General features: G+C 61.3%; 195 protein-coding genes, 37 pseudogenes and 1 riboswitch (1 of these 233 running past the window's edge). Of the genes and pseudogenes, 135 read left to right on the forward strand and 97 right to left on the reverse strand.

Translation table 11 applies throughout. The features are described 5' to 3' along the window. Positions 1-58: the 3' portion of a helix-turn-helix domain-containing protein gene (locus ACVJGD_RS00500; RefSeq protein WP_456632563.1), read on the forward strand. Its footprint begins 1,205 nt before the window's first position; only the last 58 of its 1,263 coding nucleotides appear in the window; the start codon falls outside the window, past its left edge; the stop codon is at positions 56-58. Beyond that, positions 55-1,140 (forward strand): beta family protein, encoded by a 1,086-nt coding sequence (locus tag ACVJGD_RS00505; protein WP_456632564.1) that lies wholly within the window; start codon positions 55-57, stop codon positions 1,138-1,140. Before ACVJGD_RS00500 ends, ACVJGD_RS00505 begins: the two co-directional genes overlap by 4 nt. On the opposite strand, the gene ACVJGD_RS00510 is transcribed toward ACVJGD_RS00505, so the two are convergent. The 4 genes from ACVJGD_RS00510 to ACVJGD_RS00525 form a co-directional block, all read right to left on the reverse strand. After that, a complete protein-coding gene (locus ACVJGD_RS00510) occupies positions 1,094-1,684 on the reverse strand; it encodes a sce7726 family protein (protein ID WP_456632565.1) in 591 nt (196 codons plus the stop codon). The two genes, ACVJGD_RS00505 and ACVJGD_RS00510, sit on opposite strands and share 47 nt — an antisense overlap. A 296-nt stretch (positions 1,685-1,980) precedes the next feature. Next, entirely contained in the window at positions 1,981-2,850 is an 870-nt protein-coding gene (locus ACVJGD_RS00515) for a hypothetical protein (RefSeq protein ID WP_456632566.1), read from the reverse strand. Next, positions 2,813-3,505, reverse strand: coding sequence for an SMC-Scp complex subunit ScpB (gene scpB / locus ACVJGD_RS00520; RefSeq protein ID WP_456632567.1), 693 nt, complete (start codon positions 3,503-3,505; stop codon positions 2,813-2,815). The genes ACVJGD_RS00515 and scpB overlap by 38 nt, the downstream gene beginning before the upstream one ends. 1 nt (position 3,506) lies before the next feature. Continuing rightward, the gene (locus ACVJGD_RS00525; protein ID WP_456632568.1) at positions 3,507-4,367 is read right to left on the reverse strand and encodes a DUF1403 family protein; all 861 of its coding nucleotides are present in this window, start codon (positions 4,365-4,367) and stop codon (positions 3,507-3,509) included. Between the two features lie 388 nt (positions 4,368-4,755). Between ACVJGD_RS00525 and ACVJGD_RS00530 the strand changes: the two genes are divergently transcribed. Genes ACVJGD_RS00530 through ACVJGD_RS00540 form a run of 3 tightly spaced genes read left to right on the forward strand, consistent with a single transcriptional unit; the run spans position 4,756 to position 6,532 of the window. After that, a complete protein-coding gene (locus tag ACVJGD_RS00530; protein WP_456632569.1) occupies positions 4,756-5,010 on the forward strand; it encodes a type II toxin-antitoxin system Phd/YefM family antitoxin in 255 nt (84 codons plus the stop codon). Continuing rightward, the gene (locus ACVJGD_RS00535; protein WP_456632570.1) at positions 5,010-5,417 is read left to right on the forward strand and encodes a PIN domain-containing protein; all 408 of its coding nucleotides are present in this window, start codon (positions 5,010-5,012) and stop codon (positions 5,415-5,417) included. Before ACVJGD_RS00530 ends, ACVJGD_RS00535 begins: the two co-directional genes overlap by 1 nt. Then, complete coding sequence (locus tag ACVJGD_RS00540) at positions 5,414-6,532, forward strand: tyrosine-type recombinase/integrase (protein ID WP_456632772.1); 1,119 nt, start codon at positions 5,414-5,416, stop codon at positions 6,530-6,532. The genes ACVJGD_RS00535 and ACVJGD_RS00540 overlap by 4 nt, the downstream gene beginning before the upstream one ends. A gap of 67 nt (positions 6,533-6,599) precedes the next feature. Here ACVJGD_RS00540 and ACVJGD_RS00545 read toward each other — a convergent pair. The 4 genes and pseudogenes from ACVJGD_RS00545 to ACVJGD_RS00560 all read right to left on the reverse strand — a co-directional run. Further along, positions 6,600-7,047: pseudogene (locus tag ACVJGD_RS00545) on the reverse strand (plasmid maintenance toxin (PemK-like)). Continuing rightward, on the reverse strand, positions 7,034-7,309 hold the full coding sequence (locus ACVJGD_RS00550) for a type II toxin-antitoxin system Phd/YefM family antitoxin (protein ID WP_456632571.1): 276 nt from the start codon (positions 7,307-7,309) through the stop codon (positions 7,034-7,036). The pseudogene ACVJGD_RS00545 and the gene ACVJGD_RS00550 overlap by 14 nt, the downstream one beginning before the upstream one ends. Positions 7,310-7,494: 185 nt before the next feature. Beyond that, positions 7,495-8,529, reverse strand: coding sequence for an IS630 family transposase (locus tag ACVJGD_RS00555; RefSeq protein ID WP_456632559.1), 1,035 nt, complete (start codon positions 8,527-8,529; stop codon positions 7,495-7,497). Positions 8,530-8,582: 53 nt separating this feature from the next. Continuing rightward, a pseudogene (locus tag ACVJGD_RS00560) lies at positions 8,583-8,693 on the reverse strand (plasmid stabilization protein); the annotation flags it as partial. Positions 8,694-8,923: 230 nt separating this feature from the next. Between ACVJGD_RS00560 and ACVJGD_RS00565 the strand changes: the two are divergent. Continuing rightward, a complete protein-coding gene (locus ACVJGD_RS00565; RefSeq protein ID WP_456632773.1) occupies positions 8,924-9,154 on the forward strand; it encodes a TraC family protein in 231 nt (76 codons plus the stop codon). A 41-nt stretch (positions 9,155-9,195) separates the two neighbouring features. On the opposite strand, the gene ACVJGD_RS00570 is transcribed toward ACVJGD_RS00565, so the two are convergent. From ACVJGD_RS00570 to ACVJGD_RS00635, 14 genes are all read right to left on the reverse strand, one after another. Then, entirely contained in the window at positions 9,196-10,365 is a 1,170-nt protein-coding gene (locus ACVJGD_RS00570) for an LPD7 domain-containing protein (protein WP_456632572.1), read from the reverse strand. Further along, positions 10,349-12,295: a type IV secretory system conjugative DNA transfer family protein gene (locus tag ACVJGD_RS00575; RefSeq protein WP_456632573.1), complete on the reverse strand. Its 1,947-nt coding sequence runs from the start codon at positions 12,293-12,295 to the stop codon at positions 10,349-10,351. Before ACVJGD_RS00575 ends, ACVJGD_RS00570 begins: the two co-directional genes overlap by 17 nt. Beyond that, the gene (gene virB11 / locus ACVJGD_RS00580) at positions 12,261-13,292 is read right to left on the reverse strand and encodes a P-type DNA transfer ATPase VirB11 (RefSeq protein WP_456632574.1); all 1,032 of its coding nucleotides are present in this window, start codon (positions 13,290-13,292) and stop codon (positions 12,261-12,263) included. The genes ACVJGD_RS00575 and virB11 overlap by 35 nt, the downstream gene beginning before the upstream one ends. After that, a complete protein-coding gene (virB10, locus tag ACVJGD_RS00585; RefSeq protein WP_456632575.1) occupies positions 13,289-14,425 on the reverse strand; it encodes a type IV secretion system protein VirB10 in 1,137 nt (378 codons plus the stop codon). Before virB10 ends, virB11 begins: the two co-directional genes overlap by 4 nt. An 11-nt stretch (positions 14,426-14,436) precedes the next feature. Continuing rightward, the gene (virB9, locus tag ACVJGD_RS00590) at positions 14,437-15,291 is read right to left on the reverse strand and encodes a P-type conjugative transfer protein VirB9 (protein ID WP_456632576.1); all 855 of its coding nucleotides are present in this window, start codon (positions 15,289-15,291) and stop codon (positions 14,437-14,439) included. Continuing rightward, on the reverse strand, positions 15,288-15,959 hold the full coding sequence (locus ACVJGD_RS00595) for a virB8 family protein (RefSeq protein ID WP_456632577.1): 672 nt from the start codon (positions 15,957-15,959) through the stop codon (positions 15,288-15,290). Before ACVJGD_RS00595 ends, virB9 begins: the two co-directional genes overlap by 4 nt. A 348-nt stretch (positions 15,960-16,307) precedes the next feature. Next, positions 16,308-17,294, reverse strand: a complete 987-nt coding sequence (locus ACVJGD_RS00600; RefSeq protein WP_456632578.1) for a type IV secretion system protein — start codon at positions 17,292-17,294, stop codon at positions 16,308-16,310. 11 nt (positions 17,295-17,305) lie between these two features. Continuing rightward, the gene (locus ACVJGD_RS00605; protein ID WP_456632579.1) at positions 17,306-17,551 is read right to left on the reverse strand and encodes an EexN family lipoprotein; all 246 of its coding nucleotides are present in this window, start codon (positions 17,549-17,551) and stop codon (positions 17,306-17,308) included. Further along, positions 17,548-18,270 carry a P-type DNA transfer protein VirB5 gene (gene virB5 / locus ACVJGD_RS00610; protein ID WP_456632580.1) on the reverse strand — a complete coding sequence of 241 codons (723 nt, stop codon included), beginning with the start codon at positions 18,268-18,270 and terminating at the stop codon, positions 17,548-17,550. The genes ACVJGD_RS00605 and virB5 overlap by 4 nt, the downstream gene beginning before the upstream one ends. Next, positions 18,267-20,633 carry a VirB4 family type IV secretion/conjugal transfer ATPase gene (locus ACVJGD_RS00615; protein WP_456632581.1) on the reverse strand — a complete coding sequence of 789 codons (2,367 nt, stop codon included), beginning with the start codon at positions 20,631-20,633 and terminating at the stop codon, positions 18,267-18,269. The genes virB5 and ACVJGD_RS00615 overlap by 4 nt, the downstream gene beginning before the upstream one ends. After that, positions 20,626-20,964, reverse strand: a complete 339-nt coding sequence (locus ACVJGD_RS00620) for a type IV secretion system protein VirB3 (protein ID WP_456632582.1) — start codon at positions 20,962-20,964, stop codon at positions 20,626-20,628. The genes ACVJGD_RS00615 and ACVJGD_RS00620 overlap by 8 nt, the downstream gene beginning before the upstream one ends. Beyond that, on the reverse strand, positions 20,964-21,260 hold the full coding sequence (locus ACVJGD_RS00625) for a TrbC/VirB2 family protein (RefSeq protein WP_456632583.1): 297 nt from the start codon (positions 21,258-21,260) through the stop codon (positions 20,964-20,966). Before ACVJGD_RS00625 ends, ACVJGD_RS00620 begins: the two co-directional genes overlap by 1 nt. Before the next feature lie 77 nt (positions 21,261-21,337). Beyond that, positions 21,338-21,910 carry a type IV secretion protein gene (locus ACVJGD_RS00630; RefSeq protein ID WP_456632584.1) on the reverse strand — a complete coding sequence of 191 codons (573 nt, stop codon included), beginning with the start codon at positions 21,908-21,910 and terminating at the stop codon, positions 21,338-21,340. A 37-nt stretch (positions 21,911-21,947) separates the two neighbouring features. Next, positions 21,948-22,583 carry an acyl-homoserine-lactone synthase gene (locus ACVJGD_RS00635; RefSeq protein ID WP_456632585.1) on the reverse strand — a complete coding sequence of 212 codons (636 nt, stop codon included), beginning with the start codon at positions 22,581-22,583 and terminating at the stop codon, positions 21,948-21,950. Between the two features lie 485 nt (positions 22,584-23,068). On the opposite strand from ACVJGD_RS00635, the gene ACVJGD_RS00640 reads away from it, so the two are divergent. After that, a complete protein-coding gene (locus ACVJGD_RS00640) occupies positions 23,069-23,797 on the forward strand; it encodes a helix-turn-helix transcriptional regulator (RefSeq protein WP_456632586.1) in 729 nt (242 codons plus the stop codon). 48 nt (positions 23,798-23,845) lie between these two features. On the opposite strand, the pseudogene ACVJGD_RS00645 reads toward ACVJGD_RS00640, so the two are convergent. Beyond that, a pseudogene (locus tag ACVJGD_RS00645) lies at positions 23,846-24,134 on the reverse strand (WGR domain-containing protein). 846 nt (positions 24,135-24,980) lie between these two features. Beyond that, entirely contained in the window at positions 24,981-26,024 is a 1,044-nt protein-coding gene (locus ACVJGD_RS00650) for an IS110 family RNA-guided transposase (RefSeq protein WP_456632587.1), read from the reverse strand. Between the two features lie 208 nt (positions 26,025-26,232). Here ACVJGD_RS00650 and ACVJGD_RS00655 point away from each other — a divergent pair, with 208 nt between their 5' ends. The 13 genes and pseudogenes from ACVJGD_RS00655 to ACVJGD_RS00715 all read left to right on the forward strand — a co-directional run bounded on the left by ACVJGD_RS00655 (position 26,233) and on the right by ACVJGD_RS00715 (position 41,330). After that, complete coding sequence (locus ACVJGD_RS00655; protein WP_456632588.1) at positions 26,233-26,409, forward strand: hypothetical protein; 177 nt, start codon at positions 26,233-26,235, stop codon at positions 26,407-26,409. A 202-nt stretch (positions 26,410-26,611) separates the two neighbouring features. Further along, positions 26,612-27,496 (forward strand): DUF3991 and toprim domain-containing protein, encoded by an 885-nt coding sequence (locus ACVJGD_RS00660; RefSeq protein ID WP_456632589.1) that lies wholly within the window; start codon positions 26,612-26,614, stop codon positions 27,494-27,496. 331 nt (positions 27,497-27,827) lie between these two features. Beyond that, positions 27,828-28,433 (forward strand): DUF1419 domain-containing protein, encoded by a 606-nt coding sequence (locus tag ACVJGD_RS00665; RefSeq protein WP_456632590.1) that lies wholly within the window; start codon positions 27,828-27,830, stop codon positions 28,431-28,433. Positions 28,434-28,598: 165 nt separating this feature from the next. After that, positions 28,599-33,624, forward strand: a pseudogene (locus tag ACVJGD_RS00670) (Eco57I restriction-modification methylase domain-containing protein). Between the two features lie 247 nt (positions 33,625-33,871). After that, positions 33,872-35,545, forward strand: coding sequence for a ParB/RepB/Spo0J family partition protein (locus ACVJGD_RS00675; protein WP_456632591.1), 1,674 nt, complete (start codon positions 33,872-33,874; stop codon positions 35,543-35,545). An 86-nt stretch (positions 35,546-35,631) separates the two neighbouring features. Then, a pseudogene (locus ACVJGD_RS00680) lies at positions 35,632-36,109 on the forward strand (hypothetical protein). Next, positions 36,106-36,997 (forward strand): annotated as a pseudogene (locus ACVJGD_RS00685) (DUF7007 domain-containing protein). The pseudogenes ACVJGD_RS00680 and ACVJGD_RS00685 overlap by 4 nt, the downstream one beginning before the upstream one ends. Further along, positions 36,994-37,407, forward strand: coding sequence for a hypothetical protein (locus tag ACVJGD_RS00690; protein WP_456632592.1), 414 nt, complete (start codon positions 36,994-36,996; stop codon positions 37,405-37,407). The pseudogene ACVJGD_RS00685 and the gene ACVJGD_RS00690 overlap by 4 nt, the downstream one beginning before the upstream one ends. 396 nt (positions 37,408-37,803) lie before the next feature. Next, positions 37,804-38,391 (forward strand): hypothetical protein, encoded by a 588-nt coding sequence (locus ACVJGD_RS00695; RefSeq protein ID WP_456632593.1) that lies wholly within the window; start codon positions 37,804-37,806, stop codon positions 38,389-38,391. A 293-nt stretch (positions 38,392-38,684) separates the two neighbouring features. Further along, complete coding sequence (locus tag ACVJGD_RS00700) at positions 38,685-39,611, forward strand: ArdC family protein (RefSeq protein ID WP_456632594.1); 927 nt, start codon at positions 38,685-38,687, stop codon at positions 39,609-39,611. Positions 39,612-40,276: 665 nt separating this feature from the next. Beyond that, positions 40,277-40,588: a DUF736 domain-containing protein gene (locus ACVJGD_RS00705; RefSeq protein WP_074448716.1), complete on the forward strand. Its 312-nt coding sequence runs from the start codon at positions 40,277-40,279 to the stop codon at positions 40,586-40,588. A 140-nt stretch (positions 40,589-40,728) separates the two neighbouring features. Beyond that, a complete protein-coding gene (locus tag ACVJGD_RS00710) occupies positions 40,729-41,037 on the forward strand; it encodes a type II toxin-antitoxin system RelB/DinJ family antitoxin (RefSeq protein WP_456632595.1) in 309 nt (102 codons plus the stop codon). Further along, positions 41,034-41,330 (forward strand): type II toxin-antitoxin system RelE/ParE family toxin, encoded by a 297-nt coding sequence (locus tag ACVJGD_RS00715; RefSeq protein ID WP_456632596.1) that lies wholly within the window; start codon positions 41,034-41,036, stop codon positions 41,328-41,330. Before ACVJGD_RS00710 ends, ACVJGD_RS00715 begins: the two co-directional genes overlap by 4 nt. Positions 41,331-41,626: 296 nt before the next feature. On the opposite strand, the gene ACVJGD_RS00720 is transcribed toward ACVJGD_RS00715, so the two are convergent. Further along, positions 41,627-42,616: an RHE_PE00001 family protein gene (locus ACVJGD_RS00720; protein WP_456632597.1), complete on the reverse strand. Its 990-nt coding sequence runs from the start codon at positions 42,614-42,616 to the stop codon at positions 41,627-41,629. Between the two features lie 119 nt (positions 42,617-42,735). Here ACVJGD_RS00720 and ACVJGD_RS00725 point away from each other — a divergent pair, with 119 nt between their 5' ends. Further along, positions 42,736-44,346, forward strand: a complete 1,611-nt coding sequence (locus ACVJGD_RS00725; protein WP_456632598.1) for a Mu transposase C-terminal domain-containing protein — start codon at positions 42,736-42,738, stop codon at positions 44,344-44,346. 1 nt (position 44,347) lies between these two features. Then, positions 44,348-45,880: a TniB family NTP-binding protein gene (locus tag ACVJGD_RS00730; RefSeq protein ID WP_456632599.1), complete on the forward strand. Its 1,533-nt coding sequence runs from the start codon at positions 44,348-44,350 to the stop codon at positions 45,878-45,880. 215 nt (positions 45,881-46,095) lie between these two features. Here the strand turns inward: ACVJGD_RS00730 and ACVJGD_RS00735 are convergent. From ACVJGD_RS00735 to ACVJGD_RS00745, 3 genes and pseudogenes are all read right to left on the reverse strand, one after another. After that, positions 46,096-46,212, reverse strand: a pseudogene (locus ACVJGD_RS00735) (type II toxin-antitoxin system YhaV family toxin); the annotation flags it as partial. Next, positions 46,209-46,523 carry a type II toxin-antitoxin system PrlF family antitoxin gene (locus ACVJGD_RS00740; RefSeq protein WP_456632774.1) on the reverse strand — a complete coding sequence of 105 codons (315 nt, stop codon included), beginning with the start codon at positions 46,521-46,523 and terminating at the stop codon, positions 46,209-46,211. The gene ACVJGD_RS00740 and the pseudogene ACVJGD_RS00735, both read right to left, overlap by 4 nt. Positions 46,524-46,813: 290 nt before the next feature. After that, a complete protein-coding gene (locus ACVJGD_RS00745; protein ID WP_456632600.1) occupies positions 46,814-49,249 on the reverse strand; it encodes a TOTE conflict system archaeo-eukaryotic primase domain-containing protein in 2,436 nt (811 codons plus the stop codon). A gap of 190 nt (positions 49,250-49,439) precedes the next feature. On the opposite strand from ACVJGD_RS00745, the pseudogene ACVJGD_RS00750 reads away from it, so the two are divergent. Next, positions 49,440-49,662, forward strand: a pseudogene (locus ACVJGD_RS00750) (hypothetical protein); the annotation flags it as partial. On the opposite strand, the gene ACVJGD_RS00755 reads toward ACVJGD_RS00750, so the two are convergent. Then, positions 49,638-49,802 (reverse strand): helix-turn-helix domain-containing protein, encoded by a 165-nt coding sequence (locus tag ACVJGD_RS00755; protein WP_456632601.1) that lies wholly within the window; start codon positions 49,800-49,802, stop codon positions 49,638-49,640. The pseudogene ACVJGD_RS00750 and the gene ACVJGD_RS00755 overlap by 25 nt on opposite strands. A 243-nt stretch (positions 49,803-50,045) precedes the next feature. Here ACVJGD_RS00755 and ACVJGD_RS00760 point away from each other — a divergent pair, with 243 nt between their 5' ends. Together ACVJGD_RS00760 and ACVJGD_RS00765 are read left to right on the forward strand one after the other, a co-directional pair. After that, positions 50,046-50,618 carry a DUF433 domain-containing protein gene (locus ACVJGD_RS00760; RefSeq protein ID WP_456632602.1) on the forward strand — a complete coding sequence of 191 codons (573 nt, stop codon included), beginning with the start codon at positions 50,046-50,048 and terminating at the stop codon, positions 50,616-50,618. Beyond that, complete coding sequence (locus ACVJGD_RS00765) at positions 50,615-50,995, forward strand: DUF5615 family PIN-like protein (protein ID WP_456632603.1); 381 nt, start codon at positions 50,615-50,617, stop codon at positions 50,993-50,995. Before ACVJGD_RS00760 ends, ACVJGD_RS00765 begins: the two co-directional genes overlap by 4 nt. A 21-nt stretch (positions 50,996-51,016) precedes the next feature. Here the strand turns inward: ACVJGD_RS00765 and ACVJGD_RS00770 are convergent. The 3 genes and pseudogenes from ACVJGD_RS00770 to ACVJGD_RS00780 form a co-directional block, all read right to left on the reverse strand. Further along, positions 51,017-51,174 (reverse strand): annotated as a pseudogene (locus tag ACVJGD_RS00770) (helix-turn-helix domain-containing protein); the annotation flags it as partial. Between the two features lie 280 nt (positions 51,175-51,454). Beyond that, a complete protein-coding gene (locus ACVJGD_RS00775) occupies positions 51,455-52,582 on the reverse strand; it encodes an RHE_PE00001 family protein (RefSeq protein ID WP_456632604.1) in 1,128 nt (375 codons plus the stop codon). A 247-nt stretch (positions 52,583-52,829) separates the two neighbouring features. Then, entirely contained in the window at positions 52,830-53,189 is a 360-nt protein-coding gene (locus ACVJGD_RS00780) for a hypothetical protein (RefSeq protein ID WP_456632605.1), read from the reverse strand. Between the two features lie 127 nt (positions 53,190-53,316). On the opposite strand from ACVJGD_RS00780, the gene ACVJGD_RS00785 reads away from it, so the two are divergent. Both ACVJGD_RS00785 and ACVJGD_RS00790 read left to right on the forward strand, forming a co-directional pair. Continuing rightward, on the forward strand, positions 53,317-54,921 hold the full coding sequence (locus ACVJGD_RS00785; RefSeq protein ID WP_456632606.1) for a Mu transposase C-terminal domain-containing protein: 1,605 nt from the start codon (positions 53,317-53,319) through the stop codon (positions 54,919-54,921). Then, positions 54,911-55,792, forward strand: coding sequence for a TniB family NTP-binding protein (locus ACVJGD_RS00790; protein ID WP_456632607.1), 882 nt, complete (start codon positions 54,911-54,913; stop codon positions 55,790-55,792). Before ACVJGD_RS00785 ends, ACVJGD_RS00790 begins: the two co-directional genes overlap by 11 nt. Positions 55,793-56,197: 405 nt before the next feature. On the opposite strand, the gene ACVJGD_RS00795 is transcribed toward ACVJGD_RS00790, so the two are convergent. Both ACVJGD_RS00795 and ACVJGD_RS00800 read right to left on the reverse strand, forming a co-directional pair. Next, the gene (locus ACVJGD_RS00795) at positions 56,198-56,593 is read right to left on the reverse strand and encodes a type II toxin-antitoxin system VapC family toxin (RefSeq protein ID WP_028343034.1); all 396 of its coding nucleotides are present in this window, start codon (positions 56,591-56,593) and stop codon (positions 56,198-56,200) included. After that, entirely contained in the window at positions 56,593-56,838 is a 246-nt protein-coding gene (locus ACVJGD_RS00800; RefSeq protein ID WP_028343033.1) for a type II toxin-antitoxin system VapB family antitoxin, read from the reverse strand. Before ACVJGD_RS00800 ends, ACVJGD_RS00795 begins: the two co-directional genes overlap by 1 nt. 143 nt (positions 56,839-56,981) lie before the next feature. Between ACVJGD_RS00800 and ACVJGD_RS00805 the strand changes: the two are divergent. The 5 genes and pseudogenes from ACVJGD_RS00805 (at position 56,982) to ACVJGD_RS00825 (ending at position 63,202) form a co-directional block, all read left to right on the forward strand. Further along, positions 56,982-58,071, forward strand: a pseudogene (locus ACVJGD_RS00805) (hypothetical protein). A 476-nt stretch (positions 58,072-58,547) separates the two neighbouring features. After that, positions 58,548-59,774: a plasmid partitioning protein RepA gene (repA, locus tag ACVJGD_RS00810; RefSeq protein ID WP_456632608.1), complete on the forward strand. Its 1,227-nt coding sequence runs from the start codon at positions 58,548-58,550 to the stop codon at positions 59,772-59,774. Beyond that, complete coding sequence (gene repB / locus ACVJGD_RS00815; protein ID WP_028343029.1) at positions 59,774-60,790, forward strand: plasmid partitioning protein RepB; 1,017 nt, start codon at positions 59,774-59,776, stop codon at positions 60,788-60,790. Before repA ends, repB begins: the two co-directional genes overlap by 1 nt. 264 nt (positions 60,791-61,054) lie before the next feature. Further along, positions 61,055-62,287 carry a plasmid replication protein RepC gene (gene repC / locus ACVJGD_RS00820; RefSeq protein WP_456632609.1) on the forward strand — a complete coding sequence of 411 codons (1,233 nt, stop codon included), beginning with the start codon at positions 61,055-61,057 and terminating at the stop codon, positions 62,285-62,287. 633 nt (positions 62,288-62,920) lie between these two features. Continuing rightward, entirely contained in the window at positions 62,921-63,202 is a 282-nt protein-coding gene (locus tag ACVJGD_RS00825; protein WP_456632610.1) for a hypothetical protein, read from the forward strand. 90 nt (positions 63,203-63,292) lie between these two features. On the opposite strand, the gene ACVJGD_RS00830 is transcribed toward ACVJGD_RS00825, so the two are convergent. Next, positions 63,293-63,493, reverse strand: a complete 201-nt coding sequence (locus tag ACVJGD_RS00830) for a hypothetical protein (protein ID WP_456632611.1) — start codon at positions 63,491-63,493, stop codon at positions 63,293-63,295. 151 nt (positions 63,494-63,644) lie between these two features. Between ACVJGD_RS00830 and ACVJGD_RS00835 the strand changes: the two genes are divergently transcribed. From ACVJGD_RS00835 to ACVJGD_RS00855, 5 genes are all read left to right on the forward strand, one after another. Further along, positions 63,645-63,827 carry a hypothetical protein gene (locus tag ACVJGD_RS00835; protein ID WP_456632612.1) on the forward strand — a complete coding sequence of 61 codons (183 nt, stop codon included), beginning with the start codon at positions 63,645-63,647 and terminating at the stop codon, positions 63,825-63,827. Between the two features lie 206 nt (positions 63,828-64,033). Then, positions 64,034-64,156: a hypothetical protein gene (locus ACVJGD_RS00840; protein ID WP_456632613.1), complete on the forward strand. Its 123-nt coding sequence runs from the start codon at positions 64,034-64,036 to the stop codon at positions 64,154-64,156. A 72-nt stretch (positions 64,157-64,228) separates the two neighbouring features. Continuing rightward, on the forward strand, positions 64,229-65,560 hold the full coding sequence (locus ACVJGD_RS00845; protein ID WP_456632614.1) for an IS1182 family transposase: 1,332 nt from the start codon (positions 64,229-64,231) through the stop codon (positions 65,558-65,560). 428 nt (positions 65,561-65,988) lie between these two features. Continuing rightward, positions 65,989-66,300: a DUF736 domain-containing protein gene (locus tag ACVJGD_RS00850; protein ID WP_104464661.1), complete on the forward strand. Its 312-nt coding sequence runs from the start codon at positions 65,989-65,991 to the stop codon at positions 66,298-66,300. Between the two features lie 61 nt (positions 66,301-66,361). Continuing rightward, positions 66,362-66,502 (forward strand): hypothetical protein, encoded by a 141-nt coding sequence (locus ACVJGD_RS00855; protein WP_456632615.1) that lies wholly within the window; start codon positions 66,362-66,364, stop codon positions 66,500-66,502. 34 nt (positions 66,503-66,536) lie between these two features. On the opposite strand, the gene ACVJGD_RS00860 is transcribed toward ACVJGD_RS00855, so the two are convergent. After that, positions 66,537-66,824, reverse strand: coding sequence for an HU family DNA-binding protein (locus ACVJGD_RS00860; RefSeq protein ID WP_456632616.1), 288 nt, complete (start codon positions 66,822-66,824; stop codon positions 66,537-66,539). Between the two features lie 105 nt (positions 66,825-66,929). After that, positions 66,930-67,190: a WGR domain-containing protein gene (locus ACVJGD_RS00865; protein WP_456632617.1), complete on the reverse strand. Its 261-nt coding sequence runs from the start codon at positions 67,188-67,190 to the stop codon at positions 66,930-66,932. Between the two features lie 721 nt (positions 67,191-67,911). Between ACVJGD_RS00865 and ACVJGD_RS00870 the strand changes: the two genes are divergently transcribed. The 4 genes from ACVJGD_RS00870 (at position 67,912) to ACVJGD_RS00885 (ending at position 71,650) form a co-directional block, all read left to right on the forward strand. After that, positions 67,912-68,673, forward strand: a complete 762-nt coding sequence (locus ACVJGD_RS00870) for a ParA family protein (protein ID WP_456632618.1) — start codon at positions 67,912-67,914, stop codon at positions 68,671-68,673. Then, positions 68,663-69,634 (forward strand): ParB/RepB/Spo0J family partition protein, encoded by a 972-nt coding sequence (locus tag ACVJGD_RS00875; RefSeq protein WP_456632619.1) that lies wholly within the window; start codon positions 68,663-68,665, stop codon positions 69,632-69,634. Before ACVJGD_RS00870 ends, ACVJGD_RS00875 begins: the two co-directional genes overlap by 11 nt. 424 nt (positions 69,635-70,058) lie before the next feature. Continuing rightward, entirely contained in the window at positions 70,059-70,577 is a 519-nt protein-coding gene (locus tag ACVJGD_RS00880; protein ID WP_456632620.1) for a MobC family plasmid mobilization relaxosome protein, read from the forward strand. Then, positions 70,574-71,650, forward strand: a complete 1,077-nt coding sequence (locus ACVJGD_RS00885; protein ID WP_456632621.1) for a relaxase/mobilization nuclease domain-containing protein — start codon at positions 70,574-70,576, stop codon at positions 71,648-71,650. Before ACVJGD_RS00880 ends, ACVJGD_RS00885 begins: the two co-directional genes overlap by 4 nt. A gap of 33 nt (positions 71,651-71,683) precedes the next feature. Here the strand turns inward: ACVJGD_RS00885 and ACVJGD_RS00890 are convergent, their stop codons facing one another. From ACVJGD_RS00890 to ACVJGD_RS00900, 3 genes are all read right to left on the reverse strand, one after another. Next, complete coding sequence (locus tag ACVJGD_RS00890; RefSeq protein WP_456632622.1) at positions 71,684-72,031, reverse strand: hypothetical protein; 348 nt, start codon at positions 72,029-72,031, stop codon at positions 71,684-71,686. A gap of 356 nt (positions 72,032-72,387) precedes the next feature. Continuing rightward, positions 72,388-72,990: a hypothetical protein gene (locus ACVJGD_RS00895; protein ID WP_456632623.1), complete on the reverse strand. Its 603-nt coding sequence runs from the start codon at positions 72,988-72,990 to the stop codon at positions 72,388-72,390. A 69-nt stretch (positions 72,991-73,059) separates the two neighbouring features. Then, positions 73,060-76,737: a DEAD/DEAH box helicase gene (locus ACVJGD_RS00900; protein WP_456632624.1), complete on the reverse strand. Its 3,678-nt coding sequence runs from the start codon at positions 76,735-76,737 to the stop codon at positions 73,060-73,062. A gap of 267 nt (positions 76,738-77,004) precedes the next feature. On the opposite strand from ACVJGD_RS00900, the gene ACVJGD_RS00905 reads away from it, so the two are divergent. Together ACVJGD_RS00905 and ACVJGD_RS00910 are read left to right on the forward strand one after the other, a co-directional pair. Continuing rightward, positions 77,005-77,364, forward strand: coding sequence for a DUF6788 family protein (locus tag ACVJGD_RS00905; RefSeq protein ID WP_456632531.1), 360 nt, complete (start codon positions 77,005-77,007; stop codon positions 77,362-77,364). Next, positions 77,361-78,779 carry an ISNCY family transposase gene (locus tag ACVJGD_RS00910; protein WP_456632530.1) on the forward strand — a complete coding sequence of 473 codons (1,419 nt, stop codon included), beginning with the start codon at positions 77,361-77,363 and terminating at the stop codon, positions 78,777-78,779. Before ACVJGD_RS00905 ends, ACVJGD_RS00910 begins: the two co-directional genes overlap by 4 nt. 319 nt (positions 78,780-79,098) lie before the next feature. On the opposite strand, the gene ACVJGD_RS00915 is transcribed toward ACVJGD_RS00910, so the two are convergent. Beyond that, entirely contained in the window at positions 79,099-80,508 is a 1,410-nt protein-coding gene (locus ACVJGD_RS00915; protein ID WP_456632766.1) for an ISNCY family transposase, read from the reverse strand. Between the two features lies 1 nt (position 80,509). Further along, the gene (locus ACVJGD_RS00920; RefSeq protein WP_456632528.1) at positions 80,510-80,857 is read right to left on the reverse strand and encodes a DUF6788 family protein; all 348 of its coding nucleotides are present in this window, start codon (positions 80,855-80,857) and stop codon (positions 80,510-80,512) included. Between the two features lie 385 nt (positions 80,858-81,242). Between ACVJGD_RS00920 and ACVJGD_RS00925 the strand changes: the two genes are divergently transcribed. The 5 genes from ACVJGD_RS00925 (at position 81,243) to ACVJGD_RS00945 (ending at position 85,789) form a co-directional block, all read left to right on the forward strand. Next, on the forward strand, positions 81,243-81,470 hold the full coding sequence (locus ACVJGD_RS00925) for a hypothetical protein (RefSeq protein ID WP_456632625.1): 228 nt from the start codon (positions 81,243-81,245) through the stop codon (positions 81,468-81,470). Continuing rightward, positions 81,463-82,260, forward strand: a complete 798-nt coding sequence (locus ACVJGD_RS00930) for an AAA family ATPase (RefSeq protein ID WP_456632626.1) — start codon at positions 81,463-81,465, stop codon at positions 82,258-82,260. Before ACVJGD_RS00925 ends, ACVJGD_RS00930 begins: the two co-directional genes overlap by 8 nt. A 69-nt stretch (positions 82,261-82,329) precedes the next feature. Continuing rightward, complete coding sequence (locus ACVJGD_RS00935) at positions 82,330-83,946, forward strand: hypothetical protein (RefSeq protein ID WP_456632627.1); 1,617 nt, start codon at positions 82,330-82,332, stop codon at positions 83,944-83,946. A 21-nt stretch (positions 83,947-83,967) separates the two neighbouring features. Next, positions 83,968-84,666, forward strand: coding sequence for a DCL family protein (locus ACVJGD_RS00940; protein ID WP_456632628.1), 699 nt, complete (start codon positions 83,968-83,970; stop codon positions 84,664-84,666). A 361-nt stretch (positions 84,667-85,027) separates the two neighbouring features. Continuing rightward, positions 85,028-85,789, forward strand: a complete 762-nt coding sequence (locus tag ACVJGD_RS00945) for an IS6 family transposase (RefSeq protein ID WP_456632629.1) — start codon at positions 85,028-85,030, stop codon at positions 85,787-85,789. Positions 85,790-85,976: 187 nt separating this feature from the next. Here ACVJGD_RS00945 and ACVJGD_RS00950 read toward each other — a convergent pair. Continuing rightward, positions 85,977-86,885: pseudogene (locus ACVJGD_RS00950) on the reverse strand (KAP family P-loop NTPase fold protein); the annotation flags it as partial. A 273-nt stretch (positions 86,886-87,158) separates the two neighbouring features. Here ACVJGD_RS00950 and ACVJGD_RS00955 point away from each other — a divergent pair. The 3 genes from ACVJGD_RS00955 (at position 87,159) to ACVJGD_RS00965 (ending at position 89,065) form a co-directional block, all read left to right on the forward strand. Further along, positions 87,159-88,295, forward strand: coding sequence for a DUF2235 domain-containing protein (locus tag ACVJGD_RS00955; protein ID WP_456632630.1), 1,137 nt, complete (start codon positions 87,159-87,161; stop codon positions 88,293-88,295). Continuing rightward, positions 88,295-88,558, forward strand: coding sequence for a hypothetical protein (locus ACVJGD_RS00960; RefSeq protein ID WP_456632631.1), 264 nt, complete (start codon positions 88,295-88,297; stop codon positions 88,556-88,558). The genes ACVJGD_RS00955 and ACVJGD_RS00960 overlap by 1 nt, the downstream gene beginning before the upstream one ends. A gap of 267 nt (positions 88,559-88,825) precedes the next feature. Then, complete coding sequence (locus tag ACVJGD_RS00965; protein ID WP_456632632.1) at positions 88,826-89,065, forward strand: hypothetical protein; 240 nt, start codon at positions 88,826-88,828, stop codon at positions 89,063-89,065. Between the two features lie 672 nt (positions 89,066-89,737). Here ACVJGD_RS00965 and ACVJGD_RS00970 read toward each other — a convergent pair. Next, positions 89,738-90,490, reverse strand: a pseudogene (locus ACVJGD_RS00970) (IS110 family RNA-guided transposase); the annotation flags it as partial. A gap of 208 nt (positions 90,491-90,698) precedes the next feature. Here ACVJGD_RS00970 and ACVJGD_RS00975 point away from each other — a divergent pair. The 6 genes and pseudogenes from ACVJGD_RS00975 to ACVJGD_RS01000 form a co-directional block, all read left to right on the forward strand. Continuing rightward, entirely contained in the window at positions 90,699-90,881 is a 183-nt protein-coding gene (locus ACVJGD_RS00975; RefSeq protein WP_456632633.1) for a hypothetical protein, read from the forward strand. 224 nt (positions 90,882-91,105) lie between these two features. Next, positions 91,106-92,143 carry a DUF3991 and toprim domain-containing protein gene (locus tag ACVJGD_RS00980; RefSeq protein WP_456632634.1) on the forward strand — a complete coding sequence of 346 codons (1,038 nt, stop codon included), beginning with the start codon at positions 91,106-91,108 and terminating at the stop codon, positions 92,141-92,143. Positions 92,144-92,209: 66 nt separating this feature from the next. Beyond that, positions 92,210-92,812 (forward strand): DUF1419 domain-containing protein, encoded by a 603-nt coding sequence (locus ACVJGD_RS00985; RefSeq protein ID WP_456632635.1) that lies wholly within the window; start codon positions 92,210-92,212, stop codon positions 92,810-92,812. Positions 92,813-92,823: 11 nt separating this feature from the next. After that, positions 92,824-93,222: a DUF3085 domain-containing protein gene (locus ACVJGD_RS00990; RefSeq protein WP_456632636.1), complete on the forward strand. Its 399-nt coding sequence runs from the start codon at positions 92,824-92,826 to the stop codon at positions 93,220-93,222. Positions 93,223-93,317: 95 nt separating this feature from the next. Then, positions 93,318-97,256: pseudogene (locus ACVJGD_RS00995) on the forward strand (DEAD/DEAH box helicase family protein). 303 nt (positions 97,257-97,559) lie between these two features. Further along, positions 97,560-98,480 (forward strand): annotated as a pseudogene (locus ACVJGD_RS01000) (ParB N-terminal domain-containing protein); the annotation flags it as partial. A 26-nt stretch (positions 98,481-98,506) separates the two neighbouring features. Here ACVJGD_RS01000 and ACVJGD_RS01005 read toward each other — a convergent pair. Beyond that, positions 98,507-99,449, reverse strand: a protein-coding gene (locus tag ACVJGD_RS01005; protein WP_456632516.1) for an IS630 family transposase whose coding sequence is annotated in 2 segments (ribosomal slippage) — positions 98,507-99,109 and positions 99,111-99,449 — 942 coding nt in all. Because the reading frame shifts where the segments join, the coding sequence is not laid out codon by codon here. A gap of 105 nt (positions 99,450-99,554) precedes the next feature. On the opposite strand from ACVJGD_RS01005, the pseudogene ACVJGD_RS01010 reads away from it, so the two are divergent. From ACVJGD_RS01010 to ACVJGD_RS01040, 7 genes and pseudogenes are all read left to right on the forward strand, one after another. Then, positions 99,555-100,307 (forward strand): annotated as a pseudogene (locus ACVJGD_RS01010) (plasmid partitioning protein); the annotation flags it as partial. 91 nt (positions 100,308-100,398) lie between these two features. Next, positions 100,399-101,322 carry a DUF7007 domain-containing protein gene (locus tag ACVJGD_RS01015; protein WP_456632637.1) on the forward strand — a complete coding sequence of 308 codons (924 nt, stop codon included), beginning with the start codon at positions 100,399-100,401 and terminating at the stop codon, positions 101,320-101,322. Next, on the forward strand, positions 101,319-101,717 hold the full coding sequence (locus ACVJGD_RS01020; protein ID WP_456632638.1) for a hypothetical protein: 399 nt from the start codon (positions 101,319-101,321) through the stop codon (positions 101,715-101,717). Before ACVJGD_RS01015 ends, ACVJGD_RS01020 begins: the two co-directional genes overlap by 4 nt. Positions 101,718-102,227: 510 nt before the next feature. Next, the gene (locus ACVJGD_RS01025) at positions 102,228-102,815 is read left to right on the forward strand and encodes a hypothetical protein (protein ID WP_456632639.1); all 588 of its coding nucleotides are present in this window, start codon (positions 102,228-102,230) and stop codon (positions 102,813-102,815) included. A 357-nt stretch (positions 102,816-103,172) separates the two neighbouring features. After that, positions 103,173-104,093, forward strand: coding sequence for an ArdC family protein (locus tag ACVJGD_RS01030; protein WP_456632640.1), 921 nt, complete (start codon positions 103,173-103,175; stop codon positions 104,091-104,093). 754 nt (positions 104,094-104,847) lie between these two features. Next, positions 104,848-105,159: a DUF736 domain-containing protein gene (locus ACVJGD_RS01035; RefSeq protein WP_456632641.1), complete on the forward strand. Its 312-nt coding sequence runs from the start codon at positions 104,848-104,850 to the stop codon at positions 105,157-105,159. A gap of 63 nt (positions 105,160-105,222) precedes the next feature. After that, a complete protein-coding gene (locus tag ACVJGD_RS01040; RefSeq protein WP_456632642.1) occupies positions 105,223-105,369 on the forward strand; it encodes a hypothetical protein in 147 nt (48 codons plus the stop codon). A 46-nt stretch (positions 105,370-105,415) separates the two neighbouring features. Here the strand turns inward: ACVJGD_RS01040 and ACVJGD_RS01045 are convergent, their stop codons facing one another. Together ACVJGD_RS01045 and ACVJGD_RS01050 are read right to left on the reverse strand one after the other, a co-directional pair. Next, entirely contained in the window at positions 105,416-105,694 is a 279-nt protein-coding gene (locus tag ACVJGD_RS01045) for an HU family DNA-binding protein (protein ID WP_456632643.1), read from the reverse strand. A gap of 110 nt (positions 105,695-105,804) precedes the next feature. Next, complete coding sequence (locus tag ACVJGD_RS01050) at positions 105,805-106,062, reverse strand: WGR domain-containing protein (RefSeq protein WP_038380975.1); 258 nt, start codon at positions 106,060-106,062, stop codon at positions 105,805-105,807. A gap of 138 nt (positions 106,063-106,200) precedes the next feature. Here ACVJGD_RS01050 and ACVJGD_RS01055 point away from each other — a divergent pair, with 138 nt between their 5' ends. Beyond that, positions 106,201-106,581 (forward strand): type II toxin-antitoxin system RelE/ParE family toxin, encoded by a 381-nt coding sequence (locus ACVJGD_RS01055; RefSeq protein ID WP_456632644.1) that lies wholly within the window; start codon positions 106,201-106,203, stop codon positions 106,579-106,581. After that, positions 106,565-106,888 (forward strand): helix-turn-helix domain-containing protein, encoded by a 324-nt coding sequence (locus tag ACVJGD_RS01060; RefSeq protein WP_456632645.1) that lies wholly within the window; start codon positions 106,565-106,567, stop codon positions 106,886-106,888. The genes ACVJGD_RS01055 and ACVJGD_RS01060 overlap by 17 nt, the downstream gene beginning before the upstream one ends. A 44-nt stretch (positions 106,889-106,932) precedes the next feature. Here the strand turns inward: ACVJGD_RS01060 and ACVJGD_RS01065 are convergent, their stop codons facing one another. Both ACVJGD_RS01065 and ACVJGD_RS01070 read right to left on the reverse strand, forming a co-directional pair. Beyond that, positions 106,933-107,223, reverse strand: a complete 291-nt coding sequence (locus ACVJGD_RS01065; RefSeq protein ID WP_456632646.1) for a hypothetical protein — start codon at positions 107,221-107,223, stop codon at positions 106,933-106,935. Beyond that, the gene (locus tag ACVJGD_RS01070; RefSeq protein WP_456632647.1) at positions 107,223-107,897 is read right to left on the reverse strand and encodes a sigma-70 family RNA polymerase sigma factor; all 675 of its coding nucleotides are present in this window, start codon (positions 107,895-107,897) and stop codon (positions 107,223-107,225) included. Before ACVJGD_RS01070 ends, ACVJGD_RS01065 begins: the two co-directional genes overlap by 1 nt. A 27-nt stretch (positions 107,898-107,924) precedes the next feature. On the opposite strand from ACVJGD_RS01070, the gene ACVJGD_RS01075 reads away from it, so the two are divergent. Then, positions 107,925-108,704 (forward strand): protein-L-isoaspartate O-methyltransferase family protein, encoded by a 780-nt coding sequence (locus ACVJGD_RS01075; protein WP_456632648.1) that lies wholly within the window; start codon positions 107,925-107,927, stop codon positions 108,702-108,704. A 200-nt stretch (positions 108,705-108,904) separates the two neighbouring features. Here the strand turns inward: ACVJGD_RS01075 and ACVJGD_RS01080 are convergent, their stop codons facing one another. The 3 genes from ACVJGD_RS01080 to ACVJGD_RS01090 all read right to left on the reverse strand — a co-directional run bounded on the left by ACVJGD_RS01080 (position 108,905) and on the right by ACVJGD_RS01090 (position 112,486). Further along, positions 108,905-109,645: an N-formylglutamate amidohydrolase gene (locus ACVJGD_RS01080; RefSeq protein WP_456632649.1), complete on the reverse strand. Its 741-nt coding sequence runs from the start codon at positions 109,643-109,645 to the stop codon at positions 108,905-108,907. Positions 109,646-110,958: 1,313 nt separating this feature from the next. After that, positions 110,959-111,735: a reverse transcriptase domain-containing protein gene (locus tag ACVJGD_RS01085; RefSeq protein WP_456632775.1), complete on the reverse strand. Its 777-nt coding sequence runs from the start codon at positions 111,733-111,735 to the stop codon at positions 110,959-110,961. Continuing rightward, a complete protein-coding gene (locus ACVJGD_RS01090) occupies positions 111,722-112,486 on the reverse strand; it encodes a reverse transcriptase domain-containing protein (protein WP_456632540.1) in 765 nt (254 codons plus the stop codon). Before ACVJGD_RS01090 ends, ACVJGD_RS01085 begins: the two co-directional genes overlap by 14 nt. A gap of 380 nt (positions 112,487-112,866) precedes the next feature. Between ACVJGD_RS01090 and ACVJGD_RS01095 the strand changes: the two genes are divergently transcribed. From ACVJGD_RS01095 to ACVJGD_RS01125, 7 genes and pseudogenes are all read left to right on the forward strand, one after another. Continuing rightward, on the forward strand, positions 112,867-113,931 hold the full coding sequence (locus tag ACVJGD_RS01095) for an IS630 family transposase (protein WP_456632650.1): 1,065 nt from the start codon (positions 112,867-112,869) through the stop codon (positions 113,929-113,931). Between the two features lie 74 nt (positions 113,932-114,005). Beyond that, positions 114,006-114,423 (forward strand): annotated as a pseudogene (locus tag ACVJGD_RS01100) (transposase); the annotation flags it as partial. Positions 114,424-114,520: 97 nt separating this feature from the next. Next, positions 114,521-115,460 (forward strand): IS630 family transposase gene (locus ACVJGD_RS01105; RefSeq protein WP_456632651.1). Its coding sequence is split into 2 segments (ribosomal slippage): positions 114,521-114,867 and positions 114,866-115,460, totalling 942 coding nucleotides; the frame shifts between segments, so codons are not numbered across the junction. 12 nt (positions 115,461-115,472) lie between these two features. Beyond that, a pseudogene (locus ACVJGD_RS01110) lies at positions 115,473-116,393 on the forward strand (IS701 family transposase); the annotation flags it as partial. Between the two features lie 393 nt (positions 116,394-116,786). Beyond that, on the forward strand, positions 116,787-118,886 hold the full coding sequence (locus tag ACVJGD_RS01115) for a DNA/RNA non-specific endonuclease (RefSeq protein ID WP_456632652.1): 2,100 nt from the start codon (positions 116,787-116,789) through the stop codon (positions 118,884-118,886). A 55-nt stretch (positions 118,887-118,941) separates the two neighbouring features. Continuing rightward, entirely contained in the window at positions 118,942-119,880 is a 939-nt protein-coding gene (locus ACVJGD_RS01120; protein ID WP_456632653.1) for a S1/P1 nuclease, read from the forward strand. 20 nt (positions 119,881-119,900) lie between these two features. Further along, on the forward strand, positions 119,901-121,007 hold the full coding sequence (locus ACVJGD_RS01125) for a hypothetical protein (protein ID WP_456632654.1): 1,107 nt from the start codon (positions 119,901-119,903) through the stop codon (positions 121,005-121,007). A 340-nt stretch (positions 121,008-121,347) separates the two neighbouring features. Here ACVJGD_RS01125 and groL read toward each other — a convergent pair whose 3' ends face one another. Together groL and groES are read right to left on the reverse strand one after the other, a co-directional pair. Next, positions 121,348-122,988 carry a chaperonin GroEL gene (gene groL / locus ACVJGD_RS01130; protein ID WP_456632655.1) on the reverse strand — a complete coding sequence of 547 codons (1,641 nt, stop codon included), beginning with the start codon at positions 122,986-122,988 and terminating at the stop codon, positions 121,348-121,350. A 101-nt stretch (positions 122,989-123,089) separates the two neighbouring features. Continuing rightward, on the reverse strand, positions 123,090-123,404 hold the full coding sequence (gene groES, locus ACVJGD_RS01135; RefSeq protein ID WP_456632656.1) for a co-chaperone GroES: 315 nt from the start codon (positions 123,402-123,404) through the stop codon (positions 123,090-123,092). Positions 123,405-123,904: 500 nt separating this feature from the next. Here groES and ACVJGD_RS01140 point away from each other — a divergent pair, with 500 nt between their 5' ends. Beyond that, on the forward strand, positions 123,905-124,306 hold the full coding sequence (locus tag ACVJGD_RS01140) for a hypothetical protein (RefSeq protein WP_456632657.1): 402 nt from the start codon (positions 123,905-123,907) through the stop codon (positions 124,304-124,306). Between the two features lie 239 nt (positions 124,307-124,545). Here ACVJGD_RS01140 and traG read toward each other — a convergent pair whose 3' ends face one another. The 3 genes from traG to ACVJGD_RS01155 are packed head-to-tail and all read right to left on the reverse strand — an operon-like array spanning position 124,546 to position 126,938. Then, positions 124,546-126,477 (reverse strand): Ti-type conjugative transfer system protein TraG, encoded by a 1,932-nt coding sequence (gene traG, locus ACVJGD_RS01145; protein WP_456632658.1) that lies wholly within the window; start codon positions 126,475-126,477, stop codon positions 124,546-124,548. Then, positions 126,464-126,679, reverse strand: coding sequence for a conjugal transfer protein TraD (traD, locus tag ACVJGD_RS01150; RefSeq protein ID WP_456632553.1), 216 nt, complete (start codon positions 126,677-126,679; stop codon positions 126,464-126,466). The genes traG and traD overlap by 14 nt, the downstream gene beginning before the upstream one ends. Positions 126,680-126,683: 4 nt before the next feature. After that, a complete protein-coding gene (locus tag ACVJGD_RS01155; RefSeq protein ID WP_456632552.1) occupies positions 126,684-126,938 on the reverse strand; it encodes a TraC family protein in 255 nt (84 codons plus the stop codon). Positions 126,939-127,190: 252 nt separating this feature from the next. Here ACVJGD_RS01155 and traA point away from each other — a divergent pair. Both traA and ACVJGD_RS01165 read left to right on the forward strand, forming a co-directional pair. Further along, positions 127,191-128,693, forward strand: a pseudogene (gene traA, locus ACVJGD_RS01160) (Ti-type conjugative transfer relaxase TraA); the annotation flags it as partial. 144 nt (positions 128,694-128,837) lie between these two features. Next, positions 128,838-129,860: pseudogene (locus tag ACVJGD_RS01165) on the forward strand (IS110 family RNA-guided transposase). Positions 129,861-130,238: 378 nt separating this feature from the next. On the opposite strand, the gene ACVJGD_RS01170 reads toward ACVJGD_RS01165, so the two are convergent. Beyond that, the gene (locus ACVJGD_RS01170; RefSeq protein ID WP_456632659.1) at positions 130,239-131,312 is read right to left on the reverse strand and encodes a ribonucleotide-diphosphate reductase subunit beta; all 1,074 of its coding nucleotides are present in this window, start codon (positions 131,310-131,312) and stop codon (positions 130,239-130,241) included. Further along, positions 131,303-133,240 carry a ribonucleoside-diphosphate reductase subunit alpha gene (locus ACVJGD_RS01175; protein WP_456632660.1) on the reverse strand — a complete coding sequence of 646 codons (1,938 nt, stop codon included), beginning with the start codon at positions 133,238-133,240 and terminating at the stop codon, positions 131,303-131,305. Before ACVJGD_RS01175 ends, ACVJGD_RS01170 begins: the two co-directional genes overlap by 10 nt. Positions 133,241-133,316: 76 nt before the next feature. Next, a riboswitch (cobalamin riboswitch) is annotated at positions 133,317-133,524 on the reverse strand. 76 nt (positions 133,525-133,600) lie between these two features. Here ACVJGD_RS01175 and ACVJGD_RS01180 point away from each other — a divergent pair. From ACVJGD_RS01180 to ACVJGD_RS01190, 3 genes and pseudogenes are all read left to right on the forward strand, one after another. Next, a pseudogene (locus tag ACVJGD_RS01180) lies at positions 133,601-134,024 on the forward strand (DDE-type integrase/transposase/recombinase); the annotation flags it as partial. Continuing rightward, a pseudogene (locus ACVJGD_RS01185) lies at positions 134,020-134,264 on the forward strand (IS256 family transposase); the annotation flags it as partial. The pseudogenes ACVJGD_RS01180 and ACVJGD_RS01185, both read left to right, overlap by 5 nt. A gap of 285 nt (positions 134,265-134,549) precedes the next feature. Next, a complete protein-coding gene (locus tag ACVJGD_RS01190; RefSeq protein WP_456632661.1) occupies positions 134,550-135,032 on the forward strand; it encodes a hypothetical protein in 483 nt (160 codons plus the stop codon). Here the strand turns inward: ACVJGD_RS01190 and ACVJGD_RS01195 are convergent. The 3 genes from ACVJGD_RS01195 to ACVJGD_RS01205 all read right to left on the reverse strand — a co-directional run bounded on the left by ACVJGD_RS01195 (position 134,951) and on the right by ACVJGD_RS01205 (position 137,833). Next, complete coding sequence (locus ACVJGD_RS01195; RefSeq protein ID WP_456632662.1) at positions 134,951-136,213, reverse strand: IS256 family transposase; 1,263 nt, start codon at positions 136,211-136,213, stop codon at positions 134,951-134,953. The two genes, ACVJGD_RS01190 and ACVJGD_RS01195, sit on opposite strands and share 82 nt — an antisense overlap. 340 nt (positions 136,214-136,553) lie before the next feature. Continuing rightward, the gene (locus ACVJGD_RS01200; RefSeq protein WP_456632663.1) at positions 136,554-136,787 is read right to left on the reverse strand and encodes a hypothetical protein; all 234 of its coding nucleotides are present in this window, start codon (positions 136,785-136,787) and stop codon (positions 136,554-136,556) included. Positions 136,788-136,924: 137 nt separating this feature from the next. After that, entirely contained in the window at positions 136,925-137,833 is a 909-nt protein-coding gene (locus ACVJGD_RS01205; RefSeq protein ID WP_456632664.1) for a reverse transcriptase domain-containing protein, read from the reverse strand. Between ACVJGD_RS01205 and ACVJGD_RS01210 the strand changes: the two genes are divergently transcribed. The 9 genes from ACVJGD_RS01210 (at position 137,818) to ACVJGD_RS01250 (ending at position 149,702) form a co-directional block, all read left to right on the forward strand. Continuing rightward, the gene (locus ACVJGD_RS01210) at positions 137,818-138,147 is read left to right on the forward strand and encodes a ribbon-helix-helix protein, CopG family (RefSeq protein WP_456632782.1); all 330 of its coding nucleotides are present in this window, start codon (positions 137,818-137,820) and stop codon (positions 138,145-138,147) included. The genes ACVJGD_RS01205 and ACVJGD_RS01210 overlap by 16 nt on opposite strands. A gap of 143 nt (positions 138,148-138,290) precedes the next feature. Further along, positions 138,291-140,102: a recombinase family protein gene (locus ACVJGD_RS01215; RefSeq protein ID WP_456632665.1), complete on the forward strand. Its 1,812-nt coding sequence runs from the start codon at positions 138,291-138,293 to the stop codon at positions 140,100-140,102. A 522-nt stretch (positions 140,103-140,624) separates the two neighbouring features. Further along, entirely contained in the window at positions 140,625-141,017 is a 393-nt protein-coding gene (locus ACVJGD_RS01220) for a recombinase family protein (protein ID WP_456632666.1), read from the forward strand. Then, the gene (locus tag ACVJGD_RS01225) at positions 140,992-141,378 is read left to right on the forward strand and encodes a hypothetical protein (RefSeq protein ID WP_456632667.1); all 387 of its coding nucleotides are present in this window, start codon (positions 140,992-140,994) and stop codon (positions 141,376-141,378) included. Before ACVJGD_RS01220 ends, ACVJGD_RS01225 begins: the two co-directional genes overlap by 26 nt. Then, complete coding sequence (locus ACVJGD_RS01230) at positions 141,375-143,438, forward strand: recombinase family protein (protein ID WP_456632668.1); 2,064 nt, start codon at positions 141,375-141,377, stop codon at positions 143,436-143,438. Before ACVJGD_RS01225 ends, ACVJGD_RS01230 begins: the two co-directional genes overlap by 4 nt. A gap of 51 nt (positions 143,439-143,489) precedes the next feature. Then, complete coding sequence (locus ACVJGD_RS01235) at positions 143,490-145,313, forward strand: recombinase family protein (RefSeq protein WP_456632669.1); 1,824 nt, start codon at positions 143,490-143,492, stop codon at positions 145,311-145,313. A gap of 1,069 nt (positions 145,314-146,382) precedes the next feature. After that, positions 146,383-147,648, forward strand: coding sequence for an IS256 family transposase (locus ACVJGD_RS01240; RefSeq protein ID WP_456632670.1), 1,266 nt, complete (start codon positions 146,383-146,385; stop codon positions 147,646-147,648). Between the two features lie 534 nt (positions 147,649-148,182). Further along, the gene (locus ACVJGD_RS01245; RefSeq protein WP_456632671.1) at positions 148,183-148,584 is read left to right on the forward strand and encodes a phasin family protein; all 402 of its coding nucleotides are present in this window, start codon (positions 148,183-148,185) and stop codon (positions 148,582-148,584) included. 521 nt (positions 148,585-149,105) lie between these two features. Next, entirely contained in the window at positions 149,106-149,702 is a 597-nt protein-coding gene (locus ACVJGD_RS01250) for an HdeD family acid-resistance protein (RefSeq protein WP_456632672.1), read from the forward strand. A gap of 697 nt (positions 149,703-150,399) precedes the next feature. Here ACVJGD_RS01250 and ACVJGD_RS01255 read toward each other — a convergent pair. The 3 genes from ACVJGD_RS01255 to ACVJGD_RS01265 all read right to left on the reverse strand — a co-directional run bounded on the left by ACVJGD_RS01255 (position 150,400) and on the right by ACVJGD_RS01265 (position 153,654). Next, the gene (locus ACVJGD_RS01255) at positions 150,400-151,809 is read right to left on the reverse strand and encodes an ISNCY family transposase (protein ID WP_456632766.1); all 1,410 of its coding nucleotides are present in this window, start codon (positions 151,807-151,809) and stop codon (positions 150,400-150,402) included. Position 151,810: 1 nt separating this feature from the next. Beyond that, a complete protein-coding gene (locus ACVJGD_RS01260; RefSeq protein ID WP_456632528.1) occupies positions 151,811-152,158 on the reverse strand; it encodes a DUF6788 family protein in 348 nt (115 codons plus the stop codon). 254 nt (positions 152,159-152,412) lie between these two features. Continuing rightward, entirely contained in the window at positions 152,413-153,654 is a 1,242-nt protein-coding gene (locus tag ACVJGD_RS01265) for a cytochrome P450 (protein WP_456632673.1), read from the reverse strand. A 1,049-nt stretch (positions 153,655-154,703) separates the two neighbouring features. On the opposite strand from ACVJGD_RS01265, the gene ACVJGD_RS01270 reads away from it, so the two are divergent. Then, positions 154,704-155,588 (forward strand): SPASM domain-containing protein, encoded by an 885-nt coding sequence (locus tag ACVJGD_RS01270; RefSeq protein WP_456632674.1) that lies wholly within the window; start codon positions 154,704-154,706, stop codon positions 155,586-155,588. A gap of 191 nt (positions 155,589-155,779) precedes the next feature. On the opposite strand, the gene ACVJGD_RS01275 is transcribed toward ACVJGD_RS01270, so the two are convergent. The 3 genes and pseudogenes from ACVJGD_RS01275 to ACVJGD_RS01285 all read right to left on the reverse strand — a co-directional run bounded on the left by ACVJGD_RS01275 (position 155,780) and on the right by ACVJGD_RS01285 (position 157,593). Next, entirely contained in the window at positions 155,780-156,190 is a 411-nt protein-coding gene (locus tag ACVJGD_RS01275; protein WP_456632675.1) for an NAD(P)/FAD-dependent oxidoreductase, read from the reverse strand. Positions 156,191-156,266: 76 nt separating this feature from the next. Beyond that, positions 156,267-156,437, reverse strand: a pseudogene (locus tag ACVJGD_RS01280) (FAD-dependent oxidoreductase); the annotation flags it as partial. A gap of 289 nt (positions 156,438-156,726) precedes the next feature. Further along, positions 156,727-157,593, reverse strand: coding sequence for a tetratricopeptide repeat protein (locus ACVJGD_RS01285; protein ID WP_456632676.1), 867 nt, complete (start codon positions 157,591-157,593; stop codon positions 156,727-156,729). Between the two features lie 497 nt (positions 157,594-158,090). On the opposite strand from ACVJGD_RS01285, the gene ACVJGD_RS01290 reads away from it, so the two are divergent. From ACVJGD_RS01290 to ACVJGD_RS01300, 3 genes are all read left to right on the forward strand, one after another. Continuing rightward, positions 158,091-158,936 carry a reverse transcriptase domain-containing protein gene (locus ACVJGD_RS01290; RefSeq protein ID WP_456632776.1) on the forward strand — a complete coding sequence of 282 codons (846 nt, stop codon included), beginning with the start codon at positions 158,091-158,093 and terminating at the stop codon, positions 158,934-158,936. Between the two features lie 538 nt (positions 158,937-159,474). Continuing rightward, on the forward strand, positions 159,475-160,725 hold the full coding sequence (gene ltrA, locus ACVJGD_RS01295) for a group II intron reverse transcriptase/maturase (protein WP_456632677.1): 1,251 nt from the start codon (positions 159,475-159,477) through the stop codon (positions 160,723-160,725). Positions 160,726-160,777: 52 nt separating this feature from the next. Further along, positions 160,778-161,509, forward strand: a complete 732-nt coding sequence (locus tag ACVJGD_RS01300) for a reverse transcriptase domain-containing protein (RefSeq protein WP_456632678.1) — start codon at positions 160,778-160,780, stop codon at positions 161,507-161,509. Positions 161,510-161,651: 142 nt separating this feature from the next. Here ACVJGD_RS01300 and ACVJGD_RS01305 read toward each other — a convergent pair whose 3' ends face one another. The 3 genes from ACVJGD_RS01305 to ACVJGD_RS01315 all read right to left on the reverse strand — a co-directional run bounded on the left by ACVJGD_RS01305 (position 161,652) and on the right by ACVJGD_RS01315 (position 165,652). Beyond that, positions 161,652-162,956 carry an IS701 family transposase gene (locus ACVJGD_RS01305; protein ID WP_456632679.1) on the reverse strand — a complete coding sequence of 435 codons (1,305 nt, stop codon included), beginning with the start codon at positions 162,954-162,956 and terminating at the stop codon, positions 161,652-161,654. 89 nt (positions 162,957-163,045) lie between these two features. Beyond that, positions 163,046-164,539 (reverse strand): group II intron reverse transcriptase/maturase, encoded by a 1,494-nt coding sequence (ltrA, locus tag ACVJGD_RS01310; protein ID WP_456632680.1) that lies wholly within the window; start codon positions 164,537-164,539, stop codon positions 163,046-163,048. Positions 164,540-164,917: 378 nt separating this feature from the next. Further along, positions 164,918-165,652 carry an adenylate/guanylate cyclase domain-containing protein gene (locus tag ACVJGD_RS01315; RefSeq protein ID WP_456632681.1) on the reverse strand — a complete coding sequence of 245 codons (735 nt, stop codon included), beginning with the start codon at positions 165,650-165,652 and terminating at the stop codon, positions 164,918-164,920. On the opposite strand from ACVJGD_RS01315, the gene ACVJGD_RS01320 reads away from it, so the two are divergent. Both ACVJGD_RS01320 and ACVJGD_RS01325 read left to right on the forward strand, forming a co-directional pair. Beyond that, complete coding sequence (locus ACVJGD_RS01320) at positions 165,539-165,853, forward strand: transposase (RefSeq protein WP_456632682.1); 315 nt, start codon at positions 165,539-165,541, stop codon at positions 165,851-165,853. The genes ACVJGD_RS01315 and ACVJGD_RS01320 overlap by 114 nt on opposite strands. Then, positions 165,813-166,295, forward strand: coding sequence for a hypothetical protein (locus tag ACVJGD_RS01325; RefSeq protein WP_456632683.1), 483 nt, complete (start codon positions 165,813-165,815; stop codon positions 166,293-166,295). Before ACVJGD_RS01320 ends, ACVJGD_RS01325 begins: the two co-directional genes overlap by 41 nt. 588 nt (positions 166,296-166,883) lie before the next feature. Here ACVJGD_RS01325 and ACVJGD_RS01330 read toward each other — a convergent pair. From ACVJGD_RS01330 to ACVJGD_RS01345, 4 genes are all read right to left on the reverse strand, one after another. Then, complete coding sequence (locus ACVJGD_RS01330) at positions 166,884-167,942, reverse strand: hypothetical protein (RefSeq protein WP_456632684.1); 1,059 nt, start codon at positions 167,940-167,942, stop codon at positions 166,884-166,886. A gap of 438 nt (positions 167,943-168,380) precedes the next feature. Further along, positions 168,381-169,510 (reverse strand): IS3 family transposase gene (locus ACVJGD_RS01335; RefSeq protein WP_456632685.1). Its coding sequence is split into 2 segments (ribosomal slippage): positions 168,381-169,258 and positions 169,258-169,510, totalling 1,131 coding nucleotides; the frame shifts between segments, so codons are not numbered across the junction. Between the two features lie 37 nt (positions 169,511-169,547). After that, entirely contained in the window at positions 169,548-170,009 is a 462-nt protein-coding gene (locus tag ACVJGD_RS01340; RefSeq protein WP_456632686.1) for a hypothetical protein, read from the reverse strand. Next, a complete protein-coding gene (locus ACVJGD_RS01345; RefSeq protein WP_456632687.1) occupies positions 170,006-171,199 on the reverse strand; it encodes a site-specific integrase in 1,194 nt (397 codons plus the stop codon). The genes ACVJGD_RS01340 and ACVJGD_RS01345 overlap by 4 nt, the downstream gene beginning before the upstream one ends. A 321-nt stretch (positions 171,200-171,520) precedes the next feature. Here ACVJGD_RS01345 and ACVJGD_RS01350 point away from each other — a divergent pair, with 321 nt between their 5' ends. Beyond that, positions 171,521-172,720 (forward strand): tyrosine-type recombinase/integrase, encoded by a 1,200-nt coding sequence (locus tag ACVJGD_RS01350; RefSeq protein ID WP_456632688.1) that lies wholly within the window; start codon positions 171,521-171,523, stop codon positions 172,718-172,720. 122 nt (positions 172,721-172,842) lie between these two features. Then, a pseudogene (locus ACVJGD_RS01355) lies at positions 172,843-172,986 on the forward strand (ATP-binding protein); the annotation flags it as partial. Between the two features lie 6 nt (positions 172,987-172,992). Here the strand turns inward: ACVJGD_RS01355 and ACVJGD_RS01360 are convergent. The 3 genes from ACVJGD_RS01360 to ACVJGD_RS01370 all read right to left on the reverse strand — a co-directional run bounded on the left by ACVJGD_RS01360 (position 172,993) and on the right by ACVJGD_RS01370 (position 175,580). Continuing rightward, on the reverse strand, positions 172,993-174,045 hold the full coding sequence (locus ACVJGD_RS01360) for a hypothetical protein (protein ID WP_456632689.1): 1,053 nt from the start codon (positions 174,043-174,045) through the stop codon (positions 172,993-172,995). 94 nt (positions 174,046-174,139) lie between these two features. Continuing rightward, the gene (locus ACVJGD_RS01365) at positions 174,140-175,096 is read right to left on the reverse strand and encodes a recombinase family protein (RefSeq protein WP_456632690.1); all 957 of its coding nucleotides are present in this window, start codon (positions 175,094-175,096) and stop codon (positions 174,140-174,142) included. After that, positions 175,071-175,580, reverse strand: a complete 510-nt coding sequence (locus ACVJGD_RS01370; protein WP_456632691.1) for a hypothetical protein — start codon at positions 175,578-175,580, stop codon at positions 175,071-175,073. Before ACVJGD_RS01370 ends, ACVJGD_RS01365 begins: the two co-directional genes overlap by 26 nt. A 35-nt stretch (positions 175,581-175,615) precedes the next feature. Here ACVJGD_RS01370 and ACVJGD_RS01375 point away from each other — a divergent pair. From ACVJGD_RS01375 to ACVJGD_RS01385, 3 genes and pseudogenes are all read left to right on the forward strand, one after another. Continuing rightward, positions 175,616-175,747: pseudogene (locus ACVJGD_RS01375) on the forward strand (ATP-binding protein); the annotation flags it as partial. Positions 175,748-175,855: 108 nt separating this feature from the next. After that, positions 175,856-176,437: a zinc ribbon domain-containing protein gene (locus tag ACVJGD_RS01380; protein ID WP_456632692.1), complete on the forward strand. Its 582-nt coding sequence runs from the start codon at positions 175,856-175,858 to the stop codon at positions 176,435-176,437. A gap of 179 nt (positions 176,438-176,616) precedes the next feature. Continuing rightward, a complete protein-coding gene (locus ACVJGD_RS01385; protein WP_456632693.1) occupies positions 176,617-177,015 on the forward strand; it encodes a hypothetical protein in 399 nt (132 codons plus the stop codon). A gap of 17 nt (positions 177,016-177,032) precedes the next feature. On the opposite strand, the pseudogene ACVJGD_RS01390 reads toward ACVJGD_RS01385, so the two are convergent. Together ACVJGD_RS01390 and ACVJGD_RS01395 are read right to left on the reverse strand one after the other, a co-directional pair. Next, positions 177,033-177,401 (reverse strand): annotated as a pseudogene (locus ACVJGD_RS01390) (recombinase family protein); the annotation flags it as partial. After that, positions 177,379-177,570 carry a hypothetical protein gene (locus ACVJGD_RS01395; RefSeq protein WP_456632694.1) on the reverse strand — a complete coding sequence of 64 codons (192 nt, stop codon included), beginning with the start codon at positions 177,568-177,570 and terminating at the stop codon, positions 177,379-177,381. The gene ACVJGD_RS01395 and the pseudogene ACVJGD_RS01390, both read right to left, overlap by 23 nt. 279 nt (positions 177,571-177,849) lie before the next feature. On the opposite strand from ACVJGD_RS01395, the gene tnpB (ACVJGD_RS01400) reads away from it, so the two are divergent. Continuing rightward, entirely contained in the window at positions 177,850-178,095 is a 246-nt protein-coding gene (gene tnpB, locus ACVJGD_RS01400) for an IS66 family insertion sequence element accessory protein TnpB (protein WP_456632695.1), read from the forward strand. A gap of 409 nt (positions 178,096-178,504) precedes the next feature. After that, positions 178,505-179,447 (forward strand): IS630 family transposase gene (locus tag ACVJGD_RS01405; RefSeq protein WP_456632516.1). Its coding sequence is split into 2 segments (ribosomal slippage): positions 178,505-178,843 and positions 178,845-179,447, totalling 942 coding nucleotides; the frame shifts between segments, so codons are not numbered across the junction. Positions 179,448-179,537: 90 nt separating this feature from the next. Here the strand turns inward: ACVJGD_RS01405 and ACVJGD_RS01410 are convergent. Further along, positions 179,538-181,709, reverse strand: a complete 2,172-nt coding sequence (locus ACVJGD_RS01410) for a peptidase domain-containing ABC transporter (protein ID WP_456632696.1) — start codon at positions 181,707-181,709, stop codon at positions 179,538-179,540. Positions 181,710-181,740: 31 nt separating this feature from the next. Next, entirely contained in the window at positions 181,741-182,826 is a 1,086-nt protein-coding gene (locus ACVJGD_RS01415; protein WP_456632697.1) for an HlyD family secretion protein, read from the reverse strand. 1,178 nt (positions 182,827-184,004) lie between these two features. Here ACVJGD_RS01415 and ACVJGD_RS01420 point away from each other — a divergent pair. From ACVJGD_RS01420 to ACVJGD_RS01495, 16 genes and pseudogenes are all read left to right on the forward strand, one after another. Next, a complete protein-coding gene (locus ACVJGD_RS01420) occupies positions 184,005-184,154 on the forward strand; it encodes a hypothetical protein (RefSeq protein ID WP_456632698.1) in 150 nt (49 codons plus the stop codon). Between the two features lie 140 nt (positions 184,155-184,294). Beyond that, the gene (locus ACVJGD_RS01425) at positions 184,295-184,450 is read left to right on the forward strand and encodes a hypothetical protein (protein WP_456632699.1); all 156 of its coding nucleotides are present in this window, start codon (positions 184,295-184,297) and stop codon (positions 184,448-184,450) included. Between the two features lie 83 nt (positions 184,451-184,533). Then, positions 184,534-184,851, forward strand: a pseudogene (locus ACVJGD_RS01430) (transposase); the annotation flags it as partial. Beyond that, positions 184,757-185,080, forward strand: a complete 324-nt coding sequence (locus ACVJGD_RS01435; RefSeq protein ID WP_456632777.1) for a transposase — start codon at positions 184,757-184,759, stop codon at positions 185,078-185,080. The pseudogene ACVJGD_RS01430 and the gene ACVJGD_RS01435, both read left to right, overlap by 95 nt. Before the next feature lie 66 nt (positions 185,081-185,146). After that, positions 185,147-186,401 (forward strand): annotated as a pseudogene (locus tag ACVJGD_RS01440) (IS701 family transposase). Positions 186,402-187,329: 928 nt separating this feature from the next. Then, the gene (locus ACVJGD_RS01445) at positions 187,330-188,268 is read left to right on the forward strand and encodes an IS630 family transposase (protein WP_456632700.1); all 939 of its coding nucleotides are present in this window, start codon (positions 187,330-187,332) and stop codon (positions 188,266-188,268) included. After that, the gene (sctV, locus tag ACVJGD_RS01450) at positions 188,265-190,379 is read left to right on the forward strand and encodes a type III secretion system export apparatus subunit SctV (RefSeq protein ID WP_456632701.1); all 2,115 of its coding nucleotides are present in this window, start codon (positions 188,265-188,267) and stop codon (positions 190,377-190,379) included. The genes ACVJGD_RS01445 and sctV overlap by 4 nt, the downstream gene beginning before the upstream one ends. After that, a complete protein-coding gene (locus ACVJGD_RS01455) occupies positions 190,376-191,758 on the forward strand; it encodes an FHA domain-containing protein (RefSeq protein WP_456632702.1) in 1,383 nt (460 codons plus the stop codon). The genes sctV and ACVJGD_RS01455 overlap by 4 nt, the downstream gene beginning before the upstream one ends. Positions 191,759-191,956: 198 nt before the next feature. Beyond that, positions 191,957-192,229, forward strand: a complete 273-nt coding sequence (locus ACVJGD_RS01460) for an EscF/YscF/HrpA family type III secretion system needle major subunit (protein WP_456632778.1) — start codon at positions 191,957-191,959, stop codon at positions 192,227-192,229. A gap of 217 nt (positions 192,230-192,446) precedes the next feature. Further along, complete coding sequence (locus tag ACVJGD_RS01465; protein WP_456632703.1) at positions 192,447-193,409, forward strand: LysR substrate-binding domain-containing protein; 963 nt, start codon at positions 192,447-192,449, stop codon at positions 193,407-193,409. A gap of 42 nt (positions 193,410-193,451) precedes the next feature. Then, positions 193,452-194,135, forward strand: coding sequence for a hypothetical protein (locus ACVJGD_RS01470; RefSeq protein ID WP_456632704.1), 684 nt, complete (start codon positions 193,452-193,454; stop codon positions 194,133-194,135). 513 nt (positions 194,136-194,648) lie between these two features. After that, the gene (locus ACVJGD_RS01475) at positions 194,649-195,821 is read left to right on the forward strand and encodes a hypothetical protein (RefSeq protein ID WP_456632705.1); all 1,173 of its coding nucleotides are present in this window, start codon (positions 194,649-194,651) and stop codon (positions 195,819-195,821) included. Between the two features lie 435 nt (positions 195,822-196,256). Further along, a pseudogene (locus ACVJGD_RS01480) lies at positions 196,257-196,370 on the forward strand (IS66-like element accessory protein TnpA); the annotation flags it as partial. Between the two features lie 40 nt (positions 196,371-196,410). Then, positions 196,411-196,707, forward strand: a complete 297-nt coding sequence (locus ACVJGD_RS01485) for a hypothetical protein (RefSeq protein ID WP_456632783.1) — start codon at positions 196,411-196,413, stop codon at positions 196,705-196,707. Then, on the forward strand, positions 196,704-197,057 hold the full coding sequence (gene tnpB, locus ACVJGD_RS01490; RefSeq protein ID WP_027577378.1) for an IS66 family insertion sequence element accessory protein TnpB: 354 nt from the start codon (positions 196,704-196,706) through the stop codon (positions 197,055-197,057). The genes ACVJGD_RS01485 and tnpB (ACVJGD_RS01490) overlap by 4 nt, the downstream gene beginning before the upstream one ends. Before the next feature lie 50 nt (positions 197,058-197,107). Further along, positions 197,108-197,344: an IS66 family transposase gene (locus tag ACVJGD_RS01495; protein ID WP_456632706.1), complete on the forward strand. Its 237-nt coding sequence runs from the start codon at positions 197,108-197,110 to the stop codon at positions 197,342-197,344. A gap of 283 nt (positions 197,345-197,627) precedes the next feature. On the opposite strand, the gene ACVJGD_RS01500 is transcribed toward ACVJGD_RS01495, so the two are convergent. Then, positions 197,628-198,653, reverse strand: a complete 1,026-nt coding sequence (locus ACVJGD_RS01500; RefSeq protein ID WP_456632538.1) for an IS110 family RNA-guided transposase — start codon at positions 198,651-198,653, stop codon at positions 197,628-197,630. A 246-nt stretch (positions 198,654-198,899) separates the two neighbouring features. Here ACVJGD_RS01500 and ACVJGD_RS01505 point away from each other — a divergent pair, with 246 nt between their 5' ends. Both ACVJGD_RS01505 and ACVJGD_RS01510 read left to right on the forward strand, forming a co-directional pair. Next, positions 198,900-200,246, forward strand: coding sequence for an IS5 family transposase (locus ACVJGD_RS01505; protein ID WP_456632707.1), 1,347 nt, complete (start codon positions 198,900-198,902; stop codon positions 200,244-200,246). A gap of 86 nt (positions 200,247-200,332) precedes the next feature. After that, positions 200,333-201,358 carry an IS110 family RNA-guided transposase gene (locus ACVJGD_RS01510; protein WP_456632538.1) on the forward strand — a complete coding sequence of 342 codons (1,026 nt, stop codon included), beginning with the start codon at positions 200,333-200,335 and terminating at the stop codon, positions 201,356-201,358. Between the two features lie 255 nt (positions 201,359-201,613). Here ACVJGD_RS01510 and ACVJGD_RS01515 read toward each other — a convergent pair whose 3' ends face one another. After that, positions 201,614-202,012, reverse strand: coding sequence for a UPF0149 family protein (locus ACVJGD_RS01515; RefSeq protein ID WP_456632708.1), 399 nt, complete (start codon positions 202,010-202,012; stop codon positions 201,614-201,616). Here ACVJGD_RS01515 and ACVJGD_RS01520 point away from each other — a divergent pair. Then, a pseudogene (locus ACVJGD_RS01520) lies at positions 202,011-203,104 on the forward strand (IS3 family transposase); the annotation flags it as partial. The gene ACVJGD_RS01515 and the pseudogene ACVJGD_RS01520 sit on opposite strands and share 2 nt — an antisense overlap. A gap of 202 nt (positions 203,105-203,306) precedes the next feature. Here ACVJGD_RS01520 and ACVJGD_RS01525 read toward each other — a convergent pair. Further along, positions 203,307-203,639, reverse strand: a complete 333-nt coding sequence (locus ACVJGD_RS01525) for a UPF0149 family protein (protein ID WP_456632709.1) — start codon at positions 203,637-203,639, stop codon at positions 203,307-203,309. After that, positions 203,636-203,836: pseudogene (locus ACVJGD_RS01530) on the reverse strand (transposase domain-containing protein); the annotation flags it as partial. The gene ACVJGD_RS01525 and the pseudogene ACVJGD_RS01530, both read right to left, overlap by 4 nt. Before the next feature lie 309 nt (positions 203,837-204,145). On the opposite strand from ACVJGD_RS01530, the gene ACVJGD_RS01535 reads away from it, so the two are divergent. Together ACVJGD_RS01535 and ACVJGD_RS01540 are read left to right on the forward strand one after the other, a co-directional pair. Beyond that, entirely contained in the window at positions 204,146-204,334 is a 189-nt protein-coding gene (locus ACVJGD_RS01535; protein WP_456632524.1) for a hypothetical protein, read from the forward strand. Further along, positions 204,315-204,677: pseudogene (locus tag ACVJGD_RS01540) on the forward strand (recombinase family protein); the annotation flags it as partial. The gene ACVJGD_RS01535 and the pseudogene ACVJGD_RS01540, both read left to right, overlap by 20 nt. A 17-nt stretch (positions 204,678-204,694) precedes the next feature. Here ACVJGD_RS01540 and ACVJGD_RS01545 read toward each other — a convergent pair. Together ACVJGD_RS01545 and ACVJGD_RS01550 are read right to left on the reverse strand one after the other, a co-directional pair. Then, on the reverse strand, positions 204,695-205,093 hold the full coding sequence (locus tag ACVJGD_RS01545) for a hypothetical protein (protein WP_456632693.1): 399 nt from the start codon (positions 205,091-205,093) through the stop codon (positions 204,695-204,697). A 1-nt stretch (position 205,094) separates the two neighbouring features. Then, positions 205,095-206,762: a recombinase family protein gene (locus ACVJGD_RS01550; RefSeq protein WP_456632710.1), complete on the reverse strand. Its 1,668-nt coding sequence runs from the start codon at positions 206,760-206,762 to the stop codon at positions 205,095-205,097. 424 nt (positions 206,763-207,186) lie between these two features. Here ACVJGD_RS01550 and ACVJGD_RS01555 point away from each other — a divergent pair, with 424 nt between their 5' ends. Beyond that, positions 207,187-208,857 (forward strand): recombinase family protein, encoded by a 1,671-nt coding sequence (locus ACVJGD_RS01555; RefSeq protein WP_456632711.1) that lies wholly within the window; start codon positions 207,187-207,189, stop codon positions 208,855-208,857. Here ACVJGD_RS01555 and ACVJGD_RS01560 read toward each other — a convergent pair. After that, the gene (locus tag ACVJGD_RS01560) at positions 208,778-209,362 is read right to left on the reverse strand and encodes an IS66 family transposase (protein ID WP_456632712.1); all 585 of its coding nucleotides are present in this window, start codon (positions 209,360-209,362) and stop codon (positions 208,778-208,780) included. The genes ACVJGD_RS01555 and ACVJGD_RS01560 overlap by 80 nt on opposite strands. 47 nt (positions 209,363-209,409) lie before the next feature. On the opposite strand from ACVJGD_RS01560, the pseudogene ACVJGD_RS01565 reads away from it, so the two are divergent. Then, positions 209,410-210,436: pseudogene (locus tag ACVJGD_RS01565) on the forward strand (IS110 family RNA-guided transposase). 87 nt (positions 210,437-210,523) lie between these two features. Here the strand turns inward: ACVJGD_RS01565 and tnpC (ACVJGD_RS01570) are convergent. From tnpC (ACVJGD_RS01570) to tnpA, 3 genes are read right to left on the reverse strand one after another with little or no spacing between them, the layout of a single operon-like run. Then, positions 210,524-211,621 (reverse strand): IS66 family transposase, encoded by a 1,098-nt coding sequence (tnpC, locus tag ACVJGD_RS01570; protein WP_456632713.1) that lies wholly within the window; start codon positions 211,619-211,621, stop codon positions 210,524-210,526. 50 nt (positions 211,622-211,671) lie between these two features. After that, the gene (gene tnpB, locus ACVJGD_RS01575; RefSeq protein ID WP_027577378.1) at positions 211,672-212,025 is read right to left on the reverse strand and encodes an IS66 family insertion sequence element accessory protein TnpB; all 354 of its coding nucleotides are present in this window, start codon (positions 212,023-212,025) and stop codon (positions 211,672-211,674) included. Further along, a complete protein-coding gene (tnpA, locus tag ACVJGD_RS01580; protein WP_456632714.1) occupies positions 212,022-212,495 on the reverse strand; it encodes an IS66-like element accessory protein TnpA in 474 nt (157 codons plus the stop codon). The genes tnpB (ACVJGD_RS01575) and tnpA overlap by 4 nt, the downstream gene beginning before the upstream one ends. A gap of 127 nt (positions 212,496-212,622) precedes the next feature. Here tnpA and tnpC (ACVJGD_RS01585) point away from each other — a divergent pair. Then, positions 212,623-213,276 (forward strand): annotated as a pseudogene (tnpC, locus tag ACVJGD_RS01585) (IS66 family transposase); the annotation flags it as partial. Between the two features lie 264 nt (positions 213,277-213,540). Here tnpC (ACVJGD_RS01585) and ACVJGD_RS01590 read toward each other — a convergent pair. Further along, positions 213,541-214,567 (reverse strand): annotated as a pseudogene (locus tag ACVJGD_RS01590) (IS110 family RNA-guided transposase). Between the two features lie 47 nt (positions 214,568-214,614). Between ACVJGD_RS01590 and tnpC (ACVJGD_RS01595) the strand changes: the two are divergent. After that, positions 214,615-215,280 carry an IS66 family transposase gene (gene tnpC, locus ACVJGD_RS01595; RefSeq protein WP_456632715.1) on the forward strand — a complete coding sequence of 222 codons (666 nt, stop codon included), beginning with the start codon at positions 214,615-214,617 and terminating at the stop codon, positions 215,278-215,280. Then, positions 215,277-216,293 (forward strand): UPF0149 family protein, encoded by a 1,017-nt coding sequence (locus ACVJGD_RS01600; protein WP_456632716.1) that lies wholly within the window; start codon positions 215,277-215,279, stop codon positions 216,291-216,293. Before tnpC (ACVJGD_RS01595) ends, ACVJGD_RS01600 begins: the two co-directional genes overlap by 4 nt. Positions 216,294-217,037: 744 nt before the next feature. Here the strand turns inward: ACVJGD_RS01600 and ACVJGD_RS01605 are convergent. Continuing rightward, positions 217,038-219,008 (reverse strand): glycosyltransferase, encoded by a 1,971-nt coding sequence (locus ACVJGD_RS01605; protein ID WP_456632717.1) that lies wholly within the window; start codon positions 219,006-219,008, stop codon positions 217,038-217,040. Positions 219,009-219,361: 353 nt separating this feature from the next. Further along, a pseudogene (locus tag ACVJGD_RS01610) lies at positions 219,362-220,455 on the reverse strand (IS3 family transposase); the annotation flags it as partial. On the opposite strand from ACVJGD_RS01610, the gene ACVJGD_RS01615 reads away from it, so the two are divergent. Next, the gene (locus ACVJGD_RS01615) at positions 220,413-221,375 is read left to right on the forward strand and encodes an IS4 family transposase (RefSeq protein ID WP_456632718.1); all 963 of its coding nucleotides are present in this window, start codon (positions 220,413-220,415) and stop codon (positions 221,373-221,375) included. The pseudogene ACVJGD_RS01610 and the gene ACVJGD_RS01615 overlap by 43 nt on opposite strands. Positions 221,376-221,753: 378 nt before the next feature. Further along, positions 221,754-221,988: pseudogene (locus ACVJGD_RS01620) on the forward strand (DUF1269 domain-containing protein); the annotation flags it as partial. 49 nt (positions 221,989-222,037) lie between these two features. Here ACVJGD_RS01620 and ACVJGD_RS01625 read toward each other — a convergent pair. Next, positions 222,038-223,033, reverse strand: coding sequence for a transposase (locus ACVJGD_RS01625; protein ID WP_456632719.1), 996 nt, complete (start codon positions 223,031-223,033; stop codon positions 222,038-222,040). 47 nt (positions 223,034-223,080) lie between these two features. Here ACVJGD_RS01625 and ACVJGD_RS01630 point away from each other — a divergent pair. Next, positions 223,081-224,116, forward strand: a protein-coding gene (locus ACVJGD_RS01630; RefSeq protein WP_456632559.1) for an IS630 family transposase whose coding sequence is annotated in 2 segments (ribosomal slippage) — positions 223,081-223,467 and positions 223,469-224,116 — 1,035 coding nt in all. Because the reading frame shifts where the segments join, the coding sequence is not laid out codon by codon here. Here ACVJGD_RS01630 and ACVJGD_RS01635 read toward each other — a convergent pair. After that, entirely contained in the window at positions 224,098-224,460 is a 363-nt protein-coding gene (locus tag ACVJGD_RS01635) for a transposase (RefSeq protein ID WP_456632720.1), read from the reverse strand. The two genes, ACVJGD_RS01630 and ACVJGD_RS01635, sit on opposite strands and share 19 nt — an antisense overlap. Positions 224,461-224,514: 54 nt before the next feature. On the opposite strand from ACVJGD_RS01635, the pseudogene ACVJGD_RS01640 reads away from it, so the two are divergent. From ACVJGD_RS01640 to ACVJGD_RS01655, 4 genes and pseudogenes are all read left to right on the forward strand, one after another. Continuing rightward, a pseudogene (locus ACVJGD_RS01640) lies at positions 224,515-224,787 on the forward strand (DUF1269 domain-containing protein); the annotation flags it as partial. A gap of 670 nt (positions 224,788-225,457) precedes the next feature. Further along, positions 225,458-226,510 carry a patatin-like phospholipase family protein gene (locus tag ACVJGD_RS01645; RefSeq protein WP_456632721.1) on the forward strand — a complete coding sequence of 351 codons (1,053 nt, stop codon included), beginning with the start codon at positions 225,458-225,460 and terminating at the stop codon, positions 226,508-226,510. A 4-nt stretch (positions 226,511-226,514) separates the two neighbouring features. Then, positions 226,515-227,969: a GntP family permease gene (locus ACVJGD_RS01650; protein ID WP_456632722.1), complete on the forward strand. Its 1,455-nt coding sequence runs from the start codon at positions 226,515-226,517 to the stop codon at positions 227,967-227,969. A 368-nt stretch (positions 227,970-228,337) separates the two neighbouring features. Further along, the gene (locus ACVJGD_RS01655) at positions 228,338-228,757 is read left to right on the forward strand and encodes a hypothetical protein (RefSeq protein ID WP_456632723.1); all 420 of its coding nucleotides are present in this window, start codon (positions 228,338-228,340) and stop codon (positions 228,755-228,757) included. Positions 228,758-228,963 lie beyond the last annotated feature (206 nt).

Consider the following 228,963-nt stretch of genomic DNA (forward strand, 5'->3'; position numbering starts at 1 on the left):
AAGCAATTTGGTTGGCAACGGCGTAGTGCGCGCTCAGCTTGAAGGGGCTGACAAATGATTATTAAACCGGATACTTATGTTCCGTCATTACGCTGGCGTCTGGGCGAATATCAAGCACTCTCGCGACTGTCAGACAGCGCTAAAAGTCGGGTGGTACCCTTCATCGTCGTTCCTGAAATCGAATTCGACTTCGAAAAATGGCAGCCTGCCAAGACTCTTCAGGATCATGTCGAACCCTTTGCGAATCGGTACAAGAAGAAGTGGGATACCCGTCCCGCTTGGATCGACGTTCATCCAAAAATTCAAGCCGGTCTCATGGATGACGGAAAGCTGCCGATCGCACATGTCTTCGATGCGCTTCGTCCGCTTGGCACGAGCGCGGTGCCGGTCGTGTCGCTGGACAGCACTCCCGCGATCAACGCCGCCGTCGCCGCCGCCGCCGTAAAGCTGGACGGGCGCGGCGTCGGGCTCCGTCTTCGCATCGCGCACATTATGAAGCCAGGCTGCAAAGCGACCATCGATGCCCTTTTGGCTTCGATCGGGGTGCCGCACTTCTTGACCGATCTTATTATCGATCTTGGCGCTCCCGCTTATGAGCCGTATGACGACTTCGCGGATGGACTGATCGCCGCCGTCAGCTTGCTCGGTGACTTGGGCGTGTACCGCTCATTCGTCATCTTCGGCTCCGCTTATCCCGAGTCCGTTACCCTCGACAAGCCGGGCGGCGACATTCCTCGCCATGACTGGCTTTTCTATCAGACGTTGATCGGAAAATTGCCGCCCAGCGCGCGGATCCCGAATTTCGGCGACTACACCATCGTCAACCCGGAGTTCACGCCGCGCGACATGCGCAAGATTAAGTCGGGGGGCAAGGTAGTGTATACGGAACCCGCCAATTGGCATGTGCGCAAAGGCGGATCGTTCCGCGACAATCCCGCGCAGATGCACGATCACTGTGCTTATATTCTGAGTTCTGGGAAATTCCGCGGTTCAACGTTTTCGGAAGGCGACGACTTCATCGAGAAATGCGCTAAGAAAATCGTCCAACCGAGCAATCAACCGCGCTGGAAGCAGGTGGCGATCAGTCACCACATCATGCATGCACTGGAGGACATCTCCAAGTTTGGCGCTGCTGCATAAATTCTCGGATCGCTGCCGTCAGCTGAGGAACAGATAGAAGCTCCGACAAGGACTTGTAGAGCTCGCGGCGCGGCAATTTGCTCAGCTTCGCTTCCGGTACATGCTTCGCGAGAAGCGCTACTGCCTCTGGTCGCCAAAGCAAGTGTGCAAGTTGGACAGGATCGACGCTTGGATTCTTGGTAGTCCGCCGAACGGTCTCGAACGTGATACCGCCGCGATTGCCCTTCTGAGCTTCGATGATGCCGCACCAATCCGGTGCCATCGTCTGCGCCTTCGCTATATGGCGCGGCGCGCAAACGAGCGTCAACCTCTCAAGGCACTGCGTATACAGATCGAGTTGTACCGGCAGACGACTGAGCGTGTCTTCGCTGCTTTTAATCTCGTAGCCATGCACGCAACCGCTGATGACGGCCACATCAATCCGCACTTTCGCGTGCGCAAGACCCAACTCGTCCACAACAATCGTATTCGGAGCCGCGCGGTGTACGCGCAGCTTCTTGTCATACAAGGCCAATCTGATTTCAGGGTCCTTTGACTTTGCCATCGACTGGATTCTAACCGAATTCGCCTTTTTGCGGGTGGGATATTTTCACTTTGCCTCTACCTGACTTAATGGCGGGTTCACACCCGCAACAATTCATCCCAGCTCGTCATGCAGCGCGGGCATGAAATCACTCCGCAGTTTCCTGGCCTTACGACGAACCGCGGCGGAGGCCAGCGTGTCCTTTTTATAGTGGCTCTGACCCGGTCCAGGGCCTTCATCTGTAAATCCCGATCGAAACATGACCCCATCGCAGTCATAGTGCTCCCGAGGCCATTCTGAGGGCACCGAACATAGCGTCACCAGGAGTCGCCGACCTCCGCCCAATAGAGGCGTTCCTGCTCGGCTTTCAGTTCTTTGAGCGCAACAGGGATTGGATCGAGGTCGACATTGTACAGCGGCAGTGGCCAGTGCCTGTACAATGTATCGACATGATCCTGAGTCGCGGATTCGGCTGGCAAGCCCTGGGCAATCTGCCGCTCCAGAAGTTGCTGGGTCAGACGCTCTGCGTCTTGCAGCGTTTCCTTCTCCTGAAACTCAAGCTGTCCCCAGATCTCAGATGTGGCTTTCAGCCCCGCCAATGTAAACATTCCGCAAGCCGCCATTGCGTCGACAACTTGCACGACGGCCGGCACGTGCGGCGGGAAACCGCTTGGGTGGACGACGGGCGCATTCCAGACCGGCGTGCCATCCTCGTAGGCCTCGACGTCCGCATAGAGCTTGCTCTCCCGCCGGTAAAGCGTGTCGTTCGGGACGATGAACTCGCCCATATTGCCTTCGAGATCATGGGTCTTGCGCAGCGGCTCGACCGCCTTCCGCAGGTCCACGACGTCAGTGGACCACCACTCCGTGAGTTGGGCATAAATCAACCGTTCGAGGTGCCCGTAAAACCGGCCGACCAATTTATTGAGCCTGCCGGCGACCCGCTTCTCTGGGCAGCGAACCACATCGAGCAGGATGAGAATCTTCGCCGCTTCCTCCTTGGCGAATCCGGCGAGCACCTCGGCCTCGCGCGGCTTCTGTTGCAGTTCCGCGGAGGCAGACCAGAATCCCATTGCGCTGGCATGAATGATCGGAAGCCCCGTCGCAATGAACGCAAGCCGGTCGGCGGCCGGCATTTGGCAGATGCGGCTAGCCTGTCTCTGTCCGATCTGCAGCTTCTTCATCATCGTCACCATCATCGTCATCTGCCGGCAAGGGGTCCGGAAACTCTCCGGCCAGCAGCTTGTCCTTGCTGAGCAGACCGGCGTCCTCAAGCATTTCCATGTCCGGAAGATCGCGCAGCGTGTCGAATCCGAAATGCGACAGGAACGCTTTCGTCGTCACATAGGTGTAGGGCGCGCCCGGTTGCGGACTGCGCGGCCCGGCAGCGATGAACTCCAGAGCGCGCAGACGCCCGATCGTATCGCGGCTGACCTCCTTGCCGAAGAAGGATGACAATTCGCTGCGATTGATCGGCTGGTAGTAGGCGATGCAGGCGAGGATCAGCGCTTCGGTCTGCGACAACGTCTTCTCACCGCCGCCAGCGCCGATCGCGGCCCGGATCGCCTCGGCGAAGTCTTTTCGGGTGCGGTGCTGCCAGCCGCCGGCGACCGCGACGAGCTCGTAGGGCCGGCCGCGCAGCTCGTCACGGATGTCGTCGATCAGAAGGTCGATGCTGCAGTCACGGCCGACGACGCGCGCCAGGACCTCGCGCGTCACCGGGGCGGACGAGGCGAAGATCACCGCTTCGACCCGGCCCATCCATTCGCGCCAGCGCAGCGCCGGCGGCAGATCGGCCAGCTCAGTGTCGAGATCCTGTTTCGGTCGCGCGCGCCGTCCCATCTCAGAGCCCGTACAATCGAAAGGTCGGCCGTCCCGTGAGCTCGCGCACCGCGCCGAGCGACACCAGCCGTTCGAACAGCCGCCGTGTGCTGCGATCGCTCGCCATCTTGCCGGCGCCGGCGGACTGGGCGTCCTCGATCATCAGGATCCCCACCATGATGTCGGCATCCTTGCCACGCAGCTTCGGCGCCACCGCCAGCAGGCGTGTCGCCCGCCGTGCGAGATCACGATAGAGGTCGATCGCGGCCACCGCCGCCGTCGTGTAGGCCGCACAGAGTGCGTTCATGAAGATGGTCTCGCCTTCGAGGTGCTGCGGCGCTTTGCGCAGCGCACCGCGCGACAGATGGGCCGCGAGCAGCGGCACCGGTGCCGGCCAGCGCAGCTGCTGGGCGAGGACGGCGTCCGCCAGCCACAGCGGCAGCGCCTCCTCGTTCGGGAGCAGGCGCCTGCTTGCGGCGATGATCTCCGCAGCAGCGAGCACCGGCATGGCGTGCTCGCGCCGCGTATGCCGAGCTGCAAGTTCGACGATCTCGCTCGGCAGCGAGCCGAGCGGATGGTCGAGCGTGGTCGCAAGGGCAAAAATCCATCCCTCCACGTCGCTGGAGGCGGCCCGTTCGCTGAGCTTGCGCCAGGCGCCGAGAAGACGGCCGCTGGGGCCCGGATCATCGGCCTCGCGGCGCAAGTACCAGTGGTCGCGCAGCGCCGCTTCGTCGTCCGTCCGCCCGCCCTGGCGCGCGAGCGCAGCGGCGCAGGCGAGCGCGAGACGTTGGCGCCACAGGCTGCCGAGCGGGTGCGCGTCGCGGGCGATCGGATGCAGCGCTGCGAGCGCCGCGCCGGCATAAAACACCGCTTCCGCGGCCATGTCGGGCGGTGCGCGACGGCGCAGCCAGCTCGGCGCCGGGGCGAAGGTCGGCGGCGGGTCGGGGACGGTTCGGCAACGCGCGGGCATGCGCAAGGGTAAGCGACTGCGGCGCTTTACGCCATCAAAATCAACCCAAACCGCCGCGCCTGTCGGGAAATAAAAACGTCCGATAATGCCTTATCGGTCGTTCTTGCCATTATAGAGAGCATGCTCGTTTTCACCGCCCGGAAGCCGGAAAGTCGCGCTCCGGAAGCCTCCAGGCCGCCTGAGAAGCGCCCCGGCCGTCGATCTCTCCGCCGTCGAGGCGTCGCCGGCACGGCCGTCGCATCCTTGATCCCCACGAAAACACCCCTATATAGCTAGACTGTCTAGCTAGGAGCGCGCAAAAATGGAATGGCCACTGCAGGACGCCAAGAATCAGTTCTCCAAGGTGGTGCAGAAGGCCCGCCTCGAAGGCCCGCAGGTCGTCACCCTGCGCGGCGAGCGGGCCGCCGTGGTCTTGTCGGCCGCCGATTACGATGCGCTCCGGTCCGGCCGGCCGACCCTGGTTGACGATTTGCTAGCCGGGCCAGGCTGGGATGACGAGCTGGCCAAGGCCGTGACGCGGCGCGCCAAGACCCCCAGCCGTGACGAGGCATTCTGATGTATCTCATTGATACCAATGTCGTGTCCGAGGCCCGGCGCGGCTCTCCGGAGGCAACCGGCTGGCTGCGCTCGGTCAACCCGGCCAGCGTCCATTTGAGCACCCTCACCCTCGGCGAGATCATGCGCGGCATCGCCCTCAAGCAGAAATCGGACCCAAAGGCGGCCGGCCATCTTGCCGAATGGTTGCGCAAGCTGCGCCACGACCATGCTGATCGCATCCTGGCGGTGACCGACCAGATCTCCGTCGAGTGGGGTCGCATCGCCGCGATCCGGCCGCGCGGCGATATCGACGGGCTGATCGCCGCCACCGCCATCGTCCACGACCTCATCCTAGTCACCCGCAATGTGGGGGATTTCGAGGATACGGGTGCAACCGTGATCAATCCTTGGGAGGCCTCGGCATGAACAGCAGTCCTGCGACCGGTCCGGAGCCGCTCGCCGCCGCCCCGTCTGACGTCGCTCAGACGGAGATCGACACAGATCCTGCCGAGGCATCCCTCCCCTCCCCTCTTCCGCCACCAAAAACCGGCCTGCCGGCGCATCTCGAGCGGCTCGCCGATCGCGCCCGCGACTATGTCGACGCGGCGAGCTCAGCCAACACGCGCCGGGCCTATGCCTCCGACTGGAAGCATTTTTCCGGGTGGTGCCGGCGCCAGGGCCTCGAGCTGCTTCCGCCGTCGCCGCAGACGGTCGGGCTTTACATCACCGCCTGCGCCTCGGGCGCCGCAACGGCCGATTGCCAGGCGAATTCCGTCGCGACGATCGAGCGCCGGCTTTCGGCCCTGACCTGGAATTATGCGCAGCGCGGAACCCCGCTCGATCGGGCGGACCGCCACATCGCGACCGTGCTTGCCGGCATCCGCAACACCCATGGCGCCCCGCCCCGGCAGAAGGAGGCGGTCTTACCGGAAGATGTCATTGCCATGCTCGAGACGCTCGATCGCGGCACCCTGCGGGGCTTAAGAGACCGGGCGATGCTGCTGCTCGGCTTTGCCGGCGGCTTGCGGCGCTCGGAGATCGTCGGCCTGGATTGTGGTCGCGACCAGACCCAGGACGGCCAAGGCTGGGTGGAGATCCTCGACAAGGGCATGATCGTCACCCTGCGCGGCAAGACCGGCTGGCGCGAGATCGAGATCGGCCGCGGCTCGTCGGACGCCACCTGCCCGATCGTTGCCTTGCAGACCTGGCTGAAGCTCGCGCGGATCGGCCATGGGCCTGTCTTCCGCCGGGTAACGGGCCAAGGCAAAGAGGTCGGACCGGATCGCCTGAACGACCAACAGGTCGCCCGGCTGGTCAAACGCGTGGCGCTGGCCGCCGGCGTGCGCGCCGACCTGACCGAAGGCGAACGGGTAGAGAAATTCGCCGGGCATTCGCTGCGCGCCGGCCTCGCCTCCTCTGCCGAAGTGGACGAGCGCTACGTCCAGAAGCAGCTCGGGCACGCCAGCGCCGAGCAAACCCGCCGCTACCAGCGCCGCCGCGACCGATTCCGGGTGAATCTCACGAAGGCCGCGGGCCTATGATCGCTGAGACAGCCCCCTGCCCTCCTTCAGACGACAATGGCTCGGAAATGTAACCGGCTGATGGTGCTCACGTCGTGCGCGGCACGCTTTGGTGCGGCGTGCTCGTCTCGACCTCACCGCGGGCGATCGCCACGAAGCGCCGCTTGACCTCTGTAAACAGTTTTGGCGGCAGCGCGCCATAATAGCCGCTATCGCTGTCGATGGGCCGAAGGTCCGGGCCCGGCCAAGGTGAAGCGGTTGCTCTCGATCAGCACGATCCAGGAGCGCTCGTCATCGAGCCGGAGCCGCGCCTTCACCGCGGCCGGAATCTCGATCGCATCGGCTGGATTCGCCGGAGGGGTGTGGGTAATCGGCAGCACCCGGACGATGGACGTGCGCTCTTCGTCAGTCGCCACGATCGCCAGCACAAGGCAAGGCCGATCCTTGTCGCCCTCCTCTCGCCCTTCGCGGTGCTGCCAGTCCCACAGATACGCGTAGCGAAAAATCCAGCCGACCCGAATTTCAGTCGGCAGCATGTTTTCTATCGAGCTCGGCGTTGAGGTGCTCGGAACCCGGTGCCATCTCCGAGGCCTCGACCGCGGTGATGTCCGCCTCGCTCAGATCAACGGTGCGCTGAACACGGCGCTCACGCTTCGACAGCCGCACGAAATCCTCGTAGGCCATCAGCACTGTGCGTGGGCGGCCGTTCTTCGTGATAATCACTGGCTCGCGCACGGCGGCATCTTGATAGGCGCCAAAATTCTTCGATATTTCGGCGGCGGTGACGGTCGAACTCATCGTTCCATCCTCCTAATTCCCGTAATATACGGAAATCCCGGTAATCCCGCAAGCCCCGGAGCCCACGACGGGCTTTGGTCCGCCACCCTGAGGCTTGGGAAAGATCAAAGCTTGAACCCTGCGTGGGACGCCGCTCCTCCCGGATGAAGCCTTCAAGGTTACCTCGGGATCGCAAATCATCTTACTCATAGGTCAGAAATATAGGCGACATCTGGATGCTTGAAGAAGGAACGCACCAGAGCTGGTCTGTTGCCGATGTCGGCGAGCTGGGTGCGGACCCGGTCTTCCAATTTCTCGCCTGCGCGCAGCGGCCGGCGTGCATTGCCAGTGCGCTTGGCATGGCTCCATACGAGCTCGTCCGGATTCAAATCCGGGGCATATCCCGGAAGAAAGTGCAGCGTCAGCTTTCCCTGCGTGCTCGCCACGTAGTCCTTGACCACCGCCTTCTTGTGCGCGGGCAGCCCGTCCACAATCAGATGCAGCGCTTTCTTGCGGCGATACATCAGCTTCTTGAGCAGTTCCACGAACAGCTCACCAGACAGTGCGCCCTTGTACGTAGCGAACCAGAACGCGCCCTTGGCGCTCACCGCCGACGCCGCGCCGATGCTTTGCCGTTGCCCCGGCGTGTGCACCACCGGCGTTTCTCCTTTCACGCCCCACGTCGTGCCTTGCACCGCATCGGCCCGGAAACCGGATTCATCCCAGAAATAGACATCCGCTTTCTCCCGCTTGGCGCGCCGCGCAATGGCCGGATAGGTTTCCCGCTGCCAACGCTCGATCGCTTCCGGGTCACGCTGATAGGCGCGTTGCAATGGCTTCTGCGCGCTCAATCCCAAGCGCGCCAGCATCCCCCCGATCGACGCCAGACTCAGCCTCACGCCGAATTCCCGCACCACCAGTTCGCGCACGATTTGCCGCGTCCACAAGCCAAAATCGAACCCGTATTGCAGCGGGTTCTTGCCGTTGATCCAGCGAAACACTTGTCGCTCTTGCACCGCCGTCAACTTCTTCGGACGTCCCGTTCCTTTGCGCGACGCCAGCGCCCGCAGGCCTTTCCCACGACCTTGCGCCGCGTTCATCCAGCGGTAAATCACGCTGCGGTGAAATCCATAGCTGCCGATGACCGCGCTCGGCTTTTCGCCTTCGCGCACCCGTTCCAGCGCCATCCTGCGGATTTCTTCCAGTGTCCGGTGGTCAAGAAGTCGGCCGTCGCGTTTCATGCCGATAGCATACACCAACGCTGCAATGTCGTCTATATTTCTGACCAATGAGTAAGGCGAGCGTAGAAGGCCGCTGGCGGTTCGCGGGCGGCCGTTCGTACCTCGTAGGCTTCGAGCGCACGCTCGACAATGTCAGCGATTGAAGACCTCTCCCTTTGCGCAAGGTCGCTAACCTGCCCATTTGTGGGCGGGAAGCAGGACGTCGCTTCAAGCGACGTATCACTGCTCCCTTGGGAAAGCCGCTCCTTCGGAACGGCGGTATGATCTTCCTAAGCGTCGGCTTCGCCGACCCCGTTAATTACCCGGGTCGCGCTTCGCGCTCACCGCGAGGGCTTTTTCATTCCGGCAGGCCTTTCCTGTCTGCTTTGCGCGAAGCGCCGGCAGGAAAGCCTGGATCAGGGACGAAATCGCTCGGCTTCAGGATCAGCTGAAGCAGGCTGAAACGCGGGAGGCCGAGCGCATCGGGCGCATCGCGCTGAAGGCCGGGATGGGAGAGATCGAGATCGAAGAAGGCGCGCTGCTGTCGGCCTTTGAAGAGATCGCCAGCTGGTTTCGCAAAGGCGGGAGCCGAGGCGCGAAGGCGGCCGCGGGCGTTGCGTCTGGCGCGTCTTCGGACATGGCATGAACGCATGCGCCCTGGCCCAGCTCCCAGCAAGAAGCGAAACATCAGCGCTCTTGTTCGCGCGTTCGTGACGGTCCGGCGCGACGAACCTCGCGTTTTTCGGTTCCTGATCGTTGGTGCTCCTGAACGCGGTCGAGAACTGCTGCGCGCGCAAACGAATGGCCGTGCTTGAGGTGATACTCGATCCGTTCTTTGGCTACTTCCAGAACACTCTGCCGCGCGCGTTCATTCTCCGGAAACACGCGTTCCAGCGCCTTCTCAACGATGACCATGTGGGATTGCGCTGCGACCGGATCGGCATCGCGCTTTGCCGTTTGTCGATCAGCGGTTCGAATCGTCTCCGCCGTCACCTGCCAACGGTTACGCGGCACCTGCCGCCGCTCGATACGTGCACTCCCGTTTGCTGCATCGATGACCTTGATATCCTTTGCGACGCGTTCGACACCGTCCCTGCGCACCTGGATGCGATCGCCAGGGCTCGCCTTGCTATCGGCCGCCGCCTTTTCAAGTCCAACGCCCCACACCTGATGCCGCAGGCCGTTGTCAAGCTCGATGGTCACGTAAGTGGTTGTTTCGGCGTCGCTGCGATTGCGATAAGGTGCTCGGCTGACCTCGATCAACCGCCCTGAGACACCTTTGTCGTAGTCGAGTCGTTCGGCGAGCGTGTCTTTGTCAGAAGTTGAACCAACACCCACCTCGTGTGTGCGGGGAGGTGTTCGGTTCCAGACTTCCCTTCGATCGGCGAGCGCCTGTCGATCGAGATCGGTCGGCTGATAGCCCCGGACTTCGATGCCGCGAGCACCGGCCTCAAGCCAAGCCTCGCGCCGGAACTCCACGGAGCCGCGCACGTGCAGCGCCTCCCACTGTCGATGTTGCGCCACGCTGACCATGTCGCGGATAACCTCGGCGGCGGCCAGCCGGGTGACAAGGCGATCTTCTGTCACCTTGAACGCGAGATACTCGCCGCGTTCGTCCGCGTACAGCCGGGCTACGCCGTTTGACTCATCCCTTTCAGGCTTGTTGGCCACCACATAGTACTTGCGTCGGATACGATCCGGAAATGCATCATCCAGGGTCGCCGCGGAGGGTGACTTGTCGGTCTGCGCGGACGTTGTTGCCGTGTCCTCTCTACGCTTGTCTAAATTGGAATCGCGCCCCGCGCGACGTTGCCGGTCGCGGCTGAAGTTCTCACTATCGTCACGCGTGTCGTTCATGCTGCGACTCGTGTTTCTTGCGGCCGAAACGTCGCGCCGGCGGAATGGCTTGGGCATCGATGTAGTTCAAGGTCCAGGCTTTCATGTCGTCTTCGGAGAGACCCTCGAGGTCGATGTCCACGTCGCCAAAGTCGAATGAGGCATTCGCTGGGATCGTGGACGGATCGGCTACCTCATCGTCGGTCATGGGCCGAGCCCGGAATACCGCGCGCAGCTCGGCGATCTCGGAGCGCAGCTCCTTGATTTCGGCGTCAAGAAGCGCATTCGAGCGGCCCTTCGGCATCTCGGGGACCGGGGCCGGCAGCAATCGCGGCAGGAATGCCTTGTCCTCATAATAGAGGATCTTGTCGGCGATGATGGGCGAGATGCCGCTACCAAGTATGAAGGCCTTGGATTTTGGAAGAAGCTTCAGCTCTTGCGGCAGCATCAGGGCGCGACGATGCTCGGAGACCGTCTCGCTGGTAGAGCGCATGGCAAGCCCCTTCGGTCCGCTGCGGCTGTGCGCTTTCACGGTGTCATAGCCGATACGCTCCGAGAGCTCATTCGCCACGTCCTGCTCTTTCGGAGCAAATACGACCTCGATGGCATGGTTGGTCATGAAGTTGCGGGCCGCGTCGATCCCGTAGATCGCGCGCAGCTGGGCCGGGCTCTGGACCACAGTGAGAAGGCGAATGCCGTATCCGGCGATGAAGCCGACCGATTTTGCCAGCACATTGACATTACCCAGCGCCGGAAATTCGTCCAGCAAGAGCAAGACCTTGCGACTGAGTTTGGGGTTTTGTTCCGGCAGCTCCCGGGTGTTGAGGTCGACCACCTGCTGGAAAAATAGGTTGAGAAGGGGCGCCATGCGGTCGAGATTATCAGGCGTTACCCCGAGATAGATCGACATGGGCCGTTCGCGCAGCTGCCGCAGGTCAAAATCATTGGTCGAAGTGGCGGCATCGATGCGGGGATTGAGCCAAAGACCAAGCCGCGCCGTTACGGTCTTACGCACCGAATTCAACGTATTTTCGGAGGCGGCGAGAAAATCGTTCAGCGCCGTGATGCAGTGTCGCGACAGCGGGGAAGGACGCCCTTTGCGGTCGCCGATGACCGTGTTGAAGTGGGCTTTGAGATCCTGGGTTGCTGCGAGCTGGCGCAGGATCTCGCCGATCGTCAATGGCAAACCTGGCGTTTCCGCGATATATCCGCCGATCGCCACAAAGGATGAACGAGCGGCCTCGAACCAGAACGGATCCCCGCGGCTCTCGGCGGGAAACAGCATCACTGCAATGCGCTGTAGGTCGTCATACAGGTCGGCGGGATCGCTGCGCACGTAACCCAACGGATTGTACCGCGCCGTGCAGCCGTTCTCGTCGAGCGGGTCGAACAAATGAACCTCCTGGCCGTGGCTAGCGCGAAAGCCGGCCGAGCGATCCCAGTTCTCCTTCTTGACATCCAGCGCAACGACTGAATCCGGCCAATTGAGCAAGTTCGGAATGACATAGCCGACCCCCTTCCCGGCGCGCGTTGGGGCGTAGAGAAGGACGTGTTCCGATCCGCCGAAGCAGAGCATCTTTCCGTCTTTGCGGCCGAGCAGCAGGCCATCCTTAGATCTTAGGCCGGCGGCCTTGATCTCACGCTCGGAGGCGAAACGGGCTTTGCCATGAAGGGGAAGCGGCCGGTGCCGGAAGACGGCGCCGAGCAGGCCGAAGACCGCAATCAGCCCGGCAAGGGTCGAGAGCGTCAGCCAGCGATCGAAGCGTGGGTCGGAGCCATAGCGCGGCCAGCCTGTGGCAATCTCCCACCAGTGAAAGCCGCCATCGTGAATCCTGAGCCCGAGCAGCAGAACGTTCGAAGCGACGAGCAGAAAGACTGCACCCGCCAAGAGTGTAAGCGCCGCGCCCTGGGCTGCCTTAACGGGCGTGGTCGCGTTTGCGAACGGGGTCATAGTAGATTTCCGAAATGCGGTAGCGGCCGTTGCGCTTCTGCATCTGGACCACGACGTCGACGAGATGCAGCAAGAGCGAACGGATATCGTCGCGATGGAGGTCACGTCCCTCCGTACTTTCTTTGACCAGCAAGGTCATTTGTTCGAAGGCCAGGCGAGCGCTGTCGGCGTGAACCGTCGTGATCGATCCCGGATGGCCCGAATTCACATTTCTGAGATAAAAGAAGGCGGTGCCGTCGCGCAGCTCCTGCAACAGAATGCGGTCGGGCCGCATGCGCAAGGACGATTTCAAGAGTTCGCGGGGCCCGATTGTGGCCACGCCCTGCCCATCCTTGGCATAGATCAGCCGGACGCAATTTTGATGTGGGACGACCAGCTCGGCGGTGTCTTCGATGGTGATGAGCCGTTCATGCGCCGGAATAGCAGCAATCAGCGCTTTGGACAGAGTGGTCTTGCCGGACCCCGTCGCCCCCGAGATCAAGATGTTGCGGCGACTGCGTACCGCGAGCTCAAGGAACTCGCGCCAATGGCCGGATTCTTTCAGGGCGAGCAGCCGATGCTCGTCGGCATCCAGTTCGTCACTCGCAGAGCGGACCTCATCGAAGAGCTTTACCTGCTCAAGAACGTCCAGGCTCATGGTCGAGGTCGAGGGCTTGCGGATCGTGAGACTGATCATGCCCGCGGGGACCGCGGGTGGCACAACGATTTGGCAGCGCTCGTCGCCGGTCAGGCTGGTCGAGACCACGGGGTATTCCGGTCCGATGTCCTGGCGGGTGAGACTGGCGGCCGCGGTTGCAAGGTGGGAGAGATAGGTGTGCGTGAGGGCAGCTAGCTCATGCCGGGACCAACCATCAGACCCCTCCACGAAAACCTCGCCCGGGCGGTTGACGACGATTTCGGTCAGGGTGTTGTCGGCCAGGTATGGAGCCAGCGGCTCGAGGTAACGCGCCAGCACCAGGCGACCGCCATCGCGTTCGATCGATGCGACTGCGCTCATTTCGTCACCACACCCGGCCCGACCATACCGCCGAGCGTGGTGCGGTCGAGAATCTGGGTGCGGGTTTCGATCCGTTTGAGCTGATAGACCGAGGAGAAATCGAGGTCGCGCGCGACGAAGATATTCACGAGCTCGCCCTGATTCTTGCTCAGCGTTGGCGGGATGTTGATGGACTGCTCGACGGCAATGCCGGCGGCGGTGTTGGTGGCGCCGGTGGTGTTATTGATCTGGATCGAGCCGTCTTGCAGCTGCTGGCGTCCGATCGAGGACGCGTCGCTGACGATCGAGAGTAACAGCGCCGAGCCGAAGCGCTCCCAGAAATGCGTGTCGATGTCGCCGTCGAACCCGGCCCGGCCGAGTGCATCGGTGGCAGGCGAGGCCAATGCCACAATGACCCCTGTCGGCGTCTTGGCGCGAGCCCATAGGACGAACATCCGCTTGGAGCCGCGCCGGACATTGCCGCGATATTCGCCGACCACTTGCGTGCCCTTTTCCATCAGCACCACATTGCCGGAATCCGACATGACGTCGCGCAACACGACGCACGAGACAAAACCGGCCACATCCGAGGACATCGCGGTCTCCAACACACATGGGATCGACGTGCCCTGGGTGACGAGAAGATTGCGATTGGGAAGCCGGGCCGCGCGCACGCCTTCGATTGGCGTGGGTTTCAGCTTGTCCGCAAGCTCGTTGCGTGGCTCGGCCCGCCCAAAATCATAGGGATCGACGGGGACGCTTCCGGTTAGGCCATCACGAGGCGGACGCCCCGATGTGACCGGCCGGTTATAGGCCAGCACCGGCGCGCGCCGCGCGCTTTCGAGCATCTGGTCCGGGGCGGGCGCGGGTGCGACTGAGACTGGCGCGACCGGAATGGAGGCAGTGGTGATTGGCGCTGCCGGTGATTCCGCGACGGGCTCGAACGCCGCCGCCTGGCGGATCATGAGTTTGCGGGCGGAATCGCTGACCGGCTTATCGCTCTTCCAGGTGCCCCAGATGATCAGGAATGCAAAGGCCGTGAGCGCGAGTGCGCCGAAACCGCGTTTGAGCATCGCCGCTCGACCATTGTCCCCTCCTCCCACCGGGGTAATGCCGCGATCGCCGGCAAGCGCCTCATTCTCAAGTTCACTCATGTTGCGCCTGCCTATCGTGCCTTAAGGGTTGGAGATGACCTCTTCGCCCGCCGCTCGACCGAGGGGCTTGTGGTGTTGGTGCCGGGATTGACCCCGACCGCGTCGAACGCTTCATTGAACACACAAAGTACGTTGTCGCCCTTGCGCAGCCGAAACTCGCGAGCCGTGGCGTGGACAACCACGAGCTCGCCGCGGACGTCCTTAGGGACGAGACTTTCCGAGCGGTCCGAGTTGATCAGGTAGATCGCCGGGATCTCCCGATTGCCGGCGAAGCGGAACGTGGTTTCCTTGCCATCGTCGAACACGGCTTCGGGTTCGAGGTCGATCGAGCCCTGGGCCGAAAAGCGCCAATTGCGGGCGCCATAGGCATGATGATGCAGGTCAAAGGTCTGGTCGATCAGCGCGCCTTCCCGCTCTGCGCCCCGGGCAGCCGCCTCAATGCGACGGCGCTCGATCTCGTCGCCGGGATAGGCGAAACGGACGACGAAGTAGCTATCCGCCAGCGTCGTCTCGGCGATCGACAATTCGAACTGATAAGAGCGCTTGCGTCCGTCGGGCCGGGTGGTGACCACCTGAAGATTCGTCGGTGGATGTTTCTCGCGAGGCTTGAGGAACAGGATCGAACCCGCCGGGGCAACTTCCCATGCGATCGCGTCCCCGATCGCGACATGCGCGATCTCCTCGTCATCAGCAAACACAACCTGGGTTGAGGCGCGAATGACGCCATTGAGGCGGACTACATTGGCCGGGTCGTAGGTCACCGTGCGCACACGCGCATCATGTTGGCCGGGCACCGGCTGCTGCAGCGCCAGCACCGGTCCTCCAAATCCGAGGGCTAGGGCAATCAAAAGCGCGAAACGCCTCATGGCAGGACCTCCGGATCGGCGCGATATTCCGAAACCAGAAAGCCGAGTGGATTGATCAGGCGGTCGGCGGAGGACATCGGCGCGTTGGCATAGGAAAACGTCAGTGTCGAGACCCAGTGGGTCACATGAGTTTCCTCGCCCTTGCGGCTCTCTTTCATGAAGCGCACGGATGCGACATTGTCGGCCAGCAGCGAGATCGCCTTGATCCGCACCGTGGCGACCCCAAAACGGCCTTGAACGACTTGCGGGCTTTCGGGATTGGAGCCACGGTACCAGGCTGCGAAACGAGCTTGTTCGCCTTGACCCGAAAGCAGCGAAATCGTGCGGAAATTCGTTTCGGCTTCCGGATAGCTGTAACCTTCACGCGCGCGAACGTAGCGACCAAGGAAATATTTGGTGACGGCCTCATCATAGCGCGCCGGCGTCGAATTGAGTGCGGAGACGGTGTCGACAATGCCCGTGGCATTATCGACCCGGATGACGAACGGCTCGACCGTCTTCAGTGGCGCTAACGCTGCGACCGCACCGACAGAGGCGACCGCCAATGCGCAGGCGCCCGCGGCAATCACCCACGCTGTTCGCCGCGAGCTATGAGCCGACAGCAGCAGATCCTGTTCCCATCTCCGCGCATTGTCGAAATAGCTTTTCAGGTCATCATGCCCAACCATCTCACGCCTCCTTGCCACAGGGGCGGTAAGAGGCCGCAATCCCGGCCCAACGGCCAGACGCGGCGAGATGGGTCGAGGATGCTGGCGTGCTGCTCTCGCCCTTCCGGATGATGGGTTCAGATGGTGGAGCTGACTGGTCGGGTGTCGCGGGCGGCGCGCCGGATTCCCAGTCCCACAACGAGCGATTGAGCGGCCGTCGAGCCAGGCCATCACAAGACGGTGGGCCCTTTGACCAAGTCCCGCAGCCGCCAAGCGGCCATCCGATGACACAAATAATGAATAGTCGACGCCACATCGTTCTGATGCCCCTATCGTTTTTTGTCGCCTGATGTCGGCGACTACTATGGTTTAGGCTGCCGTAGTCCCCTGCGAGCGGGTGCGCCGCATGCTGCCGCCCTGGCGGCTGGCTCTTACTGCGGCGAGGCCGCGGTTAGCCGACCAGCGGGCGCCGGCATAGGCCCCTCCAGCCGCGGCCGTCGCATTGGCAATCAGTGGGCTCGTGACCAGTCGGCTTGCGAGCGACGCTCCTCCCCCGGCCAGACCGCCGGCGATGATTGGCAACTGAAGCGCGATGTATCCGGACAGACCCAGCACCGCACTGATCGCGACTGCGGCCACGACTAACTCGCCCGCCGTTCCCGCGTTCGCCGCGAACCTGTCGATGAAGCCGCTGAGGGTCGTTAGCATCAGCCCGACCAGAGCGACCACCAGCACCAACAGGATCACGAAGTTCGCGAGCTGCCGAAGCCAAGCCTCCGTAAACGGGCGGGTCGCCTCGAATAATCCGAGCGCAATGAAGATGGGCCCGAGTGCGATCACGACGCCAAGGCCCACTTTGGCGTAGAGCAGGATCGCGAACTGCAGGAACGATCCGACAGCCACAAAGACTAGAAGGATGGCCGCAATCAGGGCGGGCGCGATATTGGTCAGGCCAGCCTGGTCGTAGATCTTGTTGGCAACGTCAATTCCTTTGGAAAGCAGCTGATCGAACGGCGCTCCGGAATTGGTATTCAGTCCAGAGCCGGCCAAGGCATTGCCGATCTCCTTTGGCAAGGAGTCGAAGAACAACCCCGTGACGTACTGCTGGAACGCGCTGGAATTGGTGGCCAGCAGTACCACGACGACGATCCGCATCGCGCGCCAGGCGAATTCCATGATCGGCTCAGAGATTGCGCCTCGCATCACCGCAAAGCCATAGAGAATGACATAGAGCATCACGGCCGTGCGGAGGGGGCCATCAACGTAGGAGGCGAGATTCGATACCGAGGTCGACACGAATGTCGTGATCGGCTGCTCGAACTCCTTCAGGAAGCTGTCAAAGACGTTTATAGCCATCGCGGCGATCCTTACTTCAGCGCGTCTTTCATCTCTTGGATGGTGATCTTGTTGCGAGCCTCATTGGCGTTGATGCAATTCGGCGTATTCCCAATCGCTCCGGGATTGTCGCGGCACGCCTTGAGAGCCATCGCAAGCTCATCTCGGTGGTCCAAAAACCAGCCGACGGTTTTGCTTTGTTGCCCTTTGTCGGCGTCGTTACAGCCCGCAAGAGAAGCTGTGATGGCAACCAGCAGGATGGGAGTCGTTATCCTCATTGCAGCGCCGCCTTCATTTCATCGACCAGTTGTCGCTGTTTCTCCCGTTCGCGCTGTCCGTCCATGTCCATGCGGGCCTGCTGGATCATTGCCAGACCCTGCATTCGGAGCACGTCGTTCTGCAGCAGCGCCTGTTCGGCCTGTAGCCGCGCTGACAAATCGAGAACCTCCTTGGCGTCAGTTGCCGAGCTGATGCGAGCTCTGAGCTCCTCAAGGGCATCAATGCGCTGCGAGGCGGTGTCGTACACCGCCTGCCCCATGGAGTGCTTCGCTCCGGTCTGGCGGGCGATCCGGTCGAGCTCGCTCTGGTAATACGAATTGCCGTTGTTGCCGGTATACGCGCGATTCTGCGCAAGATAATGGTTGATGGCATCGGCGAAGTAGCCGCCACCCTGCCCCGCGACGAAACGTTCAATGTCGGAGAATTGTTGGGGCAGGACTTTCCGGAACTGCGGCGTGTTTAAGAGCGCTCCGATGTCGTTTGCGTTGGTTCGCTTGTTGAAACTGTCATAGAGCTGCTTGGACTGGTTCAATTGATCTTGCGCGACCTTGAGCTGCGACGTCAGCGTCTCAACCTGCTTCTTCAATTCCGTCAGCTGCTCAAACTGCCGCGCAAACACGTTGGGGTCGAAAACGATCTCCGCTCCGGCGGGTGAGGCCATCAGGAGCGTGACGACAGACAGGCAGGTGAGAACCGCTGGTATACGTTGAACCGTCATCGGGCCTTCCTCCGCTTCGCATGAAACACCGGCAGCCATTGCGCGGGGTCGTCGCCGACCTGCTTGCGAATGTCGTCGAGCAGCTCGACCGTTTCCGTGCGTCCCGACAGGACGGTGAGCGCGTCGTCGAAACCGCCGAGATCAAGTTCCGCCACGATCGAGTTGTGGCCCTGTTTGACCAGGAAGCGCCGGCTTTCCGGAGCGAGCTCCTCCTTGATCAGGCGGAATTCCGTATCGGTCAGATGGAAGCCGTCGACATAGTCCGAGCGCGTTCCCCGCGCGTTCGGCAGGAAGATTTGGGTGGGACACTGCTCGACAATGGTATGCGCAATCGGCGAGGCGAGCGCGTCGCGTGGCGACTGCGTGCCGAACACCATCACGCCGTTCTGCTTGCGGATGGTTTTCAGCTTGTTGTTGGCGAGATCACGAAACGCCTCATCGCCAAGCGCCTTCCAGAATTCGTCGATGTCGATGATCAGGCGCCGGCCATCCATCAGGCGCTCCACGCGATGGAATAGATACATCATGAGCGGTGTGCGAACGGTGGGATGGTCCAAAAGATCCGTCATGTCGAAGCCAATGAACCGGGCGTCGAGGCCGATGGCGTCGTGATCGCCATCGAGCACCCAGCCGAAAGGAGCGCCCCGGCACCACCGTTCGAGCCGCGCACCAATGCCCTCGCGATCCTGCTGGCCGAGAAAGGCTCGCAGAGTCCCGAACGAACGTTCCGACTGCCGCAGTTGACCCAGTGCTCGCAGTCCGGAATCGATCCGCTCCTCCTCGATCACGGTTAGCGGACGGTCGTCCGGCGTGACGAGTTTCCGGATCAGTTCGCCCAGGAAGGACAAGTTCGCGGGCGTCAGTTCCAGCGCCTTGAGCGGCGCGCAGCCGGTCGCAACGCCGTTGTGGAGCGTCAGGTAGGTGCCACCGGCGGCGCGCACGAAAATCTCGGCCCCACGGTCCTTGTCGAAGAAAATATAGGACGCCCCTAACCGCTCGGCCTGCGACAGCAGAAAGTTCTGCACGACGGTTTTGCCGGATCCCGAGGGGCCGCAGATGAAGGTGTTGCCGAGATCGCCGTGATGAAAGGAGAAATAGTAGGGCGAGCCGGAGGCGGTCTTGAGCATTGCCACAGCCGGCCCCCAATGGTTACCCGTTGGCTGTCCGGTGGGATAGGTGTGGAATGGAGAGAACGCTGCGAAGTTGCGCGAGTTGATCGCGCCGGTGCGTGCTCGGTATTTGAACAGCCCAGGAAGTTGCGCCCAATAGGCTGCTTCAAGTCCAAGATCTTCCCGGGCGACAACCGCTCCCGCATCGGCGAGCGAGCGCCGCGCGACGCTCATCTGAGCCTGCAGCTGCGAAGGCGTATCGGCGTAGACCAGGAGCGAAAGGTGATGATCTCCGAGCACGAAACGGTTGGACTCGAGATCGTCGAGCGCGTCAGAGAGCTCGTCGATCTGCGAGGCGGCCGGATCCTGAGCCGAGACCAGCTGGTTCTGCTTGCGCGTCAGGACCGTCTTGGCGTCAGCTTTTGCCAAGAACGCGAAGGATTGCGAGACGATGAGCTCAAACGGCGCCGAAAGCAGCGCATTCAATAGGCCGGGCCGGGTGGAGGCCGGATATTCCTTGAGGCCGAACATGCCGGCGAACCGCGATCCACCGGCGCCGCGGATCTCAAGGGCCTCGCGGCCAAAGATGACGCGATTCGAATAGAGCGCAGCGCCGATCGGTCCTTGCGGCAATGGCGTCGCCATCCATTCCCCGGAGACGAGCGCGTGGAGCAACTCCATGGGCTCTGAGAAAATGATGCCGTCGCGCTCGAACAAGCCGACCGCGCGGGCGCCGTAACGGTCGAGTGCCGCGACTATGTCGCGTGTGGCATCGTTAAGTCGCTTCAGGGCCGCGCTGTCGACCTCGAGGGAGTGCCCGGCGCTGCGGCCAAGCCGCCTGAAGAACGCGGCCGCCGTATCCGTCGCCGCGCGCCCGGCATGACAAACCAGCGTCAAATAGAGATCGTTGCGAAACAGCGCCTCTTTCCGGAGCTGTTCGCGGTATTGTGCGTCAAGTGACGCCGCAAAGCTCGATCGGAAGGTGCCGTCCGGATAGACCGACGTCCGGCGGCGCACCAGATGGGTCCAGAGCGCCAGCTGCGGATCTGCAACGTTCCGCAAGGTCAGATTCAGTTTGCCATGAAGATCGTTCAGGTCCGAGGTCTCGGCAGTCTCGAACGAGGTGCCGTCGATCCTGATCACCGTGAGCAGGGCGCGGGTTGACAGACTGATCACCGTATTGGTGACATGCCGGCCAAACGGCAGGTAGACATCGGGCTCGATCTCCCGGCTTTTAAGCGCCGCCTTACGCATAACCGAGGTTCCTGGTTCGATATCGCCTAATGAGTTTGAGCGGCGTGCAGGACGATCCACCCCAGAAGGTCGCGTTGCGCGCGCGTCCTCGGGTTTCGATCCAGGCGAGCAGGATCCTGAACATGTTAGGATCGTGCCGGCAAATGATGCGGCAAAGCCCATGGATCGGAATCGCGACCAGGCCATAGACGATGCTCCCAGCGGCCAGGAACAGGATGCAGGAGAACATCACGTTGAGCGCCATGGCTTCCATGGTGACGCCGGCAACCATGGCAGGCCGCGTGCAGGCGAGGAACAAGGTGTCCTCCGTGAGACGCGTGGCCTCGACCATCAATGCCCCCCGGTCAAGGTCGAGACCACCTCGGAAGCGCCGAACGTGATGGCAACGCCGAGCACGACATAGGCCGCCTTGCGCAGATCGAGATAGCCGAACATCCAGGCGATGCCGACGATAATGACCGCCAGGGTCGCCAGCAGGCGAGCGACGTTGCCGGTCAACATGTTCACAATGTTCTGCAGTACGCCTTCGATATTCGCGGTCTGCGCCAGTGCCGGCTCGACCAAGGCGAGGCTGAGGACGGCTCCCATGCAAAGGAGGGCAGCAGAGTGTTTGAGAGGTGAAGTCATGACACGGCTCCGATTGGTGATGCAGCCGGCGGTAGGTCGGACTGCGGTAATGCGTTGAGACAAGAAAACGACGTTGCTCATCGTTGGTAGACGAAGGCAGACATGCCTATTCCTGAGCGATAGACGTCCCAGCGCGGGTGCTCGCTGGCAGATCGTGCGGGTAGATTGATTGTCGTATCACCGGTGGGGCGATCACTATCGGCAGATGCTGCCATCGGTTGCGTATGAGGCTCGGGCGCTGGGCTCGGAGCCTTGGCCGCGAAACTTGCGACAACGTGCGCGATTGCCTGATCGCGGTCTGCGCTTTTTATGCTCAACGCTTGAAGTCGCGCGTCGAACAATCTGCCAAGGCCAGCAACGTGCTGGCAGGTATCGAAGGTCGTGGCCGCCGTCAGCCCTGCCTTCCTCGTTTCCGCAGCATCCAGTTGGGCGAGTCCCGTGCGGACTTGCTGGCCGGTGGCGATGGCCTCGGTCGCGAGCTGGATGGCTTCGTCACGATCATTGGCCTGAATCGGAATCGGTTTGCGCCCTTCAATCGTGATGAGCAGTGGCTCGAACGAACTCGCCTGCCGCACGATGGCCGTCAGCGGCCGGACCATTGCGGTCGGAGCGCATCGTTCGACCAAAGCGGCGAATGCAGCTGGATCCATGGTTGAGCCTTCTTGTCCAGAACTGAGAAGTTTGACCCTAAGCCGCGAGTGGCAGGCTTGACGGCGTATCAATCGCGCGCCCTGAGATCTGTCCGACCGCGCGGATTGTGCCGAGAGCTTCCTCGGTGATCGGCAACAATCCGGCCACCGCTTTGGTCGCTCCGATTTGACGAGGCGCGCCCAGGCGATCGAGATGCCATCCGGCCCGGCGCAGGATGCGTTCCATGCGCAGATCAGTGACGGTTGCGATGGCCTGAAGATGGTGCTGCTGGCCCCATTCGATCATTGCTGCAAAAAGCAGGAACGTCGCTTTACGCAGACCATTCTCAGCCGTTGCCGCCACACTCTTGGTGTCAACGCAGAAGCGGGAGCTCTCCCAGATCGTGGTCGCCTTCGGTGCCGGGCTGCCATCCAGCAACACCGGGAACGTGTCCGCCAGCATGTTGCGCCAGGTGGTGGGCAGCAGGCGAACACAACCCACGACGTCGGTCTGCTCGAGTGCCAGCAGATAAGTCGGGTTGAATGTATCGTACTGATCGATCTCCAATCCGTCAGAGACAGAGACATCCCAGTCGAGGCGTTCCTTGAACACGCGCCCTCGCAGGCGATGCATTCCCAGCGCCAGTTCGGAGTCGTGCAGGAGCGCCGAACGCGTGCGTACAATGACCTTCATTCTTAACCTCAAGCTTACGAATCACAGCATCGAAATCAAGAAAAGCAGTCGTGGTCACAACGTTGCGCTGTCAGTTCTGACAGGGCAGTTGTGGAACTGTCGGGGCGGCGAGCAATAATCGCAGCGCGCGATCGTCGCGCGCAGTCTCGGAAAAGGTACAGACGAGGATGCGGAAGTCCGACGGGGCAAGAATGGAATTTCTCGACATCCAGACAGACAGACAGACAGACAGACAGACAGAGATCGTTGTGTAGAGTGCCGCAATCAGGGGCTGTTTCACTTCTCTCTCTCTCTACGGTCGCGCTTGCCGTTGCTGCCTGAGAGCGGAGCTCAAACGATTCTGATTTCGAGTCCGGCAGGACGCAGGTTTAGAATTGTTCTTGCCGCAAAGCTGCCGCAACGTGTCAGTAGACGCCATGCACGTACAGCGCGAATCGTCGAGGGACTCGCGTTTTGGAGATGAGGTAAGTAACTGAAGTGGCGCAATGAAAGATGTTAAACGAGCATGCGATGAGTTTGTAGATTGTCTTCACTCTGCGCATACGAAGGATGATTTTCGGCGTATCGCGGAACGAACGGCGCATGCGTTGGGCTTCCGTTGGTTTGCCTATCTTGGCCAACGCGCGAATGGCCCCAATCTGATCTCATCTTATCCGAAGAGTTGGACCAGCCACTATTTTCGGGAAGGATACCACAACATCGATCCCGTTCTTCAGGAACCGCGAACCTCAAGCCGGATGATTCATTGGGACGGACGCGGCGCACGAAGTGCACGTTCGGCGAAAGAGCGCCGCCTGTTTGACGACGCGCTCAGCTTCAAGATCAGGACCGGCTTGACCATTCGCATTCCCTCCAGCCAAAACCAGTTCGCGGCGTTCACCTTGGCGGCGGACGACCGCAGCCTTGGCCTCGATCGTTTCATCGAAACCTCTCAAGACATGTTGGAAATGGTGGGTCTGACCTACCATGCACATGTGAGTGCCAAGATCGGACGGACCTCGGTAGGCGACGGCAGCATCAGCCCGCTAACTCAGCGTGAGCGGCAGTGTCTCGCATGGATATCTGATGGCAAGACGATGCAGGATATTGCGGAGCTTCTTGATGTTACGCCGCGAGGCGTGAAGTTTCATCTGGACAATGCTAGGCGAAATCTTGCTGCATTAACCCTCCCGCACGCTGTGGCGCTTGCGTTTCGGCAGGGCTTGCTCCCGTAATGCGCAAAACAGCCGTCCGGCTTGTAAAATGTGCCCAAGATCGACCGTTCAATCAGGTTGGGAGACTGGGTGGTTGCACTTTGGGTCGGGACTCTTTGGTACATAACCACGGCGCGTTTTGCGGACGAGCCAAGCCTCGAGCTCTTCGACGGCCTGGACTCTCCCGGCAAACAGATCCATCCGCCGGCGGCCGCGTTGGCCGAGACGCCCCCCATTCGCGCACCAACGCTGTGTCACCGAACAGAGTCGGTTCGATCGTGAGGACATAGAACCTGGCCATGTTGCAGGCCGGATCGCACCGTTGAAGCACGAGGTATGGCACCGTGATTTCGGACATGCGCAAGAATCGCAACTGTCGAAACCGCTGTCCAATTAACTTATCGAATCGATCAGGGCTCTCGATTCAGAAGTTTAATACCGGTGATGAAAGCCATTGAGGGGGCTCAGCGACCGGTCTCGGAAAATATATCGGCTGTTGTGCGCCTCTGACTGCGAAGAAGATGGGCGTCGCCCTGCGGGCCGGGCTGTTGGCTTCGCTAAAGCCCCGCAGGCGGGTCTTCCCCCTTACGGGCTGCCATCCCTGACGCGAAGGGGCCCGAGCCCCGTACAGGTGCGGGGTCTCTCGGAAGCTCCCGTATGAGCGTCGGATCCGAACTCCCAAATGCAAGCGATGCCTATGGGCTCGATGACGTCGAACGGACGCGGAAATTGCGCGGAGCTCCGGCCAGGTGGGCAAATCGACTTTCGTTTCCGACAAAAGGACGGCGACGTTCTCGCGGTCAATCAGACCGACACTGCATTCGCGGAACGAACCCATGTGCGTTTCCGCTCACATGCTTCCGGTGAAGGACCAACCCCGCTCTCGAATGGGCTTTCCTTGGTTCTGGTGCGGCCTTCCACGATCAACCCGCATATGTGGAACGGCCCGCGGTGCAAGGGTGTTTTCAGTCGATTTCCCAACACGAGGACGGTGCGGTCATATGTCCGGCCTGTTTGCGCGGCAGTTGACCGCTGGCCTCGATGAAGTCCGCGAAGCAGTTGGCTGAATCAAGGGGGCGCGCTTTATGCGCGTCGTGGGTTTCGGCCTAGACTGTCTCGGGATTTCGTCCCGTGGGTTCATCGTCTGCTTTATACACCTCGCTTCTGCCGGCCCTCGCCGGTCAGCTCCTTATGGCGGCCGTGCTCATCCCCTTACCGGCTCCGCCACTATTTGCACGGGATCGCGGTATATGCCCCCTCTATTCAACAATGCCCAGATTATCCGAGCGATCTTATTGGCCAGCGCAACCGCTACGACCTTGAAGGGCCGTCGCTGGAGCATTTCCTTCAACCACGGCCATGCCTTGTCGTGGTATCGCACGTGGCGAAGAACGGATGCGGCCCCGGTCGTAAGCAAGGACCGCAACTCCTGATTTCCCATTTTTGAGATCCGCCCCAGGCGCTCCTTGCCGCCACTCGAATGTGCTTTTGGCGTCAGGCCAACCCAGGCTGCGAAGTGTCGACCTGACTTGAAACCACCGGGATCGGGGACGAAAGCCTTGACGGCCATGGCGATGATGGCTCCGACGCCCGGGATAGTGGCAAGGCGGCGCATATCAGCATCTTGCCTGGCCTGGACGACGATTTCACGCTCGAGCTTGTCGATTTGCTCGGCCAGCAATTCGATCTGTATAATCATCTCGGTCAAAGCAAAGCGCGCAGCTGGCGGCAGACGTGCATCGCTTTCATCTCGAATGATCTCGCCCAGTCCTTTGACGTTAGATATTCCGACCGGAGCGATGATACCCAGTTCTCCCATATGCGCACGCAGAGCATTTATCGCTTGCGTTCTCTGACGCACGAGCAAGGCGCGCGTCTTCAGAACCATCGCGGCTGCCTGCTGCTCAGCCGTCTTGACTGGGACGAAGCGCATGGTCTTTCGCATTACAGCCTCGCTGATCGCTTCCGCGTCGGCGGCATCAGTCTTCCCGCGCTTGACGAATGGCTTCACGTATTGAGGTGGCAGCAGTTTGACGTCGTGACCCAAAGCCGCGATCTCACGCGCCCAATAATGCGCGCTGGCGCATGCTTCCATTCCGACCAAACACGGTGGCAATTTCTCGAAGAAGCGCAAGACATCCGCACGCCGCAGCTTTCGATTGAACTGCGGCGCGCCTTCAGCGTCGGCACCATGAACCTGAAAAACCTGCTTAGCCAAATCCAGCCCAATAGTAGTAACATCTTTCACGGAACGGTCCCTCCTTGTGGCGCTTGCAACAACGACCACGATCTTAGCACTTTGATGCTGTTGGAGCGGGCCGTTCCACCTCATCAAGGGGTTCGCTACGCAAGCGTGCGACCTCTCCGGCTTCGCCTGCGAGGTGACCGCAGCCGCCCCTGAACACGTCGGCGCCTGTCGAGCGGGGATGGTCCCCGCCGCAAGACGGGAGCCCTTCATGTCGCACAATCTCACCCTCGCTCAGAACCACGCCTTCGATCTGGCCCGCACGCTGATGGTGCCCGTGATCCGTTTTCAGACTGAGACCGAGTTCGGCGTGATGGTCTCCAGCGAATACGACGGCGATCAGGACGCCATCGTCCATGAATACGACCCCTGGTGCCCGGCTCATTGAGACGGGTGACCGGCTGCCGCTGGCGCCATGCCGGCTGCAAGGGAGGCTTCGCCGCGCCGACGGTGCGGCGACTGACGATTGGTCAGCGCGCCCTTGCATTCGGCAGGCTTCGCGGCCGGGCGGGGACGTGCCGCAAGGCTAGGAACAACTGAGACCAACAGAAGAAGGGCTGGAGGTCGCTCGCGCGATCCGGTGCAGACAAATGGATAAGAGAGAAATCGAAGAGCTGCGCAACAAGGTTGGCTGTGCGGCTCTGCTGGAAAAAGACGGCTGGAAGGTCGACGTCAAGGAAAGTACCCGGCGCGCGATCAAGTATCGCCGCGACAGCAACATCGTCATTGTTATCCACCAAGGCCGCGGCTGGTTCGATCCCCTGTCGCCGGCGAAGGGGGACGTGTTTTCGCTCGCTGAACACCTCGGTGCTGGTGGTTTTGTCGAGGCATGTGATCGTGTTGCGGATGTAGTTGGCTTCGTTCCCAGCCTACCTGCGTGGCAGCGCCCCGCAAGACCCAAGGTCCTTGCGTCCATTGTAGAGCGGTGGGGACATCGCTTCAGACCGCGCCCCGGCTCCCCAGCCTGGCGCTATCTCACCGGCGAGCGCGGACTGCCGGCAGACATCGTGAAGCAGGCGGTCGGTGGCGATCGGTTGCGAGAGGGCCCCCAAGGCAGCATGTGGGCGGCGCATAGCGATTCTGCTGGAGCGCTCACAGGCTGGGAGGAGCGTGGACCCGCATGGCGGGGCTTCGCCACGGACGGTGGCAAGGAGCTATTTCGATTCGGATCGGAGGACGCCGAGCGGATCTGCATCACCGAGGCGGCTATTGATGCGATGAGCCTCGCCGCGATCGAGGTCCTGCGCCCTGACACCCTATATGTCAGCACCGGCGGCGGTTGGTCGCCCGCGACTGATGTCGCCGTGCGCTGGCTGGCCAACCGCGCGAACGCTTGGCTCGTGGCGGCAACCGACAACAATCGGCAAGGTGACATCTACGCCGACCGTGTTCGCGCCATCGCGGCGGACGCAAGTGCCCGGTATGACCGATTGCGGCCCTGCGCGGGCGACTGGAATGAGGATTTAACGGCCTGACGGCGTCCTCTTGACGTGGCTCGCGAGGGCGACGCGCAGGCTGCGTGGTGAGGCCGCGCCGAAGCCTCCGCATGAGTGGCTCTCTGATGCCTCGGCGTTGAGCGAAGGGAAAAGGTGATCGAACAATGAGAGAGGGGAATGAAATGGGAATGAGGCGCTGCCGCATGCCCGGCCGGCGCGTCAAGGGTGAAGCTTCGCCCGCGTTCCGCGGCCCTTGACCCGCCGGACCGGTGAGGCGGCCGGCGAGGAGGTGTGATGAAGAACTGCAGTGACGAAGTGATCAGACGGATCGCTCGCGCTGTCAGTCCGTCTAGGCCAAGAGGAGCCGCCCATGCACACCTCCCCCACTATCCGCAAAGTCGTCGAAGGCGTTGCGACGCGCCATGAGATGCACCGATTATTCAACCGCCATCTCGGTGACCCCGCGATGGCCGAAGGTGAAGGCCAGCATCTCTTCGCCGGTGAGTGGTTTGAGATCAACGAGCGGGAGCACGACTACATGCTCGAGATCGTGCCACCGCTATTCATATGCGCCGGCATGTTCGCGATGCGCGAATTCGTGACGGGCAGCGTCACAAGCATCTTCTTCGCGCTTGCCATCGACGGAAGGCGGCGCTGGTTCCATGGCTATTGCGATCTTTCCGATCGGCTATCGCCGGATCGGATGAAGGCGGCGATCATCGAGCGCGAGTCACGGCCCGTGCGCGCGATGACTCGCGACGAGCGGCTGGAGCACGTCTGGTCGAGCACGCATGACGATTATCGCGGCTATGCCGGCGAGCGCTGGCCGCTGGCCATGCGCGGCCGCCGCACCGTACTCGTCTATGCCGGCCAGAGCGGCACAGTCCTGAAGCTGCTCGACGACCTCACCGAGGCAGAGATCGCAGCCAAGCTGCCGGTGCAGTTCCGCCATCTGCCGGAGACGGCCGCGGCCTAGCCCGACCTCCCCTCCCCGCCCCGCGGCAGCCCGGCCTCGCTCAGGGCGCCGCATTTCACCACCCGGCTAGGTGCCGGCCCACTCATCAACTCCCGCAACGCCGTGCCGTCCGTCGCAGCCCGCGCCGGCGGACGGCGGCGCGCGCCCAACTGGAGGACATTTCCCATGTCGCATGACGATCCTTTCACCCTCGACCTCTTCGGCAATACCGCCCTTTCATCCAGCCTGGGCCTCGGCGTCACTGCCTTCGCTTCCGATGTCGGCGGTGACGACCATGACGATGATCCGCCGCCCTCGACGCCGGCCTCGGCAGCGCCGGCGGTCGGATCGGCGCGGCGCTCAGAGTCCGGTCCCCGCAAGCGCGGCGACAATTTCTATCTTTCCGGCGAGCGCGGCCTCGCAAAGGGCTGGAAGCAGCGCGCCCGCGACAGCATTGCCGCAGTTCGGCTCGCTACACAGATCGAGGCCGCGCAACGGCCCGCGACGGTCGAGGAGCAGCGGCAACTGATCCGCTTTATCGGCTTCGGCGCCTCGGAGCTCGCCGATGGCGTTTTCCGCCGACCCGGCGAAACCGAATTCGCGAAGGGCTGGGACGAGATCGGGGCCGATCTGCAAGATGCAGTCGATGAGGCTGACTACGCTTCGCTGGCACGCTGTACGCAGTATGCCCATTTCACGCCGGAGTACATCGTCCAGGCGATGTGGGCGGGTTTGGTGCGCCTCGGCTGGCGCGGCGGCCGCGTGCTCGAGCCCGGCATCGGCACCGGGATGTTTCCGGCGCTGATGCCGCCGGTTCTGCACGAGGTCTCCCACGTCACCGGCGTCGAGCTCGATCCCGTCACAGCGCGCATCGCGCGGCTATTGCAGCCCCGGGCGCGGGTCGTCACCGGCGATTTCGCGCGCACCGAGCTGCCGGCGCGGTTCGACCTCGTGATCGGCAATCCGCCGTTCTCTGATCGCACCGTCCGTTCGGACCGCGCGCTGCGCTTGCTCGGTCTGCGGCTCCACGACTATTTCATCGTCAAGGCGATCAAGCTGCTGAAGCCGGGCGGGCTTGCCGCCTTCGTCACGTCCCGCGGCACGATGGACAAGGCGGATGGCTCGGCGCGCGCGCTGATCGCGAAGCACGCCGATCTCCTCAGTGCCATCCGTCTGCCCGAAGGTAGCTTCCGCGCCGATGCCGGCACCAATGTCGTGGTCGACATTCTGTTCTTCCGGCGGCGCAAGCACGGCGAGCCCGAAGGCGACCTGTCCTGGCTCGACCTGGATGAAGTATGCCCGGCGACCGAGGACGAGGGCGCAATCCGCGTCAATCGCTGGTTCGCACGCCATCGCCGCCTTGTGCTCGGTGCGCACGCGCTGACCTCCGGCCCGTTCGGCGAGACCTACACCTGTCTGCCCAGTGACGGCGAGGACCTCGCGACCGCGCTGGACGATGCGATCAACCTCCTTCCGGTCGCAATCTATGACGGCGAACCGGAGGTGATCGACCCTGACGACGAGTGCGAGGCCGTGTCGGCGAAGTCGGAGAGCTCGGCGAGCCTCACGGCGCGCGAGGGCAGCTATCTGCTCGATAGCCAGTATGGCTTGATGCAGATCCTTGACGGCCGGCCAGTCGCCGTCAGGTTGCGCAAGGGCCGCAGCGCCGATGGTATTCCGGAGAAGCACGCTCGGATCATCCAGAAGCTGATCCCGATCCGCGATGCGGTCCGCGAGGTGCTGAAGTGTCAGGAGCTCGACCGGGCGTGGAAGGACGCGCAGGTCCGCTTACGCATCGCGTGGTCGAACTTCGTGCGCGCCTTCGGGCCGATCAACACGACCGTCGTGTCGACGGCCGAGGACGACGAGACCGGCGAGGTCCGTGAAACGCACCGCAGGCCGAACCTCCAGCCATTCCTGGACGATCCGGACTGCTGGCTGGTGGCCTCGATCGAAGACTACGACCTCGAGTCCGACACGGCGACGCCAGGTCCGATCTTCACCGAGCGGGTGATCGCTCCGCCGGCGGCTGCCCGTCATCACCAGCGCCGCCGACGCGCTGGCCGTCGTTCTCAACGAGCGCGGCCATGTCGACCCCGACCATATCGCGGAGCTCGTGCACCGCGACGCGGACGATGTCATCGCCGAGCTCGGCAGCGCCATCTTCCGCGATCCCAGCGGCGGCTCGTGGCAGACCGCCGATGCCTATCTGTCGGGTGCTGTGCGCGACAAGCTGAAGGTTGCGGAAGCGGTGGCTGCGCTCGACCCCGCCTATGCGCGCAACGTGACCGCCCTGCGCGAGGTGCAGCCTGCCGACCTCCGGCCCTCTGATATCACCGCACGCCTTGGCGCGCCGTGGATTCCCGCCGCCGACATCGTCGCCTTCGTCAAGGAAACGATGGGCGCGGAGATCAGGATTCACCACATGCCGGAACTGGCGTCGTGGACCGTGGAGGCCCGGCAGCTCGGCTGGATGGCCGCTGGCACGTCGGAATGGGGCACGGAGCGGCGACATGCCGGGCAGCTTCTCTCTGATGCGCTCAACTCCTCCGTCCCGCAGATCTTCGACACCATCAAAGACGGCGACAGCGAACGTCGGGTCCTCAACGTCGTCGACACCGAGGCGGCAAAGGAGAAGCTCTCGAAGATCAAGACCGCCTTTCAGAATTGGATCTGGTCCGATCCGGATCGGACCGACCGGCTGGCGCGGGTCTACAATGACCGCTTCAACAACATCGTGCCGCGCGCCTTCGACGGATCGCATCTGAAATTGCCGGGCGCCTCGGGCGCCTTCGTTCTCTACGATCATCAAAAACGCGGCATCTGGCGCATCATCGCCTCGGGAGCGACCTATCTCGCCCACGCCGTTGGCGCCGGCAAGACGATGACGATGGCGGCCGCGATCATGGAGCAGCGGCGTCTCGGCCTGATCGCCAAGGCCATGCTTGTCGTTCCTGGCCATTGCCTGGCACAGGCGGCGCGCGAGTTCCTGGCGCTCTATCCCGGTGCCCGCATTCTCGTCGCCGATGAGACCAACTTCACGAAGGACAAGCGGTACCGCTTCCTGTCGCGCGCCGCGACCGCGACGTGGGACGCAATCATCATCACGCATTCGGCATTCCGCTTCATCGGCGTGCCGTCTGCCTTCGAGCAGCAGATGATCCAGGACGAGCTCGAGCTCTACGAGCAGCTTTTGACCAAGGTCGAGCGACGACCGCGTTTCGCGCAAACGCCTCGAGCGCCTGAAGGAGGGATTGCGTGAGCGGCTCGAGTCCCTCGCCATGCGCAAGGACGATCTCCTGACCATCTCCGAGATCGGCGTCGACCAGATCATCGTCGACGAGGCGCAGGAGTTTCGTAAGCTCTCGTTCGCGACCAATATGTCGACGCTGAAGGGCGTCGATCCGAACGGCTCGCAGCGCGCCTGGGACCTCTATGTGAAATCGCGCTTCATCGAGAGCAACAACCCTGGGCGGGCCCTGGTGCTCGCCTCCGGCACGCCGATCACCAACACGCTCGGCGAGATGTTCTCGGTGCAGCGCTACCTCGGCTACGCGGCGCTCCAGGATCGAGGCCTGCACGAGTTCGACGCCTGGGCCTCGACCTTCGGCGACGTCTCGACGGAACTCGAGCTCCAGCCGTCCGGCAGGTACAAGCCGGTCACCCGCTTCGCCACCTTCGTGAACGTTCCCGAGCTGATCGCCATGTTCCGGTCCTTCGCCGACGTGGTGATGCCGGAGGACCTGCGACAGTACGTGAAGGTCCCGGCGATCTCGACGGGCAAGCGCCAGATCCTGACGGCAAAGCCGACGCCGGCGTTCAAGCGCTACCAAGCCCTGCTCGACGCGCGGATCAAGGCGATCGAGACGCGCGACCGGCCGCCGGAGCCGGGTGACGACATTTTGCTTTCTGTTATCACCGACGGGCGGCACGCGGCGATTGACCTGCGTCTGGTCGATCCGGACAGTGATAACGAGCCGAACAACAAGCTGAATCTTCTCGTCAGGAACGCCCTCCGCATCTGGAGGGAGACGTCAGACAACAGTTATGTGCGCGCCGACGGCAAGCCGTACGAGCTGCCGGGCGCCGCGCAGATGATCTTCTCCGACCTCGGAACGATCAGCGTCGAGAAGACGCGCGGCTTCTCGGCCTATCGCTGGATCAGAGACGAGCTCGTCCGCATGGGCGTGCCCCCGTCCGAGATCGCCTTCTGATCGGCTCCTCCGACACGATGGGCACCGGCGTCAATGCGCAGCTCCGCCTGAAGGCCCTCCATCACCTCGACGTGCCGTGGCTACCCTCGCAGATCGCGCAGCGCGAGGGCGGGATCGAGCGCCAGGGCAACCAGCACGACGTGATCGACATCTTCGCCTATGCTACCGAGGGCTCGCTTGACGCGAGCATGTGGCAGAACAACGAGCGCAAGGCTCGCTTCATCGCCGCGGCGCTCTCCGGCGACACGTCGATCCGTCGGCTTGAGGATCTCGGCGAAGGCCAGGCCAATCAGTTTGCGATGGCCAAGGCGATCGCGAGCGGCGATCAGCGGCTGATGCAGAAAGCCGGGCTCGAAGCTGACATCGCGCGCCTGGAACGTCTGCGCGCCGCCCATATCGACGACCAGCACGCCGTCCGCCGGCAGATCCGAGACGCGGAACGCGACATCGAGTTCTGCACGCGGCGGATCGCGGAGGTCGGCAAGGATATCGAGCGCCTTGTTCCGACGGTCGGCGACGCCTTCGCCGCGACCATGGCCGGCAAGCGCTATGTCGAGCGCAAGGAGGCCGGCCGCGCCCTGATGAAGGAAATCCTGACCCTCGTCCAGCTCCAGCAGGAGGGCGAGACCATCATCGCCACGATCGGCGGGTTCGACCTCGAGTACTCCGGCGAGCGTTACGGCCGTGATGGCTATCGCTACAGCACCATGCTGATCCGCATCGGGGAAGCGCATGAGATCGAGTTTCCGCTCACAGTGACGCCGTTTGGTGCAATCTCCCGCCTCGAGCACGCGCTCGACGACTTCGAGGGCGAGCGGGAGCGCTATCGCCAGCGTCTCGCCGACGCACATCGCCGGCTCGCCTCATACCGGTCGCGCGAGGACGGCGAATTCGTATTCGCAGCCGATCTCGCCGAGAAGCGCCGGCAGTTGGCGGAGGTCGAGAGAGCCCTTGCGACGGATGTGGAGGGCGCGGGCGAGAGCGCTATCGCAGCGTGATGAGGAAGGAAGGGAAAGGCCCGCTCGCAGATCGGCCGGGCCGGCAGCGCTGAAGCTCAACCGCCGCCTGCGCGATCCCAACCCGTCGTCCTTCGCAGGGCTGTTAGCCCTGCTTGTCCGGCCGGGTGGGGATGCTCGGCCGCAGTTGTGCCGGCCCGACCGCGCCGCGGGGCCCGGGGGTGTCTTCGGGAAGAAGACGAGGAAGGGCCCCCAAGGCGCGGTCCGCGAACCCGAACAGGAGAATCTCATGCATCTCATCAAGATTGATCCGCGTGCGCTCAACGAAAATCCCGACCGCATGCGCCAGACGAAGTCGACGCCGCAGGCCGACGCCCTACTGCTCGCAACGATCAAGGCCGTCGGCATCGTCCAGCCGCCGGTCATCACGCCCGAGACTGGCGGCCGCAACGGCTATGTCATCAATGCCGGTCATCGCCGCGTGAAGCAGGCGATCGCCGCCGGCCTCGAGGAGATCGACGTCCTCGTCGACGAGGCGGCGAACGACAACGGCGCCATGCGCTCGATGATCGAGAACATCGCCCGCGAGGCGCTCAATCCCGTCGACCAGTGGCGCGCGATCGAACGCCTCGTCGCGCTCGGCTGGACCGAAGAGGCAATCGGCGTCGCATTGACCCTGCCCGTCCGGCAGATCAGGAAGCTCCGCCTACTCGCCAACGTGCTGCCTATCATGCTCGATCACATGGCCAAGGGCGACATGCCAGACGAACGTCAGCTTCGTACCATCGCCTCGGCGTCGCTCGACGAGCAGAAGGAGGTCTGGAAGAAGCACAAGCCCTCCAAGGCGGATCCGCAGGTGTCGTGGGGGAGCGTGGCGCAGGCCCTGACCAAGGCCCGGATGTACGCACGTCACGCCAGCTTCGGCGACGACCTCGCCCAGGCCTACGGCATCCAGTGGGTCGAGGACCTGTTCGCGCCGGCGGACGAGGATAGCCGCTACACCGCGAATGTCGAAGCGTTCCTTGGCGCGCAGCAGGAATGGATGACGAACAACCTGCCGAAGCGCGGCATAATCGCCGAGACGACGAACTGGGGCGAGGTCAAGCTGCCGCCGAAGGCGGAGCGCGTCTACGGCAAGCCGTCGAAGTCGGATTGTACGGCGATGTATCTTGACCGTGACGGCCGGGTGCAGAGTGTGCATTACCGCATGCCTGCAGCGAAGAAGTCGAAGGACAAGGGTACGGCGGCCGGCGCTGACGCTGCTGACGAGAGCACAGCGGTCTCAAAGCCGCGTCCCGACGTGACGCGCAAGGGCGTCGAGATCATCGGCGACTTCCGAACCGACGCCCTCCATGAGGCGTTGGCACGCGCGCCCGTCGAGGACGATGCGCTGATGGCGCTGCTGATCCTTGCGTTCGCGGGCCAGAACGTCTCAATCGATTCCGGTAGCGGCGGCACCTATTACGGCAACCGCCGCATTGCGCGCCATGCTGCAACGATGTTCGATCAGGACGGCAAGCTCGTCCTCGACATGGACACGCTGCGCGTCGCGGCGCGCTCGATCCTCGTCGAGGTTCTCTCGTGCCGGGAAAACCGCACCGACAGCGGCATCGTTGCGCGCGTCGCCGGCGAGGTGGTCGGCGCGGACAACTTCCTGCCAAACATGGGCACCGACGACTTCCTGTCGTGCCTGTCGCGCGCCGCGCTCGAAGGCTCGTGCAAGGACGCGTCGGTTCTCCCGCGCCAGAAGGTGAAGGACACCCGCGCCGCTTTGGTCGAGCACTTCAAGGAAGGCCGCTTCGTCCATCCGGCAGCGCTGTTCGCTCCGGACAAGGTCGACTTGTTGGCCTGGCTGGCGAAGAACGCCATCACCGCCGACGACCAGGTCGAGGACCCGGACGCTGGCGACGAGGACAGTGGGGAAGCCTCAGATAACGAGGCGTTCCGTGAGGCGGCTGAATAGCCCGCCCACCATATCCGAAGGACACCCCGCCGCCGGCCCAGCTGGCGGCGGCTTCGTTTCCAACACCCATGAACAGGAGGACGTCCATGTCCGCGCAATTGATCTACGACCTCGACCCGCTCGGAGCGATCATACAGTTTTCCGACGGCATGCCGCGGCCACCGGACCGGCACCGCAGGAAGCTCGCGGCCTGGGAACACCGCAACCGCGGCAGTCGGCTGATCCGCAAGCAGGCAGAACGCCGCGCCGGCAACACCGTCATTGGCGCCACCATCACACTCCACGCCGGCGACTATGGGCGGCGGCGGTGTTGTGGTGCTTCGCGTTCACCGAACCTTCTCGGTCGACAGCGACCTGAGGTTCGTCGTGACCGAACGCCCGAGGGTCGGTGCGGTCCGCGTGCTCAGCCAACCCGGCGGGGACGCCGAACTCGTCTATCTCGCCAGCAGCCGCGCCGACGCCGAATGCTGGCTGCAGAGCCACGGCTATCCAGATGCGGTTCTCGAAGAGGTGACAGCCGATGCGCCAGCAACCGACGTCATGGAGGGGAGGACGGCCGCATGACGACGCCCTCACCCCTCACCCCCGTGACGGACCCGAATTCTGGATTGCCCGAAATCGAGTTCGGCTGCAGCGGCGACGGCCATCTCGTCGCTCGTGTCGGCGACACCGCGTTCGCCATGCTGCCGGGACGTGACGCCCGCCATTATCTCGCGACCGGCTGGCGCATCAACCGGCCGATTGCCGAATGGAAGCGCTCTGACTTCTACGGCCATTCCGGCGAGCTCGCCGACGAGGCGGCCTTTCGGACGAAGGTCGTGGAGAACGCCGAGCATCAGCGCGAGAAGCTTGCGCTCGGCCGTCGCGACGCCGGCTCCAATGCGAACACGCCATGGGGTCCGTCGCAGGGTGCAACCGTCTATGCGGAAGGCGTTATCTGCCATTCAACGGCGGGTCACGGCGGCTTTCATCTCTCGGCCGAGCGCAACCGCAAGGTCAACCCTGTACTGCGCGCGCGGAGCGGCTGGTACGAGGAAGACGAGGCCTGGGCGATCGTGGCGATCACCTTCCCCGCATCTGTTCACCGGCTACGAGCGGCGCTGCGCCGAGCGCACCATCAAAGATAGTTGGTCCGATGCGTGGGAGGCAATTTTCGGGATCGTGCTGCAGCCCGGCGAATCCCGTGAGAAGGATCGGCGCACCTTCGAGAAGGAGCACGCCGACAACTGGATCGTCGTGTCGGCGATCATGTCGGATCAGCAGCCGGGCTTTGTTGAAGTCGTCGCCACGCCGGGCGGCAGACGCGGCGCGGGTACTGAGGAGCGACGTTTCCTCGTCCCGTCCGACGAGTACCGGATCGGCCGCTTCGGCTTCGTCGTCGATGAGACCCGCCACCCGGTCTATTCCGGGCCATCGAGCTTCATCGGTTGGCAGGGAAGGACGTCGCCATGAAGGCTTCCTCCGAACGCCTCGCCCGGCTTTCGCGCATGGAAGAGGCGCGCCGCCAGACGCAGCGCGAGCTCGACATGATCGACCGGCAGATCATCCGCCGCATGACGACGCTGATCCCGCAGCTCGGCCGCAAGCGGTCCGGATACCGTCGTCGGAAGCCGCCTGACCCGAGCATTTTCCTCGAACGCTATCGTTCGAACCTTGCGGCGATCACCGCGGAGCGCCAGCCAGAAATCGACGCGCTATCGCGCAAGCTCGCCCGGCAGGATGCCGCGATCGAGACGCTTCGGGCTCGATGCGCGCCGGAGTCTCGACCCGCTCGTGACGACCCGGAGCGTTCACATCGCAAGGACGAATGTCGCAGTCCGGCCGACTGTCGTCCGGGGAAGCGGCACGGCGCTGCGGCCTAGCGAGGCCGAAGCTGACTTTGTGGCTCGCTCAGGCGAACGTCTTGAGCACGGCGCGAAGCTGGCGGTCTGCCGGGTCGAACCTTTCCGCATTCGCCAACCCGGCCCGCACCCTGTCGGCCCTCCCCTCGGGTTTGCTGCGGTCTGCGCCCCCGGCGGTCCGCTTCAAGGCCAAGTCGCAAGCGACCAGGAACCGCCGATCTCGGCAAGGCCCGGCCGCGTTCGGCGCAGGGCTCCAGCAAGCCGGACCCTGCTTGTCCGCAGCCGGACCTCGCTCGCCTCGCGGTCCCCGGACCTTGAAGCCGCCCTCATCCCGGCGGCGCTGGGCGAGCGCACCCGAAGGGAGGTCCGGCAGGGGCCGGATCGAACCAGACGGCGAAACCAGATAAGGAATCCACCATGACCAAACCTGCTCGTTCCTCTCGCGCCAGCGCCCGTGTCATCCCGCTTCGCAAGGGCACCACTCTCGAAATGGTCCGGCTCGCCTGTCCCGACGCGGCACAGGCGCAGCGCATCTCCGAAAGCTTCGGCCTTGCGATCCAGGACAGCGACGGCATCCGCGATCTGCACGAGCGGCTCATCATCGAAACCGCCGACGCGCTCAAGGACGGCTTGAGTGAACGCGCAATGCAGATTCACCTTCAACGGATCGTTGGCGCTTACGTCGGCTCCGCGCACGGCGCTGGCCAGTTCTACACCCGCGCAGTCACCGAAGCGCGAGATGCGACCGCCAAGCTCGCCAACGCCGGCCGCGATGAGGACCTCGATGGTCCGGTCGGCTTCGATAGCCAGGCACAGCGCAAGCGTGAGTTCGCCGCCGACATGGGCGTCCAGTCCCACGCGCTTCGCATGGCCGCCGAGGGCGCCGTTGCCGCCTACGAAAAAGTCGTCGGCGAGACCTGGAGGCCTTTCGAGCGTCCCGTCGATAACACGACCGACACCGTCGGCCGGAAGGCGGCTAAGGCGCAGATGTCGGCGTTCGACTAACTGCCGGCGCGGGGCCTCGGCCCCGCGCCTCTTCCATTGCAGCCACCTCACGGGCCGGTCCCCGAGCCCGGCCCGTTTTCATGTCGCCGCTGCAACAAAGGGTGCCTGCCCGCGCTGCGTGCCATCGTCGACTCCTCCCGGTCCGTGGTCCTGCGCCGGACCCTATGCCCGCGCAACGGCTTTGCCGTCCTTCGCGCTGCTTCGGCCCTGCGGGTGCGCGGACCTCGGGCCCGGCGTTGGCGGACCCCGTGAGGAGCCGCGATGGGCGCGGCCTCCCGAACGGAGTCATTATAATGAACAGGAACGGAGAAAAGGCGCGAGGCGACCTGTACGCCCGCATCACGGACCGCATTGTCGCGGAGCTCGAACGCGGTGTGCGCCCTTGGGTCCAACCTTGGACGGCTGCGAATATCGCAGGCCACATCACGCGACCGCTACGACACAACGGCCAGCCTTATACGGGTATCAACGTCGTGCTGCTTTGGTCAGAAGCCATTGCGCGCGGCTTCTGCTCTCCGATGTGGATGACGTTCAAGCAGGCCAGCGAACTCGGCGCGCATGTCCGAAAGGGCGAGACCGGCAGCAGCGTGGTTTACGCGAGCCGCTTCACCAAGACAGAGACCGACGCTCACGGCGACGAAATCGAAAGGGATATCCCCTTCTTGAAGGCCTATACCGTCTTTTGTGTCGATCAAATCGATGGCTTGCCCGAGCATTATTACGGTCGGCCGGCCGCTGTCGCATCAACGATCGAGCGTAACGCGAACGCCGACGCTTTCTTTGCCAATACCGGCGCGATTGTTCGGCATGGCGGCTCGATGGCCTTTTACGCGCCCTCGTCCGATCACATTCAGATGCCGACGATCGAAAGCTTTCGCGACACCGCCTCCTATGTCGCCGTCAGAGCCCATGAGACCGTGCATTGGACCGCTCCCGTTCACCGCGTCAACCGCGATCTCAGCCGATATGCCAAGGATCGGAGCGAGCGCGCACGCGAAGAGCTGATCGCGGAGCTCGGGAGCTGCTTCCTCTGCGCAGATCTCGGGATCTCTCCCGAACTCGAACCGCGGCCTGATCATGCAAGCTACCTCGCATCGTGGTTGGAAGTTTTGTCGAGTGAGAAGCGCTTTATCTTCTCGGCTGCCGCGCATGCGCAACGCGCTGTGGCTTATCTGCACGACCAGCAGCCAAAGGCCGCCGAGGTCGAGGAGGCAGCATGATGAGCGCATAACGTGATTGGCGCCGGCGCTTGCGGGCCCCTAGCTGTCCGGTGGTTCGACTCAGAGATGCGGCCTCTTGTTGGCCGCTCGAGAGCCAGCGTCCCTTTATTCCTCGTGCTGCGCCACCTGATTGTGGCCTTGCGTGCCGTCCTTCGAGGAGGACGACGTTCTGACTTACACAGCGCGTCGTCGCTGTGCCGAGCAAATCTCGCTCGCGGCCTTCGGATTCACTTTCGGGCCGCGTGGCTCTCTTGACGGCAGAGCAGCGCGCTTACCCGTTTTGAGGCGTCGACCCGCAAGCCTGAGGAATTGAAAGATGTGTGCGGTCAGCGGTGATCGGGTTGTTCGTCGGTCAAAGTGTCGATGGGCGCAAGTCGTGTTCGTCGGCCGTTTCTTCTGGCGCACCCACGTCGTCCTCGATTGGCATGTCTGACCGAAGGGCGTCGTCGCTTGAGCGCCGCCTCGCTCTGAACCCCGCAACAGCCGGTTACGACTTTCTTCCCCTGGCCGCTGCGCGCCCATTCCTCGCGCAAGCCAAGAAAGTCGTGCCCTGGCTGCCCTCTACTGCGTGCCGGCCCCCTTCGGGGTGCGGCTCGATCGCCTCCGGTCTATCGCCAGCCATCGAGGCCGCGATGGGCGGCCCGGAAAACTGAAAGGACACGACAATGGCGACCATCGGCACCTTCACTTCGACCGGCAACGGCTTCACCGGCACGGTTCGCACCCTCGCTCTCAATGCCAAAGCCAAGCTGGTTCGGGTCGAAAACCCCTCCGACAAGGGACCGCACTTCCGCATCTTCGCCGGCAATGTCGAGCTGGGAGCCGCTTGGCAGAAGACCGCCCGGGACACCGAGCGCGATTACCTCTCGGTCAAGCTGGACGATCCGAGCTTCCCGGCTCCGATCTATGCCACCCTGATCGAGGTGGAGGGCCAGGATGGCCTACAGCTCATCTGGTCCCGCCCGAATCGGGATTGAGGGCCCACGGCAACGGCCCCGCCGAAAGGCGGGGCCATTTGCCCGCTGTCACAGCCTCGGGTCACGGAACCGTGATAGCCACTGGTGCATGTCATTCAAATGTATTACATCTCGCTGCGCGTGAGAATAGGGAGGTCGCTATGGCTTCGAATGCCTTGGTCCAAACCCGCATCGATGCGGACGTGAAGGAAAAGGCCACTGCGGTTCTGGAAAACATGGGTCTCACGGTATCCGACGCCGTTCGGATCCTGCTGACGCGCACGGCCAATGAAGGGATGCTTCCTCTGGAACTCGTGAGCAACAGCCAAGCTTACGACAGCTGGTTTCGTGAGAAGGTGCGCCAGGCGTTGGCCGACACGCGACCCGATATCGATGATTCCGAGGTCGAAACGCATTTCGCACAACGCCGTGCCGCTGCGCTTCGAAAGGCACCGGAGCAGGAGCGGTGAAACTAGTCTGGTCGCGCTTCGCGTTGTCCGATCGCGACAGCATTTTCAGCTACATCGAGGCCGAGAATCCTCGTGCCGCGGTCCATGTCGACGAACACATTGCGAATGCCGCGCGGCGCCTGCTCGACTTTCCGGATAGCGGTCGGCCGGGGCGTGTCGCTGGGACGCGCGAGTTGGTCATTCCGCGTACAACTTATGTCGCGGCGTACCTGGTCGACCGCGATACCGTTCGCATCTTGCGCGTGCTCCATGGCGCGCAGATGTGGCCCGACGAACTTACCAACGACGATTGAGGCAGCTCCGCACAGTATCGTGCGACCAGCTGGACGGGCAAGTTTCGATTTATTGTTTATATCGTAGGTTGACTACGATAAGTGCGATCAAACTAAATCTTCAAGCCTTCGTCTCGCGTGCGTGCCGGACGAATAAAGGCCTTGGTCAGCGTCTTGAGCGTGACCGGAGTTTTCGCCCTCGGGCGCTGGAAATGGCCGCTACGCTGGATTTCGACCGCGCGGCATTTTTGTTGGTGCCTTATTCATCTGGACGAGACGGCCGTTCTGCCGAGCGTTCACAGCACGGACTTTCGCCTCTACAGGACGCCCCACGCCCGGTAGCGTCCCCGCCCGGTCGCCTCGCGCAGGCCGAGCTCGGCGACCAGGTTTTGGGCAGCACGGGGGGTGATCCCGAGTTCCGCCGCGATCATGCCCGCAGAGACGATCGGCCTCGTCAGCACGTAGTCGAGGAGAGCTGGCAGTTTTGAAGTGGTGCGACGTCCGGCGAGTTTTCGGGCAAGCAGGTTTCTGGTCATTAGCCAGCGGTCGTGATCCTTGCGGCCAGACTCGGCGGCGGCTGTCATGGCCTCGAGTTGCACGACCAAACGCGCTCCGGCGTCGCGTGGCCGCCGGCGATCACGCGGAATGCTTTTCAACCCAGCATGCAGGCACGGCAGATGCGATCGCGTTTTGCCGCGGTCCCTCAACAACGCCGCGGCGAGCAGGCGGCCGAGCCAAGGCGTGTGCTCGAGCGGTTCGATCTCACCCCAGGCGTCGGCGGCAATCGCCCCCGCCAGGGTCGGCGGCAAGCCGCGAGTCTGGTCGACCACATCGCGCCAGTGATCGAGGCGTTCCTCCTCATCCCAGTCGGGATCGTAGATGAGAGAATCCCGCTCCGCCCGAAACCGAGTCTCGTCGGCAAGCCTGCGCTCCGCCCTGGCGTTCGCTGCGTCGACCGCGTCGAAAGCGGCGGCCAGATGGGGATCGGTCTCGAGGACACCGAGGGGCAATTGGAGACCCACCTCCTCCCGCTCGGGGGCCTCGTCGATCTCGAAACGTCCCTCACCTTGCTTCCGGTTGCTCGCCTCCTGCTCTCGCTCGCCCCGCCCGCGGAGGCTGGAGAGCCCTGAAGCCGACAGCGCCCATTCAGGCTTCGCTTCGGCGATGCGCCGACGGGCACGGAGCACGGCGTGCGCGCGAGTCAGCTCATGGGTGGGAGCGCGAACGTCCATGCCGGCGTCGTGGAGCACGAGGTCATCGAGGTGGACAAGTTCGCGAGCGGTGTCGCTTTCACTTTCCGATTTCATCAGCGCAATCCTCATATGTTGTTTAGGTTTAGGGGCTATAGCGAGCCGAAATTTCCGCTAACGATTTCAGTCCGCTCGACTTGCCGCACCGACCACACACCCGAACGACCGCCCCTGCGTTGGCGCAGCCGTCGGACGAGGCCTGGCTGACGGCGCGCCGCGTTGCGCGTGAACTCGACAGGATCCTCGATGAGGCGGACTCGCACCGAACGGCGGTCGATCGGGCGGCCGCGGAGCTGCGCCTCTCGACCCGGCAAGTCTACAATTTGCTGGCGCGCTATCGTGCCGACCGGCGGGTGTCGTCGCTGCTGCCGCGCAGAAACGGCGCGAGGAAGAAGCGGCTCAACCATGAAGTCGAAGACATCATCGCGGCGACCTTGCGAGCGCAATGGCTGACGCTGGAGGCGCCGCCGCTTGCGCCGGTTGTGACCGAAATCCGCGCCCGTTGCGAGGAGGCCGGGCTCGCCGCGCCCTCCTATGGCGCTGTCGACCGCCGCATTCCAGCGCTGTTCAGCCCCGAGGAACTCGCCAAGAAGCGGTCGGCGAACCCGAAGCATCTGCTGCGGCTCAAACCGCGACCCGGATATATCCGCGCCTCGAAGCCGCTGGAGGTTTGTCAAATCGATCACACGCCCACGGACATCCACTTCGTGGAGGGCGAAGGCGTCTTTGTTGGCCGGGCGTACCTGACCCTCGTCGCGGATGTGGCGACGCGCGGTATCCTCGGCTTTTGTCTGACCCTCGAAAAGCCGTCGGCGTTGTCCGTCGCCCCGTGCCTCGCGCAGGCGATGTGTCCAAAGGAGGATTGGTTGGCCGCGCGCGACATCGAGCATCGCTGGCCGATGTTCGGGCGACCGCGGTTGCTCGTCACCGATTCCGCGAAAGAGTTCAAAGGGCGCGCGTTCCAGCGCGGGTGTGAGGACTATGGCATCCGCATTCGCTACCGTGATCGCGGTCGCGTCCACGAGGGCGGGGTGATCGAAAGGTTGCTCGGGAAGCTCAACGCCGTACTCGCGATGCACCCGGGGTCGACGGGTCGATCCGTGGCGGACCGCGACGGCTATCCCGCAGAGCGGCGCGCTCGCCTGAGTTTCGCCGACCTCGAGCGGTGCGTGGCGCTCGCCGTGATCGATCACAATCTGCAGCCGAATGCGAAGACGTTGACGACGCCGGCGGCGGAATGGGCGCAATGCGGTCGGGATCTTCCGCGTTTCGAGGACGACCCTGCGCGGGTCGTGCTGGCGTTCCTGCCCGGAGCAGAGCGGCGGCTTTCGCCGCAAGGCGTCAGTCTGTTCGCGGTGGACTATTATTCGCCGTGGCTGGGCGGCCTGGTCCCGCGGCGCGACCGTCTGGGCCAACTCGAGGTGCGGTACGACCCTCGCGACATCAGCCACATCTATGTCCGGGATCCGGAAACGAGGGAGTTTCGGTCCGTCGGACGACGCGATGGGCAACTCGCGTCGATGACACTGTGGGAGCACGAAGGCGACCGCGCCCGTCGCCGCGCCGCGAACGCGCGCTCGGACACGGAGAAGGTAAAATTTCAACGCCAGATCGCCGAGATCGTCGGCGGATCGAAGCCGTCGAAGGTCGAACTGCGCGACGCCGTGCGCAGGACTCACGCGGCGGAGGCCAGCAAGCTCTATGAGGCCATGTGCCCGATGGCGTCGGAGGTTCCCGCCGAGCACCCGGCCCGCGAAAAGCGCCGGCTGCCCGTCGAGGATTGGTGAGATGGCCGACCATCTGCTCGATCATGTTCGCCCGTATCTCGACCGCAGTCTGGAGGATCGGATCGCCTACATCGAGGCGCCGCGATGGATCGGACACCACCTCGCCACGCAGGCGCTCGAGCGGCTGAACGCATTGCTGTCCCGGTCGCCAAGTTTACGCACGCGCGGTTTGATGCTCGTTGGTCCCTACGCCAACGGCAAGACGATGATCGCCGAACGGTTCGCCGTCGCGCATTTGAAAGCCTACGAGATGCAGCGGGTGTGGGTGGTCCAGACCCGCGAGGGCGCAGGACTCGCCCATTTCTACGCGAGCATTCTGCGCGCCTTCCGGGCGCCGGCGGGAAACAGCCGGGACGTCGGCCGCAAGGCCGAGCAGGTCGATCATCTGCTCGACGGCCTGAAGCCGAGAATCCTGATTTTCGACGAGTTCCACAACGCGCTGCGCGGCCGATCTCGCGACGTGGAGGCGGTGCTGGCGTTCCTACGGCGGATCGGCCGCCAGTTCGACATATCGCCGGTTCTGATCGGCGAGGTCGCGGTGTACGATTTCATCAACGCGACCGACGAAATGGCGAGCCGGTTCGAACTGCTCGCGGCGCCGCGATGGCGCTACCACGACGAATTCCTCACGTTGCTCGACAGTCTCGAATCGGATGGGGCGTTGGTGCCGCTTTGGCTGCCCTTGCGCGAGACCGCGCACCGGAGCCGCTCCACCTGGATCCAGTATTGCCCTTTGTGTCTTGCCGACGATCGCGCTCCCTATTTTCGGCGGTCCTGGCGACTGGCGTCGCGGATTTCCTGCTTCACGCATGGCTGCGGTCTGCGCGATCGATGTCCCGCCTGCCGCGCCGGGATCGCTCCCTTCGCTCAGACGGAATTGGTCCCGCAATACGTCTGCGTGCGCTGCGGTTTCGATCTGCGCGGCGCCGCGAAGATTTCGGTCGAGGCGGTAGCGCGGCGGCTGGAACGGTCGATCGACGATATCTGCAAGGCGGAAATCGCCAAGAGTTCGCCGGCGATCCACGAATGGGTTGCGCTTCTGCTGCGCGCGCCCGCCGTCGCCGGCGTCGGTCGGCCGCTCGCCAATCTGTCGACGTCGGCGCGCATCCGTTGCTTCGAGCGGCTCGCGCAAAGGGCCGACGATGGGTCTGTCGACGCTGTCGCCCGGCGCCGTCGACCAACCTTGGCCGCAGGCGGCCGTGACGGGTTGATCGGGCGTTTCGTGGATTTCGTCGACCAGCATCAGCGATTGTCGCGGTCTGCGCGGGCGCAACCGCCGGGCGTCGACCTCGCGGCTTTGCTGGCGGCCTATGCGCGCATCGTTGGCGACGGATCGCGCTCAAAGCGTCGGGGCGGCGGCGCCGGCCTGCACAAGAGTCTGGCGGTTGCCTTGCGGGATCCCCGGCTCAAACGCGAGCTCGCGACGCGCCGAGCTGGACTTGCGCGAGGCGACGGGCCGCGGACGATACCGGGCGTGGGGCGTCTTGTGAGCGAGGCTCCTTTGTCGAGCTATTGTTTGGCTGGGCGCAAATGACGATTTTCTGGCGTGCCTGGCAAATCGCTACCTTGGTGCTGCTGCTCGTCGGCCCTGTCTTCGTGATCAGAAGCCGAAAGGCTCTCTCCAGAGAGTAGTGCTTTCACGGAAGGCCTGCTTGTCTCCTCAACGTGGCGGGCCTCTGAGGCGTCGTCTCCGCTCTCATAGGCGCGCAACGTCGTGTTGTCGTTTACCAGGCCAACACGATCACCTTCGCGTGGGTCATTCTTATGCGATTTTTCGACGGCGCAGATCATCGCCTCAAGCTGATCGAGAAACAGCGGGTGCGCGTAGATCGTCCAACCGTTGATTTCGAGCGTCTCGTCGCTCACGCCTCGTCATCCGCAAGCGGCGCGTCGAGATCAACCTTAACGTCCTTGACCAGGTCCTTGCCGCGGGACGCGAGTGAGCGCGGCACCGGCCCAATCCGCGACGGCCCGTTCGCCATGTCGCGCGCGAGAAATGCGAGAAACTTGCCGATCACGGGATCGCCATCCTCGACCTGCGCGACCTTCTTCGCGATCACGACGGTGCCATCGGCAAGCCCGCGAAACACCACCTGATCGCGTTTGCCGAGAGCGAGCATCTTTCGGATCGCCGCAGACACAGTCGTCTGGCCACGCTCGGTGATGGTGGCCGGGATTTAAAGAATTTCAGCCGTTTTCGCCATGGCCGGCTCCGGGTTGCATACCGTACCTTCCGATGCGATGCATTTGCATTGTGTGTCAAGCCACCCCGCCGGGGGCGATCGAGACAAAACAGCGACCGCGGTCTGCCCTGTGATGGCGAGGCTACGTAGGCCAGCAGGCGAACTCCGGCGAGGATGACGCCAGTGAGGGGCTGGTCGGGTGGATATCGACCCGTCGCAGGCCAACGTCAAGCCCTACGACCACGACAACGACAAGGCGCGGCGCGCCGCTCTCAGCGGCGCCACTACTCGATCACGTAGCCCAGCGCGCGATAACCCGCCCGTCGCTTCGCTGCCATCCGGGCCAGAACGGGAACGGTATTATCGACATAGTCAACAACCAAGACGTCTCTCTTGCCATCATGCTGGCGATGAAGACGGCCGACATACTGCGCCAGGGTGCCCTTCCAGGCGATCGGCATCGTCAGGAACAATGTGTCCAATCGGGCGTCATCGAAGCCTTCGCCGATATAGCGACCTATTGCGAGTATCAGGCGCTCATCATCGTCAGGAACATTCAATTTCGTATTGGCGTGCTTGCGATCCTTCGCGGACATGCCGCCACGCAGCACCACAAGATTTTTCACGAACGGCGAGAACCTCTGCTGAAGATAATCGAGATGATCCTTCCGCTCCGTCAGAACGATGGGCGAACGTTTGGCTTCCAGCGATTTCAGCACATCATCAAAGATCAAGTCATTTCGGCCACTGTCCTGCCCCAGGGCCGCATAGATCGCCGGCATTGACGGGCGTTCGGCCAGCGCCAAGGACGACGGCAATTCAAATCGCGTCGAGCGATCGCGCGCGCGGTGGCGGATACCACGTTCGGCAGCTTGCACACGCGCATCGACCCGATGGCGAACGGGACCGCATTGCATGAAGATGATGGGATGATGCCCGTCCTTTCGGGCGACGGTCGCCGACAGGCCAGCGACGTATCGCGCCTTTGACCGTCGCGCGACAAGCTCAAAGCTCGCCGCCGACAGGTGATGGCATTCGTCGACAATCAGATGACCGTAATCGGCAACGATATCAGCGACCTCTCCATTGCGTACCAGGCTCTGGATGAGCGCCACATCGATGACGCCTGTCGGCTTCCTTTTCCCGCCGCCAACAACGCCGATCTGCTTTGGGTCTATCTGCAAGAAGGATCGTAGACGTTCCACCCATTGATTGAGCAGCTCTCGTCGGTGGACGAGGATGAGCGTGTTTCGGGCACGGTACGCAATCAGCGCCGCCGCGACGACCGTCTTGCCAAAGGCGGTCGTTGCGGCAAGCACGCCGTTTTCGTGGGTGACAAGAGCTTCGAAGGCCCCCAGCTGCGGCCGTCGCAACTCGCCCTGGAAGGAGACGCCGGCAGGGAGTGCCATGCCGATTTCGCGGTGATCTTCCAAATGGACAATGGCGCCATGGCTTTTGATTAGATCGATTGCTTCCTCGAGGCAGCCTCGAGGTAAAGCGACATGCTGCGCATAAAGCTCGGCGCATGAGACAACCCGAGGCTTGCCGAATGTTGGTAACCGCATGGCCTGAGCGCGATAGAACTCCGGGTTCTGGAACGCTGCCAGGCGAATAAGCTGCGCGATCAGGGCCGGCGGAAGGTCCGTCCTGTCGAAGTAAACCTGATCGGCAAACACGATCCTGATGCTTGGCGGGATCGCAGCGTCAATACGCCGCGGCGCATTACGGCGTGACGGCGACATCTTCCACGGCTCGTCCGCATGTTCGTCGTCCACCGGCATGCGAACGCCCAAAACCCGACCTGACTGTTCCGCCTCTCCAGCGATCCTGAAGGCCGCATCAGCTGATAGTCTTAGCAGAGACGACAGATAGGCCCATTGGTCGTCGTAAGGTCGCAGATCTCTGTCGACAAAAACGCTGTTGCCAACTTCGCGAGCTTTTCGTTGGAGGGGAAGCGCAATCAGATTGCCGAAGCCACCCAGTGGCATCGTATCCTGGTTAGGAAAGAACCGATCATAAGAGGAGAAGCCGATCTCGGGACGTTTCTCCATCGTTTCCGTGATCAGGGCCGCCCCCATCTGACGCGCGATCCGCGCCGGGATTGGTTCGCTGAGGAATATCCAGACATGGCCGCCGTTTCCCGATCGGGACCGCTCGAGAGCGGCGGCAATGCCCCTGCCGCGGCAGGTTTGCAGGAGCGCCCCGGCGTCCTCCGCCCACGCCTCGTTGTCGAAGTCTGCGGCGAGGAACCAGCATGTTTCGTCCTGGAGCAATGGATATACACCGGCGACAAAGTCACCGGTGCGGGCGTCGCCGCCGCGAAGGTGCCTTCCGATGATGTCCTCGGATGGAGGAATGAAAGCCTGATGCGGGCATTCCCCACATTTTACCTTCGGTTTCCCGCAGATTCCTTTCGCCCATTCGTTGGAGCAGGCTGGGGAATAACCGGAGCGTCCAGCTTTTCTATTTTCCCACCGCACCGGGAAAACGTCGGGACGCCCAGCGAATAGGCGCCGGAACAACTCGATTTTCTCGATAGACGACGAGTTGTTGGTAACAGGAGCATCGACAAAAGCGTGCCGTTCGGCCGCACGGCTACCGGAGATCAGCTCTTGCTCATGCGCTTCCAACTCACGCTCAAGCCCCATCCGCTCTGCATTCAGATCAGCTAACCGCCGTCGAATGCGTGCGATTTCCCCCGAAGTGTTCTTCTCGATCAAACTTGTAGCCCACGCCTAAATGTTCATGTGGCACGCCAACATAGACCAAAGTCGACCTCCGTTTAAGGCGGACCATGCGTCACGCAGGCCCAAGGTGTTCGAGTTTGGCAGCATTTCGACGCCGCGCCGTTTCTCGAACAGCGTCGCCACGCTCAAACGCAGCGCGTTGTCATCGACCGAGGCGATCCATTTGCGGACCTTGGGTGCCTACGCCTTCCTGCAACACCGTCGCCTCGCACAATCGGGGCGGAAAAGAGAATCAACGGACCTCCGCCTCAGCCAAGCTTGCCGGCTGTACGCCACGCCATCGTCGATCTCATCCTTCGACCGTCAGCTCAGCGACGCCCATACTGCTGAAAACGACAGACCGCGTTTGCGGCGTGCTCAGTCATAGAATGCCCCATGCCCGATAGCGCCGACGTCCGGTCGCCCGCGCAGGCCGAACCAAGCCACCAGCTCCTCGGCGGCGCGTGGCGTGATCCCCGAGCTCCACTTCGATCATGCCGGTCGAGGCGATCGGGCGCGTGAGCACATAGCCGAGCAGCCACGGCAACTGGGAGGTGCGCCGGCGCTCGGCGAGTTTGCTCGCGAGTAGGTTTCTCGTCTTCAGCCAGCGGTCGTGGTCCTTAGCTCGGCTGTGGCGGCGGTGATCGCCTCGGCTGCCTGCAAGCCGCCCTGCGGCATTGCACGGCCCTCGGCGCTCGTGCGGTGGTCCTTACCTCCGGGAGGTCTGCGCTGTGGGCCCCTTGAATTCTCCCCTCTTAGCCTATAATTCATTCCTGGCAAGGAGTTAATTATGAATGCTGCCCTGTTAACCCCCAATGAAGTCGCTGCTCTGGCCGAGACCTCGAAGACAGTCGTGGAAAAGGCGCTCGAGCAGAAGGTGTTTGGTGCGGGGCGCGGTGCCAGCCGCCGGCTGCTGCCGCTGCATGCGGTTGCCCTTGCCGCGGCGGTGAAGTCTCTCGGCCGACGGCTCACCGTCAACGACAAGAAGCTCGTCGCGCGCAAACTGGCCGCGCTGTCGCCTTCCGCCCTGAAGACGGCCGAGATCGAGGTCGCGCCAGCCGTGGTCCTACGGGTCGGTTCCCTGACCCGCGACGCGGTCGAGCGCGCGGAGCGCTATGCTGCGGCCCGGGATGCCTTCATCGAGGTTGCCGAGGGCGTCCAGGGTGGGCGTCCCGTCATCAAGGGCACGCGCCTGACCGTGAGCGCGATTCATGGTCGCCTCGCGTCTGGTGACACGATTGAGACCTTGATGGAGGACTATCCCGATATCCCGCGCGGGGCGTTCGAGGCGGCCCTCCTCTACGCGAAAACCCATCCGCAAGTTGGCCGCCCGGTGCTGCGCCACCGGGGATCGGTGGCGTGAAGTTCTTCATCGACGAGTGCATTTCGCCCTCGCTCAGCCAACATCTCAACCAGGATGGCCTGCACGATGCGATCCATCCGCGCGATCGCGGTCGGCTGCGCGATCCCGATCACGTCGTCTTCGCGCGCGCTATTGAGGAAGACCGCATCGTCGTCACCGAAAACGCCGATGATTTCAGAAAGCTCGCCGCCAGCGTCGATGTTCACCCCGGTCTGATCATTTTGCCGTCGGTCGCTCGCGACGAGGCGCAACGGCTGATGGCCATTGTGATCGCGCACCTCACCGACGCTGGTGGCGAACGTCCGCAGGACCTACTCGTGAATTCCGTGCTGACCATCACGCGCGCGGCCGACATCCGGATCGACCCGCTGCCGTGATGCGCGGCGATTTCGGCCGCTTCACAAAATCCCCCAGGCCCGATAGCGTCCCCGCCCGGTCCCCTCGCGCAGGCCGAGCTCGACGACGAGGTTTTGGGCCGCACGGGCGTGATCTTAAGCTCCGCCGCGATCATGCCGGCCGAGACGATCGGCCGGATCAGCACGTCGTCGACCAGCGCCGTCGACCGACCCTGGCCGGAGGCGGCCGTGACGGGTTGATCGGGCGTTTCGTGGATTTCGTCGATCAGCATCAGTGATTGCCGCAGTCTGCGCGGGCGCAACCGGCTGGCGTCGACCTCGCGGCTTTGCTGGCGGCCTATGGTTGCGCCGTCCGCCGCGGCTCGCGCTCGACGCGTCGCGGCGCCGACGACGGCGCACGCAAGAGTCCGGCGACCTGATCGAAGACGACGCCCGACGCGTCGCGGGGCGCCGGCGCGAAGGGAGCAGGATCCCGCGCGCTCACAAGACGCCCCACGCCCGATACCGTCCCCTTCCGGTCGCCTCACGTAAGGCGAGTTCGGCGACGAGGTTCTGCGCGGCGCGTGGGGTGATCCCGAGCGCCTTGCCGATCATGCCGGCCGAGACCAGCGGTCGCGAGATCACGAACTCGATCAGCTGGGGCAGCCGCGAGGTGGAGCGGCGGCCGTCGAGTTTTCGGATGAGCAGCGTGCGGGCAAGGAGCCAGCGGTCATGCTGCTTGAGGCCCTCTTCCGCCGCCGCGGCGATGGTTTCGAGCTCGGCGACGAGACGCGTCGTCGCGTCGCGCGCCCGGCGGCGTTCCCGCGGCACTGCTTTCGCGCCCTCGGCCAGACACGGCAAATGGGCGCGGGTCTTATCGCGGTCGCGCAGCACAGCGGCGGCGAGCAGGCGGCCGAGGCCGGGCGCGCGCTGCAGCGGCTCGATCGCGCTCCAGGCCTCGTGGGCGATCGCAGCGGCGAGGGTCGGCGGCATATCGCGGGTCTCGTCGACAATGGCCCGCCATTGCACGAGGCGCGCGTCCTCGTCCCAGTCGAGGTCGTAAACGAACGGATCGCGCTCGCCGGCCGGCGCCGCCGGGAGCCGCCGTTCGCTGGCGAGGGTTCTGTCGGCCTGCGCAATGGCCGCGTCGACCGAGGCGAACAATTCGGCAAATTCGCGGTCCTCGGCGAGCGGCGGCTCGAACGCTGGCTTCGCCTCGTCGGCCTCGGGCTCCGGGTATTCGACCTGGGGATGCTTTGGGTCGGACTCCCCTGCCCTGCGTCGCAGCGCCTCGAGACCGGTGGGCGACAGAGCCCAACCGGGCGCGGCGTCGGCGATGCGCCGGCGCGCACGCAACACCGTATGGGCGCGCGTGAGTTCGTGGGTGGGCGCGCGGATGTCCATGCCGGCGTCGTGCAGCACGAGGTCTTCGATATGGACGAGCTCACCCTCGAGCCAGAACGCGGCGACCGCGTCGGCGAAGTGGGTTCTCGCGATCCAGCCGTCGCGGATCGGGCTCGTTCGCAACCGTTCGTCGAGACGCGCCAGTGCGTCTTCGGCACGGGCGAGCGGTCGGGCGAGCTCGCGCCATGGCAGGGGATCGGGAAGGCGGGCGCTCAAGGGGGGCATCGCGAGGCCGGTCTGGAATGGTGAAGATCGGTCATGACGGTCTTTCCGAGGGTTCCGAAGGTCCGGGGTCGAAATACCTGTTGGATCAAAGCGCTGTCGGACGCCCGCTGAAATCGCGAGCGGAAAAGCGTGCGCCGATTTTCCGCTAAGCGTTGCAAATTGAAATCGCTAACGGAAAGCGACAAGCGGGCCGGAGATGTCGAGCTGCCGTTAAATCTGCAACGTCGGATGAGGCGATTTCAGTGGGTTACGTGTGTCGCTGGCGGGTGGCATTGCCATTAAAAATGCCTTCGTCGGACATCAACCATTGAATGGGCTGCCGCCGCGCAACGCGGCGCACCCTCACCATCGTCCAGGCATGGCTGGTCTCCTGATCGACCATGCGGCGGTTGGTATTGGCGTCGAGCAGCACCAAATCTTCAAGGTGTACAAGCTCTCCTTGCATCCAGCGCGTGGCGCAGGCCTCGTGGAAATCGGCGCGCGACGCAAATCCCTCGCTAAGCGGGCTGGATTTGAGGCGCTCGTCGAGCCGCAGTAAGGCGTCGTTGGACCGCTCGAACGCAGGGCTCGCTGCAATCTCGGCGGCGACGCGATATGGGACGCTCATTTCGCTATCGCATTTCTGTTGATGATGAGCGCGATCGCATCGATCTGGCTCGACACGGAGACATGATGGCGCGAGTCTGCTGCGGGGGCGCCGAAGGTGAGCGGCGCCGATGTCCGAGCCTTATGATGTGGTCGGTTGGCAGGTGGCCTGCGATAGGGCCGCTATCCTTCGACGCACGGTTGCGGACGCCGACGGCCGGCGTGAACTGACGCTCGGCGAAGCGGCGCGGCTGCTCGGGGTCGATCGCAGCACCCTCTACCGCTGGCGCCGGCGCTTTCGCAGCGATGAACGCGCATCGTCCTTGTTGCCCTCCCCTAAGGGTCGGCGCAGAGGTGCGCAGATTCTGGCCCCAGCCCTCGAGGCGCTTGTGACGCGCACCATCGAGACGTTCTATCTGTCGAGCGAGGCGCCAAGTCTTGCCGCGGTGGTGAAGCGGATTCAGGCCGAGGCCTGCCGGGCCGGCATGAGCAAGCCGGCATGGCGCACTGTGCGGCGCCGGATTGAGGCGATTGATCTCCAAAAACGGCTTCGATGCCGCGAGGGAGCAGCCGCCGCGGCCAGCTGCGAACCGGTGATTGGTCACTACGGCATCGATGAACCACTGGCCGTCGTGCAACTCGATCATACGGTTGTCGACGTCATCGTTGTCGATGACATCGATCGCAGGCCGGTCGGGCGACCGGTGGCGACCTTCGCGATCGACGTAGCGACTCGCATGGTCACTGGCTTTTATCTTGGCTTCGATGAGCCGTCGGTGTTGCGAGCAGGTGTCTGTCTCTCCCAGTCCGTGTTCGAGAAGGAGGCTTGGCTTACGGCGCGCGGCGTTAGCCTTCCCTGGCCGGTTTCTGGGCTGCCTCGTGTGGTTCATGTCGACAATGCCGGAGAGTTTCATGCGAGCGCCTTCACGCGCACGTTGCAAGACCACGGCATTCAAATCGTCTATCGGCCAATCGGCAAGCCGCGTTTCGGCGGCCATGTGGAAAGGCTGATCGGAACGCAGATGGGCGCGGTGCATCTGTTGCCGGGCACGACCTTTTCTAACGCGATCGCGAAAGGGGCTTATCCGTCCGAGGCTCAAGCAGCGATGACACTTGGGGAACTTGAGCGGTGGATGCTGCTTGAGATTCTTGGTGTCTACCACCAGCGGATTCACGCTGGTCTGTCGCGCCCTCCGATCGCGCTCTGGGAGGAGCGCGCGCGTGGATTGGCGTTGTCGCTGCCGAAGAACCGCATGGCATTCTTTGTCGGTTTGCTGCCGATGGAGCGACGCATGGTCCGGCGCGACGGGGTGCGCTTGTTCGGAATTCACTACTGGTCGGACGCGCTTGGCGACCTCCCCGGGCGGAGCGATGTTCGGCTGGAAGTTCGCTATGATCCCCGCGATTTGTCGCGGATCTATGTCCGCCGCCCGCAGGGGCAATTTGTCGAGGCCCCCTTCCGGGATCTCGGCCGGCCGCCGATCTGTCTGTGGGAGCATCGCCGCGCGGTCGGCCGGCTGCGGGCGCAGGGTCGCGCCGAGTTGAACGAAGCGCTGATCTTCGAAACGATTGAGGCGCAACGCGCTGTTGAAGACGCGGCGCGGCGCAGTACCAAGGAGGCGCGCCGGCAAGTTGTCCGTCGCCCTCCCGCGACCGCGCAGCCGGCCGAGAGATCGCGTCCGCAGATCGGCGCGATCAATACCGACGATCCTTCCTTGCGCCTCTTCGACGTGGAGGTCATTCATGACAAATAGCGCGGCTGACGAGCGCTTGCGGGGCGGCTTTCTTGCGGATGCTAGTGACGAGGCACGCCTGCGAGAGGTGAGGTCCGACCGTTGGATCTCTTATCCAAGAGCCGAAATCATTCTCAATCAGATGGAGCGCATTCTGGCGCATCCGCGCAATTGGCGTATGCCGAGCCTGCTGGTCCTGGGTGAAGCCGGAATCGGGAAGACCCAGATCGATCGGAAGTTTGCTAGATTGCATCCCCCGGAGCTCGGCCGCGACCGTGGCCGCACCACGATGCCGGTGCTTTCGATGCAGATGCCGCCAGGCGTCACCCAGCGCATCTTGTATCTGACGCTGCTGGAAACTCTGGGGGTGCGGCACGGTGTTGGCCGCTCGATGTTCGAGACCAAGATGCAGGTGTTGCGGCTGCTCCGCGATCTCGAAGTGAAGGTCATCGTCTTCGACGAGGTGCACAACTTGCTGGCCGGCGGCTTCCGGGAGCAGCGCAGGATGCTGGCCGAACTGCGGTACCTTTCCAACGAGCTCATGATCTCCTTTGTTTGCTTCGGCACCCACGATGCGCGCGAGGCGTTTGCCGGCGATCCGCAGCTGGCACGCCGCTTCGGCCTTTCGGAACTTGGTCCCTGGGACCTCGACGGTGAGTTCGCCGCGCTGATTGCGACCGTGTTGAAGACCTTGCCGTTGCGGGCGCCGTCGACGCTGAGCGCCGAGGCCCTCAAGGTCATAATCAGGCTGACCCGGGGCAACACCGCCCGAATCTTTGAGATGATGGGAGATCTCGCGGTCGAAGCCATCCAGTCGGGCGAGGAGCGGATCGTGGATCAACATATCGAGTGCTGGCGGCCCAGCCTGTTTGAGCGTACCTTAGTTGCTTGAGGGATCCTGCGCTTGATGTTGCACGTCAAGGGTCAGTGCTCGGGCGATGGTGCGGAATAAAGGTCAACGCGACACCGATGAGCTGGTCCCAGGGTAGCGGATTGGGGATTTTGTAGGTGGGCAGCAAGGTCCTGATAACCTTAATGAGAACCAGCGAAACGGAAGCTAACACGACTTTCGCTTCCGTCATAGCGATGTGGGTTCCGGACCGCCCAGAATTGAATTTCGGGTCGCAAATCAACGAATTTCGGCGACCTCAAGCAACGTTAGTCGCCGGTCGGCGCCAAACAGTCGACTGTTGTCACGGCTATCGGGCTGGCTTCCCAGCGCAGATTCGGTGGCCTCGCCGCGAATCAATGTTCATTACTTCTGCCACGCTCAGGCTCGCTTCGAAAGTAGCGCTTGTCAGGCCGCCTCGATATCGGTCTGCGGAAAATCGGCGCCCTTGAACATCAACGGCTCGCCAAGATATCGGGCGCAGGCGTAGGCGAAACAGTCCCCGAAATTGAGCCGCGCCGGGTGTCGGCCCTTGCCGAAGCGGTCGAAGGCGTCGAGCGCGATGCGGGCTGTTTCGGGCGCAACGTTCACCATTTTGATTTCGATAAGCGCGAGATAACTCTCGACCGCTTCGGCCGCCGCGGCGATCGGCAGATCGAGCACGCGGGCGATGGCAATCGCCGTCTCCCACACGGCCAGCGGCGAAGTCAGCCGGGTTGTGCTTTGCTGCACGCGCGCCAGCAACTCGCGCGCCTCGTCTTCGTCGGTCAGCATCGCGGTGAGCGCCGAAGCGTCAATGAACATCAGGAATCCTCGTACAGGCTGTCGCGGAACGCCTTGTCAGCAGGCTTGCCGTTCTGCGGATTGCCCTTTGCCTTCAAATCGCGACAAAACTGGACGCCCAGATCGACTAATGACGGCTTGCCCTGCTCGCGCTCAAGTTCATGGGCGAGTGCCGTGTGCACGGCCTCGGTCAGTCCGATTTTCTTCAGCGCCGCGACCCTGCGGGCCAGCGCGTCGGTCTCCGGATTCTTGATATGGAAGGCCATGGGGCGCTCCTCTAGCGCATATCGTGTATCCTTATATAACATTCCGGATACACCGCGTGAAGGCCGCGGGATTCTCTCCAAGTTCGCTGGAAAACTTGTAAAATCTCGCACAGAGGCCTTGGATTCTTTATGGTTAACATTCTATGAGCGCCATCCCTCTTCGACTTCCCGATGCCGCCTCAATCGAGGCTGTCCTGGCAGGGCTCGATCCCGCCTCGGTCGACGCGGATCTCATCCCCGCGCTCGTCGCGGCTTTCCCGAGATTCGATTTCAGCCTCGCCCGGGTCGACGATGGTTACTGGCGCGATACCCGGTCGGTCATTCGGCCCGACGGCACCCGCGTCGGGGAGTTGCGGCAGTGGATGACGGCCGAACTCGCCAAAGATGGCGGGGATATCAAGGCGCTCTGGACGCGTCTGAAAGACACGGATCTGCAGATCACCGAGTGGCGCGGGACCAGCGCCTTCGCCTTCGCCTTCGCCCCGACCGGACCCGGGACCGCCGATTATATCCAGATCGCACTTGGCCGAGAAGTGGAGTGGCGCGCTGGTCCGATCGTCAATCCGGACTATCGACCTTGGGGCGAAGAGGAACTGCTCGATCCCAGCTGGCACCGACAGTCCCTCCCCGAGACGGACCGCCTCGCCGGCCCGGTCTACCGCCTGCTCGACCGCGCCGGCGGCGCATTCGTCCATATCCGCAGTTTCCTCGATCGCTGCAGTCGCGTCGAGCGCGATAAGCGGGAGGCCCAGCGGCCCGAGATGGAGCGGCGCGTGATCCGCGAAGTCGGACCGCAGGGAACGCGGGAAACGCCCTTCCTCGAAGCGGTCCCCGACTGGTTCAACTACGTGCCGCGGGAGGTGCGCTTCTTTCAAGATTGGGAGGAATCGACCGCCAGGCCGCAGAGCGTGTTTGAGCATTGGGCGCTCGATGTTCGTGATTATACCCACAAGGGCGAGCGCGAAGTCGGTTTCATCCCCCGGCCGCTGAAGCATCCGAAGGAGCGGCTTCTCATGGCATCGGATGTTTCGGTACATCTGCTGATGGATCGGATTGAGGCCGTGCGAGGTCGGCCTTTCCTTCGGTTGGTTCTTTCTGATGACCCATGGCCATTGGGTTGATCCCGACATCGGCCTGGCGATAGCGCAAGGTCTGAAGGCACAGCGCGTTCGTCTGCCCGATCCCGACGCTCGCGTGCTGCTGCGCTGGGCGGATCGAAGCTACGGCTTTTGACGGCGCCGCCCGCGGGCGACCGTACCTCGCTCTCGCTGGCTTAACCAAAAGCCGGCGCCCACCGCAGCTTGATGCGTCCTCACTCCCGATGAATCGGCACGATCGGCTTCATCGACGATACGTGCAGGCCCACAATATTTTGCTTTGGCGCGAATGGGACCTTGCACCGGCTGAAGGGCAGGAAGCCTTGGTCACCCAGCCCGTCGCGGAAGGTCGATTCGGCCCAATTTGAGAAAGTTGACCGCGGTCAACTTTGGCGGTCTGTCGCGGAGTCTTGGGGGCAACTGCAGGAGAGGGCGGCGGTGGACCAGGAGAAGTTGACCGCGGTCAACTTCTCCATTGGCGCGCTTGCAACCTCGAATGACCGTTAAGGATTCGTTTACCCTTTAATTGTTGCGCTATCGCTTAGAATCGGGCGTACTAGCCACGCTTTGCGCGCGTCGCGCACCCGAAATTTGTAACTACGCGAGAAAGCCGTGGCCCCGAACGACCAACAAGCGATAGCGCGAGCTCCATTGGCCGCGCCCTCGGCGATCCATGATACGATCGCTGCCGACGCGCGGGAACTCTCCGCGAAGCTTCATGCACACCGAATGAAGCTGTTCCCGCCAAAAGCCCGTAAGAATCTCCGCCGGCTCACATCTGGCGAAGTTGCTAAGCTCGTCGGTATTAATGACGGCTATCTCCGCCAATTGTCACTGGAGGGGAGGGGCCCCCAGCCTGATACCAGTCCATCGGGTCGAAGGTCGTACACATTCGAGGACATTCAGAGCCTTCGAGCGTATCTCGATGAATCAGGCAAGGGCGCGCGCCGATACCGACCGCATCGCGTCGAGGGCGAACAGTTGCAAGTCATCGGCGTCGTTAATTTCAAGGGTGGATCAGGCAAGACCACCACCGCGGCGCACCTCGCTCAACATCTCACGCTGCAAGGATATCGGGTGCTCGCGATCGATCTCGATCCGCAGGCCTCGCTTTCCGCACTGCACGGCTATCAGCCAGAGTTTGACGTCGAGGAAAACGGAACTCTCTACGGCGCCATCCGCTACGACGATGCGCGCCGGGAGCTGAGTGAGATCATTCGGCAGACATACTTTCTCGGGCTCGACATCGTCCCCGGCAATATCGAGCTGATGGAATTCGAGCATGAAACCCCGAAAGCGTTGGCTATGCGCCAGTCGGGTGATCCACTGTTCTTCGCCCGCGTTGCCCGTGCTCTCGCCACTGTCCAGGATCGTTACGACGTCGTCGTGATCGATTGTCCGCCTCAGCTTGGATTTCTCACGCTCTCCGCGCTCTGTGCGGCAACCGCAATTCTGATTCCCGTGCATCCACAAATGCTCGATGTCATGTCGATGTGCCAATTCCTGATCATGACATCCGACCTCCTTGCCGTCGTCGCCAAGGCGGGTGGCAATATGAATTACGACTGGATGCGCTATCTCGTCACCCGCTATGAGCCCGGTGATGGACCGCAGGCCCAAATGGTCGGCTTCATGCGCTCGCTATTCGGTGATCGCATGGTCACCAATATGATGCTGAAAAGTACGGCGATCTCGGACGCCGGCATCACGAAACAAACGCTCTATGAGGTCAGCCGCGATCAGTTCACACGCGCTACCTACGACCGCGCGATGGAATCGCTAGACAGCGTCAATGGTGAAATTCAAAGCCTCATCCAGGCTGCATGGGGGAGGGCCTAATGGGTCGCAAAAACCTGCTTGCTGACCTCTTGGACGACAAGTTGACCGCGGTCAACGAACCGCTGTCAGGTGAGCCCGGCGACAATCGGAGACCATCACAACCAACACTCGGATCGCGCGGGGCAGTCGGCGCTATGAGCCGTTCGCTCGAGATGTTGTCCGCGGAGCGCGATGCCGCCAAGGCCCTGACCGAACAACTCACCACCGGACAGGCCGTCGTTGAAATCGATCCAGGATTAATCGATGCCTCGATCGTTCCGGATCGCATGACCGGCGTGAATGAAAAGCACGCTGCTCTCGTTGAATCAATTCGTACCAACGGGCAATTGGTTCCGATCCTTCTTCGCCCACATCCGACCAGCCCAGGACGGTTTCAGATCGCCTATGGCCATCGCCGGGTCCGTGCGCTTGCTGAGCTTGGCCATCCCGCGCGAGCTGTGGTCCGTGACCTTAGCGACGAAGATCTGGTGGTCGCACAGGGAAAAGAGAATGGCGAGCGTGAGGATCTGTCCTTCATTGAGCGGGCAAGTTATGGCGCCGCGCTTGAGGATCGTGGGTTCAAGCGTGAGATCATCATGGCGGCGCTCAGCGTCGACAAGACAGAGCTCTCGCGCCTCATCTCCGTCTGCCGAGCTTTGCCACGCAGCTTGATTGACGCGATCGGGCCGGCGCCGAAAACAGGGCGTCGGCGCTGGATGGAACTCGCAGAGCGGATGGCGGGGCGCCACGATCAAAAGTCATTAGCTGACACCGTGGCCAGCGATCGTTTCGTGCGTGCGACCTCCGATGATCGTTTCGCAATCGTGTTCGCCGCACTCGCGCCTCGCAAGCCCAAAACTCCACGGCCGACCACTTGGGCTGATGACGATGGCAAGAAGATCGTCAAGATCGAACGTCGCGCAGATCGCGTAACTCTAGCGCTCGATGAAAAGGCCGCACCAGCATTTGGAGATTTCGTGATTTCGCGGCTGCCGGAACTCTACCGATCTTTTCGGGAGGGGCGCACCGATGAGTGACATCGCGCGTCTTGCTGCTTTGGATATGGCGCCGCCGGGACCTCTCAAGGTCGGGCGGCGCGATGCGTACCTGCGTTTCCGTCCTCTAACCACAGGAGCATAGCGGAAAAAGAAAAAAGGCCCCCGGAACGTCTCCGTCCGAAAGCCTTCTCTCGTCACGTTTGGCGACTGACAGAGAATCACTTTCGCGAATCGCAGTCAAGCGTCTTTAGCGACGGCGCCGTTTTGGCGAGCAGATTTTCTTTGCCCGCATGAGGCAAAGACATGCAGTCACACTCTCCAACGACGCCCTTTGGGCGGCGATCGTTGACGCTTGCCCATGTGGCAAGCCAAATGGTCGCAACAGAACGCCCCCCCGAAAAGATCGTGCACAAGTGGAAGATCTTCCACGCCATCTGCACGGCACGGCCGCGCCTTGGCGTGTCGGAGCGCTCGCTCTCGGTGTTAAATGCGCTCCTGACTTTTCATCCTGAGACCGCGCTCACAGGAGAGGATGATCTGATCGTCTTCCCGTCGAACCATCAGCTCAGTCGGCGGGCGCACGGCATGCCGGCATCGACGCTGCGGCGTCACTTGGCTGTGCTGGTCGACGCGGGACTGATCGTTCGGCGCGATAGTCCAAATGGCAAGCGATACGCGCGGAAGGACGTTGCCGGCGAAATCGAGCTCGCCTTCGGCTTCGATCTGTCACCGCTTGTCGTGCGCTCGGAAGAGTTCGAGAGCCTGGCGGCCGATATCGAAGCGGAAGCGCGCGCACTTAAACTGGTGCGCGAACGCATCACGCTGTGCCGGCGCGACATCGCGAAGATGATTGCAACCGGCATCGAGGAAGGCGTCCCGACGCGAAGGGCAGGGCAGGGGCCCGCCGATTGGCAGGAGGTGCATGCCGCCTTCCGCGCAATGGTTGCCCAGATTTCACGCACCGCGACCCGCCAGGAGCTCGAGCCGATCGCCGACGAGTTGTCGCAACTGGCTGACGATGTCCTCAATCTTCTGGAAGCACACATCAAATCGAAGAATCCGAGCGCCAATGAGTCCCATTCTGAGCGCCACATACAGAATTCAAATACCAATGCCTTAATTGAACTTGAACCTAGCCTTCAAGAAGGCAGGGCGGCGGGAGCTGAGCCTAAACCTCAACCAGCGCGAGTCGCCGAGGGTTCGTATTCGTTGGGAATGGTCCTGAGTGCCTGCCCGGACATCGTCCACTATGCCAAGGGCGGGATTTCAAACTGGCGCGATTTCTTCGCCACCGCGGCCGTTGTGAGATCAATGCTGGGGATCAGCCCGAGCGCCTGGGAGGAGGCGCAAACCGTCTTGGGTGAAATGCAAGCGGCGGTCGTCGTCGCCTGCATCCTGCAGCGTGGCACCACGATCAGATCAGCTGGCGGCTACTTGCGCGGGCTGACGCGGAAAGCGGAGGTCGGAGAGTTTTCTCTTGGGCCGATCCTGATGTCGCAGATCAACTCCCAGCGCCACGAAAAACGAACGGCCTGACGGATGGGTAAGCGTCTCTGTGCGCCACCGCCTCGGGCCGGCGCATCGTGGTCTTAGCTTGCGGTTGAGGTCGGATTTGATGGGGCCTTGGTTGCTGCGTCAAATCCAATTTCTTCATCAGGGCGCCGAGCCGGAGACTGGCGACCTTGAGATCGTCCGTGCGACGATTGCGCACCCGGGCGTCGTGCGCCGGCGGCCGGTCGGATCGAGTGGTCGTTTTACCGAGCACGCCGCCCTGCCGTCGGACCGGGCCTGCGAGGATCGCGACGGTGTCTCAAGAAACGTCAGGCCAAAGCTGCGAACGGGCCGAGCAAGATTGATGAGAAGGCTCGCGAACGCGGAGCTGAAAGGAAAACCCCCCGGCGGTAGGCCGAGCGCGCCCAGGAGGCGTCACTGGACGAAAGGGCGCGCACATCGCGAGAAAGGTAAGGGTGGAGGTGGCCCTCGACGAGGCGAAACGGGAGAAGACGAGAAAGTGGAGGAGATCGAAACGGAGTGTGCCGCGCTCGCCGAACGCGCCCAGGTGTAGCCAGCTATTTCGCAGGTCCTCGAGACTCGCTACGTCCAAGGACAAGGAACGACTGAGCCGGATCGCGTCGTCGATCTGATCTTGCGGGCGAACGGGATTACAGATTGGATCGAGCGCAAACCAGCGCGTCGTTTTTAAGCCAGGAACATAACAGCATGTCGCATCCGATGTCCCAACCATGGCTCGATTGGTTACCGATGGTCCACGAGCCCCACAGTTATGAAGTGATCCTTTATCTTTCCGAGGATGGAGACGTATGGACCGGTAATTATCCGGAAGGCCGCGCACGCGGCATGTGGGTGATGAGCCGCGGTGGAAGCGCGATCGACAAAGAACCGATCATGTGGGCGCATATCCCCATGCCGTCGAATTTCAATCCGACATAGTTCTGCGCCCTGAGGGCGTGGACGACTGAGGTCGCAACGGCTAGATCGCGGTGAACAACGTCGCGAGCCAATTCGCCCGGATAGGAGTCGTTAAGCTTCGCCGGACCCGGAAAACAGGACGGTCGGCGGCGTCGCACGCGGCGGCGGGATGGACCGACCGCCTCCGGATCCTGGTTTGCTCTTCAGGTCGTATCGTTGGGCCAGGTCGAGCAGCCGCCGCCTGGTGAACGGGTCCGCATTCTCGGCCAAATCGCGCGCCCGCTGCGCGAAGCCCCTGTAGAAATCTTCCACGACGCCACCCCCGCAACTTCACTGAAAGGCTCAATTTCACTCTTGACGGGCTGCGCGTCAAACGAGCGAGACACACCCGGAGAGATTTCGGCGCTTACCGCTTGTGCCCGCGGCTCGCATGAAACAAGCTGCGCTCGGCAGGAAAAAATCGATGGCTGCGCTAAATTCGAGCCGCAAGCTGTGCCCGTCGTGCGGAAAGGCAATGACGGCCATTCCCGACGATGTCGCCGATGGGCGGCCGCGCTATGTTTGCCTTGCCTGCGAGGACGATCCGCTGCACGACCCTGCCGCTCGAAAGTGGGCGGATAGCCCGCTGCGGCCGCCGGCTAAATAGCGTCCAATCGAGATCGAGCCCGGCCGCCGAAGTGCTGCCGAGGACCGATTATGCTCACAAGCCAACTGCAATGCTGTGACGTTGCAACTCGCACTTTGAGCTTCGTTCCATCGCGCGAGCCGGCGGAGCCGCCGCGGAGTGGGCGGCCGGCATGTCCATCGATTCGAACGTCTGCTTGGCGCCTCGCTGGGCGGTGGCCCGCTTGGATGCGAAAGGCGAGGCTGCATCCACATGTCGAGTACGTCGGCAGATTCGTCATCGATCTGGCGATCGGCGACTTCGACAGACCTGCCGATATTGCTGACAGCGACGATCTCCATTGCCAGTGATGACACGGCGCCTAGGAGCCTGTCTGAGTAGTGACTGGTCAAGAGGGTGCGAGTCTGATTCGTTACGTAGCCATGAGCACGGAATTTCGCCCCTGGAAGATCGATGAGGCCCAGCTTCTGCCGCCGAGCGTGCAGGATTATGTGCCGCAAGACCACGTTTCGCGGTTGATCGTGTCGCTGGTCAGGGAAAGCCTTGATCTATCGGCGATCCTGGGCAGCTACCGGCGTGGGCTGGGTCAGCCGCCGTTTGATCCGCGGATGATGACGGCGCTGCTTCTGCACGGCTATGCGAGCGGCATCTACTCGTCGCGGCGGATCGCCAGGGCGACGGTGGAGCGGGCGGATTTCATGATGATCGTGGCAGGCGAGCCGCCGGACTTCCGCACGATCTCGGAGTTCCGGCGGCGGCACCTTAAGGCGCTGGCTGAGCTGTTTGTGCAGGTGTTGAAGCTCGCCGAGAAGGCCGGGTTGGTGAAGCTCGGACACGTTGCGCTCGACGGCACCAAGATCAAGGCGAACGCGTCCAAGCACAAGGCGATGAGCTACGATCGCATGAAGAAGCGGGAAGCGGAGCTTGCAGCGGAGGTCGATCGCTGGCTCAAGGCCGCCGAGGCCGCCGATGCGGAAGAGGATAAGCGCTACGGCGCCCAGCGTGGCGACGAAATGCCCGATTGGGTGGCCGACAAGCAGCAGCGGCTTGAGAAGATCCGCGAGGCCAAGGCCGCGCTGGAGGCCGAAGCCAAGGCTGCAGCCGAGGCGGAGCGCAAGGCGCGGGCCGAGGCGCGTCGCCTCGCCAAAGGCCGCACGAAGAGCGGCAAGACGCCGACGCAAACCGAGCCCGACGGCAAGGCGCAACGCAATTTCACCGACCCGGAGAGCCGCATCCTGAAGACCAAGGACGGTTACATCCAGGGCTACAACGCCCAGGCCGCGGTCGATGGTGCCCATCAGATCATCGTGGCGCAGACGCTGACCAGCTCCTCCAGCGATCAGGCGCAACTGGCGCCGTTGCTCGACGGGATCAGGGCCAATTTGGGGACCAATCCCGACGAAGTGTCGGCCGACGCCGGCTACTGCTCCGCCGCCAATCTTCGCACGATCAAGCGGCGGCGCATCGCGGGCTACATCGCCACCGGAAGGCAGCAGCACGGCACCCAGTCCGCCACCGCGAAAACGGCTTCAAGAGCCGGATCGCTGATCGCCAGGATGAGCACCAAGCTCAAGCGCGCCGGCTACCGAAGTCGCTACCGCTTGCGTAAGCAGATCGTCGAACCCGTGTTCGGACAGATCAAACAGGCGAGAGGCTTCAGGCAATGCCTGCTGCGCGGCATCGACAAAGTGACGGCCGAATGGGCCCTGATCTGCACCGCTCACAACCTCGTCAAGCTGGCGAGGGCCGCATGAGCCGCTATCATTAGGATAAAACCGCCTTCTCGGAGCTAACTGGACAGGCTCCTAGGTGGCCTGCTTAAGGTGAACTGCGTTTTGCTGCTACGCCCGTTGCCTTGAGAGCCGAATGGCTGAACCGATTAGGACCGCCAGTCTTCATTCCATCTGTTTTCGCGACGGGCGCACCCATCTGCGTCCTCGATAGAGGCTGGTCTGACCGAAGGCCGATCCCGCTTCGCGGGCTCTCGATCTTGTCCCCGCAACGTCCGTCCTCGACTTTCTTCCCCTGGCGCTGCGCGCCATTCCTCGCGGTTCAAGAAAGTCGCTGCCGGCCGTCCTCCATTTCATTTCGGCCCTCTGGGTGCAGGTCGATCGCCTCCGGTCTCACGACCGCCATCGAGGTCGCGATAGGCGCGGCCCGGGAAAACCAAGGGAATGAGACAATGGCTACCATCGGCACCTTTACCTCCACAGGCAATGGCTTCTCCGGCGCGATCAAGACGCTCAACCTCAACGTCAAGGCCAAGCTGATCCGCGTCGAAAATCCTTCCGACAAGGGACCGCACTTCCGCATCTACTCGGGCAACGTCGAGTTGGGTGCGGCCTGGCAGAAGACCGCCAAGGAGACCGAGCGCGACTACCTCTCCGTCAAGCTGGACGATCCGAGCTTCCCCGCTCCGATCTACGCCACCCTGACGGAGGTCGAGGGTGCCGAGGGCCTCCAGCTGATCTGGTCCCGGCCGAACCGGGACTGAAGCTCAGCCAGCGGGCTCCGCCGTAAGGCGGGGTCTGCTCCCTTCGACAGGAGATGCGATCATGATCGACACCATTGAAGAATTGCGCGCCGAGCTGCGCGAATGCCTATTCACTCCGGCGGAGCGCAAGGCGCTCGAACGCGAGCTGGTTGAACTCATCCGCCAACGCAACGAAGCGCTCGCAGCCGAGCAGGGGGCATAAGCCCCCTCGTCTTGCGTCTTACGTCGCACCGTCGCTAGGGACCGCTGCTGTTGAGAACATCCTTGATGGCTTTGGCCGGCGTAAAGGTCAGCTTCTTGGAAGCTGCGATCGCAATCGTTGCGCCGGTCGACGGATTGCGGCCCTCACGGGCGGGGCTATCCTTAACCTTGAACTTGCCGAATCCGGGAAGGCTCGTTTCGGCTCCTCTTACGGCCGCATCAGCGATCGCCTTGAACACGCTGTCGACGATGGTTTTCGCCTGAGCCTTTGTCAGGTCGTTCTCGGCTGCAATCTTTTCGGCGATCTCATTGGCAGTCGTCATGAGACGAGCTCCATCTTGTTTCGATTTTGCTCGTCTGACATCAAAGCAGTGGAACAGATAGAGCCGACATCACAGGCGGAGCCGCGGTCCCCGAAAATTGTCAGACTATGACAGGTTTCCGTCCGCTGCAGCGTAACCGCGCCTCCGCTTGGCACGCTCCAGCCGTGCGAAGGCGTCGACCGCCTCTGCACTGCCATCGAAGGTCTGCACCATCGTCTGGCTATTCGTGCCGATCCGGCCCCAATTGCGGACCAGCGACATTTCTCCGAACAAGGTCGGCTGCGTAGATAGCGCATAAAACCGCCGCATATTGCGAGCGGCATCGATGCGGCGCAGATGAAGCGGTTCTGGTTCGGGTTTCGGCACGGACGGATTCTTGCTCCCTTCGCAAGCGCCGTCCAATGAGTTTTATGAATCGACCGGGCAGATCGATTCATTTTATCGATAGATCATTGCGCCGGAAACGCCGGACCCGTCGCCGGATTAAACCGTTCGTCAACGGAGACTTCGCTATCCGGATGCGCGGCGTCGCAATGCCTAGCTTGCAATTGCGCCAGTCTTTATCGCAACAGCCGGTCGAAGAGATCGGCCTTTGATTCAAAGCTTATTGCGGCCCGTATTTGGCAGTGTCGGCACTTTGTCGCTACAGCAGGCGGCTTCGAGAGGGGCGACGCGATAGGTAAAACGCATTCCCATCGGTGCAGATAGTCGCCCGATAAAAGAATTCGTATCCAGCGGGTCCACTCTTACAGCAGTGTCGGCTTGGGCGAGCCCCTCCGGGGACGGCTCTACTCGCGCCGCCGCGGCGACGCTCCCGGAGCCCACAAGTGGTCTCCGCGCATTCGCGTGACGATCCTCTCGCGATCGAGCCCCGCAATCAGCACGATCCCAGTCTCGCTTTCCAGAGTTTGCTCCTCCCGATGGAGATGGACTGACCTGACTCTTCTGGCAGGGGATTCGCTGGCTGAATTTGGGGATCGTTCGCACGATCGGATTCGCAATCGCTGTTGGTTCAAACCAACATCCCCCACGTCATGATGGACGATGGATATGCCCCCGCGTCGTCAGACCCACTTCGGACCCCAATATGAAGACCATTGTCATCAACAATCAAAAGGGCGGGGTTGGCAAGACGACACTTGCTGTGCATTTGGCTTGGTTTATGGCGGAAACAAATCTCCGCGTTCTCGTGATCGACGTTGATGCGCAGAGCAATGCGTCGGATACGCTGAGGCAGTACGCGGGTTCAACGTTAGCCGCGGATTTGTTCAAGCCGGGGATGCGGGTCGTACCTCGAGCCGATGAAGGCCTGACGCTCGCGCCGGCCGATAGCTCGCTGACTGATCTCGATCGGAGCAATGCGGCCGCCATAACAACTCTGCAAGCGAACCTTGCGATCGCGTCGGATCAGTTCGATGCCTGCGTCATCGATACGCCGCCATCACTTGGACTTCGCAGTGTCGGCTGTTTGGTTGCGGCCTCGCATGTGCTGGCCCCTATTTATCTGGAGGACTATTCGATCAAGGGCGTGAAAGGTCTGATGCAGACCGTGATCGGCGTGCAGAGGCGTTATGGCCGCCAGGATACGAAGTTCCTCGGGTTGCTGCCCTCGAACTTCAATACGAAATCGCCCCGTCAAAGGACGCACCTTGAGCAACTCTTGCGCGAGGCCGGCAAATATGTGTTCCCGGGCCAGATCGTTGCAAGGGATGGCTACGCTGAGGCCGTCGCGGAACGCCTGCCGGTCTGGAAGCTGAAGCGTCGCTCTGCGCAGGAGGCTGGTCGGGAAATCCGCGATGTTCTCGCCAAGATCGTCGCGCAGATGGACGAGTCGGCCCATGGCGCTTGATCTCAGCTTCAAGCAGCTCATCGCGGCTGCGGAAGATGGTGCCGCGACAATCGGGCAACCGACTTGCATCTCTATCGACCGTATTGACGAAGATCCGGACCAGCCCCGCCGCAGCTTCGACGAACAGAAGCTAGAGGAGCTTGCGGAATCGGTCCTTCAGCATGGGGTGCTGCAACCGATCGTGCTGCGGCAAGCGACCGAGGAGGGCCGGTACGTGATCGTTATGGGGGCGAGGCGGTATCGTGCTGCTAAGCGCGCCGGGCTCCATGACATCCCGGCTTTCATTCATGCGGCTGGTTCTGCAGATCGTTATGTTCAGATGATCGAGAATATCCAGCGTGATGACCTCAATGCCCCCGAAATTGCGGCGTTCGTCGCGGAGCGCTTGGAGCAGGGTGATAACCAAGCCGACATCTCGCGCAAGCTCGGCAAGCCCAGGGACTGGGTGTCGCGCTACGCGTCGGTCCAGAGTATGCCGGAGTTCCTTCGGTCGAAGCTTGTCGGCTCATCCATCCGTGCTGTGTATGAGCTCTACCTGGCCTGGCGTGAGCAGCCCAACGCCGTCGAGACAATATGCGCAGCACGGGAGAGCTTCACCGACGCACACGCCCGTCAGCTGGCCCGCGAAGTCCGCAGGAAAGTCCGCGGTTCACTTGCTGATGACGAAGGTGCTCCTGTAGCTCAACCGTCACGAGATCCGGTCGCACCGCGAATCGCATCGCAACCCATAGAGAGAGGCCGTGAGACGGCTGCCGCGGGACACTCTTCGGTCAGTCGGAGCGAGCGAATGAGCACATCACTGACGATCAGAGTGCGTCACCAAGATCGCACGGGCTGTCTTCTAGTCGATCGACTCGCGTCTCAAGGCTCACGCCATGCGGTGCTGCTGATCGATGGCGCAGAAGTAGCGGAAGAGGTTCCAGCATCGGCCATCACAATTGAAGAGATCCTCTTCGCATGAAGCCGCTCTTAGACAGCCTCCTCAGAAACACTGCTGCAGTTGGTGCGCCGGCGGAGCGGATTTCCCATCCGAAGGATGGCGCGTTAGCGCAGCAGCCGGAGGCCGAACGCGCCCCCCACAGCGCTGTAGAGAGGCCGGAGGCTGCTGGAAAGCCGCGGTCCACATATTCGGTGCCAATGTTGGGAGTCTGGCCGCGCGGTGTTCGTGGGGCACAAGCATTAGGGGTGACGGCTGCGTCATTCCTAGAAGAGCTCTCCTCATCGATCGTCGGCTGTGTTGGAGCTCACCTGGAGCAACTCCCGAGCCTCGAACGCCGAGCGTGTTGGTTCGAACCAATACGGAGGCGGTGGAAGGAATCGCGCTTTCTAGTGCAGGATAGGCTTCGCGCCAGCGATGTATTACATCGCAATTGGGATTGGAGTGCATGGCTCTGATCTCGCTTCGCGTCTCCGACGAAGTCGCGGCGGCGTTCTCAGTTCTTGCAGCTACCCAGGGCGGCAAATCCGCCCTGCTACGGCGTCTCATTGCTGATGCACTAGCTGCGCCGGCGCCCCGCATCTTGGCGTTGCCGGTCGGACGGCCGGAGAAGGTGACGGTGCGATTCCGCGAGAGCGAGATGCGGCAGCTCGCGGAAGTCTCACATCAGCGTGGCATGACGCGAACCGGCTGGATCGTTGCGCTGGTGCGCTCGCGATTGGGGTCACCCGTGCAGCATTCCCCGGACGAGCATGACGCGCTTCGCGCGATTGTTCGCGAGCTCAACCGAATCGGCGGCAACATCAACCAGATCGCGCGTGCCGCAAATACCAGTGTGCTGCAGGGCAGGGCGGTTGAGCCCGATCTATCCGCAATTCAAGAGGCCAAATTGATCATCGAAAGAGAGCTCGCGCAATTGCGTAGTGCGCTGCACGGCAACGCGGATTATTGGGGTGGACGGTCATGAGCCGGCGCTCGCCGCGGCCGACCGACCTGGCCTCCGAACTTCCGCCGATCTCGTATGTCTGGGAAACGCCCAATCGGCGCCCGCGGCGGGCCGAGTGGGATATCGTCGATCCGGCCGCTCCAGCAGGCCGCCTCACGCCGGCGATGCGTGCAAAGCTCGAACGCATTGTGCGCCGAGCACCAGAGGTGATGGTCAAGATCACCGGCCGCACCAAGGGCGTGGCGCATCTTAAGTCGCACCTGGCTTACATCACGCGAAACGGCGAACTCGACGCGGAAACAGAGCAGGGCGCGACGCTGGCGGGGCGCTCCGGACTGAAAGACTTGCAGCAACGCTGGGAGGATGATGCCGGTCTCGACGACAAGCGCCGCCGTGATGGATCGGTTTCGATCAACATCATTCTGTCGATGCCGGCCGGCACCGATGCCGTCGCGGTCAAGGATTCAGCTCGGGCATTTGCCATCGAGACGTTCGGCTATAATCACGACTACGTCTTCGTCCAGCATCTCGACGACAAGCATCCTCACGTGCACTTGACCGTTCGATCGCTGGGGCACGACGGCAAGCGCCTCAACCCGCGCAAGGCGGATCTTCAGGCTTGGCGGGAACGGTTCGCTGGCGAACTTCGGCTGCGCGGGATTGCGGCGGAGGCGACGCCGCGGCGAACCCGCGGACGGGTTCGAAAGGCCGATCGCGCGGCGGTGCTCGCTCTGCGCAAGCGAAAGATCATGCCCGATGTCGATCGGCTCGCCCGTAAGGAGGTGCTTTCGGAGGTGAGGGGCGGCAGGACGGCCAAACACCCTTGGGACGAACAGATCAAGTCACGTCAGGAGGCGATCCCGCAGCGTTATCTCGACTACGCCGCCGAGCTACAGCGCTCTGGGGCGGCAGCAGATCACGAGCTCGCCCGCCAGGTTAGGCAATTCGTCACGGACATGCCTGCTGTCGAAACTCGCCGGCATGCGCTGAAGAACGAGCTTTCGGAGCTTGCCAATACCCGGCGCCGCAGCGCGGAGCAGGGCGTCGATGCCGATCGGCGCGACGAAACACGAGGCGATGAGCGGACCAGATAAGGGAGTCCGCAGGTGGGCCGGATCTTCTTCGAGCTAGGCCGGATCTCCCGGAGCTATCGAGACGCCTGGAATATATCCCAGTTGCTTTTCCAGGGCGGCAAAACTCAGGCGGGCTAAATCCAGCTTCGCAGTCGCCTCGCTCAAGGCAGCCCATATTTCGTCTGACTGCAACACCGCTAGCGAGCCAATTTCAAACAGGCTGCGCTTGAGAGATGGCGCGCCTTCTTCGAGAAGGGCGCAACCCAAATCAGGCAGCATGCTCGTCAGCGCTTGATGCGCGGAAGCTTCATCCCGCTCTAGGTTTTCGACCTTGGCGAGGGCTTCGCGGTAGTGCCGTAACGCTTCAACAGTCTTGCTTTCAAGATCGGCATTGCCGCTCATTCGCTTTTCCCTCCTCGAATCTTCGAGCGATTTGTGCCCACTTGGATAAATGAAGATTTAACTTTGCCGTGGCGCTGGCGGCTCTGAAAATGAGGCCCGAGGGTTTCCCTCGCTATCGTGATAATTCCTCCACATTCTCGGCTACTGCCAACAAGTTTCTGCTCGAAAACGGATTGCGTCCAACAGAAGAGCACACGGTTTATTCACTCAGGCATAGCTTCAAGGACCGACTTATTGCAACCGAAGCCCAGGACTGCTTGATCGATAGCCTGGTGGGACATGATGCTAGTCGATCTCGTGCCGCATGACATGCGCCAGCGGCGGGCCGTTCTGGTTATCGACGCATGGGGCCTCGTCTAGTCTTTCGGCGAGGCCGTCGCTTTGCGGGTGCGGGCCACCTTCTTCGCGGCGGTCTTCTTCGGCGAGGCTTTTTTGCGCGACGGTCCGGTTCGCGCGCGGCTATTCACGATGGCCTCAATATCCTCGATTTCAGAATTAAGGTCTTCGATCGCGGCAATCAGTTGCTTGGCTGCTGCCTTCTTCGGTTTAATGCCTTCCTGCCCGTAGAGATTGACCTCGCGTTGCACAGCTTGCCGTAGATTCATCTTGCCATAACGCAACTGCTCAAGCACGCGCATCTGTGCTAGGCTTAGCCCATGCTCGCGTTTGAGACTGAGAAAATCGATGCGTTGAAGCGCTTCGGCCGCGGCCCATTCGCGATCATTGAAGTCACCAAGCGCCTGTTGAATCCGTCGGTCGGATAACTCCTCGCCGTCCACGACTTCGTAGAGCAGGCTAAGGATTCCTTTGGGCGTGAAATAAAGTGCCCGGAGCGCACCTACGACATGGTCTTGCAGCCGCCGGTCGCGCTCTTCGGTATTGGGCAACGCGGCCTTCAGCCCCTTGAGGAGGCCGACCAGGCTGCTGAACGCTTTAATAGCTGTAATGGCGTCGAGCATCGGGCATCTCGGGTAACTGGGAATCTGGTTACGCGGCATACACGGCGCCGCCGCTACATCGAAAACGACTTAATGGAAGCTTCCGCGTCCGTCTCTTTTCACAAGAACAACGCGTCCTAAAACGCCACTCTGGTCCAATGAATACAACATGCCCGCATGCTGGGTTCGCAACCCAAACAGGGATTTGACTTCGGCCGCCAATGCCAGCTTGCGGCCGTCCGGTGAGAGTTGCGCGGCCTCAATGCGGCACTTCGAGGTCTTCAACACTTCGGCGAGATGAGGATGAATTCCGTCCCACCGCTCACGCGCATCGGCCGTGCGGCGCGTGCCTGCCAGAAGCTCGTCAACAGGTTGCAAATGCCCCGACGGATCGGCGACATACTGAAAATGAACCGCAAGTCCCAGCAGGGAACAGGTCCGGAGGTCGTCTGGATGGGTCGCTTGGCCGCTCCACTGGCAGGGCTTGGACTCTATTGGGGCGCAGAATTTTCCGTAGGCCGATCGTACCGCTTCCTCCTCAAGGAGCGACGCCTGGGAAACGCTGCTCTTTACCAGCAACTCGGGCAAGACGCGCTTTCCGCTTACCGACGATGTCCCGAGCACTTCGGGCATCACGCGTTTACCAGTGACGGCGCAAGCTTGGAGGATACCCGGTGCGACGACCTTTCCGGTCTTGGCGCAGCGTTCGGCTTCGGTGGGGAGAAGCGGTCGCCGTGTTTCTTGGCAGGTGACGAACTCGTGCGCGTGGCCGCGCTTTCCTGATACGGCGGAGGCCTTTTCCTGATCGGGCCGGTACGGTTTGTCGGAGATATCGCTTTGCCTTAGTTGGTCAGCGAGAACATCCGCCTTCGTAAAGGCGCAGACGCCGAAACTCTCCGGCTCGCCCTTGCGGCCGGTCACGGCGCAGGTCTTGAGCAAAGTCCTGTCGACAACGGCACTTGTAAGATCGGACATTCCGGCTTCGTCTATCAATATGGCCTTACCAGAAAGCGCGCAGCGCAGGACATGCTCTGGCAAGGCGTAACGGCCGCTCACGTCGGAGCGGGCCAGTCGGTGTTTCATTGCGCGTGTCCCGGACAGCTCGCAGGTGACAAGACAATCGGCGGGCACCGACTTGTTGGCCAGTCTGCACTGTTCCAGCTCAGGGGACTTCACGATGCGGCCTTCGTCGGGCGTGACCCTAAGTTCGCTTTCGTACGATGCGCCATCCAGCCGATAGCGGACCCTGGCGGTCACGCATCGCGTCACGCGGCCGTCGAGCCCGACGAGGGTCGTATCCATCCGCGGCGTGAAGTCGTCTTCCAGCTTCTTGCGCTTGCGCGCGTCCGTGCCCGCGGCGCGGAGCTCGTTATCGCGCCTTTCGAGATAGAAGCGATTGAACTCGACAATATTGCAATCACGATGCGCTTCGTCGAGAATGCGCGCGACGTCAATCCCCGTCGCCTGCGGCTCTTGCAGAAGCTCCGGCAACGCATCCAGATCTTTTACCGCCCGCGCATGCTCGGCCGGGGAACAGACGATATTTACCAGGCGTTCGTAGCTGTCATGCGCCGTCGTCGCACGAACCCGCGCAAGCGCGTTGCCGTCGAACCGCTTTTGCGATCCCAGAATGGTAACCTCAGGCTCCGTTCCTCCGAAAATCGATACCCAGTCGTGGGCAATCTCTTCTACCGCAAGCCGTGGATTCGTATCTGCGTCGCGGACCTGGTGAAGGCCCGATGTTGTCACTCGGTCGATCAGCCGCAGGAAGGCTGGCGTGCCGGGACGATAAAGCGGGGCCTTGGCATAATTCGCATCGGCATTTTCGCTCACGCGAGCATACTCCGGTGCGCCCTTGGTCGCGATGCGCAGTACGCCCGGCGCGGCGTCCGTGACCGTTCCGCCGAGACTGGCGAAAGCCGCACGCACGAAAGGCTCGAATGGCATGGATGGTTCGAATTTCTGCAAGGTGGGCGTTTGCGGCCCGACATATTCATACCCGTCCATGGCGCCAAGCGTCGCGTCGATATTCGCCTTTTCTTCTTCGAGCGTCTTCTTGGCGGCATCGATACTGCGGGCAATCTTTTCGGCGGCGGCTGCCATATCGCGGCCTGCGAGCGCGGCGATGACGAGCTCGCGGATCTTCTCATCGAAGCTGCCGCCTTCCTCATCGTCTCCCACGCCAGAGGCTTCCAGAAGCGATTCAATGTCTCCAATGGCGTCGGAGGCCATTTGCAGCTTGGTCATCAGGCGACCGACGATGTACTCCTCGAAAGTTCCGGCCAGCATGACGTTGTAAATGACGACGTTCTTATGCTGCGAGCCGAGACGTTGGACACGACCGATCCGTTGCTTGACGATCATCGGGTTCCACGGCATATCGAAATTGACCAATACGTTGGCGATCTGGAGATTCACGCCTTCCGAACCGGCTTCGGTTGAAACGATGGCGCGTATTTCCGGTGGGTCGCTGCGGAAACGCGCGATGGTGTCCTGGTTGCGCTGCCCGGATGATCCGTTGATGAGGCCAACTTTGAGTCCCAGCTCGTCAAGAAATGCCTGAATGCTCGTCTGCGTTTCGCGCCGGCCTGTGAAGACGACCATGCGCCAGCCTGTGGGGTTTTGCGCTTGCAACGTGTCAACGAGCTGCCGCAGGCCTTCGAGCTTCGCGCTCGTTCGCATAGGGGTAACGATAGCCTCGACGCTCGTGGCAAGCTCTGAGGGCACCGTGCCGTTTCGAGCCATGGTCTGGAGTTGTGCCATGAGCGCGTGCGGGCTGCTGGTTAGCGCCTGAAGTATGCTTATTTGCGCCAGCCGGTTAAGCTTCTGTATCGGCTCGGCGATCGTCGAGATGAGCGCGAGCTCCTCGGCGGACGGCGTGACTTTGTGCAGTTGTATCTTGCGCTCCGGAAAATCAAGCTTGGCGTCGCTGCGCCGCACGCGTGACATGTAGCCATAGACAATCTTGCGAAAATCTTCTCGCGCATCCGGCTTTAGGATGCGGGCCGTCTCGCGCTTGTCGGCGATGAAGCGCCGGGCAAATAGTCCCTCGCTACCGAAGGGATTTTCATGGCCTCGTGCGACGGTCAACAGATCGACCAGTGAATAGAGGTCCCAGAGCCGGTTCTGTATGGGCGTCGCCGTCAGCATCAACACGTAGCGAAAGCGGCGCTGCTGTAACGTGCGCTGGAAAACCTTCGCGACCTGCGGCGTAGGGTCGACGCCATAGAGGTTGCGTAGTTTATGCGCCTCGTCCAGGACCAGCATATCGAAGCGGTCGTCGGGTATCTTGTCCAGGTGGGCGCGGGCCGAGTGGTAGGTCGTGATGATGGCGCCAACCTCATCCGGCTCCTCGGAGACCAGTTTGGTTCCCGTCACGACCGAGGCCCGAATATCGAATTTTGCTTCCAGTTCGTCCTTCCACTGCGGACCCAGCAGCTTCGGCGCCACGATCAGGATCTTGGAAACCCGGTTGCGGGCAATCAGTTCGCTTGCGACCAGGCCCGCGGAAATAGTCTTGCCCAGGCCGACGTCGTCAGCCAGCAGCGTTACGGGCAAACGCCGGCAGAATGTGATGAGGTTTTGCACCTGATGGTGGAACGGCTCCAGCCGGTCTTTCCAGCGAAATTCGGATTTGAAGTCATCCCGGCTCTCGATCACGATCGGATCGGTCAGGCCCCATTCCAAGGCGGCACGATAGACGGCGTAGTCGGCGGGCGACCTGGCCCGTCGCAAAATCTTGGTCTGGAGACCATCTCCTGACGCCATGGAACGCGCAACCCCCGCTGTTCCGCCGAGATTGGCCCCGAGGTAAGGCGGCCGCAAGCCCTTCTTTTTGCTTGAGCCTATCCAGCATAAGCAGAATCGGGATCAACGCCGCCACCAGTGCCGCGGTGATCGAAGGCTACCGTGAAGTCCATCTAGTCTAGTTTCTGTCGCGAAACGCATTTCGCCCTTTAAAAATATGGGTTATCGCGCGATTTTCGCGCACGTTTTTTCTTGCGCCGTACATGTGCATAGTATCACATTCTTGATATGAAGCATGTTGATTCGGAATCGCCTTTGGATGTTGCGCGATGGCTGCGAAGCGAATCGACGAGTCTCTGGCCTGCGCTTCTGGGTTCGCTGAGCCTGCGTCGGAGCCGATGTATCCGCGAGAATTGCCCGGCGTGCCGGTCTGGCGAACAGCATCAAAGTTATGTGCTCTACGGTCGCGCGAACGGACGTCGCGTTGCCGTCTACGTGCCGGAAGAGCTTGTGCCGGAGGTTCAGCGCAGTCTGGACAACGGGCGCGCTCTGCAGGATCTGCTGCACCAGGCGGCACCGCGATACATCAAAGCGCTGAAGCGAGAACGCGCCGAAGCATCCAAAAGCAAGAAGAGCCGAGCGATGTGAGAGCGACGGCGCGACAGATCAGCTTTGCCGATTGGGAGCTGATGCAGCAACGCGATCAGGGCATTCGCCTGGAACCGCTGCTGGAGGCGATATCCGGCTTTCTCGACGACCAGCGGGACGTCATCGAGCGCGTCCGGCGGGACTTGGTGCGTGGCCTGAAGCAACCCGATAGCGGTCGTCACGGATTAACGGCGACGCAGGTTCTGCGCTCGCTGGTTCTGATGCGGCTCAAGAACTGGGACTATCGCGAGTTGCGTGAACGCATCGCAGATGGATTGACGCTTCGTCAGTTCACCGACTTCTACTGCGCGCCGGTGCCGAAGCATGACGCCTTTCAGCGTGGCTTCATCCGTCTGACCCCACAAACGCTGAGAGCGGTCAACGATTTGGTGGTTCGGGCAGCGGTCGAGCTCGGATTGGAGGACGGCGCGAAGTTGCGGGTCGACACCACGGTCGTGCAGACCGACATTCATCATCCAACCGACAACACGTTGCTATGGGATGTGGTCCGCGTTGTCACACGCCTGGTCCGCCGTCTGGCCAAAGCGCTGGAATTGCGAAGAATCAAGGGCTTTTGCGATCGCACGCGGGCGGCGCGGCGCCGGATGTACGAGATCCAGCGCATGACGACGAGGCAACGTCACGAGCAGCAGGCCCGCACATACCGGGTGCTCATCGACATCGCCGAGGAGGTCGTAGGCAACGCACGCGCGGGGCTCGAGAGAACCCGCACGATCCGCGGCAAGGATGCCGACATGGCCATCGAGGAACTGCGCGGGCAGATCGAGCACTTCTGCCACCTGGGAGATCGTGTCATCGATCAGTCACGTCGTCGTGTGCTCCTTGGTGAGCAGCTCGCTACCGACAAGAAGATCTATTCCATCTTCGAGCCTCATACCGACCTGATCAAGCGCGGCAAGGTGCGCACGCCGGTCGAGTTTGGCCACAAGGTCTTCCTCGCCGAAAGCGCTCAGGGCCTGATCACGCAATACGAGGTGCTGAGGGGCAATCCACCCGACGAGGTTCACGTGGCATCTTCCCTCCAGCGCCACAGGCAGGCCTTTGGCCGCGCCCCGCAGCTGTATGGCTCGGATCGTGGCTTCTTCAGCGAGCAGAACCTCGCCTCGTGCAAGCACGCCGGCGTCAAGGTGGTGTGCATTCCTCAGCGTGGCGGCGAGCGGACGGCACGACGGGAGGCATATGAGAAGAGTACGGTCTTCAAGGATGGTCAGCGCTTTCGCGCCGGCATCGAGGGACGCATCTCCGTGCTGTTTCGAGGCCGCGGCATGAAGCGCTGCCTCGCCGAAGGACGCGACCGTTTCGAGCTGTGGGTCGGCGCCGCCGTGCTCGCCAACAATCTCATGAGGATCGCAGCACTGCTGGCGCGACCGTCACGCAAGCGAAAAGCTGCTTGATCGACACGACGGCCCGCCCCGGTCACCCAAAGTGGCCGCGGCTCAGCACATCCCAAGCTGACAAACGGCGCGCAACTCCGAACCGCACCGAAAAAATCGCCCGTTACGAGCTTGCCGATTCCACCACTCTCCGTCACTTTATGCCCAATCTATCGGCATAACTTCAATCGGACCCCCTAAGTTCAGCCGTTTCGCGACGGAAACTAGACTACTTTCCGGCGCAAAATTCGTGGTTCTGAAGGGCGGGGTCAACCGCGCAGATAGAGAAGCCCCGCGGGGGCGGCGGGGCGAAGAGGCCAAGACTGGCGCGGGAAGAGGACTACCTTTGGAGTGACTGTTCTTCCATCACGCGGCCGATGCTCATGAGATTGTCAGCGACAACGCCGAGCCCGACCCACCGCTTCATCCCGGTGCTGCCTTTGTAGTGGCAGCGATCGAGCCCGTGCCGCCGTTTGGCCACGCTGATGCGTCCCTCGCATCCGGTCCGCCATTTCTGACCGTTGCGGAACCACCGCTTCTTCTGCTCGCGCTTGCGGGCGACGCTCTTGGTGGAGCGATTTGGGATGCAGACGCGTTTGACGCCGCTCGCCTTCGCCGCGGCTTCATTTCTGGCAGAGTAGAACCCGGCGTCTGCCGCGACCAGACGCGGCGTGCGACCGAGCTTGGCTTGGTGGATTTCGATGGCCGGGATCAACAGGTCCGTATCGCTCGGCCGCCGGTCGTAGACTTCGTAGTCGATCACGATCTGGTTTTCGGCTTCCTGCAGCTTGACCATCTTGCCGAACTCATTGGGCTTGCCGGCCTTACCCTTGCGAATGATCTCCGTCGACGGCTCGAACACGCTGAAGAGCTTGTCCTCTGCCCGCGTATTGCCGCGGAAGATGCGTTCCCGGGTCTGCCGCATCACCTGCCGCACCAGCGGCATCATCGCCTCCAGCTCCTGCCGCAAGCCTTGCAGCGCCAGCCGTTTCAAGATGCCCCTGGCCCGCTTCACGCCGGTAGCGATCTCGCTGGAGAAGCGCTTCGCCTGACCCACCACTCGGCTCGTCGAGTTCAATAGCTTACGGTAGCCTTCCTTGAGCCTCTCGTGATTGAGCTGCCCCTTGGCGCGCGCAATCCGCGAGATATCGAGCAGCCGCAGCTTTACGCTTCGGCTCCGATCGCGCAGCTTCGTTCCGACTGCGCCCGTGATCGTGGTGATCTTCTTCATGGTGCGGATCAGCACTCGCACCCCGTCTCCCAACAACGTGCTATCGGTCGGATGGTGGATGTTGGTCTCCACCACCGTCGTATCCACGCGCATTCTGCGTCCCTGCGTCACCCCTTGTTGCTGCGCAATTTGCACGATCCGGTCGTGGATCTGCTTGATCGTGTCCGGATCCACAGCCAGGCCCCAACGTCCCATCGTCTTGGCGTCCGGCGTCTTGTCGCCGCCCACACGGGTGAAGTCGCGGTAAACCAGGTTGGCGCGCACCTCGCGCTCCAGCACATGATAGCTCCAGTTGCGAACGTGCTTGAGGATCAACAACCGCAACACCACTTCGGCCGGTGCGCCCGGCCGACCACGACTGCGGCTCCTGGGATGTCGTCTCGCGAGCGCCTCGTACACCGCACCTACGATCTGCTCATCCGCGAGAACCCGATCAGCATGGGTCATCCAGCTTTCGCGAAGATCGCTTACTTCCCCGGCGATCAAGCCGTCGCCGAAGCTCAGTTGCGCTCTGCGCATCTCAATCACGTTTCTTCCTCCTGCCGCGCGGCATCGCCGCATCAGGGCGCAACAGTTGGTGATTGAGCTCGCAGATCGCCTCGATCTCGTCCTTCAGCTTCTGGTAATTGTCCAACCAGCGGCGCACTTCGGCAACGCGCTCGCGCCGCACGCTGAACTGGCGCACGCGTCCGCCCGCATAGCTCACCGTCAGCACGTACACCTGATGCCCTTCGCCTCGTGCGCACTTCGGGCAGCCGCTCTTGTGACGAATGGTGCGCTCCAGTAGCGAGCCGCGCAGCAGCTCGCCGGTGACCGGCAGCTGGTCGACCAGCTTCTCACGCGTTTGAAGGGCTCGATTGCGAATCATTCATAAGAATGAATCAGCGTCGCCATCTCAAGTCAACGCCAGTCCGTCCGACCTTGCAGGTTTCATCACACCAAGCGATTCTCGCGGCTTCACAAGGCCGCCGAATTTTGCGCCGGAAAGTAGTCTAGCGGACGCCGGCGATCGCGACCTGCAGCGCCGTCGTGATGTCAACGCGTGGATTATAGATGCCGGTTGACCGTCGAGCACACTCGTCCCCTGCCAGGGGGGCGCCCGTACCGTTTCCCCGCAGACGGGGTTGGCCGAGAGTTCGGGCTCGGCCGCGGGGGAAGGCTTTCCCCTTAAGGCAGTAGTTTCAAAGGAAGGGCCATTCTCCTATCCGTAGTCTCGTTGTATTGTCAGGAGCAAACAACTGGGGGATAAGCGCGTGGAAGGTGAAGCAGAGCCGGCAGAGTCGCCGGAGGCATTTCTTACGACATTGGGAGAAAGCCTGAAGCAGAGAGAAGGTGTCGATGCCGGCCTGGCGGACATCCTGAAGACGCACATCCTGAAAGCGGTGCCCGCGCAAAACGCCGTCGCTCAGGCCAAGGACGCCATCCTGAAACTCGCAGGCGAACGTGCCAATCCTCCGAAGCCGGAGGTGACCAATGGCTGACCCTTACTTCCTCCAATTCTTGGGACTTTCCGGGTTCCGCGCGTATCTCCAACCGAAGACGTTTGATTTCAGCAAGAAGCGTTGTCTCGCGATCTTCGCGCCGAACGGAAGCGGCAAGTCCAGTGTTATCGACGCGCTGGAATTCATGTTTTCCAAGGATGGCACACTCGAAAGGCTCGGGCAGCGCACTATCAACAACCAGGCCGGCCCCGTCGCGCTCGCGCACAATCTGGCGGAGGAGGCGAAGATCGCTCCGGCGGTCACGATTGGCATCGTCTCGGGCAAGAATGCCACCAACGGCAGCCGATCGGCGACAGGGGCGAAGCGGCCGATGCCGGCAGTGGCCGCGACCGTGAACGCCTGCTTCGCGGTGCCACCAATCATCCGCGGGCACACGCTGCGCACCTTCGTCGAAATTCATACGCCCGAACAGCGCTACACGGATGTCGCCAATTGGCTGCAGCTCGGCCCGCTGGTCGAGGTGCAGAAGAATATTCGCGCGCTGCGCACGCAGGTGAAGGCTGCCTCGGAGGACGGGACGGCACTGCAGCGTGTAGACACCCAGCTTGCTAGGGAGACGGCCCAGGTGGTGAAAGCCTGGGATTCGGCGGCGATACTTGCTTATGCCAACGCGTCGGTCCTTGCTCCACTCGACGCGGCGCTAGTGCTGGCGGCGCTGACGGCTGGTGATCCGGCCTATCTCGAGTTGGAAGCGCGCGCTAAGGCCGAAGAGAACAAGATCGGGCTTGCAGGCCTGCGTCAGATCCGCAATGCGGCGGCCGCTTTGTAGGCGGAGGCAACGGACGCGGAGAGCGGCGAGACCGTTGTCAGCGGCGCGATTCCGACCTTTGATGCGGCAGTGGGGACGCTGTCGGCAGCGGTCGCGGAGGAAGCGGAGGAGCGCGGCAAGGCGGCGAGCACCGTGTTTCAGGCTTTGTGGAAAGCCGCAGAGCCGCTTTTCGCCGAGGGTGTGCCGGCACCCGCTATATGCCCAGTCTGTGAAACGCCCGTAGCCGACACGGCGGCGGGTAGCGCCGAGGCGATCCGGGGGCATATCGCCAAGCATCTGGAAGAGCTGGCCGATTATGCCGCCGCCAAGAAGGTGCTCGACGCGGCCAAGACTGCGGCGATCAAAGCTCATACCCAATTGGTGGCGGCATTGCCGGGGCTGATTGGCATTCTCGGCGACGGTGAAGCACAACTGAAAGCCGATCTCATCGCGCATCAAGCTGGCATCGCCGGCTGGCCTCAGGCTGCCGTGCCGGCCTCGGCCGATATCGTCGCGTCGATCGCCAAGCTGCTCGCTGCGCTCGATCAGGCCATCGTCGACATCGAGTCGAAGCAAGGCGACCACACCTATATCAAGGCCAAGACGAAGATCGATCGGCTGCTGGAGCTACAGAGCGAGCGGGACCTCGCCCTGCGGACGCGAGCTCAGCTGGGGAAGCTCTCCGACGCCTTGACGGCGCAGGCGACGATAATCTCGGCCGAGATCCGCAAGAAGGTGCAGGCCCTGCTCGACAAGCTTCAGACGCCGATGAACGACATCTACAAGCTGATCCAGGGCGCTGGCGCCGCGCCAATCCGGTTGGAGCTGCCGGCGGAAGACGACACGAACCAGCAGCGGCTCAACCTCCTGATCGATTTCGCCAAGAACCGCACTGGCGTGCAACCGGGCGGCTATTTGAGCGACTCACAGATCCATTCGGTGGCGCTGGCGTTGCGGATGGCGGCGATCCAGCAATTTAACGTCGGTGCGCCCATCATCGCGCTGGATGACATAGTCACCTCCTACGATGCCGATCATCGGCGCACCATTGCTGGGCTCATCGCCACCATGTTCGGTGGCAGCCAAATCCTGATTACCACCCACGACGAGCGGTTCTTCAACTATTTGAAGGACCAGCTCGAGGCAAAGGCGTGGCACTTCACCCGGATCATTGGCCTCGATCCGGCCTACGGGCCGCGTTTCGCTGACCACAAGGTCAGCGACGAGATGATCGAGGCGCGTTGGGCTGCGGGCCAGTCGGCGGCCAACGAGATGCGCCAAGCCGAGGAAGAATGGCTTCTCGGCGTCTGTCGGGATTTCGGGGTCAGTGTGCGGATCCGGCCGCTGGAGAGGGCCTATTCTTACGAACGCAGCGAGTTGGCCTCGGCGCTTGCCGGCCTGCTCAAGGATGCCAAGCTCGCGCCTGCGCTGGTGCCGGGGGTCAACAACCGCTTCCTCGACAGCTTGGTGAAGGGCGAGATCGAGAATTTTGGCAGTCACTTCCAGGACGGGCTTTATGGCGACGGCTCGATAGGCGACGAGAAGGCGCGCTGGGAGGAGTTCAAGGCTTTCCGCACCCAGTTCGCCTGCAAGAAGTGCAGCCGGAGAAAGTTCCAGAGGCCTTTTACTCTCAAAAAGCCAGTATGCGCGCATGAGGGTTGCGAGGCGCAGTTCGAGTTTGCGGTAGCACCGGCAGGGGCGGCTTGAATGGGAGGGCGTTCAAAACCCGTGGAGCTGGCGACGCGCAGCTTCGAAAAGCAAGGCGACGCCACGGCTTTCTTCAAGGCCATGCTTAACCGCTACCGGCCCGGTGAGCGGGTGAGTGACGAGGATGGCCTCGACGTTGCGGCCCTTCTCGAACGCCACACTGAATATGTCGCCAAGGTGGGCTGTGGCGTCAGCCATTTCCAAGTCATGATGACCGAGCATGGGACGCAATGCTTCCGGATCATCCGCAGGGATGGTAGCGGCACGGATTTCTCCTATCCACACTGCATCTCCGAGCGGCCACCGAGCCGTAAGCAGGAGGTCGCCCAAGCCTTTCGACGTACGGTGCGCTTCGATCTCTACAAGGCTCGCGATAATTTCTTCGCTACCCACAGCGGTTCTGACGGTCTGGTTTCCTGTGCCGTTACGGGCGAACGCATCGCGCGGGACGAGGCGCATATGGATCACCGTCCGCCAATGACCTTCGAGGTCATCGTGACGACGTTTCTCTGCGGGCGCGGTCTGTCGCTCGATGATGTGCCGCTCACGACAGGCACGGATGATCAAGTTTCGCCCGAGGTGACGGATGACGCCTTGAGCGAGGCGTTCCGAGCCTACCACGCTGGGATCGCGCGGCTCGATTTCGTGCGGAATACGGTCAATCTGGCCCAAGCCAGTCGGCATCGGCTGAAGGACGGTCGGATCACGCTGACAGGATAGCCGCTGCTGGCCACGAGAGTTTCGCCGCGCTTTCTCGTCTCACCGGTGTACTGAGAAAATGCGAGGTCGGCGACGACGCTGCCGTTCGACACCTCTCGGCCAAACCTCGAGAGGGATGGTGATGGGTGAAACCTGGGGATATCCAAGCCAATGACCTTGTGATAAAACCTCTGCTATATATTTCTTGGTCAGAGGAAACGTCACCGTCCATGCCATCTACCACCGCCCAGCGGCTTCGTGCGCTCGACCTCCTGAAGACCCGAGGAATGCTCCGGCTGAAGGACTTCGTCGCCGAAGGCATTGGCCCGGAGGGCACCGTCAAGTTAACGAATTGGAGCGGCCGAGGGGATAGACGAGCGGCATGCCGACCGCCCGTGACCCTCTTTATCGCCGCCATCGCTTCCCACCGGAAGTGATCAGCTATGCCGTTTGGTTGTATTTCCGGTTTCCCTTAAGCTTGCGCATGGTCGAGGAAATGCTGGCGGCGCGTGGCATTGGCGTGGCCTATGAAACCGTGCGCCAGTGGGGAAGGAAATTCGGCAAGGCGTTCTCCGATCGGATCCGCCAGCGCGCTCCCGCTCGCGGCGACAAATGGCATCTGGACGAGGTCGTTATCTCGATCGCGGGCGAACAGCATTGGCTCTGGCGCGCTGTCGACCAGAATGGCTTCGTTCTCGACGTCTTGATCCAGCGCCGAAGAGACTCGCGCGCTGCGCAGCGGCTCATGAAGAGGCTCTTGAAATCCGCCGGCACGCCGCCGCGCGTGATGATCACGGACAAGCTCCGTTCGTACGGCGCTGCGAGGGCGAAGATGGGCTTGCACGTCGAACATCGCCAGCACAAAGCTCTCAACAATCGGGCCGAGAATTCTCATCAGCCGACGCGGCGACGCGAGCGGATCATGAAGCGTTTCAAATCGTCCCGTCAGGCTCAACGGTTTTTGGCAGTTCATGATCAGGTCGCGAACCTTTTCCACATCCCCTATCCCGGAGCCGTCACTGCCGACTTCCATCGTGCTTCGCGCGAGCGAGCCTTCGCGACTTGGCGCGAGATCTCCACGACAGCGCTATCGCCGAATCTCGAACCTTTGAGAATGGCCTCCTTCGGCTCGGCGGTCGATTAAGTTGACGATGCCCGTCGAACCGTTTCCCGACTGCTGTCTTGATCGCGTCGTGATCGATCCCCTTGCCCTCCCACGGCTTGCCCAGGGCGGCCTTGCCGAGAGCCAGCAATTCCAGGAATTCCGGGGAGTTCTCGCCGAGGACCCGGCCAAGAAGCAGGAGCGTGACGTAGATCCCGGTCTCCGTTTCGCCGAGCACCGGGATGCGGAATGGCACCTGAAGCAGCTTTTCGAGGTACGATCGCGTGTAGTTCTGACCGGAATCGCGCGCGTTGTTCGGCGACAGGTCGATCTCGGGAAGGTTCTTGAAGTGATCGCGGACCGCGATTTCGATCATGCCTTCGTCGGCGCCGACGATGAATGCCGTCTTATCCCACAGCACGAACAGCCTGATCGCTTCGAGCGTCTCGATCGCGGTTTGAGGCAGGCAGCGGTCGAGGTCGTCGATGAGGACGACGAGTCGCTTGATGCCCGCCTTCTTGATCAGCTCCTTGTACGCCTCTCTGAATTCTCTGATCTCGGTGGGAACGCTTCGGCCGGCGGGTTCGTCGCCCTTCTCCTTCTTGAATTCCTCGACCTGTTTGACGGCTGCTTCGCGGGCGTCCTTGTCGGTCACTACGCTTTTCACGTAGTCGACTGCGGAGCCGACGAGGTCGTCGAGTCCGACCACCGGGATGCCCGTGAAAGCGGTCAGCGCCAGGCCGCCGCCTTTCTTGGCGACCTTCAGCCAGTCGACGCTTTTCAGGACGCGTTTGACCTCGTCTGCCGCCTCGGTCGCGAGAGAACGCTTCTCGATAAGGCCGTTCACGACGCCTTCGATCAGCGCGATCTTCGCATCCTCGAACCCCTGAAACTGCCAACCGCTGAACTTGAGGCAGAGAACGTCGCCTCCGTCGGGGAAGGCGGCCTCGACCATCTCCAGCACGCTGGATTTTCCGGCACCCCAGTCGCCGTGAACGCCGATCGTTACCGCGGAATCGACGGTTTCGTTGATCAGCCGAACGATGGTTCGCGCGATTGCCTCGTTGTTGAGGAGATCGACCTTGGTTTCCTGGTCGCTCAGATAGCCGAGCGGCGCGATTTTCCCGGACGTCGTCACGAAAATACTCCCCAGCGGCGGTGCGGCGATGGCGCCATCGCGCTCTATCGCGGACCTAATTGGTATGCAACCGTCGCGGTAGGCCGGGAGGTTCCAGATGCACAAATTTTAGTACGTAATCCACATGTAGTGGTATAAGAATAAATTTGTCATACATTTTGCGTAAAGTCGTGCAACCCTATGTAGAACGGCTGTCTTCGGCGCCGTTTGCCTTCGGCGAGATCGGGTGCCGGAAGTTGAGGAAATGCCGATCTCGGGGGCGGATATGCGGATATGAAGCGTCTGGCGATCTTTCTGGATGGTACCTGGAATACGCTGAACAACAACACGAACGTGTGGCGGCTGAAGTCGCTCACGGCGGAGACTGTCGATCAGCGCGTCTACTACTACAGTCAAGGCGTGGGCACCCGACGCGGTGAGACCTCGCGCGGCGGCGTCACGGGCTGGGGCATCGATAACGAAATCATCGAAGCGTATACTTGGCTGATCCAAAACTTCGATGACGGCGACGACATCTTCATCTTCGGGTTCAGCCGTGGTGCATACACCGCGCGCAGCCTGTCGGGACTGATCTGCAAGTGCGGCATCCTCAAGCTTGGTGCGCCGCTGTCGATCGAGCAACTCTACGCCCGGTATCGCATCTACGACGCGCCGACGATCAGATCGCTAGCGGCGAAGCCGTTGCCCCAGACGGCATCCATCGAGGAGCAGTGGCTGACCAAGTATTCGCGCCCGACCAAGGTAAAGTTCGTCGGAGTGTGGGACACCGTCGGCTCGCTTGGACTCCCCTTCGCTAGCGTCGCGGGCAAGGTCCGTAAGTACCGGTTTCTTGACACGCATCTGCGGCTCGACAACGAATATGCCTTCCATGCGCTCGCGCTGGACGAACACCGCAAGAACTTCGAGCCGACCTTCTGGACGAGGACCGATAGGGTCGGTCACGAAGGAGCGGCCGAGCGACGGATCGACAGCGTTGAGCAGCGCTGGTTCGTCGGAGCGCACGCGAACGTCGGAGGCGGATACGCGAGCGATCCGCTGGCGCAGCGGCCTTTGATGTGGTTGATGGACAAGGCCGCCGGTCTCGGGCTCGTCCTCCGCGACCGGGTCGCGATCGACGTCTCGCAGGTCACGCCGGCCGTCACGGATTCCTACCACGAATTTGCGTGGGGTCTCTACCGCTTCGTCAGCCGCCCCTTCTATCGGCCGATCGGGCTGGCGCCAGAGAAGGGAACGCAGGCCACGACGTCGCGCATCAACGAGACCATCGACGGCTCGGTGTTCGAGCGCTGGCGCGCGGACGCGGCCTACCGTCCTCCGAACCTCGTCGCGTGGGCGAAGGAGAAGGGCGTCGATCCCACCAAATTCAACAGCGCGGTCCGGGCGACCGACCCTAACGTCGGCGTGCCCTGATGCTCGACGTGCTGCGGATGGAGATCACAGAGAACCTCCTCCGCAAGATGGCGAGGGAGGAGCGATGTCTCTTCCTAGCGCTCGGTCATGCGTCCAACCAGGTCAATGCGCTCTGGAAGCTGGTGATCATCCTGACCAACGGCGACGAGAGCGATCCGGTGAAGCAGAGGCTGGAAGGCGCGCAGACCCAGATATTCGTCAGGCTCACCATCGGAGCGATGCAGGAAGCCTGGAGGCTGATCGAAGGCCGGTTCCTCAAGTGACCGCTGGGTCGTGAATACCTGCCGTTGCTCGATGCGCCTGCGGCTGAGGCGTTGAGCGGCTCAAAAAACGATTTGGAAAGCTCAACAGGCTGGCGGTGATCCGCAACAACTACGCGTTCCACCACCCGGAGGTCGACGAAGTCGAGGCCGCCTTCCAGAAGGCGACGGCCGGAGAAGGGAGCTAGGCCGCCGATTGGGCGATTTACTTCAACAAGGCCCCTGCTGAACACGTTCTTCTTCGTGTCCGACTTCGTTCTAGTTCATGGCATGGCAAACGCGCCTGAAGAGGCCGATGTGAACGCGGCGCACCGGCAGCTTCTCGGCGAGATGGCGCCGGTCGCGAACGATCTTTCGGAATTCACCTTCGGGTTCGCCGTAGCCATCTTGAGACGCTACGTCGGCGATGAACTGACGATGACGCTGGTTGCCCAGGTGAAGGAAGCGCCGGACATCGACGACATCCGGTATCCGTTTTTCGTCGAAACGCCGGCTCTTCGGAACGGGTGACGCGATTCTAGCCTTCGGATCGCGCTTCCGCCGCGAGAGCAGACTTCCTTGATGTCCTTGACGACCGATGGGGACGTCTTCGGCAATACGGCAGCTATGATCGCTGCGCTCGGCGTTTGAGGAATCACCACAGCGTGGCCCGATTTGATCGTGGCCGTGATCCTCGCAGGAATCTTTCTTACCTCATCAGCGCGAATGCTGCGGCAGGCCTGGAGCGAATATCGTCAAGAACACACGCCGGATTCTGTCGCCGCGGAGTAAACGTAAGTGGCAGCCGCGCCTGCGCGCGACCGTGCTCTATCTCAGGCCATCCGACGGCCTTCGACCGAACCCGCTTGTCGCGGTTTCGGCCCGTGCGGGTGACGATCACTCTGCCAGCTGCGCCCGGGGAACGCTTCTATTCCCAGTTGCAGAAGGTCTCGCTCTGCGATGCGCTTCGAGCCACAGGTGGTACCTGACGTTTGGCAAGCTGCGAGGGCGCTGCCGGCAGATTTGGCGCAGACCGAATGTTCGCGAGGGTTGTTAAAGCAGATACGGCGAGATCGCGTCGGCCGTCGGCGCATTTCCCCTCAATGCGACCTTGATCCGCAGCCGGGACCGTCTATCGGCCGACGCGACGCGATGAATCCGCGACCGAGAAAAGATCGCGCAGAAGGGCGCCAATCAACTGCGCAGGCCGACCCAGGCTGCGAAGTGGCGACCTGACTTGAAGCCACCGGGATCGGGAACAAAAGCCTTCACGGCCATGGCGATGATGGCTCCGACGCCCGGGATAGTGGCAAGGCGGCGCATATCAGCATCTTGCCTGGCCCGGACGACGATTTCACGCTCGAGCTTGTCGATCTGCTCGGCCAGCAATTCGATCTGTATAATCATCTCGGCCAAGGCAAAGCGCGCAGCTGGCGGCAGACGTGCATCGCTTTCATCCCGAATGATCTCGCCCAGTCCTTTGACGTTGGATATTCCGACCGGAGCGATGATACCCAATTCTCCCATATGCGCACGCAGAGCATTTATCGCTTGCGTTCTCTGGCGCACGAGCAAGGCGCGCGTCTTCAGAACCATCGCGGCTGCCTGCTGCTCAGCCGTCTTGACTGGGACGAAGCGCATAGTCTTTCGCGTTACAGTCTCGCTGATCGCTTCTGCGCCGGCAGCATCAGTCTTCCCGCGCTTGACGAATGGCTTCACGTATTGAGGTGGCAGCAGTTTGACGTCATGACCCAAAGCCGCGATCTCGCGCGCCCAATAATGCGCGCTGGCGCATGCTTCCATTCCGACCAAACACGGTGGCAATTCTGCGAAAAAGCGCAAGACATCCGCGCGCCGCAGCTTTCGATTGAACTGCGGCGCGCCTTCAGCGTCGGCACCATGAACCTGAAAAACCTGCTTAGCCAAATCCAGCCCAATAGTAGTAACATCTTTCACGGAACGGTCCCTCCTTGTGGCGTTTACAACAACGGCCACGATCTTAGCACTCTGATGCTGTTGGAGCGGGCCGTTCCACCTCATCAAGGGGTCGGCTATGCGAGCATGCCGCCGCTGCGCCTTCGGCTACGCGGTGATCGCGGCCGGTTGAGGACACTGACGGACGCCATCGAGCGGGGATCGGCCTCGCTCAAGATGGAGCCCTCAAATGTCGCACGATCTTTCCCTCGCCCAGTCCAACGCCTTCGAGCTCGCCCGCACCCTGATGGTCCCGGTCACGCTCTTCAAGGTCGATGGCGCATATGGCGTGCTACCAAGCGACGTACTCGACGATGCCGATCTGACCGTGGTGCACGAATACGATCCGCACGAGTTCGGCCCGGCTCATTGAGCCGGCTTTTCCACTTGTGCCGCTTGCGAGCGGGCGGCGGCAAGGGAAGCTGCCGCCGCGGCTGGCCGACGCGATGACACCGGGTGCCCCGCATAATTCATCAATTGCCAGCCGCGCCCTTGCCCCCTTCGCTCTTCGCGGCAGGGGCAAGTGGTCCCGCAAGGTGCGGGAGAAGGAATCTCAAGCGAGAAAGGTCTGGCGCGGCAATGCGCCGGGAAGCGGAGATGGAAAAGAAGGATATCGAAGAGCTGAAGAATCGCGTGGCCTGCGCTGCCGTGCTCGAGAAGGCCGGATTTGCGATCGATCTGAAGGAGAGCACGCGCAAGGCCGTCAAATATCGCCGCGGCGGCGACATCATCATCGTGATCCATCAGGGGAGGGGCTGGTTCGACGCGCTGTCCGACGCCAGAGGCGACGTCTTCTCGCTGGTGGAGCATCTCGACGGCATCGCGTTTCCAGAGGTGCTGCAGCGAGTCTCCGAGCTGGTCGGCTTTGTGCCGACGGAGCCCATCTGGTCCCGAGAATCCCGCGCGCACGATCCTGATATTGCCGCTGCGGATCGTTGGCGCGTGCGGCGCAAGCCGTGGCGAGGTTCTCTCACTTGGCGTTATCTGTGCGAGGAGCGTGGCATCCCCGAAGCTATCATCCGCGCAGCAATCCGGCATGACCGGTTGCGCGAAGGCCCTTACGGCAGCATGTGGGCGGCGCATCTCGACAATGACGGTGTGGTCACAGGCTGGGAGGAGCGCGGTCCGCAATGGCGCGGCTTCGCCAGCGGCGGCGATAAGGTGCTGTTCCGATTCGGACCGGCGAACGCGACCCGGCTCTGCATCACCGAGGCCGCGATCGACGCCATGAGCCTGGCGGCGATCGAAGACCAGCGGCCGGATACTCTTTATCTGAGCACCGGCGGCGGCTGGGCGCCGGTCACGGTCGCCGCCATTCGCGCGCTGAGCGCGCGGCCGCTCACGCGGCTCGTCGCCGCGACCGATAACAACCGGCAAGGAGAGGTCTATGCCGATCGGCTCGCTGTCACCGCGCGGGAGGTGGGGTGCGCGTACGAGCGGCTGCGGCCCGCGCCGGAGGATTGGAACGAACAGCTGCATCCGAGCAGCAAGACGAAGAAGGAAGAGGAGGAGAAAGAAAACCCGGCTGCCGCATGCCCGCCGTCCGCGTCAAGGGTGAAGCTTCGCCCGCGTGCCGCGGCCCTTGACCCGGCCGATCGGAGAGGCGGCCGCGGAGGAGGGGTCAGGAAGGGCTGAAGACGATGGCGGAATCGGAAGGATGAGCCGCGCTTCCGGCCCGACGAGGCTGAAAGGAGCCCGCTCATGACCCTCTCTCCGATCCGCAAGGTCTATCAAGGCATCGCCGACCGCCGGCAGATGTTCCGCATGTTCGATCGCCACGCGCAGCGGCCAAGCCGCTCCGAGGACGACGACAGCGCTCTTTATCGCGGCGAATGGTTCGAGATCGGCCAGGCCGACCACGACCATATGTTCGAGATCCTGCCGCCGCTCTGGATGAAGGCTGAGATGTTCGCGCTCCGCGAATTCCTCACCGGCAGCATCACCGGCGTGTTCTTTGCGCTGAGGATCGACGGCCAACCACGCACCTTCCACGGCTATTGCGATCTTCGCGACAAGGGCTCGCCCGATCGGATGCGCGCCGCGATCATCGAACGCGAATCGCGGCCGGCGAAGGCAATGACGCGCGAAGAGCGGCTCGAGCACATCTGGTCGAGCGCGCATGATGATTATCGCGGCTACGCCGGAGAACGCTGGGCCGAGCATCTGCGCGGCGAGCGCACGGTGCTGGTCTATGGCGGCCAGCGCGGCACGGTGCTGAAGCTCCTCGGCCAGCTGACCGACGCGGAGATCGCGGCGAAGCTGCCGGTGCATCTGCGCTACCTGCCTGACGCGATCGCTGCGTGAGGGAGATGGTGATGTTCACATTCCCGATTCCATCCGTCCGCACGGTCATCGAGCGCGGAAAATCCGACGCCGCCGCCAACGGCGGGTTCCGCAATCCCTATTACGGCCTCAAGCCTGGTGAGGGCGAGAAGCCCGGCCTCTGGCTTGTCGGTGACAACGGCGTCTACATCATGTCGAACGGCAAGCTCAGCGATGGCGGTCGCTCGCTTGTGGTCTATTCCGAGGAATGCCATCCGGTCGGCAATCCGGACTGGTTCGACTACAAGCGCCGCCATTTCGGCGGCGATGACGGCATCGAGTTCATCGAGGCTGAGCGGCTCATCCCTCTCATCAATCGTGATTTTCGATTCACGCATCTGCGCATGCAGCTGAGCGAGGCAGACATCGCGCTGTCGATCATCGTGCGCTAGCGCCTCCCATCCCGCAATCCACCGTGACCATCAGCACCCGCCGAGGCAGCTCGGCGGGGCGACGGCACGCGCCCTCATCACAAGGAGAAATTCTCATGGCGCAAGACGATCCCTTCACCCTCGACCTCTTCGGCAGTACGGCGCTGTCGTCCGGCCTTGGCCTCGGCGTCACCGCTTTCGCCGGCGGCCTTACCGTCGAGCCGGGCGATGATGACGATCCCGATCCGGCGACCCCCGCTCCGGCCATGCCGTTCGCGGCGGTCGCGCGCGCGACATCGCCCGCGCATCGTGAGCGCGGCGCGAACTTCCATCTCGCCGACTATCGCGCCCTGGCGAAGGGCTGGAAAGATCGCGCGCGCGACGATATCGCTGCGATCCGGCTTGCCGCCGCCATCGAGGCCGACGAGCGGGCGGCTACGACTGCGGAGCAGGAGCAGCTGATCCGCTTCATCGGATTCGGCGCGTCCGAGCTCGCCAACTCGGTATTCCGGCGCCCGGGCGAGGCCGAGTTTCGCAAGGGGTGGGAGGCGATCGGATCTGATCTTGAGGAGGCGATCGGCGATCTCGACCATGCCTCGCTCGCGCGCTGTACCCAGTACGCGCACTTTACGCCGGAGTTCATCGTCCGGGCCATCTGGGCAGGCCTGCAGCGTCTGGGCTGGCGCGGTGGCCGCGTGCTCGACCCCGGCATCGGCACGGGACTGTTTCCGGCGCTGATGCCGGCAGGGCTTCGTGATATCTCGCATGTCACCGGGATCGAGCTCGATCCCGTCACGGCGCGCATCGTGCGCCTGTTGCAGCCGCGGGCGCGGATCGTCGCCGGCGACTTCGCGCGCACGGCGCTGCCGGCGAGCTTCGATCTCGCCATCGGCAATCCGCCCTTTTCCGATCGCACGGTGCGCTCGGATCGCGCCTACCGCTCGCTCGGCCTTCGCCTGCATGACTATTTCATCGCGCGGGCGATCGAGTTGCTGAAGCCGGGCGCGCTGGCGGCCTTCGTGACCAGTTCGGGCACGATGGACAAGGCGGACGGTACAGCGCGCGTGCATCTCGCCAGGACCGCTGACCTCGTCGCCGCCATCCGGCTACCCGAGGGCAGCTTCCGCGCCAGCGCCGGCGCCGATGTCGTCGTCGACATCCTGTTCTTCCGCAAGCGCAAGATCGGCGATCCCGAAGGCGATCGGTCCTGGCTCGACGTCGACGAGGTGCGACCCACGACAGGAGATGAAGGCGCCATCCGCGTGAACCGCTGGTTCGCGGATCATCCAGCGTTTGTGCTCGGCACGCACGACCTCGCCCCCGGTCCCTTCGGCGAGACCTACACATGCCGTCCTCGCGATGGCGAGGACCTCGACGCCGCACTCTCGGCCGTCATCGCCCTCCTTCCGGAAGCGATTTACGACGGCGAACCCGACATGATCGATCCCGATCTGGAGGACGCAACTGCTCCGGCTCCCGTCGACCTGCCATCCGATCGGCATGTGCGTGAGGGCAGCTTCTTCTTCGACAAGGCCCACGGCCTGATGCAGGTTCTCGACGGCCAGTCCGTCGCGGTAAAGGCCCGCAAGAAGCGCGGCATCTGGCGGATCGTCTCAGCGGGCTCGACTTACCTCGCCCACGCCGTTGGCGCCGGCAAGACCATGACCATGGCGGCCGCGATCATGGAGCAGCACCGGCTCGGCCTGATTGCCAAGGCCATGCTGGTCGTGCCCGGCCATTGCCTGGCGCAGGCGGCGCGCGAGTTCCTGGCCCTTTACCCGTCGGCGCGCATTCTCGTCGCCGACGAGACCAATTTTACCAAGGATAAGCGGCAGCGTTTCCTGTCGCGTGCGGCGACGGCACCCTGGGACGCGATCATCATCACGCATTCCGCGTTCCGTTTCATCGCCGTACCCTCGGCGTTCGAGCAGCAGATGATCCAGGACGAACTGGAGCTTTACGAAACCTTGCTGACCAAGGTCGAAACCGACGACCGGGTTTCGCGCAAGCGGCTCGAACGGCTCAAGGAGGGCCTGAAGGAGCGGCTGGAATCGCTGTCGACCCGCAAGGACGACCTTCTGACCATCTCCGAGATCGGCGTCGACCAGATCATCGTCGACGAGGCGCAGGAGTTTCGCAAGCTCACCTTCGCGACCAATATGAGCACCTTGAAGGGTGTCGATCCGAACGGCTCGCAGCGCGCCTGGGACCTCTATGTGAAGTCGCGCTTCATCGAAACCAAGGCCCTCGTGCTCGCCTCCGGCACGCCGATCACCAACACGCTCGGCGAGATGTTCACGGTGCAACGCTATCTCGGGTACGATGCGCTCGCGCAGCGCGGCCTGCACGAGTTCGACGCCTGGGCCTCAACCTTCGGCGACGTCTCGACCGTGCTCGAGCTGCAGCCCTCCGGCAAATACAAGCCGGTCACCCGCTTCGCCACCTTCGTCAATGTGCCGGAGCTGATTGCCATGTTCCGCTCCTTCGCCGACGTCGTGATGCCGGAGGATCTGCGTCAACATGTGAAGGTGCCGGCGATTGCGACCGGCAGGCGCCAGATCCTGACCTCCCGGCCGACCGCGGCCTTCAGGCGCTACCAGGTGCTGCTCGGCGAGCGCATCAAGGTGATCGAGATGCGCGATCGCCCGCCCGAGCCTGGCGACGACATCCTGCTCTCGGTCATCACCGACGGTCGTCACGCGGCGATCGACCTGCGTCTCGTCGATGCCTCCGATGACAACGAGCCCGACAACAAGCTCAACAATCTCATAGCGAACGCCTACCGAATCTGGAAGGAGACTGCGGAAAACACCTATCTGCGCCCAGACGGCAAGCCGTTCGAGCTGCCCGGCGCCGCGCAGATGATCTTTTCCGATCTCGGCACGATCAGCGTCGAGAAAACCAGAGGCTTTCTCGGCCTATCGCTGGATTCGCGACGAGCTCATCAGCATGGGCGTGCCGGCATCGGAAATCGCCTTCATGCAGGATTACAGGAAGTTCGAGGCCAAGCAGCGCCTGTTCGGCGATGTGCGTGCCGGTAAGGTGCGCTTCCTGATCGGCTCATCCGACACGATGGGCACCGGCGTCAATGCCCAGTTGCGCTCAAGGCGCTGCATCATCTCGACGTGCCTTGGCTTCCGTCGCAGATCGAGCAGCGCGAGGGCCGCATCGTGCGCCAGGGCAACCAGCACGACGAGGTCGATATCTTCGCCTATGCGACCGAGGGCTCGCTCGATGCCACGATGTGGCAAAATAACGAGCGCAAGGCCCGCTTCATCACGGCCGCGCTCTCGGGCGACACCTCGATCCGGCAGCTCGAAGACCTGGGCGAGGGGCAGGCGAACCAGTTCGCCATGGCCAAGGCAATCGCGTCGGGCGATCCACGCCTGATGCAGAAAGCGGGCTTAAAGGCCGACATCGCACGGTTGGAGCGTTTGCGCGCTGCCCATGTCGATGATCAGCATGCCGTGCGCCGCCAGATCCGCGACGCCGAGCGCGACATCGAGTTCTCGACCCGGCGTATCGCCGAGATCGGACAGGACATCGAACGCCTTGTGCCGACGACCGGCGAGGCCTTTGCGATGAGCGTGAATGGCAGGGCCTATACCGAACGCAAGGAGACCGGCCGCGCGCTGATGAAGGAAATCCTCAACCTCGTGCAGCTTCAGCAGGACGGCGAGACCGTCATCGCCTCGGTCGGCGGATTCGACCTGGAATATGCGGCCGAGCGTTTCGGGCGCGACGGCTATCGCTACACCACCATGCTGATGCGCAGCGCCGCCGATTACGAGATTGAACTGCCGGTCACGGTGACGCCGCTTGGCGCGGTCTCCCGCCTCGAGCACACGCTTGGTGATTTCGATGGGGAGCGGGAGCGCTTTCGTCAGCGTCTCGCCGATGCACATCGGCGCCTTGCGGCCTATCAGTCGCGCGAGAGCGGCGACTTCGCCTTCGCCGGCGAACTCGCCGAGAAGCGCCGACAACTCGTCGACGTCGAGAAGGCGCTCGCCTCGGACGTCGAAGGGACAGGTGAGGTGAGGGCGATCGCGGCTTAGACGTCCTCAGCACCCCTCCCTCCGCTTGTGCTCGCTGCAGAGCCGGCCAGGGTAATGAGAAGAGGAAAAGAGCAAAAGCCCGCTCGCAGATCGCGCTGGCCGCTGACGCCAAAAGCTCAACCGCCGCCTGCGCGATCCCGGCCCGTCGTCCTGCGCAGGGCTTTGGCCCCGCTCGTCCTGCCGGGCAGGGATGCTCGCCCGCAGTTGCACCGGCCCGTCCGCTCTGCGGGCCGGGGGATGTCTTCGGAAAAGAAGACGAGAAAGGCCGGCCCAGCCGGTCCGCAACCCAAAAGGAGCATTCCCATGCGTCTCATCAAGGTCGATCCGCGCGCACTGAAGGAGAATCCCGACCGCGCGCGCCAGACGAAATCCTCGCCGCAGGCCGACGCGCTGCTGCTGGCCACGATCAAGGCCGTCGGCATCGTGCAGCCGCCCGTCGTCACTGCGGAAAGCGGAGGCGGCAACAGTTACGTCATCAACGCGGGCCATCGCCGCGTGAAGCAAGCGATTATAGCTGGTCTCGACGAAATCGATGTGCTCGTCGATGAGGCGGCTAATGACAATGGCGCCATGCGCTCGATGGTCGAGGGCATCGCGTTCGAGCCGCTCAATCCTGTCGATCAATGGCGTTCGATCGAGCGCCTCGTGGCGCTCGGCTGGACCGAGGAGGCGATCGGGGTGGCGCTTGCGCTTGCCGTGCGCCAGATCAGGAAGCTGCGCCTCCTCGCGAACGTGCTGACCGCCATGCTCGACCACATGGCCAAGGGCGACATGCCGAACGAGCAGCAGCTGCGCACCATCGCCGCCGCCTCGCTCGTCGAGCAGAAGGAGCTCTGGAAGAAGCATAAGCCATCCAAGGCGGATCCGCAGGTGTCCTGGTGGAGCGTCGCGCAAGGCCTCCAGAAGACGCGCATGTATGCGCGGCACGCCAGCTTCGGCGACGATCTCGCCCAGGCTTACGGAATCCAGTGGGTCGAGGACCTCTTTGCCCCGGCCGACGAGGACAGCCGCTACACCACGAATGTCGAGGCCTTTCTCGGCGCGCAGCATGAGTGGATGGTGAACAACCTGCCGAAGAAGGGCACCATCGCAGAGACCACGAACTGGGGCGAGGTGAAGCTGCCGCCGAAGGCCGAACGAGTCCACGGCAAACCGACGAAGTCTGATTGCACTGCTCTATATCTGGACCGCGAGGGCCGCGTGCAAACGGTGCATTATCGCATGCTAGAGCGTTTTCCACATGATGTGGATCATTTGGTGTATCCGGCATGTCTAAAGTAATTGGCGCACATCTGCGGCGCAAACGACCTGACGAGCTTGCCGATGAGTTTGAGCAGGGTGTCGACCGTGCGGGCGGCGCCTTTGCGCAGCGCTGCCTTCAACCGGGAGAATGCCTGTTCGATTGGATTGAGGTCGGGCGAGTAGGCCGGCAGATAGCGCACGCGGGCGCCGAGAGCCTCGATCGCCTCGCGGACGCCGACGATCTTGTGAGTGCGCAAGTTGTCCATGAAGACGATGTCGCCCTTGCGCAAGGTCGGCGCCAGAACCTGCTCGACATAAGCCAGGAACGACGGCCCATCCATCGCACCGTCGATGACATAGGGCGCCGTGAGGCCGTCGATGCGCAGCGCGGCAACAAGCGTCAGTGCCTTCCAGTGACCGTGGGGTACGTCAGAGACGAGGCGCTTACCGCGAGGAGAACGCCCATAGTGCCGGACCATCTTCGTCGTGACCGCGGTCTCATCGATAAAGACGAGGCGCGGCGTACGCAGCTTGGGCTGCTCAGCTTTCAGCGCAGCGCGCTCGGCAGCAACGTCAGGCCGATCCTGCTCGGCGGCGTGCAATGTTTTTTTTGAAGGTGATGCCGTGACGGTCGAAGAAGCGCCAAATCGAACCGATGCCGGCCTTTTGCCTTCTCTGGGAGCGCAGACGCACACGGATCTCCTCGAGCGTCAGGTCCGGCTCCGTGGCGATCAACTCGGTCAGCCACTGCTTGTGCTGCTCCAACGGCGAGCGGCTGTGCCCGGCGCCGGGCTTGGCCTCGACATTTCCGGTCTTCCTCCAGCGATCCATCCATCGGATCGTCGTCGAAGCGCCGAGGTTGAGAATGCGCGCCGCCTCGCGGGCGCTTTCGCCGGACTCGATAAGCTCAACCGCACGCACCCTGAGGTCATTGGAGTATCCCTTCGCCATCGTATGACCCCGCATGTTGCCGCAGGTGACACCGAATCTGATTTGCAAGTCCAAGGGAATCCCCTGTGACGCTCTGATTCACATCAACTGGAAACCGCTCTAGATGCGAAGAAGCCGAAAGGCAAGGCTGCGCCGGACACGGTCAGCGCTCCGGACGATGTCGGTGTGGGCTCGAAGCCTCGTCCCGATGTGACGCGCAAGGGCGTCGAGATGATCGGCGACTACCGGACCGACGCGCTGCGCGAAGCGCTCGACCGCGCGCCGATAGAGGACGACACGCTCATGGCGCTGCTGATCCTTGCCTTCGCTGGTCAGAACGTCTCCGTCACGACAGGAAGAGGCGGTTTCCATAACGGCCATAGCCGCCTGGCGAAGCACACGGCGGTGCTGTTCGACGGCGACGGCAAACTCGCCTTCGACAGGGATACGCTGCGCGTCGCAGCCCGCGCCATGCTGGGCGATGTGTTCTCGTGCCGCGAGAATGCAACCAACAGCGGCATCGTCGCCCGTATCGCCGGCGCGATGATAGGCTCGGACGAGTTCCTGCCCAACATGGGTACTGAGGACTTTCTCTCGTCCCTGTCGCGCCCTGCGCTCGAGGCGTCGTGCAGGGACACGCCGGTCCTTCCGCGCCAGCGCGCCAAGGACACCCGCGCCGCGCTCGTCGAGCACTTCAAGGAGGGACGCTTCGTCCACCCGGCCGCGCTCTTCGCACCTGATACGACGAAGCTTTTGCAATGGCTCTCGTCGAGCACGACCGTCTCGGATGATGCCGATGAGGTGGATGAGGAAACCGCTGATATCGCCGATGACCCGGCCGAGGATGACGCCGAGGCGTTCAGGGAGGCGGCTGAATAACAGCCCGCCGCCTTGTTGCTCCGAACGATCTGCCGCCGCCGGCCAGGCCGGCGGCGGTTCTGTTTCCACACCCGCAAACACGGAGGACACGATGTCCGCAAATGTCACCGAGGGACTGGACGGCAGGCTGAATGCGTCATCTCCCGCCCGCCAGCACCAAACCGTGCCTGAATTTCCCGAAGTCGCTTTCGGCCGCGGCGCTGACGGCCTTTTCGTCGCACTTGTCGGCGAGACAGCGTTCGCGATGGCGCCCGGCCGCGATGGCCGGCATTATCTCGTCACAGCCTGGCGCATTCCTCGACCAATGGGCAAATGGACGCGCAACGATTTCTACGGCCATTCCGGCGAGCTCGCCGACGAGGCGGCATTCCGCGCCGCCGTACTCGAAAACGCCGAGCATCAACGCGAGCGCAAAATGCTCGGCCGCGTCGAGGTGGATTCGCGTGCCCATATGCCCTGGGGCGCCTCGCAGGGCGCGACCCTCTATGCGGAAGGCATCGAGCAGCACTCGACCGCTGGACATGGCGGCTTCAAGCTCTCGGCCGAGCGAAACCGCAAGGTCCATCCCAGACTGCGATCGAAGGGCGGCTGGTATGAGGAAGATGCGGAATGGGCGATCGTCGCGATCACCTTTCCGCATCTCTTCACCGCGTTCGAGCGCCGCTGCGCCGAACGCACGATCAAGAATTCATGGCCGGACGCCTGGGAGACGATCTTCGGCACTGTGCTCACACCGGGCGAGTCCTACGAGAAGGATCGTCGTAGTTTCGCGCTGACACATGCCAATGACTGGATCGTTACCTCGGCGATCACCTCAAGTCGCTGCGAAGGCTTCGTGGAATGCGTTGCAACGCCCGCCGGCAGGCGCGGAGCTGGAACGGAGGAGCGACGCCTCCTTGTTCCATCCGCCGAATATGAGGTCGGGCGCTTTGGTTTCGTGATCGACCCAAACCGGCATCAAGTCTATGCCGGCCCATCAGACTTCGTCGGTTGGCAGACCGGGAGGGTCACATGAGCCCATCCTCGGATTGTCTGGCGCTCCTTCATCGCATGCAGGAGGCGCGGCGGCAGATTCAGCGCCAGCTCGACGTGATCGACCGCCAGATCACGCGGCGGATGACAGCGCTGATCCCGCAGCTGAAGCCAAAACGCGCCAGTTATCGGCGTGGCAGGGCGCCGGATCCGACTGCCTTCCTCGAGCGGTATCGCTCGCATCTTGCGGCAATCACGGCCGAACGTCAGTCGGAGATCGACGCATTGTCCCGCAAGCTCGCCCGGCAGGATGCGGCCATCGCGGCGTACTGTGCTCGCAACGGGCTTCCATGCAATCGGCTCGATCCTCGCGACCCGTGCAATCGGCCCGGCCTTGCCGTGCGGTCGCGCAGCCATGGGGAGCGGCACCATGGATGACAACGCGCGCGGCATTCGAGCGACTCCGTATCGCCATCATCGATACCGGCCAGTGGTGCGGCGTCGCTAACTTCATCTCGACCTGCTGGAACGCCGACAGCCTCGGTGCATTCGACTTGTCCGATATCTATCGCTGCCGATCGCGATATCTGGAGCGATGCGTGAGTTCGCGATCGGTCATGGCCATCCTTGCCGTCGGGTTTTCTCGTCATCGTTCCGGTCCGCCGGATCTCCCCTCGGGTTGTCGCGCTCGTAAACCGGCGGCCGGGCGCTTCAAGGCCGCTATCGCGCCGCGTTGCGGCCGGGACCCCCGATCTCGGCAAAGCGGGTCCGCGTCCCGCGCGAGGGCTGAAAGCCCTGCTCGTCCGCAAACCCGCTCCGCTCGATCCGGATGCCCCGGACCCTGAAGCGCCCGTCTTGCCGCCGGTTTTTTTCGATCGCACCCCGAAGGGAGGACCGGCAGGAGCCGGCCCAAGCCTTCAGGGAGAAACCGAAGGAAAGGATGTTTTCATGACCAAGACCGCTCGCGCTCCCCGCCAGTCCGCCAAGGTCGTCCAGCTCCGCAAGGGCACCACCCTCGAAATGGTCCGGCTCGCCTGCCCCGACGCTACCCAGGCCATCCGCATCTCCGAGAGCTTCGGCCTTGCCGTCCTCGATAGCGACGGCATCCGCGATCTCCATGAGCGCCTGATCGTCGAGACGGCCGCGAGCCTCAGCGAAGGCCTCGGCGAGCGCGCGATGCAGATCCATCTGCAGCGCATCGTCGGCGCCTATGTCGGCTCCGCCCACGGCGCGGGCCAGTTCTACAGCCGCGCGGTGACGGAAGCCCGTGACGCTACGGCGAAGGCCGCCAACGACGCTCGCGACGAGGATCTCGATGGCCCGGTCGGCTTCGACGGAGCCGCGCAGCGCAAACGCGAATTCGCCGCCGACATGGCGCTTCAGTCGCACGCACTCCGCATGGCAGCCGAAGGCGCGATCGCAGCCTACGAGCAGGTCGTTGGCGAGCACTGGAAGCCTTTCGAGCGTCCGATCGAGAATCCGGGCAATGCCGTCGATCGCAAGGCGGCCGCGCTCCAGATGGAAGCTCTTGGCTGAGTCGCATCGGGCGAGGCTTCGGCTTCGCCCTCTTTCCATCCCTTCATCTCAGGGCCGGTCCCGCATGGGTCCGGCCCTTTGTCATGTCACCGTCGGCACCGCCGTGCGGCGAGCGAACTCGCGAACGCCGGGACTGCGATGCACGAAAAGAGCAATGGGAAGGAAAGGACAAGGAGAGCAGGCCGCGCCCACGGCCGTCCCGGCTGTCGGTCCTGCCAGGGCCGGAGGCCGGCGCAGCGGCTTCGCCGCCCTCCACTTCGTTGCGGCCAGGGAGTGCGCCGTCCTCCTGAATTCCCCGGCAACGGACCGCCGTGACGGGCCGCGATGGGCGCGGCTCCAAGACGGAGGTTAAGGACAATGAGTGGGAAGAAAGAAGGCGGCCGCGCCGACATCTATGCGCGGATCACAGAACGCATCGTTGCCGATCTGGAGAAAGGCGTGCGGCCCTGGTTGCAGCCCTGGAGCTCCGGCAATACGAACGGCCGGATCACCCGACCGCTACGCCACAATGGCGAACCATACACCGGCATGAATGTGCTGCTGTTGTGGTCGGAAGGATTGGCGCGTGGCTTCACCTCGCCGATCTGGATGACGTTCAGGCAGTCGATCGAGCTAGGAGCCCATGTCCGCAAGGGCGAGACGGGATCAACCGTCATCTATGCCAGCCGGTTTACCAAGACCGAGACGGATGAACACGGCGGCGAAGTCGAGCGGGACATCCCATTTCTCAAGACGTACAGCGTGTTCAACGTCGAGCAGATCACAGGTTTGCCGGAGCACTTTTATCACCGACCGACGCCGATCCTCGATCCCGTGGAGCGGATCGGGCACGCCGATCGTTTCTTCGCCAACACCGGGTCTGTAATCCGGCATGGCGGTTCGCGCGCGTTCTATTCACCATCGAGCGATAACATCCAGATGCCGATCTTCGAAAGCTTCTGTGATGCCGCGTCATACGTGGCGGTGAGTGCCCACGAACATATTCATTGGACGGCGGGCCGTGTCGGCCGCGATCTCAGCCGCTACGCGAAAGACCGCAGTGACCGCGCGCGCGAAGAGCTTTGTGCGGAAATAGGATCCGCCCTCGTTTGCGCCGATCTCGGCATCGTCCCTGAGCTCGAGCCGAGGCCGGACCACGCGGCCTATGTGGCAAGCTGGATCAAGGTGCTTTCCAACGACCGGCGCGCAATCTTCTCGGCTGCGGCCCATGCGCAGCGCGCAGTAGCGTATCTACACAGTCTTCAGCCGCACGCCGAGAGCGAGCAGGAGGCCGCCTGATGTTTCCTGCTCCGTGCATCCGAGGGGAGGGCGTTGTGCCCTTCCCAATCGCGGTGCGCACGATTTTCCTCTGCGCGATCAGCGTTCCACCATGCTTGTGGCGCTCGTTGCGCTGGCGTCTTTGTAGGTCGCGCGCCACGTTCGAAAAGAAAGGAGGCCCGCGCCTCGCGGCGGAGCCCTTCGGATTCCGTTCGCGATTGCGTCGCGGCAGATCGCTAGCCGTGGCACCTCCGAAGTTGATCGGCGGCATCGATCTGGCACGGCGAGGTTGCATCGGCGCGACAAGCACGTCGGCAGGCTTGTTGGCGATCTTGCGGCAGCGACTCGACGGATGCGCCAGACTGCTGAAAGCTGCGATTCCCTCTCAGGCAGGATGAGCGGCGCCAAAGTGGCCTCGTTGAGCACGACGCGTCTCGTTGCCCCGCGCTCGTTACCACGCGATCCGAATGGCCAGCGGCGCCTGTCTTCATTCCCTGTGTTTTCGGAGGCGGGCACGCCCATCTGCGTCCTCGATAGAGGCTGGTCTGACCGAAGGCCGATCCCGCTACGCGCGCTCTCGATCTCGTCCCTGCAACGTCCGTCCTCGACTTTCTTCCCCTGTCGCTGCGCGCCATTCCTCGCGGTTCAAGAAAGTCGCTCCCGGCCGCCCTTCACTTTGTTTCGGCCCTTCGGGTGCAGGTCGATCGCCTCCGGTCTCACGACCGCCATCGAGGTCGCGATCGGCGCGGCCGGAGAAAACCAAGGGAATGAGACAATGGCTACCATCGGCACCTTCACCTCCACGGGCACCGGCTTCTCTGGCGCCATCAAGACTTTGAACCTCAACGTCAAGGCCAAGCTGGTCCGCGTCGAGAACCCCTCCGAGAAGGGACCGCACTTCCGCATCTTCGCAGGAGCGAACGTTGAACTCGGCGCTGCCTGGCAGAAGGTCTCCAACGAGGGCCGCGACTACCTCTCGGTCAAGCTGGATGACCCGAGCTTCCCCGCTCCGATCTACGCCACCCTGATCGAGGTTGAGGGCGAGGAAGGCCTGCAGCTGATCTGGTCCCGGCCGAACCGGGACTGAGGCTTCCGCCAGAGGGCTCCGCCGCGAGGCGGGGCCTTCTTCCTTTCAATCGGAGACGCCTTCATGATCATCGACACCATCGAGGAATTGCGCGCCGAGCTGCGGCACTGCTTGTTCACGCCCGCGGAGCGCAAGGCGCTCGAAGCCGAACTGGCCGAGCTCATCCGCCAGCGCGACGAAGCACTCGCGGCCGAGGAGGAGGGGGCGTAAGCCCCCTCGTCTAGCGACTTACACCACGACGGTGCAACGGCTCCGCTCATCCGTTGAGGACGTCCTTGATGGCTTTGGCTGGCGTGAAGGTAAGCTTCTTGGAAGCTGTGATCGCGATCGGTGCGCCGGTCGACGGATTACGACCCTCGCGGGCAGGCGTATCCTTGACCTTGAATTTTCCGAAACCGGCGATGCTTGTCTCGGTCCCGGTCACGGCTGCATCGGCGATCGCCTTGAACACGCCGTCGACGATGGCCTTCGCCTGTGTCTTTGTCAGGCTGTTCTCGGCGGCGATCTTGTCGGCGATTTCATTCGCGGTGGTCATGGAACAGGCTCCATCTTGCTGTGATTTTCCTCCGTCTGACATGAAGAGCGCCGGACGGGTAGGGCCGATATCACAGGCAGAGCCACAATCCCCGGAAAACTGACAAATTATCAGACCTTCTCCTCCACAGCCGCGTATCCACGTTTGCGTTTGGCGCGCTCCAATCGTCCGAATGCGTCGCCCGCTTCATCGCTGCCGTCAAAGGTCTGCACCATCGTCTGGCCATTGGTGCCGATCCGGCCCCAGTTGCGGATCAGCGAGACCCCGCCGAACAAGGTCGGCTGGATCGAAAGCAAGTAAAACCGCCGCATGTTGCGGGTGGCGTCGATACGGCGAAGATGAAGCGGGGCTGGCTTGAAGTTCGGCATGCGCGGATTCTCGCTTCCTGCAAAAGCGAGGTCCAATGCTTTCTATGAATCGATGAGGGGCTGAGCGATTCATTTTATTGATACATCTCATCTCGTTGGGGTCTTGATTACGATAGCACCCAGTGCTACATTTATAGCATGGCCGGCGCTGAGAAAACCACGCGGACTTTCAAAACCGCTTGGTTCTCCAAGGCGGCGCGCAAAGCTCGCATCAAGGATGCCGAGCTATGCGAGGCAATTCAGGAGGTGATGAAGGGCCAAGCCGACGATTTGGGCGGCGGCGTCTTCAAGAAGCGCCTGAACAAGAACATGCACCGGAGCATCATTCTCGCGAAGAGCGGCCGACACTGGATTTACGAATATCTGTTCGCGAAAAAAGATCGGGCAAATATCGAGGATGACGAACTAGAGGATTTCCGCATCCTGGCAAAGAGTTATGCCACACTGAATGATGAACAGATCGCCAAGCTCTTAGAGGACAAAGACCTGACGGAGATATGTCATGCCGAGGAAGAGTAAGTTTAAGAGCGATATTTCCGCGGCGATCCACTCGTCTGCGGTCATGCTGCACAAGGTCGGCGCACTCGACAAGGCGACGATGCGTGACTTCGACGCACGTCACCTGGCCGTTCCGACCGAAATCAAACCCGCGCAGATCAAGCAGCTTCGTGAGGCCAACAATGTCAGTCAGCCGGTGTTTGCTCGCTACCTCAACACGAGCGAAAGCACGGTTGAAAAGTGGGAGACCGGTGCCAAACGGCCGAGCGGGATGGCGCTCAAGCTGCTTACGGTTGTCCAGAAGCACGGACTGAAAGTTCTCGCATAAGGCCCGAGTTGATTGCGCCATTGCTGGGCGCCCTGCGTGCTCGCTCAATGCCGCTGATTATGCGATAAGCACCGGAGCCGCTGCGTCGGCCGCAGCTCTGCTCCGCCTTCGTCCAGATCTTCATTTCGGTCCTGATCAAAGTTCCGATCAAGCTTCCCAGTCACGTCTCCGTGCGCGGCCTTGATCACCTCTCTGACCTCGAGGGCCGTGTTGGCGATTGTCCATCCCTGCAGGCCGGATGTCTCCCGCACCTCCTCATCGGTCGCGGCGAGGATTTCCTCGGTCAGCGCTTCGAGCAGGCAGGCCAGATCGAGACTTGGGTCCCAGCGTGTCATCACTTGCTCCAGTTCTGTTGATCGCGCAGCAGCGTGCGCCGCATCCGTCGTCGCGTCGTGTCGTAGTCGAGCTCGGACATATCGTGGACCTTGCAGATCTCTCTGGCCGCCATGCCATCGGCCATGCCCGCGATGATCTTCAGTGCCAGCGGATCGGCTTCGAACAACCGATAGATGTTGGCCAGCATCTGCGCGGCGGCCAGGACCCGCTCCGGATCGGGTGCCTCATCGGCCTCGTCACCGGGCCGACTTAGCTGTTCCGGATCATCGCGGCTCACAAGCAGCCTTCGCTCAAGCCGCGCACGCCGCCAATGGTCGTTGCAGATGCTGCGCATGACGCCCGCCAGGAACGCCAGGATGGGTACGCCGGGCGGCCAGGGGCGGGAGCCATCGAGGACGCGTGCGATTGCCTCGTGAAGCAGGTCGCTCCAGCCCAATCCTCCCGGCAGGTCGCGGCTCCACAACCGTGCCAGAGCCTTTAGCCGCACGAGTTCGAGATCCGACAGGGCATCGATGGCGGACGCGACGTCGGCGGCTGGGGCAACCGCGTCATCAGGCCTGGGAGTTATCGTCAATCGTTCCATGGTCACAACAATATGCGCTTCACCGGGCCCAATACGGACGCGGATAAAAGAATGTTTTGACATGTCCGCGTGGGCGGACTCCAGGCGCATCGTCTGTATCGCAAAAGGAGAGCCTTCATGGACGACACGTTGGCGGCGGCGCGCCGCTGGTATGCCGAAGACCTGCGATACAAAGTCCCGGTCCTGCGTAATCCGGAACTGATTGAGGCATTTGCGTCTGTTCCACGCGAGCAATTCGTCGGTCCGGGGCCGTGGCGCATCATCTCGGACCCGTATAGCGACGCATTCCTGACCCCCGATACCGACCCGCGCTGGCTCTATCATGACGTCCTCGTGACAATCGATGTGAGCCGCAACCTCAACAACGGGATGCCAAGCTACTGGGCCCGCAACTTTGAGCATCTCGACATCGCGCGCGGCGATCGCGTGCTCCAGGTCGGCGCCGGGACCGGATACTATTCAGCGGTGCTGGCCGAGATTGTCGGATCCTCCGGTCGCGTGACGGCAGTTGAAACCGACCCAAATCTGGCCTCGCAGGCCCGAGCGAATCTCGTGAACTGGCCGCAGGTCAATGTCGTCTCAGGCGACGGCCGGGCGGTGGACGTTGGTGAACTTGACGTCGTCATCGTATTCGCCGGATCCACCCACCCATCTCGCCTCTGGCTCGATCCCCTTGTCGAAGGCGGCCGGCTTCTGATGCCGCTGACCGACGAGTCCTGGAGGGGTTTTCTTCTTCGCGTGACCCGGCGTCGAAACGAGTTCGAGGCCTCTTCGATTGGCGCCGTTTCTATCTATCCTAGCATCGGGGGCCGCGACGACGAGGCGGGAAAACGTCTGCATGCCGTGCTCGAAGGCCTGCCCCGGCAAGGTTCCGATTCGCGCGCTGCATGTCGGTGATCCCGGCTCCGACGATGCAGAAAGAGTCTGGTTTCACGCGGCAGGGTTTTGGTTGGAACGCGCGGCTGTCGAAGGAGATGCCGTCCCTTCGTAATGATCGGACTGATTTCGATCGTGGAAGACCGTCTCACGTTGGGCATTAATCAACACAAACATGATGTGCTCAATTAGCTCCCAACACGGTCTCTCAGGACGCATGATTACGTGTCGCGCCAAAGGTCGACAATTTCTCGAAAAACTTCGCGAAGCCGTGGCTTTAGCTTCGCAAGCCGCATCGGATCGAGTTGCGGTCGGATCGGTTTGTCGATGTGAGTGCAATCCAGATACGTTGTGTAGCGCAGTTCGATCTGTATCGCCTCGGTTGACGAGTTGTGGTGTCTCCGGATCAAGTAGCCGCCCGAGAAAGGCTCGTTGCAGACCGTGCGGAAGCCTTGTCGCTTGAAAGCCTTGCTTGCCAAAGTGGTCGTCTCTTGCCGACACGACGTGCTCCGCAGGTTACCGATGCAGACATCGTCCGCGATCGGTCCAAAGAACGCGTGCAAGTCAAGGAGCAGAACCCGCTCATGCGCTATCAACATGCGGTCAATAAGATTGGACAGCTCTTCATGGTAAGGTGAATGATACTTCACCAGTCGTTGTCGAAGACTCTGTTCGTCCGGGGGCTTTCGATAAATGGGCGTCCCATCAAACATCGAGTCGGAAATCACCGCCTCGTTGAAGGAGCCAAACAGTAATCCGTCGGGATTTCGGTTTAGGTCTGTGACATACCGACTGTGTGTCGCCGCGATCGTCGTCACGCCCAGTTCAGGCAGAAAATCGTAGACCAGCGGGAGATGCCAGTCGGTGTTTCTCAGCCAATTCAGATGAAGTGGGGTGAACGCATCGGCAATTGATAGCGGAACGAAGGTGCCGCTGTGTGGCATGCTGGCAATGATAGGCACAGAATTTTCGGGACAAGGTCGTTCTATTCGATAGAGTTGCTGGCACTCTTTTCTCGGACCAGTTGATTGATCATTCATGGATAGCGCACCTGGATAATCGTCAAACCTGCGCGCCCTGAGACGTCTATTCCGCCCGAGCGATTCGAGTTTTGATGTTGACGTGTTTTTGATGTGGATGCGAGCCAAGCCAGCTCCGAAAGCCAGTGCGGGCGAATCGTGGTCTCCGTTTTCTATGTTGTCGCTCTGAGCCGGGCGGAGACAACCGTGCGCAGGGCCGTCCACGGCGAACTCCGCGCATTCGCCTGCTGATGTAACGAGCTGCGGGGTCCGATAGCAACCGGTCTACTCGTGATACGACCCCGACGCAACTCTTGGAATATATCCCAATCGACCTTCCAAGGCGGCCAACGTTAGGCGAGCTGACTCCAATTTTGCAGTCGCCGCGACCATGGCGGCCGATGTTTTGTCCACCTGCGAAATCGCAGCCGAGCCAATCTGGAGTAGGCTGTCCTTGAGATGCGGCGACGCTTCATCTCGCATGGCACGACTTAAATCCACCAGCGTGCTCGTCAGCGCTCGATGCGTGCAAGCTTCCTCTCGTTCGAGAGTTTCCAGCCTTGCGAGCGCCTCGCGATAGTATCGTATCGCTTCGACGACCTGCTTTCGAGATCTGTGTTGTCGCTCACGTGCTCTTCTCCTCGCAAATCTTTGAGCAATTGTGCCAGCTTGAACGAGCAAAAGTTGGGCGGCTCGTAGATAGTGCGAGCGAGGCCGTGATGAAATCATCCGTCTGGAAATTGGGCGGAGACTTATGTATCCACCATTTGGAAAACGGTAAGAGTCCGACTACCTGTCTGTCCTCCGTCTATCAGGGGCGTGCCACAAGCTCCTCGGGGAAGGCGTTGATCGTGGCGCTTGTTGGACATGCCACAAGGACTTGTCTTCGCCTTGGCGAGAGTCCCTCAACGTTCCCTTTGATCCTTCCCTCAAGACCCGATCCTGTTTTCGCCCACCTTGAGACTTGCCCCGTGATGCTCCTACCGAGTTCCGATTAAGGGCGACCTACGCCAGCCCAACTTCGCTTCTCGAGTCTTCAGCTCGCTGGTCTCGGACATTCCCGATCGCGGGCAGCAGTTCTTTTCTCAAGCTTGCGATGGACAGTTCGATTTCGGCCACGGTCGCACCTGGAAATGTCATGAAGGAATTGCGACGGGTTGGCGTCCCGAAACGGATGGGACGTCTCTCTAACAAGGAGCGATTACAAGCGCCCCTAGTACCCACTTTTCTTGGAACGTTCGCGGTAGGGACGCTCATTACTGAGCGCCCCCCGCACAACACCGTACGTGCGGCTTTCCCGCATACGGCGTCCACCTTGGGTGAGTGACGGCAAATCGCTGATTGGGCCAGGGGTGAAGGATCCGAGGTTGTGGGAGGTAGTCGTCAGCAAGCTTCAGTATCCGCTCCCCGCTCGTGTGGTCCTTCTGACCGCGTCGCCGTAGCGTTCGCAGCCAAAGGTCCCTGATATGGGAGCGGAACCTCAGCAGAGCTCGAAAATTTGTCGGCACTGCATGGTAGGCAAAGAAGCCCGTGGTGACCTGCTTGAGCCACTTCCCCTGTTCGGGGATCGGCCTGTGCATACGCCGTCGCAATTCTCCTTTGACCTCCTTGAGTTTCGCCTTCATGCGATCGCGTTGGGTCTTCCGATGGATCAGGAATGTTCCTCGGCGCGACTTGCCGCAGATCAGCGTGAAGCCCAAGAAGCTGAAGGTCTCCGGTTTGCCAAGCCCGCGCTGCTTTCGCTTGGTCGCCGCATGGCGGCCAAACTCAATCAGTCGGGTCTTGTCCGGATGCAGCGACAGCGAGAACTCCTGCAACCGCTCGCGCATGGCTTCCCAGAAGCGGCGGGCGTCACTCTCATGCTCAAAGCCCACGACCAGATCGTCGGCATATCGCACTATGATCATGTCGCCCGTGGCCTCGCGCCGTCGCCAGCGCTCGGCCCAGAGATCGAAGGTGTAGTGTAGGTAGACGTTAGCGAGGAGCGGTGAGATCACCGAACCCTGCCCAGTTCCCCTATCACTGACAGTCACCCTCTTCAAGGACGCCCGCCTTGAGCCATTTCTGAATCAGACGGATCATCCGCGAGTCCTTGATCCGATGCTCCACGAAACGGACCAGCCATTCCCAGCTGACCGAATCGAAAAAGCTTCGGATGTCGGCATCGAATATCCAGTTCACCTTTGTGCTGCCGATTCCGACAATGAGCGCATCCAGCGCATCATGCGTGCCGCGCCCAGGCCGAAACCCATACGAGAAGCCGAGGAAATCTTCCTCATAGATCGCGTTCAGCACTGCGAGCGCTGCTCGTTGGACGACTTTGTCCTCCAGAGCGGCGACCGCGAGGGGGCGCTGCCGCCCGTCCGGCTTAGGTATGTATACTCGCCGCGACGGCAGTGCCCGATACGCTCCCCGATGGAGCCGAGCATGTAAGTCCTCGAGATTGCGCTCGAAGGCTGTCTCGTACTCCTGCCACGTCAACCCGTCCACTCCAGGTGCGGCATTCTGCTTAAGTTCGTAGAACGCCTCTTCGAGCAGCTCGACCCTGATGTGGTGGAAGAGCGAGGTGAACTTCTCCTTCTTCCTTTCCCTTGCGACTCGTCGTATGCGGTCCAGCGCATTTGACACACTTTCCCGGTCCTGTGCCCGGCGTGCGTTTTGCTGGTCCGCATTCCCCTTGGTCCCCGCCCTTGGCTCTACCGGCTCCGCAGCCGGTCGCCCGGCCTTGTTCGTCGGCTTCACAGCTACTATGACGGGGGCAGACTTCCCACGTTCGTGCATCATCGACTACGGCTCCTCGCCTTCCCGATGCGGGCCGAGGTGGCTACGCCGCCCCGGTCAAACGCGGGATCTCCCAGGTTCCGTTGCGATCCTTTTGTGCGTGATGTGGCCTTCGACCCCGGCAGGGCGACAGCACCTCGCATAGCGGTGCCGCACATGTTGCCTTCGACCGACTCAACAGCCTCGACCCCTGCGTTGTTATCAGTTTCGTGGCTCAATCCCACACCCCACACAATTGCTGTGTACGCTTCGTACCCGCCGTCGCCGACGGCCACGCAACACTCACTACCGGGCGGCCTGCTACGGCCTTACCCGGACCGGTCTTGCACCGGCTGGATCGCACCAGCTTCTCCTGGCGCACTGAGTCGTGATTCAAGGTCGGGATGATACCCGAAGCAAGAGAAGTCCGCCTTTCGAGGAAAGATCGCAAGGTGCTTGAAGCCTGTTGTCGTTCACCGATGACGTTGCAGCGCGATTTGAAGCGGGCGCGGATCGTTCTGTTGGCGGCGGCCGGGCGCAGCACCCGGTCGATCGCCAAAGAAGTTGGGGTCCAGCCGCGGATTGTCAGCCTTTGGCGGCATCGCTATGCCGACCAAGGTCTTGAAGGTCTGCAAGACAGGCCGCGACCCGGCAAGCAGCCGATCTATACGGAGACGACCGACAAGCGGATTCTGAAACTGCTGGATAAGCCGCCCCCGCAAGGGTTTGCGCGCTGGACCGGCCCTCTGTTGGCCGAGGCGCTAGGCGATGTCGACGTGCAATATGTCTGGCGGTTCCTGCGCAGCCACAAGATTGACCTCGCGGCTCGCAAGTCCTGGTGCGAGAGCAACGACCCGGACTTTACGGCCAAAGCCGCCGATGTCGTTGGCCTCTACGTCGCCCCGCCAGCGAAGGCCATTGTGCTGTGCGTGGACGAGAAGCCCTCGATCCAGGCCTTGGAGCGAGCGCAGGGCTATCTGAGGTTGCCCAATGGCCGCGCCTTGACCGGCCAGAGCCACGATTACAAGCGGCATGGCACCACAACATTGTTTACGGCGCTCGAAGTCGCCACCGGAAAGATCATCGCTACGCATTCAAAACGCCGTCGCCGGGTCGAGTTTCTCGATTTCATGAACAGCCTCACCGCGGCCTTTCCGGGCCGAAAGCTTCACGTCATCCTTGACAACCTCAACACCCACAAGAAGAACGAGGACTGGCTCAAGGCCCATCCCAACGTGCAATTCCATTTCACGCCGACAAGTGCGTCCTGGCTCAACCAGGTCGAGGTATGGTTCTCGATCTTGCAGGGGCAGTCGCTCAGCGGCACCTCCTTCACAAGCCTTAAGCAGCTTCAGGACCACATCGATGCCTACGTCAACGCGTACAACGACAAAGCTGAACCTTTCGTCTGGACCAAGAAAAAGGTCCGTCAACGCCGTTTCAAAGGTCGCCGTATCACTCAGCTCTGATTCCGGGTACTAGCACTACTTAGGCACATTTTTAGCGGCGACGAGTTTTTTGGGATTCCCAAGAGAGGGTTTGCGTGATTCATGAGGGGTCGGCTTATGGAGGGCCGATCTATGGACATGGACTGGCAAGCCGATCTCGATCGCTGGCTTGCGCCGTTTGTCGCGGCGCTAAGGCACAAGACGCGGGCCCGGATGTGCCCTCTCTACGTCGCGGGTTTGATTGGTCCAGGAGACCGCAAGAGCGTTCAACCGATGGCGGCACGCGCCAGCGGGGTGGGTTACGATCAGCTCCATCATTTTGTCGCTGCCGGAGTTTGGGACAGTGCTCCACTCGAGGCTGCCCTGCTGAAGGAGGCAGACAGATTGGTTGGCGATGATGCGGGTTTTCTTGTCATCGATGATACGGCGTTGCCCAAGAAGGGACGTCACTCAATTGGCGTCGCGCCACAATATGCCTCGTCGCTCGGAAAGACTGCCAACTGTCAATCGCTAAAGCAGTTTCCGCCCGATCTGAATCTGAGGGATTCCCAAACGGTTAGCGATGATGGAGACTGTGTGCATTGATTCTCCTTGCCGGTGGGGGCGGGCGGTGCCGAAGGCCTATTCTTGTGACCTGCGGGAGCGCGTTATCGAGGCCGTGGCTGCGGGCGCGTCGCGGCGCGAGGCGGCCGAACGCTTCGAGGTGAGTGTAGCATCGGCGGTCAAGTGGGTGCAGCGCTGGCGGAACGATAACAGTGCCGCTGCGAAGCCGCGTGGCGGAAGCGTTTCGCCGCTCGAAGAGTTCGCAACCGAGATTCTGGCTGTGGTTGCTGAGCATCCAGACCTGACCCTGGTGGAGACGCTTGCAGAGCTGCGCAAGCGGAGAATTCGAACCAGCCGCAGCGCGCTCTGGCGCTTTCTCGACCGTCACAACATCACCTTTAAAAAAAAGCCTGCAGGCTACTGAACGGCAGCGAGAGGACGTTGCGCGAGCTCGCCGACGTTGGATACGAGAGCAAGGTTTTCTTGATCCCGCCCGGCTCGTTTTTATCGACGAGACTGCGGTCAGCACAAATCTGGCGCGGCTCCGGGGGCGTGCGCCAAGGGGTGTCAGGGTGATCGGCGCCGTTCCGCTGGGGTCATGGGAGACCATCACTTTCGTGGCGGCCTTGCGCCACAATAAAATGACTGCCCCGATGGTGATCGAGGGAGCTATGACCGGAGAAATGTTCCTCGCCTATGTTGAGCAGTGCTTGGTTCCAACCCTCCGGCGCAACGACATCGTCGTGATGGACAACTGCCGAGTTCACATGGCGCCTGCCGTTAGGCACGCGATTGAGAGGGCAAAGGCGAGCCTGCGGTATCTCCCGAAATACTCGCCTGATCTTAATCCGATCGAGCTGCCCTACAGCAAATTTAAGGCATACTTGCGTAAGGTCGCGGCACGAACAGTTCCGCATCTCACGCGCGCGATCCGTTCGTTCATCCCACAACTAAGCCCACGCGAATGCACCAACTATTTCGCTCACGCAGGCTATGCTTCTAAATGACAGGAATCCGCTTTAGTCTCGCTAACATTGGCGTCGGGGGAGGTGCCGGTGATGGTGGGCCTGAGGCTGTTCCTGCCCGAGAGCTGGACAGATGATCCTAAGCGCATGGCGCGGGCCGGTGTGCCGAAGGATAGACAGACTGCTCTGACAAAGCCGGAGATTGCGATCAAGGAGATCGACCGCGTCATCGCCTCTGGTGCGCGTTTCGGCTGTGTGCTTGCCGATTCAGGGTACGGCTCCAGCGGGCCTTTCCGTCAGGCTTTGAGCGAGCGCGGTCTGCTGTGGGCGGTGGGTCTGTCGCGGCGCCAGAACGTCTATCCCGCCGACGTTGCCCTGATCTTCCCCATCGCGAAGACCGGAAAGCCTCGCAAATACCACATCCCTGATCAGCCACCGGTCTCTGCTGAAGCGTTGTTGGCCGAAGGCAAATGGCAAAGGGTCAGCTGGCGGCGGGGCACCAAAGGTCGGCTCACATGTCTCTTCACGGCCCGCCGTGTCCGCGTTGCGGATGGCCATAAGCGCCGGATGATCAATAACCGTATGCAGTGCATGCCTGGCGACGAGGTCTGGCTCGTCGGCGAGCGCCGGTCGACCGGGGAGCAAAAATACTATGTGTCGAACCTGCCGGCCGATGCCACCATCAAGACGCTTGCTGCCACGATCAAGGCCAGGTGGGTCTGTGAACAGGCTCACCAGCAGCTCAAGGAGGAGCTGGGGCTCGACCACTTCGAAGGTAGATCCTGGACGGGATTACATCGACATGCGTTGATGACGATGATCGCTTACGCCTTCCTCCAATCCCGCCGCCTCAAAGCAGCGGGACGGAAAAAAAAGAATCTCAGGACCGCCACCACAACCAAGCATGCCGGCCATCAGGCAAGCGATCCTCGACCTCTTCACACGACCTCCACCCCGACGATGTCCTCACTGTGACCTGCTCCTTGCAAATATCGCGAAGACTAAAGTGCCAAAGTAGTGCTAGATCGATCGTCAACGAGCCGCGTTGGTTTCTTCGTTGTTGTCAGGCGAACTTGACCGCGCGCGCGATATATGTAGGATCAGCAATTAAAGATTGCATGCATTTTTTGATCGGAATTTATTGCGGGGCAGACATGTCGCGACATTTGGAGAGCCCGGCGCTTTCACGAAGCGCGATTTGGGCGAATACGCGACAAACTTTCAGCGCGATGTCCAGTGGACCGCCGGATGGAGCACGCCTATGGCGGCATTTTGTGACGTTGCTATGACGGCGGGACGTTCGGACATGAGCAGCGCGGCGGCATTCAGAGGTCGGCTCGACGCGCTTTCGATCAGGGCGGGCTAATCATGGAAATCGATCGGGCGCGGTTTCGGAGCGTCGTCGAGCAGACGCTCGAAGATCGCGATCGTGTGCGCAAGCTCGTGGAAAGCAAGCAGTGGCGCCAGGCCGAGCCGGACCGGACGCGCATGGCGATGTTCAGCTTGCGGGCCGCGCGACAGACCATGCCGCGCGGCGCCGAGGCCGTGCAGGGTCCCGACGACATGCAGGCGTCGTGGTTCCTGCCGGGTGGCGCGACGGCACGGCGGGCGATCGCGTTCGTCGAAGCGACGGCTGGAGGCAAATGGACGGCCGGCTCCGGCTTTCTGATAAGCCCCACGCTCTTCATGACGAACCAGCACGTGATCCAGGACGAAGCCGCTGCGCTTTCGGCCCAAATCACGTTCGATCGGGAAATGGGCGAGGACGGCTCGATGCGGCCCACCACCGTCTTCCGTTTGGCGCCCGACCGTTTCGCCCTGTTCTCGCAGCAGGAGGAATTGGACTACGCGATCGTGGCTCTCGGGCAGAAGGTCGCCGGCGATAGCGACCCGCGAGATTTTGGATTGTGCTTCCTGTCCGATCGGCCTGACAAGCACGTGATCGGCATGAACATGAATATCGTGCAGCACCCGAACGGTCTGCCGAAGATGATCGCGATCCGGAACAATATCCTGCAGTACCGGACGGAGCGCACGCTTCTATACGAGACCGACACCGACCACGGTTCGTCGGGAGCGGCAGTCTTCAACGATGCGTGGGAGCTCGTGGCGCTTCATCACTTCGGGGAGCCGTTCCTCGAACGTAAGGACGAAAATGGCAATGCCATTCCTACGAACGTCAACGAAGGCGTGCGGATCAGCGCCATCTACCGGCATCTTTCGGACCGGCTCGCGACCCTCGACGGGGATCATCGCGACCTGTTGCGGGCCGCGCTCGAACTGTCGAAGACGGCTCTCGTTCAAACGGGCGGCAAGCGACTCTCGCCGCCGCATCCCTCCGCGGATGCACAAGAGAGTCTGGTGATCGGGGAGGAGGGCGTCATGGCCAGCGAAGCCGGCGGAAACGAGATCAAGGTGACGATTCCGATCGAAGTGAGCGTTCGGGTGGGCGGAAGCTACGTGGCCGCCGCTCCCGTCGCGCCCGCACCCGCGCCCCAGAAGACGCTCACGCGCGCGGCGGAAAAAATCTCGGTCGACCATGACTATTCGAATCGCGACGGCTACGACCCGCGATTCGTGCACGGCGTGACGTTTCCGCTGCCCACGCCGGTCGGCAAGCTTGCGAAGCAGGTGGCTCCCTTGCGGGCCGGCGAACAGAACGCCGAAGCCGGCGAACTGAAGTACGAGCACTTCAGCATCAAGATGAACAAGGCCAAGAAGATGGCTCTCTTCACGGCCACCAACATCGATGGCAAGAGCTTCCTGAACGTCGACCGCTCCACAGGGGAGGTCACCGACGGCGCCGAAGGAGAGACCTGGTACGGCGATCCCCGTATCAGCGCGAGCTTTTTCATCGACCAGACCTTCTATTCGGGCTGGTCCAATCTCTTCGATCGGGGCCATCTGACCCGACGCATGGACCCGGACTGGGGAAGCAAGGAGGACGCCGAACGCGCGAATGCGGATACCTATCATTTCACCAACTGCACTCCGCAACATTTCCGCTTCAACGAGAGCACGAAATTCTGGCAGGGCGCCGAGCAATACGTCCTCGAAAATGGAGCCATCTCGGAAGAAGCCGCCAACCGCATCTGCGTCTTCCAGGGACCGATCTTCGACGACAAGGTCGATCTTTGGGCGGACGACATCCAGATTCCGTCCTCGTTCTTCAAGGTGATAGCCTGGAAGGGCAAGAACGGCGTGAAATCCGTCGGCCTCGTCGTCGATCAGCGTCAACTGCTGTCCGAACAGCGCAAGGGCGGAATCCCGCCGAAGCCGCCGGCCTTCGTCGACGTCTCGCAGTGGCGCGTCGCGATCACCGAGATCGAACGCCGCACGGGCCTCGACTTCGGCGATCAGGTCAGATCGGCCGACACGTTCGAGACCAAGGATCAGCCTGTCGTAGGCGAGGCGCGGCCGGCGATTCCGGTGAAATCCGAGTCCGATCTTCTGCCTCGGAACCTGTGACGATCGCGATCAGGGGCCGACATTTAATCCATTGGGCGATCGCGGAGAAACGCGCATGAAGAAAGCCGCTTTGATGGCGCTGTCCTGCCTCGTCGCGCTCGTGCCTGGCCCGGCGTCGGCGTGGTGGGACGAAGGCCATATGCAGATCGCCTATCTGGCCTACAAGCGGCTGGATCCCACGATCAAGGACAAGATCGACGGCCTGCTCAGGCTCAATCCCGACTATCAGGTCTGGACGTGCGGTGCGCAGGACGAAGCTTTGCGAAGGACCTATGCCGTCGTCCACGCGGCGACCTGGGCCGATGACATCAAGACGAAGAGCGACTACCGGGAGGATCACGTCAGCGACACGACTGCCGGGCAGAACGTAGCTTACGACAAGCTCAAGCACAGCTATTGGCACTACGAGGACATATTGTTCGCGCCCGACGGCACGACCCTGCCCGCTCCGGATCCGGTCGATGCCGCGAAGATGGCGAAGATCATGATTGCTGCGCTGCCCGCAGCCTCCGGCGCCTCCGATCAACTCCGTTCCTACGACCTCGTCTGGTTGCTGCACCTCGTCGGGGATCTCCATCAACCGCTTCACGCGATTGCCCGCTATACCGCCGAGCTTCCGCACGGCGACCGCGGCGGCAACGCCGAGATGGTCGTTCCAGCCACCGGCGAGACGATCGCGCTGCACGCCTATTGGGATCGCCTCTTCGGCGGATATTCTTCCGCTTTCGGGGCTATTTTCGACGCCGACGATCGGGGTGGTCTCGGATCCGTCGCGATCGACCCCGACGCGGAGAAGGTGCTCGATCCCGATCGATGGGCACAGGAGAGTTTCGAGGCGGCGAAGAGCTTCGCATACGCTCAGCCGGTCGGGCCCGGACCGGCCGCGGTCCAACTCACGCGCGACTACGAGACGAACGCGCGCAACGTCGCCCGCACCCGCGCAGCCCTTGCCGCGGCAAGGCTCGCGAGAGTGCTGGACAAGGCGCTTCACTAGACCTCGAAGGGAGAACCTGGATGCTGCCGACGATGCTTCAGAGGTTGTACGCGGCCTCCGACCTCCTCGATGGATTCAATCCGTTCGACGAATTGGGCTTCACGCTCACCCGCGACTTCGAGGTGTTCCGGCAGTTCGTGTCCGACGGAGGACCCGTGCCGTCCGCCCTGGAGACGCGACTGTCGCAGGCGCGGCACGATGCGACGATCGCCGATGCCCTCAAGAGGTTTCTGAAGGACGTTGGGCGGCCGCTTGTGGGGTTCATGGGCGGCCACGCCGCCAAGCGCAATTCGCCGGCGTTCGCCGACATCGCCAAGCTCGCCTGGAGCGTGGCGCAGGACGGGTACCTCATCGTGACCGGAGGCGGTCCCGGCGTGATGGAGGCTGCGCACGTGGGAGTGGCCTTCAGCAGAAACGGAATGGACGATCTCGAAAGAGCCTTGGCGAAGCTTGCGGCGACCACGGATTATGGCGATCTGGACGATCTCTTCGAGAACGACGGCAGCCTCAAGAAATCGAAGCGGAAGGACGTGATGGCCGCCCGCGACTGGCTCGCGGCTGCACTCGACGTGCGTTCGGCCGCGCCGTCGACGCTGCCTCTCAGCCTGGCCATTCCGACCTGGCTGTACGGTGCTGAGCCAACGATGCCGTTCGCGACGCACTACGCCAAATATTATCAGAATAGTCTTCGCGAGGAGGCGCTCGTCAACAACTCACGGGCTGGGATCATCTACGGCCGAGGCGGCGGCGGAACGCTGCGCGAGATTTTCCAGGACGTGGAAAGGAACTACTACGCCAAGGACGCCGAAAATTTCACCCCAATGATATTCTTCGACAGGGGCGGCTACTGGCTGCGCTCCGCGGTCTACGAGAGCGGCAAGGTTACAAGCTACGGCTTGAAACTCGACGAAACCGTCCCCGAGATACTCAAGTTCGGGATCTGCAGCCGATTGAGTCCCGACGAAGCCGCATTGCGGCAATTTCTCGATAAAATGACTTTCACGGATGATGTATCTGTCATCAAGGATGTCTTGGCCAAGCATTCGGGCGTTGCGAAGCGGAATATGTCTTTCGCGCTCGCCGGCGAGTCGTTCAGGATACCTACGCTGCGCATGAACCGGGCCTAAACGAAATGGGCGCCCGCTGCGCCCAGTCTTCCCCGGACGTTCCGCAGGTATCGCCGATGCTGTCCAGAACTCCCGCAACCGCGATGATGGCGGCATGAGGCGGGGCACCGCCGGCGGATTTTGGCGTACGATATCGAACGCGCGCGGTCTAACGATCTAAAATGTGTGTGAAGCGAGCCCAACGATCTTTCCTTGCGGGATCGTCGACTGGCCGACTTTTCAACGCCAATACGGATCGCGCGGTAGAATAATCTGACGAGGTCAAAAGTTGCCAGAGCGCACAAAAACCCCGGCATCGCTGCCGGGGTTTCGCATTTTGTCGTTTGCCTGAACGGCTGGATCAGAAGTCCATGCCGCCCATGCCGCCGCCCGGGGGCATGGCGGGGCCGGCAGCGGCCTTCTTCGGCAGCTCGGCGACCATGGCCTCTGTGGTGATCAGCAGCGCCGCCACGGAGGAGGCGTTCTGGATCGCGGTACGGACCACCTTGGTCGGGTCGATGATGCCCTTGGTGACGAGGTTGCCGTACTCGCCGGTCTGCGAGTCGAAACCGTAGGCGTATTGATCCTTCTCGAGGATCTTGCCGACGATGACCGAGCCGTCTTCACCGGCGTTGATCGCGATCTGGCGAGCGGGCGCGGAGAGCGCCTTGCGCACGATCTCGACGCCGGTCTTCTGGTCGTCGTTCTTGGTGCGCAGGCCCTTGAGCGCTTCGGTGGCGCGGAGCAGGGCGACGCCGCCGCCCGGAACGATGCCTTCCTCGACAGCCGCACGGGTCGCGTGCATCGCGTCATCAACACGATCCTTGCGCTCCTTCACCTCGACTTCGGTCGCGCCGCCGACGCGGATCACCGCGACGCCGCCCGCGAGCTTGGCAAGACGCTCCTGGAGCTTCTCACGGTCGTAGTCCGAGGTGGTCTCCTCGATCTGCGCCTTGATCTGGGCCACGCGCGCCTCGATGTCGGCCTTCTTGCCGGCGCCGTTGACGATCGTGGTGTTCTCCTTGTCGATCATCACCTTCTTGGCGCGACCGAGCATGTTGAGCGTGACGTTCTCGAGCTTGATGCCGAGATCTTCCGAGATCGCCTGGCCGCCGGTCAGGATCGCGATGTCCTGCAGCATGGCCTTGCGGCGGTCACCGAAACCCGGAGCCTTGACGGCCGCGACCTTCAGGCCGCCGCGCAGACGGTTCACAACCAGGGTCGCGAGCGCTTCGCCCTCGATGTCCTCGGCGACGATGACCAGCGGCTTGCCGGTCTGCACCACGGCCTCGAGCAGCGGCAGCAGTTCGTTCAGCGAGGAGAGCTTCTTCTCGTTGATGAGGATGTAGGCGTCGTCCATCTCAACGCGCATCTTGTCGGCGTTGGTGACGAAGTAGGGCGAGATGTAGCCGCGGTCGAACTGCATGCCCTCGACCACGTCGAGCTCGGTCTCCAGCGACTTGGCTTCCTCGACGGTGATCACCCCCTCGTTGCCGACCTTCTTCATGGCATCCGAGAGGAACTTGCCGATCTCGGCGTCGCCGTTGGCCGAGATGGTACCGACCTGGGCGATCTCCTCGTTCGAGGTGACCTTCTTGGAGTTCTTCTGGAGGTCCGCAACGACAGCCTCGACCGCGAGGTCGATACCGCGCTTCAGGTCCATCGGGTTCATCCCGGCGGCAACCGCCTTGGCGCCTTCACGGACGATGGCGGCGGCGAGAACGGTCGCGGTGGTGGTGCCGTCGCCGGCCGCGTCAGCGGACTTGGAGGCGACTTCGCGCACCATCTGCGCGCCCATGTTCTCGAACTTGTCATCGAGCTCGATCTCCTTGGCGACGGTGACGCCGTCCTTGGTGATGCGGGGCGCGCCGAACGACTTGTCGAGGACGACGTTGCGGCCCTTCGGACCGAGCGTCACCTTCACGGCGTTGGAGAGAATGTCGACACCGCGCAGCATGCGATCGCGGGCGTCGACGCCGAACTTGACTTCTTTGGCTGACATATTGGTTTCCCTGAGTGCTTGGATTTTGCTTCACGGCTTGTCTCACCCTTGACGAGGCGCCCGGCAGGCGCTCCTCAGGGGTGAGCGGTGCGAGCGTTGGATTAGGCGGCCTTCTTCTTGGAAGCGGGGACGTCGAGCACGCCCATGATGTCGCTTTCCTTCATGATCAACAGGTCCTGACCGTCGATCTTGACCTCGGTGCCGGACCACTTGCCGAACAACACGCGGTCGCCGACCTGGACGTCGATCGGGATCAGCTTGCCGCTCTCGTCGCGGCCGCCCGGGCCAACGGCGATCACTTCGCCCTGGGAGGGCTTTTCCTTCGCCGTATCGGGAATGATGATGCCGCCAGCGGTCTTCTCTTCTGCGTCGATGCGCTTGACCACGACGCGGTCGTGAAGCGGACGGAATTTCATGCATTTCTCCTAAGTATTTGTATTAGTGACGGATTTCATGAGTGTTAGCAGTCAAGGCCCGTGAGTGCTAGTACGGGCGCGCTCCTGAAATAGGACCGCTTTCTTACGGAGCAAGGGTTTGTGATAGAAAAATTGGCACCCCCCGCCGGCTGATCCGACAATAGCCGATAGCTCACGATCCCCTCTTCGATGTGGGGGCCGCATTCCTTCGGCGAATGATCATACCGACCGGCAGCTGCAAACAGGAGGCGTCTCGATCAGCATGTCGGGGCACGACCCGGTAACCGCCACCGTGGCTTCCCTGAGATTCAGACGACGGTATCTCACAGGTCTATGATCGCGCCTGGAACGATAATACGCCCCGCACAGCGTGTCCCGGCGAAGTCGAAAAGAGCCAGGCGGCGGCGCCGCCAGTGGGCGAATGGTCACCGGCGTAGCCCAATTTAGCTCTCCCAATTCAGCTCGCGTTCTGACAATTTCGGTCTGATCGGAGGTTCGCAATGCCAAACAGAATTCCGCTCGACCCCAAACTGCCGAAGACCTTCGACGCGACGGCGAACGACGCACGAAGCAAGGCACAGCTCGATCAATGGTGGGATCGTCCGTATGGCGTCACGTTGCCGGATGGTCGCATCGAGGTGCGGTGCCTGAATGGCGGGGCGTGGGACCGTTCGACCCATCTTGGCATCGCCGATGATTACGATGCGGCCTGCGCGCTGGCCGAGGCAAAGCAAGCGGAGTGGCTCAAGTTCCGGGAGCGCCCCTGCGTCCAGTTCGACGCAGATCAGGTCTTGGTGGTCCGGCAGGCCCAGCGGCCGGACGAGGCGCCGCAGCAACTGGCGACGTTCGCTACGGCCGACGCGGCAACTGACTACTTGCGCGTCAATTTTCCGGATGCGTAGCCCGACGTTCGGACATCCGCATGGGAGCGGGATGTCGCTCTCGACCTGGCTCTGTTCGGCTCGGCTCGGGACGTCCATCGTCTTGGAATCGATCTCGCAGCGGTAGGAGTATTTGGGCGAGCCCCTCCGGGGGACGGCTCTACTCGCGCCGCCGGAAACGGCACTCCCGGAGTCCGCAAACATTCTCCGCGCATTCGCGTGACGATCCTCTCGCGGAGTCATCGGCGACTTCACGACCATCAGCTCCGCTGACCGGCTTCTTTCCGGTAGAACCTGTTCTCGCCGACGCACGCCCGCATGTCGGTGCGCCGGAACCAGATGGCGCGTCCGCATCGCAGCGGCGGGTTCCCGGCGGTGAAGATGATCTGCTCATCGGTCCGCATCCGCAGCACTTCATGCGGCAGCAGGAGCGGGCGGCGGGCGAGCTGCTTGGACCGCGTCCGGGACGAACCCGACATTTGCGAGGACTGGCTCAGCTGATCCACCTCGACGGTCGTGTCGCCGCAGCGCTTCGAGATATAGTCCGCCGTCTCGGGATCGTTGATCGCCGAGAAGGAGATCCAGGACGCGCTCTCAAACCACTTGCTGGTGGCATCCCGCCCACCATAGGCCTCGCGCATCTGGCCGATCGACTGGTAGAGCATCAAGAGGGTGATGCCGTATTTGCGCCCCGCATCGCGCGCGGTTTCGAGAATGCGCAAGTAGCCGAGGCGGGCGACCTCATCGAGCAGGAACAGGGTGCGGCCGGTCACCTCGCCATTGCGATTGTAGATGGCGTTGAGCAGCGAGCCGATGATGGTGCGGGCGAGACCGGCATGGTTCTCCAGCGTCTTCAGATCGAGATTGATGAAGACGTCGGTCCGGCCCTCCGCGAGCTCGGCCGTCGTGAAGCTTGAACCGGACACCAGCGCGGCATAGTTGGCATAGGAGAGCCAGTGGGTTTCCTTGACCGCGTTGGCGTAAACGCCGCTGAAGGTCTCCGGCGTCATGGCGATGAAGGGCGCGACATTCTCCTTCACGAATCCGGATTCCGAGTTGTCGTAAATCGTCTGAAGCCGCTGGCGCAACTTCGGCTCCGGCTCGGACAGATTGGCGCGGACCTGGCGGAGGTGCTGATCCTTCTTTTCGGTATGACCGGACAGGCAGACATCGGCGATCAGCGCCGTCAGCAGTTGCAACGCCGAGGCCCGAAAGAAGTCGTCCCGCGCCGAGCCCTGGCGCGGATTGTCGGTCATGATCCATGACGCGACGGCGGCAATGTCCTCCTCCTTGGTTGCGCCGTGCTGGCCGATCCAGTCGAGCACATTGAAGCCGATCGCCGAGGCGCGCGGGTCGAGCACGAAGATCTGGCGACCCGCCCCGTGCCGGTGTCCCCTGACCATCGGTGCAACCTCGTTGGAGGGGTCGAGGACGACCAGTCCGCCGCCCCATTTGAGCGCCGTCGGCACCGTGACCGAAGTTGTCTTGAAGCCGCCGGAACCGGCGAACACGATGCCGTGCGACGAGCCGAAGGACGCGTCGAAGCAGAGCAAAGGCGACTTGCCGCCGGCGCCCCATGTCTCGCCGTCATCGGCCCGGAAGGACTGATCAGCGACCGCATCCCGATCGACGCGATAGCGCTCCCCGACCACGATGCCACCTCTCTCCGGGAATAGCCGCACAGCCTCGCTCATTGTCATCCAGTCCGACTCGCCATGAATGGCTCGCCGGCCGTGGATGCGGCGCGGCTCAGCGGCCGCGAAGGCGGCATTGCCTCTCATCGCCACGCGCAGCCCGAACACGGCCGCGAGCGCGGCGATCGTCGCTCCCACGACGGTCGAGGGATCGGCATAGGCGAGAAGGCGATCTCCGGCCGGCAGGGCATTGGCAAAGGAATGGAGGCGCGCGATCTCGCGCGAGGCGGCGATCGCGACCACCAGCAGACCGCCGAACACGACGCTCCAGCCGGCGGAGCGGATCGCCGTCGCACCGGCTGCCGCGAACAGGAAGACCACGCCGATCGCCGCCGCCATCACGTAGGGCAGGGCGATGCCGATCCGGCCGAACACCAGGTGCGCCTTCGGGGTTGTCCCGAACTTCGAAAGCCAGGCTTCGATGCCGGTGAGGGCAAGGCATAGGCCCGCCATCAGCACGGCCGGCACGATCGCCAGCGCGATCTTATTTGCCTTCATGGCCGAACGCCTTCGCGCCGATCGCCGCCAGGCGCTCGCGTTCCGCCTCATTGTCGCGGAGACGGCCAGCGGCATCGAGCAGCAGACCGAGCAGCAGCGCACGCTTCTCGTAACGCAGCCCGGCCTTGGCGATCAGGCCGCCGAGCTCGATCTTCTCCCGCGTGTCCTTCTTGCGGGCACTAGTCGCATCGGAGCGGCGCATGCGCTCAGCCCTGTTCAGCCACGCCCGAAGACGCGCCAGGCGCGACGATCGCGGCCGCCTTTGCGGTTCGGCTCCCACCCTTGCGAAACCGGCCGGCGATCTCCTCGAAGGCCGACAGCAGCGCGCCTTCCTCGATCTCTCCCATCCCGGCTTTCAGCGCGATGCGGCCGATGCGCTCGGCCTCCCGCGTTTCAGCCTGTTTCAGCTGATCCTGAAGCCGAGCGATTTCGTCCCTGATCTGCCGCGAGGGCTTTTTCATTCCGGAAGACCTTTCCTATCATTTTGCGCGAAGCGCCCGACAGGAAATCCGGGCTGAGCGCGAAGCGCGACCCGGGTAATTAACGGGGTCGGCGGAGCCGACGCTTTGGAAGATCATCCCGCCGTTCCGAAGGAGCGGCTTCCAAGGGCGCAGTAATACGTCGCTGGCGCGACGTCCTGCTTCCCGCCCAGAAATGGGCAGGTCGATCCCGACGAACAGCATGTTCGTTCGTCTTAAGGATCGCTTCCAGCCGTGGCCATCACCCATTTCACGCCCCAGCTCATCGGACGTGGCGATGGCCGCAGCGCCGTGCTGGCCGCCGCCTACCGGCATTGCGCGAAGTTGGAGTTCGAGGCCGAGGGCCGTACCGTCGACTATTCCAACAAGCGCGGGATGATCCACGAAGAATTCCTGGTCCCGGCCGACGCACCCGCCTGGCTTCGGACGATGATCGCCGATCGCTCCGTTGCGGGCGCGTCGGAGGCCTTCTGGAACAAGGTCGAAACCTTCGAGAAGCGGGCGGATGCGCAGTTCGCCAAGGAGTTCATCATCGCGCTGCCGGTCGAGCTTTCGACCGAACAGAACATCGCGCTGATGCGCCAGTTCGTGGTCGAGCAGGTATTGTCCCGCGGGCAGGTTGCGGACTGGGTCTATCACGACGAGCCGGGCAATCCGCACGTCCACCTGATGACGACGCTGCGGCCTCTCACCGAAGACGGTTTCGGGCCAAAGCGGGTCGCGGTCATCGGCGAGGACGGGCAGCCGCTGCGCATGAAATCCGGCAAGATCGCCTACCAGCTTTGGGCCGGCGACAAGCAGGAGTTCCTGGAGCAGCGCAGCGGCTGGCTCGACCTGCAGAACCAGCATCTGGCCCTGAACGGCCACGAGATTCGGGTCGATGGGCGGTCCTACGCCGAGCGCGGGATCGACGTCATGCCAACCACCCATATCGGCGTCGCGGCCAAGGCCATCCAGCGCCGGGCGGAGCGCGAGGGGCGCGACCCCAATCTCGAACGGCTGCGCGTCTTCGACGAGAACCGGGCCGAGACCTTGAGGCGAATCCAGCGCCGTCCGGAGATCGTGCTCGACATGATTTCGCGGGAGAAGAGCGTCTTTGACGAACGGGACGTCGGCAAGCTCCTGCATCGCTACGTCGACGATGCCGCAACCTTCCAAGACTTGATGGCGCGGGTGCTGCAAAGCCCCGATGCGCTCCGGCTGGAAGGGGAGCAGGTCGACTTCGCCACCGGCGCGCAGGCGCCGGCAAAATACACGACGCGCGAGCTGATCCGGTTTGAGGCGGAGATGGCGCGGCGCGCGGTCCACCTCTCGGGCAGCACGGCTTTCAAGGTAGAGCCGCCGGTCATTGCCGCCGTGTCCGCGCGTCACGCCCACCTCTCGGCCGAGCAGCACGCCGCCATCGCGCATATGGCATCCGGAGAGAGGATCGCGGCGGTTGTCGGCCGTGCAGGCGCAGGCAAGACCACGATGATGCGGGCCGCACGCGAGGTGTGGGAGGCCGCCGGCTACCGCGTGGTTGGCGGCGCCTTGGCGGGCAAGGCGGCCGAGGGATTGGAGAAGGAGGCGGGCATTAAATCCCGCACGCTGGCCTCCTGGGAATTGCGATGGAAAAGCGGTCGGGACGGCCTCGATGACAAAACGGTTTTTGTCCTGGACGAGGCCGGCATGGTCGCCTCGCGGCAGATGGCGCTGTTCGTCGAAACAGCGTCAAGGGCGGAAGCGAAGCTCGGCCTCGACCTCCGCCGCGACATGGGGTAATCGCAGGAGCGAATTGCCCGAAAGCCAATCACGAGACTTGGAGAGCGGCTGTTCCCCGATAGGATGGAAATACGGGCTCACGACTGGTCGCCGGGCCCAAGCATCGAATGGAGAACAGCCATGGACGAGTATATCGGTCTCGACGTGTCGATCAAAGAGACGGCAGTCTCGATCCGTCGAGCAGGTGAACGGATCTGGCGCGGCAAGTGCGCATCACATCCCAGTATCATCGCCGAACTCATCCGCAAGCGGGGCCGGCCGTGAAACGAGTGGTTTTTGAAACCGGACCGCTGTCGGTATGGTTCTATCATTCTCTCCGCACTGAGGGATTGCCGGCGATCTGCATTGATGCGCGCCATGCTAAAGCGGCGCTCGATATGGCGGCGAACACAACGGACGCGAACGATGCGGATGGTCTGGCGCAGCTGGCGGAAGTCGGATTCTTTCGCGAGGTGCCGTGAATGGATTCGACAGCATGCTGACCCGCACGCTTGTGGCGGCGCGCGCGCGGCTCGTCCGAATCGCCACCGAGCTTTCCAACCAGATCGCGGTGTCATGAAAACCTTCGGTCTGGTCGTTCCAGCCGGAAAGGGAAGCACCTTCGAGAAGAAGGTCCGGAGCCTTCTTGCCGATCAAGACGGATTTGCATCGATCATGCTTCCGATGTTGGAAGCTTGGTGTGGCATTCGCATCCGCGCAGCCGAACTCGGACGCCAGTTGGTCCGCGACGCGCAACAGAGCCAGGCTTGCCGCATCCTTATGTCCATTCCCGGCATCGGCGTGATCACCGCAACCGCCTTTGCCACGGCCATTGAGGAGCGGGACAACTTTAAGAAATGCCGATCTGTTGGTGCGTGGATCGGCCTGACAACGCGCCGCTATCAATCCGGAGACGTCGATTATGATGGCCATATATCCCGACGTGGCGACCGCCATTTGCGAGGGCTTCTCTACGAAGCAGCGACGGTCATTCTGACGCGCAGCTCAACCGGCAGCACGCTGCGCACGTGGGGCTTGCAGCTCCGGGAGAGGATCGGCTTCAAAAGAGCGGCCGTGGCTGTAGCGCACAAGCTGGCGGTTATAATGCATACGATGCTTAAGACTGGCGAGCTGTTCAATCCAACGGCCGGAGCCGTCGCATAGAAATCCGAACAGCGTTGAGAAACTGAACGCTTGAGGTGTCCCTTGCCGGGACGTGAGCCGGGCCATTCCGCTGATGGGGCTGCACCGCTGAGTCAGCAAAGTGCGTCGTCCACATTGAAGGCTCGTCCCGCGAAGCTCCATCATGCGGCGCCTATTGTCGACCGCGAAGACAACCATGCACCCGGCAGTCCCCTCAAGGAGATTATACGCTTGACGTTTGACGTTTCAGCAGCGATTAGACAACCCCATCATAACTGCGAGCGGCGTGGATCATGCCGCTTGATGTCCGCTGTACTCCAGAAGCATAGCAGCAGAGCGGACTTCCGCGAACCTCCGAGATGTACCACGAGCGGACGCACCAACTGCTGTTCGGGTTGCCTACATGCGGCCGAAAGCCGCCCATACCCCGTCTTCGCCGTCCCAGCTGCCGCGGCTCGCCGCCTTGGAGTACTCCGTGGCGCGCTGCTCGAAGAAATTGGCGTGCTCGACGCCATTGAGAATCTCGACGAGCCACGGCAGCGGATGCGCCTTGAGCTGGGTGAACCCGCCCTCCTTAGCCTCGAAGAAGCCGAAGACCGGGGCAATCCCGAGTTGGGCCAGTCGCCAGTCGGCGACGTAGCGGACGTAGGCGTGGATCTGCTCAGGCAGCATACCCTCGATTGTGCCAAGGCCGAAGGCGAGCTCGACGAAGTTCTCCTCCAGCTTCACCATGGTCTTGGCGACGTCGACGATGTCGTCGCGGACGGAGCGCGTCACCGCGCCGGTTTCGCGGTGCCATTCGTGAAATAGCTTGATGATGCCCTCGCAGTGGAGACTCTCGTCGCGCACTGACCAGCTTACGATCTGTCCCATGCCGTTCATCTTGTTGTGGCGCGGGAAGTTCAGCAGCATGGCGAAGCTCGCGAACAACGCCATGCCTTCGGTGAAGGCGCCGAACATCGCCAGGGTGCGGGCGACATCGGCCACGGTGTCGACGCCGAACTCGTGCATGTAGTCCGCCTTAGCGCGCATCTCCGCATAGCCGCGGAATGCCTTGAACTCGGTCTTGGGCATGCCGAGCGTCTTGAGCAGCAGCGCATAGGCGTCGATGTGGACCGTCTCCATGTTGGTGAAAGCGGCCATCATCATCTGGACGGTGAGCGGCTGGAAGATCGGGATGTAGCGCTTGAGATAGTTGTCGCCGACCTCGATGTCGGATTGAGTGAAAAAGCGGAAAATCTGAGTAAGCAGCGCACGCTCGTTGGCCGTGACACGGTCCGACACCCAGTCCTTCAGGTCGCTGCCGAGCGGTACCTCCTCGCCCATCCAGTGGGTCTGCTGCTGGCGCTTCCAGAACTCGTAAGCCCAGGCATAGCGATCGACGTCATAGCTGCCGGTCGAGTCAAGGAGGCCGACGCGCCCCTTGCCGATCAACGTGCGCGGATCGACGCGCGACAGATCGATCACTGACATGCGAGGCACTCCTCATAGTCGGTGCGATGCCGCTCCGGCTGCTGCGTTGGCGTTGCATCCTCGGCAATCTTACCGGCGAACGCCGCGCGTGAGATCGACTTTGATCGACAGTAGTAGAGGCTCTTCACCCCACGCTTCCACGCAGTCCAGTGCAGCATGTGGAGGTCCCACTTATCGACGTCGGCCGGCAGATAGAGGTTGATCGACTGGCTCTGGCAGATGAACGCGGCGCGGTCGGCGGCAAGCTCGACGATCCAGCGCTGGTCGATCTCGAAGGCGGTGCGAAAGATCGCTTTCTCGTGCTCCGACAGGACGTCCAGATGGGCGACCGACCCCTCGTGCGCGATGATCGACTGCCAGGTCGCCGAGGTGTCGGCGCCTTTCGCGGCCAGCACCTTGGCGAGGTGCGGATTGCGCACCGAGATGGCGCCGGATAGCGTCTTGTGGGTGTAGATGTTGGCCGGGATCGGCTCGGTGCAGGCGCTGGTGCCACCGCAGATGATGCTGATCGAGGCGGTCGGCGCGATCGCGATCTTGTGGCTGAAGCGCGCCATCACGCCGCGTTCCAGGGCATCCGGGCACGGGCCACGCTCGCGAGCGAGCGCCACGGATGCCGCATCGGCATCGCGACGAAGTTTTCGAAACATGTTCAGATTGAATGACTTGGCCAGGGCCCCCTCCATTGGAATGCCCTTGGCCTGGAGAAACGAGTGGAAGCCCATGACGCCGAGGCCAACGGAGCGCTCGCGCAGGGCGGCGTAGCGGGCACGGTTCATTCCGTCCGGCGCCGCCGTGATGAAGTGGGTGAGCACGTTGTCGAGGAAGCGCATAACGTCCTCGATGAAGCCGGGCTCCTTATTCCACTGGTCCCAGGTCTCGAGGTTGAGCGACGACAGGCAGCACACCGCGGTGCGCTCCTCGCCGCGATGATCGATGCCGGTCGGCAGCGTAATCTCGCTGCACAGGTTGGAGGTCGAGACCTTGAGGCCGAGCTCGCGCTGGTGCTTGGGGAGCGCGCGGTTCACGGTGTCGATGAACAAGAGATAAGGCTCGCCGGTCTGCAGCCGGTTCTCAAGGATGCGTTGCCACAGCTGGCGGGCATCGATCTCGCGAACGACCTCGTTAGTCTTCGGGCTGCGCAGAGCGACTGCGGTGCCGGCGCCCACGGCACGCATGAACTCGTCGGTGACGTTGATGCCGTGATGCAGGTTGAGGCTCTTGCGGTTGAAGTCACCAGACGCCTTGCGGATCTCGAGGAACTCCTCGATCTCGGGATGGTGGATATCGAGATAGACCGCCGCCGAGCCGCGCCGCAACGAGCCCTGGCTGATCGCCAGCGTCAGGCCGTCCATAACGTGGATGAACGGGATGATGCCCGAGGTGACGCCGCCCCTCACCTTCTCGCCGATCGAGCGAACATTGCCCCAGTAGGTGCCGATGCCGCCGCCGTTGGCAGCAAGCCAGACGTTCTCGTTCCAGGTGCCGACGATGCCTTCGAGCGAGTCCGACACCGAGTTAAGGAAGCACGAGATCGGCAGGCCGCGCGTGGTGCCGCCGTTGGAGAGCACCGGTGTGGCCGGCATGAACCACAGCCGAGACATCGCATCATACAGACGTTGGGCATGCGCAACATTGTCCGCGAAGGCGCAAGACACTCGGGCGAACATGTCCTGGAGGCCTTCGCCGGGGAGCAGATAGCGGTCGGTCAGCGTCAGCCTGCCAAACGAGGTCAGCAGGTCGTCGCGCGACCGATCGAGCGTGAGGTCAGACGGCTTTGGCGGTGGCGCGAGGTGCCTCGGCAGCGGAGCCGGCGATGGCTGCACAAGACACAGTTCAGGCGTGGTAGGCTTTGCCTGCGCTGGGGGCGGCCGCACACTCGGCAGCTCAATGAGATGACCATGCTGATCAAAATTGTAAGACGGCGACATTGGCAATCCGCGCTGTTTGGGGCGACCGGACAAATGTCCCCGGCTGCAAGCGACCCACCGGGGCACCCCACCCGAGGACTTTCGTTCTGTCGCGGCAGGTCTCCTGGCTCGCGGGTCGCTGCAGCTGTCGGCCTTCCCGGCGCTGTCGCGCCAGTGACCATGATGACAACAACTCGCCGCTTACAGTTGCGGAGGCAGCCCCGAATATTGCCGGCGCACCGGGTTCCCTCTTAGCTTCCATCCACTAGATGTGGGAATGGAAGATCGTGACAGTGCTACATGTAGGCCAGATCCGCCGAGATTCGTCAAGTCGGCACCGTCACGTTACGGAATGGAGCGGCCGTGGGATAGATGACCGGCATGCCGACGGCCCGGGCTCTCTTTGTCGCCACCGTCGCTTGCACCGGAAGTGAGCAGCTATGCCGTTTGGTTGTATTTCCGGTTTAACTTAAGCTTGCGCATGGTCGCGGACATGCTGGCGGGAACGTGTCGTTGGGGGGAACCAGTCGCCACTGGGGAAGGAAATTCGGCAAGCCGTTCTCCGATCGGATCTGCCAGCGCGCCCCCGCTCGTCGCCACAAACGGCATTTGGACGAAGTCGTTATCGCGATCGGGCGGACAACATTGGCTCTGACGCGCTGTCGACCAGGATGGCTTCGTTCTCGAGGTCTTGATCTTGCGCTCAAAGAAACTCGCGCGCTGCGCAGCGGCTCATGAAGCTGTTGAAATCCGCGGCACGCCGTCGGGCGTGATGATCACGGACAAGCTCCGTCTATACGTCGCTCGCCCGTACCAACATCGCCGAGAACATGATGGGGCACCATTCACCGCGTCACACGCAAGTCAAACGCTGGCGAGATGCCGGTGGCCTTGCGATGGGTCGCGGCCGGCATGATCGAGGCCAACAAGGGGCTTCCGACGATTGAAGGCGCATAAGCAATTGTTGGTTTTGCGTGCGGCTGTTCAAGCTCACCACAATCGCATGACGATCAACCCCGTTGCCCACGTTACGAGGGCCGCGTAAGTTCATTCTGGCAACGTCGGCTCGACGTAGTTCAACAGCGATTGGAACATCCACCACTTCGGGGCGGCGCTCTCGCTCGGGCACGTGCGTGGTTAACGCATGCCTAACGAAATCGAATAGCGAGCGCTACCAGATAAGGTAGGTGACCGGTACGACATCAGAGACGTAGCAGTTCGCCCGAAACTGGCCGTGAAATTCGATACCGACTAATCAATTTGCTTGGGGCTCCGGCGCTTCCCGGCCTGCGGGCGCGATGCACTCTGATGACTTTCGAAGGAACTGCAAATGAACCGAACCATCGCAATTCTGCTCGTGCTCGCCGCTGGGCCGGTGTACGGCGACGAGGCCAAGATACCGCAAGACACGTCCGAACTGCGTCGCATCTGCGCGGAGTGGTTGCCGAACTCTAACGATGCGCCGCGTGTGTGCTTTGCTGCACTTAATATGGAGGGCGCGGCGCGCAAACCGGCCGTTCGTACTGACGACGACGAGACGCGAAAGGCGCGCGTAGCGCTGTCCTACATCGATTGCGATGGAGATTTTACCGTACGGAATGGTCGCTTGGGCCTCTATATCGACGGACGCTTCGTCTCCGACAACATCTCGGGAACGTACTTGGGGGCTATTCACGTGTGGGGTGGAGAGGAAATGCGCGAGCTATGCCTGAATTTGGGTGATGTGGCCGATCAGGCGGCGTGGCTTTGCTGGGTCGGAACGACCTTGATGCCGTCGGCGAATCTGACACCAGCAATGATCTTCGGCAACTGATTTGTGCCTTTTAGTCGTCGCCAGGTGTTGGACGCGGCATCGATCAGTTTGAACACCATCAGCCTGGCGGTCTGCGGCGACAACGATCCCTTGGTCCGCACAGTCCTGTGCCGCACCGTGGCGAACACGCTCTCGATCGGAGTGGTCCGCAAGTGGACCCAGTGCTCGGCAGGAAAGTCATAGAACGCCAGCAGATCGTCGCGATCCTTGTTCAAGCAATCCACGGCGCGCGCATATTTGGCACCGTATTTCTCGGCGAAGGCTTGGAGTGCAAGCTCCGCGACAGCCCGGCTCGGCGCCATCGAGATGTCCTGCAGGGCTTTCTTCATGCCGCTCTGCACGGAGCTCGGAACCTTGTTGAGCACGTTGACTGTCTTGTGTTGCCAGCAGCGCTGCCGCCGCGTGCCGGGGAAGACTTCGTCCAGCGCCTTCCAGAAGCCAAGGGCACCGTCGCCGACCGCAAGCTCAGGCGCGATCTGCAGTCCGCGCCGGCGAATGTCGATCAGAAGTTCGCGCCAGCTCTGGGCGCTTTCGCGGACGCCGACCTGAAAGCCGATCAGTTCTTTCTTGCCCTCGGGCGTCGCGCCGATCAAAACCAGCATGCACTCGCTGTGGTCCTCCATCCGGGCCTGCAGGAATACGCCGTCGGCCCAGACGTAGACATAGTGCCGTGCCGACAGATCGCGCTTCTGCCAGCGCTCGTACTCGCCCTGCCATTGCGCCTTCAGGCCCGATATCACCGACGGCGACAGGTTCGGCGCATCCTTGCCGAGCAGCGCCGAGAGCGCCTCCTGGAAATCGCCGGTCGAGATGCCGCGCAGATAGAGGATCGGCAGCAGGGCATCAAGGCTCTTCGTCCGCCGCGCCCACAGCGGCAGGATCGCCGAAGTGAAGCGGATCCGGTCGGCTCCGGGCGCGCCGCGGTCCCTCACCTTGGGCCGGGCGACCTCCACCGCGCCGATCCCGGTGGCAATCTGGCGCGCTGGGCCATGGCCATGCCGGACCACCCGGGCGCGGCCATCCGGCAGCTTCAACTCAGCCGTCGTCTCCAGAAACGTCTGCAGTTCGATTTCGACCGCCCTGGCGAGCGGGTCACGGGCTCCATTGCGCAGGATTTCTGTCAGTGGATCGTCAACCGCAGACGGCTGACGGAAGGCCAGGATGTTGGTAGTCTCGTTCATGGCGTATCGCTCTCCTCGAGAGGTTCTGGCAGGCTCGACACCCGCCTCGATACGCCGCCTCTCTCAACCCGTCATCACCCACTTTCCCGCATAGCTCGAAATGCGCTACACGCTGGTGTTTGATAACGATCTATCACACGCGACGCTTGGGGCCGCAAGCGGGGGCGCGGGCCACGCCAAGTGCCACCCGTCGCCCCGCGGCTAGCGTTGCCATAGCGGCGCGTCTGAATCACGATCAGCCCGGGCTGAGAATCGCGCGGGTGAGTGCAGCATCAACGATCCCGACTCCTACGCTCGTGGCCTTGACGTGGAAAAAGGGCCAGACGCTCGTGTCTCGCCTCTACAACAGCGACTTCGTCACGCGCAATTCGCACAGCAGCTTCCCGGGATTCTCACGCTCGGCGAGCCGCGATGGCACAGCCTTGCCAGCGCACTCCGAACGCGAACAAGCGGCGACAAGGAATATCACGCGCGATGCAAGCGCTCCCTGAGTGTCGCTGGTTGGATCGACGGCGTGCCAAGTGCCGATATCGAGGCAAGGTTCACGGTTAACCCGTTCGCCTCCGTCGGCCATGGTGACATCCGCGGCATGCAGTCCCGGAACGGGCGGAACGTCAAAAGATCAACTCTGCGGATATTTCTCGGGTTAACGAAAGACGCGGGGAGATGGGAAATCGTGCCCCGCGGGCACGGAGCGGACGTGACGTCGAACTACCCCACACCCTCTGCGCGTGGGAATGGTCGAGTAGCTAAGCCATTCGGCTTCGCCCTCACAGATCCGGGCATGCAGATTTCCCGCACCCGGCTCTTCTCGAGAGTCACCAGCATCGGTTTGCTCCTACGCCCATGATGAATGATACGTGGCCGGGGCAAGGGAAAACGCGCTTCCACAGTCTCAAACCAATCCCGGCCCTTGTTCCGGTTCTTCTGGCTGCGCCGTCTGAGGCAAGTGAGCCAGATGCGCCGGACCTCCTGCAGGAATCCGTTGAGAGAGCGCCAGTTGTGTGGGACACCATAGTAGCCGTAGTGGCCACGCAGCACGCTGGAGTACCAGCGATGCTGTGTCGCCATCGGGGCATGCATGATCTGCCACGCTTCCTGCCGCAACGCCTTCAACTTTCGCGTCATGCGCTTGCTCTGCGTTTTGCGTTTTACGATAAATCTGCCGTCCCTGGTCCATCCACAGTAGTGGGTGAGGCCGAGGAAGGCGAATGTATCTGGTCGCCGCGCGCCGCGTTGCCGTCGAGCCATGGCCGGTAAGCGGCCGAACTCAATGAGACGCGTCTTGTCCTCGTGGAGTGCCAAGCCAAAGCGCGCCAGTCGCTCCTTGAGGTCAGCCATCATCCGTCGGGCATCTGCCAGCCGTTCGAAGCCCATCACGAAGTCATCGGCATACCTCACGATCGATACCCGACCGCGCGCGTGCCGACGGCGCCATTGATGCACCCAGAGATCGAGGGCGTAATGCAAGACGATGTTGGCGAGGCACGGGCTGATCGCTCCCCGAACGCAAAAGGTAACTTCCAGTTTGAGCGCGTGGTGCGGGGCTGGAGGGATCGGCCGGTGCTTGACCTGCGCCTCAAGAAGTAATATGTTTATGTCGTATGATGCGATCCACAAAAGCGGACAAGGCGGTGCATGTGAACGCCGCTTACCGACTCCTCGAGCGCAAGACGGGGCTGGCGGAGGCCGCTCGTCGTCTTTCGCACGAGTTCGACCTGTCGCTGCGTCAAGCATATCGGTACCTCGAAGAAGCTGGTCGGCTGGAGCGGCCAATCGAACCGAGCGAGCCGACGGTACCCATCACCCTCAAGCTCCCCCCGACCACGGTGCGTGCGCTGCGCTCGTATGCCAAGAGCAGCGGCCTAACCATCGGCGTGATCGTAACACGCGCGCTGGAGGGGTTTCTGGGGGCTCTCAAGCGACATGGCTGAGCGACGCGCAACGCCTCGCTCATTTGAAGTTCGTCTCGACTATGCATTTGACCGACTGCGCGAGTCCAAACTCGCACAGGCGTACGACATCTTGGTCCCCGCGCGAGAGCGCCTCGTCGGCGAGCGGGTAAGGGAGAGCGTTCATGAAGCTGGCAGCGATCTACGCGCGCGTGTCTTCGGAGCAGCAACGCGAGGAACGCACGATCGCGAGCCAGACGGCGGCGCTGATCGAGTTTGCGAAGAGCCGCGAGCTCGAGGTGCCGAAGGAGTGGGTGTTCGAAGACGAAGGCTACAGCGGAGCCACTCTTGAGCGGCCAGGCCTTGAGCGCATACGAGATCTTGCCGCCGAGGGACAGATCCAGGCCGTGCTCGTCTACGCCCCGGACCGGCTGAGCCGAAAGTACGCCTACCAGGTCTTGCTGATCGAAGAGTTCGCCCGGCACGGGGTTGAGACGCTGTTCGTCAAAGCTCCCCAAGGCGCCAGCGCCGAGGATCAGTTGCTCGTGCAGTTCCAGGGCATGATTGCCGAGTACGAACGCGCGCAAATCCTGGAGCGATCGCGTCGTGGCAAGCGCCACCGCGCCCGAGCGGGAGAAATCAGTGTCATGAGCGGCGCGCCGTATGGCTATCGATATATCCGCAAGACCGACGAAGCTCCCGCCGCGTATATCGTGATCGAGGCCGAGGCGCGCGTCGTGCAACGCATCTACGAGATGTATACCGTCGAGGGGCACAGCATCGGCGAAATCGCCCGGCGGCTGAACGATGAAAGTGTGCCGACGCGCAAAAAATGCGTTCGCTGGGAGCGCTCGGTCGTCTGGGCCGTCTTGCGCAACTCCGCCTACCGGGGGGTTGCTTGCTTTGGTAAGACCCGCACCGCTCGACGCTCGCGCATCACCCGGCCGCTGCGGTTGCGGGGCGGAATATCCAAGCGCAACAGCGCGGGACACGAACGTCCGCGAGAGGAGTGGGTCGAGATCCCGGTTCCTGCGCTGATCACTGAGGAAAGCTTCGCGCGAGCGCAGGAGCTTCTGCAGCAGAACAAGATACGGGCGCGGCGTCGAACGATTACGCCGAGCATCGTACAGGGATTGGTCAGTTGCCAAAAGTGCGGTTACGCCTTCTCTCGCACCTCGACGAGAACCAGCGCGCGCAAGCTTCATTACTACAAGTGCATCGGCTCGGACGGCTGGCGAAAACTCGGTGGGCCCGTGTGCGACAATGGTCGCTTTGTACGCCAGGACCTGCTCGACCAGATCGTATGGACCGAAGTCATCCGATTGCTTGAAGATCCCAGTGTGATTCAGCATGAACTCGATCGCCGCCTCGCAGCGGCGCGGGCATCGGATCCGACAAAGCAGCGCGAGCAGAGCTTGCAGAGAGAACTGACCCGTGTCGGCAGGAGCATCGAGCGGTTGCTGAGCGCCTATCAGGAAGAACTCGTCTCGCTCGAACAATTGCGCGAGCGCATGCCTCCACTGCGTCAGCGTGAGCAAACGCTGCGCGCCGAACTCCAGGTTATGACCGAGCAGCTCAACGACCGCGCTATGTTCTTGCGCTTGGCGGAGACGCTCACCGCGTTCCTCACGCGCCTGCGCAGCGCCGCTGATACACTTGACATCATCGAGCGCCAGCGCATCGTGCGCCTTGTCGTCAAGGAGGTACTGATTGGTGACGATACCATCGTTATCCGACACTGTATCCCGCTTGGCGCACCTTCTCCGCCGGACAGTTCGCCGCCGACATGCGACGGAGGCCACCAGAGCCGAAATCCGCAAAATTACCTTTTGCGTTCGGGGAGCGATGCCCGCCCCTTGCGGTGTCCCCTTGTCCGTTTCGTACCATTCTCCGCTTCTCCGCTCTCAAGGACACCGGCCTCAAGCCACATCCGAATGAGCCGGAGGATCCGAGGGTCGGCAATCCTGTGCGCCACCATCCGCATCAGCCACTCGTGATCAATCGAGTCGTAAGACTACTCGACAGACTACCCACCACCGCGCTCATCATCTCGACGACTATCCCGATCAGGTAACCATCGTTCGGTCGCGCCATCCCTTTGAGGGATCTGCGCTCAATGTGCTTGGCTGGTGTCATCGACGCGACGAACTTCATCTGACGCTTGTACTGCCCGATGGTACCCGTGCCCTTGTACCGGCCGCGTGGACAGATCTGCCTATCGCACAGCATTTACCGCATGCAAGCCCGCAATTCGCTCGAGCGGCATTCCTGGCTTCCCACGCCGAGCTGCTGCACGCCCGGACGATCGTCGACGCTTTACTGCGGCAATCGGATGCCGCGCATACTGTCCTGCCACCGGAATCGGAGGACAGCCATGCAGCAGCTAAGCTTTCTCGACCCACCTCAGCACGGTGCCGTACCCGTATGGGAGGCCCTCGATAAAGAGCAGCGCGCATATCTCGTGCTGCGACTCGCCCGACTAATCGCCCGAGCAATCGCCACTGCCGGAGATCACAACGATGAACGAACTGAGCAAGATCACCGCTGAGCACCTACGCCGATGCGCAATCGTTTACGTGCGTCAGTCCAGTACGACGCAGGTCGAGCATAATCGCGAGTCCACTGCCCGTCAGTACGAGTTAGCCGAACGCGCCGCGCGGCTTGGTTGGCGACGCGATCAGGTGAAGGTCATCGATGAGGACCTCGGTATTTCCGGTTCCGGCTTTTCCGAGCGCACCGGCTTCGCGCGTATGACCGCGGAGGTCGGCCTCGGCCAGGTGGGCATCGTGCTCGGCTTGGAAGTCTCGCGACTAGCGCGCAATAATGCTGATTGGTACCGTTTGCTCGATCTATGTGGCCTGACCCACACGCTCATCGGTGATGGAGATGGGATTTACGACCACACAGCATGATGCCCCTATTCGGGAGCCATCTGATCAATTAGAGCAGATTACCGTAACCGACCCAACCCATCCACTATACGGACGGCGCTTTGATTTGGTATCGGCCGGAAGCTCGCTCCGCGGCTGCGTTCTCGTTCATTATCGCGACGGCATTTTGCTGAGAATTCGAGCTGCAGCAACCAACCTCTATGGCGAGCGGCTGTCTGTCCCGTCAAGCAAGCTTTCGCTCGAAAGCATTCGAGACTTGCTCCGGCTTTCAAGAGACGTGGTGCTGACGAGCTTGGCGAATCAGCCGACAAATGATTCTTTAAGGCACGGCTCCGAATCAAAATTGGCAAGCTCGCGTGGTTCGCTGGGAGAAGAGCCATGAGGTCGGATCTTGTGACGGGGAGCCACCTTTGTCGCAGAGCCGTAATTTACATTCGGCAGTCGACGCCTCATCAGGTGATAACCAACCAGGAGAGCCTGCGACTGCAGTATGCACTGCGACAGCGAGCCACCGATCTCGGTTGGGATGATACCAATATTGATGTCGTTGATGCCGACCTTGGATTGAGTGGATCGACAGCAGCGCATCGCGAGGGCTTCAAGGACGTTATCGCCCGCGTCACGTTGGGTGAAATCGGAATCATTCTCTCCTATGAGGTGACGCGTCTCGCGCGCAACTGCTCTGATTGGTACCCGCTACTCGATCTGTGCGGCTACCGGCAATGCCTCATTGCGGATCGCGACGGCGTCTACGATCCTGGCTCAACCAATGGGCGCCTGTTACTCGGCTTAAAGGGCACAATCTCCGAAGTGGAGTTGCACACACTGCGCGGCCGTCTGACGGCGGGGCTGCGCGCCAAGGCCGAGCGCGGCGAGTTGACGTTACTGTTACCGGCGGGTTTGGAACGTGACGCCAATGGTGTGGCATCGAAGGATCCGAGCAGGGAGGTGCAGCAGCGGATATCACTGGTTTTCACGACATTTCTGGAGGGAGGCTCCGTAGGCAAGGTAATCCGGTCATTCCGAGATCGTGCGCTCTCTATACCGCGGCGGGACCGGTTCGGCGATATTGCGTGGCGGACACCATCGGCCAGCATGATTTCCGGAATTTTGAGGAATCCGGCCTATGCTGGCGCTTTCGTCTATGGCCGCACCAAGTCCTGCCGCACGACCTATACGAGTGGTAAACTGAAGACGGCCCGCTGCCCAATGGCAGAGTGGAAGGTAGTAGTAAAGGACCGCTATCCTGCATACATCGATTGGGATGGCTTTGAGCGGATCCAGGCCATGTTGCGCGATAACCATGCCGAATACCAACGCAATCAGACGCGTGGCGTGCCCCGAGAGGGGGCCGCTATCTTGCAAGGCATCACCTGGTGCGGCCGGTGCGGCCACAAGATGTCGATACAATACAAGGGCGGGTCCCGCTACGTCTGCAATTCCCTGTTGAACCACCAAGGCAAGACGCTATGCCAGCATCTTCCCGCCGATCCAATCGACGCACAGGTGGTGGCTGCATTCTTTGCAGCGATCGCTCCCGCTGAGGTGGAGGCCTGGAGGCGTGCGCTCAATGCGCGGCAGCAGACTGACGAAGCGCTTGATCGCGCCGAAGAGCAGCAGGTTGAGCGACTGCGCTATCAGGCACTCCTGGCCGAACGACAGTATAATCGGGTCGATCCTGACAATCGCCTCATCGCCGCTGAGTTGGAGCGGCGATGGGAAAACGCGTTACGCGAACTCCGGCAGGCTGAAGAGGCGCTGACCACCCGCCGAGCCACGAAGAGCAAATCAGCCATGTTGACCCCAGAGGAGCAGAATGAGTTTCTTGCGCTTGGTCCACACTTGCCTGAGCTCTGGCGGCGGCCTGATGTGAGCCGGGCAGATAAGAAGCAGTTATTACGAACGCTGATTGACAAGGTTGTTCTCCACCGCATCACGCGCGATCGAATCGCGGTTCGGATCGTCTGGTGTGGTGGCGAGATATCCGAATTGGAAGTCGAGCCGAGGGTCCATGCACTGCATGCTCTAACTCGAGGGACTGAGATGCAAGCACGGATCCTTGAGCTGGCCCGCCAGGGCTTCGATGATGCCGAAATCGCCAACACCTTGACCCAGGAGGGGCACCGCTCACCGCGCCGAAATTATGTTCCAGTACGAACCGTTCAGATCGTGCGGCAGCGCCATCGCGTACTGCAGGACGGCGTCGCAACGCGTGCTCGTCACATTGCTGGTTGGCTGCCGGTGACCGCAATGGCAAAGCGTTTGGGAGTTTCGAGTTCTTGGATCAAGCGACGTATCCGCAGCGGCACCATTGATATCCAGCGCGATCCTTGCGACAAGCGATTCCTCTTTCCTGATACGGAAGCCAGCATTGTTGCGTTGCGAGAGCTTAAGACAGGAGCTCGAGATCACCTCGTTTTCGACCCGAGACCAAACAAATGAAGGTATCAACATGATCGATCGTATCATCCGGGCTTGTTCAATGACCGCCTGGTGCTCGGGCTCAAAGGTACGATGTCAGAGGCAGAGCTGCATGTGCTGCGTGCGCGGCTGCTCGGTGGCATCCGCAACAAGGCCGCACGCGGAGAGCTGCACCGCGGGCTGCCGGTGGGTCTGGTACGGGGCGACGCCGACGGGGAGGTGCTGTTGCATCCTGACGAGTCGGTGCAAGCCGCGATCCATGCTGTCTTCGACCGCTTTGCCGAATTCGGCTCGGTACGACGCGTGTGGCTGTGGTTCCGCTCACAAGGCCTGCGCTTTCCGCTGCACTCCAACAGCCTTGTCGATCTCCGCTGGGTCGCCCCCACTTACACAAAGATCCACCAGGTCCTCACCAACCCGTTCTATGCCGGCGTTTATGTGTATGGCCGCACCCAGCAGACATGCTATCTCGATGCGGGCGGTCGAATCCGAAAGCGCATCAGACAACGCGACCGCGAGCAGTGGCCGGTGTTCATTCGTGACCATCATGCCGGATACATCGATTGGAATACCTTCGAGGCGAACCAGAAGCGCCTGGCGCAGAACATCCGTCCTCGACCGCACCAGAGCGGGGGTGCCGTGAGAGAGGGCGCAGCACTCCTGCAAGGCCTCGCCGTATGCGGTCACTGCGGTCGGCGCCTGGCCGTACACTACAGCGGCCGGTTCTCGGCGCCCGGATATCACTGCGCCGGCAAGAACATCGTCAACGGCCGGGGCGAGTACTGCCTCAACATCGGCGGTGTGCAGATCGATGTGGCTGTCGCCGAAGCGTTCCTTGCGGCTCTCGCGCCCGCAGGCCTGGAAGCCTCGCTCCAGGCGATCGAGCAATTCGACGCCGATCACGAGACGACTCTCGCGCAGTTCCGTCGCGACGTCGAGCGTGCGCGCTACAACGCGCAGCGCGCCGAGCGACGCTATCGCGCCGTGGACCCGGAGAATAGACTCGTCGCGCGTGGCCTCGAAGCAGAATGGGAAAACGCGCTGCTGGAACTGCAGACTGCCGAATCCCAACTCTCGGACCGCGAACATGCCCGACCGCGCTCGCTTACGCACGAAGAACGCGACGCGATCCTTGCACTCGGTAAAGACCTCAAGTGTATCTGGTTCGCTCCCACAACGAGCGATCGCGATCGCAAGGAGTTGCTCCGCACGCTGCTTGACGATGTCACCTTGAGAGTCGAGCGCGATAAATACAACGCTCACCTGACGCTGCGTTGGCGCGGCGGTCTCTTCAGTGAAGTTAATGTCCCATTGCCGCACTCGCATCCATCGCCGATCCGCACGGCCGACGATACGATCGATCTGCTGCGGCGACTGGCTGCACATTATCCCGACACCAAGATCGCCGGCATCCTCAATCGCCAAGGCCGTACAACGGCCACAGGACTGTCGTTTACGGCAAATCGTGTGTCGAGCCTGCGGACGCACTGGGAGATCCCGTGCTTCGAGCCGAAACAGCAAGTGCAGGACGGCGAGTGCATGACGATCGATAAAGCAGCACGCGCTCTCGGGATCGCACCCTCTACTTTGCATCGCTGCCTCAACGATGGCTTCATTGCCGGAGAGCAGATCACACCTGGCGCGCCGTGGCGCATCCGCATCAATGACGAGTTGCGGTCGCGCTTTGTGGAGAGCGCGCCCGAAGGTTACGTGAAGATGTTCAAGGCCATGAATCTACTCGGCGTCTCGCGGCAAACCATCTTGCAACGTGTAAAGCGCGGCGAGCTTAAGGCCGTTCACGTCTATCGCGGACGGGCAAAAGGCATACGAATTCAAGTACCTGCAATTGCTCCGGACCTCTTCGACCCTCTCAAAAAAACTGAAGGTGTAGTATGACGCAACATCCAAGAAGCTGCGAATGTCGGCATCGAGCACCCAGTTCACGTGCTGGCTCATGATCGCTGTATGCAATGCTGAGAGAGCCTGATGTGGGTTGCGCCCCGGCCGAAAGCCGTAAGAGAACCCCATGAAGTCGACTTCGTAGATGCTGCTCAACCGCGCCTTGAACGATTTTGTCTTCCAGCGTCGGCACGCCGAGTGGACGCCGTCCACCATCTGCCTTCGGGATATGTAACGCCTGACCGGCTGCGGCCGGTATCGGTTGGTGTGGATTCGTTGACAGAGCTCCTCGAGATTGCTCCCCAGGTTCTGTTCGTAATCCGTCACCGTGATCCCATCGACCCCCGCGCTCGCTCGCCGCTTCTGCCGCCGGAACGCTCGTTCGAGCGCTTCGACATTCACATGATGCAGCAAGGCCGTAAATTGGGTATGGGCGGCCTTGCGGGCCGCCGCGTTCACCCTCGCGAGATTGGGCGGCAAGACACCCCGGCTCTGCGTCCGGTCCTTGTCCCTCTCGTTGGGGCTCCTCTCGAGCTGGTTCCTTCCCTCAGCCCATCTCGTTTCCTTCGATGGCTTCATCGGTAATATAAACCAGTCCGACTCCCGACCTCAGCTCGGATGGCGGCTCCGGCGTTGCCTTGTCGCCATCCCCCACCGGGGATCATTCCGGTGGACCCAGTCGGGCCTCTCATGTTCCGATGCGTGCTTTCCATGCGTGATCCGGCCTTCGACCCCGACGGAGCATCACCGTCTCGCTTAGCGACGGCGCACATTCTGCCTTCGTGGTCGGGAACACACTCGGCCTCCGTGACATTCAGCATTTCGTGGCTCAATCCCGCACCCCACATGGCCCCTGTCTACACTTCAGACGCCGCGTTACCGCGACGCCCGCAAGACTCGGTCCTGATCTGCCTGCTACGGCTTTGATCAGATGAGACTCTCACTCATAGGCGCGCATCAGCTTTCATGACGTACTCCCGAGTGCTGTTGAAATAGGAGGAGCGGCGTTGCTCGCCTTGAGCTGTTAGGCTTGGGGTGTCGAATCCACGAGAAGGAAAGCAACGCCATGAAGAAGACTATCACGACAACGGCCAGCGATGCGACCACGATGGTGGAAGCGGCCTGGCAAACAGTTGGGGAAAGCTTCGACCGTTTCTGCCTGACGGCCGGGATCGCGAGCCTGACGCAGATGATGGAAGAGGATAGCGAGCGGCTCTGCGGGCCACGCCATGGGCGGTCGGACCAGAGAGCCGGCCACCGCTGGGGACGGACCACGGGGCGGCTTCCCTTCCACGGCGGGACAATCGAGGTCGAGCGGCCGCGTGTGCGTCGACGGGACGGCGGTGAGATGAGCTTGCCGAGCTGGGAGGTAGCGCGGGCGGAAGATTGGCTCGGCAAATGGGCGATGAACCTGATGCTGCTGAACGTCTCGACCCGCCGGTTCGGTCGTGCGGTCCGCCTGCCGGAGGGCGACGTTCCCGCAAAATTGGGTGACAGCCGGTCCAAGTCGGCCGTCTCGCGCCGGTTCGTCGAGTTGTCGGCAGAACGGATGGCCGCATGGATGTCATCAGATCTGTCGCGGCTCGATCTGCTCGCGATCCAGATCGATGGGTTGCATATCCGCGATGAGCTGACACTGGTCGCCGCCGTTGGCATCGACGGCGAAGGCAACAAGCATCCGCTGGCGGTTGTCGAAGGTGCCACCGAGAATACTGCGACCGTGCAGGCGCTGCTGGACAACCTGACCGGCCGTGGGCTCGATCCTACCGTCTGTCGCCTCTTCATCATCGATGGTGCCAAGGCGCTGTCGAAGGCGATCCGCCAAACCTTCGGCCGTCACACGCCGATCCAACGGTGTCAGATCCACAAGGCCCGCAACATCGTCGAGCGCCTGCCGGGCCATCTGCATGCGACGGTCCGCAAGGCGCTGCGTCAAGCCTGGGAGATCGACGATACGGCACGCGCCGAGCAATTGATGAAGAACCTGGCGCGCCGCCTGGAGCGTGAGGCGCCGGGGGTGGCGGCCAGCATTCTCGAGGGGCTCGATGAAATCCTCATGGTCACGCGCCTGGGCCTGCCGCAGCAACTCCGCCGATCGCTCGCCTGCACCAACATCATCGAGAACATGAACGGCACGATCCGCCGCGTCTGCGGCAACGTCAAGCGATGGCGCGACGCAAGCATGGCCCTGCGCTGGACCGCTGCGGGCATGATCGAAGCAGCAAAGGGCTTCAGGCGGCTGAAGGCGTGGAAGCAATTGCCGATCCTGAAGGCTGCGCTGAGAGCCATTCAAAACCGCCATACCCTTGAGCACAACCGAAAGGTCGCGTAACCTCCATGTCACGCAACGCTCGCTCTCCCAGCTTCAACATCGAGCGGGACATCCCCCTGCGCGTTCCAGACGATCGTGATTGCCATTCCAGGAGATCGTGATCGCTATTTCCAGCTGATCGTGATCGGAGACAGCGAGCCGGACACTCCGACAGTCTGCAACTCAGGTAGCTTGGTCTTTTGCCCGACAGCAGAGGATCGAGATGGCGACAGAGACCGTCCATGCGGCGCCTCGAGCCGGCAGACGCTAAACCGACCGATATCGGCGGTCTTCAACGTATATGCGCGAGCAAGTGGCCAAGCTCTCCCGTGCACACGACCTGACCACATCCTTCAACTGCATCCAGAATCGTTGGCGAACTTCACATTGTTGAGGACGGGGGCCTAACGGATGTCGAGCTTCTGCCCTGCGATCAAGCGCTACCAGATAAGGCAGGTATGACATGTTGAAGGTTGTGGTACCCTCTGAAGCTTGCTGATCGTAAGTGAGCAGCGAACCACTCCGCACGTAGCAATTATTTCCGGGAGATATCGAATGCCCGCGACCACAGCCGAAGACGAGAAACGCGAACGGCGGACGCGTGCGGTGCCCGAATTGGCCCAGACATCAACCCCTGGAGCAGGTGGCGAAGCTGATGGTGTTGGAGAAACGGCGGCAGCTGCATCGCGCAGCTCATTTACGTTTCCGGAATGGCAAAAATCAATCGAAGCGACAAGAAACCTGTTCGCCGCGGCACTGAGGGACGGATTAAAATTGGCTGCTTCCTCTTTGCACGACCAGGCCACTTTTCTGAAAACTCTTGCCGACTCCAAAACTCCCTCTGAGCTACTGAAGTGCCACGTGGATTTCGCGGAGCAATCCTGGTCGAAATCGTTCAGCGAAGGCTCGAAGATGTTGGATCATCTAAAACACAGCCATCAATCTGCGGTAAGTTAAGCAATCCGCCAAGCGTGAGATCGGGCCGACGGCGCGCTATTCCCTCCGGACCGGAGCCGTACGTTGCGGCTGGCGAGGGTATGGAGCGCTCTTTTTCGACTACGATTACGCCAATAATCGGAGGCAACGATGGAGCGGACCGCATCAATTTTCTTGTCACATTTGCGCTTGTGGGCGCTGCGCGCGCCCAGGCTCCTGATCCCAATCCCGCACTGAACAACCCCGGCAAGGTCTCGTGGGAATTGTTCGCGATGCTCAACAAGTCGCCGCCGGGCCCGAACAACAACGTGGTGTTCGAGACCTTGGCCCCGGGATCTGGGCGAGATCGTTAGCAACCCACCTCCTGAGCGTCGACGGCGAGCACCCCGCGCAGTGCGTGCATGGCATGGGCACGCTGAGCCGGCTGCTCGCAACGAACGGTGAGCTCAGCCCGGTGATCTCGCCGCAGGTCGCGACGAGCGACGGCGAAAATTTCAGGGTACGCGCCATGCAGCGGCGCAGCTTCCCATCGGAGCACCATCATGGCAAATTCTTCTGCTATCCTGCGTTTTCGAGCCGGTCGGTACATCGCTTCACTGCCGAAGTGGCGCTGGATTTTCGCCCTCGGCATAGTTTATCTGATCACTGGTTTCGTGGCGCTCGGTAGCGTTGCGCTCGCGACCGTGGCGAGTGTGCTCGTCGTTGGCGTGATGATGATCATCGCTGGGCTCGCTGAGTTGATCAACGCCTTCCAGGTTGAGACTTGGGGCAAGTTTTTTCTGTGGGCTCCGTTGGGTGCGCTCTACATCGTTGCCGGCTTTGTGGCATTTGAAAATCCTGCGCTCGCTGCTGCGGTGCTTACGCTGATCCTGGGCGCATCGCTGGTCGCCTCCGGCATTATCCGCGTGATCCTGGCATTCAGCATGAAGCGCCAAACGGCGCGGTTCTGGCTGGCGGCATCCGGCGTGATTACTCTGCTGGTTGGATTGTTGGTCCTAGCACGTTGGCCGATCAACAGTGTTTATATCCTCGGCCTGTTTCTCGGCCTCGATCTAATTGTGGCAGGCGCGAGCTGGATCGGAATCAGCTTCGGCCTGCGCCGCAGTTCCATCGTGTCGCAGCCGCGATCGCCGGGGTAATTGCCGGGCAACCCTTAGTTTCGAACGAGAAAGACATACAGATCCCCGACCACGGCATTGGCCCGGACCAGCACGTCTTGCTGAACAAGCCGAAGGCCGCTCTTGCGGGCTCTCGGCAGGGTGGCATCCCAGTATTCGTTAATGGCCCTTTCAGCCAACGGACAGGATTCCTAAGCAAGTTTCCAAGTGGGGCATCGGCCGAAGAGTTATTGATTTTCGGGTTCTCGGCGTGTTCGGCGAGCTTTTGCCATTCATCAGCGAGGCGCTGCCACGACTCTTTGTCGAGCGGACGGTTCGCTCGCTCCGCCCGCGCGCGGCAAATGTCGACTCCGGCGCGGTAAGGCTGAATTCCTTCGAACGATATTCCGCTCAGTACGTGAGGCCAGGTCGTGTGCCCCGGCGCGGCCATCTGCACTCCGCGCCGGGGCGGTGCTTCCTCTCGGCCGACCGGGGGCAAGCGGCTGAAGTTGATCAGCAAAGAGGTCGCACATCAGAAAAGCACACAAAGACAGCGGGCACTTTCTGCCCGCTTGGGCTGCTGCCGGCGGCTCAGTGAACCGCTGGACGCGAGGTCCGGCGTGCCTAGCTACTTTCCGGCGCAAAATTCGTGGTTCTGAAGGGCGGGGTCAACCGCGCAGATAGAGAAGCCCCGCGGGGGCGGCGGGGCGAAGAGGCCAAGACTGGCGCGGGAAGAGGACTACCTTTGGAGTGACTGTTCTTCCATCACGCGGCCGATGCTCATGAGATTGTCAGCGACAACGCCGAGCCCGACCCACCGCTTCATCCCGGTGCTGCCTTTGTAGTGGCAGCGATCGAGCCCGTGCCGCCGTTTGGCCACGCTGATGCGTCCCTCGCATCCGGTCCGCCATTTCTGACCGTTGCGGAACCACCGCTTCTTCTGCTCGCGCTTGCGGGCGACGCTCTTGGTGGAGCGATTTGGGATGCAGACGCGTTTGACGCCGCTCGCCTTCGCCGCGGCTTCATTTCTGGCAGAGTAGAACCCGGCGTCTGCCGCGACCAGACGCGGCGTGCGACCGAGCTTGGCTTGGTGGATTTCGATGGCCGGGATCAACAGGTCCGTATCGCTCGGCCGCCGGTCGTAGACTTCGTAGTCGATCACGATCTGGTTTTCGGCTTCCTGCAGCTTGACCATCTTGCCGAACTCATTGGGCTTGCCGGCCTTACCCTTGCGAATGATCTCCGTCGACGGCTCGAACACGCTGAAGAGCTTGTCCTCTGCCCGCGTATTGCCGCGGAAGATGCGTTCCCGGGTCTGCCGCATCACCTGCCGCACCAGCGGCATCATCGCCTCCAGCTCCTGCCGCAAGCCTTGCAGCGCCAGCCGTTTCAAGATGCCCCTGGCCCGCTTCACGCCGGTAGCGATCTCGCTGGAGAAGCGCTTCGCCTGACCCACCACTCGGCTCGTCGAGTTCAATAGCTTACGGTAGCCTTCCTTGAGCCTCTCGTGATTGAGCTGCCCCTTGGCGCGCGCAATCCGCGAGATATCGAGCAGCCGCAGCTTTACGCTTCGGCTCCGATCGCGCAGCTTCGTTCCGACTGCGCCCGTGATCGTGGTGATCTTCTTCATGGTGCGGATCAGCACTCGCACCCCGTCTCCCAACAACGTGCTATCGGTCGGATGGTGGATGTTGGTCTCCACCACCGTCGTATCCACGCGCATTCTGCGTCCCTGCGTCACCCCTTGTTGCTGCGCAATTTGCACGATCCGGTCGTGGATCTGCTTGATCGTGTCCGGATCCACAGCCAGGCCCCAACGTCCCATCGTCTTGGCGTCCGGCGTCTTGTCGCCGCCCACACGGGTGAAGTCGCGGTAAACCAGGTTGGCGCGCACCTCGCGCTCCAGCACATGATAGCTCCAGTTGCGAACGTGCTTGAGGATCAACAACCGCAACACCACTTCGGCCGGTGCGCCCGGCCGACCACGACTGCGGCTCCTGGGATGTCGTCTCGCGAGCGCCTCGTACACCGCACCTACGATCTGCTCATCCGCGAGAACCCGATCAGCATGGGTCATCCAGCTTTCGCGAAGATCGCTTACTTCCCCGGCGATCAAGCCGTCGCCGAAGCTCAGTTGCGCTCTGCGCATCTCAATCACGTTTCTTCCTCCTGCCGCGCGGCATCGCCGCATCAGGGCGCAACAGTTGGTGATTGAGCTCGCAGATCGCCTCGATCTCGTCCTTCAGCTTCTGGTAATTGTCCAACCAGCGGCGCACTTCGGCAACGCGCTCGCGCCGCACGCTGAACTGGCGCACGCGTCCGCCCGCATAGCTCACCGTCAGCACGTACACCTGATGCCCTTCGCCTCGTGCGCACTTCGGGCAGCCGCTCTTGTGACGAATGGTGCGCTCCAGTAGCGAGCCGCGCAGCAGCTCGCCGGTGACCGGCAGCTGGTCGACCAGCTTCTCACGCGTTTGAAGGGCTCGATTGCGAATCATTCATAAGAATGAATCAGCGTCGCCATCTCAAGTCAACGCCAGTCCGTCCGACCTTGCAGGTTTCATCACACCAAGCGATTCTCGCGGCTTCACAAGGCCGCCGAATTTTGCGCCGGAAAGTAGCTAAGCCTAGTTCCCGAGCTGGATATTCCTTCACGCCGATCAATCGCTTTAGGGAGTGTGCAGCGACGAGAGTGGTTAAAGAGGAAGACAAGCCGCGGCGCTGGGCGGCTGCCAAGCCGGAGCATCACGGCTTAAACTGCAATCCGCACAGGAAGAGCGGAATAACCGTGCACAAAGTTCGACGGAATTCGCTCGGGTTCGCCGACAACCTTGACTTCGAGTCGCGCCTTTAAGATTTCCTCCCAGAGTATTTTCAGCTGCAGCTCCGCAAGATGTCGACCAACGCAGCGATGGATCCCGAATCCGAACGAAAGATGCTGCCGCACGTTCTTGCGGTCGATGACGAAGCTGTCGGCGTTCTCGATGACCTCATCGTCGTGGTTTCCTGAGATGTACCACATGACGACCTTGTCGCCCTTCCTGATTTGTTTCCCACCGATGATGGTATCGGCCGCGGCGTTGCGGCGCATATGTGCGATGGGCGTTTGATATCGAATAATCTCGGACACTGCGCTCGACACCAGCTGGGGATTATCGCGTAGCTTTCGCAGTTCGGACGGATGCTGGTTCATGAATAGGAGGCCGCCGGTAATCGAATTGCGCGTGGTGTCATTCCCACCCACGATCAGCTGAATCAGATTGCCAAGAAACTCACTCGGCTCCATGTGTCGAGTTGCAGGCGAGTGTGCCATCATGGAAATCAGGTCGAGACGCGGCTTGGCATTGATGCGCTCGTTCCAAAGCCGCGCGAAACACGCCAAGCACTCGGACAAGATCGCACTTCGCTTGTCCCAGCTGTCGACGGGCTGGCCAGTTCTCGGCATTGCAACAGCTACGTCCGACCAATAGGTCAAGAGACGTCGATCCTCAAATGGAAAGTCGAATAGCGTGGCAAGCATCTGTGTCGTCAACTCGATGGAGACCCTATCCACCCAATTGAAGTCATCGTTGCGCGGCAAGCCGTCCAGAATCGTCCTGACGCGACGACGGATCAAGCTCTCGAGCTTCGTCACGTTTTCCGGCGCGACTATCGGACTTACAGTATCACGCTGCTCGCGATGCTTCGGCGGACCCATCTTGATGAAACTCTGCGTCCAGTGCTTGTCAGGCACGTCGACAATAGTGACGCCCTGCTCCGACGAGAATGTTTTGTGATTGGTATCTACCTCCACGATATCGCGGTATTTCGTTACGGACCAATATGGACCATAGGGGCTATCTTGGCAGTAGTGAACGGGATCTTCCCTTCGTAGCCGCTGGAAGTAACCCCATATGCTATCATCTTGAAAGCGCTTGGCTTCGCTTACGTCCAGATTGCTCAGCGGGATATTACACGCGCCGTCGGTTCTATAGTCTGCCAATTGCCTTTTCATGATCGTCTCCCCAGATTTTGCTCTCTCGAGAGCTTGGGGATCCACAGGTCGCGATCCATAGTTTCGAGCTGCCGTGGCGTTTTGGTTGCGAGCGTGCCGTCGTCCCAACAGAGTATCCCAAAGCGCGGGCAGTCCCCCCTACCAGCTCCGGCAGGTAAGGATCGCATTGACTTTCTGACTCGATCTGCCTCAGTGGATCGATGAGAACAATCCTGGCTGCACAGGCGTCGCCCAATGCCGGCTACATCGCTGCTCGCGCCACCAAACAGGACACAATGTGAGCGCAGCTTCCCACTTCCTTAAGATGCGACGTCTTTGGCTCCTCACGGCCGCACTTGGAGTAGTTACTTGGTGGCCATATAATCGTGCGTTGACCGCGAACCACGTGGATCGTCGTGGACGAAATCGGTTAGGGCCGCTCCGCCGAGAAAGGCCTATTTGTTCTTCAACATGGCAACAGGTCTGCTTCGTCCATCATCCTGACCAGCAACTTGCCATCTAGGCGGGACAAGAAGCTTTCGCGGGCGATCCGCCAAGGGCCGCGATGTTCGATCGCTTGTCCATCGCATTCATGGCGCCCGAGGCCGTTCGCGAGGGCTATCGCCTGCGCGACAAATAAAAGAGTGGCCCGGAACCCGCGCTGCCATCGGAAGGCATTTAGGATGTGCCGTTTGGGTGGGTCCGACGTTGGTTCCGCATCGCTACGGCTCCGGAACCATCTCCGCGGACCTTTCTAGCGAGGACACCGAGCCCAGCATCTGGCGTGCCCGACTCGAACGAGCATGTCGGTGACAGCCAATGGTGCTACGCGGCAGTCACGCATAGAGTAGAGAGAAGAGTTGGCACGCCCGCGCGATCCCACCTTCGGTAGCGCATGATCGAGCTCGGCGCATTGCTAGCGATGAGATAGGAGCTTGGTCTAGGACATTTCGCCAACGGCGCCTGTCCTGTATTTGCAATCCATGAGGAGCAAAGCAAGCCGCTGCGCACCGAACGCTGCGCTCCTTCTCCAGCAGCTCTTGCTCCGGCACCTGAAAGGACCAGACAGAATGACGGCATATCCCATGGTGTTACAAAACTTACGCGCCGCCGCTCCTGGTCGCAAGGTATTGGAGATAACCACGACCGCAGGATGCATCGTACGGTGTTCTTATTGCCCCCAGGACAAGTTCGCCGATCGGCAAAGACCTGTGTCTCAAGCGAAATACCTGGGTCTTCAAGATTTCGAGCGATGTCTGGCACGCGTGCCGACGGCGACCGATATCAGTTTTGCCGGCTACTCGGAGCCTTGGCTGCATCCGCAGTGCACCAGGATGGTTGAGCACGCTTACGCGCGCGGCCATGACATCCGAATTTTCACGACCCTTGTCGGAATGAACGGGAGTGACGTTCGGCGCTTGCGAATGCTCCAGTTCAGGGCTTTCGTCGTCCACGTTCCTGATGACGGCACTTATATGAACAGCCGACTCGTCGGAAAGTCCTATCTCAATGTCATGCGCCGACTCGTCGAAGCGAACATTCCCTCAATTCGATTCGTCGTCCTGGGCAAAGTCCATCCCGGCCTCGCCGACATCATTCCCGCCAAAACGCTAGAGCGCTTGCGGCCGCTGAGTAGCAGGCGAGGACGGATTGATCTGAATGTCATCAAACCACGACAGCCGGTCGTCGGAACTTTGACGTGTATTGGCAAACAACAATATCGCAATGTCCTTCTTCCAAACGGCGACGTTACTCTGTGCTGCATGGATTTTGAGCGGCGTCATGTCCTGGGCAATCTTTTGCGCGACGAGTACGAGTATCTTTTTGAAGGACCAATCTTTCACGAAATCGTCGATCGCATGAACGGAATGGAAGGCTTTCTGCTCTGCAGGATGTGCGAGTTTGCCAATCCGCGGACGTCGGGATGCTATATGGATGCCGACCAACAGGCGTGACGGCGCGCGCGAGTGAGGATGTCAAGCATTCTCTCAAGAACGACACACGACCAAAGCCAATTCGCTCGCCACGTGCCGGGAATGGCCAAACCGATGGGAAACCTGCCGGATCGGATATACGACTGACACCAGGCGGATCAGAGCCACGCTCCAGTGAGGTGAACCAGTTGAGAGCTTGCGCTGTAGAGGGCCTAACGGGTTGCACGAAACCGCCGATATTCGACCGGCGCGGCTGGAAGTGGTAGATTCTTCTCCGCAAGGCGGCCGAGGACGTAGGACGCCAACACGCGGCCGAAGACGGTCCCAGGTGCAATCCCGCGCCCGTTGTAACCACCGAAGGAGACGAGGTTACGATCGAGCTTGTGAAAGCGCGGCAGGTGGTCGGAAGTCATTCCGATCATCCCGAACCAGCCAGTTTCGAACTCGAGGTCGCCGAGCTGCGGAAACAGCCTACGTAGCGACCTGATCGCCCAGGCTCGGTGAACCAAGGCGCCGATACCCTTTAGAGCGCCAGCGCTGCCGAACACCAGACGGCCGGACCGATCGGAGCGAAATGAGGGAAGGACCTCGCTGGTGTCCCATGCTCCTTGCCGTTCGGGCAAAGATTGACGTCCTGAGACGATCTGGTAAGGGCCGCGTTGCCAAATTGAAGTACGGTAGACGGATCTGCTCCCGCTGAACCTGCAGCCAAGGTCTTTTGCCGTAGGCGTCGGTGGCGACGATTAGCCACTCAGTACATACAGATCCCATTGTCGTGCCAACCCTCCAGCGCCCCCCCATGTCGCTGACTGTGAGAACCTCAGTCTGCGTGAATATCCTCGGGCCCGCAGCAAGCGCAACGCGCGCCAAGCCGCGCGCATAGGCCAGTGGCTGTATTGTACCGGCGCGCGTGTCGCCTGGTATCTGCCGCCGTACCGCCGGTTGCAGATCCTGGCCGACCAGGGCGTTCAGCTTGACCGTGCGATACCTACCGGCAGGCGCCGATGCCGGTGCTCGATCCCGGACGTTATCGCACCCGCATCTGCCAGTTCTGGGCGCATGCCATGCATATCCGGCCGTGGCGGCGATAGCGCGACAATCTGGGAAAGAGCTGCGCGACCCCAGATTGTCGCGCGATGCTCGTGGACTCTCTCCGACGTCACCCTTCCGCCACCCCAGCTATTCGCATGCCCTGATAAACGCATTCGCGTTTAGCCAGGTAGGTTCGATTATCACTCGATGCGCCGTCACGGAAGCGGCGGATCGTAAAGCTTGGATCAAGCAAAAATCCGGCCTTCGCGGCGGCCCTTGCGTCATCCAGGGAACCGAGCAGCGCCAGTACCGTGGCAAGCCCAAAATGCGCTATGGGATGATTTCGGTTGGCTTCGATGCTGCGGTGGAACCAGTTCACTGCTTCAACCGGTGCGTCGATCGGCAGCTTGGCGAACGCGATCATCGTCAGCCAGCGAAAGGCCAACATATCGCGGGGAGAAAGCCGCAGGGCTTCGTTCATATGGGCCTCAGTCTCCGCCCCGCGACCCAGAAAGACTTTGGCGTCTCCGATGATCGCGTGCGCCTCTGCCAAGTTACGATCTAAGGCCAACGCTCGCTCGCACTCCGCTATGCCTTGAGCCACGCGGTTTGTGGCAACCAACACGCCACCCAGCGCAACGTGGGCCGCGGCATAGTTCGGCGCGAAGGACAGCGCTTTTTCCAATCTCGTCTGGGCCACCCCCAGATGGGCGGCCCTGTCGTCGGTCAGGTAGGACGCTGCCATCGCCGTGTTGGCACCTGCGAGGGAGACCATCGCAGCGACATTTTCGGGGTCGAGTTCTAACGCCCGTTCAAAGAATCCGCGCGCTTCTGCCATATTTTCTGGCGTCCATCCCTTGTTCCAGAAAGCTTTACCTTGGAAGAATAAGTCCATTGAATTGGGATGTGGTGATCGTTTCGCCCGGTTCGCCTCCGCCTCAGTGAGTTGAGCACTTCGGGCGTTAGCAAGCTGCGCTACGATCTCGTCCTGCATATCGAATAGATCGGCGACAGGTTTGTAGAAGCGATCGCCCCATAGAAGCGCCCCAGTTTCGGCATCTACGAGCTGAACGTTTACGCGAAATCGATCACTGCCACGCTGTACCGAACCTTCTAGTCTTACTGCGTGTGCGCCGGGAGGCCGGCAAGGAATAGATGGTGAGAGTCCATTACGATGAAGGAGTAGCGCCCCACATCGGCCCCGAGCCGTGCGGCAGCGTCCGTGAGGGCGCTGGTGAAGCGTCGGTAGGGGAGCATGCAGGCCAGCCATTGAGCCGCGAAAGAAGATTGTCCCGGGAGTCGACGCTGTACTCAGAGCGGAAGGCGACGCGGACGGGTGCGATAACGCGAGCACCTGGACGTCCCGGCGTGGTCGTAGACCCTGGCATGTATGGACGTTCCTTGCGCGGAAACCGGGAGATCTCGAGTCTGACCGGGGGACGGCCTGGCCGCCCTGGCCCGCACCGGGAAGGCGAGGAGCCGTAGCCGGTGATGCACGGACACGAGAAGTCAGACCCCGCCATACTAGCAACGATGCTGACGAACAAAGCCGGGCTACCGGCGGCGGAGTCGGTGGAGCGAAGGGCCGGGGCCAAGGGGAACGCGAACCAGCTCAGCACGCGCCGGGCGCAGGACCGGGAAAGCGTGTCACAGGCGCTGGAGCGTGTACGTCAAGCCGCAAGGCAAAGGAAGAAGGAACGGTTCACCGCGCTCTACCACCATCTCAGCCTGCCTATGCTCAGGACGGCGTTCTTCGCGCTTAAGCGGGAGGCGGCGCCTGGAGTGGATGGGGTGACGTGGCGGGACTACGAGGCCGATCTCGATCGCAAGATCGCAGACCTGCACGTACGGGTCCATCGGGGAGCGTACCGGGCACAACCAAGCCGCCGCCGGTATATTCCGAAGGCGGATGGCCGCCAGCGCCCGCTCGCAGTGGCTGCCCTGGAAGACAAGATCGTCCAACGCGCAACTGCTGCCGTGCTGAACGCGATCTTCGAGGAGGATTTCCTCGGATTTAGCTATGGTTTCCGGCCGGGGCGCGGCCAGCATAATGCGCTGGACGCCTTGGTTGTCGGGATCAACAGCACGAAGGTGAACTACATCCTGGACGCCGACATTCGGTCGTTCTTCGATCGTGTCAGTCAATCCTGGCTGGTTCGCTTCGTTGAACATCGGGTCGGCGACAAGCGCATCATCCGCCTGATCCAGAAATGGCTCAAGGCGGGCGTTCTTGAAGACGGGATCGTCACGACCACCAATGATAAGGGAACGGGCCAAGGCTCGGTGATCTCGCCGCTCCTTGCCAACGTTTACCTTCATTGTGTGCCGCAGTCGTAAGAGAGGAGTTCAGAATGAACTGATCCAATCAAACAAGAAGCTGTACAGAAGATGGAGGCGGGCCCTCCGAAGTCGGCTTTCAGGAGCAGGCTTCAAACCACTCCAGGCGGCCTAGGTAAAGAGCCATGGTCGTGAGCGCGGGAGTAAAGCGTGGGGAGAAGAACCCCAGCAGGTAAGAGTCAGAGAGACGAATGCAAATAAACCCTCGAAGACGCGTCGTTAAAGTCAAACGTCGTCAAAACCGGGCGCGAGTGCAGAGCCCGGGACAAATCTGTCGGAAACCTGATTACTGGGCAGATGGCGGCCGGTGTATAGGGGGCGTGACTCTGACTCAGGCTTCAGTACGGCACTGCGGGAACCAGTCGTTCCGATGTCAAGGGAAAAGCACAAGTGGCCAAAACCACAAGGCGAAACGCCCGATGCGGAGCACTGGGACGGACCGACTCGTACGAGCGATGAAGGCTGGTAATGCGGCTGGAGCAAAGGGGTCGGGTCAGACAGCTGTATTTGGCGTTCAACTCGCAAGAGGAGGAGGCGCGTGAGTGCAGCGAAACCGTTTGATATCTCGAAACAGCAAGTGTGGAAAGCCTACAAGGCCGTCCGAGCCAATGCGGGCGCTGCCGGCGTGGATGAGGAGACAATCACTGAGTTCGAAAAGGACTTGAAGGGCAATCTGTATAAAATCTGGAACAGGCTGACGTCGGGAAGCTATTTTCCGCCGCCGGTCAAAGCGGTCGCCATTCCGAAGAAGAATGGCGGGGAAAGAATTCTCGGCGTGCCTACAGTGGCCGACCGCGTGGCACAGACGGTTGTCAAGCAATACCTTGAACCGATTCTAGAATCTATCTTCCTGCCCGATTCCTTTGGCTATCGTCCGAAGAAATCGGCGCTGGATGCAATCGCTGTCACCCGCGATCGTTGCTGGCGATACGATTGGGTTTTGGAATTTGATATAAAAGGTCTATTCGACAACATCGACCACGCGCTTCTACTGAAGGCGCTCGAGAAACACACGACGTGTAAGTGGGTAACGCTTTACATCAAACGTTGGCTCATCGCGCCGCTTCAACAAGAAGACGGTACTCTGGTTGAACGAACCCGAGGAACGCCTCAAGGCGGTGTGGTCAGCCCCGTTTTGAGTAATTTGTTTATGCATTATGCGTTCGATGTCTGGATGACGCGAATGTTTCCAGACCTTCCTTGGTGCCGTTATGCTGATGACGGGCTCGTGCATTGCAGGACTGGAGCGGAAGCAGACGCCGTTAAGGCGGCACTGCAAGCTCGACTTGCAGCATGTGGCCTGGAAATGCATCCAGATAAAACGCAGACTGTTTACTGCAAGGACTCAAATCGAAGGGATTCGTACCCGAACATGAAGTTTGACTTCTTAGGTTACGAGTTCCGAGCGCGGGGTGCCAGAACGCGTGCAAGGGGCGTACTCTTCACAAGCTTCTCACCTGCGGTCAGTACAAAATCTCTTAAAGCTATGCGGGCACACACGCGGCGGCTCAATCTCCGCAATCAGTCCCATCTCAGCTTGGAAGAATTTGCTCGCATTCTCAATCCAATCCTCCGGGGTTGGATCGCTTACTACGGGCAATTCTATCCCTCGGCGATGTGGCCGATATACAGGCACGCAGACTACACGATACGCGCCTGGATCATGCGGAAATACCGCCGGCTACGTGGACACAAAGTGCGGGCCAGCATGCTCATGCAAAGAATTGCAGAGCAGAACCCGTCTTTGTTCGCCCATTGGCGTTTTGGAGGGATCGGCGCGTTTGTCTGATGGGAGCGGTGTGAGTCGAGAGGCTCATGCACCGTTCTGCGAGAGGCCGAAGGTGCAATTCCTTCGGCCTACTCTCCTTGTGTTCGATCTCTGGGCCGAGCGCTGGCGACGGCGCGACGCTACGGGCGATATGATCATCGTGCGCTTCGCCGACGACATCGTCGTCGGCTTCGAACATGAGGACGACGCCCGTCGCTTCTGGGATGCAATGCGAACGCGACTGCAGGAGTTCGCACTGTCGCTCCATCCGGAAAAGACCCGCCTGATCGAGTTTGGCCGCCGTGCTGCGGCCAACCGCGAACGGCGCGGGCTCGGCAAACCGGAAACCTTCAATTTCCTCGGGTTCAGCTTCATCTGCGGCACATCGCGCCGAGGCGGCTTCCTGCTCAAGCGGAAGTCGCGGCGCGACCGCATACAAGCGAAACTCAGCGAGATTAAGGATGAGATGCGACGACGGCGGCATCAGCCGATCCCCGACCAAGGGAAATGGCTGAGGCAAGTCGTCATCGGCTTCTTCGCCTACCATGCCGTGCCGACGAATGGGCGCGTACTGGAGGCTTTCCGCTACCACGTCATCGACCTATGGCGGCGCTCGCTGAGGCGACGCAGCCAGAAGGACCATCTGACCTGGGCGCGGATCACGAAGCTGTCGAACGATTGGCTCCCGAAAGCAAGGATCCTTCACCCTTGGCCAGAACAGCGCTTCGCCGTCAAACACCCGAGGTGGGAGCCGGATGCGGGAAAGCTGCATGTCCGGATCTGTCCGGGGGGCGCTCAGCAATGAGCGTCCCTACCGGGATCATAGAGTACGATAGCTACTTTGACTTGAGATTGCCCTGATGCAACAAGGGCATCGAGATAGTGTTGAGACGAGAGCAGCACTCATTCTTCTTCGGACGGTCGCAATCGAATTTGGAACGTGCCGTTCAGGCCGCAATGGCGGATCCCCTCGGCCGATAATTTTCGGGAATAGCAGCTTTCTTGAAGATTTTGGTGGAGGCTGCTTCTGAGGGGGAAATCGTTTCTCGCTCCGAGACCAGGAATCCGTAAGCGGCGATGCACAGTGTTGCGTGATGGTGAAAGCCGCGCCACCCCCGCCCCTCGAAGTGACCAAGGCCAATCTCCTGTTTGAGGTCGTGGTAGTCGCGCTCAATGCGCCAGCGCAGCTTGACGATATCGACGAACTGACGAAATCCAATGTTGGAGGAAAGCGTTGAAAGCCAATATTTGGTCGGAGCTTCCTCGCCCTCTGGCCACTCGATCAGCAGCCATTCCTCCGGCCGGCTTTCGGCGAGCCAGTAATCTCGATGCGCTGGACGGACGCGCACACGGGCAAAGCGCGAGGACAACCGTTCTGTCGTACCCTCACGCCACGTGATCTTGTGCCAAGCATGCGATGGCAGGCCGATTGCGAGCTTCTTGGCCGAAATCGGTCGGTGCTTGCTATCACGCCGCAGCAACTTTGGAGGTCGCCCATTCCCCGACCATTTCTTCGGCGGCCGCGGCCCAGTTCCAGGCGCCCAGACCGACGTTTGTGGCTGGATGCCGGCCACATAGCTCAGGCCAAGTGCGGTGATATTCCCACGCAGAGCGGTGTCGGTGCCATAGCCGGCGTCCATCAGTACCACGCCGCGTGGCAAGCCCGCCGCACAGGCCCAGCGCAAATGATCGAGAGCAATTGCCGGCTTGGTCTTGAAGGTGATCTCCTTGGGCACACCGGCTTTGCGCCGACGTGTACGGTCCGTCACCCACTCCTTTGGCAGATACAGACGATACGCCGCCGGCAAGCTCGCATGATGATTTGCAAGCGAAAGGGTCACGGCGACCTGACAATTGTCTTGCTTGCCCAACTGGCCGCAATATTGACGTGCAACCCCGACTGAATGCCGCCCCTTCTTGGGAAAGCCCGTATCATCAATGATCCAAGCTTCGATCGGCCCGTGGCGTTCGATCTCCGGCAGCACCATCTCGCGGACCTTGGCCAAAACCTGCGGGTCCGACCAATCGCCTTGACCGACAAAATGCAACAACGACTGATGTTGCGCTGCTGTCCGCTCAGGAGCCGTCATCGCCGCCATCGGCTCGACACTCTTCCGATCGCACGGCATCATCAGCCCAGTGCAGTAATCGCGAAGCGGTTTGGCCCGTCCCGCATGCCCGATCACGCTCGCAAGACCCTCAATATATGCCGAAAACCGCGACGCTACGTCCCCCGATTTTGTCAGACCCATCTCAGCCTCCCCACGCTGAAAAGTGAGTCTTCTCAAATATATGATTCCTGTCGACAAAGGCCGCGACACTCTGATCCCGGTAGGGACGCTCATTGCTGAGCGCCCCCCGGACAGATCCGGACATGCAGCTTTCCCGCATCCGGCTCCCACCTCGGGTGTTTGACGGCGAAGCGCTGTTCTGGCCAAGGGTGAAGGATCCTTGCTTTCGGGAGCCAATCGTTCGACAGCTTCGTGATCCGCGCCCAGGTCAGATGGTCCTTCTGGCTGCGTCGCCTCAGCGAGCGCCGCCATAGGTCGATGACGTGGTAGCGGAAAGCCTCCAGTACGCGCCCATTCGTCGGCACGGCATGGTAGGCGAAGAAGCCGATGACGACTTGCCTCAGCCATTTCCCTTGGTCGGGGATCGGCTGATGCCGCCGTCGTCGCATCTCATCCTTAATCTCGCTGAGTTTCGCTTGTATGCGGTCGCGCCGCGACTTCCGCTTGAGCAGGAAGCCGCCTCGGCGCGATGTGCCGCAGATGAAGCTGAACCCGAGGAAATTGAAGGTTTCCGGTTTGCCGAGCCCGCGCCGTTCGCGGTTGGCCGCAGCACGGCGGCCAAACTCGATCAGGCGGGTCTTTTCCGGATGGAGCGACAGTGCGAACTCCTGCAGTCGCGTTCGCATTGCATCCCAGAAGCGACGGGCGTCGTCCTCATGTTCGAAGCCGACGACGATGTCGTCGGCGAAGCGCACGATGATCATATCGCCCGTAGCGTCGCGCCGTCGCCAGCGCTCGGCCCAGAGATCGAACACAAAATGAAGGTAAACGTTGGCAAGGAGCGGCGAGATCACCGAGCCTTGGCCCGTTCCCTTATCATTGGTGGTCGTGACGATCCCGTCTTCAAGAACGCCCGCCTTGAGCCATTTCTGGATCAGGCGGATGATGCGCTTGTCGCCGACCCGATGTTCAACGAAGCGAACCAGCCAGGATTGACTGACACGATCGAAGAACGACCGAATGTCGGCGTCCAGGATGTAGTTCACCTTCGTGCTGTTGATCCCGACAACCAAGGCGTCCAGCGCATTATGCTGGCCGCGCCCCGGCCGGAAACCATAGCTAAATCCGAGGAAATCCTCCTCGAAGATCGCGTTCAGCACGGCAGCAGTTGCGCGTTGGACGATCTTGTCTTCCAGGGCAGCCACTGCGAGCGGGCGCTGGCGGCCATCCGCCTTCGGAATATACCGGCGGCGGCTTGGTTGTGCCCGGTACGCTCCCCGATGGACCCGTACGTGCAGGTCTGCGATCTTGCGATCGAGATCGGCCTCGTAGTCCCGCCACGTCACCCCATCCACTCCAGGCGCCGCCTCCCGCTTAAGCGCGAAGAACGCCGTCCTGAGCATAGGCAGGCTGAGATGGTGGTAGAGCGCGGTGAACCGTTCCTTCTTCCTTTGCCTTGCGGCTTGACGTACACGCTCCAGCGCCTGTGACACGCTTTCCCGGTCCTGCGCCCGGCGCGTGCTGAGCTGGTTCGCGTTCCCCTTGGCCCCGGCCCTTCGCTCCACCGACTCCGCCGCCGGTAGCCCGGCTTTGTTCGTCAGCATCGTTGCTAGTATGGCGGGGTCTGACTTCTCGTGTCCGTGCATCACCGGCTACGGCTCCTCGCCTTCCCGGTGCGGGCCAGGGCGGCCAGGCCGTCCCCCGGTCAGACTCGAGATCTCCCGGTTTCCGCGCAAGGAACGTCCATACATGCCAGGGTCTACGACCACGCCGGGACGTCCAGGTGCTCGCGTTATCGCACCCGTCCGCGTCGCCTTCCGCTCTGAGTACAGCGTCGACTCCCGGGACAATCTTCTTTCGCGGCTCAATGGCTGGCCTGCATGCTCCCCTACCGACGCTTCACCAGCGCCCTCACGGACGCTGCCGCACGGCTCGGGGCCGATGTGGGGCGCTACTCCTTCATCGTAATGGACTCTCACCATCTATTCCTTGCCGGCCTCCCGGCGCACACGCAGTAAGAATAGCACATAGTTGACGTTTAACTCACGGCCGACTTGCTTGAGATCGACTGCTTTGCCTTTGTATGTCAATGCGGTGTGTCGACCGATGACGAACAATCCGCTGATCCGTGATAGGTCCATGGTCAGGCTTTCGGTCACTGCGTCAACGAAGCACTCTTGTTCTGGATCCCGGCTGAGGTTGGCGAAGGGGAGCACAACGATAGAACGACGAGGCGCTGATAGAGTGCCCGGCCTTGCGTGCTCGGCATGTCCGGCTGGGCTTTGTTCTTCCTGGACCACAGCATAGGCCCGAACGGGGCGGGCGATGTTTTTTAGGTTCTGCTCGCCCATATCGGCAAACTCAACCCCGACCTTGCCCCGGACACGATCATATGCAGAAGACGAGATGCAGATTCCTCCGGGTTCTGCGATGTTCTCAAGGCGCGCCGCAATATTCACGCCGTCTCCAAAAATGTCGTGCGTCTCGACAATTACATCGCCGATATTGACGCCCACACGGAAGGCAATACTGAAGTGGACCCCGGATTTGAGACCAGGCGGTTGATTGGAGCGGAGCCGTTTCCGTCGTGATAGACGGAGACGATGAAGAAGAAGACGAGACGGAAGATCGATGCGAGCCTGAAGGCGAAGATCGCCTTGGACGCATTGCGGGAACAGGCGACGATTGCCGATCTGGCGCAGCGCTATGAGGTGCATCCGAACCAGATCTATGCCTGGAAGAGGCAGCTCTTGGACAATGCGGTGCGAGCGTTCGGCGTCGGCATGGAGGCGGACGAGGCGCGCGAGCGGGAGATCGAGAAGCTGCACGCCAAGATCGGCCGGCCGAGAACGATTTTTTCGCCAAGAGGTCCGGACGATGAGCACGGCGGACCGCAGAGGAATGCTCGATCGCAATGATGCGAAGCTGTCGATCCGGGCGCGATGCGCGATGCTGGTGCTGTCGCGCTCGGGGGTCTACCGGCAGCGGGCGGCGAACGACGACAATGATCCGGCGCTAATGCGGCGCATCGACGAGTTGTTCCTGCAGCACTCGTTCCTGGCTCGCGTTTGTTCGAGGAAAGAACTTTGCCTCACTTGCCATCGAGAACGATGGCGCGCCACTCAGAATAAAACTGCGAACTCGTATGTGATTGAAAATTTCGATGTGATTCGAGGGAACCCGAGATCGAGACCACATCTATCGGGCGAGAGCGCGCCGCGCATCTGCCAAAGCCCGCGGCTCGATCAGCAGACCTTGTCGTTCGTAGCGGCGACGGGTCCTGCTGAAGCGCACGACAACTGCATGTCGCGTGCTCTTCGCTTTCGCGCGCCGCGAGAGCAGGGGATCGCCCGCCGGTAGATAATCAAGATCATTGAGGCCGACGCAGCGCATGCAGGCTGGGCCGGGAGTTTCCATCATCAGGAGATTACCGCTGCCGCCGCACCGATGGCATGTCCATTCGGTGTTCAAGGGCTGGACCACCACCAGTTCCGGAGCTTGGCTTGCTTTTTCCGCCAGCCGCTCGCGCTTCTTCTCGGAAAGCTCGGGCGAGACCCAATGCGTGCGATACGACGCCTCGATGGCAGGATTTCCGCTTCGGCTGAAGCGCAGGGTCTGGCGCCACGGTGTACGAGCGACATACTCGGTTTGGCTCGCGAACAATCCTCTCGCGGTTGCCCAAGATCGGAATAGCCGCATGGCTTCCGATATGCGCGGCAGATTTGTCCGGACAACTTCCTCCAGGCAATCGATCTGCCCGCGGCGCCAACGCTCCAACGCTTCAGGATCAAGCCACCCGATCCCGACGAGGATGTCGATAGCGCTCACAAAGCGCCGGGCGGCCAGCGCCGCAGCTGCGGCTTCGGCGACACGATCAGCGAGTGGAATTCGGCTCTTACGGCTCATTGTGGACTCGAGCTTCCCATTCCGTACGGCGTAAGATCAACGTCATCGGTCCAGCGCCGAGGCATGCTCCAGGTCTTGCCGGCGTTGCTTTGCGCGCCGTTCGTAGCTGGCCTGGTTCTTGATGGCGACCAAGGTATGGGGGCTGCCACGCCTCTCGGTCGTGAGGTCAAGGTCGCACGTCGTGCTTCGGACGCTTTCCTCGACATGGCTCCTGCGACCCTGAACCGCCTTCAGGCGCCATTGCTGCTGATCCGGCGCGGTCAGGAACGCGCCCAGTTCACGGCAATCGCTACATTTGCATGTGAGCGTGTTGGCCCTGGTCCAATCCCGAGGCGCCTCCAGCGGCAGGGCGATGCGCTTGCGCAGGTGATCAAGCGACGCCTCTCTGAGCCGCCCCACCGCCGGCCATGCCGTGCTTTCCGCCAGCTTGGCAAACGCGCGAGCAGCGGGGACGAGCACGTCGTCCGGCTTGTATGTTTTCGGCCAGGCCAGCAGGTGCTCGATCGCGCGCGCCGCGAGCCCTTCGTTGACTCGGCTTGTCGCCGTCAACAGATCGGCGACGAAGGCCGGTTTCACGGGCGCCGGCCGGGTCCAGGGGTCGCGCTCCTGTTGCCTCGTCGGGGGGCCCGGCAGGGCCTCGATCAAGGCTGTGCCGATCTGCATGAGGTCACACGTCCGACCGGCGGGCGCCGCTGTGCAGCGCAGCACCAGATCTCCGCAAGCGGCCAGATGGGCCGGAGCGTTACGTCGGAGAATCCGGACCAGCAGCTCCGTTACACGCGGGGCTGGAAGCAAGGCGGCAGCACGCAGGATCGCTTCGTTGTCGGGCGCGGCGTAATGGCCTTCGGCGGACACGCCGGCGAGAAATGCATCGATGCACTGCACGTTGCGCAGTCGGATCTGCAAATCGAGCATCCGGCCGGCTTCGGCGTCTTCGTCTTCCCGCCAGGACGAACGGGGCCAGGAGCGCAGCATGTGCCGTGAAAGCTCATCTCCCTCACGCCACAAGGGCGACCGGATCGATGCCTTGCTTGCTTCCCAGCGCGCCGTCAGATCTTCGAGATACGGCAGCGTCGTGCGGAGGCCGGCCTGATTCAGCACCGCGAGCCTCCGCGCGGTCGGCCACAACACGAAACCTGCTCGGCGATAGGTGCGCTCGAAGGACGCCCCTTCATTGCCCGTCGCCTCGTGAAAATGCTGCTCGTCCGGCGTCAGATCCTCGAAAGCGTCAGACGGGCACAGCTCGTCCTCATCGAATGGAAAATCGTCGAACCCAGCCTCGCTGCCATCCGGTCGCCGCCACTCGGAGAGGAACAGCGCCCGGTCGATGACGTCGGCAACCTCAAATTCTTCGTCATCCTCCTCGTCTCGACTCCAGCGGCGACGGCTGTAAGAGCTGGCTCCGGTTGTTTGGACAGCACCCCGCGGAGATTAAGTGGATTCCTGCCGGGTTACACTGAACGCGGGGCTTTGCGATTTTGCTGCGGCGTCGGGAGGGCGTAGCCCGACCAGAGCTGCAGCAAAATCGCTCGGCGACGATCATGCGGCCGTCGCTATCGCTTGCAGCCCGAAGTAAGCCTCTTCGGGCGTGCGTCCGTCAAGGCTCGAGTGCGGGCGGCCCTGATTGTAAAACGCCAGATACCTGGAGATCGATGCGCACGCTTCCGCTGTGCTGTCGTAGGCGCGCAGATAGACCTCCTCATACTTGACCGTGCGCCAGAGCCGCTCGACGAACACATTGTCGCGCCAGGCGCCCTTGCCATCCATGCTGATCGAGACGCCTGCCGCCGTCAGCACGCTCGTGAACTCCTGGCTCGTAAACTGGCTGCCCTGATCCGTATTGAAGATCTCCGGCTGACCGTGGCGCGCCAGCGCCTCCTCGAGCGCCTCGATGCAGAACGCGGCCTCCATCGTGATCGACACCCGATGCGCCAGCACGCGACGGCTGGCGACGTCGACCACCGCTGCCAGGTACACGAAGCCACGCCGCATCGGCACATAGCTGATATCCATCGCCCAGACGTGGTTTGGCCGTTCGACCTTCACACCCCGCAGCAGATACGGATAGATCTTGTGACCTGGCGTCGGCTTGCTCGTGTTCGGGCGGCGATAGATCGCCGAAATCCCCATGCGCTTCATCAGCGTCACCACATGTCGCCGGCCAACCGAAAGGCCTTCGCGACGCAGCAGCGAGCGCAGCATTCGCGCTCCCGCAAAGGGATAATCGAGATGCAACTCGTCGAGCCGACGCATTAAGGCCAGGTCCTCGGCCGAAACCGGCCGAGATTGATAGTAGACCGTGCTGCGGGCAAGGTTCAGGACCTTCGCCTGCCGTACCACAGGCAGCTCATGCTCGCGGTCGATCATTTCTTTGCGCTCAGCAGGCCGGCTTTGCCGAGTGCGCCGGACAAAAAATCGTTCTCCAGCGTCAGCTCCCCGATCTTGGCGTGCAGCGCTTTCAAATCGACCGGCGCCTCAGCCGATCCCTTGTCCTGCCCGAACACCCCCGCGGCGCCGTCCAGAAGCTGATTCTTCCAGGCCGTGATCTGATTCGGATCAACATCAAACTGCTGCGCCAGCTCGGCGAGCGTCTTGTCTCCCTTCACGGCGGCCAAAGCCACCTTTGCCTTAAACGCCGATGAATGCGTCCGGCGCGATCTCTTCGTCATCTTAGCTCCTGATTCGCAGCGAGAACCTTCGCTGCTGTCAGGCAGAAAATCCACTTATTCGACTGTCCGAATTTGCGGAGCCAGCTCTCAACCCAAAGAGCGTGGCAAAGGTGTGCGGTCGCAATCCAATCGCGGAGGGTAATTGCCGGGCCGCCTTGATCAGACCGAGGATTTGCTCGTCGCTGTAGAGATGGGGCGAGACGCGTCGATAATGATAGGGCAGCAGATCTGGCGGCGGTACGACGTTGCGCGGATCGTTTCCGTGACAGTACATTGCGAAGCGTCGCACCATGCCCAAGCGGTTGGCCCACTGGGCCGGAGTGGCATGGGCAGGCTGGGTCGCCCACTTCAAGGCGAGTTGGGTCGTGATGTAGTGGGAGCGCTCACGTTTGGCGAATTCGACGAACCGTCGCAACAGCCACCCGGGCAGGCGCAGCTTGTATCCCAAGGCACGACGTACCCCCAGGTACTCCTCAAGTGCGGTGTGTAACGAACTCACGCCGCACCTCCCATCCACGGCAGGGCAATGCCGCGCAGGGCTTCGATGTCGACCTTGGCATAAATCTGGGTCGTGGTTGGCTGACGATGACGAAGGAGTTGGCCGATCTCACCCAGCGATGCGCCTCGGCGCAGCATCTGAGTCGCCAGGGAATGTCGAAATAGGTGCGCTCCCTTGAAAGCTGGACTTAATCCGGCACGCTCGAGGGCACGACGCACCACACAGCAAATGGCGCTGAGACGAAGGGCATTCCACGGCGCCTTTAGTCGGATAAAAACCTTGCGAGTCGAACAGCTTGGACGCACATGACGCAGATACTGAACGAGAGCTTTGCCCACGTCCTGAGGCAGCGGCAATCGTTCGAAGCGCTGACCTTTGCCGCGCACGAGGACCTCGCCGCGTTCCCAGTCCAGGTCATCCAAAGTCATGGCGAGCACTTCGCCACCGCGCAAACCCAGTCGAGCCAGAAGCAACAAGATCGCGTAGTCGCGCTGGCCGGAGGGCATACTGCGATCGCAGCTGTGGAGCAGTCGCTCGACCGCCTCTGGTGCAAGTGACTTGGGAATATGGGACAGTCGCCAGTGAGCTACCCCCAACAGTGCACTGGCCAGATCGGTCTTTATTTTTTTACGCTGGTGCAGAAAGCGGAGAAACGAGCGCAGTGCCGTGACAGTCAGCTTGGTATACCTGCGACCAACACGCTGTCCTTCACGAAGAATGAAGCGATGCAGGTCCCTCGGGGCGAGGTCGAGAAGTCGCACGACCTTATTCTGAAAATACCCGTTCAGAAATCTCTGCACGATGGGCAAATAGCCCATCACGGTCGCACGTGCCAAGCCGCGCTCGCAGCTCAAGAATCTCTCGTAGTCGCGTACGAGCTGGCCCAGAGGGGATCGGTCGATGTTGGGCTGTAGTAAGGGAGTCAGGCCGCGATCACGCAAGAAGCCAAGCAACTGAGCACCGGTGAATCGATCGCCGCGTCGCCTTGGTCGGCACCGGTGAGTGTAAAATTGCCAAAGCTCCTTCTCGTTCAGCTCTGTCAGCGTCAATCCATGCCGCGTGAGCCACTGACTGAGGTTCTTTGCGAGCGCGCATTTGCTTCGTACGGTCTGCGAAGCGTAACCCTCGGCTGTGAGAAACTCGGCAAATTGATTAATGTGAGGGGCTATCGGCCCAATGTAATCGCCCATCGGTTGTCTCCTGGAAGCTGGGGGAAGATCCCCAGCGGGACACCAGAACCGATCGCAACCACAGGATCGAGATCAAAATCCGCATTGCGGCCCCTTAAATCCGCGTCTTCCGGGACAGAGCCGTCTCGCTCATTACCAGTCGCCCTTGAGCCGCTGCAAATGCCTCTGATTATTCCGGCACCGATGCGTACCCGATCGCGCGATCCCCCAGAAACCAAGGCTTCGGCCGTTCGTTGCCGGAATAATCCGGTTGCCGGAACAATGGCGATAATTCCGCCGGCGGAATTAGCGCCATAGCTTTGCCGTTGGATCGCTGTTGCGATGGTACCAGCAAGGGGCGGATGTCCAATCCAATCTGCCAAAGCTTGCGATGTACATGGGGCACGTCTCAATTGTTTCGACGACCTATTACCTCCGTTGGATTCCACAACTTTCTGCTGCGGCCAGCGATCGGCTCGAGAGGCATTTCGGCCACCTCATCACAGGAGGTGCCGCATGAGATCCCAAAGACCTAACGAGCTCGGCAAGAGCATCGAGCGCTTCTTCCGGGAGTATCTGCCGACGCTCCGGGGTACCAGCGGACACACCATACGCAACTACCGGGATGCGATCGTTCTGTTCCTTCGCTTTACTTCGTCGCAAACGGCCAAGGCTATCGAGGATCTCGATCTCGTAGATTTCACGGCGAAGCAGGTTCAGGACTTCCTGGCGTTTCTGGAGGCCGAGCGTCACAATGGAGTAGCCACTCGCAATGCGCGGCTGGCGGCGCTGCATACGTTCGCTCGCTTTCTCGCAACCGAACAGCCCGCCTATCTCGCCGAACTGCAGCGCGTGCTAGGCGTACCGTTCAAACGCGGCGCGCGGAGCAAGCCGATCGAATACCTTGAGCCGCAGGAAGTCGAAGCGTTGCTCAAATCGATCGATCGCTCTACGCCAGCGGGTAAGCGCGACTATGCGTTGTTCGCACTGATGCTCAACACGGGTGCTCGCGTTCAGGAGATTCTTGATCTGCGGCTGTGCGACATCCGCACCGATCCTCCTCATCAAGTCTGGCTGCGCGGCAAGGGCGACAAAACGCGATTGTGTCCAGTTTGGCCGCAAACCGCACGACTTCTGCAAGAACTGTCGAACAGTGTTGCTCATTCGGGAGGCCGCGACGCTCCGCTGTTCGTGAACCGCCAGGGCAACAAGTTGACCCGCTTTGGCGTTCGTTACCTGCTCAAGAAGCACATCACGGCCGGAGCCAACGCAACCCGCACGCTGCAGCAGAAGCGGATCCATCCCCATTCCTTGCGGCACACGACCGCCATCTTTCTCCTGAAGGCGGGAGTCGACTTCGCGACCATCAGCCAATGGCTTGGGCATTCGTCGCTGAACACAACCATGACCTATGCAAGGGCGGACATCGATCTAAAACGCCAAGCGCTTATGCAGGTGTTCCCCGAGATCCTCTCACCGCCTCGCGCCGGGCACGTCTCTTCTGCGGCGATCAACATTGTTGATTGGTTGAGAAGGCTATGACCTACAGGGTAAATTATGTGGAGTTGGGGGCTGTCAAAAACCGGACCAGCGCTGATTGTCAACCCTCAACTCCACATCACTGCGCGCTGCACATAAGTCCAATCACGTTGAGCTCAACGTGATTGGACGATTGGGGGCTATCCGTGCTCACCGCCGCCGAACGACGCGATCTGCTCGAAATCCTCGACGACCGCCATGGTCGCGCATCCACTGTCGTCACCAGCCAGGTCCCCGTCGATACTTGGCATGAAGTCATCGGCGAGCCGATGACTTCATGATGCCTCCTTCCTCGAACGCTTGGTGCGTCGTACCCGCTTGCGAAGCTGACGGATTTGGTCGTCTGAGAGCTCGATCTGCCATGGCTGGCCTTTGGTTAACTGACGACCTGCCAGCAATCCGCGCGCGAGATAATCGAACACCGTTTGCGGGGTTACGCCGAGCTGAGCCGCGGCGCCCTGAATTGAGAAGCTCCCATCGGGCCAGCGCATCGGATTCTTGTCCACGCCGTTGATTTTGACGGTAGGAATGCCCCAGCGGGTCCGCAACAGCCAGACATTCTCGCCTTTGAAGGCGCAGGCTCGGGCCGCGACGAAGCCTTCCTGATTGAGTATTGCCGCGATCTCGCCATCCATTTTGTGTTCGGCGTTCAACTCGACGATCCGTTGCCGCAACCGATCAATGTCGATGTAGTCGCGGTAGGTCTGAACGCGCCGTTGCACGTGATGCTCGCTGGTTGCACCGGTCTGCCAGACGATCTTGAGCCACACCTGACCTCGGGTCCGCTTCTGGTCAAGAACGACTTCGCGGATCACAAATCGCAGAATGCGCTTGCGATCGGCTGCCGACGTGGTGGCCGCGTTCCAAATCCGCGGCAGGTTCTCGCCGAGCGCTTGTAGCCCTGCGCGTTCCGCCGGGCCAATCAGAAGCGGCTCTTGCGCGCGCCAACGCGCATGCTCCTGCTCGACCGCCTCGACGACACGCAGCCTCTCTTCCCAAGCCCGCTCAAGTGAGCGCGCCACAAGACGGTTCTCGGGCTCTAGGGCGTCATACTGGCGCCGAGCGCGCTCGGCCTCGTAGCGGGCGCGCTCCACCCGAAGCGCCCACTGGCGCTCGAGCTGACGGCTCTCCTGCTCCAGTTGGCCCGCGGCTGCGAGTGCGATCTCAATCTGATCCGGCACCAGGGCATCGAGGACCATCCGCTCAACCAGCGCGTCAACCGCCAAGGCCCGGACTTCCTGGCACATTGCACTGCCTTGCTGGTCCCGATCCGAGCGGCAGCAATAGACCGGATAGTCGGCATGCGGGCCCGTGTAGCGCATGCTCATGCGCCGTCCACAACGACCGCAGACCGCAATTCCTTGTAACAGGGCTGCCCCCTTGCGCGGTACGCCAGAGTGTCCTGCCTCATAGCGGCAGACGTTATCTGCCAGTCGCCCCTGGTTGACCATGAACTCCTCCCAGCTGATATAGCCTGGGTGAGCGGCGTGGAGGCAAACCGCCCAATCCGCGATCGCTACCTTGGACCGTTCCCGTCAGCGATCCCGGCCGGCATCGGCTCGGATCCTTTTGCCGGCGGCCATAAACATACGCCCCAGCATAGGCCGGATTCTGAAGGATATTAAGGACGCGTGCACTATCTGGCGCACGCCAGACGACCTCGTGTGGAGATGGTCCAAGCAGCGGCCGAACCGGCAAGGACAATCCATTCCGGTCCAGGTAACGCATCACACGGCGCGCGCTTTGCAGTTCCCGGAATTTGGCAAACACCAGATGAAGACGGGCCCGCACCTCCTCATCGGGATTGAGAACAATTGTGCCCGCCCGATCATAGGCGAGCCCGCCTGGCAGCGGCAGCCGCAGTTCGCCCCGCGCCGCCTTCTGGCGTTCGCCTTGGTGAAGGCGCATCCGAAGCTGATGCAGCTCCGCCTCGCTCATGATGCCGGACAAGCCCAACAGCAGGCGGTCGTGATAGGCGCGCGGATCGTAAAGCCGTTCGCCATCCGCAATGACCACGCCGAACACCGAGCACAGTTCGAGAAGCTGATGCCAGTCCCGGTTATTGCGGGCCAGGCGCGAAGCGTCGAGGCTCACCACAAGACCGGCGTTGCCAAGGCCGATCTCGGCAATCAGCTTCTGGAAACCATGACGATCCACGCCGCCAGCACCGGATTTGCCCAGATCCTCGTCAATGACCTGGACGCGCTCCGGCGGCCAGCCCAGACCGATGGCGCGATCGACGAGGCGGTACTGCAGCTCCGTGCTCTCCTGGTGCTGGCGCACCTGGTTCACGGATGACTGCCGCACGTAAACATAGGCCAACTTGGCCCGGTGTGCGGTCGTGAGCCGCTCGTCAGCGGCGTTCGAGCTGATCAGCACGACCCAGTCCCCTTCCGGGCGCGCCGGGAACCGCTTGCATTCGCCGCAGCAGTGTGGCGAGGATTTGAGCGATCTGGGTTTGCGTCGCGGTCGACAGATTCGGCCACACAGGCGCGGAATGTCGGCCGTCGGACGGCCGGGTGGATTTGCCAACGTCGGCAGGGGTCGATACGCAACGCGACCTGGAAGCGGTCGGTGGGTCATCGCGAATCACCTTCTCGTCGAGAAGGTTCAGACTCGCGCCCAAATGTTGCATCAATGGGATCAGCGTACGGACACTGATGCGTGGCAGATCGGCCGCGTTCGGGCGGGAAGCGATCGACGTCTCGGCAAGGTCCGTCGACGCGATCCGAACCCCCCGCCGCCGTCCGTCCGGCAGCGCGACAACGACGTAGGCGGGACCGCGCCCCGACCGCTCCTTCAGCACCTCAAGCCGGTGCCCGAACAGAAAATGATGCGGGTCGGTGATCGTGACGTGAGACACGACCCGTTCCAAAATAGGGGTACTCTGTCGTGTTCGGCGATCCCACTCTCGCAGACGCCATCCTCGATCGCCTCGTCCACAACGCCCACCGTCTCCAGCTCACCGGAGAAAGCATGCGAAAACGCTCCGCCAGAGCAAAGCCCCTTGACGGGAAATCAGAACCCTGAACCTATCTTTCCATCGGCCGCGGCGGCTGCTCACGATCGTCTGAATTCAGTCGCTCACGATCGCGCGAAATCAATGCTCACGATCCGTGAAATCCGCAGATCCAGGCCATGTTGCGCGATAACCATGCCGAATACCAACGCAATCAGACGCGTGGCGTGCCCCGAGAGGGCGCCGCTATCTTGCAAGGCATCACCTGGTGCGGCCGGTGCGGCCACAAGATGTCGATACAATACAAGGGCGGGTCCCGCTACGTCTGCAATTCCCTGTTGAACCACCAAGGCAAGACGCTATGCCAGCATCTTCCCGCCGATCCAATCGACGCACAGGTGGCGGCTGCATTCTTTGCAGCGATCGCTCCCGCTGAGGTGGAGGCCTGGAGGCGTGCGCTCAATGCGCGGCAGCAGACTGACGAAGCGCTTGATCGCGCCGAAGAGCAGCAGGTTGAGCGACTGCGCTATCAGGCACTCCTGGCCGAACGACAGTATAATCGGGTCGATCCTGACAATCGCCTCATCGCCGCTGAGTTGGAGCGGCGATGGGAAAACGCGTTACGCGAACTCCGGCAGGCTGAAGAGGCGCTGACCACCCGCCGAGCCACGAAGAGCAAATCAGCCATGTTGACCCCAGAGGAGCAGAATGAGTTTCTTGCGCTTGGTCCACACTTGCCTGAGCTCTGGCGGCGGGCCTGATGTGAGCCGGGCAGATAAGAAGCAGTTATTACGAACGCTGATTGACAAGGTTGTTCTCCACCGCATCATGCGCGATCGAATCGCGGTTCGGATCGTCTGGTGTGGGTGGTGGCGAGATATCCGAATTGGAAGTCGAGCCGAGGGTCCATGCACTGCATGCTCTAACTCGAGGGACTGAGATGCAAGCACGGATCCTTGAGCTGGCCCGCCAGGGCTTCGATGATGCCGAAATCGCCAACACCTTGACCCAGGAGGGGCACCGCTCACCGCGCCGAAATTATGTTCCAGTACGAACCGTTCAGATCGTGCGGCAGCGCCATCGCGTACTGCAGGACGGCGTCGCAACGCGTGCTCGTCACATTGCTGGTTGGCTGCCGGTGACCGCAATGGCAAAGCGTTTGGGAGTTTCGAGTTCTTGGATCAAGCGACGTATCCGCAGCGGCACCATTGATATCCAGCGCGATCCTTGCGACAAGCGATTCCTCTTTCCTGATACGGAAGCCAGCATTGTTGCGTTGCGAGAGCTTAAGACAGGAGCTCGAGATCACCTCGTTTTCGACCCGAGACCAAACAAATGAAGGTATCAACATGATCGATCGTAGGCGCCGTCGGGATCGATGACCAACGCGCCAGCGAGGGCGCATAGGTCGATCAAGTGATGCCAGTCGCGTCCATTGCGCGCCAGTCGCGACGCCTCGATACAATAAACGGCACCGACGTCGCCCGAACACACCATTGCCACAAGCCGCTCAAATCCAGGCCGCTGAGTGCTGCCGGAACCTGAGCGGCCAAGATCGTCGTCAATTACCGTCACCGACTTAAATCCGGCGGTTTCCGCGGCCTGCGCCAAGTCATATTGCCGCCGTTGGCTTTCGAGATTTCCCATGACTTGGGACATTGTCGATTGGCGAACATAGACGACGGCGGTGCGGCCGAGGTGATCAGGCGTGATCTTGATGCTCATGGTCACCTCCCGACATCTGAACGGTCTCGACGCCCGCCGCTTCCAGCAACAGATCGGCGAGCGCCTGGATCAGACCTTTGGGATTGGCGCCCAGCGGGTTCTGAGGAATCCGACGACCCAGATCCAGACCCAGTTGCATCGGCTCGCGATATTGGCTTTTTCTCCGCACGTCCTTTCTCCCTCTTCATCGAAGGACGGGATCGTGCGCCTGACGCCTGATTCGTTCCGAGAAGCTTCAGAACAACGGCAAGTTCGTTGAGCCCATCAATACTGACCTGCGGAGGGCCAAGCGCCATGCCGGCACAGTAACTTTCGTCGAACATCCAATTGGGCACCTCACGACTAAACCCATGCCGCTCCTCCGTGTAGATGCACTTCAAATCCTTACCGCGTCGGAACGGCGCGACTTGGAGCGTTCGTCCAAAAAGGGGATGCCAAGGATATGCAATTGTCGCGCTTCGAAGACTGTATGCAGAATGTCGCGTGTTGGGCGGACCGGATCAAGGCGGTTTGGTGGGACGGCAGCGGGGTCTGCCTGTTTGCCAAGACTCTCGAGGAGGCAAGGTTCTGCTGGCCGAAAATTGCGCCGACCCGGGTGCGGCTGAACCATGCACAGTTGCTCGCGCTGATTGACGGGCTGGATTGGACGAAGGTGCGTCCGGTGGCTGTGAAGCGCCCGCAATCGATGGGTTGATAACCTGCGGCGAATTGAATCGGGGCGCTGAAAGGTTTGGAAGATTGGCGGCGACTCTGCTGTGATGGACGGCGATGACGCCGCCCGTTGCAGAGCTTCCGACGACCCTTGCCGATGCCCATGCGCTGATCCTCGCAGAATGCCTCGCCAGCTTCAAAGTCAAATCAGAGAAAGTCTTAACGACGATCGATTGGAAACTCGCGACGGGCGCGAATACAGCGACGTCCTGTTCAGCCGGTGACCTCTTGAGAGAGAGACCATTTGTGGAAGGCAGCTATGCCAAACGCCGGAGACGCAATGGTGGCGCTAGAGCGGTTTCCAGTTGATGTGAATCAGAGCGTCACAGGGGATTCCCTTGGACTTGCAAATCAGATTCGGTGTCACCTGCGGCAACATGCGGGGTCATACGATGGCGAAGGGATACTCCAATGACCTCAGGGTGCGTGCGGTTGAGCTTATCGAGTCCGGCGAAAGCGCCCGCGAGGCGGCGCGCATTCTCAACCTCGGCGCTTCGACGACGATCCGATGGATGGATCGCTGGAGGAAGACCGGAAATGTCGAGGCCAAGCCCGGCGCCGGGCACAGCCGCTCGCCGTTGGAGCAGCACAAGCAGTGGCTGACCGAGTTGATCGCCACGGAGCCGGACCTGACGCTCGAGGAGATCCGTGTGCGTCTGCGCTCCCAGAGAAGGCAAAAGGCCGGCATCGGTTCGATTTGGCGCTTCTTCGACCGTCACGGCATCACCTTCAAAAAAAACATTGCACGCCGCCGAGCAGGATCGGCCTGACGTTGCTGCCGAGCGCGCTGCGCTGAAAGCTGAGCAGCCCAAGCTGCGTACGCCGCGCCTCGTCTTTATCGATGAGACCGCGGTCACGACGAAGATGGTCCGGCACTATGGGCGTTCTCCTCGCGGTAAGCGCCTCGTCTCTGACGTACCCCACGGTCACTGGAAGGCACTGACGCTTGTTGCCGCGCTGCGCATCGACGGCCTCACGGCGCCCTATGTCATCGACGGTGCGATGGATGGGCCGTCGTTCCTGGCTTATGTCGAGCAGGTTCTGGCGCCGACCTTGCGCAAGGGCGACATCGTCTTCATGGACAACTTGCGCACTCACAAGATCGTCGGCGTCCGCGAGGCGATCGAGGCTCTCGGCGCCCGCGTGCGCTATCTGCCGGCCTACTCGCCCGACCTCAATCCAATCGAACAGGCATTCTCCCGGTTGAAGGCAGCGCTGCGCAAAGGCGCCGCCCGCACGGTCGACACCCTGCTCAAACTCATCGGCAAGCTCGTCAGGTCGTTTGCGCCGCAGATGTGCGCCAATTACTTTAGACATGCCGGATACACCAAATGATCCACATCATGTGGAAAACGCTCTAAGCAGAATGAGCAGAGCGTGTTTATTCATTGATTCTTTCTAGCATGAAGCGAGCGTCGAGCGCGATCAGCCATCATCTGCAACTTTAGCTGGCTCTGTTTGCGCCCGCCACAAGCGAAGGTAAGCGCTTTCATCCTGCAGATCAGTATGCCTGCCTTCCGCAACGATCCGCCCCTTGTCTAAGACGACAATCTTGTCGGCACCACAGATGGTGCTAAGTCGGTGAGAGATGACCACGATGGTCTTTCCGGCACGACGCAAATCATCAACGAGTCGGTGAATAGTGGCTTCGGCAACGGAGTCGAGAGAGGAGGTCGGTTCGTCAAGGATCAGGATGTCCGGATCCCGATACAGAGCTCGAGCCAACGAAAGGCGCTGCTTTTCGCCGCCAGAGAGCCGTACGCCGTTTTCGCCTAGATAGGCCTGGAAGCCTCCCGGCCAATGCTCGATCACCTCCCGCAGCCCAGTTTGATCGCAGACTTTCATAATCCTGTCGATCTCCGGTTCGAACTCGCCAAGCGCGATATTTTCGATGACCGAGCCTGAGAATACGTCCGTCGACTGCGGTACCGCAGCAACCACCTTACGCAGGGATGCGGTCGAGAGGTCTTTGAGGTCATAGGTACCGATCCGAATGCGACCACTCTCGAGCGGATAGACGTTCTGCAGCAGCGCCGCAAGCGAGCTCTTGCCCGAGCCGCTTTCTCCCACAACGGCCGTCATTTCGCCTCGACGAAAGGTGACGTTAAGATCTTCGAAGAGTTTCGGCTGTGAGCCATGGCGGAACGTGACATTCTCCACGCGGATATCACCAAGCTCGGATTTGGAGGCATCAATGTCGCCGCCGCGTACCGGCTCAAGTTCGAATATCTCGAACAAGCGATCCGCCGCAATAAAGGCGTCCTGAACGATTCTGTTGCTTTGGATCAGGTTGGCGACAGGCCGCGTGATATAGCCGAGCAGCGCGTAGCAGGAAAGTAACTCACCCGGAGTGACGGCCTGATCCAGAACAAGCGTCGTACCAAACCACATTAGCAGGATTGTGAAGAGAGTTGAGAGGGAAGTCGAGGCATTGTCTCCGACGATCGAAATGAGCCCGGAGCTGTAGACTGAGTGCAGTGTCTTGACGAAGCGAGTTTCCATCCTGAGGCAAGCGAAGCTCTCCACACCGAATGTCTTGATCGTGGAAACAGCTCCGAGCGATTCAACCAATTGCGCCTCCAGATCGGCGGCATCCTCCATGATTGCGCGCTGGCGCTTCCTATTCAGCCGGTTGATGGTCCAATAGACTAAGACATATAGTGGGATGGAGATAGCCACGACCGCGGCTATCTTCCACGAGTAGATGAACATCAACCCGAACGAGAAGAGCATGACTAGCAGGTTGACGAACATGGTGATCGAGACGTCGTTTAGGAAGCTCCTGATTTTCACCGCGTCATTCATCCGGGAGACGATTTCTCCCATGCGCATGCTGTCGAAGAATTTTTGTGGTAGGCTTAGGATGTGATTGTAGTAGCCGAGGATCAAGCAGACATCGATCTTCTGCCCTGTTTGCAGGACTAGCCGGCTTCTGAGCAGGTTGATTGCGATCTGCGGCACCAGGATCAGCAACATCACGACGCTCATGAGATTGAGCAAATTGCGGTTGCTCGCTGTGATCACGTGGTCGACGATCTTCTGAACGTAAATGGCCGTCGACAGCCCGAGAAGGGTGGTTACCAGTGCGCCGACGAGCGCCTGCGATAGCGCCGCTTTGTGCGACGCAAGCAGCCGGGCGAAACGGAGAAGAGGTGACGTGGTCTCATCGCGGCGCTCGAAGGTGTCTGCCGGAACCAGGAGCACCAGGACGCCAGTCCATTGCCTCTTGAACTCTTCATGCGACAGCTTGCGGATTTCGCCGTACGCGGGGTCCATGACGGTAACCCACCTCGCGTCGATCGCCTGGATCACTATGAAGTGGTGCAAGACGTCCTTGACGATCACATGCGCGATGGCTGGCTTGGGGATCTTGTACAAGCTGTCGAAGCCGCCCTTGACGCCCTTGGCAACGAATCCCAGCTTTTGAGCCGCTTGCAGAAGACCCGACACGGTGGTGCCGGATCGGTCTGTCGAGGCATACTGGCGGATGCGCGACAATGGCAACTTGTAACCGTAGAAGGCTCCAACGGAAGCAAGACTGGCAGCCCCACAATCCGTGATGTCGCGCTGCTTGAACTTGATGATTTTCCCCGACATGGCGGCTCACTGACTTCTTGGAAATGGATAATCAACGAGCCGCCAGGAGCGGGTTGAGCCAATCGTCGATCTCATTGTAGAGGAGTTGCAGGAGAGTGCGCTCCGCCACGAGGAAGCGGGCTCTCACCGTCATGCCTTTCTTCAGATGACCAATGATGCCATTTGTGAGCTCGAGGTAGCTGCGAGAGAGCGCGCAGCGGACCTTGAAGACCGGGTTCTTGTCCTGCAGTGTAAAGTCCTGCGCAACGTCCAGCACTCTCGCGTCAATCACCCCCCATTGATTGTAGTTGAAAGCATCGACCTGGAGCCTCACCGCCTGGCCAGACTGCACGAAGCCGATGTCTTTGGGCGAAACGTAGATCTCCGCCACTAGTTCGCGGTCGGGCGAGACCCAACCGACAGTTTGCCCCGCCTGGACGTAGCTGCCCGGGGTAAGGCCGTTGAATTGCTCGAGAGCGCCTGACACGGGGGCGCGAATGCGGGTCAGATCGCGTTCGTTCTCGAGTTGATGCAAACTGGCTGTGAGTTCCTGAAGGCGGAGGTTCGTGTCGAAAAGCAGTTGGTTCCATTCGGCTGATTTGCTCCGCGCGAGGATCTCGCCTTTCACCTCGAGGCTCTTCAACGCGAAAGCCTTTTCCTCAACCGCCTTGGTGGGCGCTGCAGCAACCGCGACGAGTCGCTGAGCGCGCTCGAGTTCCGCCGCGGCGTTGCTGCGGACATATTGGTTCTCCCGCAACAGGTTGAGAAAGTGCAGCCGCTCGGCCGTGGCGGACTCTGTCCGAAGGCGGACGGGGGCATCGGACTGCGCGCCGGACGAGATCAGGGCCTGGAGGTCGCTGGCACGATCGCGCTGCAGACGGATTTCGCCTGTAAGCGCACCGATCTTTTCCTCAATGACCATATCGTCGAGAGCCAGGATCTCTCGGCCTTGTCCAACGAGATCGTTCTCGACGGCAAGAACACGAGAGATCCGTCCGGAGACGGGCGCTATCAGAGGAGTCTTCTCGATGGTGGGACGAATGGTACCGGAACTTTGAACAGACAGCGTCACGGTGATGACTGGCAGCGACGCCAACGCCGCAACGACAGACAACACAATTATCTTGTAGATCGCCAAAGATCGTCCTGATTCCCGTGACAGGATGCTCTCTGCAGTGTAGCTGACCATCTCCGGAGGCAGTAAGACATCAGTCATAATAGCTCTGTCACGGATTTACGACGATTGGCAGCGCCAAACGACTAATCAGGATTGAACGACGCACGGGGAAGGTGCGCCGGCTATTGTCCTTCACACCGAAGGCAGCCCGCTAGCGCATTATCTCCCATGCAGCTACAGCTGCGAACATCGTCGCAACAACTGCTGCAAATAATTCGAGAACCCACCCTCCTGAAGTCGCGGCGGCTTCTCCAGCAGTCAATTCGGTTACATCATACACTGATATATCGACCCTCATTGTTATCTCCTTGTCAGATGTGGAACACTATGCTCGGCAAATTTCTTCGACTACCCGAAGAGAGAAGTGTGGAGCAATCATGCGATTGCTCCACAAGAAATCTAGAACAGCTGTTTTGCGTTCGATCCAGCCACTTAGCTAGCTGAGAGCCCCGCACGCCGGTGGAAGCCTTGGCGTTGCGCCCGCGACAGAGCCGTTGAACGGGATTTCTCAAACGCTCAACCTCAGCGCGCCCAAAGACCTTTCGTCTCGCACAGAGCTCTCGGGGGCTACCTAGCGTTGCAGGATAGGCGTCGCTGGCACTTTTACAGTTAAGGGTTAGGGCTCCCCGGGGCGAGGAATTGGAAACCTGGGGCAAGGAAGCCGAAAAGGAGGTGGAAAATGGCCGAAACCACCCTCAATGGGAGGCCAACCCTGCGGAGCGATACCTTCCCCTCCTGCTGTTGCCCATGCTTCTTTAGGAGTCAATTCCGTCACGCCGTGAGCCGACATATCGATTCTCATGTTTTTTCCTTTTCAGTAACCGTGAATGTGGCCGGTGAGCGACTGCTGCCACCCGGTAGCAAGTTCAAGTCTCGTGCCAACTGCTCAGGAAAGGCAGAAAACGCTTTCAATGTCTCTCTATTTGCTAAACAGCCAATGTGCAGCAGACCGCTCGAATATCACTGAGTTGCAAACGCGACAAATCGAACAGGGTGAACACGACATGCTTCAGGAAGCCTTTGAACTCGCGGAAGGCCGAAGCGAGCGCGCTCCATGATGCTATCGAACAGCTTTCTTCTGGGCGTAGTTGGCACGGTCTTTGATAGCTGCTCCTCACATCACAGAAAGGGAGACAACAATGAAGACCGATATGTCAGCCTATGGCGTAACCGAACTAACTCCTCAAGAAGCATCTGCAACTTCGGGAGGTTGGTTTTGGACGATTGTAGCAGTGTTGGCGGGCCTAGCAGCATCCATCGCCGCTGGCGGCCTCTTGCCTAAATCTTGAAGCCAAGAAAGAAAGAGAATGTAGTCCTAGCTGTCGCGGGCAGCGATTTTGCGCGCGGCGGGGTCGGGACACTCAAGACGAGCCCAGCACCGGGACCGGCCCCTGTCAAAGCGGAAGCTGCGCTGAGAGTTGCGACGCCATTGCTGGAAGCGCCCGTTGCCGACCGACACAACTGGACGCTGGCGCGCCTCATTGGCGAGATCGAGGCCCGCGAGGGCGTCACCATCTCCAAATCGCGTCTGTCCAAGGTGCTTCGCAAAAAAAGTTCCGCTGGCGCCGGCCGCGACACACCCTGAAGGGCCGCCAGGACGCCGGTGCCGTCGACCGCGTGGGTCTGAGGCTGGCACTGCGAAAGGCGCAGGCCGAGGCCGGTGATATCGTGCTTCTCTTCGCCGATGAGAGCGAGGCGTTGACGCATCCTTATCTGGCCAGAGCCTGGGCCAAGTGCGGCGCCGATCTGCGGGTGCCGGCGCCAGGACAGGCCAAGAAGGTTGCGATGATGGGAGCGCTCGATCACACCGCCCGCAAGCTCATTGTGTACACCAGCCGAACCAAGCGTAGCACCGATTTCATCGCGCTCTTGGAAACGCTCGACGGCCTGTATGGCCCGAGGCCGGGTCTGCCGACGAAACCCGTCGTCATCGTGCTCGACAACGGGCCGATCCACGTCAGCAAGGCGACAACCGCGGCCCTCGCGGCCCGGGCCCACTGGCTCACCGTCCTGGCTCACCGTCGAATGGCTGCCCAAGTACGCGCCCGAACTCAACGACATCGAAGTTGTCTGGCACGATCTCAAAGCTCATCATCTGGCCCACAAGACCTTCACCGATGCCGAAGCTCTCGATCGAGCCATCCACGCCGCCGTAACCTCCTTGAACTCCGAGCGAAACGTCGATCCGTTGGCTAAACAGAGAATCTCTGCTTAGCTTAGCTAGCATTACAGTCGTAATTTTTGTTGCGCGCTTTCGCGAGTTCTGACTCGATGCATCACCATGATTCGATCTCAATCATGGACGACGGGCGCGTCGATCGAAACGGTGCTGGAGTTGTGGGCGTCGTCGCTTCGGGACGTGAAGCGACGGATACGTCCGTTGTTTGCGCAGGAGCGTACGGCGACGAGCGCGGGCACGTTCATTGACGGATTGCTGAGCGAAGAGCGGCGTAAGACAGGTTGGATGCGAGCGGAGGCAGCGGGCGACCCCGGCCCATGGCGCCAGCAGGAGCTTTTGGGCCGAGACCGATGGGACGCGGATGAGCTGCGAGATCTGGTGCGCGATTATGTGGTCGAGCATCTCGGTGATGAAGGCGCGGTGCTGGTTATCGACGAGACTGGCTTTCTCAAGCAGGGCAAGGCGTCCTGCGGCGTGGCGCGACAATACACCGGTTCGGCCGGGAAGATTACGAATTGTCAGATCGGCGTGTTCGCGACCTATGTGTCGCGTCACGGCCATGCCTTCATGGACCGCGCGCTCTATCTGCCGAAGAGCTGGACGGACGATCCGCGTCGCCTGAAAGCCGCTCATGCGCCAAGCGATGTCGGCTTTGCGACGAAACCGCAACTTGCCGCGAGGATGATCGCGCGCGCCATTGCGGCGCGCGTCCCATTCGCCTGGGTTGCGGGCGACAGCGTCTACGGCGTCGGCGACATCGAGCGGGATTTGCGCCAGGCCGGCAAAGGCTACGTGCTCGGCGTCGCCGCCAATCACTGGTTCGGTTCCTGGAGCAAGAAGCGGTTGGTCAGCGGCTCAGCGAAACAGATCGCCGGAACGCTCAAGCCGGCCGACTGGCAACGCCTGTCGGCTGGCGACGGAACCAAGGGGCCGCGCCTGCATGATTGGGCCTACCTTGAACTCGCCGATCTCGACGCCGGCGAGTTCAGCGAGGAGCGCAGCGGCCTGTGGACGCGCGGCCTGCTGATCCGACGCCATATCGTTGATGGCGACCTCGCCTACTTCACCACCTGGTGTCCGGCCGGGACTTCCATCAAGAAGTTGGTCGCTGTTGAAGGACATCGCTGGGCGATTGAAGATAGCTTTTGAGACCGCCAAGAACGAGTTGGGCCTTGATCACAATGAAACGCGATCCTGGCATGGTTGGCATCGTCATGTGTCGCTTGTCATGTTGACCTTCGCCATGATGGCCGCCATTCGCCGGAAAGCTAACGCGCCGCCCCAAAAAAGCACATCGCGCGCAACCCCAACACGCAACACCTCATCCGTTGGTCGGTCCAGGAAATCCGCAGAATAGCGCAGCGGCTCGCGCGAAAACGAATTCGACCTGGCTGTGTCATCGCATGGTCGCTGTGGCGACGCGCTCACCAAGCGATTGCTCAAAAAGCCCATATCAAACAAAAATTACGACTGTAATGCTAGATCGAGAACGGAGTCGGCACGATAATTGCTACCTCTGAACAAGGTCGAACTGATCTTGAAACGAGCCTTCCAAACCGCCGCTGTGGTTTATCGAGCCGTGACGATCAATCAAGACTTAGGAGATCGCGGCATGTTCTGGCAAAACGATGATATCAGTTGGACGATCCCTACTTGCTCGGGGGAGCCGACGGGACCGACGCTGCTTGTCCTACAGCAGCGTCCGCGCATTTCCAATCGCTCCAAGGGAGGGAACACTGCTGACCGCTTCCCGCCACCATACTGTTTCGAAGGCGGCCGTGGGGAGATTGCAAGCGCCGATTCGGAGCGATGCTTGGAGCCGCCCCGAAGCCTAAGAAGTCCACCTGCATACGTTACACCACCATACCTCGTAAGCTCAGCGAATTTCTCTCGAACAAGGCCTCGCGGGGAACCGCTGCTTAGATGCATGCGAACGATGGCAGCTGCGACTGACAAATCGATCTCAACACCACCGGGCTCCTCGCGCCGCCGAGCGCTGGACAATTGCGGGAAGGCAGCTGCCCTTGCAAGCTGGATTCTACCATTGTCACGGGACGGCGAAGGCCGATTTCGAACGCCGCGGGCGTTAGTCAAGGCATTTTGGCAAGCCGAGGCGGGAACCTGTCTATGATTCGTCGCATCGCTCATGCCGGACACGCACCTACAGAGGATGCAGCGCGGTTGGCTATAGCGGTTTTCGCCCGATTTGAATCAGAGGGATTCCCAAACGGTTAGCGATGATGGAGACTGTGTGCATTGATTCTCCTTGCCGGCGGGGGCGGGCGGTGCCGAAGGCCTATTCTTGTGACCTGCGGGAGCGCGTTATCGAGGCCGTGGCTGCGGGCGCGTCGCGGCGCGAGGCGGCCGAACGCTTCGAGGTGAGTGTAGCATCGGCGGTCAAGTGGGTGCAGCGCTGGCGGGACGATAACAGTGCGGCTGCGAAGCCGCGCGGCGGAAGCGTTTCGCCGCTCGAAGAGTTCGCAACCGAGATTTTGGCTGTGGTTGCTGAGCATCCAGACCTGACCCTGGTGGAGACGCTTGCAGAGCTGCGCAAGCGGCGAATTCGAACCAGCCGCAGCGCGCTCTGGCGCTTTCTCGACCGTCACAACATCACCTTTAAAAAAAGCCTGCAGGCTACTGAACGGCAGCGAGAGGACGTTGCGCGCGCTCGCCGACGTTGGATACGAGAGCAAGGTTTTCTTGATCCCGCCCGGCTCGTTTTTATCGACGAGACTGCGGTCAGCACAAATCTGGTGCGGCTCCGGGGGCGTGCGCCAAGGGGTGTCAGGGTGATCGGCGCCGTTCCGCTGGGGTCATGGGAGACCATCACTTTCGTGGCGGCCTTGCGCCACAATAAAATGACTGCCCCGATGGTGATCGAGGGAGCTATGACCGGAGAAATGTTCCTCGCCTATGTTGAGCAGTGCTTGGTTCCAACCCTCCGGCGCAACGACATCGTCGTGATGGACAACTGCCGAGTTCACATGGCGCCTGCCGTTAGGCACGCGATTGAGAAGGCAAAGGCGGGCCTGCGGTATCTCCCGAAATACTCGCCTGATCTTAATCCGATCGAGCTGCCCTACAGCAAATTTAAGGCATACTTGCGTAAGGTCGCGGCACGAACAGTTCCGCATCTCACGCGCGCGATCCGTTCGTTCATCCCACAACTAAGCCCACGCGAATGCACCAACTATTTCGCTCACGCAGGCTATGCTTCTAAATGACAGGAATCCGCTTTAGTTTGAAGTTTCTCGACAGAGTCCGAACGGTCGCGACCGGTCGCAATGATATTATTCTGGTGGTGCTGCTGATCACGATCATCTTCATGATGATCATTCCACTGCCGCCAGTCCTCATGGATGTGCTACAGGCCGTCAATCTAGGACTCTCGGCACTCCTGCTGATGGTGGCGGTCTATATTAGATCCCCCCTTGCGTTCGTCTCGTTTCCGCCGGTGCTTTTGGTAACGACGCTCTTTCGGTTGTCGCTTGGCATCGCCGCGACACGCACTATCTTGCTTCATGCGGACGCCGGCCAGATCATCAAGACCTTCGGGGACTTCGTGGTGGCCGGCAATCTCGTGGTGGGCGCGGTCACCTTTTTGATCATGACAATTGTTCAGTTTGTCGTCATCACCAAAGGATCTGAGCGTGTGGCCGAGGTTGCTGCACGATTTTCACTGGATTCGATGCCAGGCAAGCAAATGAGCGTCGACGGCGACTTGCGTGCCGGCAGTATTGATATCCGAGAGGCAAGTCGGCGCCGCGTTGCGATTGAGCGCGAGAGCCAGCTTTACGGTGCCCTGGACGGCGCCATGAAATTTCTCAAGGGCGATGCCATCGCGGGCTTGATCGGCATTGCCGTGAACATCATAGGCGGGATCGCGATCGGTTCGTTTCAAAAGGGAATGGGATTGTACGAAGCGCTCGAGGTTTATGCGATCCTGACCATCGGAGACGGGCTCGTCGGTCAGATACCGGCTCTCTTCACCGCGATGACTGCGGGGTTTATCGTCACGAGGGTTAGTGACGAAAATAGCGGTGCAGATCTCGGCAATGAGATCGGTGACGAGGTCAGCGCACAACCACGCGCGCTTATTGTCGGATCATTCATTCTCCTCCTCTTTTCGTTCATCCCTGGCTTTCCAATGGGGATCTTCATGATCTTGGCACTCGTGGTCGGAGGCGGTGGGTGGCAACTGCAACGCAACCGGCGGCTGGCCGCACCGCCGATACGTCGTTATTCGACGATAGCGGGAGCGCGCTTAACGGAATCGGACGCGCCGACCGACGGTGACGGAGCGGCCGACAACGGCATCACCTTCACCGTGCCCCTGATGATCGACATCGGTCACGACGTTCAGGCGATCATCCCTCCCGATCTGTTAAAGAAAGCATTGGATGCAGAACGGCAAGCCCTCCTTCGTGATCTCGGTGTCCCTCTTCCAGCGATCAATGTGCGGGTCAACGACAGGTGTAAGGATGGAGCGTATGTCATTATGGTAAATGAGATACCGTGCGGTGAAGGACGATTGCGGTCGCAACATCTTTTGGCGTGCGATACTCCTGAGAACCTCGATCTTGTAGGCATTCCATATGTTCTGGACCAATCTTTCCTTCCTCGGATCGAGACGGTCTGGGTGGACGTCATACATCGCGAATCGTTGCGAGCAGCCAGTATCCCTTTCCTGGACTCGGTTCAGATCCTTAGCCACCAAACTGGCCAAATCCTGCGCAGGCATGCGGCCGAGTTCGTCGGTATCCAGGAGACAAAGGCCCTTCTGAACCATATTGAGGCGCGGTCCCCAGAACTCGTAAAGGAGGTGCTTCGCTCAGCGCCCCTGCAGAAGATTTCAGAGGTCTTTCAGCGACTGATCTCGGAAGAGGTTTCGTTGCGTAATATGCGCACCATCCTCGCCGCACTGGTCGAACGGGCACAGAACGAAAAAGACATTGTCCTGCTGACCGAGCATGTGCGCTGTGCGCTGAAGAGGCAACTCTGCATCCCGTATTGTATCGGCATGAACCTGCTGCCCGCCTACCTACTCACGCCAGAGGTTGAGGATACGGTGCGCAAGGCCATTCGGCAGACTTCCGCTGGCAGCTATCTCGCCCTCGACGCTCGAACCACAGGTCAGATCATTGACGCGATACAAGAGGCTATCGGCAACCTCAACGAGCAGCCGCACAAGCCGGTCCTGCTGACTTCGATGGATATACGTCGATACGTACGCAAAATCATCGAAACCGACTTCTACGCTCTTCCAGTGCTCTCCTATCAGGAGCTTCCCCCCGACATTTCCATACAGCCATTGGGACGGATATCACTGCAATGAGAAACGCGAACATTGAGCAAGATGTTCTGACGGGTGATCAGGCCCAGCTGGCCTTACGTGTGCTATCTGGGCCCAACAAGGGAGCCGAGACGCCGCTGGGCGATGGAGTCTGGCTGATCGGTAGCCACGACGCTGACGACCTCACCTTCGCAGATCCGGAGCTGGCTGGTTCACATCTTCGCATCGTCATCGAGGCGGGGCAAATCCAGATCACCGCGCTCGCAACGGGCGTGCTCGTCGGCGGTGATGATTGTCCTATAGAGCAGCCGGCGATCCTCGATCCACTCACTCCGGTTCGGGTTGGGCGGACGATTTTCAGTATCGGCCCGGTCGGTGGCAGCTTTCCCGATATCGACTCCGTGGTGGAGCGCAGAAGGCCGCATGCAGAGCATGCCGCCTCAGCCCCAGAAGGACCGTCGACCCAGGGTCGACGAGCACATCTTGTGGTGAACTCGATACCCCGGCCATTTCGGCTTGGCGCCGCCGCGTGTGGCCTCCTGATCATCTTTTATGGAGCTTGTGCCGGGATGGGGCGGGTTGTTTCCTCTTTCACCACGGCGGCCGCTCCGGGTACTGACCCGATTAAAATTGCCAGGAATATCCTTCGCGATTTGAATGTCGCACGCGACGTCAGCATCGCGCTCTTCGATGATAAGCTAGTCATCGATGGCGACTTGCGACCTGGTGAGGCTACAAAGTTCAAGGCAGCCCTGCGCGACGCCGGGCTAGCGGCAGAGGTCACACTGAAATCGGCGACCGCCACCACTCTGTCTGATACAAAGATCATCGACCTGTCAACGACGGTCATGCGGGCATTCGGCATCGAGGGGAGTATTCGCGTGGGAAGCGCCGGAGAGATATCAATAGCGGGATATGGCCCGAGCGATGCAGTCGTCAAAGCGGCCGTTCGTCACCTGCAGCAGGATATTCCCGGGGTCCGCACGATTAATGACGCGGTCGCAACGCCAGACCGCGCGCGAACCTTTCTAGAGACCGCGACGACACCCGAACTTCGTCGCTCGATTCGCATCGTGGCAAAGCCAGACGTCGTCCTTGTTTCGGGGACGCTGACCCCAACCAGCTACAACGAGTGGAAAGCCGTTGCTTCCCGCTTCGAGGAGAAGTTCGCGTCCCACATTCGGCTCGAGGCACACTGTTCGCTAGTGGTATTGCCCACAGCGAAAGGTGTGCATCTCGGCCGGACTCCGTTCATCGTCGTTCAGAACGGAACGCGCCTGAAAGTTGGCGACACCATCGATCACTTCGGCAAGGTCGTTGTCATCGATCACGACGGAATTCTCGTGCGTATCGGAGAGGCCGACGTACGCGTTCCCTATCCGAGCAAGCCGGAATGGATAGCAGAAGAGGATCAACTGTGAGCGAGCATCTGGTCGTGCTTGAGCTGGAGAAACAGCTGGTGGATGACGTCGATGGCGCAAAGTTATCTGCCCTCGAGAGAGAGTTCGAGAGTTGGCGACAATCGCTAAAACGTGACATGGATGGCGGGGTCACGAGGCGGCACTTCGACGCATTGTGCACATTAGTTGACGCAATAGATGCCGCAACAGACGTTGTTAATGCAACATGGATGCGCCACCACAGCGGACCATCCTCTGGCTTGGAGAGGTGAGGTGGATTTCAGGACTATAAGTAGCTCTCTTGGCAGATCTGTTGCGGCATCGGAGCGCAGCTTAAGAAGTCACATGGCGACCATGAATCCGGACGACACCATGGATCAGCTCCGGCTTCAGCTCTCAATGAACACACACACTACGCTCTTGAGCCTGAATTCGACCATTATCAAAGCGGTTCACGAGGCGCTTAATGGCATTATCCGTAACATCGCATGAGGTGCGCAGGTTTAGGCTCCCTCGACTCGCGGCCCACTGTCGGCGGGCATAGTATCCGACCTGCCGTGCACCCGGTGATGTGTTTCCACGTTTTTGGAGAGTGGAGAGTGCATTGGTCCCAATAAACGTCCGTGATTTTGAACTGCCGGCAGCGCACGCGACAATCAAAGGTACGAACAACGACGGGCAATGTTAGGGTGCTATGTCTTCTAGTTTTATGCAACTACGCCATCTCCGATATTTCACGGGCATCGTGGATGCTGGTAGTTTTTGCCGGGCAGCGGCAACAATCCACGTGGCGCAGCCGGCCCTAAGTCTGCAGATGGCTGCCCTGGAAGCCGAGCTTGGCGTCGCGCTGCTGCACCGTAGCGTACGCGGCGTTCGCCCGACTCGCGAGGGCAAGGTCTTTTATCGTGAGGCCACATCCATCCTTCAGCAGGTGGATCAACTGCGCAGCATCGTCCGCTCTACGGCAGGAGAAGCCGAAGGTACGGTGAGGCTCGGCATGTCCTCGGCGATCGCGGCTTCGTTCGCCTGCGCCTTGATGGAAGCCAGCCGGACAGTGCTCCCAAAGGTGCGCCTCCATCTTGTTACGGGTGACTTCCTTCAGATGAAGCCGCTCATCGCATCACGAGCGCTTGATATCTGCGCTGTGCTCGAGGATGCGCCCATCCAAGGCGTTACCCGCCAGCCACTCTTTCATCAGCGGCTCTGCCTGGTACGTCCTCCCGATGCAGGAGAAGTCGCGCCCACTGTTTCGCTTGAGGAACTGGCTGAGCTTCCTCTTGTATTGCCGACGCGCCCAAACACAGTTCGCGATGCACTAGACCGCACGCTTGAAGCGGCCGGCGTGATGCCGAACTGCATCGCCGAAGTCGACACGCCCGCCAGTGCGCTCTCCTTGGTCAGGGCCGGTCTGGCGAATGCGATCATACCCAGGGGAGACATTCCCGATATTCCTGGCCACGAAAATCTGAGGCTGCTCGTGATAGATCCACCGATCCATATGACAGCCTGTCTCATCTCCTCTGGCGACCTCGCCTCCGCCGCAGAAGCCGTGAGTGCCTTGCTGATTGCGCAGGTGGGGAAAGTGCTTGAAGTCGGACCTCGTGTCGGACGCAAACTGATTGCGGTATCTGATCTCGCTTCAGAACCCGAGGCCCTAACAGCTGCCGAGTGACAATTCAGTGGCAGGCGGTTCACCTACTAAAGGTGATGGAAAGTGCGTATCACAAATAGTCAATTGGGACCGGTGTTTCAGGTGGCGCAACGCGCCGAGATCGCATCACAGGGCTTGATGATGGTTACGCCGCGCAGGGCCAAGTCGAATACGATGCCATCGACCAAGTGTCGTGCTGCTCATCAGGTCACTTCTAGGCTTCGTGGGTCAGATCAACGCTCGGAATCCAGGGGCGGAGAGGAAACACGCGGAAGCGGCAACTCGCCCGGCTTGGCCTCTCGCGTGATGAAGTACGCTTTTGGTGCGGTCGGGGTGATCTATCTTTATGACAAGATGGCCAACGATTTCTTCCTCTCCACCACATCTTTGCACGACGGAAAGGGGGGATTTAGTAGCGACGCCAGACTTACCAGGGCCGAAAAACAAGCTGAAGAATACTATCAAGTTCATTGTAGCCTTTCCGATGAAGAGAAGAATCGTATTGCCAGCCACGTTAAGGCTCCTGGAATCGTTGGAGCTAACAAGTTCGCGTCCATGATGGACTACCGTGCGGCCACCAAGGTTCACATCAAGAACCTGGTGAATACGGTGCCGGGGCTGGATACACAACCGAAGACGCGGACGACTTCTACAGAGCTGTTTGCAAGAACGCGTCCGATGAGTTTTATGGTGGTAGAGCCAGATACCGTGAGGGCGCCGCCGCGTAAGCGACTGTCGATGCTTTGAGGCGCTCGACGGCGCAGTTCCTTATTGCCGCTGCTGCACAATCTACAGCCGGCAGCTGCGCGGCTAGACCAGCTGTCGAACTCAGCGCCGAATTGGAGTGTTGGAAGTATGGGCAATTGAGAGCGCCTCCGGAGGGATACGTTCGCAATATCCCTTCATAACGACAAGCTATTTGTCCCGGACATCGCGGCAGAGTAACCTCATCTGCCATCTGCCATCTGCCATCTGCCATCTGCCATCTGCCATCTGCCATCTGCCATCTGCCATCGCTGAGCGAGGGCTTGCGACAAGCACCAGCTGACAGTCGATCCAACCCTAAGCAACAGCGTCGGCATCGTTTGCCGCAACGTGACATCGCCGCCGCTGCAACGCACAAGTAGAGACACCTAGGCCTTAATTGTACCATGCACCACATCCGCCTCTCACCACACTGCGCCAGTTAATAACGAGCCCGACGAAACTTCTTATGGTGCTACAAATTTGTCATCGGCTGATCGGTCTCAAGCATCACTGTTGCCAGCTCTGAATACACGTGGCGGACAATCTGTCCTCGAGCGTTTTGAAGGAGCAGAGTTCATTTATCCCCCGGATATTGCAAATCAAGGCAATGCTCACAGATTGGCCTTGAAACAGGCATCCGCAGCAAGACAACTTCTGTATCATCCGGGAGACGTGCTTCGACAGGAAATCGCGAAAGCAGCAGGCAAACTCGTCCGCATTGTGATGAAATTGACAGATGCTGAGTTAAGCACATTGTCGACGCGCTTAGTGTCATCGGGTTGTCTGCTTGCAGGCAAATCGCCGAACGTACTAACTGAGCTCCTCGAGCGATTGATTGATGATGCGCGATGCGAAGCAAGCTGTGCAAGCGCAACAGACCGAACGGCCTTTATTTCCGTGTTGGGTGATATGGGAGCTCTTTACGCTGATTCTAAGAAACGCAGCGAATCGTTTTCATTGTCCGCAGAACAGAAGCAAGCATTTCTTGGTAGGTTGTCAGGCTTAATTGCTGAAGAAGCACTCACCCCTATCTCTGATGAAGTTCTGGAACGAGTAGCAAAACTCTCCGCGGGAACAGGAGTCGTGGGACCGAGGAAGAAAGAGGAAAGGAAACGAATTGACGCCTCTGCCACGCGAAGAGGGCTCCACAACCTTGGCGACGAAGTTGACGAAAGGCTTGGCGTGCCCGAACATATGCGAATTCCTCCGATCACTTGGAGGCCGATGCATATCAAAGCAACACGGCTCTTGAACGTCCAGGAGCCCCTCGTTGCCCATATGTCGGGCTCCCCTGCTGAACTATTGATGGTGTGGGATATGCTGTGCGGTCGCGCCGAGGGCGTATACACTGCGGCCCTTGATGCGCATCGGAATGCGATCAATGCAGGCCTTGGCTCTGCGGAACCAAAGGACCATTTTAGTGCAGAAGAATGGGCAGCACGGCTCGCCCGTCTTGCCGGCGCTTGCGCGATGCAGATCGGCGTAGGGCATCACAGCGCGGTAGAAGTTGCGGAAAGTGCGCTCAAATATACCGGGCAAGACGTGCGAAGCGTGCTTGCCGATCCGGCCACAGAGGATGCTACTCGTTTGCTCGGAGCAGGTGCTGCAACGGATCTCCTTACGGAACTTTTCGAAACTCAAACAAAGTCAACTCTGCGCCGCTCAAATGCGGGGGAGGCGACATGACCAGCCACCGAACTTTCAACCGGCGGTCGGCGCAAAAAGACCCGTCAACTATTAACGCGCGAACGGTCAACGCGAATATGACGACCGCGTCTGCTGTTGGCGGTGCTGGGCACCCCCGAACTCTGAGTAAGCGGCAAGGAGACTGCTTGCTCGCCCGCCTAGCGCGGGAGAGGTAGCTCTCATAGGCGCGGCGGGCGCGCTCCGGCTCGCTCCATGACTTCTCGCCAGCCTGCTCCTTCGGCGTCCGCGTCCAGCATGCGCGTATGGGTGACGGCCTGCTCATGGTCATAGGAATTCAGTGTCGGATCGTTCGGTGTGGTGTCACGGTAATCGGCATGAGCCCCCCACCTGGGCATCGCGCGAATGAGCTGCGATACAGCCTGGTATGACCTGTTTTTTTGGAGGTAGGCTATGGCAGATGCCATGCATGAAGCCATGCTTGATGCCAGGCAGGAAGGCGGCTCCTATCGTCGGATCGAAGTGATCACGGGGCAGCGTCGGCGACGGCACTGGACGGCGGAAGAGAAGGCCCAGATCGTGGCGGAGAGCTTCGAGGAAGGGGCCAATATTTCCGAGGTCGCTCGGCGCCATGGGCGTTGTCCGTGGGCTGCTGACGGTGTGGCGGCGCAAGTTCGCGACGGCAGCGAGCTTTCAGGCGCCAGGCTTCGTGCCGGTCCGGATCGCTTCCGAGAGCGGTCCGACGACGGCAGACGAACCGGACCGGTTCGCGTCCGCGCATAAGGTGCTGCCGCAGATGGCATCGCCCCCAGGCAAGCTTGGCGGGATGATTGAGATCGAGGTGGGCGGGGCACGCATCCGGGTCGAGCCCGGAGTGGAGCTGGCGACGCTTTCGACAGTGCTATCGGCGCTTCGGGGCATCCGTTGATTGCATTACGGTCTGACCTCAAGGTGGTGCTGGCGGCACAGCCGGTCGACTTTCGCAAGTCGGTGCACACGCTGTCGGCGCTGGTTAGCGAAGCGCTGCGTGCGAACCCGTATTGCGGCGACGTCTTTGTGTTCCGCAGCAAGCGCATGGACCGAGTGAAGCTTCTGGCGTGGGACGGCAGCGGCATGGTGCTGGTGACGAAGTGGCTGCACCAGGGGCGCTTCACCTGGCCGCCGATCCGCGATGGCGTGGTGCATCTCAGTGCGACGCAGCTCGCGATGCTGCTCGACGGGCTGGAGTGGACGCGTGTCTCACCCAAGCCTGTGAAGCAGCCGGCCGTTGTCGGCTGAGAGGCGAAGATTTTGCTGGAGCCTGTGATGCGCGGATATATCGTTCGATCATGGCGATTCGCCCCGAAGCTCTTCCGACCGACGCAGCGGCTCTGACCGAGATGGTGCTCGCGCTTGACGCCGAGAACGAGAAGCTGCGCGTGGCGATGCAGACGCTGAAGGAGATGATCTTCGGCAAGCGCTCGGAGCGGCTGGTGGCGATCGTGGCCGAGCAGCTCGCGCTCGAACTGGACGATCTCGCGACCGGCGTCACACCACCTGCGTCAGCCAACGACGATCTACCGTAACCGGCATGAGCTCCCACGTCTGCAGTGATCAGTCGTCCGTTCTTTAATCGCGGGCACGGTGTCAACCCCGATCGACAAAAATGATCCGCTGCCGGGTTCATGGTTCTTTCCGCGGTCGTCTCGATGCAGGAGCGCCGCATGATGGCGTTCAGGAGGTGTGGCATCCCGATGTTAAGAGCGCGGTGCGTGAAGCCCGCAGGGACGACTTCGGATTGCCCACACCTTCGTCCCGGCAGGGACGCTTGTTCCGCCGAAGGCGGATCTGGGTTGGTTTAAGACTGCTTCATGCGGTGCGCATCTCTGCCTGGAATTCGGTGCCATCGGTCCAGATGGCATGGAGGATGACAGCCATTTTGCGAGCGACGGCAACCTTGGCCTTTTTGGCGCCGATGCGTTTGGCCAGCTTGCAGCCCCAGCGCTTGAGCGCAGAGCCTCGCCTGACAACGGTCAGCAGGACATTCGCGGCCTCGAACAGATAAGTTCGCATCTGGTGGTTGCCGCGCTTGGAGATGCGGCCAGTACGATCCATCTCACCGGATTGATAACGTCTTGGTGTCAGGCCTAGATAGGCGCCCACATCGGCGGAATGTTTGAAACGAGTGGGGTCGTCGATGGTAACGACGAAGGACAGGGCAGTCAGGGGACCGATACCGGGAACGGTCATCATTCGCCGAACAGTTTGATCGCCTTTTGCCACTGCCATGAGTTGCCGATCGAACTTCTCAATTTGCTCAGCCAAACAGGACTGGGCAAGGAGCAACGGTGCGAAAATATCTTGCAAATCCGGCGCTTCAGCAAGCACGGCGTCGACTTTGCGAGCCAGGTTGGTCGAGCCGGCCCTGCCGAGCACTATTCCCAGCCCCTTGCACAGACCGCGCATTTGGTTGTCAATATCTCGCCGCAGGTTCACGAGCTTGGTTCGAGCCGCCAGCATCGAACGGGTTTTCCAGCTCTCCTCCCCCTTCACGGCCGCTTCCCGGTACCATCCCATGCGGGCCATTTCGGCCAACCCCCTGGCATCGTTCTGATCCGACTTGTTGATGCGCATCGATAATGCTGCGTTGGCATGACGCGCATCAAGACAAATGACCGGAAAGCCCAGCGCCCTGAGTTGGTGCCAAAGCCAATTTGATAGCGAGCCCGTTTCAAAAACGATCCGCTCAGCATTGCCGGCATGCCGCCGCAAGAGTTTTGCGATGGCCTCTGGCTTGGTGGGCACGTTACCTTCGAATGTCACGCCGCCGTTCTTGTCCAAGACGCAAATGCTGGTCTCTTCCATAGAGATGTCCAAACCAACGTACTGCTTCATGGCGCTGCTCCCTTTCGATAATCTGCGGAGACCGATCCTACCGACCCTCGTGTCCTCAAGAAGACGTCAGCCGCGATTACGCCATGTTAAGAGCTGACCAAGCGACTGATCTGGAATCGTAATTTGTCGGGGAGGCTGTTTTGGGATTGCAAGGTTTTGAGGCTTTGAGCCTCGGAAGCTTGCAATTTCACGTTCGGGATTCCCTTCGGGGACGAAGCATGATTCCCTGTCCGCATCGGAGGGGCGATGCGGCCGAAGAAGCACACGACGACGGGATCTGGCGATCTGTTCCGGGCCAGGCTGGACCAGATCATCAATATGAAGCACGAGCTGGTTCTGCTCGCCGGCAAGGTCGATTGGGACTGGATCGACGGCGAGATCGCGCCGCTCTACAGCGAGAACGGCCGGCCGGGTATCGCGACCCGCTTCATGATCGGGCTGCTGTTGCTCAAGCACATTTATGGACTGTCCGATGAGGGGATCTGCGAGCGCTGGCTCCACGACCCGTATTTTCAGTACTTCACCGGCGAAGAGTTCTTCCAACACGCATTCCCGCACGAGCGCTCGGATCTGAGCCACTGGCGCAAGCGGCTGGGCGACAAGCTGGAACTGCTGCTGGCCGAGAGCCTGCGGGTGGCGCACGAGGCCGGCGCGCTGCGCAGCCAGGACCTCAAACGGGTCACGGTCGATACCACGGTGCAGCCGAAGGCCATCACCTTTCCGACCGATGCCAAGCTTTTGCATGCGGCGATCCGTGGACTGAACCGCCTGGCGAGGAAGCATGGCATCAAGCTGCGGCAATCCTATTGTCGCGTCGCCAAGACCGCGGCGATGATGGCGGGGCGCTACGCCCATGCCAAGCAATTCAAGCGGCTTCAGCGGCAGTTGCGCATCCTGCGCAGCCGGCTGGGCCGAATCATCCGCGACATCCGCCGCAAGATCGAAGGTCAGGCTGCGCTCGAGGACGCGTTCGCACTCCCGCTTGGCCGGGCCACACAGATCCGCTCGCAGCAGCAGCGCCAGCGCGGCTGGAAGCTGTATTCCTTCCATGCTCCGGAGGTCGAGTGCATCGGCAAGGGCAAGGCCAGCGCACCTTACGAGTTCGGGGTGAAGGCCTCAATCGTCACCAACAACCGCCGTGCTCCCGGTGGCCTGTTCGTGCTGCACGCCAAGGCGCTGCCCGACAATCCGTACGACGGTCATACCCTGCGGGACGCCATCGACCGCACCGAGACACTCACCGGCTGTACGATCGAGCGGGCCTATGTCGACAAAGGATACCGCGGCCATGACGCGCACAACCCGCGCCGTGTCTTCATCTCCGGCCAGAAGCGCGGGGTCTTCGGTATCATCAAGCGCGAGCTGCGCCGCCGCTCCGCCATCGAGCCTGTCATCGGTCACCTGAAGTCAGAGGGGCACCTCGGCCGTTGCTATCTCAAAGGCCGCGCCGGCGATGCGGCTAACGTCATCCTGTCCGCCGTCGGCCATAACTTCCGACGCATCCTCGCTTGGCTAAGCGCTCTTTGGCGCCTCTTCCTGACCACCCTCATCGCTGCTATCAGCGACCGCTCACCGCTTAAATCAGCTTCTTAACATGGCGTAATCGCGGCTGACGTCTTCTTGAGGACACGAGGGTCGGTAGGATCGGTCTCCGCAGATTATCGAAAGGGAGCAGCGCCATGAAGCAGTACGTTGGTTTGGACATCTCTATGGAAGAGACCAGCATTTGCGTCTTGGACAAGAACGGCGGCGTGACATTCGAAGGTAACGTGCCCACCAAGCCAGAGGCCATCGCAAAACTCTTGCGGCGGCATGCCGGCAATGCTGAGCGGATCGTTTTTGAAACGGGCTCGCTATCAAATTGGCTTTGGCACCAACTCAGGGCGCTGGGCTTTCCGGTCATTTGTCTTGATGCGCGTCATGCCAACGCAGCATTATCGATGCGCATCAACAAGTCGGATCAGAACGATGCCAGGGGGTTGGCCGAAATGGCCCGCATGGGATGGTACCGGGAAGCGGCCGTGAAGGGGGAGGAGAGCTGGAAAACCCGTTCGATGCTGGCGGCTCGAACCAAGCTCGTGAACCTGCGGCGAGATATTGACAACCAAATGCGCGGTCTGTGCAAGGGGCTGGGAATAGTGCTCGGCAGGGCCGGCTCGACCAACCTGGCTCGCAAAGTCGACGCCGTGCTTGCTGAAGCGCCGGATTTGCAAGATATTTTCGCACCGTTGCTCCTTGCCCAGTCCTGTTTGGCTGAGCAAATTGAGAAGTTCGATCGGCAACTCATGGCAGTGGCAAAAGGCGATCAAACTGTTCGGCGAATGATGACCGTTCCCGGTATCGGTCCCCTGACTGCCCTGTCCTTCGTCGTTACCATCGACGACCCCACTCGTTTCAAACATTCCGCCGATGTGGGCGCCTATCTAGGCCTGACACCAAGACGTTATCAATCCGGTGAGATGGATCGTACTGGCCGCATCTCCAAGCGCGGCAACCACCAGATGCGAACTTATCTGTTCGAGGCCGCGAATGTCCTGCTGACCGTTGTCAGGCGAGGCTCTGCGCTCAAGCGCTGGGGCTGCAAGCTGGCCAAACGCATCGGCGCCAAAAAGGCCAAGGTTGCCGTCGCTCGCAAAATGGCTGTCATCCTCCATGCCATCTGGACCGATGGCACCGAATTCCAGGCAGAGATGCGCACCGCATGAAGCAGTCTTAAACCAACCCAGATCCGCCTTCGGCGGAACAAGCGTCCCTGCCGGGACGAAGGTGTGGGCAATCCGAAGTCGTCCCTGCGGGCTTCACGCACCGCGCTCTTAACATCGGGATGCCACACCTCCTGAACGCCATCATGCGGCGCTCCTGCATCGAGACGACCGCGGAAAGAACCATGAACCCGGCAGCGGATCATTTTTGTCGATCGGGGTTGACACCGTGCCCGCGATTAAAGAACGGACGACTGATCAGCGCGCGCGAGCGTAGCGGGTCGGCATCCAGTACTGGCGCATGGCCTCGACGACGTCCGGAATGTCGGTATGGGCGTTGCGCAGGAATTCCTCGGTCTCGCGGCCTTTCCTTGGTGGTCCAAGCAGTGGACGCCCCTGATCGTCGACGCAATGCAGCAGGATGGGCAGGAGCAAGCCGTGGTTTATGTTGCGGATGTCGAGCAGCGGGGTCCATGCCGATAGTCTCAGCCGCATGGCGGCATGGAATCCCTGGCACCACGGCCGCGCATCAACGTCGCCATTTGGCTTGCGGGCATGGGTGGGCGCGAACCGATGTGGTGAAGTGGACCCCGGATTTTGGACCAGCGGCTTAGGTGGTGCGGATGCCGTTCCGTTTTGATAAACGGAGCGGACCATGAAGAAGACGAGACGGAAAATCGACGCGGCGCTGAAGGCAAAGATCGCCTTGGAGGCGCTGCGAGAACAATCAACGGTGACGGATCTGGCGCAGCGCTACCAGGTGCATGTGAACCAGATTTACGCCTGGAAGAAGCAGCTTCAGGATCAAGCGGTTCGGGCGTTCGACGCGGGCGCTGGTCGGGATGGCGAGGCGGCCCACGAACTGGAGGTCGAGAAGCTCCACGCCAAGATCGGACAATTGACGGTCGAGCGAGATTTCTTAGCCAGGAGGTCCGGAAGATGAGCGCGCCGGATCGCCGAGGATTGCTTCAGCGCGATCATGAGAGTCTGTCGATCCGCCGGCAATGCCAACTGCTGAGCGTTGCGCGATCGAGCGTATATCGGCCGCCGCGGCCGGCCAATGACAACGACCTTGAGCTGATGCGGCGGATCGACCAGCTGTTCACGGCCTGGCCGTTCCTGGGCTCGCGGCGGCTGACGGCAATGCTCAATGGCGAAGGCTGTCGCATCAATCGCAAGCGTGTGCAGCGGTTGATGCGCAAGATGGGCATCGCAGCGCTGGGACCAAAGCCCAGAACCACAAAGCCGGCGCCGGGACACAAGATCTTCCCGTATCTCCTGCGCCATCTGGCGATCGACCGGCCGAATCAAGTGTGGGCGGCCGATATCACCTATGTGCCGATCGGCCAGGGCTTTCTGTATCTGGTGGCGATCATCGATTGGGCGAGCCGTGCGGTGCTGGCCTGGCGCCTGTCGAACACGATGGACACATCGTTCTGCGTGTCTGCGCTCGAAGAGGCCTTGGCACGCTTCGGCCGGCCTGAGATCTTCAATACCGACCAGGGCAGCCAGTTCACCAGCGCCACCTTCACCGGCACGCTGGCCGCCACCGGCGTCAGGATCTCGATGGACGGTCGCGGGCGCTGGATGGACAACGTGTTCATCGAGCGGCTGTGGCGCTCGCTCAAATACGAGGACATCTATCTCAAGGGTTATTCGGATGGCCACGAGGCCAAAGCCGGAATCGCCCGATGGATCGAGTTTTACAATTTCCAGCGCCCTCATCAGGCGCTGGAAAACCGCGCGCCGATGGCGGTCTGGCGGGCCGGTGTCACCGGCGCATTCGGCGAAGAGGCTGTGGATATGACGCTTCTCGCAAGCGAGAAGCTTGGACAACGCTGCGCGTTGCCCACATCCCCACAGCCACAACAGCAGCAAGCAAGAGTAGCGTAAAGTTATTGGCAAGAACGAACGGCAGCAGTTCCACTTAAGAAACCGGACCCAGTGGTCCTCAGCATAGGGTCCACTTCAGTGGCGCGGTGGAAAGAACGTTACTAATGTCGTTGTGGCGCAGCGCGACGGCCGAAATCGCAGCGAACTCAGGCGTGCCGCCATGGTTGAACGCATCGGCGTCGATGGCGAGTAACGGACAGATCCAGTCGGGCGGACTTATCGACACCGGCCCGGCCACGATCGCGGCGACATAGCCGTCGAGCATAGGAAGACTCGTGGCGATGGGATGCTGCGCGGCGCGAGCCTGCAGCCAAGGCTCAAGTTCGTCGAGCGGCATCGCGGCTGCCGCCATCGATGATGAAGATGATGATGAATGGCGGCGCCGGCTCATGCAGCCTCCCGTGCGCTGAGCTCGCGGGCCGCCTTCCAGTTCCAGGCGAGAAGTTCGCGCAACTGGTGGCTCTTGGTCTGGCCGGAGATGATGCGCTCCAGCACATCGGCCAGATAGACCTGCGGATCGAGTTCATGGAGCTTTGCCGTATTGACCAGCGATGCGAGGATTGCCCAGCTCTCAGCACCGCCCTCCGAAGGAGCCGCATAATGCAGGGATTTTGGGCAAGGAAGTTCGGGTAACATATCCATTCCATCCTGACGCTGGCCGCGAACTGGTCGTGCTCAGTGAACAAATTCACGACGGCTGTCGCCACTTCACGGTTCGCCGCGAGAGCGCCCATTCCCAATTTCTGCCGGCCTGGATGACAGAGCCTGAAGCAGCGTCGGCTAAAATTGTAGCTGATCCGCTTCTGCCCGTGAACCGACTTCTTGAGCTTCGCGCGCTCCTTGACGTCCTCGTAGCCTTGCCTCGGGGAGAATCGCCTCCCGGTGAGGGAAGAGCTCATGTCCAAGATAATGCGAAAGCGGCAACTGGATCTGTTCGCGACGGCGCAGGCGGAACGTCTGCCTCTGGTGGTCGAAGCCAAAACCGTAAAGCTGCTATCGGTCCTCCTAAAGGAAGCCGTCGCAGAAGTCCCCGTACCTTCAGTCCAGTCAGATCAGGAGGGGCGTCATGACGAAGATCTCCGCTGATCATTTGGCACGCAGCGCCGTAGTTTACGTTCGGCAGTCATCGGTAGACCAGGTCGCGCACAACTTGGAGAGCAAACGCAGACAATATGGCCTTGAGGCTCGCGCCCGTGAACTTGGCTGGAGCGACGTCGAGGTTATTGATGACGATCTCGGAAAATCTGGTGGTGGCGTCGCGCGACGTGGATTTGAGCGGTTACTGGCGCTAATCTGTGAAGGGCGCGTCGGCGCCGTGTTCTCGATCGAAGCCTCTCGGCTCGCCCGAAACGGTCGAGACTGGCATACATTGTTGGAGTTCTGCGGCTTAGTTGGCACACTCATTGTCGATGAGGAAGGTGTCTACGATCGATCATGTTGATACCTTCATTTGTTTGGTCTCGGGTCGAAAACGAGGTGATCTCGAGCTCCTGTCTTAAGCTCTCGCAACGCAACAATGCTGGCTTCCGTATCAGGAAAGAGGAATCGCTTGTCGCAAGGATCGCGCTGGATATCAATGGTGCCGCTGCGGATACGTCGCTTGATCCAAGAACTCGAAACTCCCAAACGCTTTGCCATTGCGGTCACCGGCAGCCAACCAGCAATGTGACGAGCACGCGTTGCGACGCCGTCCTGCAGTACGCGATGGCGCTGCCGCACGATCTGAACGGTTCGTACTGGAACATAATTTCGGCGCGGTGAGCGGTGCCCCTCCTGGGTCAAGGTGTTGGCGATTTCGGCATCATCGAAGCCCTGGCGGGCCAGCTCAAGGATCCGTGCTTGCATCTCAGTCCCTCGAGTTAGAGCATGCAGTGCATGGACCCTCGGCTCGACTTCCAATTCGGATATCTCGCCACCACCCACACCAGACGATCCGAACCGCGATTCGATCGCGCATGATGCGGTGGAGAACAACCTTGTCAATCAGCGTTCGTAATAACTGCTTCTTATCTGCCCGGCTCACATCAGGCCGCCGCCAGAGCTCAGGCAAGTGTGGACCAAGCGCAAGAAACTCATTCTGCTCCTCTGGGGTCAACATGGCTGATTTGCTCTTCGTGGCTCGGCGGGTGGTCAGCGCCTCTTCAGCCTGCCGGAGTTCGCGTAACGCGTTTTCCCATCGCCGCTCCAACTCAGCGGCGATGAGGCGATTGTCAGGATCGACCCGATTATACTGTCGTTCGGCCAGGAGTGCCTGATAGCGCAGTCGCTCAACCTGCTGCTCTTCGGCGCGATCAAGCGCTTCGTCAGTCTGCTGCCGCGCATTGAGCGCACGCCTCCAGGCCTCCACCTCAGCGGGAGCGATCGCTGCAAAGAATGCAGCCACCACCTGTGCGTCGATTGGATCGGCGGGAAGATGCTGGCATAGCGTCTTGCCTTGGTGGTTCAACAGGGAATTGCAGACGTAGCGGGACCCGCCCTTGTATTGTATCGACATCTTGTGGCCGCACCGGCCGCACCAGGTGATGCCTTGCAAGATAGCGGCCCCCTCTCGGGGCACGCCACGCGTCTGATTGCGTTGGTATTCGGCATGGTTATCGCGCAACATGGCCTGGATCCGCTCAAAGCCATCCCAATCGATGTATGCAGGATAGCGGTCCTTTACTACTACCTTCCACTCTGCCATTGGGCAGCGGGCCGTCTTCAGTTTACCACTCGTATAGGTCGTGCGGCAGGACTTGGTGCGGCCATAGACGAAAGCGCCAGCATAGGCCGGATTCCTCAAAATTCCGGAAATCATGCTGGCCGATGGTGTCCGCCACGCAATATCGCCGAACCGGTCCCGCCGCGGTATAGAGAGCGCACGATCTCGGAATGACCGGATTACCTTGCCTACGGAGCCTCCCTCCAGAAATGTCGTGAAAACCAGTGATATCCGCTGCTGCACCTCCCTGCTCGGATCCTTCGATGCCACACCATTGGCGTCACGTTCCAAACCCGCCGGTAACAGTAACGTCAACTCGCCGCGCTCGGCCTTGGCGCGCAGCCCCGCCGTCAGACGGCCGCGCAGTGTGTGCAACTCCACTTCGGAGATTGTGCCCTTTAAGCCGAGTAACAGGCGCCCATTGGTTGAGCCAGGATCGTAGACGCCGTCGCGATCCGCAATGAGGCATTGCCGGTAGCCGCACAGATCGAGTAGCGGGTACCAATCAGAGCAGTTGCGCGCGAGACGCGTCACCTCATAGGAGAGAATGATTCCGATTTCACCCAACGTGACGCGGGCGATAACGTCCTTGAAGCCCTCGCGATGCGCTGCTGTCGATCCACTCAATCCAAGGTCGGCATCAACGACATCAATATTGGTATCATCCCAACCGAGATCGGTGGCTCGCTGTCGCAGTGCATACTGCAGTCGCAGGCTCTCCTGGTTGGTTATCACCTGATGAGGCGTCGACTGCCGAATGTAAATTACGGCTCTGCGACAAAGGTGGCTCCCCGTCACAAGATCCGACCTCATGGCTCTTCTCCCAGCGAACCACGCGAGCTTGCCAATTTTGATTCGGAGCCGTGCCTTAAAGAATCATTTGTCGGCTGATTCGCCAAGCTCGTCAGCACCACGTCTCTTGAAAGCCGGAGCAAGTCTCGAATGCTTTCGAGCGAAAGCTTGCTTGACGGGACAGACAGCCGCTCGCCATAGAGGTTGGTTGCTGCAGCTCGAATTCTCAGCAAAATGCCGTCGCGATAATGAACGAGAACGCAGCCGCGGAGCGAGCTTCCGGCCGATACCAAATCAAAGCGCCGTCCGTATAGTGGATGGGTTGGGTCGGTTACGGTAATCTGCTCTAATTGATCAGATGGCTCCCGAATAGGGGCATCATGCTGTGTGGTCGTATGATTCGCGGTCGATCAACGATCGATTGCTTTTGGGGATGAAGGGAACGATGAGCGAGATGGAGCTCAGCGTCATTCGACAGCGATCCGTTGAAGCTGTAAAACAAAAAGCTCGACGTGGCGAGCACTTTACGACGGTTGCGGTCGGTTACGTGAAGACGAACGACGACCGGATCGAAAAGAACCCGGACGTTCGTGTTCGTGAGGCGCTTGATCTCGTCTTCAGGAAGTTTGTGGAGTTGCAATCGATCCGGCAAGTTTTGCTCTGGTTGATCCAGGAGAAGATCGCTCTGCCGGTCGCGGTTCGAAGTTCAAACGATCCAAAAATCGAATGGCGTACACCAAGCTACACGACGGTGTATCATATACTTATCAACCCGATTTATGCTGGCGCTTACGTGTACGGCCGGCGGGGCGTCCGAACGACGATCGAGAACGGTCGGAGAAAGATGAAGCGAACTCCCCAACGAGATTGGAAAGCCTGGGAAGTGCTGCTCCGCGACCGTCACGAAAGCTATATCTCATGGGATGATTTTATACGGAATCAGCGCCTCATTGCTGACAACGCCAACGGCAAAAGCTATCTGGGCCGAGGAGCCATCCGTCGTGGCGAAGCGCTTCTCCCTGGACTTCTGCGTTGTGGGCGATGTGGTCGGCGGCTGTTCGTTCAGTACTCTGGAAAAGGTGGCAACACGCAGAGATATGTCTGCCGCGGAGAGTTCACCAGAACGGCCGCCGTAGCCTGTCTTGGCTTCGGTGGAATGCGCATCGATCGGATGGTGGCGCGAGAGGTGCTGGAACGCCTTCAGCCGCTCGGCGTTGAGGCCGCCTTAAATGCAATGAAAGCTCAGGATGTCGAACAGTCTGAAAAATTGCTCCAATTGCAAAGATCTCTCGAACACGCGCAGTACGAAGCGAGCCGGGCCTATCGCCAATACGACGCTGTGGACCCCGACAATCGTCACGTCGCTGGTGAGCTTGAGCGCCGCTGGAACGAGCGTATCGATGCCGTGCGTGCGATCGAGCGAGAAATTGAGGGCTTGAGCAGCTCTCCTTCTCCCGGACTTAGTGCAGGCGATCGCGAAGCGCTGCTCAAGTTGGGAGGCGATCTGGTCCGCGCCTGGCAACGCCCAGGCGTGACTTCGGAGACCAAGAAGAAGATCCTGCGCACAGTGCTGTCGGAGATTGTCGTCGACGTCGGCCAAAACAACGAGCATCTTGATCTCATCATCCATTGGCAGGGCGGTGATCATACGCGTTTGAAGATCAAGAAGAACCGCGTCGGCGTGACGCGCTGGACTACCGACGCCGACGTAGTAGATCTCGTACGCGTTCTCGCACGTCAAATGCCTGACTATGCGATCGCGGCCGTGCTCAATCGCTCCGGAAAAACGACCGCGCACGGGGCATCTTGGACGAGAACCCGCGTATGTTCGTTGCGCAGCACTCGCGAGATCGAGCCTTATCGCGAGGGAGAGCGCAAGGATCGAGGTGAACTTTCGTTAGACGAAGCAGCCGAGATGCTCGACGTCAGTCCCTCGACGATCCGTCGCATGATCGTCGAGGGACGGTTGCCTGCGAAACAACTATGTAAAGGCTCGACTTGGATCATCAAACAAACCGATCTCACGCGTCTGGACGTTACCCAGGATGCCTCTCGTCGGAGATCACGCCGTCGTCCGCCGCCTTCCGAATCCAACCAGAAATGCCTGGAATTTTAAGGAGATCTGCAGATGGGTAGTATGAAGCGCCGTCGTCGCTGCCGCTGAATAATGAGTTCCGCCTTCCCATCGCAATCGGGCGCATTGAACGCTCGACAGTGTTGCTGTCGACCTCAACGCGGCCGTCGCGGAGAAACAGCGTCAGCCCATCCCAGTGATTGAGCGTATAGTTGATAGCCTCCGCCAGCTTCGACTGGGAGAACAGCTGGTCGAGCATCGAGCTCAGTCGCGCCTTCAGCACCTCCATCAGCGGTGCGGCCCTGGTGCGGCGGGCGGCAAGCCGCTGTTCGGCGCTCGAGCCGCGGATCTCGGCCTCGATGGCGTAGACCGCTTGCAGGCGCTCGATCACTTCGTGAGCGAACGGCGACTGCATCGTCTTGTACACTTCGACGAATTTGCGTCGGGCATGGGCGAGACAAAAAGCGAGCTGGATCGCGCCGCCATGACCGCGGGCAAGCGCTTTGTAGGCGGCATAGCCGATGGAGTGGACGCCCCCCGACGGCATCGATTGTGCCAAGATGTGGGTGTTGAAACCCGGTAAGGAGGACGTCCGTGGACGAGGTTAGCATCATTGGTTTGGATTTGGCCAAGAACGTGTTTCAGGTTCACGGCGCGGGGCAGGATGGAAAGATGATCCTGCGTAAAAAGCCTCAGCCGCAGCAGATTGCTCGAGTTTTTCGCCGAGTTGCCAAGGTGTGTGGTCGCAATGGAGGCCTGCGCCAGCGCCCATTATTGGGGACGGGAGATCGGTAAATTTGGGCACGATGTCCGGCTGATTCATCCCTCCTACGTGAAGCCCTTCGTTAAGCGTCAGAAGAACGATGCAGCGGATGCGGAAGCGATCGCCGAAGCCGCATCTCGACCAACAATGCGCTTTGTCGGCGTCAAGAGCGCCGAGAAGCAAGCCTCTTCCATGGCATTCAAGGTTCGTGATCTCTTAGTTCGACAGCGTACACAGGCGATTAATGCTTTGCGCGGACATCTTGCGGAATATGGCTTGATCGTTGCTCAGGGCGTGAGACATATCCCCCGCTTGGATGAGCTCTTGGCAACATATCCGGACCTGCCCGATCTTGCTCGTGGCCTTTGCCAGAATCTCTTGAAGCATGTGGAAGCCCTGTCGGAGCAGATAGCAGAGCTTGAGAAGGGACTACGGATGCGCGCTAGAAAGGACGAGGTCGCCTCTCGCTTAACGACTATTCCGGGGATCGGGGCAATCTGCGCAACAGCGATAGAGGCCTTGGCGCCCTCGGCGGAGACCTTTTCCAAAGGGCGAGATTTTGCGGCCTGGATTGGTCTCACGCCCAAACAGAATTCTTCCGGAGGCAAGGAGAGGCTTGGCAAAATCTCCAGGATGGGCCGGCGAGATCTCCGACGACTCCTCGTGCTTGGTGCTACCGCTGTCGTGCGATGGGCAAGACGATATGGATCGCCGGCAGGATCCTGGATGGCGAGAATGCTCTCGAAGAAGCCCCCAAAGCTGATTGCGGTCGCTCTAGCGAACAAATTGGCGCGTATCGCTTGGGCCTTGATGGTCCGCGGTGGCGCTTACCAAGCTCCAGCGTCTGGCGCTGCGTAACCAGGGCCAGAAGCCGAGAGACGTCGGGAATGTGGTAAGGTCTAACGGAGGATTATGGGCAATCGGTCAGGACTGGGATTGGAAGAATCAACAGGTGGATGAGTGCCAGAGAGCACGCATAACCGAATTGGATCCAATCCACGCATTCCATAAGGGCCCGCGACGTGTCGAGGTCGCATCACGAGGCCGGACACACGTCAGCACCCGACCACATGCCTGCTCCGAAGTTAAATTTTGCTTGCATTTACTGGGGCGTCCACACACATCCACCTGCAGAATGCCGGAGAAGCCGGTCAATTGCCCGGCGATCTCCTCGGTGCCGCGGCCATCGGCAAACACATAGGCGACCGCCGGCGGCGATGGGCCGCCCCATGGGCGATCATCCATCGCATGCGCCCAGAACTGGCAGATACGAGTGCGATGTCGTCCGGGATCGAGCACCGGCATCGGCGTCTCGTCGCAGAACAGCCGCGGCGAAGCCTGGATCGTCCGCAGCTGAAGCTCATAAAGGCTCTTGAGCCACCATGCCGCACGCTTCACCCAGCCGGCGAGCGTTGCGCGGTCGAGATGAATGCCCTGGCCAGCCAGGATCTGCACTTGGCGGTACAGCGGCAGATACCAGGCGAACTTCGAGACCACCACGTGAGCCACGAGTGCCGTCGATGCCATTCCGCCTTCAACCAAACGCGGCAGCACCTTCGCCTGGACCACGCCGTCGGTGCAACCGCGGCAGGCGTATTTGGGACGAACCGTGCGTAGTACCCGCAGGATCGCCGGGATCACGTCCAACACCTCGCTCACATCCTCGCCGATCCTGTGCAGAGCGCCCTGACAGCACGGGCACGCTGTCGTGTCCGGCTCGAGCACCTGCTCGCAGCGCGGCAAATGCTTGGGCAACGCACCGATGTTGCGCCTCGCCTTCTTGCGCGGCCTCCCAGCCGGCTTCGTCGCAGGTAGATCGTCGTTGGCTGACGCAGGTGGTGTGACGCCGGTCGCGAGATCGTCCAGTTCGAGCGCGAGCTGCTCGGCCACGATCGCCACCAGCCGCTCCGAGCGCTTGCCGAAGATCATCTCCTTCAGCGTCTGCATCGCCACGCGCAGCTTCTCGTTCTCGGCGTCAAGCGCGAGCACCATCTCGGTCAGAGCCGCTGCGTCGGTCGGAAGAGCTTCGGGGCGAATCGCCATGATCGAACGATATATCCGCGCATCACAGGCTCCAGCAAAATCTTCGCCTCTCAGCCGACAACGGCCGGCTGCTTCACAGGCTTGGGTGAGACACGCGTCCACTCCAGCCCGTCGAGCAGCATCGCGAGCTGCGTCGCACTGAGATGCACCACGCCATCGCGGATCGGCGGCCAGGTGAAGCGCCCCTGGTGCAGCCACTTCGTCACCAGCACCATGCCGCTGCCGTCCCACGCCAGAAGCTTCACTCGGTCCATGCGCTTGCTGCGGAACACAAAGACGTCGCCGCAATACGGGTTCGCACGCAGCGCTTCGCTAACCAGCGCCGACAGCGTGTGCACCGACTTGCGAAAGTCGACCGGCTGTGCCGCCAGCACCACCTTGAGGTCAGACCGTAATGCAATCAACGGATGCCCCGAAGCGCCGATAGCACTGTCGAAAGCGTCGCCAGCTCCACTCCGGGCTCGACCCGGATGCGTGCCCCGCCCACCTCGATCTCAATCATCCCGCCAAGCTTGCCTGGGGGCGATGCCATCTGCGGCAGCACCTTATGCGCGGACGCGAACCGGTCCGGTTCGTCTGCCGTCGCCGGACCGCTCTCGGAAGCGATCCGGACCGGCACGAAGCCTGGCACCTGAAAGCTCGCTGCCGTCGCGAACTTGCGCCGCCACACCGTCAGCAGCCCACGGACAACGCCATGGCGCCGAGCGACCTCGGAAATATTGGCCCCTTCCTCGAAGCTCTCCGCCACGATCTGGGCCTTCTCTTCCGCCGTCCAGTGCCGTCGCCGACGCTGCCCCGTGATCACCTCGATCCGACGATAGGAGCCGCCTTCCTGCCTGGCATCAAGCATGGCTTCATGCATGGCATCTGCCATAGCCCACCTCCAAAAAAACAGGTCATACCAGGCTGTATCGCAGCTCATTCGCGCGATGCCCAGGTGGGGGGCTCATGCCGATTACGATCTACCTGCGACGAAGCCGGCTGGGAAGCCGCGCAAGAAGGCGAGGCGCAACATCGGTGCGTTGCCCAAGCATTTGCCGCGCTGCGAGCAGGTGCTCGAGCCGGACACGACAGCGTGCCCGTGCTGTCAGGGCGCTCTGCACAGGATCGGCGAGGATGTGAGCGAGGTGCTGGACGTGATCCCGGCGATCCTGCGGGTACTACGCACGGTTCGTCCCAAATACGCCTGCCGCGGTTGCACCGACGGCGTGGTCCAGGCGAAGGTGCTGCCGCGTTTGGTTGAAGGCGGAATGGCATCGACGGCACTCGTGGCTCACGTGGTGGTCTCGAAGTTCGCCTGGTATCTGCCGCTGTACCGCCAAGTGCAGATCCTGGCTGGCCAGGGCATTCATCTCGACCGCGCAACGCTCGCCGGCTGGGTGAAGCGTGCGGCATGGTGGCTCAAGAGCCTTTATGAGCTTCAGCTGCGGACGATCCAGGCTTCGCCGCGGCTGTTCTGCGACGAGACGCCGATGCCGGTGCTCGATCCCGGACGACATCGCACTCGTATCTGCCAGTTCTGGGCGCATGCGATGGATGATCGCCCATGGGGCGGCCCATCGCCGCCGGCGGTCGCCTATGTGTTTGCCGATGGCCGCGGCACCGAGGAGATCGCCGGGCAATTGACCGGCTTCTCCGGCATTCTGCAGGTGGATGTGTGTGGACGCCCCAGTAAATGCAAGCAAAATTTAACTTCGGAGCAGGCATGTGGTCGGGTGCTGACGTGTGTCCGGCCTCGTGATGCGACCTCGACACGTCGCGGGCCCTTATGGAATGCGTGGATTGGATCCAATTCGGTTATGCGTGCTCTCTGGCACTCATCCACCTGTTGATTCTTCCAATCCCAGTCCTGACCGATTGCCCATAATCCTCCGTTAGACCTTACCACATTCCCGACGTCTCTCGGCTTCTGGCCCTGGTTACGCAGCGCCAGACGCTGGAGCTTGGTAAGCGCCACCGCGGACCATCAAGGCCCAAGCGATACGCGCCAATTTGTTCGCTAGAGCGACCGCAATCAGCTTTGGGGGCTTCTTCGAGAGCATTCTCGCCATCCAGGATCCTGCCGGCGATCCATATCGTCTTGCCCATCGCACGACAGCGGTAGCACCAAGCACGAGGAGTCGTCGGAGATCTCGCCGGCCCATCCTGGAGATTTTGCCAAGCCTCTCCTTGCCTCCGGAAGAATTCTGTTTGGGCGTGAGACCAATCCAGGCCGCAAAATCTCGCCCTTTGGAAAAGGTCTCCGCCGAGGGCGCCAAGGCCTCTATCGCTGTTGCGCAGATTGCCCCGATCCCCGGAATAGTCGTTAAGCGAGAGGCGACCTCGTCCTTTCTAGCGCGCATCCGTAGTCCCTTCTCAAGCTCTGCTATCTGCTCCGACAGGGCTTCCACATGCTTCAAGAGATTCTGGCAAAGGCCACGAGCAAGATCGGGCAGGTCCGGATATGTTGCCAAGAGCTCATCCAAGCGGGGGATATGTCTCACGCCCTGAGCAACGATCAAGCCATATTCCGCAAGATGTCCGCGCAAAGCATTAATCGCCTGTGTACGCTGTCGAACTAAGAGATCACGAACCTTGAATGCCATGGAAGAGGCTTGCTTCTCGGCGCTCTTGACGCCGACAAAGCGCATTGTTGGTCGAGATGCGGCTTCGGCGATCGCTTCCGCATCCGCTGCATCGTTCTTCTGACGCTTAACGAAGGGCTTCACGTAGGAGGGATGAATCAGCCGGACATCGTGCCCAAATTTACCGATCTCCCGTCCCCAATAATGGGCGCTGGCGCAGGCCTCCATTGCGACCACACACCTTGGCAACTCGGCGAAAAACTCGAGCAATCTGCTGCGGCTGAGGCTTTTTACGCAGGATCATCTTTCCATCCTGCCCCGCGCCGTGAACCTGAAACACGTTCTTGGCCAAATCCAAACCAATGATGCTAACCTCGTCCACGGACGTCCTCCTTACCGGGTTTCAACACCCACATCTTGGCACAATCGATGCCGTCGGGGGGCGTCCACTCCATCGGCTATGCCGCCTACAAAGCGCTTGCCCGCGGTCATGGCGGCGCGATCCAGCTCGCTTTTTGTCTCGCCCATGCCCGACGCAAATTCGTCGAAGTGTACAAGACGATGCAGTCGCCGTTCGCTCACGAAGTGATCGAGCGCCTGCAAGCGGTCTACGCCATCGAGGCCGAGATCCGCGGCTCGAGCGCCGAACAGCGGCTTGCCGCCCGCCGCACCAGGGCCGCACCGCTGATGGAGGTGCTGAAGGCGCGACTGAGCTCGATGCTCGACCAGCTGTTCTCCCAGTCGAAGCTGGCGGAGGCTATCAACTATACGCTCAATCACTGGGATGGGCTGACGCTGTTTCTCCGCGACGGCCGCGTTGAGGTCGACAGCAACACTGTCGAGCGTTCAATGCGCCCGATTGCGATGGGAAGGCGGAACTCATTATTCAGCGGCAGCGAGAGCGGTGCTGAGAGCTGGGCAATCCTCGCATCGCTGGTCAATACGGCAAAGCTCCATGAACTCGATCCGCAGGTCTATCTGGCCGATGTGCTGGAGCGCATCATCTCCGGCCAGACCAAGAGCCACCAGTTGCGCGAACTTCTCGCCTGGAACTGGAAGGCGGCCCGCGAGCTCAGCGCACGGGAGGCTGCATGAGCCGGCGCCGCCATTCATCATCATCTTCATCATCGATGGCGGCAGCCGCGATGCCGCTCGACGAACTTGAGCCTTGGCTGCAGGCTCGCGCCGCGCAGCATCCCATCGCCACGAGTCTTCCTATGCTCGACGGCTATGTCGCCGCGATCGTGGCCGGGCCGGTGTCGATAAGTCCGCCCGACTGGATCTGTCCGTTACTCGCCATCGACGCCGATGCGTTCAACCATGGCGGCACGCCTGAGTTCGCTGCGATTTCGGCCGTCGCGCTGCGCCACAACGACATTAGTAACGTTCTTTCCACCGCGCCACATCGGTTCGCGCCCACCCATGCTCGCAAGCCGAATGGCGACGTTGATGCGCGGCCGTGGTGCCAGGGATTCCATGCCGCCATGCGGCTGAGACTATCGGCATGGACCCCGCTGCTCGACATCCGCAACATAAACCACGGCTTGCTCCTGCCCATCCTGCTGCATTGCGTCGACGATCAGGGGCGTCCACTGCTTGGACCACCAAGGAAAGGCCGCGAGACCGAGGAATTCCTGCGCAACGCCCATACCGACATTCCGGACGTCGTCGAGGCCATGCGCCAGTACTGGATGCCGACCCGCTACGCTCGCGCGCGCCGATCACTGCAGACGTGGGAGCTCATGCCGGTTACGATTCAATTGCGACCAGAGTGCCCCATCAGCTTCGACTGGATACGAGCTAGCGCGTCACTGAGCCTCGCCGCTTCGTTAAAGCGTGTCTCCGAATATAGCGGGCGGGCGGATGGATCGTGCAAGAGGGCCTCCGCTGTATTCGAGAGCCGGCGGAGCGGCGTCCTCAGCCACTGCGCCGCACAAAAGAGTAGTGCTAGTGTGGCAATGGCACAAACACCGAAACTACTCCAGAATGATCGGATTAAATTACGGGTGGACGCAAGCGCCTCGTCGGCACTCTGCCGAACCAGAAGAGACCAACCGAAGCTTGGAAGGTTTGCGAAGCCGACCGTCGGAACAGTTACTGTGAAGTAGTCCCTGCCGTCAGGCCAACGTTCTCGTAGAGACGCAGTCGTGACGCGACTGGCCGCAAGCGCGGAGCCGATGTTGAGCGGCTTGTTGATAAGATCCGGCGGACCGAACAGGACGGTTCGATCACCCGAAAGCAGCAGCACGTCAATGCCGGGCACCTGTAACGAGTCCATGCCTTCTGCGACCCATTTCCAGTCAAGGTGAGCGCCGATGACCCCGGCAACGGAGCCGGCGTGGCGCAAGGGCGCTGCCAGGTCGATAAAGCGATAGGGCTCACGAGATGCAGGCAACTGGGTGGCCAGTAGTTGAGCGGCATGCACATCGATAGCGGCCGGCGAGACAAGGCCCCGCCTAAACCAAGGTCGCTGTGTAACGCTTACTCCTTCGAGCATGCCGTCTTTAGCAGCCAGAATGGTCCCTTCGAGATCCGCGACGCCGAGCCAAGTGTAGCGTCGATCAAGGCGGCTCAAGAAGTCGATGTGTTCTCGCGCATTCTTAAGATCTGTTAAGTCAATGAGCTCAGCGGACCGAGCTACATCCATCCAAACTCCATAGAGCCGGCGGGCCAGCAGCGCAGAACTCATTTCGCCGCGAATTCTTAACGCGTCGAACTGCAGCTGCTCTCCCCGTTGCTGTAGTAAAGCCGTGTAGATCGTCGCGGTCACCACCGCGGGCACTAATATGAGCAAGGCGCCTCCACAGAACACCAGGGAGAGTAGGCCCGGTCGTTTCGGCATCTCGCGCTCCTCAACTCGTTAGAGCTCGCGCCAACTCGCGGATCATTTGCAAGATGTTCCCTCGATCAGCCCCTGGCATCGCAGATTCTGTGTGAAGCTTCTTAATAATTTTCGCTCGTTGCTCAGGAGTTGGAGAGAACTTGATTCGATAGCCATCACGAGTAGTCGCAGCAACATGCGCGTCTACTCCGCTAATCCAGGGCAAGTCGATCTTCCCTACTGCTCCGGCGGAAAGTCCGGATGGACCGCTAATTCGAGCGCCCCCTCGGCCCAGATTGAGAAGCCATCCGCGGTGCTTCTCACCTTGGATCACCAACGTGATGGGTTCTGGACTCTGGCGCTGAGGTCGATCGTATCGCGGTCGTTCGATGCACACCACGACTGCCACGAACAGCACCAGAATGTTGTAAACTGTCCAGAACATCACGATAGCCGTGCCGTCGCCCGCTGTTGCGGACGTATTGAACACAAAATCGGAGTTCAACGGCACGATCAGGCCGCCGATCGTCAGGGCGAGCAGGAGTAGAAACGGTCGCATCAACACCCATTGCACGACGACCTTGGTGCGGTCGCCGCCTTTGGCCGTCACCGAGAATTTATGCGATCCGCTGGTCAGAAGCCCGAGAGCAGCTGCCCGGCTGATGGGCCAGGCCGCGATCAGTTGAGCCGTATCGTTGAGAAGCGGGACAAACAACCCTTTTGAAAGCCAGTTCAGGGACACCAGAACCATTAGGTAATAGGGTACATAATAACTGATAATTTCCACCAGCGACGCGTTCACGATGGTGATACCGAACCACCAGTACAACAGGGGGCAAATCAAGCTGGCAAGCCTGAAGGGAAAGGTGCTGAGCCAGTAGAGCAATGAATCGAGGATACCGATTCGATGCATCAGCCCAAGGCCTCGCATGCCAAAGGGGCTGTATGAGCCGCGGACAATCTGCATCAGGCCAAGGCACCACCGTCCACGCTGAGTAATATACTCTTTCAATCCTTCGGGAGCCAAACCTTCAGTCAATGGCTCGTTAAGGTACGCAGTTTGCCAGCCGTTCTCCGCAAGCTTAAGGGTGAGCAGGAAATCCTCGGTTACGCTTTGTGTTGGAATCCAGCCAATCTGCTCGACGGCCCGGACCCGCATTACGGATGATGTCCCACAGCAGATGGCAATCCCCCAAGCGTCCCGCGCTGGCTCGACGTTGTCAAAGAAATGACGTTGTTCATCCGGATATGCGGTGCTTATTCCCAGGTTATGTTGGATCGGATCAGGATTGAAGAAGTGCTGCGGGGTTTGCACGAGCGCGACGCTTGGCTCGTGAAATAACGCTAGCGCTCGCCCGATGAAGTCCGCGTGGGGGACGAAATCTGCGTCAAGTATAGCGACAAAGGCCGGGGGGACTGGATCGAGGGCGCGCGCGCGAAGGGCATGGTTGATGTTCCCCGCTTTAGCCTGCTCCTTATCCGAGCGTGCGAGATATCCGACTTCGTGCAGTTCGCAAAGTTGCCGCACCCAATTCCTGGCACCGTCGTCGAGGATAAAAATCCGAAGCCGTGGATAGCGGATTTCCGTCGCGCCAATGATCGTGCGCTCGAGTACTTCCGACGGCTCGTTGTAAGTCGTGATGAAAACATCGACGCGAGGGGCTTCTCCAGGCTGCCACCATTCGGAGTACTGGTCTGCTTCTGCCGACCGCTCCTTCACCCGCGACAGTATGAAAAACGCGATGGTGGACGAAAGCATCGTCAGAGCTTCGAGCATGGCGAATCCCCAACTGAATAGCGCGTCCGCAGTCCAGTCGAGCGGTGCCAGTGTTTCGGTGACGCGCCAAGCCATATAACGCCAAGACAGTACGGTAGCCGTCCCCAGGAGAAGAGCGCGCCAATGCCACTTCATCGGATTAAGCAACGGAAAGACGGTAAGGCGAAGCCCAATTATGAAGGCGGCGCCTGCGAAGGCAGCAACGAGTGGCGACAGCAGTAGCATCAGAGTCCGTACCGCGTGATAAAGCGACGGAATTGTGCGATTGGGCCGGCTGTGAAGATAACGCGTCCAGTACGTCCAATCGCGCAGCCGAGATCTGCCTCTCCTGCAAGGTCTGGAACAGTCACGGTGACTGAAGTGGACCCTATGCTGAGGACCACTGGGTCCGGTTTCTTAAGTGGAACTGCTGCCGTTCGTTCTTGCCAATAACTTTACGCTACTCTTGCTTGCTGCTGTTGTGGCTGTGGGGATGTGGGCAACGCGCAGCGTTGTCCAAGCTTCTCGCTTGCGAGAAGCGTCATATCCACAGCCTCTTCGCCGAATGCGCCGGTGACACCGGCCCGCCAGACCGCCATCGGCGCGCGGTTTTCCAGCGCCTGATGAGGGCGCTGGAAATTGTAAAACTCGATCCATCGGGCGATTCCGGCTTTGGCCTCGTGGCCATCCGAATAACCCTTGAGATAGATGTCCTCGTATTTGAGCGAGCGCCACAGCCGCTCGATGAACACGTTGTCCATCCAGCGCCCGCGACCGTCCATCGAGATCCTGACGCCGGTGGCGGCCAGCGTGCCGGTGAAGGTGGCGCTGGTGAACTGGCTGCCCTGGTCGGTATTGAAGATCTCAGGCCGGCCGAAGCGTGCCAAGGCCTCTTCGAGCGCAGACACGCAGAACGATGTGTCCATCGTGTTCGACAGGCGCCAGGCCAGCACCGCACGGCTCGCCCAATCGATGATCGCCACCAGATACAGAAAGCCCTGGCCGATCGGCACATAGGTGATATCGGCCGCCCACACTTGATTCGGCCGGTCGATCGCCAGATGGCGCAGGAGATACGGGAAGATCTTGTGTCCCGGCGCCGGCTTTGTGGTTCTGGGCTTTGGTCCCAGCGCTGCGATGCCCATCTTGCGCATCAACCGCTGCACACGCTTGCGATTGATGCGACAGCCTTCGCCATTGAGCATTGCCGTCAGCCGCCGCGAGCCCAGGAACGGCCAGGCCGTGAACAGCTGGTCGATCCGCCGCATCAGCTCAAGGTCGTTGTCATTGGCCGGCCGCGGCGGCCGATATACGCTCGATCGCGCAACGCTCAGCAGTTGGCATTGCCGGCGGATCGACAGACTCTCATGATCGCGCTGAAGCAATCCTCGGCGATCCGGCGCGCTCATCTTCCGGACCTCCTGGCTAAGAAATCTCGCTCGACCGTCAATTGTCCGATCTTGGCGTGGAGCTTCTCGACCTCCAGTTCGTGGGCCGCCTCGCCATCCCGACCAGCGCCCGCGTCGAACGCCCGAACCGCTTGATCCTGAAGCTGCTTCTTCCAGGCGTAAATCTGGTTCACATGCACCTGGTAGCGCTGCGCCAGATCCGTCACCGTTGATTGTTCTCGCAGCGCCTCCAAGGCGATCTTTGCCTTCAGCGCCGCGTCGATTTTCCGTCTCGTCTTCTTCATGGTCCGCTCCGTTTATCAAAACGGAACGGCATCCGCACCACCTAAGCCGCTGGTCCAAAATCCGGGGTCCACTTCAGAACCTCAAGCAATCCACGGAGCTTTTCGAGGAGCCATCGCAGTGCATCCATATCGGTGATCGTGAGGCCGATATTTATGAATTGTTTTGCGCCGCCCAAGAGGTTGGAACGCATTTCTTGGTAAGGACCTGTGTCAATCGCCTGGCAGGCGATGGCGATCATACCGTTGCAACGATAATGGACGAGGTCGAGGTCAAAGGTCTCCACCGGATCGAAGTCCAGGATAGCAAGGGCAATCCAGACCAGGCTGTTCTAGAAATCCGGTATCGTAAAATCCGTATTCTGCCACCGATAGGCAAGCAGTCGCGGTATCCAGCTTTGACTTTGACAGTGATCCACGCCGATGAAAGAGGAGCGCCAAAAAACAGAAAGAAGATTGAATGGAAACTCCTGACCGATCTTCCGGTGCAATCGCGCGGGGATGCGATCGAAAAACTCGAATGGTATTCCCTGCGATGGAAGATCGAGGTCTTCCACAAGATACTCAAGTCCGGCTGTAGAGCAGAAGACTCGCAACTGCGGACTGCTCAGCGATTGACGAATCTGATCTCGGTGTTCTGCATTGTGAGCTGGCGCATTTTTTGGATGACGATGCTCAATCGTTCAGCGCCAAATGCCCCACCGGAATTTGCGCTGACCAAAGCTGAAATCCAACTGCTTGATCGGCTCGTCAAAGACAAGAATCCAATCAGCGCACAACGAAAGACATTGTCACATTATCTCATCAAGATCGCGAGGCTCGGCGGCTATCTCGCGCGCGCCAACGATCCGCCACCGGGGAATCTGATCATGTGGCGCGGATTATCGCGCTTCATCGATATCGCAACGGGAGCAAAACTCTGACTCAAAATGTGGGTAATCGTAAGCTACGCCGGATGCGTACGCGGATAGTACTGGCGTCGGCGAACAAGCCCGGGTTTGACGGGTCGGCTTCGGTCGCGACTGTTTATTTGAGTTCCGTTAGGCTGACCGTTGAGGATAGGACTTCCATTGGACGCGGCACCAGCGGAACTTAGAAGAACTCCTGCAGAAGTTTGCGGGGAGTCCTTATTTGAGCCCACGTACGATATTCCCGCCACTCACGGCGCCGAGAGATCAACGCATCTTGAGATTGTCAACCTACTTGTCTGACCAGTCGACAAGAGACTTTCGGAGGGTAAGCTTCGGGCGTGCATCAAGCAGGCAATTGGGGAGCACTAGAAGTCATCAGGGGAGCTTTTAATGTCAGACCTTGTTGCGATCGTGTACCCATCCGAAGCCAAAGCAGAGGAAGTTCGGCAAAATATTCAAGCTCCAGAGCGAGTATCTGATCACGATCAGCGATGCCGTGATCGCCGTCAAAACTGGGGACTCTGTAAAACTCAGTCAACTTGTGAATACCACTATGACTGGCGCCGCAAGTGGCAGCTTCTGGGGATTGCTATTGGGGATGGTCTTCCTGAATCCGCTTCTAGGAGCCTGTCCAGTTAGCTCCGAGAAGGCGGTTTTATCCTAATGATAGCGGCTCATGCGGCCCTCGCCAGCTTGACGAGGTTGTGAGCGGTGCAGATCAGGGCCCATTCGGCCGTCACTTTGTCGATGCCGCGCAGCAGGCATTGCCTGAAGCCTCTCGCCTGTTTGATCTGTCCGAACACGGGTTCGACGATCTGCTTACGCAAGCGGTAGCGACTTCGGTAGCCGGCGCGCTTGAGCTTGGTGCTCATCCTGGCGATCAGCGATCCGGCTCTTGAAGCCGTTTTCGCGGTGGCGGACTGGGTGCCGTGCTGCTGCCTTCCGGTGGCGATGTAGCCCGCGATGCGCCGCCGCTTGATCGTGCGAAGATTGGCGGCGGAGCAGTAGCCGGCGTCGGCCGACACTTCGTCGGGATTGGTCCCCAAATTGGCCCTGATCCCGTCGAGCAACGGCGCCAGTTGCGCCTGATCGCTGGAGGAGCTGGTCAGCGTCTGCGCCACGATGATCTGATGGGCACCATCGACCGCGGCCTGGGCGTTGTAGCCCTGGATGTAACCGTCCTTGGTCTTCAGGATGCGGCTCTCCGGGTCGGTGAAATTGCGTTGCGCCTTGCCGTCGGGCTCGGTTTGCGTCGGCGTCTTGCCGCTCTTCGTGCGGCCTTTGGCGAGGCGACGCGCCTCGGCCCGCGCCTTGCGCTCCGCCTCGGCTGCAGCCTTGGCTTCGGCCTCCAGCGCGGCCTTGGCCTCGCGGATCTTCTCAAGCCGCTGCTGCTTGTCGGCCACCCAATCGGGCATTTCGTCGCCACGCTGGGCGCCGTAGCGCTTATCCTCTTCCGCATCGGCGGCCTCGGCGGCCTTGAGCCAGCGATCGACCTCCGCTGCAAGCTCCGCTTCCCGCTTCTTCATGCGATCGTAGCTCATCGCCTTGTGCTTGGACGCGTTCGCCTTGATCTTGGTGCCGTCGAGCGCAACGTGTCCGAGCTTCACCAACCCGGCCTTCTCGGCGAGCTTCAACACCTGCACAAACAGCTCAGCCAGCGCCTTACTCATTGGTCAGAAATATAGACGACATTGCAGCGTTGGTGTATGCTATCGGCATGAAACGCGACGGCCGACTTCTTGACCACCGGACACTGGAAGAAATCCGCAGGATGGCGCTGGAACGGGTGCGCGAAGGCGAAAAGCCGAGCGCGGTCATCGGCAGCTATGGATTTCACCGCAGCGTGATTTACCGCTGGATGAACGCGGCGCAAGGTCGTGGGAAAGGCCTGCGGGCGCTGGCGTCGCGCAAAGGAACGGGACGTCCGAAGAAGTTGACGGCGGTGCAAGAGCGACAAGTGTTTCGCTGGATCAACGGCAAGAACCCGCTGCAATACGGGTTCGATTTTGGCTTGTGGACGCGGCAAATCGTGCGCGAACTGGTGGTGCGGGAATTCGGCGTGAGGCTGAGTCTGGCGTCGATCGGGGGGATGCTGGCGCGCTTGGGGATTGAGCGCGCAGAAGCCATTGCAACGCGCCTATCAGCGTGACCCGGAAGCGATCGAGCGTTGGCAGCGGGAAACCTATCCGGCCATTGCGCGGCGCGCCAAGCGGGAGAAAGCGGATGTCTATTTCTGGGATGAATCCGGTTTCCGGGCCGATGCGGTGCAAGGCACGACGTGGGGCGTGAAAGGAGAAACGCCGGTGGTGCACACGCCGGGGCAACGGCAAAGCATCGGCGCGGCGTCGGCGGTGAGCGCCAAGGGCGCGTTCTGGTTCGCTACGTACAAGGGCGCACTGTCTGGTGAGCTGTTCGTGGAACTGCTCAAGAAGCTGATGTATCGCCGCAAGAAAGCGCTGCATCTGATTGTGGACGGGCTGCCCGCGCACAAGAAGGCGGTGGTCAAGGACTACGTGGCGAGCACGCAGGGAAAGCTGACGCTGCACTTTCTTCCGGGATATGCCCCGGATTTGAATCCGGACGAGCTCGTATGGAGCCATGCCAAGCGCACTGGCAATGCACGCCGGCCGCTGCGCGCAGGCGAGAAATTGGAAGACCGGGTCCGCACCCAGCTCGCCGACATCGGCAACAGACCAGCTCTGGTGCGTTCCTTCTTCAAGCATCCAGATGTCGCCTATATTTCTGACCTATGAGTAAGGTGCCGCCGCCGGAACTCCGAGATCGTGCGGAAGTCCGGCGGGTCGCCTGCCACGATCATCATGAAATCCGCCCGCTCCACCGTCGCCCTGGCGATCCGCCGCGACGAGTAGATGCCGCTCGCATAGCCGTGCAGAAGCAGCGCCGTCATCATCCGCGGATCAAACGGCGGCTGACCCAGCCCACGCCGGTAGCTGCCCAGGATCGCCGATAGATCAAGGCTTTCCCTGACCAGCGACACGATCAACCGCGAAACGTGGTCTTGCGGCACATAATCCTGCACGCTCGGCGGCAGAAGCTGGGCCTCATCGATCTTCCAGGGGCGAAATTCCGTGCTCATGGCTACGTAACGAATCAGACTCGCACCCTCTTGACCAGTCACTACTCAGACAGGCTCCTAGGCGTGGCTCTCGGAGCCGGCGCAGGCGCACTGAGCGGCGCGCTGACCGATTTCGGGATCAGAGACCAGTTCATGAAGGATCTCGCGTCGAAGGTAAGATCGGGCGATGCCGTCCTCTTCCTGCTGATCCAGTCTATGACGTCAGACAAGGTTCTCAATGCGATTAAGGATGCGGGAGGGATTGTCCTGACAACCTCGCTCGATGAAAAGAGAGAGCAGCACCTGCGCGATGCTCTCGCAGCCGCAACTCAGGCCAAGCCTGCCTAGCCAGTGAGCCAAAACCTGGCGCCAGCGTCAAAGCGTCGCCGAGAACGGTAGTAGCTGCGCTGTCACGGCAGTCGCTGTGGCAGCGGAATACGCTACAGTTTTGCGTAGGGATCGGTGCGCAACGGCATCGGTCCCTGGGCGGGATCGCCCGCGAAGGAGGCCGGCTGCAGCCATGCGGCTCCGCGACCGCTCAGCCGGGCTCTCTTCCGCGCTATCAAAAGCCGGGAGAAAATCATGCGCAGGCAGATTGCTTCTATGGGGGCTCGCACTTGGGATTGCTTCGGCAGGGATTACGGCGACCAGCGGTCGCTCGCAAGCCGGCCTTATGGCGCCGCTGGGCGTGCGTCAGGCCGCCGACGAGCTTCGTGCGGAAACTGTCCAGTTCACGTGGAGGGGCCATCGCTATTGTTGGTACAATAGGGGATGGCGCGGTGGCGGCTGGTATCGGTGTGGTTTTGCTTCGAGGCGCGGCATGGGCTGGGGTGGTCCGGCGGGATGGCACGGATGGCGACGGCCAGGCCACCGCCCGGTCACTCGGCCTCCGAGGCCAGGTCGGCCAGGAATCGAGCGTCCGCGACCACTCCCGCAACCGTTCTCTGGCAGGAGCTGACGACATCTTTTTTGTATGTCGTTCGCCGGCCGCGACGTGGCACGCCAGTCGGAGCCCGCCATGGCCTTGAAGGAGCCGCAAAAACGCGCGGGCCAAGCGCGCGATGCCGTGCTGATCGATCTCGCGCTGCAGGGCGGTGGATCGCACGGCGCTTTTACCTGGGGGGTGCTCGATCGGCTCATGGATGAGCCGTGGCTGCGCATCGAGGCGATATCGGGCACCTCGGCCGGCGCGATGAACGCCGTCGTGCTGGCGGGCGGTCTTATGACCAACGGCCGGGCCGGCGCCAAGTCTGCATTGGAGGCCTTCTGGCGGCGGGTCGCTGACTCAGCGCGGTTCAGTCTCATTCGGCGAAGTCCGCTGGACGTCATCCTCGGTCGCTGGACCCTTGATACGTCGCCCTTCTATCTCGCCTTCGATCTGGCGAGCCGCGTGTTCTCGCCGTACGACCTCAATCTTGCCGGCACAAACCCTTTGCACCAGGTCCTCGCCGAGTCGGTCGATTTTCGACAAATCGCGAACTCCCCGATCCGCTTGTTCGTGACGGCGACCAACGTTCATACCGGCCGCGGGCGTGTGTTTCGCAACGCCGAGCTTTCACCCGACGTTCTGCTCGCTTCGGCCTGCTTGCCGACCCTGTTCCGCGCGATAGAGATCGATGGCGAGCCCTATTGGGATGGCGGCTACTCCGGGAACCCGACGATCACGCCGCTCGTACGCGAGTGTGACTCGCATGACACGCTTCTCGTCGCGGTCAATCCGGTCGAGCGACCCGGGACACCGCGCTCCGCGCGCGAGATCCTCGATCGGTTGAACGAGATTGCGTTCAACGCCACGCTGCTCAAGGAGTTGCGCATGATCGCGCTGCTGCGGCAGGTCGCGGACGCCGGGAGTTCCGAGGGGCGCAAATGGGCCGAGATGCGCATCCATCTGATCGCGAGCAAGGTTCTGGCCGGGCTGGGCGTCTCGTCAAAGCTCAATGCCGAGTGGGACTTTCTCTGCATGCTGCGCGACGAAGGCCGCCGTGCCGCGGAGGCATTCCTCGCCGCGAACGACCAGAATATCGGCAGGCGTTCCTCGATGGATTTGGATTTGCTCTTGCAGCAGGTTTGACGCCATGGGCCTCGTCGGGATCCTGGTTGCCCTTGGCCTGCTCATCTGGCTCTCGTTCCGCGGATGGAGCGTGCTCCTGCTGGCGCCGGCTGCCGCGATCGTCGCTGCGGCTTTCGCCGAAGAGCCCTTGCTTGCCCATTGGACGCAGACTTTCATGGGCGGCGCTGCGCAGTTCATCGCGCAATTCTTCCCAATATTTCTGCTCGGTGCGCTGTTCGGCAAGCTGATGGACGACAGCGGATCGGTCCACGCGATCGCTCATTTCATGAGCACCAAGCTCGGGGCGCGTCGCGCGATCCTTGCCGTGGTGCTTGCCGGCGCGGTCGTCACCTACGGCGGGGTAAGCCTTTTCGTCGCCTTTTTCGTTTTGGCGCCTATGGCACGGGAAATGTTTCGCGTCGCGAACATCCCGCATCGGCTCATGCCGGCCACCATCGCTCTGGGCACCTCTACATTCACGATGTCAGCAATGCCCGGAACGCCCGCGATTCAAAATACGATTCCGATGCCGTTCTTCGGAACCACGCCGTTTGCCGCGCCCGGATTGGGCATCGTCGCTGCGGCGATCATGCTTGCATTTGGGCTCTGGTGGCTCCGCCGCGCCGAGGGATCGGCACGCAAGGCCGGTGAAGGCTATGGCGGAGACGCAGAGCTCGTCAGCGGAGCGGTCGCTGACGATCAGTTCATCCGCGAGCGCGCGACATCGTCCCACGAGTTCGATCCGGCCGAAATAACGCATGGCAAGCGCGGCGACGTGCCGCCACCGATCGGCACGGCGATCATCCCGCTTCTCGTGGTCGTGGGCGTGAACCTGCTGATGTCGCTCCTGATCTTGCCACGGCTCGATTTCTCGTTCCTCGCGCAGGAGCGTTGGGGCGGGACATCCCTTGCCGGCGTCGCCGGCGTGTGGTCGGTCGCAGTCGCTCTCGCCGCCGCCACGGCGACGCTCATCGCGCTCAATCGAGCCCGTCTGACGGATCTAAGGGCGAGCATGGATGCCGGCGCAAACGCCTCGGTGCTCCCCATTTTCAGCGTGGCGAGCCTCGTCGGCTTTGGAGCCGTCGTCGCTGCGCTACCGGCCTTTGTGTCGGTGCGCGACTGGGTACTGTCGATCTCCGGCGGTCCTATCGTCTCTCTCGCCATCGCGATAAACGTTCTTGCTGCCTTGACCGGATCGGCCTCCGGCGGATTGACCATTGCGCTCGATGCCCTTGGTAATACTTACCTGCAGATTGCCCAGACGTCTCACATTGACCCGGCGCTCATGCATCGCATTGCCGTGATCGGTTCCGGCACCCTCGATAGCCTACCGCATAACGGTGCCGTCGTGACGCTGCTTGCGGTCTGCGGTTCGACCCATAGCAAGAGCTACTTCGATATAGTGATGGCCAATATCGTTGGGCCGATCATCGCCCTGGCCCTCGCCATTCTTTTGGGTTCGATGATCGGATCATTCTAGGAGGGACGACGAGGAAGCTATCGACGCGATCTTGTCCGCCGTAAGGGCCGACTTCGAACTCGTGAGCCGTTGTTGAAGGCCTGATTGGCCTGTACCGACGTGCGACCTTACCGCCTCGGGCAGCGCCAGCGATCTACGCATAGCCGGCGCCCATCAGAGGTTACCGCGGTTCTCAGCCTCTGAGCCGGAGACGGGTGAACATTCCGGCAAATGGCGCGCAGAGTGCGCAATTTGCAGTGTGATCACGCGCTACCAAATGAGGTAGGTATGACATGTTGGCGGTTGTGGTAGCTTCTCAAGGTTGATGATCGAAGCTGAGAAGCGAACAACTCAGCTCGTTACAATCCCCTTAGGCTAGGAGACGTCGAATGACCGCGAATATAACCGAAGACGAGAAACGCGACCGGCGGGCACGTCCAGAGCCCGGACCGGTCCAGGCATCGGGCGCCGCCGCCGGTGGCTTTAGAGAACATGCGGCGGCGGCGGCAGCAGCGGCATCACGCATTCCACTAATTTTTCCGGAATGGGAAAAATCGATCGAAGCGACAAGGCATCTGTTCGCTACGGCACTGAAGGACGGATTAAGTTTCGCTGCTTCCTCTCTGCACGACCAGGCCAACCTTCTGAGAAATCTTGCCGACTCCAAGACTCCCTCAGAGCTACTGAAGTGCCACCTGGACTTCGCGGAGAAATTCTGGTCGAAGTCGTTCAGCCAAGGCTCGAAGATATTGGATCATCTCAAACCACAGCCACCATCTGCGGCAAGCCAAGCAATCCACCGAGCTTGAAACAAGGGCCCGACCGCATTCTGCTTAATCCGGGGCCGCACGTCGGCGGTCGGCGACGTTGTTGATACTGCATTCGGCGCGACCTGAGAACACCTACTTCCGCCACCTGCTCTATATGAAGCTCAGACGGCACATCGAACGTGACCATCAAGCAGCGGTCGGCCGCCAGCATTATGCGAGGACGCGATTGTTGCGGCTTCCATTAC

This window comes from Bradyrhizobium sp. USDA 10063 (genome assembly GCF_054063735.1).

Bases quoted from the DNA above. Each gene is read 5' to 3' on its own strand.
- ACVJGD_RS00505 (WP_456632564.1), top strand. From the start codon at position 55: ATGATTATTAAACCGGATACTTATGTTCCGTCATTACGCTGGCGTCTG.
- ACVJGD_RS00510 (WP_456632565.1), bottom strand. From the start codon at position 1,684: ATGGCAAAGTCAAAGGACCCTGAAATCAGATTGGCCTTGTATGACAAG.
- ACVJGD_RS00515 (WP_456632566.1), bottom strand. From the start codon at position 2,850: ATGATGAAGAAGCTGCAGATCGGACAGAGACAGGCTAGCCGCATCTGC.
- scpB (WP_456632567.1), bottom strand. From the start codon at position 3,505: ATGGGACGGCGCGCGCGACCGAAACAGGATCTCGACACTGAGCTGGCC.
- ACVJGD_RS00525 (WP_456632568.1), bottom strand. From the start codon at position 4,367: ATGGCCGCGGAAGCGGTGTTTTATGCCGGCGCGGCGCTCGCAGCGCTG.
- ACVJGD_RS00530 (WP_456632569.1), top strand. From the start codon at position 4,756: ATGGAATGGCCACTGCAGGACGCCAAGAATCAGTTCTCCAAGGTGGTG.
- ACVJGD_RS00535 (WP_456632570.1), top strand. From the start codon at position 5,010: ATGTATCTCATTGATACCAATGTCGTGTCCGAGGCCCGGCGCGGCTCT.
- ACVJGD_RS00540 (WP_456632772.1), top strand. From the start codon at position 5,414: ATGAACAGCAGTCCTGCGACCGGTCCGGAGCCGCTCGCCGCCGCCCCG.
- ACVJGD_RS00550 (WP_456632571.1), bottom strand. From the start codon at position 7,309: ATGAGTTCGACCGTCACCGCCGCCGAAATATCGAAGAATTTTGGCGCC.
- ACVJGD_RS00555 (WP_456632559.1), bottom strand. From the start codon at position 8,529: ATGAAACGCGACGGCCGACTTCTTGACCACCGGACACTGGAAGAAATC.
- ACVJGD_RS00570 (WP_456632572.1), bottom strand. From the start codon at position 10,365: ATGAACGACACGCGTGACGATAGTGAGAACTTCAGCCGCGACCGGCAA.
- ACVJGD_RS00575 (WP_456632573.1), bottom strand. From the start codon at position 12,295: ATGACCCCGTTCGCAAACGCGACCACGCCCGTTAAGGCAGCCCAGGGC.
- virB11 (WP_456632574.1), bottom strand. From the start codon at position 13,292: ATGAGCGCAGTCGCATCGATCGAACGCGATGGCGGTCGCCTGGTGCTG.
- virB10 (WP_456632575.1), bottom strand. From the start codon at position 14,425: ATGAGTGAACTTGAGAATGAGGCGCTTGCCGGCGATCGCGGCATTACC.
- virB9 (WP_456632576.1), bottom strand. From the start codon at position 15,291: ATGAGGCGTTTCGCGCTTTTGATTGCCCTAGCCCTCGGATTTGGAGGA.
- ACVJGD_RS00595 (WP_456632577.1), bottom strand. From the start codon at position 15,959: ATGGTTGGGCATGATGACCTGAAAAGCTATTTCGACAATGCGCGGAGA.
- ACVJGD_RS00600 (WP_456632578.1), bottom strand. From the start codon at position 17,294: ATGGCTATAAACGTCTTTGACAGCTTCCTGAAGGAGTTCGAGCAGCCG.
- ACVJGD_RS00605 (WP_456632579.1), bottom strand. From the start codon at position 17,551: ATGAGGATAACGACTCCCATCCTGCTGGTTGCCATCACAGCTTCTCTT.
- virB5 (WP_456632580.1), bottom strand. From the start codon at position 18,270: ATGACGGTTCAACGTATACCAGCGGTTCTCACCTGCCTGTCTGTCGTC.
- ACVJGD_RS00615 (WP_456632581.1), bottom strand. From the start codon at position 20,633: ATGCGTAAGGCGGCGCTTAAAAGCCGGGAGATCGAGCCCGATGTCTAC.
- ACVJGD_RS00620 (WP_456632582.1), bottom strand. From the start codon at position 20,964: ATGGTCGAGGCCACGCGTCTCACGGAGGACACCTTGTTCCTCGCCTGC.
- ACVJGD_RS00625 (WP_456632583.1), bottom strand. From the start codon at position 21,260: ATGACTTCACCTCTCAAACACTCTGCTGCCCTCCTTTGCATGGGAGCC.
- ACVJGD_RS00630 (WP_456632584.1), bottom strand. From the start codon at position 21,910: ATGGATCCAGCTGCATTCGCCGCTTTGGTCGAACGATGCGCTCCGACC.
- ACVJGD_RS00635 (WP_456632585.1), bottom strand. From the start codon at position 22,583: ATGAAGGTCATTGTACGCACGCGTTCGGCGCTCCTGCACGACTCCGAA.
- ACVJGD_RS00640 (WP_456632586.1), top strand. From the start codon at position 23,069: ATGAAAGATGTTAAACGAGCATGCGATGAGTTTGTAGATTGTCTTCAC.
- ACVJGD_RS00655 (WP_456632588.1), top strand. From the start codon at position 26,233: ATGTCGCACAATCTCACCCTCGCTCAGAACCACGCCTTCGATCTGGCC.
- ACVJGD_RS00660 (WP_456632589.1), top strand. From the start codon at position 26,612: ATGGATAAGAGAGAAATCGAAGAGCTGCGCAACAAGGTTGGCTGTGCG.
- ACVJGD_RS00665 (WP_456632590.1), top strand. From the start codon at position 27,828: ATGCACACCTCCCCCACTATCCGCAAAGTCGTCGAAGGCGTTGCGACG.
- ACVJGD_RS00675 (WP_456632591.1), top strand. From the start codon at position 33,872: ATGCATCTCATCAAGATTGATCCGCGTGCGCTCAACGAAAATCCCGAC.
- ACVJGD_RS00690 (WP_456632592.1), top strand. From the start codon at position 36,994: ATGAAGGCTTCCTCCGAACGCCTCGCCCGGCTTTCGCGCATGGAAGAG.
- ACVJGD_RS00695 (WP_456632593.1), top strand. From the start codon at position 37,804: ATGACCAAACCTGCTCGTTCCTCTCGCGCCAGCGCCCGTGTCATCCCG.
- ACVJGD_RS00700 (WP_456632594.1), top strand. From the start codon at position 38,685: ATGAACAGGAACGGAGAAAAGGCGCGAGGCGACCTGTACGCCCGCATC.
- ACVJGD_RS00705 (WP_074448716.1), top strand. From the start codon at position 40,277: ATGGCGACCATCGGCACCTTCACTTCGACCGGCAACGGCTTCACCGGC.
- ACVJGD_RS00710 (WP_456632595.1), top strand. From the start codon at position 40,729: ATGGCTTCGAATGCCTTGGTCCAAACCCGCATCGATGCGGACGTGAAG.
- ACVJGD_RS00720 (WP_456632597.1), bottom strand. From the start codon at position 42,616: ATGAAATCGGAAAGTGAAAGCGACACCGCTCGCGAACTTGTCCACCTC.
- ACVJGD_RS00730 (WP_456632599.1), top strand. From the start codon at position 44,348: ATGGCCGACCATCTGCTCGATCATGTTCGCCCGTATCTCGACCGCAGT.
- ACVJGD_RS00760 (WP_456632602.1), top strand. From the start codon at position 50,046: ATGAATGCTGCCCTGTTAACCCCCAATGAAGTCGCTGCTCTGGCCGAG.
- ACVJGD_RS00775 (WP_456632604.1), bottom strand. From the start codon at position 52,582: ATGCCCCCCTTGAGCGCCCGCCTTCCCGATCCCCTGCCATGGCGCGAG.
- ACVJGD_RS00780 (WP_456632605.1), bottom strand. From the start codon at position 53,189: ATGAGCGTCCCATATCGCGTCGCCGCCGAGATTGCAGCGAGCCCTGCG.
- ACVJGD_RS00790 (WP_456632607.1), top strand. From the start codon at position 54,911: ATGACAAATAGCGCGGCTGACGAGCGCTTGCGGGGCGGCTTTCTTGCG.
- ACVJGD_RS00795 (WP_028343034.1), bottom strand. From the start codon at position 56,593: ATGTTCATTGACGCTTCGGCGCTCACCGCGATGCTGACCGACGAAGAC.
- ACVJGD_RS00800 (WP_028343033.1), bottom strand. From the start codon at position 56,838: ATGGCCTTCCATATCAAGAATCCGGAGACCGACGCGCTGGCCCGCAGG.
- repB (WP_028343029.1), top strand. From the start codon at position 59,774: ATGGGTCGCAAAAACCTGCTTGCTGACCTCTTGGACGACAAGTTGACC.
- repC (WP_456632609.1), top strand. From the start codon at position 61,055: ATGCAGTCACACTCTCCAACGACGCCCTTTGGGCGGCGATCGTTGACG.
- ACVJGD_RS00835 (WP_456632612.1), top strand. From the start codon at position 63,645: ATGGCTGCGCTAAATTCGAGCCGCAAGCTGTGCCCGTCGTGCGGAAAG.
- ACVJGD_RS00840 (WP_456632613.1), top strand. From the start codon at position 64,034: ATGCGAAAGGCGAGGCTGCATCCACATGTCGAGTACGTCGGCAGATTC.
- ACVJGD_RS00845 (WP_456632614.1), top strand. From the start codon at position 64,229: ATGAGCACGGAATTTCGCCCCTGGAAGATCGATGAGGCCCAGCTTCTG.
- ACVJGD_RS00850 (WP_104464661.1), top strand. From the start codon at position 65,989: ATGGCTACCATCGGCACCTTTACCTCCACAGGCAATGGCTTCTCCGGC.
- ACVJGD_RS00855 (WP_456632615.1), top strand. From the start codon at position 66,362: ATGATCGACACCATTGAAGAATTGCGCGCCGAGCTGCGCGAATGCCTA.
- ACVJGD_RS00860 (WP_456632616.1), bottom strand. From the start codon at position 66,824: ATGACGACTGCCAATGAGATCGCCGAAAAGATTGCAGCCGAGAACGAC.
- ACVJGD_RS00870 (WP_456632618.1), top strand. From the start codon at position 67,912: ATGAAGACCATTGTCATCAACAATCAAAAGGGCGGGGTTGGCAAGACG.
- ACVJGD_RS00875 (WP_456632619.1), top strand. From the start codon at position 68,663: ATGGCGCTTGATCTCAGCTTCAAGCAGCTCATCGCGGCTGCGGAAGAT.
- ACVJGD_RS00880 (WP_456632620.1), top strand. From the start codon at position 70,059: ATGGCTCTGATCTCGCTTCGCGTCTCCGACGAAGTCGCGGCGGCGTTC.
- ACVJGD_RS00885 (WP_456632621.1), top strand. From the start codon at position 70,574: ATGAGCCGGCGCTCGCCGCGGCCGACCGACCTGGCCTCCGAACTTCCG.
- ACVJGD_RS00890 (WP_456632622.1), bottom strand. From the start codon at position 72,031: ATGAGCGGCAATGCCGATCTTGAAAGCAAGACTGTTGAAGCGTTACGG.
- ACVJGD_RS00895 (WP_456632623.1), bottom strand. From the start codon at position 72,990: ATGCTCGACGCCATTACAGCTATTAAAGCGTTCAGCAGCCTGGTCGGC.
- ACVJGD_RS00900 (WP_456632624.1), bottom strand. From the start codon at position 76,737: ATGGCGTCAGGAGATGGTCTCCAGACCAAGATTTTGCGACGGGCCAGG.
- ACVJGD_RS00905 (WP_456632531.1), top strand. From the start codon at position 77,005: ATGAAGCATGTTGATTCGGAATCGCCTTTGGATGTTGCGCGATGGCTG.
- ACVJGD_RS00915 (WP_456632766.1), bottom strand. From the start codon at position 80,508: ATGCGCAGAGCGCAACTGAGCTTCGGCGACGGCTTGATCGCCGGGGAA.
- ACVJGD_RS00920 (WP_456632528.1), bottom strand. From the start codon at position 80,857: ATGATTCGCAATCGAGCCCTTCAAACGCGTGAGAAGCTGGTCGACCAG.
- ACVJGD_RS00930 (WP_456632626.1), top strand. From the start codon at position 81,463: ATGGCTGACCCTTACTTCCTCCAATTCTTGGGACTTTCCGGGTTCCGC.
- ACVJGD_RS00945 (WP_456632629.1), top strand. From the start codon at position 85,028: ATGCCGACCGCCCGTGACCCTCTTTATCGCCGCCATCGCTTCCCACCG.
- ACVJGD_RS00955 (WP_456632630.1), top strand. From the start codon at position 87,159: ATGAAGCGTCTGGCGATCTTTCTGGATGGTACCTGGAATACGCTGAAC.
- ACVJGD_RS00960 (WP_456632631.1), top strand. From the start codon at position 88,295: ATGCTCGACGTGCTGCGGATGGAGATCACAGAGAACCTCCTCCGCAAG.
- ACVJGD_RS00965 (WP_456632632.1), top strand. From the start codon at position 88,826: ATGGCAAACGCGCCTGAAGAGGCCGATGTGAACGCGGCGCACCGGCAG.
- ACVJGD_RS00975 (WP_456632633.1), top strand. From the start codon at position 90,699: ATGTCGCACGATCTTTCCCTCGCCCAGTCCAACGCCTTCGAGCTCGCC.
- ACVJGD_RS00980 (WP_456632634.1), top strand. From the start codon at position 91,106: ATGGAAAAGAAGGATATCGAAGAGCTGAAGAATCGCGTGGCCTGCGCT.
- ACVJGD_RS00985 (WP_456632635.1), top strand. From the start codon at position 92,210: ATGACCCTCTCTCCGATCCGCAAGGTCTATCAAGGCATCGCCGACCGC.
- ACVJGD_RS00990 (WP_456632636.1), top strand. From the start codon at position 92,824: ATGTTCACATTCCCGATTCCATCCGTCCGCACGGTCATCGAGCGCGGA.
- ACVJGD_RS01015 (WP_456632637.1), top strand. From the start codon at position 100,399: ATGTCCGCAAATGTCACCGAGGGACTGGACGGCAGGCTGAATGCGTCA.
- ACVJGD_RS01020 (WP_456632638.1), top strand. From the start codon at position 101,319: ATGAGCCCATCCTCGGATTGTCTGGCGCTCCTTCATCGCATGCAGGAG.
- ACVJGD_RS01025 (WP_456632639.1), top strand. From the start codon at position 102,228: ATGACCAAGACCGCTCGCGCTCCCCGCCAGTCCGCCAAGGTCGTCCAG.
- ACVJGD_RS01030 (WP_456632640.1), top strand. From the start codon at position 103,173: ATGAGTGGGAAGAAAGAAGGCGGCCGCGCCGACATCTATGCGCGGATC.
- ACVJGD_RS01035 (WP_456632641.1), top strand. From the start codon at position 104,848: ATGGCTACCATCGGCACCTTCACCTCCACGGGCACCGGCTTCTCTGGC.
- ACVJGD_RS01040 (WP_456632642.1), top strand. From the start codon at position 105,223: ATGATCATCGACACCATCGAGGAATTGCGCGCCGAGCTGCGGCACTGC.
- ACVJGD_RS01045 (WP_456632643.1), bottom strand. From the start codon at position 105,694: ATGACCACCGCGAATGAAATCGCCGACAAGATCGCCGCCGAGAACAGC.
- ACVJGD_RS01050 (WP_038380975.1), bottom strand. From the start codon at position 106,062: ATGCCGAACTTCAAGCCAGCCCCGCTTCATCTTCGCCGTATCGACGCC.
- ACVJGD_RS01055 (WP_456632644.1), top strand. From the start codon at position 106,201: ATGGCCGGCGCTGAGAAAACCACGCGGACTTTCAAAACCGCTTGGTTC.
- ACVJGD_RS01060 (WP_456632645.1), top strand. From the start codon at position 106,565: ATGCCGAGGAAGAGTAAGTTTAAGAGCGATATTTCCGCGGCGATCCAC.
- ACVJGD_RS01065 (WP_456632646.1), bottom strand. From the start codon at position 107,223: ATGACACGCTGGGACCCAAGTCTCGATCTGGCCTGCCTGCTCGAAGCG.
- ACVJGD_RS01070 (WP_456632647.1), bottom strand. From the start codon at position 107,897: ATGCGCCTGGAGTCCGCCCACGCGGACATGTCAAAACATTCTTTTATC.
- ACVJGD_RS01075 (WP_456632648.1), top strand. From the start codon at position 107,925: ATGGACGACACGTTGGCGGCGGCGCGCCGCTGGTATGCCGAAGACCTG.
- ACVJGD_RS01090 (WP_456632540.1), bottom strand. From the start codon at position 112,486: ATGATGCACGAACGTGGGAAGTCTGCCCCCGTCATAGTAGCTGTGAAG.
- ACVJGD_RS01095 (WP_456632650.1), top strand. From the start codon at position 112,867: ATGATACCCGAAGCAAGAGAAGTCCGCCTTTCGAGGAAAGATCGCAAG.
- ACVJGD_RS01115 (WP_456632652.1), top strand. From the start codon at position 116,787: ATGGAAATCGATCGGGCGCGGTTTCGGAGCGTCGTCGAGCAGACGCTC.
- ACVJGD_RS01120 (WP_456632653.1), top strand. From the start codon at position 118,942: ATGAAGAAAGCCGCTTTGATGGCGCTGTCCTGCCTCGTCGCGCTCGTG.
- ACVJGD_RS01125 (WP_456632654.1), top strand. From the start codon at position 119,901: ATGCTGCCGACGATGCTTCAGAGGTTGTACGCGGCCTCCGACCTCCTC.
- groL (WP_456632655.1), bottom strand. From the start codon at position 122,988: ATGTCAGCCAAAGAAGTCAAGTTCGGCGTCGACGCCCGCGATCGCATG.
- groES (WP_456632656.1), bottom strand. From the start codon at position 123,404: ATGAAATTCCGTCCGCTTCACGACCGCGTCGTGGTCAAGCGCATCGAC.
- ACVJGD_RS01140 (WP_456632657.1), top strand. From the start codon at position 123,905: ATGCCAAACAGAATTCCGCTCGACCCCAAACTGCCGAAGACCTTCGAC.
- traG (WP_456632658.1), bottom strand. From the start codon at position 126,477: ATGAAGGCAAATAAGATCGCGCTGGCGATCGTGCCGGCCGTGCTGATG.
- traD (WP_456632553.1), bottom strand. From the start codon at position 126,679: ATGCGCCGCTCCGATGCGACTAGTGCCCGCAAGAAGGACACGCGGGAG.
- ACVJGD_RS01155 (WP_456632552.1), bottom strand. From the start codon at position 126,938: ATGAAAAAGCCCTCGCGGCAGATCAGGGACGAAATCGCTCGGCTTCAG.
- ACVJGD_RS01170 (WP_456632659.1), bottom strand. From the start codon at position 131,312: ATGTCAGTGATCGATCTGTCGCGCGTCGATCCGCGCACGTTGATCGGC.
- ACVJGD_RS01175 (WP_456632660.1), bottom strand. From the start codon at position 133,240: ATGTCGCCGTCTTACAATTTTGATCAGCATGGTCATCTCATTGAGCTG.
- ACVJGD_RS01190 (WP_456632661.1), top strand. From the start codon at position 134,550: ATGAACCGAACCATCGCAATTCTGCTCGTGCTCGCCGCTGGGCCGGTG.
- ACVJGD_RS01195 (WP_456632662.1), bottom strand. From the start codon at position 136,213: ATGAACGAGACTACCAACATCCTGGCCTTCCGTCAGCCGTCTGCGGTT.
- ACVJGD_RS01200 (WP_456632663.1), bottom strand. From the start codon at position 136,787: ATGGCCGACGGAGGCGAACGGGTTAACCGTGAACCTTGCCTCGATATC.
- ACVJGD_RS01210 (WP_456632782.1), top strand. From the start codon at position 137,818: ATGATGCGATCCACAAAAGCGGACAAGGCGGTGCATGTGAACGCCGCT.
- ACVJGD_RS01215 (WP_456632665.1), top strand. From the start codon at position 138,291: ATGAAGCTGGCAGCGATCTACGCGCGCGTGTCTTCGGAGCAGCAACGC.
- ACVJGD_RS01220 (WP_456632666.1), top strand. From the start codon at position 140,625: ATGAACGAACTGAGCAAGATCACCGCTGAGCACCTACGCCGATGCGCA.
- ACVJGD_RS01225 (WP_456632667.1), top strand. From the start codon at position 140,992: ATGGGATTTACGACCACACAGCATGATGCCCCTATTCGGGAGCCATCT.
- ACVJGD_RS01230 (WP_456632668.1), top strand. From the start codon at position 141,375: ATGAGGTCGGATCTTGTGACGGGGAGCCACCTTTGTCGCAGAGCCGTA.
- ACVJGD_RS01240 (WP_456632670.1), top strand. From the start codon at position 146,383: ATGAAGAAGACTATCACGACAACGGCCAGCGATGCGACCACGATGGTG.
- ACVJGD_RS01245 (WP_456632671.1), top strand. From the start codon at position 148,183: ATGCCCGCGACCACAGCCGAAGACGAGAAACGCGAACGGCGGACGCGT.
- ACVJGD_RS01250 (WP_456632672.1), top strand. From the start codon at position 149,106: ATGGCAAATTCTTCTGCTATCCTGCGTTTTCGAGCCGGTCGGTACATC.
- ACVJGD_RS01255 (WP_456632766.1), bottom strand. From the start codon at position 151,809: ATGCGCAGAGCGCAACTGAGCTTCGGCGACGGCTTGATCGCCGGGGAA.
- ACVJGD_RS01260 (WP_456632528.1), bottom strand. From the start codon at position 152,158: ATGATTCGCAATCGAGCCCTTCAAACGCGTGAGAAGCTGGTCGACCAG.
- ACVJGD_RS01265 (WP_456632673.1), bottom strand. From the start codon at position 153,654: ATGAAAAGGCAATTGGCAGACTATAGAACCGACGGCGCGTGTAATATC.
- ACVJGD_RS01270 (WP_456632674.1), top strand. From the start codon at position 154,704: ATGACGGCATATCCCATGGTGTTACAAAACTTACGCGCCGCCGCTCCT.
- ACVJGD_RS01285 (WP_456632676.1), bottom strand. From the start codon at position 157,593: ATGCAGGACGAGATCGTAGCGCAGCTTGCTAACGCCCGAAGTGCTCAA.
- ACVJGD_RS01290 (WP_456632776.1), top strand. From the start codon at position 158,091: ATGCACGGACACGAGAAGTCAGACCCCGCCATACTAGCAACGATGCTG.
- ACVJGD_RS01305 (WP_456632679.1), bottom strand. From the start codon at position 162,956: ATGGGTCTGACAAAATCGGGGGACGTAGCGTCGCGGTTTTCGGCATAT.
- ltrA (WP_456632680.1), bottom strand. From the start codon at position 164,539: ATGCTGACGAACAAAGCCGGGCTACCGGCGGCGGAGTCGGTGGAGCGA.
- ACVJGD_RS01320 (WP_456632682.1), top strand. From the start codon at position 165,539: ATGAAGAAGAAGACGAGACGGAAGATCGATGCGAGCCTGAAGGCGAAG.
- ACVJGD_RS01315 (WP_456632681.1), bottom strand. From the start codon at position 165,652: ATGCACCTCATAGCGCTGCGCCAGATCGGCAATCGTCGCCTGTTCCCG.
- ACVJGD_RS01325 (WP_456632683.1), top strand. From the start codon at position 165,813: ATGAGCACGGCGGACCGCAGAGGAATGCTCGATCGCAATGATGCGAAG.
- ACVJGD_RS01345 (WP_456632687.1), bottom strand. From the start codon at position 171,199: ATGGGCGATTACATTGGGCCGATAGCCCCTCACATTAATCAATTTGCC.
- ACVJGD_RS01350 (WP_456632688.1), top strand. From the start codon at position 171,521: ATGGTACCAGCAAGGGGCGGATGTCCAATCCAATCTGCCAAAGCTTGC.
- ACVJGD_RS01360 (WP_456632689.1), bottom strand. From the start codon at position 174,045: ATGAGCATGCGCTACACGGGCCCGCATGCCGACTATCCGGTCTATTGC.
- ACVJGD_RS01380 (WP_456632692.1), top strand. From the start codon at position 175,856: ATGTTGCGCGATAACCATGCCGAATACCAACGCAATCAGACGCGTGGC.
- ACVJGD_RS01385 (WP_456632693.1), top strand. From the start codon at position 176,617: ATGCAAGCACGGATCCTTGAGCTGGCCCGCCAGGGCTTCGATGATGCC.
- ACVJGD_RS01410 (WP_456632696.1), bottom strand. From the start codon at position 181,709: ATGTCGGGGAAAATCATCAAGTTCAAGCAGCGCGACATCACGGATTGT.
- ACVJGD_RS01420 (WP_456632698.1), top strand. From the start codon at position 184,005: ATGAAGACCGATATGTCAGCCTATGGCGTAACCGAACTAACTCCTCAA.
- ACVJGD_RS01435 (WP_456632777.1), top strand. From the start codon at position 184,757: ATGGCCCGAGGCCGGGTCTGCCGACGAAACCCGTCGTCATCGTGCTCG.
- sctV (WP_456632701.1), top strand. From the start codon at position 188,265: ATGACAGGAATCCGCTTTAGTTTGAAGTTTCTCGACAGAGTCCGAACG.
- ACVJGD_RS01455 (WP_456632702.1), top strand. From the start codon at position 190,376: ATGAGAAACGCGAACATTGAGCAAGATGTTCTGACGGGTGATCAGGCC.
- ACVJGD_RS01460 (WP_456632778.1), top strand. From the start codon at position 191,957: ATGCAACATGGATGCGCCACCACAGCGGACCATCCTCTGGCTTGGAGA.
- ACVJGD_RS01465 (WP_456632703.1), top strand. From the start codon at position 192,447: ATGCAACTACGCCATCTCCGATATTTCACGGGCATCGTGGATGCTGGT.
- ACVJGD_RS01485 (WP_456632783.1), top strand. From the start codon at position 196,411: ATGGGCGTTGTCCGTGGGCTGCTGACGGTGTGGCGGCGCAAGTTCGCG.
- ACVJGD_RS01495 (WP_456632706.1), top strand. From the start codon at position 197,108: ATGGCGATTCGCCCCGAAGCTCTTCCGACCGACGCAGCGGCTCTGACC.
- ACVJGD_RS01500 (WP_456632538.1), bottom strand. From the start codon at position 198,653: ATGAAGCAGTACGTTGGTTTGGACATCTCTATGGAAGAGACCAGCATT.
- ACVJGD_RS01505 (WP_456632707.1), top strand. From the start codon at position 198,900: ATGCGGCCGAAGAAGCACACGACGACGGGATCTGGCGATCTGTTCCGG.
- ACVJGD_RS01510 (WP_456632538.1), top strand. From the start codon at position 200,333: ATGAAGCAGTACGTTGGTTTGGACATCTCTATGGAAGAGACCAGCATT.
- ACVJGD_RS01515 (WP_456632708.1), bottom strand. From the start codon at position 202,012: ATGGTCCGCTCCGTTTATCAAAACGGAACGGCATCCGCACCACCTAAG.
- ACVJGD_RS01525 (WP_456632709.1), bottom strand. From the start codon at position 203,639: ATGAGCCGGCGCCGCCATTCATCATCATCTTCATCATCGATGGCGGCA.
- ACVJGD_RS01535 (WP_456632524.1), top strand. From the start codon at position 204,146: ATGTCCAAGATAATGCGAAAGCGGCAACTGGATCTGTTCGCGACGGCG.
- ACVJGD_RS01545 (WP_456632693.1), bottom strand. From the start codon at position 205,093: ATGCAAGCACGGATCCTTGAGCTGGCCCGCCAGGGCTTCGATGATGCC.
- ACVJGD_RS01550 (WP_456632710.1), bottom strand. From the start codon at position 206,762: ATGAGGTCGGATCTTGTGACGGGGAGCCACCTTTGTCGCAGAGCCGTA.
- ACVJGD_RS01555 (WP_456632711.1), top strand. From the start codon at position 207,187: ATGAGCGAGATGGAGCTCAGCGTCATTCGACAGCGATCCGTTGAAGCT.
- ACVJGD_RS01560 (WP_456632712.1), bottom strand. From the start codon at position 209,362: ATGCCGTCGGGGGGCGTCCACTCCATCGGCTATGCCGCCTACAAAGCG.
- tnpC (WP_456632713.1), bottom strand. From the start codon at position 211,621: ATGGCGATTCGCCCCGAAGCTCTTCCGACCGACGCAGCGGCTCTGACC.
- tnpA (WP_456632714.1), bottom strand. From the start codon at position 212,495: ATGGCAGATGCCATGCATGAAGCCATGCTTGATGCCAGGCAGGAAGGC.
- tnpC (WP_456632715.1), top strand. From the start codon at position 214,615: ATGCCGTCGGGGGGCGTCCACTCCATCGGCTATGCCGCCTACAAAGCG.
- ACVJGD_RS01600 (WP_456632716.1), top strand. From the start codon at position 215,277: ATGAGCCGGCGCCGCCATTCATCATCATCTTCATCATCGATGGCGGCA.
- ACVJGD_RS01605 (WP_456632717.1), bottom strand. From the start codon at position 219,008: ATGCTACTGCTGTCGCCACTCGTTGCTGCCTTCGCAGGCGCCGCCTTC.
- ACVJGD_RS01625 (WP_456632719.1), bottom strand. From the start codon at position 223,033: ATGAGTAAGGCGCTGGCTGAGCTGTTTGTGCAGGTGTTGAAGCTCGCC.
- ACVJGD_RS01635 (WP_456632720.1), bottom strand. From the start codon at position 224,460: ATGAGCACGGAATTTCGCCCCTGGAAGATCGATGAGGCCCAGCTTCTG.
- ACVJGD_RS01645 (WP_456632721.1), top strand. From the start codon at position 225,458: ATGGCCTTGAAGGAGCCGCAAAAACGCGCGGGCCAAGCGCGCGATGCC.
- ACVJGD_RS01650 (WP_456632722.1), top strand. From the start codon at position 226,515: ATGGGCCTCGTCGGGATCCTGGTTGCCCTTGGCCTGCTCATCTGGCTC.
- ACVJGD_RS01655 (WP_456632723.1), top strand. From the start codon at position 228,338: ATGACCGCGAATATAACCGAAGACGAGAAACGCGACCGGCGGGCACGT.